Below are 185,666 nucleotides of genomic sequence, written 5' to 3'. Positions count from 1 at the left end.
CGGCATCAGCCGCGAGCACGTCTGCATCCTCGTGGCGCGCGATCGGACAGGCGGAACAATTGACTGCGTGACCGGACGTGGCAAGGTGACCGCAGCCCAGCTGCGCCGGCACCTGCTGCCGGTGCTCGACCGGGACGTGCTGCTGGTCACGGACGCCCACCCTGCCTACAGAACATTTGCCCTGGAAGCCGGAATATCGCACGAGGCTGTGAACGTCAGTAGCGGCGAAAGAGTGCGCGGCGCCGTACATGTCCAGAACGTGAACGCCTATCATCGCCGTTTCCGCCAGTGGCTGGCACGGTTCAATGGCGTCGCATCAAAATACCTGCCGAACTATCTTGGCTGGCAATGGGCGCTCGACGGTCGGCGCATCAAGACGGCCGAACGGCTGCTTTCTGCGGCGCTGGGCGTGTTCAGCAGGGCGAGCCCACACTGAACGGTGACAGCGCCGTTTTTTTGGCGCAAGCACCCGTAAACAACAACAGCCGCCCACAGGCGGCTGTTCCCCATCGCTCGAGAAGCGATATCAGTGCCGGCGGCGCGCAGCGTCGTCCAGCTTTTCTTCCACGTTTTCCTGCGCATCGCCCATCGTCTTCTGGGCCTTGCCTTCGACTTTGGTCGCCTTGCCTTTGGCTTCTTGCGTCGGGCTGTCGATTGCATCACCGAATTCTTCTTGGATCTTGCCGCCGATTTCTTTCAGTTTGCCTTCAACTTGATTTTTGTTAATCATGGTCTTCTCCTTGAGTTGACATGTCCGGATGTCCATGCATGGGTACAGATTACGCCGGCGGCCCCGCCTCTTCTGTTCGTGTTCGCACATTGCACAAATGTCAGCATTTGAGCGACGTCAAGACGATTCGAGTGCTAGTCTTTTGTCAACGCAACGATGCTCCCCGCGAGGTTAGCAATGAACGAACAAGAACATCGAGACCACCCGAGCGACCCACCACCCACGCAACGTCGCGTCGCCAAGCGCGTCACGATGATCAGTGGGATCGCTATCCTTTTTGTTGCCATTGCAGCGGCGATCGTGCTGGCAGCGGACGCATTGCTGCTGGTCTTCGCCTGCATCCTGATGGCCATCCTGCTCTACAAGCTGAGCGAAATCATGGCGCGCCGCATGCACATGAACCGCAAGGTTGCGCTGACCATCGTCGTCATCGCGCTGACGGCCATCATCGGCATCGGCGGCTGGGCGATGGCGCCGCAGATTTCCGAGCAATCGACCAAGCTGGCGGAAGAAATCCCGGCCGCCGTCAAGCGCCTGCAGGCGGAAGTCCAGCAGCACCCCCTGCTCAAGCGCGTGGTGGACGAACTTCCGCCGCCGGAACAAATCGTCAAGCAAATGGGCAATATGGTGCCGAACGCCGGGCTGTTCTTCGGCGGCGTGATCGGCGCGCTCGGCAATGTCGTCATCATTCTGTTCGTCGGCATCTATTTCGCCACGTCGCCCCAGCTCTACACGCAGGGCGCGATCCGCCTGGTGCCGCCGGCAAAACGCCCGCGCGCGCAGGAGGTGCAGCAGGAACTGGGCAACACATTGGCCAGCTGGCTGCTCGGCAAGGCGGCATCGATGCTGATCGTCGGCGTGGCCACCACGGCCGGCCTGATGATGCTGGACGTGCCGCTGGCCCTCATCCTGGGCATCATCGCCGGCCTGCTCGATTTCATCCCCTATCTGGGACCGATCATGGCCGGCATCCCGGCGGTGCTGCTGGCGCTGTCGATCAGCCCGGATCTGGCGCTGTATACCGCCCTGCTCTTCCTCGGTGTCCAGCTGGTGGAAGGCTATGTGCTGCAGCCGATGATCGAAGCCAGGGCGGTGGACCTGCCGCCAGCCCTGGTAATCGTCATGCAGCTGGTCTTCGGCACCCTGTTCGGCTTCGCCGGCGTAGCATTGGCGACGCCCCTGGCGGCGGCGCTGGCGGTGCTGGTGAAGATGCTCTATATCGAAGACGTGCTTGGCGACAGGCCGGCGCAAACGAAGGACTAGGGCTCCCGTAGGGTAGGCCTGGGCGGCCCCGTGGTCCTGCCCACCCTACAACGGCAAAAGCCGCGCAATGCGCGGCTTTTTGTTGGGTGAGTGAAACTTAATTGTTGCCTTTGAAGATGTCCTTCACGTCGCCGGCCTTCTCCTGCACCTTGCCTTCGACCTGCTTGGACACGCCTTCGCGCTGGGTCTGGCGGTTGCCGACGGCTTCGCCGACTTTCTCCTGGATCTTGCCGCCGATGTCCTTGGCCTTGCCTTTGACTTGGTCCTCGTTCATGGTGTACCTCATCGCTGTGTGGATCGAAGCCTCACCTTAGGCCGCATCGATGGTCAACTCTGTGCGCCAATTAACACTCGGGCTTGCGCCAGACGCTGGCCAGCCAGGGCTGCTGCTCGCGCGGCAGGCCGGCCGGGCGGTAGTAATGGTGCAGCGGCAGGAAGCCGGCGGCCCGCAGATAGCGCTCCCACGTTTCGTAATCGTAATAGCTGCCGTAGCGCGGTCCGTTCCAGCCTTCCTGGTTGTCGCCGCGCGGGTTCGAGCTGAACAGGACGCCGCCGGGTTTCAGGGTTGCATGCAGTTTCTCCAGCACGCCGGGCAGCTCGGCGCTGGGCACGTGGAACAGGGAAGCGTTCGCATAGACGCCGTCGAAACGGGCCGGCGGCAGGTCGAGATGCAGGAAGTCCTGCCGCCACACCTCGCAGCCGCTGTAGGCGCGCGCCATTCCGGCGAAGCGCTCGCTGCCGTCCAGGCCGATGGCGGTGTGGCCGAGCTGGCTGAAGGTCTTGAGGTCGCGCCCGGGGCCGCAGCCGAGGTCGAGGATGGTCCAGGGGGCCGGGGCCTCGATGGCATTCAACAGCGCCTCGATGTTCTGGCGCACGTCGTGGTCGATGGTGCCGGCGAAGAAGGCGTCGGCGGTGAGGTTGTAGTGCGCCAGGGTGCGGCGCGAGATGTCGTCAGCGTCCATGCCGCATTATCGACGAAATCCGGCAAGCCGGGTCCGCACTGCGGCCCCGGCTTCTGCACCCTGCCCTGTCCTTACCAGACGCGCACGCGCTGTTCCGGTGCCAGGTAGAGCTGCTGGCCCGGCTTCACGTCGAAGGCCTTGTACCAGGCGTCCAGGTTGCGCACGGTATAGGTGCGCCACTGGCCCGGGGCGTGACCGTCGGTCAGCACGGCGCGGCGCAGCGAGGCTTCGCGCGCCTTGGTGCGCCAGGCGTGAGCGTAGCCGGTGAAGAAGGCGCGGTCGGCTTCGATGGTCTTGCCGCTCGGCGTGGCCTTGAGCGCGTCGTAGGCCGCGGCCAGGCCGGCCAGGTCGGACAGGTTCTCGCTCAGGGTCAGCTGGCCGTTGATCGCCAGGTCGTCGAAGGGTTTGTACGCGTTGTACTGCTCGACCAGCTTCTGCGAGGCCTTCTTGAAGTGGGCCAGGTCTTCCTTCGTCCACCAGTCGCGCAGGCGCCCCTGGGCGTCGAACTGGGCGCCCATGTCGTCGAAGCTGTGGCTGATCTCGTGGCCGATCACCGAGCCGATCGCGCCGTAGTTCTGGGCATCCGAGGCCTTCGGGTCATAGAACGGGGCCTGCAGGATCGCGGCCGGGAAGTTCAGCGCGTTCTGCAGCGGCAGGTTGACGGCATTGACCAGCTGCGGCGGCATGGCCCAGTCGGTCTTCCTGGGCTTCTGCTTGAGCTTGGCGAGCTGCTGGGTGGTGTGGAATTCCTGGGCGCGCATCACATTGCCCAGCGCATCGTTCGGCGAGACCTGCAGGGCGCCATAAGACTTCCATTCGTCCGGATAGCCGACGCCCACGTACATAGTGCGCACTTTTTCCTTGGCCTGGGCGCGGGTCGAGGGCGCCATCCAGTCCAGCTTGTCGATGCGGCGCTCGAAGGCGGTCTTGATGTCGGCGACCATCTTCAGGATGCGCTGCTTGTCCTGGGCCGGGAAGTATTTGGCGACGTACATCTTGCCGACCGCCTCTTCCATCGCGCCATTGGTGGCGGCCAAGGCACGCTTCCAGCGCACCGACTGCTGCGGGCTGCCGGTCAGGGTCTTGCCGAAGAAGTCGAAGCGCAGGTCGTTGTAGGCCTTGGGCAGGGTGCTGGCGAACTGGTTCAGGCTGTGGAAGGCCAGGTAGTCCTTCCAGGTTGCGAGGTCGGTCGCGGCGACCTGCCGGGCGGCGCCGGCGATGGCGCCGGGGTGGTAGGCGATGAAGCGGTCCTGCTTGGCGAGGCGTGCGCCCTGCATGAAGGCGTTCCAGTCCATGCCCGGGGCCTTGGCAGGGAAGTCCTTCATGGTCCAGGGATTATTGGCCTTCTGGATGTCGGCCGACTCTTCACGGCTCGCGTGGCTCTGGGCCAGTTCGGATTCGAGCGCGAAGATCTTCGCGGCACGGGCTTCCGGGTCGCTATAGCCGGCCTGCTTCAGCACGGCGGCGATATAGGCCTGGTACTTGGTGCGCAGTTCGGCCATCTTCGGGCTGTTGTCCAGGTAGTAGGCGCGGTCCGGCATGCCGATGCCGCCCTGCAGGATGTAGGGCACGTTACGCGACGGGTCGGTCAGACCCTGGTTGATCCACACACCAAACAGGTTCGGCGTATTGAAATTGGTGGCGTTCAGCGGGTCGACATCGGCGCGCAGGAATTCGCCCAGCACGCGCGAGAGGCCGGCGCGGTCCTTGATTGCCTCGATCTTCGCCAAACGGGGTTTCAGCGGGGCGAGGCCGGCCGATTCGATCGCCGCCTCGTTCATGTAGGCCTTGTAGAAGTCGGCCACCTTGCGCGCTTCGGCACTGGCGGACTTGTCGCTGCCGGCTTCCTCGATCAGCTTGACGATGCGGGCATTGGTTTCCTCGGCCAGCGCACCCATTGCGCCCCAGGAGCCGCGGTCGGCCGGGATCTCGGTCCTGGCCATCCACTCGCCATTGGCGTAGGCATAGAAATCGTCGCCCGGCAGCACGATGGCCCCGAGCAGCATGGCGGGTTCCTTGCTGGTGCTTGCAGCCTGGCCGGCTGCGTGGGCGGGAGCAAAGGCGAAGGCGGCGCCGCACAGCGCCAGGGCGACGGCGGTCTTGATCGGAGTCCAGCTGGTGTTCATAGCTTCCTTTTCTCTTGGTAAAAGTGACTTCGTTTATTGTTTTTGCAGCGCTGCCCGCACCTGCGGCAGCAGGCGGGCCTTCTGGGCGGCACGGATGCGCACGCCATTGCCGGCGCGCTCGGCTTCGACAACACCGTCCGCACCGAAGTTCTTGCGCATGTAGTTTTCGACCAGCTCGGCGTGGACCGGGTTGGCCGAGCTCGAGACGATGCTGGCGAACAGGGCGTGGCGGCCGAGCGCTTCCATACTGTTCAGCAGCGCGTCGCGGTTGGCGACGGCGAAGTTCCAGGTCTGGTCGAGGTGCTCGGCGGAGACGCCGCCGATGATGTAGGGGATCAGGTCCGGCGGCGTCTGCGGCGACAGCAGCATCTGCAGGGTACGTGCGGCCAGCTGGGGATCCAGGGCGCTGGTCAGCGCCTTCCCGAAGCGGTTGCGTTCTTCGCTATTGGGCGCATTCGCGGCGCGGGCGGCCAGCGCCTCGTAGGTGGCGGCGTCGGCGTAGCGGCCGGCCGTCAGGGTGACGAAGTCGATCATCGAGGGCGGCACCGAGGACGGGTCCGCCAAGAAACGCGCGAAGCGTGCCTTGCCTTGCGCAATGGCCTCCGGGTCGCCGGCGCGCGCCAGCGAGGTGGCCAGCATGCCGCGCAGCTGGGCATCATCAAGACTCTCGCCCGGCTTCTCGTCCCAGCCGAGCGCGGCGAGCCTGGGACGCGCCAGGTCGATGAAGAAGCGGCGCACCAGGGCCTGCTCCGGTTCACCGCTGAGCAAGGAGCTCACGGTGCGCAGGTGGGACAGCAGCGCCTCCCACACGGCCGGGCGCGGTTCATTGGCGTACTTGCGCACCAGGTCGAGGTAGGCGTCGAGCGGCATGCGGCCGGCCAGCGCCAGGCTCCAGCTGTCGGCCAGCAGGCGCAGGCGGGTGCTGTCCAGCAGGCGCGGCGCCTGCTCGGCCAGGGCGTGGAAGCTGGCCGGGTCGTAATGCACGCGGAAATAGCCGACGCTATAGGGATCGACCACCAGGGCGCCTTCGCAGCTGGCCTGGGTAATCGTGGTAGAGGGGCCGGACAGCAGGGTGGTCCAGGCCTTGCCGTTGACGGTGCCGACCTGCAGCGGCACGTTCCACAGGCGTTTTTCGCTTGCCGGCTCATCCAGGCGGTACTGCTCCTGCGAGAGCGTGATTTTGCGCTTGCCTTCCTCGCAGGCCTGCTCGACCTTGATCAGGGGGAAGCCCGGCTGCGTGGTCCAGTCGGAAGCCAGTTTCCCGACCGGCTTGCCGGAGGCCTTTTCCAGCGCCGCCCACAGGTCGGCTGAGGTGGTATTCGAATATTGGTGCCTGGCCATGTAGGCGCGGATACCCTTGCGGAAGTTGTCCTCGCCCAGATAAGCCTCGAGCATGCGCAGGAAGGCCTGGCCCTTCGAATAGGTGATCGCGTCGAAAGCGGCGGCCGCCTGCTCTTCGGTGTCGATGCGGGTCTGGATCGGGTGCGTGGTCTTGCGCGCGTCCAGGTTCATCACGTATTCGCGCGCGGCGATCTCGTCCAGGTAGGGGCGCCATTCCGGATGGAAGTGCTGGGTCGCCTTGGCCGCCATCCAGGAGGCGAAGCCTTCGTTGAGCCAGAGATTGTCCCACCAGGCCATGGTGACCAGGTTGCCGAACCACTGGTGGGCCAACTCGTGGGCATTGATGTTGAAGGTGAACTTCTTGACCCGGTCCGGGCTCTTCTTCGGGTCGTAGAGCAGGGTCGGCTCGTTGTAGACGACGGCGCCCCAGTTTTCCATGGCGCCGTTGAAGCCGCCGGGGATGGCGATCTGGTCCAGCTTGGGCAGCGGATACGGGATGCCGAAGTAATGGTTGAAGTAGCGCAGCAGGTCGCGCGAGGCTTGCAGCGGGAAGGCGGTCGAGGCGCCCTTCCCTTCGGTGGTGACGACGCCGATCTCGACCCCGTCCTGCTTCGCCGCGACCCTTTCCATCTCGCCCGCGACCAGCACCACGAGATAGCTCGGCATCTTCGGCGTATTGCCGAAGGTGACGCGCTGCATGCCCTTGGACAGCGGCTCCTGTTTCTCGATCGGGGTGGTCGAATAAGTCTTGAAGTTGCTCGGGACGTCGACCGTCAGCTTGAAGCGGGCGCGGAAGGATGGTTCGTCCCAGGTCGGCAGCATGCGCCGCGCATCGGTCGGCGCCATGGTGGTGGCGATCAGCTTTTTCTCCGCCCCGTCCGCCTTGTAGTTCACATAGAAGAGGCCGCGGCCTTCGCGGTTGATCTGTCCCTTGAACGTCAGGTCCAGCGCATATTTGCCCGGCGCCAGCGGCCTGGCCAGCTCGAAGCGCAGGGTTTGCTGCCCCCTGTCGAGGATGGGCTTGAGGGCGAGCTTGCCGATCTCCTTGCCGCTCAGGCTGGCGGCGTCGATCTCCAGGTTGTCGGCGTTCAGCATGATGAGCGAGGTGGTCTTCAGGACCTCGATCTCGACGGTCTGGGTGCCGCGGAAGCTGTTGCCGGCCACGTCAGGCATGATGTGGGCGGAGTACTGCAGAGGAATCACGTCTTTCGGCAATTTGCCCGGGGTCGTCGCAAATGCATACGGCGCCTCGGCCTGGGCGCCGGCAGTGGTCAGCGCAAACGCGACCGCGGCCGCGGCGCGTGCGACTGGCATGTCTCTCATAAGTCTCTCTCTCGCAAAGCTTTTCTTGGTTTTTTGATCATGGCGTGGCGCTCCATGGCGCAACTACCCAGCACGCACTCTACGTAGGCCCCCGGGCGCCTGCGCCCGGATTGCGACAGACTGCAAAAAACGCGGCCGAACTGCCGAATCCGGGGAATGGCGGGTGCATTCTGGACCAAAGCGGGTCAGTTGACCATGCAAGACCAACAACATCAGTGTCCGCGCGAAAAAAATTTCAAATTTTTTTCAATGAAACCCTAAAGTTCCGAAAAGCGCGTCCGTAAAAGGGTAGACAACCGGCAATCCGGCCGGTGAACTTGCCAAGGCAGCAACATGACCTCGAACGACGTCCTCTCGATGTACGAAAACCTCGCCGGCCTCAGCGGCCAGATGAAGGTTGCTGCCCAGGCGGGCGACTGGAACGGTTTCGACAAGCTGAACGTGCAGGCCAGTGTGGCGGCAGGTGCGGCGATCGGCGGCGTGCCGGCCCTGGAAGGCGCCAAGCGCCAGCGCAAGATCGACCTGATCAAGCAGCTGATGGCCAATGACCGTGCGATCCGCGACGTGACCGAGCCGTGGATGGGCCAGGTGGAACGCGCGATGTGCGCGCATTGATCCGGTAAGGGATCAATAGATAAAGGGCGCCATCGGCGCCCTTTTGCTTTGGTAGGGTGGTCGGCTCTGCCGACCGCGCGTTCAACTCCGGCATGCACGGCCACTGAGCGAGCCGGAGCTGAACGCGTGGGCAGAACCTGCCCACCCTACGATTCGAGATTGCTCAGCTTCCCCAGGCAGCGGCGCTGGAAACCATTCAAGGCCTCGTTCACCAGCGCATCGTCCTCGCCCACCAGCCCGGCATCGATCAGGATCCGCAGCTTCGCGATCCGGTCACCCTGCCCCAGCGCCTGCGCCAGCGGCGAACCGTCCGGCTCGCCCGCCTGGCTGATCGCCTCCGCCACATTGTTCGGGAAATCCCAATGGGTCGCGATGACGCCGGAGAGGAGCCGGCTGCGCGCCAGCAGCTCGACGCCGAAGGCCGTCGAGGCCGGCACCTTGCCGTTCGGGCAGACCCGGTCCGCCAGGCGGAAGGCGACGATCAGGCCGACGTCCTGCATCAGGCCGGCGAGGCAGGATTCGAAGATGTCGGCGGTCAGGCCCGGCGCCATCAGGCTGGCCGCGACCGCGCATTTCTCGGAATGGTTCCAGACCAGGGGCGCCGCGCGGCGCGCGAAACCGCTCTCGTGCATGCGGATCACGGGCCGGAAGGCGACCCGCGCCAGCAGCATGCGCAGGCCGTTCTGGCCCAGCAGCATGATGGCGGCATCCAGCGTCTTGATCGGAGTCATCGGGCGGTAATAGGCGCTGTTCGCCTCGCGCAGCACCTCGGCCACCAGCACCACGTCTTCCGCCACCTGGGAGGCCAGTTCGCCGGTCGTGACGTTCTCGTCGCGCAGGCTGCGCAGCAGCTTGGGGATCAAGTCCGGAATCCGCGGCACCAGCTCGGCCGCGAAGGCCGGGTTCTGGGTGAGCTGGCTGATCTGGTCGAGGATCTGGCGCTCGGTCTCCGGCGGCGCCTCGAAGATGGCCGGTCCGGCGAGCCACTCGTAATACAGCGCGTCGATACCGGCGCCGTCGCCTGCCGCATCGGCAGACGGCTCATCCGGCGCTGCGGCAGCGCCTTGTGGCGCGTCAGCCTGGCTGTCCGCGCCGCTCAACAAACGATTGATCCAATTTTTCATAGTACGCCCGGGTAATGCCGCTGGGCGATTGTAGCCTGTCCGCGCGCCGGCCGCGAGACCCGGGATGCATATGGCATCGCTTGGGGTTCGCAGAGAAAAAACAAAAGCGCCCGCAGGCGCTTTGGGAGATGCGTCCGAGCGGCGGGCTCGGCCACGGAATGGGGGGAGAGAGCGACCTCCAGGTATCTCCTGGCGTCGCCTCCTGCCGGTTGCTGCCGGCGTTCGCTGCCTCAGCTGGCTGGCGAACTGCTTCCGGACACGAGCGTTTCTTCAACGTTACCTGGTTCCGCGCCACGCTATCGGTGGTGGCTGCGCCAGGCCTTCGCGCCGTCTGTGATCTCGCGACCACGAACCCAGTATAGCGCCAAAAATCAAACTTGTGTAGACGAGTCGTGCGCGTCCTCTTCCAGGGTCGGCTCGGCCGTTTTCGCGGGCGCCGGCTTGCGCTTGACCCGGGCCTGCATCCGCGCCAGCAGGCCGACCTTCGGCTCGGCCCGGCGCGCCGGGCGGGCAGCGCCCTTCCGGCGCCGCAGCACCAGCAGCGCGGCCAGCAGGGCCAGCACGGCCGCGACACCGCCACCGATCAGGGCCCAGGGCGTCTCGGGCTCGGGCGGCGGCTCGGCCTTCTTTTTCTTCGGCTTGTAGGGTTTAACGGGTGGCAAGACCGCCGAGGCCGGCGCGCCCATCGCCACCTGCAGCACCTTCACCTTGTCTTCGAGCTGGCCGAGCTGCTCGCGCAGCATGGCATTCTTCGCGCCCAGCACGACGCAGGCATTGGTGTCCGGGACCGGCTGCGGTGCGCAGGCGGCCGGCGCCGCTGCGGCCACCTGCTTCTCTTCCACCGGCGCCGGCTTGGGCGCTGCCTGCCTCGGCACGGGCTTCGGCGCCGGGGGCCTGGACCGCGCGGCCACGGGCGCCGGCGCCTTCGCGGGCTGGACGAGCGGGGCCGCGATGACCGGGGCCGGCACGGGCGCCGGGGCCGGTGCTGGAGGCGGCGGCGCCGGATTCGGGTCCGGCGACAGCCACAGGGTCGCCAGGCGCACGGTGCGCTGGCTACCATCGACGAGTTCGAGATAGAGGTGCAGGTGCGGCGTGTCGACCGGCTTGAGCGAGGTCACATGCAGGAACTGGCGACCATCGCGCCGCATCACCGACATGGTCAAGGTGGACAGCACCGGCGGCATGGCGATGTTGGCGCCCCGGTAGACCTCCGGATGGGCCAGGCGCACGGCCACCGCCTTGGCCGGATCGTCCAGCATCACGAGCTCGACGTCGGCCACCAGCGGCTGGCCGATGAAGGAGCTCACCCGCGGTTCGCCGAGCTCGGCCGCCTGGGTGGCGCCGGCGAGCAGCGCGCTGATCAATAACAGAGGGAGGCGGCAAGCCATGGATAAACGCGGAAAAGGTGGCCCAAGCGTCATTAACGGACAATGCGCTAAACTCTTTAGCATCCCAGCCCCTCTATTGCACAGGACACCATGGAAAACAGGATTGAAAAGGACAGTTTCGGCCCGATCGAGGTTCCCGCGGAGCACCTCTGGGGAGCACAGACCCAGCGTTCACTCCACCATTTCCACATCTCCACCGAGCGCATGGCGCCCGAGCTGGTGGCGGCCCTGGCCCAGGTCAAGCGCGCCGCCGCGGCCGTCAACCGTTCGCTGGGCAAGCTGCCCGCCGACAAGGCCGAGGCCATCATCCGCGCCGCCGACGAAGTCCTGGAGGGCAAGCACCCGGCCGAATTCCCGCTGGCCGTGTGGCAGACCGGCTCGGGCACCCAGAGCAATATGAACATGAACGAGGTGCTGGCCAACCGCGGCTCGGAACTGATGGGAGGCGAGCGCGGCGAGAAGCGCCTGCTGCACCCGAACGACCACGTCAATATGGGGCAGTCGTCCAACGACATCTTCCCCACGGCCATGCACGTGGCTGCCGCCGCCGCAGTCAGCCAGAACGTGCTGCCCGCCCTCGCCCAGCTGCGCGGCACGCTGCTGCGCAAGTCGCGCGAGTTCGACGACATCGTCAAGATCGGCCGCACCCACCTGCAGGACGCCACCCCGCTCACCCTGGGCCAGGAATTCTCGGGCTACGTGGCCCAGCTGGAATTCGCGGAAAGCGCGATCCGGTCCACCCTCCCCGGGCTGCTGGCCCTGGCCGCCGGCGGCACGGCGGTCGGCACCGGCCTGAACGCCCACCCGGAATTCGCCCCGCGCATCGCCGCCGAGCTGGGCTCGCGCACGGGCCTGGCCTTCAAGAGCGCCCCGAACAAGTTCATGGCCCTGGCCGGGCACGACGCCATGGTGGCCGCCCACGGCGCCTTCAAGACCCTGGCGACGGCGCTCATGAAGATCGCCAACGACGTGCGCTGGATGGCCTCGGGCCCGCGCTCCGGCCTGGGCGAGATCACGATTCCCGAGAACGAACCGGGCAGCTCGATCATGCCGGGCAAGGTCAATCCGACCCAGTGCGAGGCGCTCACCATGCTGTGCTGCCAGGTCTTCGGCAACGACGTCGCGATCACGGTCGGCGGCTCCCAGGGCAATTTCGAGCTGAACGTGTTCAAGCCCATGATCGCCCACAACTTCCTGCAGAGCGCACGCCTGCTGGCAGACGGCATGCGCTCTTTCGATACCCACTGCGCCCAGGGCATCGAGCCGAACCACGCGCGCATTGCCGAGCTGATGGAAAAATCGCTGATGCTGGTGACCGCGCTGGCCCCGCATATCGGGTATGATCGCGCCGCCCAGATCGCCAAGACGGCGTCCAAGGAAGGCCTGACCCTGCGCCAGGCCGCACTGCAGTCGGGCTTCCTGAACGAGGAACAGTTCGACCAGTGGATCGTCCCGATCGACATGACCCGGCCGGACCAGGTCGACTGACCCTGGCGCCCATTACCCACCCCGAGGATAGAATGCAAAAAATAGATTTCGACTTGACATCAGAATTCGTCGAGGTCAACCAGCTGCTGAAGCTGGTCGGCCTGGTCGACAGCGGCGGCGCCGGCAAGAACATGGTCGCCAGCGGCGTGGTGTCGGTCGACGGGAAACAGGAGCTGCGCAAGACCGCCAAGATCCGTACCGGCCAGGTCGTCACCGTCGGAGACGTGCAGATCCGCGTGCAGTAAGCAGCCGAAAAAGGCCGCGAAAACGGCGGGCTTATGTTTGCGCCCTAACAAACAGAGCGGGGCTTCCTTGTTTATATTTTAAGTCGTGATGATTCAGCAAACATTCGGCTAAAGGTGAAGCAATGGAAACCCCCGCACCCCGCGCTCAGACGCAGGAACAACTCATCGGCGACCTGCGTCTCGTCATCGAGAACGCGGAAGAACTCCTCAAGAATACCGACCACTACACCAGCGTGCTCTACCAGAACGCCCGCGCCAAGCTGGCGCTCGCCCTGGAAGCGGCCAACGAAGAACTCGCGCGCTTCGAAGACGCCCAGCTGGAACGCATGATGGCCGCCACCCGCGCCGCCAACGAGCGTTTCTGCGACCGTACCGGCGAGCAGCGCATCCTGCGCGCCTTCCACTGACTCACACCACGTCCACGGTCCGTTTCGAGAACTGGTCGACCGCGGCCAGGAAGAGCTGGGGATCCTTCGGCGGAAAGTAGACGAAGCGCTTGCCGAACTGGATGCGGAAGTGTCCCAGCGAAGTACACGAAGGCGACATTTCCCGTGGCAAGACCAGCGGCCATAGCCAGCCGTGCAGGATCAGCTCGCTGCGCGACGCCTCCACCACATCGGTGATGTCCGACCACGGCAAGAAGCGGGGATGCCCGAACACGCGCACGAAACGTATTCCTTCCAGGCTCAGCTCTACCTTGGTCACGCTGTAGAGCGCGAACGCCAGGTAGAGAAGCAGCACCGTCGCCACGGTCAGGGTCGTGCTGGCGCTCAAGGCATGGACCAGCGCACCCGGCAGGCCGAACAGGATCAGGATCTGACAAGTACCGATCGCCAGTGAAATGGCGGCGTCACCGGCGTCGCGCGGGGCGACACGGGGATCGAAACTGCACTGCGCGTCTTGGGACATTGGCGGCCTTTCGAAAAATATTGCTCAGCAACCATCATACGAGCTTTACTTCTCGACAACAAGCCAAGCTCACACCTCGATCCCGGCGACGAGACCGGCGTCGAACCAGCGCCTCAGCATCGTGGCGATATCGGGCGCCGCCTCCCCCTCCTTCACAGCCGCCAGCATGGCGTCGACCGCGTCGCCGAAGCTGGCCTGCGCCGCCAGACGTTCGAGGCCGGCCGCCTCGGCCTCCTCCAGTACGCAGACCTGCACTTCCCAGCCGCGCCGCAGGACCAGGGCGATGCAGGATGCATCCACCCGCGCCGGCAGCGGCGGGCCACCCGGCTGATGCGCCTGCCACAGGGGCACAGTCGCCCAGGCGCTGCGCAGGACGGCCGCCGAGGGCTGCAGGGTGAAGCGCGCCCCGTCGAGCGCGGCAGGCGCGAGGCCGGCCAGGGCGGCGATGCCGGCCGGCGCCAGGTCCGGCGCCAGACAGGCCCGATGCACCGCCCATTCCAGGCGCGCGACATCGGGCAGGTAGGCGATGCCGGCAGCGGGCGGGAAATCCTCCAGGAAGGCGGGCAGCTGGGCGCCGAAGCCGGCCAGGTCCGGATCCTGCGAGGGAAACTTCTTGCCGTAGGCCCGGGCCAGGCCCTCGAAGAATTCCTCCCCCACCAGTTGCCGGACGACCGGGTAGGCGTCAAACAGCGCGCGCGTCCAGCCGGCGTGCAGGTTGCCCCGGTAGAGCGCCATGCGGGCCGTGCCCTCCCCGGCGAGCAGGGGCGCGAGGGCGGCATCCTGCGCCCGGTCAAACAGTGCCTCCCCGAATCGCTGCTGGACGGCAGCCAGGGGCGCAGCCGGCGCGCCGGCCGCTGCCGGCACAGGCTGCGTCCGGACGTCGGGAAGAAGCGGATAGGCCCCGGCAATGGCGTCGGCCCGCGCCGCCTCGGCCAGCAGGATCTCGAGCGGCGGCACGTCGGCATCCCACTCGACCAGCGTCGGCACCCGCCCGAAGCGCGCCAGGGCTGCGCGGTACAGCTCCCACACGGGCTCCGCCACCGCCGCGCCGTGGTGGTCGACCAGGGCCAGCGGCGTCGCCAGGTGGCCGGCCAGGTGGATCTCCCCCACGCTGCCCACGGGCAGCACGGCGATTGCGGCCAGCGCATCTTCGCCGTGGTTGTGCTGGTTGACGTAGAGATTGTTCACGTCCAGCAGGACGCCGCAGCCCGTGCGGCGCGCCAGTTCGGCCAGGAATTCGGCCTCGCTCATGGTGTCGTCCCGGAAGCGCACATAGGTCGACACGTTTTCGACCAGCAGGCGCCGCCCCAGCGCATCCTGCACCCGCCCTACCCGCTCGCACAGCAGGTCCAGCATGGAACCAAGCAGGGTGAGGGGCAGCAGGTCGTTGAGCTGGCGGTCCGCCAGCGCGCCCCAACTCAGGTGTTCGGAAACGAGGAAGGGATCGACCGCGTCGACGAGCAGCCGCAGGCGCGCCAGGTGGCGCTCGGAAAAGCCGTGTACCGAACCCAGTCCGAGCCCGACGCCGTGCAGGCTGAGGGGATAGTCGTGGCGCAGGCTGGTGAGGACATGCCAGTCCCAGCCGGCGCGGGCAAGATAGTTTTCGCTATGGACTTCGAGGAAGCCGACCTTCGGACGCGCCTCCAGGAAGGTGCGGTAGTGCGGCGTGCGCAGCCCCACGCCGGCGGCCTGGGGCGCGGCGTGCATGGCGGGCAAGGCGCGCGTTGCGCGCATGGCTTATTTTTTCGGTTCGGCCGGAGGCGGCTCGGCGGGCTTGGCCGTCTTGCCCGGTTCGAGCGAGCCGCCGATCTTGGTGCAGGTGCCCTTGGCAACGAATTTCCACTCGTTCGGGTCCTTGTCGACGGCGGCGACGCCGGCGCAGCCGTGGGTCGCGGTGCCGCAGTCGTTCTGGCCGGCCTTGGCGACACCGTAGCAGGCTTCCTGGTCGGCCTTCGGCACGCCCATCTGGTCCTGTGCGGTGGCCTGGGCGGCGCAGACGCCGGCAAGGGCGGCGGCGATCAGGGCGTGGCGGTGGGTCATGCGGTACTCCATGGCGTCATCGAGGGCGCCAGTATTTATCAGGCGGGGAAAAGATGCAAGACGCGGCGACGCCGGACGTCCGCCCGCGCGGAAGCCCGGTCGTGCCAATACGACAATAACTGCGGATCAGGCCGTCGTATTGATCTTGTTGCCCAGGTGCGGCGGCAGGTTCGCCTGCTGCACCGCCGGCAACGCGTCGAGCAACTGGGTCGCGGTCGACGCCTGGATCTGCTGGGCCTTCTTCAGAACGGCCAGGTTGACTTCCTGGCGCTGGCCGGTTTCGGCGATGCTGGTGGACAGCTTGGCGATGCTGGACACGTCCATGTGACTCTCCCATTAAGGCGTATCCTCCTTTTACGGCGCGGTTTCAGGAAACTTTAGGGTGTTCCCGCAACCAGCTTTGCAGCCAATCCAGTACCCGCTCGGGGTCGTTCAGGTCCAGCCAGGCGACCCCGCGCGCATCCGGCGGACACGGGGCATCCGAGGCCACCGCGACCACGTCCGGATCGTCCGGATACAGCGCCGGCCGTCCCAGGCCCGGACGGAACACCTCCAGCTTCGGCATGCGCTCCCATTTATAGCCCTCGACCAGGGTCAGGTCCGCCGGCGCCAGGCGCGCCAGGTGTTCGGCAAGAGAGGGCTCGGGCGCGCCGCGCAGCTCGCGCAGGATGGCGACCCGGTAGGGCGAGGCCAGCATCACCTCGGCGGCGCCGGCCATGCGCAGGCGGGCGCTGTCCTTGCGCGGCGGCTCGAGCTCGACGTCGTGGTGGCTGTGCTTGACGACGTTCACGCGCAGCCCCTGCCCCGCCAGGCGCGCGATCAGCCCTTCCAGCAGCGAGGTCTTGCCGCTGCCGGACCAGCCGACCACGCCGAGCAGGCCCCCCGGGCTAGTAGGCGACACGGTAGCGATAGCCGCGGTAATTCATGATGGCCGCCTTCGGCAGCAGGCGCTCCAGCACCAGGCCGGGCGCGACCTCTTCTCCTTCGCGGCGCAGCATCTTGTCGACCAGCAGCAGGCGTTCGGCCGGGTTCGGCGAGTAGATATAGCCGCCGAAGGTGACTTTCGGGATGTCACGCTGCACCGCTTCCGGCAAGGCGGCGAGCGGGCCGATGTTCTCTTCCACGGCTGGCGCCGCCGCGACGAGGACGGGACGCGTGGGTTCCGGCGCGGGCGGCGGCGCCTCGGCCACCACCGGTTCGGCGCGGCGCGGCGCTTCGGCCTTCGGCACGGGCCTTGGCGTCGGCTTCGGCTGGACGGGCGCCTCCCTGGGCTTGACCGGCTCGGGCGGAAGCGCCACGGGGACCGGCGGCGCAGGCACAGTCACGGGCGCGGGCGCCGGAGCCGGTGCGGCCGCCACCTCTACCACCGGGACGGGCGCAGGCTGGCGCAGCAGGAAGACGCCGGCCAGCGCCAGGCCGATCGCCCCCGCGCCCAGCCCGATGTACAAGGGCTTGCGGCTGGCGCCGCCAGGAGCCGCCGCATACATGGGCGGCGGCGCGTGGATGGTCGGGGCGTTGCCGAGCTGGCGCTCCGCCTGGGCCTTCTTGAGGGCGTCGAGGATATAGGACATGCTTTATTTTCCGTTCGCGGCCGCCAGCAGGCGCGGCTCCGGCACGCCGGTGAGCTGGTTCAGGCGCATGAAGGTGCGCGGGCCGGCCACGCCGTCCGCCTTCAGGTCCTGGGCGGCCTGGAAGCGGCGCAGCCATTCGCGCGTGTTGGCGTCGAAAGGACGGTCGCTTTTCGGCGCGGGCGCCTTGTTGATCCCGGCCAGGCTGGCGTTCAGCCAGTCGACATCCTGGCCGCGGTCGCCCTCGGACAACTGCTCGCGAAAGCCGCGCGGCATGCGCCAGAAGGTGGTGAACTCGCCGCCGAAGCGGGCAACGAAGCTCGCCAGGTCGATACGCTCGCGCCGTGCGCCGGCGCTGAGCAGCACGCTGTTGCCGTCCATCGCCGTCAGGACCGCGTAACCCGTGCGCGGGCCATCGTGCAGGGTGACGACGGCCGGCCGGTCGAGCAGGCGCAGCTCGTACAGGCCGCCGCGCCCCTGGTGGCAGCGCAGGTTCAGACGCAGCGCCGCTTCGCAAGGGTCGTTTCCAGCCAGGGGCTGGCCCCACAGTGCGGCCAGTTCGCGCAGGGCATTGGCTTCATCGGCCTGGACCGGCGGCACCGCTGTCGATGCGATGTGGGCCACGGGCGTGGCCCCCGGCTTGGGCGCCGTGGCCACCGCCGGCGCCGCCTGGCGCGCCGGCAGCGCCTGCCAGGCCGCCGCGCTCAGCGCGACCGCCGCCAGCACACCGCCGACGGCCACCGGCACGCGCAGCGACCGGCGCGGCGCCGGTTCTCCCGCGAACACTTCCTCGGCCGCCTTCTTCAGGATGGCGCGGGTCACCTGCGGGCTGTTCTCGACATAGGCGCCAAGCAGGGCGCGGTCGCACAGCAAGTTGATGCGGCGCGGCACCCCATGGGTGAGCGTGTGGACCAGGGGCGTCAGCGCGGGCGGAAACGGCTGGCCGCCCGCCCCCGCCACCGCCAGGCGGTGCGCGACATAGGCGCCGGTTTCAGGCTCGGTCAGCGGCCCCAGGTGGTAGCGCGCGATCACGCGCTGGGCCAGCTGCTCGAGCTCGGGCCGGGCCAGCATGGTGCGCAGCTCGGGCTGGCCGATCAGGATGATCTGGAGCAGCTTGCGCTCATTGGTCTCGAGGTTGGTGAGCAGGCGCAATTGCTCCAGCACCTCGGCCGACAGGTTCTGGGCTTCGTCGATGACGAGCACATTGTTCAGGCCCTGGGCGTGCGATTCCAGCAGGTGGCGGTTGATCGCATCCACGTAGGCCTTCAGGCCCGCACCTTCTCCCGCCGGCAGCGGGATGCCGAACTCGTCGCAGACGCTCTGCAGCAGTTCCTCCACGCTCAGGCGCGGGTTGAAGATATAGGCCAGGCGGCAATGCTCGGGGATCTGCTCGATGAAGCAGCGGCACACGGTGGTCTTGCCGGCCCCGATTTCCCCCGTCAGCAGCACGAAGCCGCCGCCGCTGCCGATCCCGTACAGCAGGTGCGCCAGCGCCTCGCGGTGGCGCTCGCTCATGAACAGGTAGCGCGGATCGGGCGCGATCGAGAACGGCGCACCCTTCAGGTGGAAATAGTGGTTATACATGCATCTTTGGCGCAGCTCGCTCAGCGCACCGGGATCGATTTGAACTTTGCGCAGTATATTTTGCTTTTGTCATTCATGTAAGCGATGGTGCTGCCCGGGTTCGAAACGCGCAAAGGGAAAGGCGTCGCGTCCACGGCCCGGAAGGTGGTGCCGACCGAGGCGCGGATCGCGCTTTCGAGTTCCTGGGGGGTGCTGTCGGTGATTGCCGCAATGAAGACCAGCTCGCTGGTGTCGTCGCTGACCATGACTTCCTTCACCTCGGCGCCCCACAGCGTGGCCTCGGTCTTGAACCAGTACGCCCCGCCCTCGCGCTTGTAGGCCGGGCCGAAGGATGCCGTCAGGTAATCGTGGAAATAGCGGTTCTCGAGATGGCTGCGGCACAGCAGCGCATTGCCGATCACGGTGCCGAAGGTGGACGGCATGGCGCCGGCCGGGGCCGCCAGGATGCTTGCCGTTGCCAGGCAGGCGAGCGCGGCCAGCCGTGTGAATGCGGGCATCACTTACAGTTTGGACAACCAGGCGCGGTTGGCCGCGATCCTGGCCTTGACCGTGGCCGGCAAGGCTTCATAGCAGCCGGGATGCTGCTTGAGCGCGTGCTCACGCACTTCCTTCTGCATGCCGTTGACGAGGAACACGTACAGCTCCGCGCCCTGCTCGTTCTTGCGGGTGCCCATATAGCGAATCACGGGAGATCTCCTTCCATCCCCGCATTATGACATCCCACGGCCCTGCCCGCCCACCCGGCACGGCCCGTGGCGGCCGGGAACGCCGCGCAGCGCAAGGCCTGGCAGGCGCTGGTGTTGCTGTCGAGCCACATCTTGCCCGGTTCTCAAGCAGGCACGCCGACCCGCGCCAGGATGCCCAGCAGCGCATCGACGTCCACCGGCTTGGTCAGGTGATGGTCGAAGCCGGCCGCCTGGGTGCGCCGCCGGTCGTCTTCCTGGCCCCAGCCGGTCAGGGCCACGATCACCAGGCCCGCCTGGCGGGCGTCCGCGCGCAGGCGGCGCGCCACCTCGAAGCCGTCCATGCCCGGCATGCCGAGGTCGAGCAGCACCGCCTGCGGCAGGAACTCGCCGGCCTGGGCCAGCCCGGCCGGACCGTCGTGGGCCGTGCGCACCTCGGCGCCGACCGCGTGCAGCAGCAGGGCCAGCGATTCGGCGGCGCCGCCGTTGTCGTCCACCACCAGCACGCGCCGTCCCGCCAGCAGCGCCGCCCCGCTGCCGCCGCCGTGCTGCGCTTCCTGCCGCGGCGCCCCGGCCAGCGGCAGCCTCACGATGAATTCGCTGCCCCGTCCCGGGCCCTCGCTCCTCGCCTCGACGCTGCCGCCGTGCAGCTCGATCAGGCTCTTCACCATGGTCAGGCCGATGCCCAGCCCGGCCTGGCCGCGCGCGCTGTCGCGGTGGGCCTGGGCGAACATCTCGAAGACGTGGGGGAGCTTTTCAGGCGGGATGCCGATGCCGGTGTCGCGCACCGAGACCACCACCTGCGCGCCCTCGCGCCAGGCGCCGACCCAGATGCGCCCGCCGCGGTCGGTGTACTTGGCCGCGTTGTTGAGCATATTGCCGAAGACCTGGGTCAGCCTCACCTTGTCGGCCTCCAGCATCAGGGTTTCCTCCGGCAGCGACACCGCCAGTTCGTGGCGGCCGGCCTCGATCGCCGGCATGCTGGTCTCGACCGCCATCGACAGGATCTCGGCCAGCGACAGGGGTTCGGGGCGCAGTTCCAGCTTGCCCTGCGTGATGCGCGAGACGTCCATGAGGTCGTCCACCAGGCGCACGATCTGGCGCACCTGCCGCCCCACCATCTCGACCATGCGGTCGGCGCTGCGGCGTCCGTCAGGCCGGCGCAGCAGGTGCACCGCATTGCTGATCGGCGCCAGCGGATTGCGCAGCTCGTGCGCGAGCGTTGCCAGGAACTCGTCCTTGCGGCGGTCGGCGTCGCGCAACGCGTCCTCCGCCTCCGCCGCCCCGGTGACGTCGATCGAGATGCCGACGTGGCCGCGGTAGGCGCCGCCCTGGCCGAACAGGGGGGCGCCGTGGCTCTCGAACCGGTGCCAGCGGCCGTCGGCGGCGCGCGCCCGCAGCCGCTGCTGGAAGGGCGACTGGGTCGCGATGGCGATACGCACGCCCTCGATATAGCGCGGGCCGTCGTCGGGATGCAGCAGCACGCCCCAGCCCTCCTCGGGCGCGGTTCCGGCCCGCATGCCGAGCATGTCCTGGCAGGTGCGGTTCGCATACACGACATGTCCACGGTCATCGAACTGGTAGATCAGCGCCGGCGAAGCCTCGGCCAGCACCCGGAACCGGCCATCGCTTTCGCGCAGCGCGCCTTCCGCCTGGCGGCGCGCGTCGACGTCGATGTTCATGCCGATCCAGCGGCCGATGCTGCCGTCGGGATTGCGCAGCGGCGCGGCGCGCACATTGGTCCAGCGCCAGCCGCCGTTCGCCAGGCGCACGCGGTATTCGGCGTTCAGCGGCGCGCCCCCGGCCAGCGCCTCGTGCCACTGGCGCAGGACGAAGTGGCGGTCGTCCGGGTGCACCGCCTTGAGCCAGCCCAGGCCCAGCTGCTCGCCGGCACCCTGTCCGGTGAGTTCGCGCCAGCCGGGCGAGTCGGTGCGCACCGCGCCGTCCGCATCGGCCTCCCAGACCGCCTGGGCGAAGCCCTTCACCAGGGCCTGGAAACGCTCCTCGCTGGCGGCCAGCGCCGCTTCGGCGCGGCGCGCCTCGCTGATGTCGAGCACGAAGGCGATGCACTTGCGCGTGTCGCCCTCGCCCGGCAGGCAGGTGGGCGCGACCATGGCCCACCACAGGCTGCCGTCCTTGCGCACCAGCTGCTTCATGTAGGGCGCCGCACGGCCGCCCGCGCGCAGCTCGGCCAGGGCGCGCCGGGTGATGTCGACGAATTCCGGCGCGGCCAGGTCGGCCCAGTGGCGCACGGCGCGCAGTTCCTCGCGGCTGTAGCCGGTCATGCGCTGCAGCGCGCCGTTGCAGTCGAGGATGCGGCCGTCGAGGGAATAGAAGGCCAGGCCGACGGTCTCGGTATCCATGGCGGCCTGCAGGATCGCATGGCTTTCCTCCAACTCACGCTCGGCGGCGACGCGCTGGGCCGACTCGTCCGCCAGGCGCCGCTGGATGTCCCGCAGCTCTTCGGCGCGGGTGGCGCGGAATGCGCAGGCGGCGAAGCCCGAGAGGCTGCGCAGCAGGCGCGCGTCCTCGCCGTCGAAACGGCATGCCGGGCCGTGGCTGGCCACCCAGACCGTGCCGGCCCGCTCGCCGCCGGCGTCCCAGGGTGCGAGCAGCATTTCCGCGATCGGCGGCTCTGCGGGCAATACGGGAAAACTGCGGCCGGGTTCGCGCAGCAGCACCACCTCGCCGCGCGCCACCGCCTCGCCGCTCGGGCTGGCTGCGCGCGGCAGGCGCAGGCCGGCGGCGCCGGCCAGCAAACCGCTTGCCGCGCTCCAGTGGAAGGCGTCGCCATCCGCCGCCGGCACGGCGATGCCGGCCGAGCCGGCGCGGCACAGCTCGCGCAGCAGTTCGGCCAGGCGCTGCGGCACGCTCTCCGGCGCGCGCGCCAGCGCCGAGGCAAGGGCGCCGAGGGCGCGGTTCTCGGCTGCGTAATCCGGCGCGCGCGCCGGGCGGAACTCCAGCTCGTGTGTGACAAGAAGCTCATCGATATCGAGCACTGCCAGCTCTTGCTCACTATCGCTCATCTGAACATCAATACCGTGTCATATGCGGGACGGACAGGCTAAGCCAAAACGCCGACTCACGCCAACAGGGTTCCGCTCGGCACGACAGGGCGCCGCCGGCTGCCCATCCGTTCAGGCTGCATTCTGCTCCCCGTTTTCGCGCGTCTGTCGGTTTGCGGCTGCGCCGCCGGCCGCTCTGTCCTATCGTGCAGGCTCCCGATACCCTTTCAAGAAAAAGAACATGCGCACCATTCTGAAGCCAGCCCTCCTCGCCGCCGCCATCGCGGCGGGCTTCCTCGCCACCCAGGCCAGCCACGCCGAGGCGCCGGGCCAGCCGGTCACGCAGCAGCGCCAGCTGGCGGCCTTCAGCGCCATCGAACTGTCCGGCCCCTACGACGTCGTGGTGCGCGCCCAGGGCCGCCAGGCGGTCGAGCTGTCGGGCGATCCGAAGCTGCTCGAGGAAATCGAAACCGTGGTGCGCGGCGACACCCTGGTGGTGCGTCCGGTGCGGCGCATGGGATTCCACTTCGGCCGGGGCAAGCGGCGCGACACCGTCACCATCGCCATCACCGCCAGCCAGCTGAAAAGCCTCAGGATGTCGGGCAGCGGCGACGTCGACCTGAGCCAGCTGTCGGGTGAGCGCGTCACGCTGTCGGTCGACGGCCCCGGCGACCTGCAGGCCGCCGGCGCGGTGCGCGAGCTGTCCGTGCGCGCCAGCGGCAGCGGCGACGCCGACCTGCACCGCCTGAAGGCCGCCAACGTCGACCTGGCGATGTCCGGCCCCGGCGACGTGCGCCTGTCGGCGGTGGGCAACGAGCTGGCGGCCACGCTCAGCGGTTCGGGCGACCTGGAAGCCGATGAGCTGCGCCTGGCGCGCCTGAGCGCGCGCCTGTCCGGCCCGGGTGGCATGAAGCTCGCCGGCCGCGCGCGCGAACTGCGCGCCGAAGTCAGCGGCTCGGGCGACTTCGACGCCTGCGCCCTCGCGGTGGACGCGGCCTCGACCACCCAGCGCGGCCCCGGCAATGCCTGCGTCGCCGGCACGATCACCAAGTTCGACGCGGAGGTGAGCGGTTCGGGCGAGCTGCAGGCCAGCGGCCTGCGCGCCCCCAGGGCCACGGTGCGCCTGTCCGGCCCGGGCAATGCCACCTTGAGCGGCGAGATCGGCGAACTCACGGCCGAGCTGTCCGGCTCGGGCGACCTGGAAGCGGGCGCCCTGATTGTCAACCGCGCCCTGCTCAAGGCGCGCGGCCCCGGCGGCATCGAACTGGCGAACGTGTCCGACACCCTGGATGCCGACCTGCGCGGCTCCGGCGGCCTGGACGCGCGCATGGATGGCAAGCGCCTGCTGCTGCGCATGAGCGGCCCGGGCAGCGCCCATGTCGAGGGCAAGGTCCAGCTGGTCAAGGCCCAGCTCAGCGGTTCTGGCGGGCTCGATGGCCGCCGCCTGCATGCCGGGCGCGCCGAGATCGCCGTCAGCGGCCCGGGCAATGCCGTGGTCAACGTGCCGGGCCGCGACGAGCGCCAGGCCGGCCGCCGCGCACGCCATGATGGTGACGAGCACACCCGCCTGCTGACGGTCGACCGCAGTGGCAGCCGTCACGGCGCCCCGTAATTCGCTCCGGCGCCGCCGCCCGGCGGCGCCACCCATCCCGCATGAGCATACCAGCCGTTTTTGGCGAATAATCAATACCAGTTACAGTACCAGTCAAAAGATTTGCATAATCAACGACTTATGCAAACTTTGCTTGCCATCCCGGCGATTGTTGCACAGGAAATTTGCATACCACTTAAATACCTGTTGACAGGCCCTGTCCGCCTGCCTATAGTGCGCTGACCTCCTCGGCAGAACACTCACACCATGATCGACTATCTCATCGGCGTCGACGGCGGCGGCACCGGCACCCGCGTGCGCCTTGCCGGCCCGGACGGCGCCGAACTGGCCCAGGCCAGCGGCGGCCCGTCCGCCCTCGCGCGCGGCATCGACAATGCCTGGACCACCGTCGACGGCGCCGTGCGCGACGCCTTCGCCAACATTGGCATCACGGCGGTACCACGCGCCTCCTGCGCCATCGGCCTCGGTCTCGCCGGCGTGCACAACAAGGATTGGGCCGCGGCCTTCATCGCCGCCAATCCCGGCTACGCCGCCCTGGCCCTCGACACCGACGGTTTCACCACGCTGATGGGCGCCCACGGCGGCAAGCCCGGCGTCATCGTCGCGATCGGCACCGGCAGCGTCGGCGAAGCCATGCTGGCCGACGGCACGAAAGTGGAAGTCGGCGGCTGGGGTTTCCCCGCCGGGGACGAGGCCAGCGGCGCCTGGATGGGCTTGCGCGCCCTGAATCACATCGAACACGTGCTGGACGGCCGCGCCGAGGGCCGCGCCTTTGCGCGCGAGGTGATCGATTTCTGCGGCGGCTCGCGCGACGCGGTCCAGGTCTGGCTCGGCAAGGCCACCCAGACCACCTACGCCAGCCTGGCGCGCTTCGTGGTCGCCCATGGGGATACCGACCCGGTCGCGCGCGCCATCCTCGAACACGCGGGCCGGGAAGCGGCCGCCATCGCCGACGCCCTCGACCGCAGCCACACCCTGCCGCTGGCCCTGTGCGGCGGCCTCGGCGACGTGCTGCGCGCCTGGCTGCCGGCCGAAACGCTGGCGCGCTGCGTGCCGGCCCAGGGCGACTCGGCCGCCGGCGCACTGCGCATGATTCGGCGCCACTTGATAAGGACACAGCAATGAAAGGCAACATCCTCACCCCCACTGGCTGGATCCACGGCGAACTGCGCCATGGGGCCTTCATCGAAGGCGTCGACGGCCACGAAGTCGACCCGGCCGCCAACGGCGACGACTACATCCTGCCCGGCTTCATCGACGTGCACGTGCACGGCGGCGCCGGGCGCGACATGATGGAAGGCGGCGACGCCCCCCACGTGATCGCCGCCCTGCATGCGAAGCACGGCACCACCGCTCTCCTTGCCACCACCATGACCGCCCCGGTCGAGGACATCCAGCAGGCGCTCGACGCCATCGGCGCGGCCTGCAAGTCCCGCGGCAAGGGCGAGGCGCGCATCCTCGGCGTGCACCTGGAAGGCCCCTATATCAATTCGGGCAAGCTGGGCGCCCAGCCGCCCTATGCGCGCGAAGCCACGCTGGATGAGGTGAACCGTTTCAACGACCAGGCGCCGATGCGCCTGATCACGGTGGCGCCCGAGATCGACGGTCACATGGCGCTGGTGCGCGCCATCGCCGACGCCGGCATCCGCGTGCAGATCGGCCACACCAGCGGGACCTACGAACACGGCGTCCAGGCCCTGGAGCACGGCGCGGCCGGCTTCACCCACCTGTTCAACGCCATGCCCGGCCTGCACCACCGCGACCCCGGCATGGTCGGCGCGGCCCTGGCCCACGCCGAATACGCCGAGATCATCCCCGACCTGCTGCACGTGCACCCGGGCGCGATCAAGACCGCGCTGCGCTGCATCCCGAAGCTGTTCTGCGTGACCGATTCGACCGCCGCCGCCGGCATGCCGGACGGCCAGTACATGCTGGGCCGCCAGGTGGTCCACAAGTGCATGGGCGGCGTGCGCCTGGCCGACGGCACCCTCGCCGGCAGCACCCTGACCATGGACCAGGCCCTGCGCAACCTGGTGAAGATCGGCCTGCCGCTCGAAGAAGCCAGCCGGCGCGTGTCGACCAATGCCGCCGACTACCTCGGCGAAACCCGGCGCGGCCGCCTGGCGCCGGGCTGCCATGCCGATTTCGTCGTGCTCGACCGCGAGCTCAACATCAAAGCCGTCTATATCGAAGGAGAAGCGCAGTGAGCATCCCCACGTCCCTGATGTACCAGGAAGCCCTGTCCGCCGGCGACTGCGTCGCGCAGCAGCTGGCGCAGGACATCGACCGCTATGCGGAGCTGGGCCGCGCCCTGCGCTCGACCAACTTCCACAGCGCGATGACGGTCGCGCGCGGCAGCTCGGACCATGCATCGAGCTACCTCGCCTACCTGATCATGGCGCGCATGGGGCGCCTGGTGACCTCGCTGCCAATGTCCCTGGTCACGCTCTACAAATCGCCCCTGGTCACGCGCGACACCCTGGCCGTGTCGATCTCGCAGTCGGGCCAGAGCCCGGACGTGGTCGAGCCCATCACCTACTTCCGCAATGGCGGCGCGACCACGGTGGCGCTGGTGAACGACGCTTCGTCTCCCCTTGCCAGGGCCGCCGAATGGACCATGCCCCTGCACGCGGGCAAAGAACAAAGCGTGGCCGCCACCAAGAGCTTCATCGCCAGCCTGGTCGCCGGCGCGCGCCTGGTGTCCGAGTGGCAGAACGATCCGGAACTGAAGGACGGCATTGCCGCCCTGCCCGAGGCCCTGCGCGCCGCGACAACGGTCGACTGGTCGCCCGCGATCGAGGTACTGGCACCGGCCCGCAACATCATGGTGGTCGGCCGCGGCATCAGCTTCCCGGTCGCGCTGGAAGCGAGCCTGAAGTTCAAGGAAACCTCGGCCCTGCAGGCGGAAGCCTTCTCCGGCGCCGAGATCAAGCACGGCCCGATGGCCCTGATCGAGGAAGGCTATCCGCTGCTGATCTTCGCCACCCGCGGCCCGGCCCAGGCCGGCCTCGTTGCCCTGGCCGAGGAGATGCGCGGCCGCGGCGCGCGCGTGCTGCTCGCCGCGCCCGGGGACGTGCCGAGCCGCGACCTGCTGCTGCCGACGGCGGCAATCCCCGACCTCGACCCGATCGTCGCGATCCAGGCCTTCTACATGATGGCGGCGCGCCTGTCGGAAGCGCGCGGCCTCGACCCGGACAAGCCGCGCCACCTGAGCAAAGTCACCAGGACGAACTGATATGAACGACTACCTGGATCTCGCCGGCCAGCTGATGATGGTGCGCCTGTTCGGCACCGAACTCGATGCCGACACGGACGCATTTCTCCGCCAGTACAAGGTGCGCGGCGCCTGCCTGTTCCGCCAGAACATGGTGGACGCGGCCCAGCTGGGCCGTTTCACCGCCGCCTTGCAGGACGCGATGGGCCCGCAAGCCCTGATCGCCCTCGACCAGGAAGGCGGCGCGGTGGTGCGTTCGACCTGGGTGCCGGCGCCGCCCAGCGCCATGGCACTGGGCGCGGCCAACGATCCCCTGCTGGCCCGCGACGTCGGCGCCGCCGTGGCGCGCGCGGTGCGTTCGCTCGGCTTCAACTGGAACTTCGCGCCGGTGCTGGACCTGAACAACAACCCGCACAATCCGGTGATCGCCGAGCGCTCCTTCGGCGCCGACCCGGAAACCGCGACCCGCATCGCCCTGGCCTGGATGGAAGGCAGCGAAAGCGAAGGCGTGGCCTGCTGCGTCAAGCACTTCCCCGGCCATGGCGACACCCACGTCGACTCGCACCGCGACCTGCCGACGGTCGACAAGCCATTGGCGGAACTGGAGCGCTTCGAGTTCGCTCCCTTCCGCATGGCGGCCGCCACGGCGCCGGCCGTGATGACGGCCCACATCGTCTACCCGGCCCTGGACCCGGACTTCCCGGCCACGATGTCGCGCCCCATCCTGACCGGCATCCTGCGCGAGCGCTTCGGCTACCGCGGCGTGATCATCACCGACGGCATGGACATGCACGCCATCGCCCACCGCTACGGCGCCGGCGAAGCGGCGGTGAATGCCCTGGTGGCCGGCGCCGACATGGTGATGGCGATCGGCGCGCGCGAGACCCAGGTCGAGACCGTGCATGCGATCGCTCAGGCGATACGCGACGGGGTGCTGCCGCTGCCCGAGGTCGAGGCGCGCCTGGCCCGCCTGTCCAGCCTGGCCGAGCGCCATCCGGCGGGCAGCGTGGCCTACGCCGTCGAACCGGATGACCACGCCCTGATGGCGCGCGCCTGGCGCGCCGGCCTCACTGCCTTGAAGCAGCCGCAGCGCCCGCCGCGCGGCAGCAAGGTGCGCCTGGTGGCGCGTGGCGACGTGGTCAGCGACGGCGTGTCCGAAGCCGGCGTGCCGGCGGCGCGCATCGCCGAAGCGCTGGGACGCCTGTACGAGGTCGACCTCGTGACCTTCGCGGATGCCGAGACCTTCGACTGGGCCGCCCTGCCCCAGGACGGCCGCTTCACGATCCTGGCGTCGACCTCGCGCCGCCGCTACGGTCCGCATGCGCGCGCGAACTGGCGCCCCGACCTGCACGTGGCGCTGTGGAACCCCTACCAGGCGCTCGACTTCGACGCCCCGGCCCTGATGACCTATGGCTTCGCGCCGCCGGCGCTGGAGGCCGTCGTAGCCTGGCTGGCGGGCGATGCGGAAGCGCCGGGCCGCTGCCCGGTGCCGGGGTTCACTGCCTGAGTGAAACTCGGTAACGCGATGTAACGGTGCGGGCATGCGCCCGCCCAGTGCGGCACAATTGCCGAGCCCGAAATGGGCCTTTTATGGGACAATGCACGTTTTGTCCGTAATGGCATTTTCGCCATGTTTACGTTTAAACATGTCGCATCTGCATTGCTCATCATTATTTAGACCGAAGGATTATTCATGGCCCAATTCCGTCTTGCCCGCCTTTGCCTGATGCTCGCCGCCCTCGGCGTGACCGCTCCGGCGCTGGTGACCAGTGCCCATGCGCAGCAGAAGAGCGATGCGCCGGCAGCTGCCGCGGCGCCAACCGACACCGTCCGTCCTGAAATCTTCAAGCTGCTCGATCCGGCCGCGGTCAAGCCGCTGGTGGAAGCCAAGAATTTCACCGAAGTGCAGAACCGCATTACCCAGGCCGAAGCCTTCCCGAACATCACGCCGTACGAAAGCTATGTGATCAACCGCATGAAGCTGACCGTGGCTTCGTCGTCCGGCAACGATGCCGCCGCGATCCCGGCGCTGGAAGCCGTGATCAATTCGGGCAAGCTGAACGCGACCGAGAAGGCCAACTTCACGCAGGCCCTCGGCAATATGTACTTCAACGCCAAGAACTATCCGAAGGCGATCGAGTGGTTCCAGCGCTACGAGAAAGAAAGCACGACCCCGGACGCCGTGCGTCCTGCCCTGGCCAGCGCCTACTACCTGAGCAATGATTTCGCCAAGGCGAAGGAAGTCCTGCTGCCGATGATCGAAGGCCAGGAAAAGGCCGGCCAGAAGCCGGCCGACAAGGACCTGCGCATGCTGGCCTCGATCGCGATCAAGCAGAAGGATGACGCCGGCTACGTGGCGGCCCTCGAGAAGCTGGTCGCCGCCTACCCGACCGAGGAATTCTGGACCGACCTGGTCAACCGCGGCGTCGGCCGCAAGGCGGGCTTCGACGAGAACACCCACCTGGCCAATATGTACCGCCTGCAGTTCGCCACCGCCGCCAAGCAGATGGCGCCGGAAGAGTACACCAACCTGGCCGAACTGGCCCTGCGCGACGGTTTCCCGACCGAGGCGAAGAAGGTGATCGATGCGGGCTACGCCAACGGCGTGCTGGGCAAGGGCAGCAATGCCAAGGCCCACGCCTCCCTGCGCGACAAGGCCAACAAGGGCGCCGCGGACGACGCCAAGAACATCGCCAGCGGCGAAGCCTCGGCCGCCAAGGCCAAGACCGGCGCCGGCCTCGTCAACCTGGGCTGGGCCTACGCGACCATGGACCAGGCCGACAAGGGCATCGGTTTCATCCAGCAGGGTATCGCCAAGGGCGGCCTGAAGAATGCCGAGGAAGCCAAGCTGCGCCTGGGCATGGCGCAGGCGCGCGCCGGCAAGAAGGCCGAAGCGATCCAGACCTTCCAGGGTATCAAGGGCGCCGGTGGCGCCGGCGACCTGGCCAAGTACTGGATCCTGCACCTGAACCAGCAGGGCTGATTCGCTTCACGCGTACAAGGAAGCCGGACACTGTCCGGCTTTTTTTTCGTCCCTGCCCTGTCCCGGATTTTTACCGTGCAATGTGCGCGTGCGAACATTCGACTCCTGCTGACCGTTCGATAATTTCGGCAATTTCGAGGAGGCGGCATGACTGAAGTACGCAAGGGGCAGGCGCCCGCCAAGCTGGGGCGCGACGAATTCCACATCCGCTTCCGCCGGGCCTTCTATGATCCGGCCTTCGACAGGCTGGACCGCGAACTCGACGCCATCGAGCAGGTCGCCTGGGAGGCCTACCACGAGGGCCGCAAGGCGCCGCGCACCGTCAAGGCCGGCCCCGGCTACGCCGATCCTTCCTACGACCTGTCGATCGAGTGGAAGGAAGCCCACGAGCGCCTCCTGGGCGCCGAACGGCACCAGAAAGACCCGGCCTCGCGCAACCGTGTCCTGCTCATCAACGGTGCGGCCCGCAACGACGGCACCTGTCCGAGCGAGATTTCGAAGAGCTGGCGCCTGACCATGCTGGCGCGCGAGGTGCTGGCGGCCGAGGGCTTCGAGGCCGATGTGCTCGACCTGAGCCTGGTCAATTCGGATTACGACCGCCACATCCATCCCTGCAAGGCCTGCGTCTCGACCGCCATGCCGCTGTGCCACTGGCCCTGCAGCTGCTACCCGAACCACGCCGAGCGCCAGGTCAACGACTGGATGAACGAGATCTACGAACGCTGGGTGCTGGCCCACGGCGTCATCATCGTCACGCCGGTCTACTGGTACCAGACGCCGGCCGTGCTCAAGCTGATGATCGACCGCCTGGTGTGCGCCGACGGCGGCAATCCCGACCCCTCCTCCACCCACGGCAAGACCGCTGAGGAAGCCAAGGAACTCGAGCTGAAGGGCTGGGACTATCCCAAGCACCTGGCCGGCCGCGCCTACGGCCTGGTGGTGCACGGCGACGTGGCCGGCATCGAAGGCACGCGGCGCGCGCTGGCCGACTGGCTGTCGTGGATGGACCTGTTCGACGCCGGCAGCTTCGCCCAGCTCGACCGCTACATCGGTTACTACGAGTCCTATGCCGAGAGCCACGAGGCCCTGGACCGCGACAGCGCCGTGCAGGAAGAGGTGCGCAACGTGGCGCGTTCGGTGGCCGAAGCCGTGCGCGAGATCCGCGCCGGGCGGGTGGCGGTTTCCCAGCACAGGCTGAAGGACCCGCGGCCGAAATAGGACAGGCGAATGAATGCCGTTTGCCCGCGGCTTCTTGGCTGAACTGAATGCCACGTAGGGTGGTCGGCTATGCCGACCGCGCGTTCAAACGGTCTATGAGCAGCACATCATCTGATCAAAAGGGGGCTGAACGCGCGGTCGGCGAAGCCGACCACCCTACGAAAAATTACACGGCGGTGAAGCCGCCGTCGACCACCAGCTCGTGGCCATTCACGTAGGATGCCTGCTCCGAGCACAGCCACAGCGCCGCATTGGCGATCTCCGCCGGTTCGGCGAAGCGGCCCATCGGCTGCGGCGCCTCGAGCTGGGCATCGGCCGTGCGCGGGGTCCTGACGGCGCCCGGGCACAGGGCGTTGATGCGGATGCCTTCGCGCGCGTATTCGGCGGCGGCGCTGCGGGTCAGCCCCACCACCGCATGCTTGCTGGCCGCGTAGATCGCGCGGTTCGGCGCGCCGACCAGGCCGGACACCGAGGATACGTTGACGATCGCTCCGCTGCCCTGCTTGAGCATCTGGCGCAGCTGCAGCTTCATGCACAGCCATACGCCCTTGACGTTGGCGCCCATGATGCGGTCGAACTGTTCTTCCTCGCCTTCGGCGAGCGGCGCGCCCTCCTCGTCCACGGCGGCGTTGTTCACCGCGATGTCCAGGCGTCCGTAGTAATTGATGGTCTTTTCGATCAGCGCCTCGACGTCGCCGGCCCTGGCGATGTCGCTGCGCACGAACAGGGCCTTGCCGCCCGATTCGACGATCATGGCGGCGGTCGCGTGCCCGCCGTCGATGGCGGTGTCCGCCACGACGACGCAGGCGCCGGCGCGCCCGAAGGCGAGCGCCGTGGCGCGCCCCAAGCCGCTGGCGGCGCCGGTGACGAGGGCGACTTTGCCGGTAAATGGCAGTTCTGCCGCCGGCTGCGCTTTGGATGTCCCTTTCATGATGCTCCTGATGCTCTGCAACTGATGCTTCCCAAAGGAAACATTCTAACGCAGCAGGCCGCGCCTGTCACAATCGGGGACCTATGCTGTTGCTAATTGGAGGGCTTATTTACCACGCTCCCCGGCCTTGCCCTGGTCCCCGGCCATGACCACCGACAGTTTGGAGGGAATGATCGCCTTGCGGAAGGCGGCATTCAGCTGCGGCAGGGTCACGGCCATCAGCTTGCGCTCGAAGGCGGCCGACCATTCGTAGGTGCGGCCGCGATACAGGAAACCGGTCCAGCCCGAGGCCAGCACGGCGTCGTTGGCGCGGTTCTGCAGGCGCTGCTGCATCAGGCCCGACTTGGCGTCGGCCAGCTCGGCGGCCGTGAATCCGTCCTTCACGGCGCGCGCCAGCTCCGCGCGCACGGCGGCGTCCAGCTTCCTCAGGTTCTGCGGCGCGGCGATGGCGCTGATCGAAAAACCGCCGGCGCGATCCAGGTCGCCCGCATCCAGGCTGGAGCCGCCGCCGTAGGACAGGCCGTCCTTCTGGCGGATGCGCTCCATCAGGCGCGACTTCAGGCCGCCCTCCCCGAAGATGTAGTTGGCCAGCATCAGGGCCGGATAGTCCGGGTCCTCGATGTTCAGGTCGAGGTTCATGCGCGCGGTGTAGAAGCCGTTTTCCTTGTCCGGCGTATCCAGGAAGGTGCTGGCGGCCGGCACCTCGGCGTGCTTCATCAGGATCGGCGCCACGTTCGCGGGAGCGGTCCACTTGCCGAACAGCGCGTCCACCAGGGGCACGATTTCCTTCGGATCGAAGTCGCCGACGATGGCCATCTCGGCCGGGCTGCTGTTGTGGAAGTCCTTGTGGAAGGCCGCCAGGTCTTCCAGGCGCGCGGCCTTGACGTCCTCGATGTCTTCCTCGAGCGTGTTGGCATGGCGGATGTCGCCGCGCGGGTACTGCTCGAAGTGGGCCGCGAGCGCCCGTCCCGCCACGCTCTGCGGCTCGGCGCGGCTGGCTTCCAGGCCGACCAGCATCTGCTTGCGCAGCTGCTCGAACTCGCTGGCCGGGAAAGCCGGCTCCTTCAGCACGTGGGCCGCCAGCTTCAGTGCCTCGGCGAGGTTCTCGCGGGTGGTCTGGAAGTGCCGGGGGCTGCCGCTCATCTTGAGCTTGTCGAAGGCGTCGGCCAGCTGGGCGCGGCTGTACTGCGTGGTGCCGCGCATCAGCATGCCGGAGGTCAGGGCGGGAATCGCGCCCTTGCCGAACAGGTTCTTCTCGTCGCCGAAGTGCTGGCGCAGGTCGACGGTGACGGTCTCGCCGCGGTTCTTCTTGGGCAGCAGGGCCAGCTTCAAGCCACCCGCGGTGGTGAGCTGGGTGCGCTTCATGATGTTGGCCTGGCTGGGGTCGAAGTCTTCCGACACCAGGCTGGATGCGGTGGGCTTGAAGTCCTTCATCACGGCTTCCACCGTGGGCGCCGGCGGGATCGTGGCGCGCTGCGGGGCGTCTTCGGGCACGAAGGTGCCCGTCACACGGTTGCTGCGCAAGAAATAACGGCCGCTGGCGGCCGCGACCTGCCCGGCCGTCGTGGTCTTGAGGCGCTCGCGGCCGAGGAAGTAGAGGCGCCAGTCGCCCAGCGCGATCATCTCGGACAGGGCCACGCCGACCGCCTGCGGGTCGTTCAGGCTGCGTTCGATGGTGTTCATGTAGGAGCGGCGCACGCGCTCCATCTCCTCGGCGGTCGGCGGCTTCTTCGCGAATTCCTCGACGGCCTGTGTGAGCGCCTCGCGCACGGGCTCGATCGGCTCGCCCTTCTTCACCACGGCGCCGAAGAACTGCAGGCCCGGCGCGAAGCCGGTCTGGGCGAAACCGAAGACCTGGCTGGCCTTGCCGGTCTCCACCAGCAGCTTGTGCAGACGGCCGTTCGGCGCGTCGCCGAGGATTTCGTTCGCGAAGCCGAGCGCCTCCGCATCGTCCTGCAGGTCGGACGGCACCTTGTAGCCGACGGCGACGATCTGCACGTCGCCCTGGCGCCGCACGGCGAAGCTGCGTTCGCCGTCCTGGGTCGGCTCGACGGTCCAGAACCGCGGCAGCGTACGCTTCGGCCTGGGGATGGCGCCGAACAGGCGCCCGATGCTGGCCAGGGTTTTATTCGCGTCGAACTTGCCCGCCACCAGCAACACCGCGTTGTCGGGCTGATAGTAGGTCCGGTAGAAGGCCCGCAGGTTGGCGATCCTGACGTTCTCGATGTCGCTGCGGTTGCCGATGGTCGAGCGGCCATAGCTGTGCCAGTCGTAGGCCACGCTCTGCATGCGCTTGAACAGTACGTTCACGGGCGAATTCTCGCCGCTTTCGTACTCGTTGCGCACCACCGTCATTTCGGTGTCCAGGTCCTTCTGGGCGACGGGCGAGTTGACCATGCGGTCGGCTTCCATCTGCAGCGCCCAGTCCAGGTTGTTCTGCGAGGCCTGGAACACCTCGTAATAATTGGTGCGGTCGAGCGAGGTGGTGCCGTTGAAGTCCATGCCGCGGCGCGCGAACTGGCCGGTAATGTCGGGGTTCTTCCTGGTGCCCTTGAACAGCAGGTGTTCGAGCAGGTGGGCCATGCCGGTCTCGCCGTAGTTCTCGTGGCGCGAGCCGACCAGGTAAGTCACGTTGACCGTGATCGAGGGGCGCGAGGCGTCCGGGAACAGCAGCACCTTCAGGCCGTTGGCCAGGCGGTACTCGGTGATGCCCTCGACCGAGGGGCCGAGGGTGACGCCTTTCGGCAAGGGCGCTGGCTTGGGTGTGGCGGCCCAGGCCGCGCCGCCCAGCACGAAGGCCAGGGCGCCGGCCGCAAACCCGCTCAGGAGACGCGCGCCCAGGCCGCGTTTCGGAAAATAGGCTTCGCTCGTCCAGTCCATATGTCCATCCCGCAATCAAGTTGATGCGGGATGGTAACAGACCGCAAGCTATTGCCGTGCGCGTCGCTCGTGGGCTTGTTGCCAGGGGCTGATCCTGGACAACTCGCCCATCTCTTCCGCCAGGAATTCGAGCAGGTCGTCGGCGCTCACGATGCCGGCCAGGCTGCCGCCGGCGTCGACCACCGGAACCCGGCGGATGCCGCGCAGGCGCATTTTCTCGATGGTCTCGTAGACGTCGTCGCTGTCGCGCGCGGTGAGCAGGTCGTCGCTCATGATGTCGCCGACCTGCAGGCTGGCCGGGTCGAGCCCGGGAGCGATGACGGAGACCACGATGTCGCGGTCGGTCAGGATGCCGACCGGGACGCTGGCGCCATCAAAACGGTCGACCACGACCACGTCCCCGACGTGCTGGCGGCGCATCAGGAGCGCGGCGCCCTGCACGGTTTCGTCACGGGTGCAGTGGGTGGCCTGGCTGGTGCAGATTTGGCCGATGTGCATGGTGTCCTCCCCTGCCTGTGCGGCGTCAAGGGCCGCTACACGCAAAAACTGGCGCTACGACTTTCATCATAGCGCCAGTTCGGCAATCCGGAAGGGGTGTCAGGCTGCCGGTTTCTTTTCTTCCGGCGGGGGAACGAAGCAGGCGTCCGCCACCTGCAGGTCGTTGTCCTTGGCAAAGTTCAGCACGAAGTGATAGGCCAGCGGCTCGACCTTCTGCAATTCGCGGCTGACGACCACGGCTTTCACCCCGTTGACGATGGTCGGGTGCACCCAGGGGGAAAACTGCAAATGGGAATTGCGGCTGGCGGCGCCGGGAGCGAAGCAGGACATGACCCCGCACAGGCGCTCGGCCCAGTCGCTGGGTCGGAACTGCCTGCCTTTGCTCGTGATGCCCAGGATGAAAAACTCGTCCTTCAGTTTTTCATCCCTGGTGTGCGGTAACTCGGCCATAGTGCTGCTTGCTGAAAATACTGCGTGGATGAGAACAACCTCAGCTCAGTATTATATCTTATAGAAGACCTGCGGACGAGACCCGTTACACACTATCCCTCAGCCGAGCCACACCACGCTCGAGAGCAGGAGCAGCAGGATCATCCACAGGATCAGCGCCCGCCACACCAGCCCCACCGTGCTCTGCAGCGCGCGCAGGTTCGGTTCCTCGCCCGGCAGGAACTCGGCGTCGCGGTCGCTCAGGTCGACCGTGGCGGCGTCGAGCGGAAGCGGCTGCGGTGCGTATTCGTTCGGCGTGCCCAGGCGCACGCCCATGGCGCCGCCCCCGGCGGACAGGATGATGCCCTTCGATTCCTCGGTCCAGCGGCTGGCGAAATTGCGCCAAGCATAGATCGCGTCCTCGAAGTTGCCGACCACGGCGAAGGCCACCGCCGTCAGGCGCACCGGAATCCAGTCGATCCAGTAGAAGGCTTTCGCGGCGAACTGGCCGAAGGCTTCGTTGCGCATGTGGTCGGGTTCGTTCCAGGCGCGCGCCAGGTATTCCGAGACGCGGTACATCACGGCGCCGGCTGGGCCCAGCGGCATCAGGAACCAGAAGAATACGCCGAATACATTGCGGTGGGTGGTGATCAGGGATTTTTCGACGGCCACGCGGCAGATCTCGGTGGCGTCCATGCCGACCGTGTCCAGGCGGGTCCACTCGGCCAGCAGTTGGCGCGCGGTAGCTTCGTCGCCCTGGTTCAGGGCCAGCTGGATCGAGGTGAAGTAATGGCTGTAGTGGCGGAAACCCAGGGTGAGGTAGACGATCAGCACGTTCCAGGCGAAGGCCAGCAGCACCAGGTTGTAGTGCATGAAGACCCAGTAGACCAGCCAGGTCGGCAGCATCAGGGCCAGCATCATCAGGATCCAGCCCATGCGGCCATTCTTCTGCTCGCCCGCATTGAACCAGCCTTCGATGCGCATCGCGAAGCCCTTGATGCCACCGTAGACCTGGTTGTCGGCGCGCAGCGGTTTCAACTGCTCGATGATCAGCGCGACGAGGATGGAGAAAAATGTCATTCAGGAATCCTTTTTTGTTCTGGCAATACCGTGCTGCCCGCTACGATAGCGGAGAAGCTGGCTGGAATCAAATACGGATATGGAGGAAAGTTTCAGGACTTCCTAGGGCGTTCGCTCACGAGTTCACATCGTGAATGAACTTCTCCAGCACGCTGCGGCTCTGCTGCAGCTTCGCCGTCTTCTGCTCGATCTGCTGGAGTTGCTCCCGCAGGGTCTCCCGCAACTCGTCTCAGGGTTCGAAGATGCGCCCTTCCCCTCTGATGCACTCGGCAAACTGCCGGATGGTCGCGAGCGTCATGCCGGCAGAGCCGAGCAGCTTGATGCGCTCGACCGCCTGCTCGTCCAGCGGGCCATAGTCACGGTAACCGCTGGCGGTGCGGCGCGGCTTGAGCAGCCCTTCCGCTTCGTAGTAGCGCAACATGCGGATGCTGACTTCGCAGCGCCTGGATAGTTCGCCGATCTTCATGGGCCCTCTTGACTCTCACAGCGGTGTCAGGTTCTAGACTGCCTTCTCCCATGACGATTTCAAGGAGCAAACAATGTCCGTTCACACCACAGCTTACCCGACACTGATCAACAATCAGGCGGCAAGCGCCTCCGAACTGGCGCCGCTGGCCTTCTCGGGTTTCGCACATTTTACTGCAATGCAAATCCGCGGCCACAAGGCCAAGGGCATGGACCTGCACCTGGCGCGCCTGCGCGAAGCCTCGCTTGCCCTGTTCGGGAAGGCCCTGCCGGACGAGGAGATCCTGGCGTCCATCCGCCTCGCGCTCAAGCAGGGGCCTGCCGACATGTCGCTGACGGTGACGCTGTTCGTTCCGGACGGCGAATTCACGGCGGCCAGCAAAGGCGCCCTGCCATCGGTGCTCGTGCGCAGCGGCCCGCCGCACGACGGACCTGCGCACCCCCTGCGACTGCAGGCCGTCGCGCACGAACGCCACCTGGCATCGATCAAGCACGTCGGCGAAGGGGCCAAGACCTATTTTCTCCACCGGGCCCTCGAGCAGGGATTCGACGACGCGGCCTTCGTCGACCGGCATGGCAGGCTCAGCGAGGCGTCGATCTGGAATCTCGTGTTCTGGGACGGTCAAGCCGTGGTCTGGCCCGAGGCGGAACTGCTGCTCGGCACCACGATGCGCATCGTCAAGCGCCAACTGGAGCGCATGGGCATCCCGCAGCGGCGGCAGGAGATCAGGCGCGGCGACCTGGCGCAGTTCTCGGGCGCGGCTGTAATGAATTCCTGGACGCCGGGCGTGCCGGTCACGGCCATCGGAGAGCACGGCTTCCCCGTCGCGGAAGCATTGAAGGGGACGCTGAATGAAGCTTGGCAGGCTGAACCGTACTTAAGCATCTAGCGGCCCGGCAGGTTCGCATCCCGGATCAGGCGCGCAGGAAGTGATAGAGGTTGCGCAGCATGGCCGCCGTCGCACCCCAGATGAAATAGCCCTGGTAGGGCATCGCGTAGAAGCGGCGCTTGCCTGCCCCGTCCGGCAGCGCCACGGAGCGGCGCTCGTGGTTGGCGCCGGACATCAGGAAAGCCAGCGGCACTTCGAAGATCTCGGCCACCTCGCCCGGATCGGCGCTCAGCTCGAAGGGCGGCTGCACCAGGGCGACGACAGGCAGGACGCGGTAGGCGCTGATGGTCACGTGCTCGGGCAGCACGCCGATGATCTCGACGTGGCGGCGGTGCAGGCCGATCTCTTCTTCCGCCTCGCGCAGCGCGGTCTCGATCGGCGAGGAATCCAGTTCTTCGGCGCGGCCGCCGGGGAAGCTGACCTGGCCGGCGTGACTGGACAGGTGATCGGTGCGCTTGGTCAGCAGCACATGCAGCCCGTCGGGTCGTTCGACCAGCGGCACCAGCACGGCAGCGCGGCGCAGGCGCAAGGCGGGTGCGCTGAGCGCCTCGTCGGAGGCCTCCGGATCCCAGGGCAAGGTCTGCGCGAAGCGGGCGCGCACGGCCTCGGCGCTCAGCTGGGCGGGCGCGAGCGGCGCTTCGCCGGCCAGGCCTTCGACCGGCATCAGGGTGGGATCAAACAGAGGCTTGCTCAAAACACATTCTTCCAGCACATAAAGAAAAAGGCATCCTTGCGGATGCCTTTCTCATGACACGGACGCTATTACTCAGCGGCAGCAGGAGCAGCAGCTGCTTTACGCTGCGGCAGCTTTTCCTTGATACGTGCCGATTTGCCCGAACGCTCACGCAGGTAGTACAGCTTGGCGCGACGGACGTCACCACGACGCTTCACTTCGATCGAAGCGATCAGCGGCGAGTACAGCTGGAAGGTACGCTCGACGCCTTCGCCCGACGAGATCTTGCGAACGATGAAGTTCGAGTTCAGGCCGCGGTTACGACGTGAGATGACGACGCCTTCGTATGCCTGGGCGCGCTTGCGGTTGCCTTCGACGACGTTGACGCTGACGACCACGGTGTCGCCCGGTGCGAAGTCAGGGATGTTGCGGCCGAGGCGCGCAATTTCTTCTTGCTCGAGTTGTTGGATCAGATCCATTTTTATCACTCCAATGACCATCTTGCCGGCGCTGTACTGGTTGCCCGGTAGAGGATGGGGTTAAACAAGCGGACAACATGTCCGCCTTCACATGTGCACAAAGCACATTCTTATTCGGCAGGCTGGTTCAGCTCCGCCAGAAACTTTTCATCAAGCTTCGTCAGCTGGCCGGCGGCGCGCGCCTTGTCCAGCAGTTCCGGCCGCTTCTTCCACGTCGCTTCCAGCATGCGCTGGCGGCGCCATTTGACGATCTCGGCGTGGTTGCCACCCATCAGGACCGGCGGCACCGCCTCGCCCTCGTAGACTTCCGGGCGCGTGTAATGCGGCGAATCGAGCAGGCCGTTGACGAAGCTGTCCTCGACCGCCGAGGCTTCGTCGCCCAGCACGCCGGGCAGCAGCCTGACTACCGCATCCATCAGCGCCATGGCCGGCAATTCCCCGCCCGACAGCACGAAGTCGCCGATCGAGATCTCCTCGTCGACACAGCGGTCCAGCAGGCGCTGGTCCACCGCTTCGTAGCGGCCGCACAGGATCACCAGTCCCGGCTCGTTCTTCAAGGCCATCGCACGTTCATGCGTCAGCGGTTTACCCTGCGGCGACATGAACACCACGCGCGGCGCCGGCAAGCCGAGCTCGACCTGGCGCGCTTTCGCGGCGGCGATGGTCGCCTCGAGCGGTTTCGCCAGCATCACCATCCCGGGGCCGCCGCCATACGGGCGGTCATCCACGGTGCGGTGGCGGTCCTGCGTGAAATCGCGCGGATTCCAGATCGTCAGGCCCCAGCGCTTCTGCTCGATCGCGCGCCGGGTCACGCCCGACTGCGTCAATGCAACGAACATTTCTGGAAACAAGCTCACGACGTCAAACTGCATCGGGACCTCGCTTCAGACGGACCGGGTCAATAATCCAGACCCCAGTCCAGGGTAATCTTTTTTGCGCCCAGGTCGACGGTCTTGACGAACTGATCCACAAACGGCACGAGGCGCTCCGACACTTTCGCATCAGGAGCACCTTCCTCGGCCGCCGGCGTGATCCGCAGGATGGACTGCGCGCCGTTGTGCATCATGTCGGTCACCTTGCCAAGGGCTTCGCCCTCCAGGTTGACCGCGTCCAGCCCGATCAGGTCGGACCAGTAGAATTCGCCTTCCTCGAGCTTCGGGAACTCGCTGCGCGCCACGAATACCCCGGCGCCCTTCAGCGCTTCGGCTTCGTTACGGTCGCGCATGCCGACCAGGGTGGCGACCACGTCGCCGCCATGCAGCTTCACGGTCCGCACGGAGACGGAGCGCTGGGCCGGCTTGTCGAGCCACCAGGTCTTGACCTTCAGCAGCGCGTCGGCATCGACCGAGAACGGGGTGACGCGAAGTCCACCCACGATCCCGAATGCGCCGGACACGTAACCGACCTGGACCAGGTCGTCGGGGACTTGCACCCCGGACGCTGCCGAATCGGTCAAGCCTTGACCTGCTTTACTTAGGCTGCTGGCTGCTGGTTGGCGACCAGGCGAGCAACGGTCGGCGACAGTTGTGCGCCAACGCCTTGCCAGTGAGCCAGACGGTCAGCAGCGATACGCAGGCCGACTTCAGCGCCCGAAGCCATCGGGTTGTAGAAACCGATGCGCTCGATGAAACGGCCATCGCGACGGTTGCGCGAATCGGTTGCAACGATGTTGTAGAACGGGCGCTTTTTTGCGCCGCCACGAGCCAAACGGATAACGACCATAATAATTCCAAAAAGTTGTATTGGACGGAGAAAGCCGACGATTATAGCGCGTAAGCCTAGATAGGGGCAAGCGTTATAGCAACACGGCGGACACGCAACGTGAGGTTCGGAGAATTGCGCATTATCGCTCATTTTTCGCCACAAGGCCACCTTCCCCTACTCCTCGCCCATCAGCACCTTGAGCATGCGCGCCGGATTGGCAAGGAAATCGCGGGTGACGCGGTAGTGTTCGGTATCCTCGTAGGCGATTTCGCGGATGCCATGTTCGCCACACTCGTAAATGGTGGCGTTCGGGTAGGCCATCAGGATGGGCGAATGGGTGGCGATGAGGAACTGGCTGTGCTCGCCGACGAGATCGTGCAAGCGGCTCAGCAGGGCGAGTTGCCGCTGCGGCGACAGGGCCGCCTCGGGTTCGTCCAGCACATAGAACCCTTCCCTGCCGAAACGGTTCATGAACAGGGCCAGGAAGGCTTCGCCATGGGACTGCTCATGCAGCGATCTGGAGCCATAGAACTGCTGCACGCCGCGTCGCTCGATCTCGCTGCTGACGTTGTAGAAGCTTTCTGCCCGCAGGAAGTAACCGTCGCGCGGACGCGCGACGCCGCGCACGAGGCGCAAGTACGCATGCAATTCGGAATGGGAGGCCCGGGTGGCGAAATTGAAATTGCGGCTGCCGCCTTCCGCATTGAATCCCATGCCGACCGCGATCGCTTCCAGCAGCGTCGACTTGCCGGAGCCGTTTTCCCCGACAAGGAAAGTCACGTTCGGGTGCAAAGGCAAGCGTTCGAGCGACCGGATGGCCGGCAGCGTGAACGGAAACAACGGCGGCTCGACCGGTGCGGTCGGCTTCATCTGGACTTCCGTGAGATAGGAACGTGACTTGAACATGGTGGCCTGGGTGCCTGACTGGGTTCACGCAATGCGTGCCTTCCTTGTCATTTTGCACCATACTCCTGTTTTCCTGAACTTTTGGCAACGCTCATGGCTGTCGCGCACAAGAACAAGACCTTCGCCACCCTCCTCGCCCTGCTGCTGGGCGGCTTCGGCGTACACCGTTTCTACCTGAAGGGCGGCACCGACCGTCTCGGCCTGCTCCACCTGTGCGCCCTCCCCCTGACCGGCATCCTGTGGGGCGCGGTGCAGCCGCACCCCTTCTATGTGCTGCTGCCGATGCTGCTGTCGTACATCGCGGGATTCGTCGAGGGGCTGGTCATCGGCTTGAGCCCGGACGAGGCCTGGGACGCGCAGTACAACAAGGGCAGCGGCAAGGCCTCGCGCTCGAACTGGATGCTGCCGCTGCTGCTGGTGCTGATCCTCGGAGTCGGGGCGATCGTGCTGATCGGGACGATCGCGCGGGTATTCGATCTGCTGTACACCGGCGGCGCTTACGGGTGATGGGACTACCGGTTTAACGTAGGGTGGGCGCTCCAGCGCCCACGCGTTCAACCGACGCGTGAACAAACGCGCAGGCTATTCACGCACTGTTTGAACGCGTGGGCGGGAAGACCCGCCCACCCTACAACAACCTCAGAACTGCTCGACGTCCAGCGCCAGCACGCCCGGCGCGCCTTCCACGATCGCGGTGCGCAGGCCAGGGGCCGAGGACAGCACGTGGTCCGCGAAGAAGCGGGCCGTCGCGATCTTGGCGCGCAGGAAGGAGGCGTCGCCCTCGCCCGCCGCCAGCTTGCGTTGCGCGACCAGGGCCGCGCGCGCCATCTGCCAGCCGCCCAGTACGATGCCGGCCAGCTTCAGGTACAACACGCTGCCCGCGAACACGGCGCGTACGTCCGACTTGGCGTTGGCCACGACGAAGTCCACCACCTCTTCCAGGGCGGCGGAACCCAGCTTGAGCTGGCGTGCGATCGCGGCGAACTCCTCACCCTGCACTTCGCCCAGCTGGGCTTCCACGGCGCGCACTTGCTTGACCAGGCCCTTGGCCACGGCGCCGCCGTCACGCACGGTCTTGCGGCCCACCAGGTCGTTCGCCTGGATGGCGGTCGTGCCTTCGTAGATGGTGAGGATCTTGGCGTCGCGGTAGTGCTGGGCCGCGCCGGTCTCCTCGATGAAGCCCATGCCGCCGTGGACCTGCACGCCGTCGCGCGCCACGTTCTCGCTCATCTCGGTCGACCAGCCCTTGATGATCGGGACCAGGTATTCGTAGACCGCGAGGTTGGCCTTGCGGGTCGCCTCGTCGGCGTGGTTGTGCGCCAGGTCAGACAAAGCGGCGCCGACATAGGCCAGCGCACGCGCGCCTTCCGTCTGCGAACGCATCGACATCAGCATGCGGCGCACGTCCGGGTGGTTGATGATGGCGACCGGGCCCGGCGAACCAGCCACTTCGCGCGACTGGATGCGGTCCTTGGCGAAGGCGACGGCCTGCTGGTAGGCGCGTTCGGCCAGGCCGACGCCCTGCATGCCGACGCCGAAGCGGGCCGCGTTCATCATGATGAACATGTATTCGAGGCCGCGGTTCTCCTCACCCACCAGGGTGCCGATGGCGCCGCCGTGGTCGCCGAACTGCAGGACCGCCGTCGGCGAAGCCTTGATGCCCAGCTTGTGTTCGATCGAGACGCAGTGGGCGTCGTTGCGCGCGCCCAGCGAGCCGTCGGCGTTGACCAGGAACTTCGGCACGATGAACAGCGAAATGCCCTTCACGCCCGGCGGCGCATCGGGGGTGCGCGCCAGCACGAGGTGGATGATGTTCTCCGCCATGTCGTGCTCGCCGTAGGTGATGAAGATCTTGGTGCCGAAGATCTTGAAGGTGCCGTCGCCCTGCGGCTCGGCGCGGGTGCGCACGGCGGCGAGATCCGAGCCGGCCTGCGGCTCGGTCAGGTTCATGGTGCCGGTCCACTTGCCGCTGATGAGCGGCTCCAGGAACAGCTTTTTCTGCTCATCCGAGCCTGCAGTCAGCAGCGCCTCGATGGCGCCGTCGGTCAGCAGCGGGGCCAGCGCGAAGGACAGGTTCGCGGCGTGCAGCATTTCCATGCACGGCGTCGCGACCAGCTTCGGCAGGCCCTGGCCGCCGAATTCGCCCGGGTGCTGGATGCCCTGCCAGCCGCCGTCGGCGAAGGCGCGGAAGGCCTCCTTGAAACCCTTCGAGGTGGTGACCGTGCCGTCGCGCCAGAAGCTCGGTTCTTTATCGCCGGCGTGGTTCAGCGGGGCGACGACTTCGCCGCAGAACTTCGCGCTCTCTTCCAGCACGGCGTCCACCGTATCCGGGGTCGCGTCTTCGCAGCCCGGGAGCTGGTTGATCTCGGCCAGGTTCGCCAGTTCGTTCAGCACGAACTGCATGTCTTTCAGCGGGGCTTGATAGCTCACCTTTGTCTCCTGATGTGACGCTTCACGTAAAAACGTCGCCCCGGCGCAGCCTTGAGGCCACACGGGAGCGACGATAGACAGCTTATGGGTCGATTAGCCCAGTTCTTTGACCAGCTGCGGGACCACTTCGAACAGGTCGCCCACCAGGCCGTAGTCAGCCACCGAGAAGATCGGCGCTTCCGGATCCTTGTTGATGGCGACGATGGTCTTCGAGTCCTTCATGCCGGCCAGGTGCTGGATCGCGCCCGAGATGCCGACCGCGATGTACAGGGTCGGGGCGACGATCTTGCCGGTCTGGCCAACCTGCCAGTCGTTCGGCACGAAGCCGGCGTCGACCGCCGCGCGCGAGGCGCCCATGGCGGCGCCCAGCTTGTCGGCCAGCGGCTCGAGCAGCTTGAAGTTCTCGGCCGAGCCGATGCCGCGGCCGCCCGACACGATGATCTTGGCGGCGGTCAGTTCCGGACGGTCCGACTTGGCCAGTTCGCGGCCCACAAAAGCCGACTTGCCCGAATCGGCCACTGCCGAGACTTGCTCGATGGCGGCCGAACCACCGGTAGCGGCCGCGTCGAAGGCGGTGCCGCGCACGGTGATGACCTTGACGCTGTCGCCCGACTGCACGGTGGCGATGGCGTTGCCGGCGTAGATCGGGCGCTCGAAGGTGTCCGGGGACTCGACCTTGGTGATTTCCGAGATCTGGGCCACGTCCAGCTTGGCGGCCACGCGCGGCAGGATGTTCTTGCCGTAGGCGGTTGCCGGAGCCAGGATGTGCGAGTAGCCGCCGGCGATCGCCAGCACCTGCTCGGCGACGTTCTCGGCCAGGCCGTCGGCGAAGTGCGGCGCGTCGGCGACCAGCACTTTCGAGACGCCCGCGATCTGCGCGGCGGCTTCGGCGGCGGCGCCGCAGCCAGATCCGGCGACCAGGATGTGGACCTCGCCGCCGCACTGGGCGGCAGCGGTCACGGTGTGGTGGGTAGCGCCCTTGAGGGAGCCGTTGTCGTGTTCAGCAATGACGAGTGCGACCATGTTCTTTTCCTAATTTGATTAGATGACTTTGGCTTCGGTGCGCAGCTTCTGCACCAGGGTCGCCACGTCGGGCACCTTGACGCCGGCCGAGCGCTTGGCCGGCTCGGTGACTTTCAGGGTCTTCAGGCGCGGGGTCACGTCGACGCCCAGGTCTTCCGGCTTGACGGTTTCCAGCGGCTTCTTCTTGGCCTTCATGATGTTCGGCAGGGTCACGTAGCGCGGCTCGTTCAGGCGCAGGTCGGTGGTGACGATGGCCGGCAGGGTGAGCTGCACGGTTTCCAGGCCGCCGTCGACTTCGCGGGTGACGGTGACCTTGCCGTCTTCCAGCACGACTTTCGATGCGAAGGTGGCTTGCGGCCAACCCAGCAGCGCAGCCAGCATCTGGCCGGTCTGGTTCGAATCGTCATCGATCGCCTGCTTGCCCAGGATGATCAGCTGCGGCTGTTCCTTGTCGGCCAAGGCCTTCATGATCTTGGCCACTGCCAGCGGCTCGGTCTCGACAGCGGTCTCGACCAGGATGCCGCGGTCGGCGCCGATCGCCATGCCGGTACGCAGGGTTTCCTGGCACTGGGGCACACCCACCGACACGGCGACCACTTCGGTGACCTTGCCGGCTTCCTTCAGGCGCGTGGCTTCTTCCAGCGCGATCTCGTCGAACGGGTTCATCGACATCTTGACATTGGCGATATCCACGCCGCTGCCGTCGGATTTGACGCGGACCTTGACGTTGTAGTCGACCACGCGTTTGACGGGTACCAGGACTTTCATAGGGTGCCTTTAGAAAATGGAATGGGTGACAGACGAAAATGGCCTAGATTATAAGAGAATTTCGGCTTCAGGTCGAAATTAAAGCACGATCGTGCGATTTTTTGCTAGAGGATTCCGACTAAAGTGCGTTTCTACAAGGTGTCGGGAATCGGAATACGGGGCGGACACAGGCCTGCCCCGCAGTGTGCGCGCGTCGCGATGGTGATTATTTGCGACGCATCAGGAAGGTGAATTCGCCGTTCTCGACGGTGTGCGCCAGCAGGGCATTGCCGGTCTGCTTGGCGAAAGCCTGGAAGTCGCGCACGGAACCGGTATCGGTGGCCACGATGCGCAGCACCTGTCCGCTTTCCATCTCGGCGAGTGCCTTCTTGGCTTTCAGGATCGGCAGCGGACAGTTCAGCCCGCGCGCATCCAGGTCTCTCTGGAATTCCATGGTATCAATGTCGATAGTGGTGTCGCTCATCGCATGCCTGCAAAGTAGGTGGTGCTCGGAAGTCGAATACTACTCCTTTTCCGGCAGTATGACGCAGCGCACCAAAATAGTCACACATTGTTGCAAAACTGCAACCAATTGTGAATTGGATCATGGTTGTGCACCAGAGCGCGGCAAAGGCGGCGCACCGGACCGGCAAGCGGCACTATCGCGGTGCGTCAAGACGTAGATGCGGCCCTCCCCCACGGATTGCAAGCGAGCGCGGCGCCAGGAGGATTACTGCTCGACGAGCTCGACGCGGCCGTTCTTCTGGCGGCCGGCATCCTCGTGGTTCGAGGCCAGCGGCGCGTACGACGCCACGCCTTTCGGGCTCAGCCGGCGCACGTCGACCTTGTAGCCCTCGGCCCTGCGGCGGGCATGGACTGTCGGAAAATATTACAGCACTTGGAAACGTTACCAACCAGTGTGATGCAAGTCTTTGTTTGCAAACAAAATCGCATTCTTGGCATAGGTCTTGCTGGAATGCCAACTCCCACAACAAGGAGACGCCCATGTTTGCAAACCTGCTTCGCACCCTGCTGTGCACCGCCCTCTTCCTCGGCGGCGCGGCCCAGGCCGCCCCCATCACCATCATCCCACCCAACGACGCTACCGGCTTCGAAGGCATGGCCATCAACGACAGCTGGTCCATGGGCCGCGGCATCACCTTCGGCGTCAGCGCGCGCCAGGCCGTCAACAGCATCGGCTTCCTGCACGACCTGAGCGGCATGGACGTGTCGTTCGGCCTGTACGAGATCTCGAAGGACAGCGTCACGCTGAAGAAGCTCGCCACCCTCGCCAGCGGCGGCTCGAACGTCAGCACGAACGGCCGCGACTGGACCGACTTTGGCCTGGCGGGCGTGGTGCTGGAGACCGGGAAGGAATACCTGCTGGAGTTCGCGTTCACGGAAGACGCCAACAGCAACTTCTACTACTACAACGACAACGTGCTGTGGGACCAGGGGCCGCTTACCGGAATCGATGGGACGATGGGAGCGGAGCTGCTCAACGCGGCGGTGGCGGGCTTCCGGATCGACGTCGAGGATGCGGCGGCGGTGCCGGAACCGGGCTCGCTGGCGCTGCTGACGATCGGTGCGGCGGCGCTGGCCCGCCGCCGCACACGCCGTCAATGACAAAACAAAACGCCGCCCGAAGGCGGCGTCGTTCATCGGCGGGGGAGACGCTTACGCGCGCTCGCCCACCCAGTTGGCCACGCCGGCCAGCGCCTGCGGCAGGCCCGACGGATCGGTACCGCCGGCCTGCGCCATGTCCGGACGGCCGCCGCCCTTGCCGCCCACCTGCTGGGCGACGAAGTTCACCAGTTCGCCGGCCTTCACCTTGCCGGTGGCGTCCTTGGTCACGCCCGCGATCAGGCTGACCTTGCCTTCGGAAACGCTGGCCAGCACGATGGCGGCGGTTTTCAGCTTGTCCTTCAGCTTGTCCATGGTTTCGCGCAGCGCGGTGACGTCGGCGCCTTCCATGGTCGCGGCCAGCACCTTGATGCCGTTCACGTCGACGGCCTTGGTCACCAGCTCGTCGCCCTGGCCCGCAGCCAGCTTCGACTTCAGCGCGGCCACTTCCTTTTCCAGCGACTTGACCTGGTCCTGCACCTGGGCGATGCGCGACGGCAGTTCGTCCGGGCTGGTTTTGAGGGCGCCGGCGGCTTCCTGCAGCTTGCGGTTGATCGACTGCACCAGGGCCAGCGCGCCTTCGCCGGTCACGGCCTCGACGCGGCGGATGCCGGCTGCGACGCCGCCTTCCGACACGATCTTGAAGAGACCGATGTCGCCGGTGCGGGTCACGTGCACGCCGCCGCACAGCTCTTTCGAGGAGCCGATGTCCAGCACGCGCACGGTGTCGCCGTACTTCTCGCCGAACAGCGCCATCGCACCGTGCTTCACCGCGTCGTCGAACGACATGTGGTGCGCGGCGGTAGCGTGGTTCTCGAGGATCTCGCGGTTGACGATGGCTTCCACTTTCGCGATCTCTTCAGCGGTCAGGGGAGCCGAGTGGCTGAAGTCGAAACGGGTCTTCTCGGCATCGACCAGCGAGCCTTTCTGCTGCACGTGCGAGCCCAGCACTTCGCGCAGGGCCTTGTGCATCAGGTGGGTCGCCGAGTGGTTGCGAATGGTGCGCGCGCGCTTGACGGTGTCCACTTGCGCGTCGACGGTGTCGCCGACCTTGAGCGAACCTTCGCGCAGCACGCCGTGGTGGCCGAAGACTTCGGCCTGGATCTTCAGGGTGTCTTCGACTTCGAACACGTTGGAACCAAGGCGGATCACGCCCTGGTCGCCCACCTGGCCGCCCGACTCCGCGTAGAACGGGGTGGTGTCCAGCACCACGATGCCGGCCTGGCCGGCCTTCAGTTCCTGCACCGAGACGCCGTCCGCGTACAGGGCCAGCACGTGGGTGTTGTGGGCCAGCGATTCGTAGCCGACGAACTTGGTCTTCTCGCCCGCGTACTCGACGTTGGCGGCCATCTTGAACTTGCCGGCGGCGCGCGCGGTCTTCTTCTGCTGCTCCATCGCGGCCGCGAAGCCTGCCTCGTCCAGGGTCACGCCGCGCTCGCGGCAGATGTCGGCGGTGAGATCCAGCGGGAAGCCATAGGTGTCGTACAGGGTGAAGGCGGTGGCGCCGTCCAGGTTCTTCGCATCCTTGGAGAGTTGGGCTTCCAGGATCTTCATGCCGTTTTCCAGGGTCTCGCCGAAACGCTCTTCCTCGGCCTTGAGCACCTGGGCGACGCGGTCTTTCGCTTCGCGCAGTTCCGGATAGGCTTCGCCCATCTCGATGTCGAGGTCCGCCACCAGCTTGTGGAAGAACGGTTTGGTCTGGCCCAGCTTGTGGCCGTGGCGCAGGGCGCGGCGGATGATGCGGCGCAGGACGTAGCCGTGGCCTTCGCTGCTCGGGATGATGCCGTCGACGATCAGGAAGGAAGCCGCGCGGATGTGGTCGGCGATGACCTTCAGCGAGTTGTTCTCCAGGTCAGTCGCGCCGGTTTCGCGCGCGGCAGCCTTGATCAGGGCCTGGAACAGGTCGATCTCGTAGTTGCTGTGCACGTGCTGCAGCACCGCGGCCAGGCGCTCCATGCCCATGCCGGTGTCGATCGACGGCTTCGGCAGCGGGGTCAGGGTACCCGATTCATCGCGGTTGAACTGCATGAACACCAGGTTCCAGATCTCGATGAAGCGGTCGCCGTCTTCTTCCGGCGAGCCCGGAGGACCGCCCCAGATGTCGGCGCCGTGGTCGTAGAACACCTCGGTGCAGGGGCCGCAGGGGCCGGTGTCGGCCATCTGCCAGAAGTTGTCCGATGCGTAGCGCGCGCCCTTGTTGTCGCCGATGCGGATGATGCGCTCTTTCGGCACGCCGATCTCGTTGGCCCAGATGTCGTAGGCCTCGTCGTCCTCGAAGTAGACGGTCACGGTCAGCTTCTCGGCGGGCAGCATGTAGACCTTGGTCAGCAGCTCCCAGCAGTAGTTGATCGCGTCGCGCTTGAAGTAGTCGCCGAAGCTGAAGTTACCCAGCATTTCGAAGAAGGTGTGGTGACGCGCGGTGTAGCCGACGTTTTCCAGGTCATTGTGCTTGCCGCCGGCGCGCACGCAGCGCTGCACGGTGGTGGCGCGCGAGTACGGGCGCGTATCCAGGCCCAGGAACACGTCCTTGAACTGCACCATCCCGCTGTTCGTCAGCAGCATGGTCGGGTCGTTGCCCGGCACCAGCGGGCTGGAACGGACGATGGTGTGGCCTTTGGACTCGAAGAACTTGAGGAACTTTTCGCGGATTTCGGAGGATTTCATGTCTTGGGGGCGGAAATAGGGGAGCGTACGCTATAAAAAAACGATTATAGCGTAGCCAGGGCGCCGCTTATCAGTCGGGCCGATATTTACGCCCCCGGAGGCTCAGCGCAGCAGCGACAGCACCGCCCTTGGCTGCTGGTTCGCCTGCGCCAGCATCGCCGATGCCGCCTGCTGCAGGATCTGGGCCCGCGTCAGGCCCGCCGCCGATGTGGCGACATTGACGCCATCGATGCGCTCTTTGGCCGCCGCCATGTTGACGGCGTCGCTCTGCAGGCTGCTTGCCGCCATGTCGAGACGGTTGCTGGAAGCGCCCACCGCCACGCGCTGCTTGTTGACGAAGTCGAGCGCCTCGTCCACGTGCAGCAGCGAGATGGCGCCGCTGCGCATGTCGAGGTTGGCGAGACCGAGCGCGCGCGCGTTCATGGCCGAGAACTGCAGCTCGATGAATTCGCCGGCGCCCTCCCCCGCCTGGATCTGCACCCGGCGGATGCCCGTGCCGCCGCCGAGCTCGGGGTAGGCCACCTCGAAGCCGGCCAATCCATCCTTCGCATTGTTGTCGCCCGCATCCGCCACCACCGCGCGGGCGTCGAGGGCCTGGCCGCCGTCGGCATCGAGGCCGCCGATGGCGCCGGTGTCGGCATTCGTGAGGTTGACCTTCGTGTTCACGAAGTTCACCCCGTTGATGCCGCCGAAATCGGCCAGGGAGGCGGCTTCCGATGCGATTTCGCCCTTGCTGACGGCGTTCAGGGCCTGGCCCAGGTTGGCGCCCTGGTTCTGGTTCAGGTACTGCATCACGCCCTTGATGCCGCCTTCCACCCCAGGCCCTTGAGCTTGTCGTGCAGGTAGCGGGCGGCGAGGTAGCCGCCCTCGTAGACGAAGCCGCCGCCCGCCACCCCGGCGACGATGGTGGCGACCGAGTTGCCGCTCGCGATCGAGCCGCGCACGCGCTCGTCGGCGCCCTGGATCAGCTCCGCCGTGCCTTCCACGAACCAGTCGGGCAGCGCCGTGAAGTTCATGGTGCGCGACATGACCGCGTGCGCCATCTCGTGCGCGACGACGCGGTCGTTGTAGTACGGCGAGCCGCCGCCGTCGCGGGTGTCGCCCGAGCCGAAATCGGCCATGTCGAGATTCAGGTGCAGGTTGGTGTACTTGCCCCCGACGTCGGCGCCCGACACCGAGGCCAGTACCCCGGCGGCCCCGTCGGTAGTATCGAGGCTGACCGTGATCTTGACCCCGTCGCCCTCGATCCCGTAGTACTGCTTGACCATCTGCTCGGCCGAACTCAGCCAGCCGCTCTTGAGGCCGTCGAGCACGCGCCGCTTCTTCTCGTCGCCGCCGATGCTGCCGCCGTCCTGGGAAAACAGGGTCTCGCCGTTGAACCTGGTCTGCTCGCCCACCTGGTCGATGTGCGCGAGGATCTCCAGCGCTTCGGTCTGCAGGGCGGCGCGGTCGCCGTCCCCGTAACTGCCGTTGCCGGACGCGACCGCCAGCTCGCGCAGGCGCTGCAGGCTCTCGACCACGGTCGCCATCGCGCCCTCGGCCACCTGCAGCATCGAGGCGCCGTCATTGATGCTGCGCAGGGCCTGGCTGATGCCGCGCTGGCCGGATGCCATGCGCGAGGAAATCGCCTGCCCGGCAGGGTCGTCCCGCGCGCCATTGATGCGCGAGCCCGCGGACAGCTGTTCCATCAGCTTTTCCTGGGCCGTATTGTGCGATCTGAGCGCGCGCTGCGCGCCCATCGACAGGACGTTGGTCGTGATTGATATTGACATAATGACATGCACCTCGGGGTGGTCGCATGTCATTAACGACAACTGGTCACACTACTTGAGGACCAGGATGATTATTTTGCTAAAGAATTCCTTGATACGCGCTAAGCCGCCTTGCGCCCGAAATCCGGGCCGATCAGGTCGATGCGGTCGGTGCAGAAAGCTTCCACGCCCCAACCCAGCAGTTCAGCCGCACGCGCCGGCTCGTTGACGGTGTAGCAGAACAGTCCGAAGCCGGCATCGAGCACGGCGCGGGCCAGGGCCGGGGTCAGGTGGCGGTGGTTGGCATGGATCGCGCTCGCCTCGACCGAGCGCGCCAGCGGCTCCCAGCCGGGCGGCAGCTCGCTCATCAGGCAGGCGCGCGGCAGGTCGGGGGCCACGCGCCGCGCCGCCTCCAGCGCGGCGAAGCTGAACGAGGACAGCAGCGGCAGTTTCGCCAGCTGGCCGCCCGCCAGCTCGTCCGCGAACATGGCGCGCGCGATGCGGGCCACCGTCTCGCCGGTCTCGACGTCGAAGCCGCGCGCAGGCTTGATCTCGATGTTCATCCAGATGCCGTTGGCCTTGCAGAACTGGGCGAACTCGACGAACAGCGGCACCACTTCGGCCCGGTAGTCGACGCCGAACCAGCTGCCGGCATCCATGCGCGCCAGCTCCAGCCCGTCATAGTCGAACACGTGGCCGGCCCCGCTCACGGTGCGGCCCAGGTAGGGGTCATGCATCACCACCGGCACGCCGTCGCGCGCCAGCATGACGTCGAATTCCACGGCGCGGAAACCGAAGTCCATGCCGCGCCTCAGGCCCGCGAAGGTGTTCTCGGGCGCCAGGGTGCCGCCGCCGCGGTGGGCCAGGATCCGGGGATAGGGCCACATGCTCTTCCTTTCGCGGGTTCAGTCGATGGCCGGCGCAGCGAGCTGCCGGGACAGGTAGACGAACAGGCCGATGTTGACGGCGACGCTCACGTGGAACTTCCACTGGAACGACACTTTCGAAGTCTTGTGGCGCAGCCACTGCTGCGCCAGCAGTCCGCCGGGCCAGCCGCCCACCAGGCCGAGCAGCAACAGCCAGGCTTCCGGCGTGCGCCAGCTCTTGTTGCGCGCCGCCGATTTATCGATGGCATAAGCCAAGAAGCAGCCCAGGCTGACCGCCAGGTAGGCGAGGCCGACCAGGGGCGGCAGCTTCCACGACAGCGCGGCGAAGCCGTAGATGGCAGCGAACAGCAGGAGCGGCAAGTAAGGCATGCCCAAAAGCTTACCTTCGGCAAGTCTGGATGTCCATACGGCAAATGGTCCAGTTCGCGGCGCGACGGTGGGATAGCGAACAGAGACATCCGCACAAAGCGCCTACCCTCGACCTTCAACCGACTCACGAGCAGGAGAACCAGATGGCCTTCGACTTAGGCAACTTACTGTCGCAATACCTTGGCGGCGGCAACCAGGACAAGGCGGCGGACGACTTCGACCGGGTGGCGCAGAGCGCGCCGCGCGAGACGGTCGCCGAGGGCGTGGCCAGCGCGCTGCGCTCGGACCAGACCCCGCCCTTCCCGCAGGTCGTCAGCCAGCTGTTCGGGCAGAGCGACGCGAACGGCCGGGCCGGCATGCTGAACCAGATGCTCGGTTCGCTGAATCCGGCCATGCTGTCCTCGATCGGCGGCGGCATCTTCGGCAAGCTGTTCGGCGGCGGCAGGCAGGTGACGCCGGAAGAGGCCGCGCAGGTCTCCCCCGAACAGGTGCGCGAACTGGCCGAGCAGGCCGAGAAACAAAACCCGGGCATCGTCGACCGCATGAGCGCCTTCTATGCCGAACATCCGACGCTGGTCAAGGCGATCGGCGGCGCCGCCCTGGCGCTGGCGCTGGGCCACGTGGCGCAACGCATGCGCCCCCAATCCACCAACCAAGGAGATGACATGGGCATCCTGAGCAATATTTTCAGCAAGATCTTCCCGAAATCCCACGCCGCCAACAAGGGACCGGCGCCCCAGGCCCAGGCCCCGGCGCCCCAGCCGCAGGCTGCTCCCCAGGCCGCGCCCCAGGCCGCCCCGCAGGCCGCGCCGCAAGCCCAGCCCCAGGCCCAGGCCGCGCCGGCCGCGATGAACCAGGTCGACGTCGAGGAGATCCTGACCAATATGCAGAAATCGTCCGGCCAGCAGCTGAACTGGCGCACCTCGATCGTCGACCTGATGAAGCTGCTCGGCCTGGACAGCAGCCTGCAGGCGCGCAAGGAACTGGCCGCCGAGCTGCACTACACCGGCGACACGGGCGACTCGGCCGCCATGAACATCTGGCTGCACCGCCAGGTCATGAACAAGCTGGCGGCCAACGGCGGCAAGGTGCCCGCCGACCTGCGCGACTGATCAATCCGCCAGCGAGGTATTGGCCGGCGTCCCGCAGGAAAAGCAGAAGCGTGCGAAGGCATTCTTGCGGGTAGTACAGCAGCCGCATTTGTCGAACAGGCCGATGCCGCAGTGCGGGCAGTAATCCAGGCTGCCGTCCTTCAGGTCGACCGGACGCTCGCAGCCCGGGCACACGCTCTTGCCCAGCCGGGCCAGGGCGGTGTCGTAGCGCAGCGTCTGGCGGCGCTGCGCGTCCGGCAGCGCCTCGGCCTCCTTCTGGCGCGCCAGGTAGCGCTGCAGCGAAACAATCGCGTAGCGGCCGACCAGGAAGGTGAGGACGATGCCGACCAGGTAGCGCACATAGCCGCCATAGCTCGGCAGGTAGGGCACCAGCTCGAAGAAGAAGGTGAACAGGGCGAAGATGATGAAGCCCCAGACGAAGGGCCAGTAGGCGCCCTTGCGCTTCTTCGCGAACAGCCAGCCGGCAAGCACCAGCAGCGGCAGGGTCAGCGCCAGGCGGTAGAGGAAGACGCGCAATTCCTTGGCCTGCGCCGCATCGACGAAGGCCGCGCGGGCCGGACCTTCCATCTTTTCCCAGCGGTCCCCGGCCTTTTGCAGGGCCTGGTTGGCGTCGAGCAGGACCTGCTCCTGCGCCTGCACCGCCGCGAGCGCCGTGCGCTCCTGGGCGGCCAAAGCGTCGACCGCCCTGGTACGGTTGATCAGCTCCGGATCCTGGTCCGGCCGCGCGGTGGCGTGACGTGTGGCGAGCCAGTTATCCAGGGTCTCGCGCGCAGTCCGGGTATTCGAGCGCGCCACCTCGTGCTTCTGGGTCGCCTGCTCGAATTCCAGCTGGGCGGCATCGCGCCGGTCCCTGGCTTGCTCCTGCCCGGCGCGCAGCGCGGCCACCTGGGCCGGGTCCATGAACTGCTCGACCGTGAGTTCGGGCTCGACATCCCACAGGTTGCCGACGATGGCGCTGCCGAGGCCGATCAGGAATGCCGCGAAGGCGAAGGCGACCAGCCACAGGGCGCGTTGCAGCCATTTCTCGGTGAAGCGCAAGCCTTTGCTCATGGAATTTCTCCAGTGACAGTGAAGCGTGCAGCTTGCCACGGGAAGAAAGTGCGTTCCAGTATCTAACGCAAGAGCCGTACGTGATGGTACGGGCGGTATCGGAGGACGATACCGCCGGGAGGGCGGCAAGACCGCCCTCCCGGCGAACATCAGAAGTACGAGAGGCCCAGCGCCTTGCGCACTTCGTCGGTGGTCTGCGCCGCCACTTCACGCGCCTTCAGGGTGCCTTCCTTGAGGATCTGCAGCACTTGCCCACGGTCCTTGGCGAACTCTTCGCGGCGGGCGCGGATCGGCGCCAGCAGGTCTTGCAGGATGCCCTCGAGGCGCTTCTTGACGACGCTGTCGCCCAGGCCACCGCGGGTGTAGTGGGCCTTCATCTCTTCCAGGCCGGCCTTGTCCGTATCGAAGGCGTCGAGGTAGATGAAGGCCACATTGCCCTCCAGGTGGCCCGGGTCGGAAACCTTCAGGTGCAGCGGGTCGGTGTAGACCTGCTTGACGGCGGCGCGGATCTCGTCGGCGCTGGCGCCCAGGTTGATGGTGTTGCCCAGCGACTTGCTCATCTTGGCGCGGCCGTCGATGCCCGGCAGGCGGCCGACTTCCGGCACGATGGCCTTGCACTCGACCAGGATATCCCTCTCGCCGCCATAGGTGCGGTTGAACTTGCGCACGATCTCGTTGCACTGCTCGATCATCGGGATCTGGTCCTCGCCCACCGGCACCACGCTGGCCTTGAAGGCGGTGATGTCGGCCGCCTGGCTGGCCGGGTAGGTCAGGAAGCCGGCCGGGATGTCGCGCTCGAAGCCGCGCATGATGATTTCCTGCTTGACGGTCGGGTTGCGCTCCAGGCGCGCCACGGTCACCAGGTTCAGGTAGTAGAAGGTCAGTTCCGTCAGTTCCGGGATCTGGGACTGGATCAGGATGGTCGTACGGGCCGGGTCGATGCCCACGGCAAGGTAATCGAGCGCCACTTCAACCACGTTCCGGTGTACCTTACCGATGTCATCCATGTTGTCGGTCAGCGCTTGCGCGTCCGCCAGCATGACGAACTGGCGGTAAGTGTCCTGGTAGGTCACGCGGTTGCGCAGGCTGCCCACGAAGTGGCCGAGGTGCAGCGGGCCCGTCGGACGGTCGCCGGTCAGGATGATTGGTGCGGAAGAATTAGGGGTCGAGCTCATCGGGTTTCCTGGTTAGTGCCCCGATTCCTTGCCGCGCTAGATGTGAAAACGCCACCCGGATCGAGGCGGCGTTAGTCGAAATGCAGATCATTTCCTGTGGCCGCGCGCTAGGAGCGGCGCCACCAGGTCAAGAAAAGATGATGTGCTTTCGGAAAATTCATGGACCGCATGGTTGCAGGTTGGCGCGCCGATGTCAACCGCTTCGGGTCCCATGGCCTGCAGGCCGGCTCCCCTTCCGACATTTTTTCTCCTGGGACGCCGAGCTGCAGGGAATTTGTTGTTAGAAAACTAATATTGGTGAAATTGATGATTCCAAAAAAGAGCACGAACAGCCACGCCCGTCCCCTCGAACTCTGGGGCGGCCTCGAATGCACGGTCAACCGCGTGCGCGACGACTACTTCAGCCAGCTGGACCGTAACGGCCACCATGGCCGCGCCTGCGACATCGGGCGCTTCGCGTCCACCGGCATCAAGGCCATCCGCTACCCCGTGCTGTGGGAACGCACCGCCCCCGAAGGCATCGACAAGGCCGACTGGAGCTGGGCCGACGAACGCCTGGCTGCCCTGCGCGAAGCGAACGTCACCCCGATCGCCGGCCTGGTCCACCACGGCAGCGGACCGCGCGACACCAGCCTGGTCGACCCTGCCTTCCCGGAACGCCTGGCCGAATATGCCGGCGCCGTCGCCGCGCGCTATCCGTGGCTCGAGTACTACACCCCGGTCAACGAACCCTGCACCACCGCCCGCTTCGCCGGCCTGTATGGCGTCTGGTATCCGCACGGCCGCGACGACCGCACCTTCATCGAAGCCCTGCTCGTCCAGTGCCGCGCCGTGGTCCTGTCGATGCGCGCCATCCGCGCCGTCAACCCGGACGCCAAGCTGGTCCAGACCGACGACCTCGGCAAGACCTACGGCACGCTCGAGATGGCCAAGGTCGCCGAGTTCTACAACGAGCGCCGCTGGCTGGCCTGGGATCTCCTGTGCGGCATGGTCGATGAACACCACAAGCTGTGGAAGTACCTGATCAAGACCGGCATCCCGGCCGAAGCATTCCTGTGGTTCCGCGAGACCCCCTGCCCGCCCGACATCATCGGCGTCAACTACTACGTGACCTCCGAGCGCTGGCTCGACCACCGTCCCGAGCGCTTCCCGGAACACCACCGCGGCGTCGCCGACGGCATCCCTTGCGCCGACATCGAGGCTTCGCGCGTGCTGGCCACGCCGACCCCGGGCATCGCCCCGCTGCTGTCGGAGGTCTGGGACCGCTACGGCATCCCGCTGGCGATCACCGAAGCCCACATCGACGCCAACCGCGAAGACCAGCTGCGCTGGCTGCTCGAGATCTGGGAAGCGGCCCAGCAGTCGCAGCAGAACGGCGTCGACGTGCGCGCCGTCACGGTCTGGTCCCTGCTCGGCTCTTTTGACTGGAACAGCCTGGTCACCCAGAACAAGGGTTATTACGAGCCGGGTCCCTTCGACGTGCGCTCGCCCACGCCGCGCCCGACCGCGCTGGCGAAAATGATGAAGGAACTCTCGTCCGGCACGCCGTTGTCGCATCCGGTGCTGCGCGGCCAGGGCTGGTGGCGCCGTCCGGGACGCTTCCTCTGCCATCCTCCGGTCGCGACCCCTGCCGCACTCACCTCGATCTCGGCCGACGGCCACCGCCTGGTGGGCACGAGCGCGGCGCCGATCCTGGTCCTGGGCGCCACCGGCACCCTGGGCCGCGCCTTTGCCCGCGTCTGCCGCAAGCGCAACCTGAATTTCAAGCTGCTCTCGCGCCAGGACATGGACATCGCCGACGCCGCTTCGGTCGAACGCGCCCTCGCCCGGTACCAGCCCTGGGCCGTGATCAACACCTGCGGCTATGTGCGCGTGGACGATGCCGAGAACGACGCCGAGCGCTGCTTCCGCGAGAACACCGCCGGTCCCGCCATCCTGGCCGCGGCCTGCGCCCGCCACGGCGTGCACCTGACCACCTTCTCGAGCGACCTGGTCTTCGATGGCAAGCGGGATCGTCCCTACGTGGAGTCGGACGCGGTCTCGCCGCTGAACGTCTACGGCCGCAGCAAGGCCGACGCCGAGGTCGCGGTGCTGGACGAGAACCCGGAGGCCCTGGTGGTGCGCACCAGCGCCTTCTTCGGCCCCTGGGACCAGTACAACTTCGTGACCCTGGCGCTGAATGCCCTCGAACGCGGCGAATCCTTCACCGCCTCGAACGACCTGACCATCACCCCGACCTACGTGCCGGACCTGGTGCACGCCTGCCTGGACCTGGCGATCGACCGTGAAGCCGGCATCTGGCACCTGTCCAATGGCGGCGAGCTGACCTGGGCCGAGCTGGCGCTCAAGGCCGCGGAAAAGGCCGGCGTCGATGCCAGCCGCCTGGAGGCGCGCCCGATCGCCTTCCCCGCCGCCCGTCCGGCCTACTGCGCCCTCACCAGTGAACGCGGCATCCTGCTGCCAAGGCTGGAACAGGCGCTCGACCGCTACCTCGAACTGCGCAATACCGAAGATCCGGAGATCGAGGAACTGCAGGCCACCGCCGAAAGCCGCCAGCCGGTGGCGAGCGGACACCGGCAGCAGGAAGAGACGCCGCCGGAAGCCGTGCAGGCGGGGAAGTGCTGAGTCCCGGCTCCTCGATGTAGCGTAAAGGCCGCTTCACCCGTGCTGCATTGACGGGCGATCGGCCCTGCGCCGAGAATGGCCGCTCCGCCCTCCTCGAACCGCCCACCGTGAAACCCACCGCCTTCCTGCTTTCCCTTGCCCTCTGCCTTCCCGCCCTGGCCCAGGACACGCTCAAACCCGGCGAAGTACAACTGAAGCTGCCCGGCGGCGGCAGTTATATCGGCACCGTCAAGGACGGCGTCCCCGACGGCAAGGGCTACTTCAGGGACCTCGATGGCATGCAGTACGAAGGCGAGGTCCGCATGGGCGTACGCGAAGGCATTGCCGAAGGCCTGTTCCCGAACGGCGACCGCTACAAGGGTCAGTGGAAGAACGGCAAGCCGGACGGCCGGGGCGCCATGACCTTCATGCTTGGCGGCGCCTATGACGGGAACTGGCGTGCGGGTGTCCCGGACGGCCGCGGCATCATGACCTTCGCGGGCAACGGCCGCCGGGCCGACGTCACTTTCGTGAACGGCATGCGGGTCGGCGCTGCGCCCCGGGTACAGCCGCAGCCGGGAGAGAAAACCAGTTTCGCGATTTTATCGAGCGCGAACCGCACCGGTTCGCTCATGAAGGACAAGGAAGTCACCTCCTCGGTGCCGCTGAACGTCGGCTACGAAGGCTTGACCCCGGCGCAGAAGCAGGTCATTCGGGACGCCTACCCGGCGCTCGACGACGGCGACGAGCCGCCCTACCCCCTGAACGGTCCGCAGGAACTCTTCCTCGGCCTCCTGAAGCTGACCAGCCGCTACCAGCTCAATGGCGACGTCACGATCTATGTGCTGGTCGGCGCGGACGGCAAGGCGCTGTCCGCGGCGACGGGCGGCATCGACGATCCCGAGGCCAAGCGCATGGCGGGCATCGGCGCGGCCCTGCTGAAATACAAGCCGGCGCGCTGCGGCGGGCAGCCTTGCCAGATGATGGTCCCCTTCAAGGTCAATCTCGCGACCATCGTCAGGTAGGGAGGCGCGGGAGCGGCGGTATACAATCGCACGGAGTTTGTTAACGAAAGGCCGTTTTCCGTGCAAGAGCAACACGCCTTCCCCTTCCTGCGGGAGATCCTGCTGTTCCTGATCCTCTCGGGCATCCTGATTCCCACGCTCCAGCGCCTGCGCATCAACCAAGTGGTCGGCTTCCTCGCCGTCGGCACCCTGGTCGGTCCCTTCGGCCTGGGGCTGCTGGCGGGCGACATTCCCTGGCTGGCCTTCCTCACCTTCCCGCGCGGCGAAGGCATCTCGATGCTGGCGGAAGTCGGGGTGCTCTTCCTGATGTTCATGATCGGCCTCGAGCTCTCGGCCGCGCGCCTGTGGGCCATGCGCAGCTGGGTGTTCGGCGCCGGCACCGCGCAGGTGCTTGCCAGCGCCGCGCTGCTGGGCGGCGCCCTGCTGCTCTATGGCCTCGACACCCAGTCCGCCGTGGTCCTCGGCCTGGTGCTGTCCCTGTCTTCCACCGCCGTCGTCATGCAGCTGCTGGCCCAGCAGCAGGCCACCGGCAGCCGCCTGGGCCAGGCCGCTTTCGCGATCCTGATGCTGCAGGACCTGGCCGTGGTGCCGATCCTGCTGCTGGTCGGGGCCCTGGGCCGCGGCGCCGGCGACGGCGTGGCGATGCTGGCCCTCGCCACGCTGGCCAAGGCGGCCATCGCGATCGCCCTGATCTACCTGGTCGGCGGGCGCGTCGTGCACCGCCTGTTCCGCTCCTTCGCCGAGCACCGCCAGCCGGACGTCTTCATGGCCCTGATCCTGCTGTCGACCTTCGGCATCGCCGGCCTGTCGGCGGCGGCCGGCCTGTCGATGGCGCTGGGCGCCCTGATCGCCGGCCTGCTGCTGGCCGAAACAGAGTTCAAGCACGAGGTCGAGCTCATGGTCGAGCCCTTCAAGGGCCTGCTCATGGGCCTGTTCTTCATGACGGTGGGGATGAACATCGACACGCGCCAGATCCTCGAGGCGCCGCTGCTGCTGGCCTCCCTGGTCGCGGGCCTGGTGCTGATCAAGGCGCTGGTGGTGGCCGCCCTGCTGCGCCTCGGCGGCCAGAGCTGGAGCCGCGCGGTGGAAGGCGGCCTGCTGCTGGGCCAGGGCGGCGAATTCGCCTTCGTCGCCATCGGCTATGCCGTGACGTCGCGGGTGCTGGAGCCAGGCCTCGGCGCCCAGGTCATGCTGGTGGTCGGCCTGACGCTCTTCATCACGCCGATGCTGGCCAAGCTGGGACACGCGATCGGCGAGCGTTCCGGGCGTGCGGCGCCGGACGCCGCCCCGGACCAGCAGCAACTGGCCTCGGCGCGCGGGCGCATCATCATCGCCGGCTTCGGCCGCGTGGGCCAGCAGCTGGCCAAGCTGCTGGGCGAGCAGCACATTCCCTTCATCGCCTTCGAGTGCGACGCCAAGCTGGTCTCGAAGCTGCACGCCGAAGGCAAGCCGGTCTACTTCGGCAACGCCTCGCGCCCGGAGCTGCTGCGCCACCTGCACGCGAATGAGGCGCCCGCCATCGTGCTGACCATGGACCACCCGGCCTCCGCCCTGCAGGCGGTGCGCGGGATTCGCCGCGAATATCCGCACGTGCCGCTGTTCGTGCGCTCGCGCGACGAGAAGCATGCGCGCGCCCTGCGCCTGGCCGGCGCCAGCGTGGTGGTGCCGGAAACCCTGGAAGCGAGCCTGCAGCTGTCCGCCTTCGTGCTCGAAGCGATGGGACTGGACGAGCGCCAGGTCGACGGCATCGTCGACCACGAGCGCGCGGTGGTCACCGCCCGGCTGCTGGAGCCGGAAGCGAAAGCCTGAAATCTCATTGGAAGGAAGTGTCGCGCATGCGTTCGTTGTTGATTGCCCTGGTCCTGTTCCTGAATTTGGCCGCCCCGGCGGCGGCCTCCCCCATCCCGAAACTCACGCCGCCGCCCGCGCCGGCCGTCCTGCCCGACCCGCTGGGCCGCGAAACCCCGCGCTCGACGATCTCGGGCCTGATCGGGGCGCTGGCCGAGCACGACTACGACCGCGCCGCCCAGTATTTCGACACGCCCGCCAACAGCAATCGCCAGCGCGTCACCGCCGCCGCGCGGGCGCGCAGCTTCCAGTCGCTGCTGGACAACGGCGGCTCGCTGCAGCCCTATGCCGTGCTGTCGAACGAGGCGATCGGCCGCATCGACGACGAGCTGCCGGTCGACCAGGAATACGTCGGCCAGATCACGGTGCAGGGCAAGAAGGTGCCGGTGCTGCTGGCGCGCGCCGAGGAGGACGGGCGCCAGATCTGGCGCGTGGCGCCGGCGACGGTCGAGCAGGTGGCGATCGCCACCCGGCGCAGCAGCGCGGCGGACAGCGAGGAAGACGGCCTGGTGATCGCCGGCGCGCCGCTGAAGGACTGGGCCCTGCTGGTGGGGCTGGGCGTGGTGATCTTCGGCGGCCTGTGGATGGTCGCCCTGCTGGTCGTGGCCGGCACGCGCCGCCTGGTCGCGGATCCCGCATCGAACGGCCTGTACCGCTTCCTGGAGGCCGCCCTGCCGCCGGCCAGCCTGCTCCTTGCGGTGGGCCTGTTCTTCGCGCTGGCCGAAAGGCTGCCGGTCGCCATCGTGGCGCGCCAGACCCTGCTGCGCTATACCGGCATCGTCTCCGTCGTCGCCCTGGTCTGGTTCGGCCTGCGCCTGGTCGACGCCATCGCCGAACTGGCGATCGCGCGCATGCAGAAGCGCCAGCGCCGCCAGGTGGTCTCCGTCATCACCCTGCTGCGGCGCACGGCCAAGGTGCTGCTCCTGCTGTTTTCCGGCATCGGCATCCTCGACACCTTCGGCATCGACGTGACCACGGGGATCGCGGCCCTGGGCATCGGCGGCATCGCGCTGGCCCTGGGCGCGCAGAAGACGGTGGAGAACCTGGTGGGCAGCGTCACCGTGATCGCCGACCGCCCGGCCCAGGTGGGCGACTTCGTCAAGGTCGGCGAGCTGCTCGGCACGGTGGAGGACGTCGGCATCCGCTCGACCCGCATCCGTACCCTCGAACGCACCGTGGTCACGATTCCGAACGGCGACCTGTCGGCGCGCCAGATCGAGAACTTCGCCGCGCGCGAGCGCTTCCTGTTCAACCCCGTCATCGCGCTCGACTACCGCGTCTCCTCGGCGAAGCTGAAGGAAGGCATCGCCATCATCCGCGAGGTACTGCGCGGCCACGAGAAGATCGCCGAGGGCGCCCGCGCCAACCTGGCGAAGATCACCGAGCGCGCCTTCAACGTCGAGGTGTTCTCGTACATCGAAGTGCGCGACTTCGACGCCAACGTCATCGTGCGCGAAGAGCTGCTGCTGGCGATCGTCGAACGGCTCGAAGCGGCCGGCATCGGCCTCGCCTTCCCGGCCCAGACCATTGTGTTCTCACCCGACGAAGGCCCCGCGCCACTCAGCCTGAGGAAGGGCGACGACTGACCGACAATCCCACCCCTGGGTGTCAGGTCTGACATTCGGACACAAGCTCAACTGGATGCATGGCCGCAACAGCAGAGCTCGTGTCTAATTGTCAGACCTGACACCGAAGGTGTGCGTGCCGAGTGCCTTTCGCCGCAGGCCGAGCACCAGCATGCCTCCGATCAGCAGGGCGTAGGACGCGGGCTCGGGAACCGGGCTCACTTGCAGGGAGAACGTGGACGGGCCGCCGTCGCCGAATGTATAGTTGATGCCGCCGCCCCCGCCGCCTGTCGACTTGTCGAAACTACTCGTGAACCCGGCGCTGCCTTCGATATTGCGCGTGGCAAGCAGGCCGCCCGCGCCGAAGCTCCCCGCAGCCCCCCGTCCGGTCACCGAGTAACGCGCGTACGCTCCGCCCGGATAATCGATGCGCAGTTCATGCTCGTAGCTCTCCAGCATGCCGGCCGTGTCCGGGACAACGTGAAAGAGGGAACCACTACCCATGCCTTCGTAACGGAATTTTTCTCCGCCTATCGTGAGTTCGACGACATACGGGATCTGCTCGGTACTCATCAGGCGATAGTCGATCGCGCCCGCGCCAGGCACCTCGAACTCGCGTACCTTCGTCGAATCGAAAGTGGACGTGATGGTGATGTCGTACGGCACCTCCTTCAAGTCCGCGTTCACCATCGACGTCATGCCGGTGGAGTGCGTCGTGACGACGATCGGGTTCGCCAGCGCAAGAGCGGGCATCGAAAGCAGCAGCAGGCAGGCGCGTTTGGTGTGTGCAAGCATCGGGCTTTCCTCCATGGTTGGTCCAGCGTGAAGCGACCGATGCTACCGGCTCCCTGGCGCCGGGCTCGCACGATTGCTTCAGTCCGCTACTGCCGCGTTGCGCACGGCAGACAGGGGCTGCGCCCGTCCCGGCCGCCTCGCTATACTGGCCGCATCCCTTCCCGCGCGAGGTGCGCCATGCAACGCCGCATCCTGACCCTGCTGTTTGCCCTGCTCCTCCTTCCCCTGCACGCCGGCGCGGCGAATACCGTGACCGTGACCACGCGCAGCAGCGGCACCATGACCCCGACCGGACAGGTCGAACGCGCGCTGCAGTTGCCGCCCGGATCGGACGAGTATGAGCTGAGCTTCACGTCCACCCTGCCCGCCACCGACATCGCCTCCAGCGCGGGAGGGGCCGACCTCAACAGCTGGGGCGCGACGGAAGTCACCCTGCTGTTTCGCGGCATCCGCCATACCTTCTCCATTGCCGACGCCATGGGCTGGGTCTCCATCGCGTCCAGCCTGGGGGATGAAGACGTCTACCGCCATTCGATGAGCTGGCCCATGAATGTCAGCGTGTTCGGGATCGAGGGGATGCTGTCTTTCGCTGTGCCTGCCGGCAGCTATCCCGGCGCCTTCGACTTCAGCGCGCAGGACTTCGTGGTCTTCGATCCGCAAAGGGCGCTGGTCGAGCTGCGCGTCTACGAATACGGGGACGTCGTCGGGCAGCTGAGCGGCACTGCCGATCGGTTCGAGGTCGCGATCGTCAGCGCCGTGCCGGAGCCGTCCATGCTGGTCGGGCTGTGCGCCGGCCTGGCCATGCTGTGCGCCGCAGCCCGGCTACGGCGCCCAAGGCGGCCGGCCTAGATACGCGGCAGCAGCGCCTTGCGCTTGTTGCGCGCGCGGATGTTGAGCGCTTCGACTACCAGCGAGAAGGCCATCGCGGCATAGATGTAGCCCTTCGGTACGTGGGCCTCGAAGGCCTCCGCCGTGAGCGCCATGCCGACCATGACGAGGAAGGCCAGCGCCAGCACCTTTACGGACGGGTGGCGGTCGACGAAGTCGCCGATCGGCTTGGCGGCAATGAGCATCACCAGCACCGAGAAGATCACCGCGGCCACCATCACGCTGATGTGGTCGACCATGCCGACCGCCGTGATGACGGAATCGAGCGAGAACACGATGTCGATCACCGCGATCTGGCCGATGATGCTCCAGAATAGCTTCTTGCTGGCGGCATTGGCGGCGTCCTTGCCCGTGATGTCCTGTGGCCCTGCCTGGTCCTTGGCTTCGACCTCCACGAAGATCTCGTGCGAGGCCTTGTAGAGCAGGAACAGGCCGCCGAACAGCAGCACCAGGTCGCGCCCGCTGATGCCCTGCCCCACCACGTGGAACAGGTCGGCCGTCAGGCCCATCACCCAGCTGAGCGAAAACAGCAGCAGAAGGCGCGACACCATCGCGAAGCCCAGTCCCATGCGGCGCGCCTTGTCGCGCATCTCCGGCGGCAGGCGGCCGACCAGGATGGAAATGAAGATGATGTTGTCGACGCCGAGCACGATTTCCAGTGCGCTCAGCATCGCGAAAGCGATCCAGACGTTCGGGTCCATCAGCAGTTCCATGCCGGCCTCCTCGTGTCGAAAGCCGCAGTATTACATGAACGCTAATCTAGCCGAGCACGTCCGTTTGAAGCCCGGTCAGCGCGCCGGCACCAGCCACACGAAAGCCAGCGCCACGTGGATCGCGGAGCCGAGCGGCGGATAGAACAGCGAGACGCCAATCGCCAGCGCGTACAGCACGATCGACAGGCGGTTCTTGCGGCTGCCCCAGGCCATCGCGCGGCCGGCGCCCTCGCCTTCCAGGCGCCAGGACAGCAGCATGAAGGAGATCGAGCAAAGCAGCAGCACGACGCCATACATCGCAACCGGCGCCGGTGCCATCGGATGCTCGCCGGCCCATGCCGTCACCCAGGGAATCAGGGACATCCAGAACAGCAGGTGCAGGTTGGCCCACAGGGCGGCGCCGTCCACCTTGGCCACCCGGTCCAGCAGCGCGTGGTGGTTCCCCCAAATTTGAAGTTACCTACACAACGATAGTACTTTCCTGTAGAGCCTGTCTATATGCGTCGGATAGAACGCATCCACAAGCGCAGCAAGAACAATCCATCGTAATAGAGTGCTGTGAAGAACGCTTATTGATGTTGACGATTTGACCTAGATCAAGGTAGATTGAGAAACACATAGTCACAATCAAACTATGACTACCCTTCCAACCTCGGACGAGTTTCGTAACGCTAGACTGCTTGGTGCAGCTATACAGCTCAGGCGTACGCATGGGATTTTGTACGCGATGCGATTCCTTGAAGAGTATGGATTCGACGCGCACGTGATCTGGGAAGTGTTGGGTCTCATCCCTCCTCAACGGTGCGAATCTCCTAGCTCTGCGACTACTTCTCTATAGCTAGCTACAGCAGCCTACAGACGTTTCCTGCACGAAAAATTATCCCCGTTCTACCTACTTTTGCTTACCACGAACACACGCTCCTTCTTCTTTCGCAAGCAGAAAAAGCGTGCGAAACCTCATGAGTTCCGGCATTCCTCCACTGGTAGATACCTGCCGCTTTTGCAGTCATCGCAAAGTTACATTCTGTTACAAAATAGTTCCGCGTTACCCCTTGATTTAAATGTCAATCCATGATTTGTCAAGTTGTAATTTTAGGATTGTATGGTAAAGTAGAGGTCTGTGGAGAGCTGTAACCGAAGCATTCTGTCTCCACGCAATATCAATTCCCACACAATGTAAATTTATCCAGTTCCTATGGAGGGATTACCTATGCGTGTCGAAAACGCTCGTCCACAATTCGGCGGACGACTTAAATCGCCGGAATACTATGAGCAGGTGAATTCCATCTGTCGCGTTCTACGTGAGTACAGTACGCTGCGAACTATTGCAGACGCGTTGAACTCTCAACATTTCACTACTCCCGCTGGTATGGAATGGAACAGGCATCGGCTAAGCGCCTATCTGAAAACAAATGACATCAACAAAGGAAACTAAAATATGACAAGAGCTACAAAAGAAACACAACGGACAGACGGACCAGTAGCGACTACTCCGGATGCACCAGTAATGCGCAAGCCTTTCTCTGTGCGAATCGGTGCAATTTGCCACGAGGCTTTTAATCAAGCTGCTTATCTGGCCCGTCAAGGTTACATTTTTAGCGACTCGCCAATCCAAGTGTTCCCAAACGGTATGGCATTCTTTGACATGCACCTTGGTACGCCTGTTGAATACCTTGTCGAGCGTGCAAAAGAAACGGTGCGAATCGGTGCAGAACAGGAAGAAGCCGACCGCCAAAAGGCTATCAAGGAAGAAGCTCGTCGTATTGTCGAGGAAGAAAAACAAGCCGCAGCAGCGAAACAGATTGCAGCATTGAAGGCAGAGAACGCCCGTAAGATCGCTCAGATCGAAGCAGAAGCAGCCGCAGCCATCGCCGCACTGTCGCAGTAAGTCCCTCCCGCCTTCCCGGCTGGGAAGCGCATCAAGGCCACCTCTGGCCCCTGTAGTACAACAACCTGAACCGCAGACGTAGCCCCAGTGAGGGCCATAGCTATTTGTACGTCTGCCGCTCCTAAACCAATATCGAAAGAACAATATGATTGTCAAGAAAGAACCCGTTCCCGGCACTCGCCGCCTCCGTTGCACCTTTGATTCTGGAACCGTAATGGAATCCCAGCTTGTATACCTCACGGCTAGCCAGTGGAAAAACTTGCGTGCTCTCGCAGCGCTGAATAACGCCAGAGTTTCAACGATCATCGGTCGATTGATCGACAACGCGACGATTTCAGCCAAGGCGCTCTGAACGTTTTAGCCTCAAAACTCTATTACGATTTATAGAGAAATCGCTTTAACCTACTGATTTTAAAGAGGAAAGCGATCACCGTTACAATAGTCTATATCTTTAAGGAGTATATAAGCTATTGACAGAACTATCCATAGACATAAGTCTATCTAACAAAAGGAATCATCCATGCCTAAGGCATCAATCGAATATCCCTCCATCATCGTCAATCGTAACGGTAACAATGGATGGCATAAGAAAGGGAAAAGAGCATACCGTAACGCTGTCCTTACGATCCTCCAATTCCTCCAAACTGCTAAAGAACCTCGTCTGTACCACCTATGCTTCGAAGGTAAATCTCATCGCCAGCAGATGAAGATGCTTAAAGCTCTGGTGCAGATGGCAGACAGAGCCGGTATTAACTGTGAATGGTTCGCTGCTCGTGAAACTGCCGATAGGACGAAGGTCGATCACCTCCACGTATTCATGGTCATTGATGCCTACGGTATCAAGGTAGCGAAGCTGTTTAACCAGTTCGATGACGGACAGGTAGCCCAACTCTGCGCAAAGCATGGAGTCAACTTCTCCATCTTTAGCCCGAAGGATGATCTAGGAATCCACGGCAACAACACGTACATGGCGCTACCGTACCAAGGGCCGGGGAACAGGGAGACGGAGCTAGGCCGTAAGCGTTTGGCTGATGCCCTGACTTGGCTCACGTACAACTACAAGGCCCGTAGCAAACCTACGGAAGAGGAAGCAGACGGACAAATCTTCCCCTCCTCCCGTCCAACTCGTAAGCGTAAGAACCCCCTCCTTCCTGCTGCCCTTCCAGCAGCAGAGGAAATAGTAGCCCCGATAACAGAGACCAAAGGAGATGAATTGACCCCAGCAGAACGATATGTAGGAACTCGCTATGAGGAAGCTGTAGATGCTGGCCTCGATGTCGAAGCCCTCCGGCTCTACCTCCTTTCTAAAGGAATTCCACGCACCCCGGCTCAGGTAAGGTACGAACTAGACGAAGTGTACGGATTCCACCAGTACGCCTCCCAGCATCCAGCGCCAGCCCAACGTACATACGCGGAGATTGACGCTCACCTTGGCAGGGAGAAGCCTAGTAAGGTCGATAGGGTAGTTACCTCCCTCCCGGTCGGCTCCCGACAGGGGACAGTAGCGAAATTCAGTCGAGATCGGGCCTTGTTGCGACCACTAAACGGTCGTATAATCATCGCAACGACACGCACTCAACAGGATGACTACCATGAAGCCAGCCGTTTTCTACATCAGAGCATCGACTAAGGAGCAAGGTAAGAGCGGCTTGGGCATGGAAGCGCAACGTGCAGCACTGGACAAGTTTGCGGAGGCCGAAGGCTTCACCGTTGCCGGTGTATTCGCGGAAGTGGCTAGTGCAAAGCTTGGGATTGAAGACCGTGCGCAACTGAAAGCCGCCTTAGCTCAAGCTCGGAAACTCAAAGCACCAGTGATCGTGTCGAAGCTTTGCCGACTGTCCCGAGAGGTAGCATTCATTTCCGGCCTCATGGCTCAACGCGTACCGTTCATCGTTGCCCAGTACGGCCCTAACGTTGACCCCTTCACGCTTCACATTTATGCAGCATTAGGCGAGCAGGAGCGCCGCATGATCGGCCAACGCACCAAGGACGCATTAGCAGCGAAGAAGGCACGCGGCGAACTGCTCGGTGCAGTTTTGCACAAAGACCCGCAAGCCATCGTAGCGGCAAGGGCTAAGGCGAACGCCACCAACGCCATGAAGGCCGCAGACTTTGCAGCAAAGATGATTCCTGAGATTCAGAAGTTGAAGGCGCAGAACATGACCTTGGATCAGATTGCCACAGACCTGAACGAACGCAACGTTGCTACGTTCAATGGCGGTAGCTGGCACAAGTCCACCATTTCACGCTTGCTTGCGAAGGCCGCATAGGAAGGGATTAGAGGCCCGTAGCGACCTCATCGCCTCGGATGGCATGAATCCCTCAACTCATCCGTTAAAGCGCCTGTAGAGCTTTCCAATGCCCTTCCTGAGCCTTTGATGATGCTAGGGGCATTCAGCCTTGAATGAATCTCAGGCAGATATGCCCCTGTGACGCGATTAGAGGCGTTCTGAGCCGTTCTCTACGGTATAGCCACCTCGCCCCTCCCGGCTTCGCTCTCCCGCTTGGCCGCTCCCTATCACTGAGAGTGAGCAAACCTTCAACCTATGGTCGCGGCATCACTCGCTAGCATGCTTGCGTATGGCCCTACAGCGGCAGCGATTAATGCGTTGAACTCGTTCAGGTCAAACGCCTTTGTGACAAACCCGTTTGCGCCTAATAGTTCGGCCCGCGTTCGATCAGCAACAATTGAAGAGGTTGTTACGACGATAACTGGCAACGCCACGAATCGGGGATCGTGCCGGATGATCTTCAGGAATTCAAAACCGTCTACCTTCGGTAGCTTCAGGTCAAGCAGAACAAGGGCAATGGCCGGATCGTCAAGAAGAACTTGCAAACCTTCTGCGCCATCAACCGCGTGCACTACCGCGTTTTCCAAGCCGCAAGCCTGCAACGCGTGCTTGGTGAAGCCAGCATCATGTATTGAATCCTCAACCAGAAGTAGCTTCTTTTTCATTCAATTATGATACCACTTAGCGGAGTTGAACGCGATGCAACACGCCTCACTGTATTGTTCAGTTCTCAGCCAATCTTACCGCTCCTGTGATTCCCAGCCTGAACAAGGATTCGCCTGACTACGAGTTCGGATGCAAGTAATTATCAAAGAACTATGCAGCCAGTCTGATCGTAGCGTGGCAATCGCTGGTGGAACATGGCATTAGACTACGGTAGCCAACCTGCTGGCCCGTCTGGAAGACTAGCAGCGATTAGAGGCGATATGAGCGGCTCTGGATTGAGTTGGCATGATTCCCTCAACTCATCCGTTAAAGCGCCTGTAGAGCCTCCTGATGCCCTTCCTGAGCCTTTGAGGGTTCAGAATGCCCCGTTGATATTTTAGGATGGCGTAGCTCTCTTGACAAAAGCCGCCCTAGCCGGTCAAGCAAAGCCCTCGCCCCGGCTTGATATCATTCCTAGGGATCGTTGGCCCATCCCCAGACAGGCCATACCCTCAGAAAAATTTTCAGAAGATTTCAGGCTTCGGAATCGGTCCCGGTAGGCGTGTACTCGTCTTCGTAGTCGTTGTCAGGGAATGGCCCGTCATACTGGTTCCAGTTGGGAACAGGTCCGGTAGAAGGCTTCCGTACTTCCTGCTTCCTCTGGCCGAATGGCCGATCAATTGAAAGCTCAGGCCAAAGCGTATCGTCAAGTTCATGGATGCGTACGGCCACATCCTTATCGTATGTAGCATTCCAGATGTTCTCACCGTTATCGTGGAAGGTTAGGAGCTTCGCTCTTTGCTCGCCTTGATACACGGTGTAGCTGACGCCACCAGTACCACGCCCAATCTCTACGATAACGCCCAAGCCCTTCAACAACGAATTGGCCTCGATACGTCCATCCCGGCTTTCCAAGTCGATCTTAGCTCGTATGGACGCTCTACTACGCTGTACTGTCTCCCGTTCAAGCAGCTTCGATTCCTTCTCCTGCTTCTCTGCGGTCAGTCGGGCAATGTCAGCTTTGACCTTCCTGATGGCGGTCACGACTTCCTCAAGGTCATCACTGATCGTCAACACCTTTTCCAAGCGCTGCTTCTGTACCTGTGCAGTGTCAATCTGACCAGCTAACGCCCGAAGTTCGGAAAGCTCCTGTGATTGATCGCCCACAAAGTAGTCAGACTTGACAACATTCATCAGCACATCAAAAAACACTTCCTCGGATCGAGTGGCCGGGACGTTCTTTGCATTACATTTCCCGCCAACCTTCCCCGAACAGACAAGGTAACGTTCCAAGTGACGCCCCTTCGGGACACAGTGAAGTGGACGCTTGCAGAAAGCACACATCCCTACCTTACTCCACACGTTTATCCTGTCTTCGCTCTGGCTCGTTACGCCTGTCACCTTACGTAGCGCCCTTGCTCCCTGTGCATCATTGAACAGACCTTCCGTGATGGCAGCGGGGAAGTAGTTTGGTATCGGCGGCAATCCGTCCTTCGGTGCGTACTCGCCTATAACGGCTCTCGATTTGATGAGCGCTGAAACAGTACCGGGAATCCACAGCTTTCCTTTCCCTCGGTCGCGGAAAGGAGGAGTGAGCCGCTGATTCAAATTCTTCGCAATCATGGCGTAGCTCCAACCCTTCGCCGCCATAGTGAAGATTTCCTTCACGGTGTTAGCTTCCGGCTCCTTGAGCTTGTACTTGGTCTTGCTGACCCACTCTACCCAACCGGGGAGTAACACCTTGACCTTCTCCCCGGCTCTGGCTGCTGCATACCGCTTCACGAAGCTGTCCGCTACCCTCCCGCCCTTCTTCTTGCTCTCATCGTGCGCAAGCTCCTGCTTTAGAAGACTGTTAATCGCATCGAGAAAAGTCAATGTACCTTTGTACTCCTTTCGATCACGAAGCGTCACTACCGTTATGCCTGCCCCGGTAAGCTCCCGCAAGAAGTCAGACGCCTTCCACATATCCGCTCGTGACAAGCGGTCAAGGTCTTCTACCAGTAGCGTGCTGCCGGGACGGACCTTCCCGCTCTTTACATCGTCGTGAAAGCGCTTGAGTTCCCCTGCATTCTCCAAATGCTCGCCCTTGTAAGCGCTCTTGCCCTTATCAAAATAAACATGGTCGGCATCGTTGATGAGTGTTGGGCAGTAGCTGAGGGCCAGCGCCATCTGGCGATCTTCACTAGAGCCTTTCTCCTGCTTCTCGTGACTGTAGCGAATGTAAAGGTAGACGTTTTCCATACCTCAACTATATCACGGAACATAGGTAACTCCATCATTGATGGTTGACCCAGTAGATGCCGACATAGACGAAGCTCAGTGCATAGCGCAGCCAGCCGGGCAGCACGCCTGCCAGGTCCTCGACCGCGGTGCCGTGGGGCGGCTGCAGTTCCAGCACCATGATCGTGATGATGATGGCGATCACGCCGTCGCTGAAAGCCTCCAGGCGGTTCTTGCTCATGATCCGGATCATGCCGCCTCCGGTTCCGCCAGCGCCAGGTGCAGGCAGAGGACCGCGACCGGCACGACGAGGGCGACGAAGCCGAAGGCCAGGTAGGCAAAAGCGGCCGCCCCGCAGCCGAGGGCGAAGGCCAGCACCGGCCAGAAGAACTTGCCGCAGCGCGCCTTGGTCGCCCCGTCCGCCGCGCCGCGCAGCCAGTCGGTCGCGTCGATCACGAGCTGGGTCACGTTCCCCGTCATCATCGAGGTCGGCGCGAGATGGGTCAGCAGCAGCTTGCTGGCCGCGCTGTGTGCGCCCATCGCCGTGGCGCCCAGCAGGCCGGCCGCCATCGCCAGGCCACCCGCGCTGCGGCCGACCGGCTCGGCCAGCATGCCGCAGGCCATGAAGCCCAGCAGCAGCACCAGCTGGAGGAGGTAGACCGGCTTCACCGCGGAGCTGGCGCGCCGCTCGCAACGCGCCACCAGCAGACGGGCCGCCGCCACGCCCAGGATGAAGGCCGGGAAGGCCAGCAGCTTCAGGAGCGAGGGCGTCTGCGCCGGGTCGGCTGCCGACACCGCGATCAGCACGAAGTTGCCGGTCACGTGGGCCGTGAAGAGGCCGAACAGGGCGATGAAGCCGAGGGTGTCGACATAGCCGGCCAGGAAGCCCATGCCGATGCCCTGGGCACGCTGAAATTGTGCAGTCTTCATGTCGATGGCCTCAGAACGCGAAGCAGCTGCAGCCGAGGGCGCCCCAGAATCCGCCGAAATTCGAGACCGGCACGCTGGACTTGCGCGCCCGGTCGTGCGCGTGGGCGTGCACGCCGCAGGGACCGCTGCACTGGTGGGCGAGGGTAGCCAGAGGCTGCTGCTGCGGTGCTGCACGCCGCCAGTGTCCCGGCACCTTCTGCACCGGCGACCATTCCGGCAGCACCGGGATCGGCGGCGGGCCCAGGCTGCTGAACTCGGCTGCGCCATACACCAGCTGGCCGCCGACCACCGTCAGCACCGATTCGATCGCCTTGATGTCCTCTTCCTCCACGGTGAAGAAGTCCTCGGACAGCACCACCAGGTCGGCCAGCATGCCTTCCTGGATGCGGCCCTTGCGTCCCTGCTCGTTCGAAAACCAGGCGCTGCCCGAGGTCCACAGTTCGAGTGCCGTCTCGCGCGGGAGGTAGCCATGGTCGCCGTACAGCGGCAGGCCGCCGACCGTGCGTCCCGTCACCAGCCAGTAGAGGGCGGTCCAGGGGTTGTAGCTGGCCACGCGGGTGGCGTCGGTGCCGGCGCCGACCGGCACGCCGGTCTCCAGCATGCGCTTGATCGGCGGCGTGGCGCGTGCGGCGTCCGCGCCGTAGCGGTCGACGAAGTACTCGCCCTGGAACGCCATGCGGTGCTGGATCGCGATGCCGCCGCCCAGCGCTTTTACACGCTCTATACTGCGCTCGCTGATCGTCTCGCAATGGTCGAACATCCAGTGCAGGCCATTGAAGGGAATGTCGCGGTTGACCTTCTCGAACACGTCGAGCATGCGGGTGATCGATTCCTCGTAGGTGGCGTGCAGGCGGAAGGGCCAGCGGGCCTCCACCAGGTGGCGCACCACTTTTTCCAGTTCATCCTCCATGCCTGCCGCCAGTTCCGGGCGCGGCTCCAGGAAGTCCTCGAAGTCGGCCGCCGAGAACACCAGCATCTCGCCGGCGCCGTTGTGGCGGTAGTAGTCCCTGCCCTGCCCCGGCGTGACCATGCCGGTCCAGCGCTGGAAGTCTTCCAGCTCGGCGCCCTTGTTCTGGGTGAACAGGTTGTAGGCGATGCGGATGGTGAGCTGGTTGTTGCGGTCGAGTTCCTCGATGACCGAGTAGTCCTCGGGGTAGTTCTGGAAACCGCCGCCCGCATCGATGGCGCTGGTGATGCCGAGGCGGTTCAGTTCGCGCATGAACTGGCGCGTGGAATTCACCTGCAGGTCGTACGGGAGCTTGGGCCCCTTGGCCAGGGTCGCGTACAGGATCATCGCATTCGGACGGGCGATCAGCATGCCGGTCGGGTTGCCGGCCGCGTCGCGCTGGATCTCGCCGCCCGGCGGGTTCGGGGTGTCCTTCGTGTAGCCGACGGCCCGCAGCGCGGCGCGGTTGAGCAGCGCGCGGTCGTACAGGTGCAGGATGAAGACCGGGGTGTCGGGCGCGGCGGCGTTGATCTCTTCCAGCGTCGGCATGCGCTTCTCGGCGAACTGGAATTCGTTCCAGCCGCCCACCACGCGCACCCACTGGGGGTTCGGCGTACGCAGCGCCTGCTCCTTCAACATGCGCAGCGCGTCGCTAAGGGAGGGCACGCCTTCCCAGCGCAGCTCCAGGTTGTAGTTCAGTCCACCGCGGATCAGGTGCAGGTGGGAGTCGTTCAGGCCGGGGATCGCGGTGCGGCCGTTCAGGTCGATGACCTGGCTGTCCTCTCGTCGGTGCCGCATCACGTGTTCCAGGTCGCCGACGGCCAGGAACTTGCCGTCCTGGATGGCGACGGCGCTGGCATTCGGATGCTCGCGGTCGAGGGTGGTGAAACGGCCGTTGATGAGGATGAGCGGCGCGGCGCCGGCGGACTGTGCTTGCATGGTACGACTCCTGAACCTGGGTGGGGATGTGCGGCCCGCCGCAGCGGACCGCCTTCGATTGCAGTGGGCTTAGCGCACCGGTGCGGCGACGGGGGCCAGCACTTCGTTCTTGCCCTGGTTGCGCGCCGGGGCCTTGTGCACCATGGTGTAGGCGTAGTCGACACCCATGCCGTAGGCGCCCGAGTGCTCGGTGACGATCTTGATCACGGCGTCATAGGTCTCGCGGTGCGCCCAGTCGCGCTGCCATTCGAGCAGCACCTGCTGCCAGGTCACCGGGACCACGCCGGCCTGCACCATGCGCTGCATCGCGAAGTCGTGGGCGTCCTTCGAAGTGCCGCCCGAAGCGTCGGCCACCATGTAGATCTCGTAGTCGCCTTCGAGCATGGCGCACAGGGCGAAGGTGGTGTTGCAGACTTCGGTCCACAGGCCCGCCACGATGACCTTCTTCTTGCCGTTCCTGGCCAGCGCGTCACGCACCTTCTGGTCGTCCCAGGAGTTCATCGAGGTGCGCTCGAGGATCGGGTGGTCGGGGAACACGTCCAGGATTTCCGGGTAGGTGCGGCCCGAGAAGGATTCGGTCTCGACGGTGGTGATGATGGTCGGGATGCCGAAGACCTTGGCCGCCTTGGCCAGGCCCACCACATTGTTCTTCAGGGACTGGCGGTCGATCGACTGCACGCCGAAAGCCATCTGCGGCTGGTGGTCGATGATGATCAGCTGCGAGTTTTCCGGGGTCAGGACTTCGAGTTTGGCGTTGTTCATGGTGTTCTCCTTCGTTTTTCAAGTGAGCCGTTTTCGTACGGCGGGTGTGGTTTGATGCGGTTCAGCCCTTGCGGGCCTCTAGGTTCGATTGCTTGGCTTGCAGGCCGGTGATCTTCGGCTGGCATTCGCCGGCGAACCAGGCCCGGGTGACCGGCTCGCCGCCGATCAGGCGCTTGGCCACGGGGACGATCTGCTCGCCGACCAGCATGCCCAGCAGGCCGACCAGGGCGATCGCGGGCGGGGCCGGCGATCGCACGTCGATCAGTCCGTAGAGCAGGCCGGCCAGGATGCCGGCGCCGAGGGAAATCAGGTACATGGTCCGCTCCTCCTTCTGCTGCGCCATCGCTGGCGCGATTAATCAGAATCATCGAACGGTTCGACGGTAGCGGGCTCTGTAGCTTCCTTGCCGCTCCCGCTTCGTGTTCGATGCGATGGAGTCATTATGCGTGGCTCTGGGAGAGATGAAAAACGGATAATTTTCAGATCTACAATCGAATTATTCGAACACAGATTGAAGGGCCGAGTAGGGCTATTCGGGGTCGTGGCAGACGACGCAGAGCTTGTTGCCGTCGGGGTCGCGGAAATAGGCGCCGTAGTAATGCGGGTGGTAAGCCGGTCGCAGGCCGGGTTCGCCCTCGTCCGTGCCGCCGTGCGCGAGGGCCAGGCGCCAGGCTTCAATCACCACGGCACGGCTGCCGGCCTGGAGGGCGACCATCTGCCCATTGCCGGCTGCGTGCGGGGCGCCGTCATGGGGCGCGCCGATCAGGAACAGCGGACGCGGTTCCGGATGCGATTGCCAGCCGGCCCACGGCCGCTCGCGGTCGCAGAAACGCGGGGAATTGCCGAGCAGCGCCATCAGCTCCGCATAGAAGCGATAAGCCCGGTCGAAGTCTTTGACGCCGATAAAAATATGCGAAATCACGGGACGCTCCTCGAATGGGCCAGAGAATAGCCATGTTGCATGGACAGTGCGCGAGCAGCCAGCTTACTGTCGCGATTGCACATCTGGCAAGACAAGGCTCACCACCATCGCCCAGGAAGGAAATCATCGATGACCATGCACACCCTGCGGCCGGCAATCGGCCTGCTGCTCGCCTGCGCTGCCGGCGCCTCTTTCGCCGCCGACTACATCACCTTGAGCAAGCGGGACGGCAACCACTTCGTGCTGGGCAAGGAGCCGGCCATCCGGATCGGCAATGCCGCGATGGTGCGCGTGCTCACCCATTTCACGGGCAGCCGGGAGATATCCGCGGGCCATCACCTGCTGGCCTGCGACGGAAGCTGGATGACCGACAACTTCGCCTATACCAGCATGGCATCGGAGACCGCCGATTTCGCGGCCATCGAGCGTCACAGCATCGCGAACCTGCCGGGGGTGATCGAAGCCGAACACCACTTCACGACGCAGGAGAAGGACCACAGCTACGACGGCCCGGTGCTCAAGACGCACATCAAGCGCCTGTGCGCCGAAGCGCGGCCGGCGCCGCCGGACATGCTGGTGCCGGTCGGCTCGTCCAGGGAATTCACGGACATGCTGCTGGTGTTCAGCATGGTCGCCAAGCCAGTGCAGGCAAAGGGAAACCGGGTCCGGGCCTGGTTCCGCACGACCTTCCATACCCAGAAGGACACGGTCGGCAGGCAGCCTGACCCCGGTGTGCCGACCGGCGAATACTGGATGACCTTGAAAGAGGTCGATTGCGCGAAGCCGCAGTCCGCACAGCTCGAACAGATTGTTCACCGCCCGACCGGCGTCGAACGCGGTACGTGTCGGGCCAAGGGGGCGGCGAGCTGCCCCATGATTCCGCTGAAGGAGTATTCGGTGGGCGATGCGGAGCGCAAGATGGCATGCCGCCTGTTCGGCAAGTCCGCCAACGCGCTACCCCTGTAGACCGGCGTCCGCGAAAGTAGCATGATCCGCCCCCCGGAGTAGCGCCAGCTCGGCCATTGGCGCGAGGCCTTGTGGCGCAGGAAGGCGAATGGGAATATGCGCCGGCGCCGGCAGCAACGGCGCAGTTTCGCAACCATCGATCGCCTTCACATGAACACACGGCTTCTCTGCATCGCCTTGTTGTGCCTGTCCGCCCGCTCCGCCCAAGCGCAGGAATCGTCCCTGTTTCGCATGCAGGCCGATGCGGCGGGCCAGCCGGCGATGGTATTCCAGGAAGTCGCCCGCGACGACCGTACATCGACGGTGGAACTGCGCTACCCGAGCGGCAGCGTACTGGGCAAATCGATGTTCATGCTGCGCGCCGGCTGCAGCCTGATGAAGGAGCGCGGCATGCCGGGCTTCACGATCGAAGCGCTGTCGCGGCAGCCGCTTCGGCTCTTGATACGCTTCGCGTCCGCGGAAGAAGCCCGGGAACATGGCGGCCAGCCCCTGCGCGAAGGCGGCCTGGTCTCCGCAGCCCATTGCGAGGCCATTACCGCGGCCGTGGCGCGCGCGCATGGCCCCTGAAAGACGGCTGTGAAAGTCCGCGTATTTATTCCCTGATGTTTTCTATACACTGCGCAGCCATGACACCTCGACGCAAACTCCAAACCGCCAACGCACTCATGTTGGCCGGCATCGCCGCCCCGCTGATCGGCCTCTTCTGGATGGTGGCCAGCTACTCGCCCGGCGCCAATGCCACCACCCACGTCGGCGACGCCCTGCTCAAGCTCGGCATGGTTTACATGGTCGCGCTGGCCGTGGCCTGCGCCAGCGCCGTCTGGTCCTTCGTCGTCCAGAGACGCAACGCCGGCGTGCACGTCACGGGCGGCACGCTGCTGCGGATCCTGGTGCTGATTGGCCTCATCGGCCCCTTCGTCATCGGCAACGTCTAGACCGCCGCCCGCTGCGCCGCCCGGCATCCCCACCAGGCGGCTTCCTCGAATACCGACAGGCCGGACAGGTCGGCGTGCGCGAACAGGATCGGCCCGGTCGACTCGCGCAGTGCCGCGAGGCCCGCATTGCCGCGAAATCCCGGCCGCGGCACCGCCATCGCATGCGCGCGCAGCGTGATGTCGACCCGTTCGACGCAGGGTGCGAGCGCCCAGCCGTAGGCCTCCTTCAGATCGCTGCTTGCGAGCTCGAGCAGCTCGGCGCCGCTGGCGCCCTGCATCCAGCGCCGCGCCTGGGCCGGCGTGTGCTGCGACAGCGCCGTGTAGGCTGTGAAGACGGTCTTTTCGGGCGGACGCGAACGGATGTCCTGGTGGGTCGAGACGACGTAGCCCAGCCCCCTGCCCTGATACACCACGTTGTCCCAGGCTAGAACCGCTTCGGGCAGCTCGCGCGGGAAGTCGCGCATCAGGAAGTTCGACACCATCCAGGGCGCGTATTCCGGCAGATGGCGGCGCGGATCGAAGCCGTAGCGCTCGATGCCCTCGACCACACGGCTGGCGACGAACAGCGGCATGGCCACGATCGCGCGGCGCGCCCGCACCAGGAAGGTCTGCGGCCTGCCCTCTTGCAGCGTGAAGCACAGCGCCTCGATGCTGCCGTCCACCTCGCGGACCGAGGCCGCCGTTCCCTTGCGCCTGCGCGCCCCTGCCCTGCCTGCCAACGCCTCGGCCAGCGGCGACAGGCCGCCCGGCCAGGTCAGGAGCGCGTTCTCGCCGGCGTTGGCGGCCTGGCCCCAGCGCCCGGCAAAGTAGTGAATGCCGGCCCAGGCCGAGACGCGGTCCAGGCCCGCGCCATAATCGTCGCGGCAGCAGTAGTCGAGGTACCAGCGCAATGTCGACGAACGGTAGCCCTGGTCGCCCAGCCACTGGGCGAAGCTGATCCGGTCCAGCAGCGCGTAGGCCGGGTCGTTCGAGGACAGCGCCAGCGGGAAGACGAAGGCGCGTCGGCCGTCCTTGCCGCGCGCGTGGCGCAGGCGGGCCATCTCATCGAAGAACAGCTTGTGCTGGGCCGCATCGTCGGCGTCAACCGGCACCAGGCCCTCATGCCACTCCCCGTTACGCAGCAGGCGCTCCTCCGGGCCGTGCAGGATGAAGCGTTCGTCGTAATAGGGCTTCTCGCCTTCCGGGTCGCGCAGCAGGATGCCGAGGTCCGCCAGCATCGCGCGCACATGGGTCGATTCCGGCCCCGGTAACGGCAGGTAGTGGGCGCCGGTCGGGCAAGCCAGCTCGCCGTAGCGACTGCCGGCCGCGTTGCCGAAGGCTTCCGGGCCGTCCAGCAGCAGGTAGTCCTCGTGCCCCAGCCGGCCGAGCTGCCAGGCGGCGCTGAGGCCGCCGATGCCGGAGCCGAGGATCACGACGTCGGTGTCGACCACCTTCGCCGGCGGTGGCAGCGCGCCGCGGCCGCGCAGGAAGTGGCCCTCCAGGCGACCCGGGTAATGAACTTCGGGCGTGAGCTCCTGCCAGCGATGGAAGCCGACGCTTGTCGCCAGCCCCGCCGCGCCCGCGCCAAGCGCCGACAGGACGAAGGAACGCCGGTCCATCAGCGGATCACCTGGCGCCAGTCATCCTCGAATTCGCGCACCAGGGACTGGCTGTCGAGCCGGTTCGGCGCCATCTGGCGGCGCACCATGTCGGGCGGGAAGGCGAACATGGCGCGCGTGGTTTCCGCATCCAGGAAGCGCATCGGCAGGCGGTAGCTGGTCGGCGGCACGTAGCGTCCCTGGGGCGAGGCCATGATGAAGCCCCACTCGCCGAAGGAGGGAACGTAGAGGTGATAGGGCCAGGTCTGCAGGCCGACCTCGCGCAGGGTCGCCTCGATGGTCCAGTAGGCGTTCGGCGCAAAGTATGGCGAGGTCGATTGGACGGCGATCAGGCCATTGGCCGCCACGTGCTTGCGCAGCTGGCCGTAGAAGGGCACCGAATACAGCTTGCCGAGGGCGAAGCTGGAGGGGTCGGGGAAGTCGACGATGACGAGGTCGTACATTCCGGCTTCTTTCTGCAGCCAGATGGCGGCGTCCGCATTCACGACCTTCACGCGCTTGTCGTGGAGGGCGTTGGCGTTGAGTTTCACCAGCTCGGGACGGGTGGCGAAGGCTTGCGTCATCGCCGGGTCGAGGTCGACCAGGGTCACCTCTTCCACATGCGGGTAGCGCAGCACTTCGCGCAGGGCCAGGCCGTCGCCGCCACCCAGCACCAGCACGCGCTTCGCCCAGGGCAGGGTCTGGAGCGCCGGATGCACCAGGGCCTCGTGGTAGCGGTATTCGTCGCGCGAGGAGAACTGCAGGTTGCCGTTGATGTAGAGGCGCAGGTCGTCCTTCCAGCGCGTGATCACGAGGCGCTGGTAGGGCGTGGTGGTCGAGTACACGACTTCGTCGCCGAACAGGCCATGCTCGCCCCACTCCACCATCTTGTCGGAGAATCCGAAGCCCAGCACCAGCGCGAACAGCACCACGCCCGCGCGGATCGACTTGGCCTGCAGATCCGCCAGCTCGGCGCGGAACACGTAGAGGGTCCACAGCGCCACGCCGACATTGAGCATCCCGAACAGGAAACCCGTGCGCACCAGGCCCAGGTGCGGCGCCAGCACCAGGGGGAACAGCAGCGAGACGGCCAGCGCGCCGAGGTAGTCGAAGGTGAGCACGCGGCTGACGATCTCGGCGAACTCGGTGCGGCGCTCGTTCAGCGCGCGCATCACCAGCGGCACTTCCATGCCGACCATGGCGCCGATCAGGAAGACGGTCACGTAGAGCACCGTGCGGAAAGGCGCCCCCATCCAGGTGAAGGTCATGAAGAGCATCGCGGCGGACAGGCCGCCGATCAGGCCAACCGCCAGCTCGATGTCGATGAAGCGCGACAGCACGTCCTCGTCGCGCACATACTTCGAGAAGTGCGCCCCGACGCCCATGGCGAACAGGTAGCAGCCGATGATGGTGGAGAACTGGAGGACGGAATCGCCCAGCAGGTAGCTGGACAGGGCGCCGGCGATGAGTTCGTAGGCCAGGCCGCAGGAAGCGACGACGAATACCGAGAGTATAAGAATTCTTTTGGTCATGGAACAACTTTTGTCTTAAGATCGCTGCTGCAATCCCGTCACCTTTTCTTTGGAGAATGTTGTGCCCGCCATCCTAAACTATGTGCTGCATCTTGCGACGGCAATCGCGCTGGTTCTGGCATTTTTTGTGGTGTACACGCGGGTCACGCCCTACGACGAAGTGCTGCTCATCCGCCAGGGGAACTGCGCCGCCGCGGTCTCGCTGGGCGGCACGCTGCTGGGCTTCTCGGTGACGATCGCTTCGGCGCTGATGCACACCAGCGACTACTACGAATTCTGCGGATGGGCCGCGCTGGCCATGCTGATCCAGGTGCTCGTCTTCGTGGTCGCCACGCGTCTGCTGCGCATGTCCAAGGACCAGATCGAGCACAACAACATCGGCTTCGGCATCCTGCTCGGTTCGATCTCCCTGTCGATCGGCCTGGTCAACGCCGGCAGCATCTCCTGACACCACAAGTTACCCGTCACGCATAAAGAGGAACCATCATGTCTCTCGGCTCATTCATCAAGAAGCAGTTTCTCGACGTCCTGCAATGGAACGAGGAAGGCGAAGGCGTGCTGGCCTGGCGCCACCCGATGGAAGACTACGAAATCCAGAACGGCGCCACCCTCGTGGTGCGCGAATCGCAGGTCGCCGTGTTCGTGGACGAAGGCCGCATCGCCGACGTGTTCGGCCCGGGCACCCACCGCCTGACCACCTCCACCCTGCCGGTGCTGACCAACCTGAAGAACTGGGACAAGCTGTTCGCCTCGCCCTTCAAGTCCGACGTGTACTTCTTCTCTACGCGCGTGCAGACCGGCCGCAAGTGGGGCACGCCGCAGCCGGTGACGATCCGCGACAAGGACTTCGACATGATCCGCGTGCGCGCCTTCGGCATGTATTCCTACCGCATCGCCGACCCACGCCTGTTCTTCACCGAGATCAGCGGCACCCGCGCCGCCTATACCCGCGAGGAAGTCGAAGACCAGCTGCGCGGCCTGATGCTGGCCACCATGGCCAACTCGCTCGGTTCGTCGAAGATCGCCTTCCTCGACATGGCCGCCAACCAGACCCTGATGGCGCAGCAGATCCGCGGCGACCTGGCCGCCGCGTTTGCGCGCTACGGCGTCGGCCTCGACGAATTCAACGTCGCCAGCGTCAGCCTGCCGGAAGAATTGCAGGCGGCCCTGGACGAGCGCATCTCGGCCGGCATGAAGGCCAGCCTCGGCGCCGACAAGATCGGCGGCTTCACCCAGTTCCAGGTGGCGAGCAGCATTCCGCTGGCCGCCCAGAACGAAGGCGGCATCGCCGGCATCGGCGCCGGCGCCGGCGCGGGCATCGCGATCGGCCAGGCCATGGCGCAGGGCATGCAGGGCGCATTCGCACCACCGCAGCCGCCTGCCGTGCCGGCTGCCAGCGAGTCGATCGAGGACCGCCTCGCCAAACTGAAAGGCCTGCTGGACAAAGGCTTGATCTCCCAGGGCGATTACGACAGCACCAAGGCCGAGCTCCTGAAAAAACTGATCGGCTGATGCAGAACGTTTCCTGTCCTTCCTGCGGCGCGCCGATCGCTTTCCGCTCGCACGCCTCCGTGATGGCGGTGTGCGAGTACTGCCGCGCGACCGTGGTCAAGGAGCTCGATACCGTGCGCGACCTCGGCAAGAGGTCCGAGGTGCTGGAGGATTACTCGCGCATCCAGGTCGGCACCGCGGGCGTGCACGGCGGGCGCAGCTTCACCGTGGTCGGCCGCATCCAGCTGCGTTACGAAGCCGGCATGTGGAACGAGTGGTACGTGCTGTTCGACGACGGCGCGGACGGCTGGCTGGGCGATGCTTCCGGCCAGTACACCATGACCACAAGGCGCGAGGCGGCGGCCAATCCGCCGGCTTTCGGCGATATCAAGGTCACGCGCCAGTACGACATCGGCTTCGGTCCCTATGTGGCTTCCGACAAGCGCGTCGCGAAGTGCACGGGCGGCCAGGGCGAGCTGCCCTTCAAGGTGGGACCGGGCTGGGAAGCGCGCGTGGCCGACTTCCGGCGCGGGCCGGGCTTCGCCACCCTCGACTATTCCGACGGCACGCCGCCCCTGCTCTATGCCGGCACCGCCGTGACGCTCGAAGGAATGAAATGCCAGCTGCTGCGCGACGACGAGCAGATCAAGCTCAGTGCGGGCAAGTACCGCGGCCGGGTCGACGTGCTGCAGTGTCCGTCCTGCGGGTCCTCGATCCGCTATGTGCCCGGCCTGGCAAGCAACTGCGTCTGCCCCAACTGCGCGACGCCGGTCGACGCTTCCTCGCCCAAGGTCGAGGTGCTGCTCAAGGGCGAGCAGAACGAGCGCGTGAGCTACACCCTGTCGCTCGGCGCCACGGCGAAGATCGGCGGCCTGGATTACCGGGTGCTGGGCGCCATGCGGCGCGAGGACAACGAGGGCGAATCCTGGGACGAGTACCTGCTGTACTCGACCCAGGGGCCCTTTATCTGGCTGGTGGAAACCGGCGAAGGCTGGTCGCGCTCCCAGGTGCTGCACGACTGGCCGACGCCGCCGCTGCCGGCCATGCACACCGTCCTGGTGGACAATGTGCCTTATGAGCGCAGCTGGGTCTACCAGGCGCGCGTGGTGCACGTGGCCGGCGCCTTCAACTGGCGCGTCAAGGCCGGCGACATGGTCCACGTGGCCGAATACGAGCATGGCCAGAACGGCCTGGCGGCCGAGCACACCAACGAGGAACTGAGTTGGTCGCGCTCCTCGCCAGTGGCGGAGGACCAGGTGCGCGCCTGGTTCCAGCTGGCCCGTCCCGCCGCCGGCAAGGCTGCGGCGAAGCGGGAACTGGGCCAGAGCGACATCGCCTGGCGCGCCCTGCTGTGGATCCTGGGCCTGAACTTCATCCCGCTGCTCTTCAACTTCTTCGGAACCGTGTTCTGGATGGTGCTCGGCGTGCTTGCCCTGTTCCTGCCGACGATGCTGTTCCGGCCCAAGAAATGACGTCCGCATGAACCGCAATTTTCTCTTCTACGCCGTGGTGGTGACCCTGGTGACCACCATCGTCTGCTGGGTCAGCATGGCCTCCAGCGCCCGCAGCGGCGGCGGCAACAGCTGGCGCAGCCACAGCTATGGCGGCGGCGGCGGGGGCTATTCGGGCGGCGGCCACAAGTGAGTACCGAACACCGCCCCGCCGGCATCCATTTGCTGGCCGACCTGGCCGGCGTCAAAGCCGCCCTGCTCGTGGATCCGGATGCGATCGACGCGCTGCTGCGTACGGCCGCCGTGGCGGCGGGCGCACGCATCCTGCACAGCCACTTCCACACCTTCGGCAGAGGCATGGGCGTGACCGGCGTGCTGCTGCTGGCCGAGTCGCACATCTCGATCCACACCTGGCCGGAACACGGCTTCGCGGCGGCCGACATCTTCATGTGCGGCGACGCGCAGCCGCAGCTGGCCCTGGACGTGATCGATGCGGCCCTCAGGCCGGCCACGCGTTCGGTACAGACCATCGCGCGCGGGCAGCTATAATCCGGGCTCGTTCGACTATCCCCAGCAGGCTCAGTATGACGCAATCCGCTTCTCCCCTGCCGAAGGCGCTCGGCCACATCCGCGTGCTCGACCTCTCGCGTGTGCTCGCCGGCCCCTGGTGCTCGCAGAACCTGGCCGACCTCGGCGCCGACGTGATCAAGATCGAACGGCCCGGCAACGGCGACGACACCCGCGCCTGGGGGCCGCCCTACGCGAAAGACGCGGACGGGAACGACACCAGCGAAGCGGCCTATTACCTGTCCGCCAACCGCGGCAAGCGTTCGGTCACCGTGGACATCGCCAGCAGCGAAGGCCAGGCCCTGCTGCGCGAGCTGGTGAAGCATTGCGACGTGGTGCTGGAAAACTTCAAGGTCGGCCACCTGAAGCGCTACGGCCTCGATTACGAGACCCTGAAAGCGATCAAGCCGGACCTGGTCTACTGCTCGATCACCGGCTTCGGCCAGGATGGCCCCTATGCCCACCGCGCCGGCTACGACTTCCTGGTCCAGGGCATGGGCGGCCTGATGTCGGTCACCGGCGAACGCGACGACCTGCCCGGCGGCGGCCCCCAGAAGGCCGGCGTGGCCCTCACCGACCTGATGACCGGCATGTACGCGACCGTGGCCGTGCTGGCCGCGCTGACCCACCGCGACCGCACCGGCGAAGGCCAGCACATCGACATGGCCCTGCTCGACACCCAGGTGGCGATGCTGGCGAACATGGGCAGCAACTACCTCAACAGCGGCAAGCCGCCCAAGCGCTGGGGCAATGCGCACGCCAATATCGTGCCCTACCAGACCTTCGCCTGCGCGGACGGCCACATCATCGTCGCCACCGGCAACGACGGGCAGTACCAGAAATTCGTCGAGGCGGGCGGGCGGCCGGAGCTCGGCCTGGACGAGCGCTTCGCCACCAATCCGCTGCGCGTGAAGAACCGCGACATCCTCGTGCCGATCCTCGCGGAGATGGTGAAGCAAAAACGGCGCGACGAATGGATCGCCCTGCTGGAATCGGTCGGCGTGCCCTGCGGGCCGATCAACGATATTGGCGAGGTGTTCGCCAACGAGCAGGTGCGGGCGCGCGAGGTGGCGATCGAGCTGCCGCACCCGAAGGCGGGCAAGGTCAAGCTGGTGCGCAATCCGATCCGGATGTCGGCCCTGCCTGCGACCAGCGACAAGGCGCCGCCCCTGCTGGGGCAGCATACCGACGAGGTGCTGCGCGATGTGCTGGGCCGCAGCGACGCTGAAATCGCCGCCCTTCGAGACAAAGGGGTACTGTAGGGTGGGCGATCCCTCGCCCACGCGTTCAAACAGTGCGTGAATAGCACACGCCATATCCGTTCACACGGGAGTTGAACGCGCGGACGGCAGAGCCGTCCACCCTACTGGTTAGTGAAGCTGGTGCTTCAAATCCGACAGCACATCATGCACCCGCGTCACCACCGAAGCGACCTGCGGCGATGGCTGCTGGCTGCGGCACATCCGCTTGGCCTCGTCACCCATCTCTTCCAGGCGGTCGATGCAGTCGATGATCTGCGACTGGTCGTTCGACTGCATCACGCGCTGGGCTTGCGGCATTTCGTGGGCGATCTTCTGGATGCAATCGCGGATTTCGCTGGGCGCACCCTGGTCATTGCGGGTAACTTCCTCAGCCTGGTTGATGGTCTGCTGGATCTGGCTGAAGCGTTGCTGGATTTCGGCAGGCTGCAACATGATGACCTCCTGAAAGTAATGCGGCGGATCCGCCGGAGTCATTCACTTTAGTCTTCCTGCCAACGATATCAAGTCCCGCTTTCCACCCGTGCGAGGGTCAAGGCCTGTTCACCCTTCCGGCTGGACGCGTTCCCCGGAAGACTGTATAAAGTTGCAACGAATAAACAGCAAGGGAACCCCATGAAACGCGCGCACCGCCTGCCATCCACGATCGTCCTTTCCATGGCCGCGCTGGCCTGCAGCTCCGCCGGCGCCCAGGCCGCCGACGTCATCATCACCGCCGAGCGCCTGCTCGACGTGCGCACCGGCCGCATGGTCCAGCGCCCGGAGATCCTGGTCCGCGACGGCAAGGTGGTGAGCATCAGGCCCGATGCCGGCGCGCCGCAGGCCGCGGGCGGCGCCACCCGCATCGACCTGCCCGGCATGACCCTGCTCCCGGGCCTGATCGACATGCACGTGCACCTCGACTCCGACCCGACCTACGGCGGCTACAGCTACCTCGAATACAACGAGCGCTTCTGGTCTGCGCTCGCCGTCGCGCACGCGGGCCGCACCCTGGACGCGGGCTTCACGACGGTGCGCAACGTCGGCGCCTCGGACTGGAACGACGTGGGCCTGAGCCAGGCCATCGCGGCCGGCAAGGTACGGGGGCCGCGCATCATCCCCGCGGCCTGGTCCTTCGGCGCCACCGGCGGCCACTGCGACAGCACCTACTTCCCGCCGTCGATGGAAGAGAAGAACCCCTATAACGCCGACGGCCCCGACGAGGTGCGCAAGTCGGTGCGCGCGCTGCGCAAGTATGGCGCCCAGGTGATCAAGGTCTGCGCCACCGGCGGCGTCTTCTCGCGCAATACCGAACCGGGCCAGCAGCAGATGAACTACGGCGAACTGCGCGCGGCCGTCGAGGAAGCGGGCCAGTGGGGCCTGAAGGTCGCGGCGCACGCCCACGGCGCGGCCGGCATCAAGGATGCGATCCGCGCCGGCGTCACCACCATCGAACATGCGAGCCTGATCGACGACGAAGGCATCCAGCTGGCGAAGAAGCACGGCGCCTGGCTGTCGATGGACATCTACAACGGCGACTACACGGCGGCCGAGGGCAAGAAGAACGGCGTATTGGAAGATAACCTGCGCAAGGACCGCGAAGTCACCGAGATCCAGCGCCAGAACTTCAAAAAGGCCCACGCGGCCGGCGTGAAGATGGTGTTCGGCACCGACGCCGGCATCTACCCGCACGGTGACAACGGCAAACAGTTCGCGCTGATGGTGAAGTACGGGATGACGCCGCTGCAGGCGATCCAGGCTGCCACCGTCAACGCCGCGGAAGCGCTCGGCCGTCTCGATGTCGGCGTGGTCGAAGCGGGACGCGTGGCCGACCTGGTGGCGGTCGGCGGCGACCCGCTGCGGGATGTGCGCGTGCTCGAAACCCCTGCGGTGGTGATCCAGGGCGGCGCAGTCGTCAAGCGCGCCGCCCCGTGATCGCTCAGTCGCGCGTCAAGCGCCACAGCTCGTAGCGCTCCTCGCCGGGTTTGACCTGGCCGGCGAAGTGCCGGTTGAGGTGGCTGGCCGTGAAGACGACGTCGCCATCCGGTCCGATCGTGGCGGTATCGGACGACGTGCCGGGCGTGGTCTCGCTGGCCGGGGTCGGGATCGCCCAGAGCGACGACTTCATCGTGCGCGAGCAGCTGGCGAGCGGGCGGCTGGTCGAGCTGCTGCCGCAGCTGCGCGGCCGCACCCGCCCCTTCTCGATCCTGTATGCGCCGCACCGGCGCCAGTCAGGCGCGACGCGGGCGATGATCGCACTGCTCACGGCGACGTGAGAAGCGCGATATCAGCGCATCCGCTTCCAGGTCTGCCCGTCGTCCTCCGAGCCCCACACCGAGCCGTAGGGCGTGGCCGCGTAGACAGCCTTGCGGTCGCGTGAATAGAACATGCTGGTGATCGGGAAGTTCAGGTCCATCGACGGCGTCCAGGTCTTGCCACCATCCACAGTGCGGACCAGCTTGGCGCTCGAGAACACCGCCCCTTCGAAGGCGACGCCATGCTGGCGGTCGCGGAACACGGGCTGCTGGATCCAGCGGCTGAGCGTGGCCGGGTTCCAGGTCTTCCCCATGTCGCTGCTTTCCCATGGATTGACCGCGATGCCGCGCACGCACCTGCAGCGCAGGACCTTGTCTTCCGATGCCGAGATGATCTGCACGCCGCCCGGCAGTTCGCGCTCTTCGGCGGTTCCGGCAGCGAGGTCGTTGACGACCATCTTGCGCGCCGGGATGGTCGTGACCAGGTAGTCGTCCATCAGGAGCGAGCGCGGACGCACGCCCGGGATGTCCCAGAACACGCTCACGTCGGTCTGGTAGCGCCCCAGCTGGCGCCAGTCGGCCGATCCGACGGGCGCGGAAAACACCAGCACCTGTTCCTTGCTGAGCATCGTGAGCAGGACCTTGCCCTTCCATTCGTGCAGGTCGAGGACCAGGCCGAGCGGCAGCTTGCCGCGGATCGAACGCCAGCTCCTGCCCTGATCATCGGACTGCATGAGCAGCGACAGCTCGCCGCCGGCCAGCCAGGCGCCGCCCGCCGTCACCAGCACCGCTTCAACCGAACGGTTGGTGCCGAGGTCGAACTGGCCTTCGCGCTCCTGTCCCGGCTTCCAGCTGCCGAGCGCGCCGTTGGCGGTGCCGAAGATGACCTGTCCACCTGCGACTTCGTTCGGCTGGACGAAACCGTGGCTGGCCAGCTTGGCGTACGTGGCGAGCTCCGGCATCAGCTTCGGCACGCTGTCCTCGCGCCAGCCGAGTTTCGGCTTGCCCAGCATGGGCGTGAGCGCCGGCGCCGTCTCGCGCACCAGCTCATCCACCAGGGCCTGGTCGTCGGAAGCGACGTGGGCCAGCAGCACGCTGCGTTCGCGCGGACTCGGCGTCTGGACGATCACGCCCAGGTCGGTCAGGCGCTGCGGCTGGACCTCGAAGCGGCTGAATTTCTCGCCGACGGTGATGTTGGCGCTGATGCAGATCGCGCCACAGGACTGGCTCGAGAACCTGACGAAGCGGTAGCGCCCCGGAGGCAGCGCGCCGACATAGGTCGCGCTGCGCGACGAGGCGAGCAGGTCGGGCCTGATCGCGAACTGGGGCCCGCGCTCGGCGCCGCCCTCCTGTTCGACGATCAGTTCGTGCCAGTTCTTCATGAACTGGCTGGCCGACTCGGTATTCGGGAGGAAGCGCACGATAACTGCGCCTTCGTCCGGTCCCTTGGGGACCGGCAGGCGCGTTTCGGGCATGGAGGCGCAGCCACTGATGAACAGGGCGGCCAGGAGGGCGAGGATGAAGCGGTAGGGTGAAGTCACGATGATCGACAGCCTGGAGAGTAAATACGGACCCGCGATGCTATCCATCGGGCAACTGCTTGTCCAAGCTTTTCGATGATTTTTTGAAATCAACGACATTCCAACAACACATCACTTTCACCTTCCTGCTCCACCAATGCAAGCCGCATGAAATGCACGACCTTCATTGACAGCGGCAGGCAGCTTGCTACTATATCGCCAATCGATATGTCGTAACTCGATATACCGAGTCACGCTATAAACCAGGGAGCCGGTTTGGACATCAACTACACGAAATACCTGCCGCTGTCGGAAGCCACCTATTACGTGCTGGCGGCGCTCCAGGAACCGCTGCATGGCTACGCGCTGATGCAGAAGGTCGAGGCCATGAGCGAGGGCCATGTGGTCATCGGGCCGGGCACGCTCTACGGCGCCTTCTCGGCGCTGGAGAAACAGGGCCTGATCGAGAAGGTCAGCGAAGTCGAGCGCCGCAAGATCTACGGCCTGACCGGGATGGGAAGGCAGGTACTGGCCGAGCAGGTACGCCGGCTGGCCATCATGGTGCGCAACGGGCAGTTCGCACTTTCACATGTCAAAGAGGGAGAAGCGGCGTGAGCGGAACGGTAAGCACATTCAAGCTATTCTTTGCCCACCAGGACGAGGAGCAGGAAGCCTGGCTGCGCTCGATGGCGCAGCAGGGCCTGCACCTGATCAAGGTGAACCCGTTCTGCTTCTGGACCTTCCGCCGCGGCGAGCCGGCCGATGTCGTCTATCGCGTCGACTTTCCCCGCAACAGCCAGGACCCGGACTTCGCCCAGCTCATGCAGGATGCCGGCTGGACCCTGGCCGCGAAAACGGTCGGCTGGCACTACTGGCGCACCGAGGCCGTGCGCGGCGCGGCGCCGGAACTGTTCAGCGACACCGAATCGAAGCTCAGGAATTTCAGGCACCGCCTCGGCATCTTCGTCGCCTGCGCCATGCCGCTCTTCGTCATGTTCGTGGTGACGGACAAGCAGCGGGCGCTCGAGCAGCTGTCCCTGCCCTTCCTGCTGCCGCTCGTCGCGGCGCTGCTGCTCTGGGTGCTCGTCATGCCCTACACCATCGTGCAGCTGATGCTGAAGATCCGCAAGCTGGGCAACCCGCTGCCGGGCTGAGAGCGGGTCATGGGACCGTCGCTGCGGCCGGCTTCAACTGCCGCAGCCGCAGCGCGATCGCCAGCCCAAGGCCGAGCAGTGCGCCCAAGGCGGCGACCACACCCGGCCAGCCCCAGTGCTCCCACACATAGCCGGTGAACCAGCCCACCACGCTCGAACCCAGGTAATAGCAGAACAGGTAGATCCCGGACGCCAGCGCCTGCGGCGCTTTCGCCCGCCTTCCAACCCAGCTGCTGGTCACCGAATGCGAGGCGAAGAAGCCGAAGGTCGCGAGCCCGACGCCGAGCACCACCGCCGCCACCGAATCGTGCAGCGTCACGAGCAGCCCGGCGATCATCACGCCCATGAACAGCCATAGCACATTACGCCGTCCCAGCCGGTCGGCCAGCTTCCCGGCCCACACGGAGCTGAACATCCCCAGCAGGTAGAGCAGCGACACCGCCCCCACCGCGCTCTGGGACAGGCCAAAGGGCGGCGCGAGCAGGCGGTAGCTGATGTAGTTGTAGAGACTGACGAAGCAGCCCATCAAGAGAAAAGGCAGCACGAACAGCCAGGGCAGCCCTTCATCCTCCAGGTGCCGGCGCAGGCCCTCGACGAAGCCCGGCCCCCTCGCCTGCTTGAGGCCCGCATGGCGCGAGGCCGGCAGGCTGCGCGAAAACTCCCAGGCCGCATACAGCCCGGCCGCGCCGAGCAGCCCGACCGCGATGCGCCAGGAGACGAAGTCGCTGATCACCGAGGACAGCACGCGCCCGCTCATGCCGCCAAACGCCGAGCCGCTGATGTACATGCCCATGGCCTGGCCGAGCGAGCTGCCTTCGATCTCGTCGCTCAGGTAAGCCATGGCCACCGCCGGCAGGCCGCCCAGTACCAGGCCGAGCAGCGCGCGCACGGCCACCAGCTGGGTGTAGTCGGTCGTGCATGCCGATAGCAGGGTGAGCAGTGCGCCGCCCGTCATCGAGGCGACCATCAGCTGCTTGCGCCCCAAACGTTCGGCCACGCTGCTTGATACCAGCAGCGCCACGGCCAGCGTCGCGGTGGACACCGACAGGGCCAGGCTCGATTGGGCGGGAGTGAGGTGGAAGTCCTGCGCCAGCAGCGGCATCAGCGGCTGGACGCAGTAGAGCAGCGCGAACACGGAAAAGCCGCCGAAGGCCATCGCGCGGTTGATGCGGCGGTATTCGCTGCTGCCCGCCACGATCGGTCCGCGCGCCGTACTCATACTCTCGGAATCAGGGCAGGTCCGGATCGAGCTCGGAACCGGCGTAGTTCTCCAGCTCGGTGAAGAGCTGCTTCATGGTCGCCTTCGTCTTCAGGTGCTGCAGCACCGTGCAGTGCTCCCGGTAGGTCGCGATGCGGTCCGCGATCACCGGCTGGTGCGCGCTAGGCACCTGCGCCATCAGCGACGCCCAGCCGGCCTCGAAGTCCGGATCGTTCTTGCGCACCGACTTCACGAAGCGTTCGAACTCCTTCTGCCCCGTGCGGGCCGTAACGCGGCCACCGCCTTCGACCGCGAAGATGATCGCCAGCGCGATCACGCCCTCGGCGTTCAGGTCCGGATCGTTGATCGGGCCCTCGTAGTGATGGCGGCGCAGCCACTGGGCCGCACGCACGATGGCCTGCACGCCCTGGCGCTGCTTGAGCTGGCCGAGATAGCGCTCGTAGCCGGACCAGGTCTCGCCCGGGTCGGCCGTGCACAGGTCGATGAACAGCTCCTTGAGGCGCCGCTGCGAATACACCGGATCGACGTCGTACTCGCCCACGAGCGTATCTTCGGGCAGCGCGGACAATTCCTTGACCAGGCGGAAGCCCTGCTGGAACACCAGTTCGGCGCCCTCCTCGATCAGGATGTCGAGCGCATCCAGGTCGTCGTCGGAATCGACCAGGTGCTCGAGGCCCAGCGAGACGCCACCGATGGTCAGGAGCTGGGCGCGCTGGATACCCTCCGCCGTACGGTCGTTGGTGAACTTCTCGGCCACCATGGCGGTGATGCCGGACAGCTCGTCGGCCAGCACCGCGGCCTCGTCGGGCGTGGCATCAAGGGACATCAGCTTGATGGCGCGCACCAGGCGCGGCAGCTTCTCGATGACGATTGCGGGCAGCATGGATCCTGGCGCCCCGCTCACGAGAAGATGTCCGTGCCCATGCTGCGGCGGGTGCCGCGGCGCGGCATGCTGCGCACCGAAGGCACCTGCTTGCGCAGGCGGTACAGCAGCTCGCGCGTGGAGCGCTGCATGAAGTCCGATTCCTCGTCCGGGTCGTCCGGCAGTTCGACGTCGGCCATCTCGGCGCTGTGGCGGAAGTCCGGGAACAGTTCGAGCAGCGAACGCTCCCAGCCGTCCTCGCTGGCCTTGGCCAGGTCGACGGCCAGCGGCGCGATGTCGCTGTCGCCGCTGGTCTGGGCGGTCACGTAGCGGCCCTTGGAGAGGATCTCGCCGGCCAGTTCCAGGATCTCGCGCGGGGCCAGCGACCACAGGATGGCGAACACGGTGGCGCCGTGGTCGGTGGCGGAGGCTTCCTGCAGCAGTTCGTGGCGGCGCTCTTCGTCGTCGGTGGCGTAGACGATGCCGTGCACGTGGTTGAACAGGTTCTCGGCGATGCGTTCGGGATCATCCTCGATCATGTTGTCGGGCCAGGTGGCGGCGATGTAGGCCAGGCTGTCGGCCCAGGCCTTGGGCGGCACCAGCAGGGTCGCGACCGAGGTCTTGGCGCCGTCGAAGCCCGACAGGTGCAGGGCCGTCACCTGCGGCGGCAGGGTCGACAGGACTTCGGCGACCGCATAGTCGCCATGCTCGTCGGCGGCGTGCGAGAACGCCTCTTCGGCGTGCTCGAGCGAGCCGGCCAGCACCAGTTCGCTGACCTGTTTCGTCAGCGCCGGCAGGTTGGCTTTATTCTCGTCACTCATTCGCGCTCTCCATCGGCATCGAACAGCTGCGTGAAGTCGTCGGTCGCGGCCGTGTCTTCCATATCGTCGTCGTCGCCTTCGTCGCCCTCGGCCAGGCGGTCGAGCGAGCGGTCTTCGTCGTCCCAGCGGCCCTGGTTCTTGAACAGGAAGGCCGTGATGATGGCCTGGCGCGCCAGTTCCGGATAGTTGGCCGTCATGGACTCGTACATGGCGGCGCCCTGCTCGCCCGTGCATTCGGCCATCGCGAACACGCGCGCGGGGTCGCTGCCTTCGTAGTCGGCCGCTTCGCGCAGCAGGCCCTTCGGGTCCTTGAACCTGATGCAGTCGACCAGGGCGAAGGCCATCAGGTTCACGTCGTCGAGGCCGGAACCGCTGGCGTACTCGGACACCAGGGCATTGACCATCATGTCGTAGTTCTTCTTGTTGGGCGGATCGCCCAGCGTGCCCTCGATCTGACCTTCCAGTTCACGCGACTGGAAGGAAAACTCGGGATGTACGTTTTTCATTGTGTGTCCTGTTGATTCGGGATGTGCTTCAAGGCTGCAGATTGACGCCATTCAGGGCGAACAGCGAGCGCCACAGCTCGAAGGCCTCGGCCTCGGCATCGAGCACGATGCGGTGGTTCACGCTCTGGTTGTACTCGGCCCGCTTGGCCGGGTCCGACAGCACCTCGTAGGCCTTTGTGACGGCCTTGAAGCGCGCTTCGGCGCCCGGCGCCTGGTTGCGGTCCGGGTGGTAGCGCATCGCGAGCGAGCGATAGACCTTCTTGATCTCGTCGTCGCTCGCATTCGGTGCGACGCCGAGGATCGCGTATAAATTTTCCACTTGGAATTCTCCCGGCATGGGCCGCAAAAGGGCAAAAGCGAGATTATCCTATATAAAGCGGCAAGCTGGCGAATGCGGGTCCGGCAAGGGGTCAGCGGCGGTAGGGCTGGACCGGCGGCGGGCTGGCGGGACGGGACTCCGGCTGCGGCAGCTTCGGCATGGGCATGCCGGCCAGGGCCAGCAGCCAGGCGCGGACCAGTTCCGGGTGGGTGGCGAGGGTTTTCATGATGAGCCTTGCGAATGGGCGGAATTGCCCCAAGTATGGATCGGGGCGAAAGGCCGTACCGTGCGCTTCACCACATAGGGGCGGAGTCGTGCTGCGTTACGGTAAAATGTCCGCCATAACCATCTCAATTTTTTTCCCATGAGCATTGAAAAGAACAACCCGGCAACGGGGAATGCCCCGTCGTCCAATTTCCTGCGCGCGATTATCGAACACGATCTCGCGGCAGGCACCCATGCGCGCGAAGGCATGCCGCCCGTCATCACCCGCTTCCCGCCGGAGCCGAACGGCTACCTGCACGTGGGCCACGCGAAATCGATCTGCCTGAACTTCGGCCTGGCGCGCGACTACAACGGCCGCTGCCACCTGCGCTTCGACGACACCAATCCGGAGAAGGAAGACCAGGAATACGTCGACACCATCATGGATTCCGTGAAGTGGCTCGGCTTCACCTGGGAGCAAGGCGACGGCGAATACCTGCACTACGCCAGCGACTATTTCGACAAGCTCTACGAGATGGCCGAGTACCTGATCCGCGAAGGCAAGGCCTACGTGGACAGCCAGACGCCGGAAGAGATGGCGAAAAACCGCGGCAACTTCTCCACGCCGGGCACCAACTCGCCCTTCCGTAACCGCCCGGTGGAAGAATCGCTGCAGCTCTTCCGCGACATGAAGGCCGGCAAGTACAAGGACGGCGAGCACATCCTGCGCGCCAAGATGAGCGAAGACGCGATGTCCTCGCCCAACATGACCAACCGCGATCCGGCCCTGTACCGCATCCGCCATGCGCACCACCACCGCACGGGCGACGCCTGGTGCATCTACCCGATGTACGACTACACGCACCCGATCTCGGATGCGCTGGAAAACATCACGCATTCGATCTGCACGCTGGAATTCCAGGACCACCGCCCGATGTACGACTGGCTGGTCGACACCCTGGCCGACGGCGGCTTCTTCCCGCGCCCGGTGCCGCGCCAGTACGAGATGGCGCGCCTGAACCTCACCTATGTCGTGACCTCCAAGCGTAAATTGCGCGAGCTGGTGGACACGGGCGTGGTGACGGGCTGGGACGACCCGCGCATGCCGACCATCGTCGGCCTGCGCCGTCGCGGCTATACGCCGGAATCGATCCAGCTGTTCTGCGAGCGCATCGGCGTCTCGAAGGCCGACGGCTGGATCGACATGAGCACCCTGGAAGGCGCGCTGCGCGACGACCTGGACCCGAAGGCTCCGCGCGCAATCGCCGTGCTGCGTCCTTTGAAACTCATCGTCGACAACTTCCCGGAAGGCGAGGCGGTCGAGTGCTCCTCGCCGGTCCACCCGCATCATCCGGAGATGGGCGTGCGCACCTTCCCCTTCACGCGCGAGCTGTGGATCGAGCAGGAAGACTTCATGGAAACCCCGACCAAGGGCTACCACCGCTTCACTCCGCCCGTGGGCGACCAGCCGGGCGCGCGCGTGCGCCTGAAGTACGGCTTCGTGGTCGAGTGCACCGGCTTCGACAAGGACGAAAACGGCAAGGTCACGGCCGTGCACGTGAAGTACTTCGAGGATTCGAAGTCGGGCACGCCGGGCGCGGACAACTACAAGGTCAAGGGCAACATCACCTGGGTCAGCGCCGCCACCGCGCTGGAGGCCGAAGTGCGCCTGTACGACCGCCTGTTCACGGAGCCGCAGCCGGACGCCGGCGGCAAGGACTTCAAGGCCGCCCTCAATCCGAACGCGCTGGAAACCGTCATCGCCTACCTGGAGCCGGGCATGAAGGACGCCGTGGCCGACCAACGCTTCCAGTTCGAGCGCCACGGCTATTTTGTGGCCGACCGCGTGGACTCCCAGCCGGGCAAGCCGGTGTTCAACCGCGTGACCACGCTGAAGGACAGCTGGGGTAAATAAGCTTCAGAACCAGTTGTTTTGCAATGGCACCGAAGGAAGAGGCGGTGCCCTTCGCAGACTGTCGGGCCCGTATCCAGGCACTCCCTGGGCGCGGGCCCGTTTTTATTGGGGCCTGAAACGTTTTCATTTTCTCAATTCCGTTGTGGAAATGGTAAACCTAGTAAACTTGATAGGTACTTTGCCGTGTAAACGAGCTAACGTTATGAATGTTTGTGGTATTTACGACACGTATTCACTCAGCAAGCGAGGTACACGACCATGTCAGCGCCTGCACACCTGGTCAAATTTCCTACCACCCTGCTGATCGGCTCTCTTCTCTCGGTGTCGGTCGGGGCCGCGCTATACATGGCGACCGCGCAGGCCATCGAAAGCGATGCCCAGGCGCGCTTTCGCGGCATGGCGCGCGCCGCCCAGTATGCGATCGACGCCCGCACCAAGAGCTATACCAACGTCCTGCGCGGCATGGCCGGACTGTTCCACGCCAACCCGGCAGCCAGCGCCGACGACTTCCGCCACTATGTCGAGCAGCTCGACACGCCCCGCAACTTCCCCGGCATCGAGGCCATGAATTACGCGCGCGCCGTCGGCCCGTCCGAACTGGCGGCGATCGACGCCGACGTACGCCGCCGCCTGCGCCAGTATGGCATGCCCGGACCTGAGAAGAAGCTGGAGCCCGTGCCCGGCCGCGACAGCTACACGGTCATCATCTACATGGAGCCCGCCATTCCGGAGTCGCTCGACAAGCTCGGCCTCGACCTGGAAGCGAACAGCTACATCCGCCGCACGGCGGCAAAGTCGCGCGACGAGAATTCCATCGCCGCCTCGGGCCTGCGCGTCAACATCCTGCCCGGCTCGGGCCCCAGCCAGAACATCCTCGCAATGCGCCTGCCGGTGTACCGCAGTGGCGTGCCGATCAACACCGTCGACCAGCGCCGCGCGGCCTACGTCGGCTCGGTCGGCATCGGCTTCGGCGTCAACAAGATGGTCAGCGGCGCACTCGAGGGATTCCCGGACGAGGTGCGCCTGGTGCTCACGGACCTCGACGCGGTGCCGCCGGGGCCTGGCGGGGACCGGCCCAGCGCGGTGCTCTACGACAGCCAGGTCGCGTCGGGCATCCGCGCGCCGGGCGGACGCGCCGAGGACGACGTGCTGCGCGCCGACCTCTTGATCGCCTACAACCAGCGCCAATGGCGCGCCGATTTCAGCATCGCCAAGGCGGCGCTGTACACGCGCTTCGACTTCTTCTATCCCTGGCTGGCCGCCCTCGCCGGCGCACTCAGCACCGCCCTGCTCTACGCGCTGTTCCAGACCCTGGCGTCCTCGCGCCGCTCCGCCTTGCGCATGGCCGAGGACATGACGCGCGAGCTACGCGCGAGCCAGGCCAAGCTGCAGGCAACCAATGAAAAACTGCGCCAGCTGGCCGCGCATGCGGAACAGATCAAGGAAGGCGAGCGCAAGCGTATCGCCCGCGAGATCCACGACGAACTCGCGCAGAACCTGCTGGCCCTGAAGATCGAGGCCGAGATCCTGGCCAACCGCACGCGCGACCGCCATGGGCGCCTGCACGAGCGCGCCAGCGCGACGGTGCGCCAGATCGACGTCACCATCCGCAGCGTGCGCCAGATCATCAACGATTTGCGGCCGAACGTGCTCGACCTGGGCCTGAACGCGGCGGTCGACTGGCAGGTCGCCGACTTCGCGCGCCGCACCGGCATCGAATGCGAGCTGGTCGAGGACGAGACCGAGCACCACGTCGACGACCAGTGCGCCACCGCCCTGTTCCGCATCCTGCAGGAATCGCTCAACAACGTGGCGCGGCATGCGCGTGCGAGCCGGGTGCGGATCGACCTCCACCAGCACGGCGATGCGCTGACCATGACGATTCGCGACAACGGGGTCGGCATGCAGCCGGGCAGCCGCAACCGCAACGGCTCCTTCGGCCTCGTAGGCATCGAAGAGCGCATCAACATCCTCGGCGGCAGCTTCTCGATCAGCAGCGGTCCGGATACCGGCACCACCATCGTCGTCACCATTCCGGTGGGCGCGCACCTGGGCGGCATGTCCGACCTCCCATCGCGTGACGATGACCTCGTGCTGCCTGCCATTGCCTAGCCAGAGGGATTGTTCAGTCATGTTGTCGCGTTTCTGCCTAACAGTTTTTCGGTTGACAGAACTCAACATTGGGACTGACCGGACGCAGGACAATTTCTATCACTGCCACCGGTCAAGACAATATTCTTGGCTTTCGATTAACGCGTCACGTTCACGCAGGAGGACTTTCCGACGTACCGCTTTAACTAGGGATAAAAAAGAATGCCTTAACCAACAGGTCTAAACAAAAGGTGATAATCATGTCGACGAACGCATTCGCAGCATTTGAAGCTCTTGATCTTGCCCCGATCAAAATGAAACTGATGCATGTGGAATCCGGTGAAGGTTGGTCCGCGCTGCGGGCCGATGCAGTGGAAGCCGAGTACCGCCGCTTCCTCTTCCTGATGAAGAAGTACCCCGATGCGGAGGCCTCGCCGACCGTCGACGTCGACACCTTCTGGCACTACCACATCCTCGACACGATGAAGTACGCCCGCGACTGCGAAGCCGTGTTCGGCTACTTCCTGCACCATCACCCCTACGTCGGCATCGGCGCCGATGCGAACGAGGGCGACCATGCCGCCGCCGGCGAGCGCATGCGCGCAATCTACGAAGCGGAGTTCGGCGCCGCACCGGCCGCCAACGACGCCTACGCATACTGCTCGTCGCCGGGCAAGCAGCACGACGCCGCCGTCGCATACTGCTCGTCGCCGGGCAAGCCGCGCCAGGCCGCCGACGCCGCGCATGCCTACTGCTCCATTCCGACGAAGCCGCTGGACGCCGCCAATGCCGCATACGCCTACTGCTCCTCGCCGGGCAAACCGCGGGAAGGCGCCGACGCCGCCTACGCCTATTGCTCCTCGCCGGGCAAGCCGGGCAGCAGTGCCGGCGCCGCGTACGGATACTGCTCCTCGCCGGCGAAGCCGGGCCTGGCGGCCGACACCGCGTACGCATACTGCTCGTCGCCGGCGAAACCCGGCCAGGCGGCCAACGCGTACGCCTACTGCTCCTCGCCCGCGAAACCGGGTGAAGCGGCCAGGGCCGCGTACGCATACTGCTCCTCGCCGGCGAAACCCGGCGAAGCGGCCAACGCTTACGCCTACTGCTCCTCGCCCGCGAAACCTGGAGAAGCGGCCAAGGCCGCGTACGCCTACTGCTCCTCGCCGGCGAAACCCGGCGAAGCGGCCAACGCTTACGCCTACTGCTCCTCGCCGGCGACACCGGGCCAGGCACTGGCCTACGCGGCCTGAAGGCTATCCCAGACGGACGGCCGGGTGACCATCGCGTCCCCCGGCCGTTCGCTCAGGCAGCCAACAGCTCCGGGACGGCTTCCTGCTTGATCATCAGTTCGCGCAGCTCGCTGATGCTGAAGTCGCTCACCTCGTGCATGCGCAGCAGGATGGTGGCGCCGATCGGCAGCGTGTTGTGGCGGATCTTGCTGATCACGGGGGGCGCCACTTCCAGCAGGCGCGAGAGCGCGGCGTCGTTCTTGAGGCGGAGTTTGGCAATGATGGCGTCGAGGACCCGGTTGGGGTCGTACTCTGCGCCTTCGGGCAGTCTGCGGATGGGCATGTCGTTTCTTTCAGGTTCAGGAAGTATTAATAATTTGTCACTTTCCGTGATCTATCGCGAAAAATTAGCAGTCCGCGCTCCAACGGCATGGTTTATATGGCACTTTTCGTCAGGGACGAAATGATACACATAGTGATTGACTATTGCACAAGACTGTCACGTTTTTGAAGCCGTGCTCTAGTCCGGACGTGCGCAGGCCTCCGCTGCGATGCGGATGGCGCAAGAAGGAAACGCTGCGGGGATTTACTTTTTCTTGGGTGGCGCTTTGGCCAGGCCGCTCGCCTGGTACAGCGTGCGCGCATCCGCATGGGCGCGGTCGAGGGTGCGCATCTCGGGCTTGTCGTCGTGGGCGACGAAATATTCCTTGTCCTGCGCGTCGACGACGATCTTGATGGCGGCGGCATCCTTGACGCCGTATTTTTCGACGATCAGGGTGGTCACTTCGTCGAGGTATTCTTCATAAGTCATGCTTGCTCCTTCGTAGCCGGGGATTGTACGGGAGCGGGCCGCAGCTGCGCCAGCGCCGCCGCCACGCTTGGGTAGCGCAACCGCACGCGCAGTTCGCGCTTCAGGCGGGTATTGTCGAGCACCCGCGATTCCGACATGAAGGACAGCAGGGCCGGCGACACCACCGCCTCGAGCTCCGCGCGCGGCAGGCGCGGCGGGCGCGGCAGGCCGAGGGCATCGGCCACCGCGTCGAAATAGTCGCCCATTTTCATTCGCGTATCGTCCACCGCGTGCACCACCCGTCCCGGACGGCCGCGCAGCAGGGCCAGCGCGACGATGCGCGCCAGGTCGTCGGCATGGATGTGGTTGGTGAACACGTCGTCTTCAAGCCGCAGCGCCGGCGTGCCCTGCTGCAGGCGCTTGACGGGCAGGCGGTCGTTTGCATAGATGCCGGGCACGCGCAGGATCGCCAGCCGCGTCCCGGTGGCCAGGGCCCAGGCGCGCAACACCCCTTCCGCATCGACCCGCCGCACCGCGCGCGCATTGCGCGGCGCCACCTTGCGCGATTCAAGCACCCGTTCGCCGCCGCAGTCACCGTACACGCCGGTGGTGCTCACATACACGAGGCGCTTCACGCCACCGAGCGCCGCGACCAGGCGCCGGGTGCGGCGATCGGTGTCGCCCTCGGGCTGGGGCGGCGCCAGGTGCAGCACCCAGTCGGCCAGGCCGCGCAGGCGGCCCAGGGTCGCGCCCTGGTCGAGATCGGCGACGACCGGCACCGCGCCCGCTGCGCGCAATTCTCCGCGCCGCTCGGGCTGGCTGGTGAGGGCGAACACCCGAAAGCGGGGCGCGATAAGGGGCAGCAGGCGCATGCCGACATCGCCGCAGCCGACGACGAGCAGGCGCGGACGATGGAAGGCGGAAGTCTGGATCATGGCAAGGCGGACAAGTGGAGGCGCGCTACTGTAGCACGGCAGGCGTCCCACGGCCCCGGCGGGGGCGGTGTAGAATACCGCCTTGTTTTACCAATAACTTTTGAAGTCCAGATACCGCATGACCTTCCAGATCACCGTCCAGCCGAGCGGCCACCAGTTCACCTGCGAGGCCGATGAAACCGTCCTTTCCGCCGCCATCCGCGCCGGCATCGGCCTGCCTTACGGCTGCAAGAACGGCGCCTGCGGCTCCTGCAAGGGCAAGGTCCTGGAGGGCGAACTCACCCACAAGCCGCACCAGGCGCGCGCCCTGAGCGACATCGAGAAGACCATGGGCATGTCGCTGTTCTGCTGCGCCGTGCCGCATCAGGACCTGGTGATCGAGGCGCGCGAAGTGGGCGGCAGCTCGGACTACCCGGTGCGCAAGATGCCGACCCGGATCGCCGGGGTCAAGCGCGCCGCGCCGGACGTCGCCATCGTCACCCTGCAGCTGCCGGCCAACGAGGCCCTGGCCTACCGCGCCGGCCAGTACATCGAATTCCTGCTCAAGGACGGCAAGCGCCGCGCCTACAGCATCGCCTGCGCGCCGTCCTTCAGCGGCCCGCTGGAACTGCACATCCGCCATTTGCCGGGCGGCCTGTTCACCGACCACGTCTTCGGCGCCATGAAGGAGCGCGACATCCTGCGCTTCGAAGGCCCCCTGGGCACCTTCTTCCTGCGCGAGGAGTCAAGCAAGCCGATCGTGCTGCTGGCCTCGGGCACCGGCTTCGCACCGGTCAAGGCCCTGGTCGAGCACCTGATGCACCTGAAGTCGACCCGCCCAGTGCGCCTCTACTGGGGCGGCCGCCGTCCGCAAGACCTGTACATGGACGAACTGTGCCGCGCCTGGGAAACCACCCTGCCCGACTTCCAGTACGTGCCGGTGATCTCGGACGCGCTGCCGGAAGACGGGTGGCAGGGCCGCACCGGCTATGTGCATGCGGCGGTGATGCAGGATATCCCGGACCTGTCGAGACACCAGGTCTATGCCTGCGGCGCGCCGGTCATGGTGGAATCGGCGCGGCGCGATTATTCGGCGCAGTGCGGGCTGCCGGAAGACGAGTTCTTCGCCGACGCCTTCACCACCGAGGCCGATTTGGCGTAGGGGCGGTCCAGTCCAGTGGACTGGAGCGCGCTTCGCCGACCGCGCGTTCAACCGGCTCGTAATTGGACGATACGTCTGTTCATACGTGACTTGAACGCGCGGTCGGCAGAGCCGACCACCCTACGAAAATCGGGCACAATGCTGAGGTTCTCCAGCATCGTCCCCGAAAGCCCACATGTCCCTGCTGTCCCCTTCCAGCGGCCAGGCCGTCCTGCGCAACCGTAACCTCGCCTTCTACCTCTCCGCCCGCTTCCTGGGCACCCTCGCGGTGCAGATGCAGAGCGTCGCCATCGGCTGGCAGGTCTACCAGATCACGGGCAGCCTGTTCGACCTGGGCCTGATCGGCCTGGCGCAGTTCGCGCCCTTCCTGGTGCTGATCCTGTGGGCCGGCCACGTGGCCGACCGCTACAACCGCCGCAACATCGTCCTCCTGTGCATGGCCACCCAGCTGCTGTGCAGCCTCCTGCTGGTCGGCTTCACGGCCAGCGGCAGCAGGATCGTGTGGCCCGTCTTCGCCATCCTCGTACTGTTCGGCTCAGCGCGCGCCTTCATGATGCCGGCCTCGCAGGCGGTCCTGAAAAACCTGGTGCCGGACCGCGACTTCAGCCAGGCCGTGGCGCTGGGCTCCTCGACCTTCCACGTGGCCGTGATCGCCGGCCCCATCATCGGCGGCCTGCTCTATGCCTTCGGTCCCATGACCGTGCACATGGTCGCGGCCAGCCTGCTCTCGATCGCGGTGCTGTGCATGTCGGGCACGCGCGCCGCCCGGCAGGTCCGTTCGCAAGGGCCGGTAAGCCTGGCCTCGCTGCTGGAGGGCCTGCGCTTCGTCCGGTCGCGCCCCATCGTGCTGGGCGCGATCTCGCTCGACCTGTTCGCGGTGCTGTTCGGCGGCGCCACCGCCCTGCTGCCCGCCTACGCCCACGACGTGCTGCACGCCGGCCCGCAGGCCCTCGGCCTGCTGCGCACCGCGCCCGGCCTGGGTGCGGCCCTGTGCTCGATCCTGCTGGCCTTCTTCCCGATCACGCGCCGCGTCGGCCTGTGGATGTTCGGCGGCGTGGGCCTCTATGGCCTGTGCACGCTGGCGATGGGCTTCACGAACAGCTTCCCGGTGGCGCTTGGCGCCCTGTTCCTGCTGGGGGCGGGCGACATGGTCAGCGTCTACATCCGCCACCTCCTGGTGCAGTACGAGACCCCGGACGACATCCGCGGCCGCGTCAGCGCGGTGAACTCGGTCTTCATCGGCGCCTCCAACGAGCTGGGCGAATTCGAATCGGGCGTCACCGCCGGCTGGCTCGGCCTGACCCGCGCCATCCTGCTGGGCGGCGCGGCCACGCTCGCGGTGACCGGCCTGTGGGCGGTGCTGTTCCCGGTGCTCTCGCGCATGGACCGCTTCCCGCACCACCGGGAAGAGAACGGCGAAAAGGCCCGGGCATGAAGCGCCCCGTGCCGAGCGTGCTGGTGGTCGAGGACCACCCGACCATCGCACGCCAGCTCGTGGCTTTCCTCGAGGGCCTGGGCTGGCAGCTGGACCACGCCGCGACAGGCAGGCTCGCCATCGAACTGGCCACGCAACATCCCTATGACGTCGTCCTGCTCGACCTGAACCTGCCCGATGTCGACGGCCTGCAGGTCTGCCGCGAGATCAAGGCGCGCGCGCCCAGCAACGTGCCGGTCCTGATGCTGACCGCGCGCGACGCCTTCGAGGACAAGGCCGAGGGCTTCCGTACAGGGGCCGACGACTACCTCGCCAAACCCTTCGACCTGCGCGAAGTGGCCCTGCGCTGCGAAGCGCTGGCGCGCAGGGACAGCCTGCACCAGCAGCAGGAGATGCGCGTCGGCCCGTTCACCCTCCTGATGCGCGAGAAACGCGCGCTTTTCGAAGAACAGCCCCTGCACCTCACCCAGGCCGGCTTCAACATCCTGTTCCTGCTGTGCCGCGAGCATCCGCGGCCGGTGTCGCGCGCCCTGCTCACCCAGCACCTGTGGGGCGCGAATCCGCCCGACAGCGACGCGCTGAAGTCGCACATCTACACCCTGCGCAAGGCGCTGGAAGCGGCATCCGGACGCAAGATGCTCGCCACCATCCTTCAGCTGGGCTACCGGCTCGACCTGGGCGGCGTTGACAATGACTAGGTCGATCAGCAAAAGCCTGTTCGCCGCGCTGGCCGGATTCACCATCCTGATCTGCCTGTGCTACACGGGCCTGGCGGTGGTGATCGCCTACGTCACCGAGGACATGCTGGTCGGACGCCTCCTGACGCGCGAAGCGGCGGCCATCGAATCGCACGCCGCCCGCGAGGGCGTTCTACCGCGCCCGGCCAGCGACCTGCTCACCCTGCACACGAGCCGCGCCACCCTGCCCGCCGCGGTGCGCGCGGCGACCTCGCCGTCCGATGTGCGCGCCGAAGTCTTCGCGGGCGACGCCCACTACCACCTGATGGTGCGCGAGCTGCCGCATCACGGCCGCGTCACCATCCTGGCCGACGTGACGCCCATGCTGGTGGTGTCGAACGTGGTGCAGGACGTCGGCGGCGTATTGATCTTCGTGGCCCTGGCCCTGATCGGACTGGCCCTGCTGCTGGCCTGGCTGCTGGCGCGGCGCCTGGTGCGGCCGCTGCAGACGCTGGCCCTCGAGGCGCGACGCCTGCACCCCGGAAGCACGGCCAGCTTCAGCGCACGCGCGCGGCCGGACGAAATCGGCGAGCTGGCCGGACGCCTGGAAACCAGCTTCAATGCCCTGCAGGCCGCCCTGCGCCGCGAGCGCGATTTCACGCGCGATGTCGGCCATGAGCTGCGCACGCCGCTCACCGTCATGAACAACACGCTGGCGCTGGCCGCCACGCGGCCGGTGGAGCGCGGCGACATCGCGCAGCTGCAGGCCGGGCTGGACGAGCTGCGCGCCACCATCGAGGTCCTGTTCGCGCTGGCGCGCGCCGAGCACGTGGGACAGGCGCCGTTCGACCTGCGCGCCTGCATTGAACAGTCGCTGCTCCGTCTTCCAGACGACGCCTTGGACGAGGAAGGTCTGGCCGTCGACCTGCCGGAAAGGCTCCCGGTCGACGGCAACCAGCATCTGGCGAACCTGCTGCTCACGAACCGCCTGGGCAATGCGCTGTTCCACGCCGGGCCCGGATGCAGGCTCGCGATCACCTGGGCCGGCGACAGGCTCACCATCGCCAATACGGTGGACACGGTGAACAAGGGCCAGGTGCAGGGCTTCGCGCACGGCCAGAACCTGCTGGCGCGCGTGGCCGGCGCCATGGGGTGGGAAATCGCTTTCCACCCCGGGGAGGCCAGCTACCGGGTCGAGATCGCGCCGCGCCTGGCCTCGTAGAAAGCCGGCGGATTTCACCGCGATTTCACCGCCGCCCTTTTAGCCTGTGTGTTCCCACAACCCTGGAAACACGCACATGAAAATCCTGATCGCCCTGCTGGTCCTGGCCAGCGCCTGCAATACCGCCCTCGCCCAGGTCGGCAGCCTGGTCCACAAGGAAGTCAAACGCCGCTACATCGTCTACACCCCGCCTTCGTACCAGAACGACACCCAGCACTCGTATCCCGTCGTGTTCAACTTCCACGGCAGCGGCATGAGCATGGCCGAGCAGATGCTCTACACCGGCATGAACCGCGCCGCCGACCGCCACCGCTTCATCGTGGTCTACCCGCTGGGGATCGAGCGCGACTGGAATGTCGGCTTCGGCATGTCCTACCTCGGCGGCAGCGACGATGTCGGCTTCACCGCAGCATTGCTTGAAAAGCTCGGGAAGGACTACCGCATCGACAGCGCGCGCGTGTACGCCACCGGCCTGTCGCGCGGCGGTTTCTTCGCCCTGCGCCTGGCCGCCGAGCTCCCGCAGGTGTTCGCGGCGGTGGCCTCGGTGGGCGGTCCGATGCCCGAGCCGGTCATCCAGCACCACACGAAAACCGGCAAGGTTGGGGTCATGCTGATCCATGGCACCGCCGACCAGGTGGTCGCCTACGACGGCAAGGCCACCGGCTACCTGTCCGCCATGGACAGCCACCGCTACTGGATCAAGCGCAACGGCCTGGAGGGCGCGCCGGAGCAGACGCGGGCCTTCAACGGCGACAGCGGCGACGGCACCGAGGTGAACTACCGCGAACAGGCGCATGGAGGCACCCGGGTGGCGCTGGTGACGGTCAAGGACGGCGGCCATACCTGGCCCGGCGCCGATCCCTTCAATGTCGGCCTGCCGATCGGCAAGACGACGCGCGACGTCGATGCCAACGAACTGATGTGGCAGTTCTTCAGCACGCACCGGCGCTGATGCCGTCGCTTGCTGTGGTCGCCCTTGCAAGTTGCGCAAGCATCCCCACCTGTCACAACAGGACGCGGCAAAAACCTCGCCGCAGGTAAGATGTAATCGTTATGACAACAGGAGCTAGCATATGCAGATCAATGTCAACACCGACCGCACCATCAGCAAGAGCCCGGGCCTGGAAGAACACGTGCAAACCGTCGTCAATGGCTCGATCGGCCGTTTCAGCGACCATCTGACCAGTGTCGAAGTCCACCTGAGCAATGAAAACCGTGAAAAGCACGCCGATGGCGGCAACTCGTGCATGATGGAAGCGCGCGTGCGCGGCTACCAGCCGATCGTCGTCCACGAGCATGCAGAGGAACTTCACCAGTCGATCAAGAACGCCGGCGGCAAGCTGGCGCGCGCCCTCGACAGCGCCCTCGGCCGCCTGCAGGACAAGAACAAGCACACGTCCCCGGCTATCGACGATCCGCTCTCGGACAAGCACCTGACCGACTCGTGATCCGCGCTTGGGAAGCACGCCCCGCTCCTGGGCGTGCTTTCTAGGCCGCCGCGCCCTCGACCATCGCCCTCACCTCGCGCAGGTAGCGCAGGCCCGCGAGCGCGCGGCTGCCGTACCACGACATCATTTCCCCATCGACCAGGAAGACCGGGATGCCGAGCTGCTTCTCGAGCGCATCCGTATGCGCTTCCGTGAAACGGTAGGGTTCGGTCGAGAGCAGGACCGCGTCCAGCTGCTCCACCAGCGCCTCCGACCAGGCGAAGGAGGGATAGCGCGCCTCGCCCAGCTGCGGGACCTCCCAGCCGAGCTCGGCCAGCATCGCCGCGATATAGGTGTCGCGAGAAACACTCATCCACGGGTCTTGCCAGATGCAGTAGAGCACGGTGCGCTTTGCCATGTTTGGCAGCGCGCGCAGCGCCGCATACTCCGCCTCGAAGTCGGCGCACCAGCGCTCCGCTTCCGCTTCCCTGCCGAAGATGCCGCCCATGAGGCGGGCGAGCGCCAGGTTGTCGCGCGGCGCCACCGGATGCGTCACGACGATGTTCGGCACGAACTCCGCCAGCTTGTCGACCGTCGGCTTCTCGTTTTCGTCGATGTTCACGACCAGGTGGGTCGGCGCCAGGCGGCGGATCTTGTCGATGTTCACGTCCTTGGTGCCGCCGATCTTCGGGATGGCCTCTACCTGGGCACGCGGATGGATGCAAAAACCGGTACGGCCGACCAGCCGAGCGGCCAGGCCGAGGTCGCAGAGCAATTCGGTGATCGAGGGCACCAGGGAGACGATGCGGGCGCCTGGCGCGGGGAGGTGCTGGTGGCCGAGGGCATCGACCAGGTGGGATGGATTCGTCATGGCCGCTATTGGATCACTGTTGTTTCTGGAGCGCCAGTCCACGCTCAGCAGTTTCAATCGGTTATCATTCCATAACGTAACGACGCTTTCCGCAAGAGACTTTCCTTGGACCAGATCAGCACCTTCGCTGCCTCCCCCTACGCCGTACGCGACCTCCAGCTCTTCCGCGACGCCGACGACCCGGCCGTCGCAAGGGCGCTCGCCCCTTGCGCGGTCGTGCGGGTGGCGGCCGGCCAGCGGGTCGAGGACGGCTTGCGGGCCCGCCTCTACATCGTGCTTTCGGGTTCGCTCGAAGTGGCGCCGGATGCGCATAGCGGCGACGACAGCGGCGTGACGCGCGTGATGCCCGGCGAGAGCGTCGGCGAGCAGGCCGTGCTGGACGACGCCGTCAACCTGGCGGCCATGACGGCGCTCGAGGACTGCGAACTCCTGGTCATCGAGCCCGAGCTGGTGTGGCAACTGATCGACCGCTCGAACGTGCTGGCGCGCAACTTGCTGCGCCTGCTGTCCTTCCGGGTGCGCGCGGCGAATGCCCAGCTCAGGCGCCGCCAGAAGCTCGGCGAGTTCTACCGCCAGCTCTCCCTCAACGACGGCCTGACGGGCTTGTACAACCGCGCCTGGCTGGGCGAGATGCTGCCCAAGCTGGCCATGCGCGCACGCCAGGACGGCAGCCCGCTGTCGATCGTCATGATCGACCTGGACCACTTCAAGCGCTTCAACGATACCCATGGACACATCGCGGGCGACGCTGCGCTGTCCGCCGCGGCAGGCGTGATCCGGGATTCTCTCCGGCCATCCGACTTTGCGGTGCGCTATGGCGGCGAGGAATTGATGGCGGTGTTGCCGGATACCCCGCTCAGCCTGGCCGAGATGGTGGCCGGTCGCCTGGCGGAGCGTCTCCGTACCGCACTGGTGTTCCCGGACATGCGGCTGCCGCTGCCCCACATTACGGGCTCGTTCGGCGTCGCCTCCTTGGCGGCGGGCGGGGACGAGCATGCCTTGATGGCGGCGGCGGATGCCGCCCTCTATCGCGCGAAACAGGCGGGACGCGACCGCGTCAGCGTGTGACCGGCTGCCGGCTGCCGAAGTCGTGTGCGGGGCTCACGCCGCGTTGGCGCTTACAATGTGGGACCGATTTTCATTCGAAACGCATGCAGCCTTTCACCGTTTTCCGATTGCGCACCGCGCTTGCCGGCTTTGCCCTCTTCCTCGTCCTTTCCCTGGCCTGCGCGATTGCGGGCGCCGAGCCAAGGCCGGTGCGCGTCGGCCTCGACGCCGAGTTCGGCCTGGATAACAGCACCTCGGCCCAGGCCGTCGAACTGGGCATGCGCACGGCCATCTACGAAATCAACCGTGCCGGCGGCGTGCTGGGCGGCAGGCCCATCGAGCTGGTCAAGCGCGACCACCGTTCGATCCCGGCGCGCGGCATCCGCAATATCGAGGAGTTCGCGCGCATGCCCGATCTCGTCGCCGTGTTCGGCGGCCGCTTCAGCCCGGTGATCATCGAGGAACTGCCGACCCTGACGGCAACCAGGACCCTGTTCATGGCGCCATGGTCGTCGGCCGACATGATCATCGATAACGACATGAAGCCGAATTATGTCTATCGCCTGTCACTGCGCGACAGCCTGGCCATGCCCAAGCTGCTGCAAACGGCGCAGAAGCGCGGCCTGAACCGGATCGGGCTGCTGCTGACCAATACTTCCTGGGGACGCAGCAATCTGTTTGCCGCCGAACGCTATGCCGCCGCCAACAAGGACATCCGGATCGTGCGCACCGCCTGGTACAACTGGCGCGACCAGACTCTGGTCGCCAGGTACCAGGCCTTGCGCAGTGCCGGCGCCCAGGCGGTCGTGCTGGTCGCCAACGACGACGAAGCCGCCGTGCTGGTGCGCGAAGTGGCCGCCCTGCCGAAAAACGAACACCTGCCGATCCTCAGCCACTGGGGCGTGACCGGCGGCGAATTCGTCAGGCAGGCCGGACCGGCGCTGAACAAGGTCGACTTCTCGGTCATCCAGACCTTTTCCTTCTTCAGGGCGGACAAGACCCAGCTCGCGGGCTTCATGCGCAGCCTGGCCGCCGTCTCGCCGATCCGCCGGATCGAGGACATCGACGGGCCGGTGGGCGTGGCCCACGCCTACGACCTGATGCACATCCTGGCCAAGGCAATCAATCTCGCGGGCAGCACCGACCGGAAGGCGGTACGCGACGCCCTGGAAAAGGTGCGCGCCCACCGCGGCCTGGTCCGCGCGTATGCACCGCCGTTCACGCCGGCCCGCCACGAGGCCCTGGACGCCCGGGACCTCCTGATCGCCCGCTATCGTCCCGATGGCGTGCTCGTGCCGACCGACGACTGAGCATGAAGGCGTGGCCGACGCTCCGTACGGGGAGCCTGACCCAGCGTTTCGCATTCGCCTCGGCGGTCCTCGCCGCCGCCGCCGTGCTGCTGGTGGCGGCCGCCTCGTTCTGGCTGGTCAACCGCCAGCATACCTCCGCGCTTGCCCTGCTGCAGCAGCGCGAGGCCGCCTTCCAGGCGGGAACGGTCGCCGACATGCTCACCACCCTCGCCTCGCGCATGAACGAAGTGGCGGACAGCCCGATCCTGGCGACGGCCCTGGTCGACAGCGCGGGAAGGGAAACCTATCTCGCGCCCTTCATCGGCGGCCTGCGCCAGATCGACGGCATTCCGGTCCAGGTCCTGTTCACCGATTTCGAAGGCAAGCCGATCGCCGGCAACGGCCTGGAGCGCTTCGACCAGGCGCAACTGGACTGGCTGCGCGCGCGCATCGACCAGGGCGTGGAAAGCGCAGCCATCTTCGGCCTGGGCCAGGACGCGGACCTCGTCGGCGTCGCCCTGCTGCGCTACTCGCGCACCAACACGCCGGAAGGCGCCCTGGTCTACAAGGTGCGGATCCGCGACATGCGTCCCGGCACATCGACCCTTGCCTGGAAGGGACAGGCGGCAGCGCCGCAACAGGGTCCCGGCCTGGAAGTGCCGGTCAAGGCGCCGCCCCTGTTCGCGGACCTGGGCTTGCGGCTGCGCGTGGACACGTCCGAACTCGGCCACTTGCTGGCAACGCCATGGACCCAGTACAGCCTGATCGGCGGCATCGCGGCCCTGATTGCGGTGCTGGTGTTCCTGCTGGGGACGCGTTTTTCGCTGGGCCTGACCCAGGACCTGCGCAAGCTCGAGCAGTTCGCGGGCAGGATCGGCCAGGAGGGCATCGACGGACAACGGGCCGAGCTGGCCGGCAGCAGCGAAACGATCACCCTCGCCCGCGCGATCAACGGCATGCTCGACCGCCTGCACCGGCAGCAGGAGCACCTCCAGCAGGAGCACCAGCGCAAGGACGAGTTCCTGGCGATGCTCGCCCACGAACTGCGCAATCCGCTGGCGCCGATCAGCAGCGCCGCGCAGCTGCTGCGCATGCTGTTTGCCAGCGAGCCCCGGATCAAACAGGCCAGCGAGGTGATTTCCCGCCAGGTGACGCACATGACGCATCTGGTCGACGACCTGCTGGACGTCTCGCGCGTTTCGCGCGGCCTGGCGACGATCAACAAGGTCGAGGTCGAACTGGGCGCCGTCCTGCGCGAAGCCGTCGAGCAGATCGCTCCGGTGATCGACGCCAGGGGACACCACTTGACCGTGGACATCGCCGCCCAGGCCACGCCCGTGTGCGGCGACCGGACCAGGCTGATCCAGGTCGCGGCCAACCTCCTCAACAATGCGGCGAAATACACCCCGGAGGGCGGCGAACTGCGCCTCTCCCTGCAACAGCAGGAGGGAATGGCGGTCCTGCGGGTGCAGGACAACGGCATCGGCATCGGCCCGGACCTGCTGCCGGTCGTGTTCGACCTCTTCACCCAGGCCCAGCGCACGCCCGACCGCGCACAGGGCGGACTCGGCCTTGGATTGGCCCTGGTGAAGAAACTGGTCGAGCTGCACGGCGGCACCGTCGAAGCCCACAGCGCCGGCGCCGGACAGGGCAGCACGTTTACCGTCCGGCTACCCTTGCTGCGGGATGATCAGCCCCACACCCATGGTGTCAGGTCTGACATCTGGACACGAGCTCAGCCTTAAAAGTTTGCTAGCGTCGAGGCCGTGTCCGAATGTCAGACCTGACAGCGTCTGCGACGTGACACCGTCTGCGACGTGCCGCTCTGCAAAATGCGGACTCCTTCCGCGAAGGGCGATTCGGCGTGGTTCGACGCTACAACGTCAATGGCCTTATCGAGCCGGCTGCCGGGATCGTCCACGGACCTCCGCATTGACCAGCTCACCAAAATACTGGCCCAGGTGTCCGGCCGGGCCTCGCTTGAATCTTCCCATGACATATATCAAGGGCATTTCTTTGGGGGTATTCGGCAGATCCAACTGCACCCACAGCGCCGCATAGCTGTCGAGTCCGGACGCCATCACTGAACGATCTTCCTGTTCCGGAAAGAGCGCGCTCACTTCGAATCCGCCGGCATAGAGGCCCTCCACCACGACCCACCTGTCATGGTATTGCTGCGGCGTCAGGGCGAGCCGGCGCAGCGTTGTCATGCACGGTTTATCCGGCGAATCGCCGGTTTCCAGTTCCACGCATTCTTTCGCCTGAAGCGGATCCGCAGCCTCTCTTTTTTTGACAACGTTCTCGATACGCTCGAGACGTGCTTCCGTCTGGATCAGCTCATCGCGCATACGCAGATATTGGCCGATTACGAGCAGGTTCAGCCCGACCGAACTGACAAGCACCACTATGACAACAGACCAGAGGTGTAAGCGCGTCATTGTCGACCCTCGGTCAATAAGTTAACGCTCACGCCTGTACATTCGATGTCCTCGCGCTTTTATTTTTGGGCGATGGATTAGCTCGCCCAAGTTTCAAATTGTTTGCGTATTCGATTGCCGCCTCCAGGGAAGCGATTGACCATCCAAGTGCGCGGATCGTGACTCCTGTCATGCCAAAGCTCACGAACCAAAGCCACAAAGGGACTGCATTGGGATCAAATAATACAAGCAATATGACAAAGAGACCGTACACGGCAGCGATAAGCGCCAAGGTATAAGCGCCAAGACTGCTCTTATAAATATCCTCCAACCTGGCTTTCCTGTGCTCGTTTGTTTGTGAATTGGCTTCACGGATAGCGATTACCGCCTTCCGCAGATTCCAGAATGCAGCCAAGGCGCCAAGAAAAGAAACGAATGGCAGCGCGTCCCCTGAAACGAACGACGAGTCGGACCGTATCATGGCTACCAGGGAGTAGACAACGACGCCGACAAACAGCAGGCAGGTCTGAAAGAGAATTTCCTTGCTAATCCGATCGTACGTCTTCTTTTGTTTAATGGCGAGTTTCTTCCCCACTTTACGTCGGAGCAGTGGAAAGATGAAGAACAGGAAAAATACGGCCAGCGAAATGGTGACCGCCTGAACCTTCGGTTTTGCAAAAAAAATTTCGAACTGTTCCAACGTGGGCGCTCCCGATGTATCAGTGCATGGCTCGGCAAATGCTCGCCACTTCCGACACTATTGTGCCATGCCCGCAATAACCCAAGGTAAATTAATCAGGCAGCAAGCAATTTATCGAGTAAATTTTCGACTATTCAAATAAGACCTTGACAGGATTTCTCGCCCGATGACTAGCGAAGAAGCCCGGTTTTCGCACGAGGGATCCCAGCATGTTGCCAATCGATTTGAGACTCGCCAAACATAAGGGCTGACGCTCATCCCATTCTGTGCCACCATGACGCCTGCCCGCCCTATAAAGGGCGAATCCATAAGAAATACATGAGCACGCATACCTTCCTCTGGCACGACTATGAAACCTTCGGCGCGACCCCGCGCCGCGACCGGCCCGCGCAGTTCGCGGCCATCCGCACCGACGCCGAACTGAACGAAATCGGCGACCCGATCATGCTGTACTGCCAGCCCGCGCCGGATTTCCTGCCCGATCCGCAGTCCTGCCTGATCACCGGCATCACGCCCCAGCACTGCCTGGAGCACGGCGTGCCCGAGCACGAATTCGCGCGGGGAATCGAAGCCGCGTTCAGCGAGCCCGGCACCATCGGGGTCGGCTACAACACCATCCGCTTCGACGACGAGGTGACGCGCTTCCTGTTCTGGCGCAACCTGATCGACCCGTATGCGCGCGAATGGCAGAACGGCTGCGGCCGCTGGGACCTGCTCGACGTGGTGCGCATGACCTATGCCTTGCGTCCGGACGGCATCGAATGGCCGCGCCGCGAGGACGGCAAGCCGAGCTTCCGCCTGGAGCACCTGACCGCCGCCAACGGCCTGTCGCACGATGCGGCGCATGATGCGCTGTCGGACGTGCGCGCGACCATCGCGCTGGCGCGCCTGATCCGCCAGAAGCAGCCGAAGCTGTTCGACTTCTGCCTCGAGCTGCGCCGCAAGGACCGGGTCGCGGCCGAGATGGGCCTGCACCTGGATCCCGCGCAGCGCCAGCCCTTCCTGCACGTGTCCGGCATGTTCCCTGTTGAATACGGCTGCCTGGGCCTGGTCTGGCCGCTGGCCCAGCATCCGACCAACAAGAACGAGATCCTGGTGTGGGACTGCCGCCACGATCCCTCGGAACTGTTCGAGCTCGACGTCGAGACCATCCGCATGCGCATGTTCACGCGCAGCAGCGAGCTGCCTGAAGGCGTGACGCGCCTGCCGATCAAGAGCGTGCACCTGAACAAGTCGCCAATGCTGGTCGGGAACCTGAAAACCCTGCAACCGGCCATGGCGACGCGCTGGGACATCGACCTGGAACGCGGACGCACGCACGCGGCGCTGGCCGCCGCTGGACGCAATATGACGGCGATCTGGGCCGAGGTGTTCAAGAAACCGGCCGCGACGGAAGAAGTGGACGTGGACGAAGACCTGTACGGCGGCTTCGTCGGCAATGGCGACCGGCGCAAGCTGGAGTCGCTGCGCCACGAATCGCCGTCCGCGCTGGCCGGCATGCGTCCTTCCTTCGAGGATGAGCGCCTGGAAGAACTGTTCTTCCGCTACCGCGCCCGCAACTTCCCGCAGACCTTGTCGGAAGCAGATAGGCAGCGCTGGGAAGAACACCGCGCGGCGCGCCTGTTCGACGGCCTGGCCGGTGCGCGCACGGTGGACCAGCTGTTCATGGAGATCGATGCGCTGTCGGAGAGCGCGGACGAGCGGGCCGAGGAGATCCTCGGGGCGCTGTACGACTACGCGGAAGGGATTGCGCCGAGCAGGTATTGAGGGTCCGGCAGCCTGGATGCATGCGCAGATACTGCTGCATCACCAGGGTGTGTCCGCAAGGCTTGCACAGCGAGCCTGGGGCACAGGCCGGGCCCCGATTGTGCCGGCAAGAGGAAAGCGTCAGCTTACCCCCGTCGCGCCGCGTTGATCGCGTCCCGCGTCTCCTGCGCCACGCGGCGTGCCGCCGCCGCGAAATCTTCGCCTGCCTGCGGCGCCGCATACAGGATCGCCCGCGAGGAATTGATCATCATGCCGGCGCCGCCCGGGGTACGCCCGGCCTTCACGGTCGCCTCGACATCCCCGCCCTGGGCGCCGACGCCCGGGATCAGGAGCGGCATCTCGCCCACCAGCTTGCGCACCTGCGCGATCTCTTCCGGGAAGGTGGCGCCCACCACCAGCGCCAGCTGGCCGTTGCGGTTCCACTTTTCCGCCACCAGCTGCGCCACGTGCTGGTACAGCGGGCGACCGCCCACGTCGAGGAACTGCAGGTCGGAGCCGCCCGCGTTCGAGGTGCGGCACAGCACGATCACGCCGCGGTCCGCCCACTCCAGGTAGGGCTCGACCGAGTCGAAGCCCATGTAGGGGCTGACCGTGACGGCGTCCGCGCCGTAGCGCTCGAAGGCTTCGCGCGCGTACTGGTGGGCGGTGGCGCCGATGTCGCCGCGCTTGGCGTCGAGCACGATCGGGATGTGCGGGTAGTTGGTGCGCAGGTAGGCGCAGATCTGTTCCAGCTGGTCTTCGGCGCCCAGCGCCGCGAAGTAGGCAATCTGCGGCTTGAAGGCGCAGGCCAGGTCGGCGGTGGCATCGATGATGGCCTTGCAGAACTTGACGATGGCGTCCGGCTGGCCTTGCAGCTGCGCCGGGAAGCGCGCCAGGTCCGGGTCGAGGCCCACGCAGAGGAGCGAATCGTTGCGGGTCCATGCCGCGGAAAGCTTGTCGATGAAAGTCACGTGGGGCCTCTTGTCAGTCGTATATTGCAAACCCAATATTGTACTCGCCGGGCATGGTCTCCGGCTTGCACCGCGATGATGCGACGGAATATCTTTACATACTGTATATTTTGATCATTCGACAACTTGCCATGGACAAAACGATCATGACATCATCCCTCTTCGCGCGCTGGACCCGACTCCTGGCCAGCGCCCTTGTTGCCGGCTCCCTGCTGTCCGGCTGCGGCTACAACGAATTCCAGACCAAGGACGAGGCGACCAAGGCCGCCTGGAGCGAAGTGGTGAACCAGTACCAGCGCCGCGCCGACCTGATTCCGAACCTGGTAAACACCGTCAAGGGCTATGCCTCGCATGAGCGGGAAACGCTCGAGGCCGTCACCCGTGCCCGCGCCGCGGCGACCAGTTTCCAGATCACGCCGGAAGTGCTGAATAATCCGGAAGCCTTCAACAAATTCCAGCAGGTGCAAGGGGAATTGTCTGGTGCACTGTCGCGCCTGATGGCCGTGTCCGAGAAGTATCCTGACCTGAAGGCCAACGAGAACTTCCGCGACCTGCAGTCGCAGCTGGAAGGCACGGAAAACCGGATCACGGTGGCGCGCCAGCGCTATATCGCTTCGGTGCAGGACTACAACGTCACCGTGCGCAAATTCCCGAACAACCTGACCGCGATGGTGTTCGGCTACGAGACCAAGCCCTCGTTCACGGTCGAGAACGAAAAGGCGATCTCGACTGCACCGTCGGTCGACTTCGGCAAATAAGCCATGGCGACCATGGGCCGCATGCGCGCGCTGTGGACTGCCTTGCTGGCATGCGTGCTCGCCCTGCTGCTGGCGAGCCCTGCGTTCGCCCAGCTCAAGCCGGTGCCGGCGCTGAGCGGGCGCGTCGTCGACGAAGCCGGCATGCTCGACGCCGGCCAGCGCGAGCGCCTCACGGCGGTGCTGGCCGACTACGAGGCGCGGACCGGCAGCCAGATCGCCGTCCTGCTGGTCAAGTCGACCGAGCCGGAAGCGATCGAGCAGTACAGCATCCGCGTGACCGATGCCTGGAAGCTGGGTCGCAAGGGCGTCGACGACGGCGTGCTCCTGATGGTCGCGCGCGACAACCCGAGTGCGCTGCGCCGCCTGCGCATCGAGGCCGGGCGCGGCGTGCAGGGCGTGCTGACCGATGCGCAATCGAAGCGCATCCTGCAGGACGTGATCGCACCGCACTTCCGCCAGAACCATTATTACGAAGGCTTGGTCGCCGGTGTCGGCGCCATCGCGACCTTGCTGAACAAGGAAAGCTTCCCCGCCCCGGCCCAGCAACAGGCCCCGCAACGCCAGGTGGAATCCGGCGGCGGCGGCTTCTCGCTGTTCGGCATCCTCGCGATCGTCATCGGCTTTACCCTGTTGCGTTCGATGTTCCGGCCGCGCCGCAGCCGGCTGTCGCCGAACCATTGGGGGCACGGCCGCAATAGCGGCCTGGGCAATGTTGCGACCGGCATCATCATCGGCAATGTCCTCGGCAATATCGGCCGTGGCGGCGGCGGCTTCAGCGGAGGCGGCGGATGGGGCGGCGGCGGCTTTTCGGGTGGCGGCGGCAGCTTCGACGGCGGCGGCGCTTCGGGAGACTGGTAATGGGTATTGGACAACGTCTTGGGCGCGCCTGGCGCCACCTCACGAGCAGCAGCATGGAAGCCAAACGGGCCTTTCCGGAAGCGACCTTGACGGCGATCGGCGAAGCGATCACGGCCGGAGAGCAGACCCACCGCGGGGAGGTGCGCCTGATCGTCGAAAAAGGCCTGTCCTTCGACGATGCCTGGGATGGCGTGACGAACCGCCAGCGCGCCCTGGCCCTGTTCGCCGACTATGGCGTCTGGGATACCGAGGACAATTGCGGTGTGCTCATCTACATCAACCTGGCGGAGCACAAGGTCGACATCGTCGCGGACCGCGGCATCGACCGCAAGATCGACAGCGCCACCTGGCAGGCCGTGTGCCGCACGATGACGGAAGGCTTCCGCAATGGCCAGTTCCACGAGGCGACCCTGGCGGCCATCGAGCAGGTCAACGCCCTGCTGCGCGAGCATTTTCCGGCGAATGGCGCGCGGCCCAACGAGTTGCCGGACAAGCCGCTGATGCTCTGAAACGCGTCCGCGCACAGTCCTTACGATCGTCACAGGACGGTCATATCCAGTTGTTACATTCGCAGCACTTTAACAACTGGAGTCCACTGTGTTGCGACGCGTTCTTCCGATTTCCTCCCGTCTCGTCTCGCTGTTCACCCTCGCCGCTGCCAGCCTGGTCCTGGGCGCCTGCGGTGGCGACAACGATGGCCCCGACCTGCAGAACCCCGGCGCCGCCTGGCCGCCGGCGCCGACCGTGACGGCCCACCGCGGCGCCTCCGCCGTGCGCCCCGAGCACACCCTGGCCGCCTACCAGAAGGCCATCGAGGACGGCGCCGACATCGTCGAGCCCGACCTGGTGGCGACGAAGGACGGCGTGCTGGTGGCGCGCCACGAGAACGAGATCTCGGGCACCACGAACGTGGCGACGCTGACGCAGTTCGCCTCGCGCAAGGCGACCAAGACCATCGACGGCGTGGCAATCACCGGCTGGTTCACCGAAGACTTCACGCTGGCGGAGCTGAAGACCCTGCGCGCCCGCGAGCGCATCCCGGCCAACCGCCCGGCCAACGTCGCCTACAACGACCAGTTCGAGATCCCGACGCTGCAGGAGATCATCGACCTGGTCAAACGCGAAAGCCAGTCGCGCAACAAGGTCATCGGCATCTATCCCGAGACCAAGCACCCCACTTACTTCAAGTCGATCAATCTGCCGCTGGAACGGCGCCTGGTCGACACCCTGCTGGCCAACGGCTACCGCGGCAAGGACGCCGCCGTGTTCATTCAATCCTTCGAGACCGCCAACCTGAAGGAGCTGCGCGGCATGAGCGACTTCCGCCTGGTGCAGCTGCTCGACAGCCCGGCCAATGCTCCTTACGACTTCGTCGCGGCCAGGACCGGCCGCACCTACGCCGACCTGGTCACGGCGGCCGGCCTGAAGGAAATCGCGGCCTATGCGGACGTGGTCTCGCCCTACAAGGAGATCATCATCCCGCGCACCAGCGCCAATGAACTGGGCGCGCCGACGGCCTTCATCGCCAACGCCCGCGCGGCCGGCCTGAAGGTGCATACCTGGACTCTGCGTCCCGAGAACCCCTTCCTGCCCGTGAGCCTGCGCGCGGCGCCCGCGACCTCGCCCAGCCAGCGCGGCAATGCGCAGGCCGAGATCACCGCCTACCTCGACGCCGGCATCGATGGCTTCTTCACGGACGATCCGGCGGTGGGCCGCGCGGCCGTGAATGCCTTCACCAGGAAGTAGACCTGGCGGCACATCCGGAGATCGCCAGCGCCGCGGTGCGCGATCTCCTCCCCCACGCGATCGTGGGGCCACCCGATGTGCCCGCAACAGGATGCCGCGCTGCTATGATGGGATGAATCTCAACGAGAGCAGTGGAGAATGCATGCAAGGGCAATCCTGGTGGCTGACCGACGCCGCGCAATCGCAGCGCAGCTACCCCTACACCTTCTTCAAGCCGTCGCGCGCGACGACCGACAAGCTCGCAGTCGGCGACCTGGTCAAACTCATCTTCGAATTCGACAACCCGGATCCGGATGGATATTCCGCCGAACGGATGTGGGTCATCATCACGCACAGGAACGGCGAGCGTTTCGAGGGCGTGCTGGACAATGATCCTACTCAACTGACCGGACTGGCGCCCGGCGATCCGCTCTCGTTCGAGGAACGGCACATCATCCAGACCAGCCTCGAGGAAAGCGGTCCGGACATTGTCGGGAAGTATTGGCCACGCTGCTTTGTCACCCGGCGAGTCCTGTACGACGGTGAAAAAGCGGGCCACATCTACCGCGAGGAAGCCGCGCGCGAGGACCACAGCGGCTGGTTCATCATGGCCGGCGACGAGGACGACGCCTATCTCGACGACGCGGACAATCTCTTCTACGTATCGCTGGGCGCGGTCCTGAATCGTGACGATTCCTTCGTGCATCTGTTGGATGCGCCGGTGGGCAGCGTCTTCGAGCGCAATCCCGAGACGGGCGCGTTCGAAGCGCTGCAATGAGGCCCATGCGGCCGGCCCGTCACGCCTGCCTGCATCATGCAAGGTGCCGGCTACTGTCGGCAAGACGCGCGGATCGTTACAATGCCAGTCCCCCATTCTGAAAGCCCGCCATGAGACTAGCCAACAAGACCGCGATCGTGACCGGCGCCAGCCAGGGCATCGGCCTGGCCTGCGCCCAGCGCCTGGTGCGGGAAGGCGCGCGCGTCATGCTCGTCGACATCCGCCCGGAAGGCGCGGATGCCGCCGCCGCACTGGGCGATGCCGCCCGCTTCCACCATGCCGACGTCAGCATCAAGGCCGAAGTCGACGCGATGGTCGCCGCCACGCTCGCCGCCTTCGGCCAGGTCGACATCCTCGTCAACAATGCCGGCGTCACCCATGCGGCGGATTTCCTCGAACTGGAAGAAGAGGACTTCGACCGCGTCCTGCGCATCAACCTGAAGTCGATGTTCCTGTGCAGCCAGGCCGTCGCCCGCGACATGGTGAAGCGGCAGCAGGGCTGCATCATCAATATGTCGAGCGTCAACGCCGAGCTGACGATCCCCAACCAGGTGCCGTATGTCGTCTCCAAGGGCGGCGTGAACCAGCTCACCCGCGTGAGCGCAATCAGCCTGGCCCAGCATGGCATCCGCGTGAATGCCATCGGCCCGGGCACGATCCTGACCGAGCTGGCGAAGCAGGCCGTGCTGGGCAGCCCGGAAGCGCGCCACACGATCTTGTCGCGCACGCCGATCGGCCGCTGCGGCGAGCCGGAAGAGGTCGCGTCGATCGCCGCCTTCCTGGCGAGCGACGATGCTTCCTACGTCACCGGACAGACCCTGTATGCCGACGGCGGCCGCATGGCCCTGAACTACACGGTGCCGGTGCGTGAATGATGTCGGATTTGCGAGAAAGTGACAGTCGCGCCCAAGTTATGCGAAAAATCAATGTCTGGTATCTGTATTTGCAATTGGACATATATTTCGCGGCGCAACATAATGGCACCTGTCTCCACTATTCTCCTCCAAGAAAATAGTTTTAAGCCCGCCGTGAGCGGGCTTTTTTTTGCCCGTTCGACACGGCCTGGTCCGCGCGTCCTGCACGATATGGTTGAGATTCCGAACCTCCGGCTCAGTTCGAGAATTCACCCGCACGCTTGATGCGCGTCACAGCGTGGTCACAATCACCCCATATACTTTGACTCACCTGCGATACACGCAACCGATATGCGTGGTTGCAGCAGGTGTGCTGCACCCAGGGTGCAACACACCAACCGAATATGTCTCTTGGCCCGATCTTGGGTTGTGCCCGTCAGTTCGCTGATGGGCATTTTTTTCTCAGCGTTTTTCTTCGCATTGGCACCACGCCCACAAAAAGCCGGTGGCAGAGCTTGAAGCTGCGGCGGATTTGGCTATCATGAAGCTCGCACCGCATTTTTTGCTCTGCCGGGGCGCCAACAACACGACAACGGGTTTTTTAACAGTTAACGTGAAACTTCTTCATTCTTGACTTGTCATACTAGGGCTGATTCATTTCGTTTTCGTGCTTGGCACGATGGCTGCCGCCATAAAACTTTCGAAATGAAAAGCATCGCGGTGAGTTCCACCGTGACTGCCTGTGGAGGGGAAAGCGCTGGCTTTGCGTGCAAGCGCGAAGTGGAACTGGCCCCGGCGAAACAGGAATCCAACAGTATGGCGAGCCTCAAGAAATATTGGCTAGTCTTACGTAAGTTTGGAAGAACGGAGCCTGTCCTATGAGTTTGCATGCATCCGAGACCTATGCGCATCCGCCCGAATCCAGCACCGCCTGCCGCCGCCACCACGTGGACGGCAACCTGGTGCTGAGCGAACTGAATCCCGACGCCGTCATCGACCAGCCCGACGACGCCAGCGTGCCGCTGACGCTGCTGACCTTCGGCAGCGTGCGCGAGATCTGTCCCAAGTGCCAGCAGACCCACCTGAAACTCGTGCTGCGGCAAGACAGCGTGCGCATGGCGCACCTTTTCTGCGCCGACTGCGAGAGCTGCTTCGACGCCCACTACCGGGATGGCGCGCCGGCCCTGACGATCTGAGCCGGGAAACCGTGTGGCTGCCTGGCCGGCCGGCATGATATCGTTGGCACTTTCCCGACGTCTTGCGTTCATGCCCGCCTTCCTGTCGCTGCTGCTGCTCGATTCCCGCCTGCGCCCCGCCCGCATCAGGTTGGCGCTGCTGCTGTACGCCGGCGTGATCGTCGCCGGTTCGATTCCCGGCGCGCGCGCGGAGGTCGGCGAATTTGCGCCCGGCGTGGTGCTGCACGGCCTCACCTACGCCTTCCTCACCCTGCTGTGGTTCCTCGGCAGTGCGGGAAGCGGGCCCGTGCGCGCCGCCAAGGCGGTGCTGGCGATCGCGCTGATGGGCGCCGGCGACGAACTCGTACAGAGCTTCCTGCCCTATCGCACGGGCGACCTCGCCGACTGGACGATCGACGTCACCGCGGCGCTCCTGGCGAGCACGGCGCTGGCCCTGATCGTCCCCCCTGCCGAAGCGGCGCGCCGGCGCTGACCATTTCGCACCGAGAAAAATCGCGTCCGCCACGGCCCGCTTGATTCATCTCATCTCCAACCCGAGTCAGCTGGAACGCTGACGCGCTTCCTGCCTCTCAATCCAAGTGGCAGCTTGCATCGTCACGCATCCGAATGAACATCCACCATAAGGAGTTGATCATGAAGCAAAAACACCAGAGCATGATCCTGGCGGGCTTGCTGGCTGTGGCGCTGGGCCTGACCGGGTGCGCCGGCATGCGCGGCGACAGCGGCGAGTCCTCGAGCGGCAGCTCGACGGGCGGGTCGTCCGGCACGAGCGGCGCAACCGGCACCGGCGGTTCCAGCAGCTACGGTTCGGGCAGCGCTACCGACCCGTCCGGCAACCCCACCGGCAGCAGCGGCAGCTCGAGCAGCAGCGGCGGCAGCATGGGCACCGGCACCTCCGGCAGCTCGGGCACGTCAGGCAGCTCTGGCACGTCGGGCAGCTCGGGCAGCAGCGGCTCGTCCGGGTGGGACCAGTCCGGCAGCACCAGCAGCGCGCAGACCGGCGCCTCGACCGCCGGCGCCGCCTCGCCCAACAGCACCGTGCTGGCCATCGAGGTGATTCCGCGCGCCAGCTCGGGCAGCTCCGGCAGTTCCGGCAGCACGGGGGCCACCGGCTCGAGCGGTGCAGCGGGCGCAACCGGCTCGAACAGCTACCGCATCACCGTGCGCATGGACGACGGCAGCAGCCAGGTCATCACTCAGGACACGACGCCCGACTTCCGCAGTGGCGACCGGGTGAACGTGAGCAGCGGCGTCATCCAGCGCTGAGGCGGGGCACGGTATCTCCCTGCCCGGCCAGCCTCTCCCACCGACGACATCGCAAGGCACGACAAAAAAACGCGCACCTGCTGGTGCGCGCCTCTGGCGGCATGTTGCCGCCGTGGTCCGTCCTGCCCTGCTGTCTCAAGGCATGCCGGTCCCGCCCGGCAGACCGTCGCCTTCCGTCTCGATGTCCTTGCGCTGCTGGGCCACATTGCGCGTGGCGGCGCTGATGACGTCCAGCGGCAGCTTCGGCGTGCGGTCGGCATTGAGCAGGCCGTTCGCTTCCTGGAAGGTATCGGTGAACTGCGTGTAGCAGAAGCCGCTGAACATGAAGGTCTCGTTGACCACCGTCAGCAGCCTGCGGTACAGCGACAGGTAGCTCTCGGCCGAGTGCGCCCGCGAGTAGCCCCAGGTCGTCTTGTCGGCATCCGGGTCCTGCTTCGGATCGTAGGCGATGCCGCCGAACTCGGTCAGCACGATCGGCTGGCCGCGGTGCGGGAAGCCATCCAGGGTCAGGATGCGCCCGCCGGGACGCCGTTGATCGAACAGGGTGCGCACCGGGTCCGTCACCGCGTAGCGCGCCTGCAGCTTTTCCGGATCGCAGTCGTAGTCGTGGATGCCGAGGATGTCGGTGGCCGAGGCTTCCCAGCCGTCGTTACCGATCACCGGCCGCGTCGAGTCCAGCGTACGGGTCAGGTGGTAGAGGGCCTCGACCGCATTGCGGTGGGCCTGCGTCAGCGTCAGGTTCGGCACGCCCCAGGATTCGTTGAAGGCCACCCAGACGATGATGCAGGGGTGGCTGTAGTCACGCTGGATGGCTTCCGTCCATTCGCGCACCATCCGGGTGATGGCCCGCGAGCTGAAGCGGTAGGCCGAGGGCATCTCTTCCCAGACCAGCAGGCCCAGCCTGTCGGCCCAGTACAGGAAGCGCGGATCCTCGATCTTCTGGTGCTTGCGCACGCCGTTGAAACCCATCAGCTTGACCAGCTCGACGTCGCGCCTCAGGTGCTCGTCCGACGGCGCGGTCATGAAGGATTCCGGCCAGTAGCCCTGGTCCAGCACCAGGCGCAGCTGGTAGGGACGTCCATTGAGCATGAAGCGGTCGCGGTTGATCGAGACCGAGCGCAGCGCCGTGTACGAACGGATACGGTCGAGCACGCGGTCGCCGCAGCGCAGGGTCACCTCGGCGTCCAGCAGGGTCGGACGTTCCGGGCTCCACAGGATCTCGTTGCGCGAATCGTCGATGCCGGGGTCGGACAGCGCGATCTTGCGGTTCGCCTCGCCCTGCAGCAGCTTGTAGTAGTCGTCCGCCAGCAGCTGCTCGCCGTGCCAGATCTTGACCTCGACGAACAGCTCCTGCTGGGTGTGGCCGGCCGCGAACACCTCGCAGCCGATCTCGTAGGTTTCAAAAATCGGGGTCCAGCGCAGCGAGGCGATGTAGGTGTCCTCGACCTGCTCGACCCACACGGTCTGCCAGATGCCGGTGGTGCGCGGATACCAGATCGAGTGCGGTTCCAGCAGCCAGTCCTGCTTGCCGCGCGGCTTGGCGAGATCGGCCGGGTCGTCTTCGACGAACACCGTGATGACCTGCCTGCCGTCCTCGTTCATGGCGCCGGTGATGTCGGCCTGGAAGGGCGTGTGGCCGCCCTCGTGCTCGGCAACCAGCTGGCCGTTGACCCATACCCGCGCCGCGTAGTCGACTGCGCCGAAGTGCAGGATGGTGCGCTTGCCGCCGGGGGCGAGTTCGAACTCGCGCTCGTACCAGACGGCGCGGTGGAAACCCGTGTCCTGGATGCCGCTCATTTCGGTCTCGGGGGCGAAGGGCACGGTGATCTCGTGGGTCCATTCGCCGACGCCCTCCGGCATCGTGTACTTCAGCTCGTCGTCGAAGCAGAAGCGCCAGGTGCCGTTGAGGTTGATCCAGTTGTCGCGCACCAGTTGGGGACGGGGATATTCAAACTGATTCATTGTTGTCCTTTCTCGTCAGTCGGAACCGGAACCGGGATAAGGATCCGGCCCTGTCGTCCATTCTTGTTATAGGCCGTCAGCGCGCCAGCGGCCGCTTGTCCTGCCTGCCCTGCCCGGCACAGCGCCACGCATGCGCCGCCGAAGCCGGCGCCGGTCAGGCGTGCCCCGAGGACGCCGGGCTGCTCGCGCAGGTGGGCGCACAGCGCGTCGAGTTCGGGAATCGATACTTCATAATCGTCGCGCAGGCTGAAATGCGAAGCGTTCATCAGCTCGCCGAAGCGCTCCGCGCTCACGCCGCCGGCCGCTTCCAGCACGCGCAGGTTTTCCTGTACCACGTGGCGGGCGCGCTCGCGCATCGGCGAAGGCAGGGTTTCCACCGAAGCGGGATCCTCGACGTCGCGCAGCGCCCGCACACCCAGCTTGCGCGAGGCTTCCTCGCATTCGGCGCGGCGCTCGTTGTACTTGCTGGCCGCCAGCGTGCGCGCCACGCCCGAGTCGATCACGATCAGCTCGGTCCCGGCCGGCATCTGCACCAGGCGGTGCTCGAGCGTGCGCGCATCGATGAACAGCATATTGTTCTCGTCGCACAGGCTGGAGGCCATCTGGTCCATGATCCCGCAGTTCACGTGGGCGTACTCGATCTCGGCGCGCTGGGCGATTCTCGCCAGCTTGACGTCGTCGAGTTCGAAGCCGAGCAGCGCGCGCATGGCGCGCAGGGTCGCCACCTCGAGCGCGGCCGAGGACGACAGCCCCGAGCCGACCGGCAGATCGGTGGTGATGTAGACGCGCAGCGGCGGCACCTGGGCGCCGTCCGCCTGCATCAGGCGGATGCAGCCCTCGATATAGCTGCCGAAGCCCTGCGGCGGGCTGCCGTCGGCGGCGAAGGTGACGGTGTTGTCGAAGGTCGGCGAGTAGAAGTGGAAGTGGTCGTCGCCACTGCGGCTCATCGCCACCAGGGTTCGCTGCGGCGTGGCCACCGGCAGCATGTAGCCGTCGTTGTAGTCGGTATGCTCGCCGAGCAGGTTGACGCGCCCCGGCGCCGACGCGTTCACTTCCGGCGCGCCGCCAAAGAAGGTGTCGGTGTTCAGCATGATTGCGCCTCCAGCCAAAGGGGCCGCTTGCGGCCATGTACGTCCACCGCCGGCCAGGCGGGGTCGAACGTGAGATTCTCGAGCCCATCCGGCCCGAGCAGGAATGTGTCTTCGATCTTGACGCCCGCGAAGCTCGGATTGAAGGCGAAGGCCATGCCCTCTTCCAGCTGGGTCGCGGTGCTCGGGCTGGCCACGATCTCGCGCGCCCGGTAGCCGGTGATGCCGCCCTGGTGGTGCTCGCGGATCGCGTCCTCGCGGTCCGCATGTTTATAGGCCGCGGCCAGCGTGTGATAGACGGCCGACAGCGACTTGCCGGGCTTGACGTCGGCCAGGCCCGTGGCCTCGACTTCCATCAGGGCGCGCTGCTCGTCCATGGGCGCGGCGCCAAAGGTGACGAAGCGCGTCAGGTTGGCATACAGCCCGTGGCGGCGCGCGCAGAAGACCAGCATCGCGTGGCTGCCCACCGGCGCGCTTGACGGCGTCGGGTGCCGGTAAGAAGCCAGGCGGCGTTCGCCCGCGGCCAGGACCAGGGCCGGATGGATGCCGCGCCGCCACAATGCCTCAGCGCCGGCGCCGGCCAGCTGGTGCTCGGTCCACTCGGGCCGCACGCGGCGCAGCACCTCGCTCATCGCCTCGGCGGCCTCGCGTCCCAGCACGCGGTAGCGCTCCTGCTCGCCCGCGCCCAGCACCAGGCGGCGCAACTTCAGGGCGTTGGGCAGCGGCTGCTCGCCATTGGCCGGACGATCGGACAGGATGCTGCGGCCGCTGGCCGCGCCCTGCACATAACGTTCGCGCAGCTCGGGCTCGGCCCAGGGCTCCACGTGGAAGGTAAAGCCTTCCGGGATCTCCTCGGTGCGCAGGCGCTCGGCCTCGATCTCGTCGGTCAGGATGCAGGCTTCCTCCGGCGTCACCAGCACCTCGGCCACGCCGGCGTCGGTGGCGTGCAGCACGGCGCTCGAGCCGCCCGCCGTGAGCCAGGCGAACCAGTCGATGCCGCGCAGGCGGATGGCGCCGGCGCTGGCCGCCTGCAGGTGGGCACGCAGCAGCGCCAGCTTGTCCGCGACCTCGGCCGCGCGCGATTGCCGCGTGTCCGACAACGCTGCCGTCATGCGCGGTCCTCCAGACTGACTTCGACCTGCTGCAGCTCGTAGGCGGTGGTCTCGGGCAGCACGTCCATCGCGAACATGCCGGCCGCCAGCTCGGTGCCGGCCAGGTACTTCAGGCGGTCCTTGGTACGGTATGGCGGGTAGAACTGCGCATGCAGCTGGGTCTCCGGATGCTCGGCGCCGTCGGTGGGCGCCTGGTACCAGGCCATGAGGTAGGGGAACGGCCGGTTCCACAGCGTTTCGAACTTGAGCAGCACGGTCTTCAATGCGCGCGCCAGGCCTTCGCGCTGCGGCGGCGTGAGCGCGGCGAAGTCCTTGCAGGGCGCGGTCGGCATCACCCAGACCTCGTAGGGATAGCGCGCGCAGGCCGGCACGAAGGCGATCGCGTAGTTGTCCTGGTAGAGCACGCGCTTGCCGTCGGCGGCCTCGTCGCGCGCCATGTCGCATAGCAGGCTGGTGCCGTGCTGCAGGAAGTATTCGCGTTCCTGGGCGAGCTGGCGCGCCGGCACGGCCGGCACGAAGGGATAGGAATAGATCTGCCCGTGCGGGTGGTGCAGGGTCACGCCGACTTCGGCGCCGCGGTTCTCGAAAGGCAGCACGTAATGGATGTGCGGATGCGCGCCGATGCGCGTGGTGCGGTCGCCCCAGACCGAGAGCAGCAGTTCGATGCGCGACAACGGCAGCGACGCCAGCGAGGAATTCGGGTCCTGGGTGAACACCACCACTTCGCAGTGGCCGTTGGCAGGCGCGGTCGGCACCGTCACCGTGGGCGGGTCATGCGACTCCAGCGCCAGCGAAGGAAAGCGGTTGTCGAACACGGCGATCTCGTAGTCGCCGGCCGGCATCTCGGTCGGGTGCTGGGGGTCGCTGATCGGCGCAAGCGGGTTGTACTGCGGCGGCGGCTGGTAGGTGCGGTTCTGGCGGAAGGCCGCGTAGGTCACCCATTCGCCGCGCAGCGGATGCCAGCGCAGGTGTGGATTGGCGTGCTGGGGATCGGGAAACGGGCTGGGCGCGGTGAGGCCTTCCGGAATCGGCTGGTTGCTGTACAGGGTGATGTTGCGTCCGTCCGGCTTCTTGAGATCTTTGCTGTGCATGGCATCCAAAAAATGTCGGGCATGGTTGAGCGAATGCGCGCGAGCAGACACCGGCAAAACCGGCGTCCTCGCGTTCTGAAAAATGATCCTAACATGCTGTTTTCACCACATTTTCTCCCTAGCATTGACGCATTTTCCGGCCGTCAATACCGCGCCTGATGCAGGGCGTTGCAGTTGCAGCATAGGTCCTTGTCCCGCCAAGGGAAACCCTGATTAAGTCATAGCTGCGAAGCCTCTTTTGTAGGCCTGATCCGACACCATGATCAGATTTTTTAGTACAAGCCAGCGAGCGATGTGCTTACAAGCCCAGCATGAGCGAGTGCGGACACATCGAGCCAAAAAAACAAAGCCCCGGTCCAGGCCGGGGCTTCGTCGATGCGGACAAAGTGGGGTTATTTGGCCAGTTCGACCAGCACCGCCGTGTACATCTGCAGGTTCAGCAGCAGCTGCTTCTCGGTGATGAACTCGTGCTCCGAGTGGCCCGTATAGACCTTGCCCGGCATCGCCGGACCGAAGCTGACCGCGCTCGGGAACAGGCGCGAGTTGGTGCCGCCGCCCACCGCGACCGGCTGCGGGTCCTTCATGCCGGTGAAATAGGAGAACACACCCATCAGGGTCGGCAGCTGCGGCGCGTTCTTCTGCACCCAGGGGTCGCTGATCTGCACCTTCACGTTCGCCAGCGGCAGCTGGCGGCTCTGCCACTGGGCCAGCGCGGCATTCACCTCGTCGGTCAGCTGGGCGATGGTCTTGCCCTGCGGGCGGCGCATATTGATCGACACCTCGATGCCGTCGTCACGTTGCCTGATCACGGTGGGCGCGAAGGTCATCGGCCCCATGAAGCTGTCGCGGTAGGCGATGTTGCCGAACTTCTCGCCGTAGATGCCGGTACCGACCATCTCGTTCAGGAAGTTCACCACACCGCCGGCCGTCGTGTTGGCCCAGGGACGCACGGCCAGCGCATCGGCCAGCATGCTGACGGCATTGAAGCCGTCTTCCGGTTTCGAGGAGTGGGCCGAGACACCCTTGGCCTTGATGTTCAGGCTGCTGCCTTCCCAGGCGAAGGTGTACTGCATGCCTTCCTGCTTCGCCCCGCGCGCGCGGATCTGCTTTTCCAGTTCCGGGGTGGCGTTGGCGATGGTGGCCGTCGCATCTTCCGGGATCTGGCTGCCGAAGAAACCGCCGCCAAAGGCAGCCACATGCGGCTCGCCCGCCGGCGCTGCCACTGCACCCGCTTTCGGCACGGTCACGGCCACGGTGCCGTAGCCCTTCTCGGCCGTCACCGCCGGGTATTCGGCGTCGAGCGTGATGTTCATTTGCGGCGGCTGGTGGGTCTTCAGGAACTCGACCAGCGGCTGCCAGTCCGATTCCTCGCCCATGTAGACGTACAACTCGATGCGCTTGGACAGCGGCACCTGGCGATCGCGGATCGACTTCATCGCGTACAGCGCGGTGGCGATCGGGCCCTTGTCGTCCTCGGCGCCGCGCGCCAGCAGCTTGCCCGGCTCGCTGGTGCGGTCCAGCACGAAGGGCGACTTCTTCCACTTGCTGGCATCGACCGGCTGCACGTCGCCGTGGGTGATGACGCCCACGCGTTCGCTGCCCTGCCCCAGGCCGATGATCACGGTCCAGCCGTGGTCGGCGTAGTCCAGGCCCAGGCGCGCAGCCTCCGCCTTCAGGGCTTCCTTGAAGGCGATGTGGACCGGGTTCTTGTCGGACGGGACGTCCTTGTCCGCCACCGTGTTGAAGCTCACCAGCTTGGCCAGGGTGTCGACGATGTCCTTGCGGTAGGTCGTGACCGCATGCTTGGCGGTCTTGACGGCGACGTCGCTGGGCGCGTTGCGCACCGCGCCCGGCGCGGCAGCTTGGCTGGATGCCGGCGCGGCGCCGGCGAAGGTGGCCAGCAGCAGGCTGGCAAGCAGGGTTTTCCGAATCATGGGGTGGCCGTCTCCAGTTTGCAAAAGCGCAACAAGTCTAGCACAGGGTCGTGCGCCCGGCAGGCGGCCATCGCGGTATCGTTGGTCGTATTCCCTTCAACGAAAACTGGAACACGCCATGACCGACAGAAGCGTCCACCGGCTGCATCCCGCGATGCGCGAGGACATCGGCGACCTGATCACGCAGCGGCCGCTGCCCGGTCCCCATATCGAGCAGCTCGATCCCTTCCTCTTCCTCAACCACCATGGCCCGCAGACCTATCCGCCGCACAACCGCGGCCTGCCCTTCGGTCCGCATCCGCACCGCGGCTTCGAGACCGTCACCTTCATCCTGGAGGGCGAGCTGGCCCACCGCGACAATGCCGGCCACGAAAGCATCATCGGCGCCGGCGGCGTCCAGTGGATGACGGCCGGGCGCGGCATCGTGCATGCGGAGGTGTCGCCGCGCGCCTTCCTCGAACGCGGCGGACCGGTCGAGATCCTGCAGCTGTGGCTCAACCTGCCCTCGCGCCTGAAGATGAGCGAGCCGGCCTACACGGGCCTGCAGCGCGCCGACATTCCGGAGCTGAGCCTGGACGGCGGCAAGGTGGCGCTCGACCTGATCGCGGGAGAGTATGAAGGCAAGAGCGGGCCGGTGCGCTCGCTCACCGGGGTCTTCATGAGCACGCTGCGCATGCGGGCCGGCGGGACCTTCCGCATCGACGGCCTCGAGGATCGCAGCGTCTTCCTGTATGTGGCGCGCGGCGTGGTCCAGGTGGGCAACCACGCCGACCTGGTCAGCCCCATGCATCTGGTGGAGCTCGACGAAACGGGCGATGCGGTGGCGATCCGTGCGGAACGCGATGCCCTCGTCGTGCTGGGCCATGCCGCGCCGATCCGGGAACCGGTGGTCGCGCATGGCCCCTTCGTGATGACCACGCGCGAAGAGATCACGCAGGCCATCCTTGACTACCAGGCCGGGCGCTTTGGCGCGCCCCTGGGATAGATCGGATCAGCCGCGCGTCGGGGCGGCGCTCACGCGCACCGAGTCCGGGCTCCTGTTGCCGGCCGCATCGAAGCTGATGCGCACGTCCTTGCTTGTGCCGACGAAGCGGTTCTTGCCGACGTGGACCATCTCGACCGGGCCGTCGCCCAGGTCGGCGTACAGCTTGCGTTCCTTGCCCTTGCCCTTGCCGGTCACGCTCAGCACGCGGCCGTCCGCGAGCTCGTAGTCGCCCTGGACGCGGTCGAAGGCCATGGATTGCAGCGGCACGTGTTTCGGCTGGGCGCCGACGACGTTCACGCGGCCGTCGCCGACGTCGTGGGCGCTGGCGTTCAGGGTCAACAGGGCGGCGCTGGCGGCCAGCAGGAGTTTGGTGCGCATGGTGTGCTTCCTTTCGGGTCGAAATCGAAGAATTGGATGAACCGGCGCGGCGTTGCAGACGCCGTGCGGTCCCGATGGTTTCGTTTCGCCAGCGTCGTGGGTCTGTTCCTGGCGATGGAGGCAGTCTAGCGGCGCGTCATGACAGCGCAATCGCCCGGCGCTGAACTGCAGAAAACGCACGCTGGACTGCACGAATCCCGGAGTATTCGGGGGGTACATATACACGTCTGCATGCCCGCGGAACGTGCGTCGTCCATGCGTGCAGTTGGCTTACAGTAGGGCTTTTCCCCTGCCCTTCACGCCATGCAAGCCATCCCTCTCGTCGCCACCACGCGCGGCTATCCCGACACCGGCAAGGTCGTCGAAAACGTGCACGCCGGCTCGGTGGCCGTCGTCGACATCCACGGGCGCCTGCTGTACTCGGCCGGCGATCCGCACTACCCGACGTTCACGCGCTCCGCGCTCAAGCCCTTCCAGGCCCTGCCCTTCCTGCTGTCGGACGGCCCGGCGCGCTTCGGCCTGTCGCAGGAGGAACTGGCGCTGCTGTGCGCCAGCCACTCGGGCGAGGACAAGCACCTGCTTGGCGTCTCCTCGATCCTGGACAAGATCGGCCTCGACCCCACCCACCTCGAGTGCGGCTGCGCCACCCCATTGTTCTATGAGTTCACGGGCCGGCAGGCGCCGAACGATGCGACATGGACGCCGCTGCACCACAACTGCTCGGGCAAGCACAGCGGCTTCCTGGCCTGGTGCCGCCTGCACGGCACGGCGACCCGCGGCTATGTGGAGCGCCAGCATCCGCTGCAGCAGGCGATCCGCTCCACCCTTGCCGATACCGTCGGCATGCCGGCGGATGCCATGCCCACCGGGATCGACGGCTGTTCGGCGCCCAACTACGCGATGCCGCTGTCGAAGCTGGCCCACCTGTATGCACGCCTGGGACAGGGCGGCTCCGACCCCGCGCTGGGCGGCGCCATGGGCATGTTGTTCGACGCGATGACGGCCCGCCCGGACATGGTGTCGGGCACCGCGCGCACCGACCTGCACTGGATGACGGCGGGCGGCGGCGACTGGGTCGCCAAGATCGGCGCCGACGCCGTGCAGGCCATCGGCGTGCGCTCGGCCGGGATCGGCATCGCGATCAAGATCGCCGACGGCAACAGCCGCGCCCTGCACCCGGCCGTGTACGCGACCCTCGGGCAGCTCGGCCTGCTCGCCGGGCTGGACGCCGAACGGCGAGCCGCCATCGAACCCTATCGCCAGCCGCTGATCCGCAACGCGCGCGGCACGGAGGCTGGCGATATCCGGACGCTGTTCACACTGCGTCCCGCCTGAGGGGCAGCCCGTTCCCAACTGAATCGTGCGCGCGGGGGATGGGTCCGCATCGTAGGATGGCGCCACACCATTCGACGGAGTCGCCCATGCTTTCCCCTTTCGCGCGCGCATGCCTGAGCTGTCTCGTCCTCCTGCTGGCCGCCCTGCTGGGCGGATGCGCCACCGCGCTCTCACCTGGCGAAGCGCAAGCCGTGGCCGGCAAGACCTATGTCGTCACCGGCGCGTCCAGCGGCCTGGGGCGCGGGGTGGCCGAGCGCTTGGGGGAAATGCGCGCCAACGTGGTGCTGGCCGCGCGGCGCGGCCAGGTGCTGGAAGAAGTCGCGGCGCGCATCCAGGCCGCCGGCGGCACCGCCCTGGTGGTGCCTGGCGACGTATCGCGCCAGGAAGACATGCAGCGCCTGCTGGACGCTACCCTCGCGCGCTTCGGGCGGGTCGACGTCTGGATCAACAATGCCGCCGTGGGCGCCATCGGCCGCTTCGACACGATTCCCGTCGAGGACCATGCGCGCGTCGTCGACGTCAACCTGAAGGGTGTGATCTACGGCAGCCACCTGGCCCTGCAGCAGTTCAAGCGCCAGGGCGGCGGCACCCTCGTGAACATCGGCTCGGTCGAGAGCGTGGTGCCGCTGGCCTACCACGCGTCGTACGCGGCCACCAAGGCGGCCGTGCTGGGCCTGGGGCGGGCGCTGAACGAGGAGCTGCGCCTGGCGGGCGTGGGCGACAGGATCCGGGTCGCCACCGTCATGCCCTGGGCCACCGACACGCCGTTCTTCGACCACGCAGCCAACTATTCGGGCCGGCGCGGCCGCATGATCATGATGGACGACCCGGCCATGGTGGTCGACGTGATCGTGCGCGCCTCGGTCTATCCGCGCGAGGAAGTGCCGGCCGGCTGGAAGGCGCGCGGCGCGCTCTGGGCGCACCAGCTCGCGCCCGACACCACCGAGCACCTCTCGGCGAATATCGCCCATGCCGAGCAGTTCGAAAAAGCGTCGCCCCTGGCGCCGACGAGCGGCTCGGTACACCAGCCGATGCAGGAAGGCACCGGTGTCGACGGCGGCGTGCGCGCCCGCATGAAGCAGGAAGACGCCGCCCGCAAGGCCGGGCGCTAGTACTCAGGCCGCCAGGCGCCGCAGCATGGCGGCGATGGCCTCGACCACGGCGGTATCTTCCCAGTAGCTGTTGTGGGCGAAGGGGTTCCAGCTGCGCAGCAGCAGGCTGGCGACGCCGCCGCTGGCATTGATGGCCCGGTCTTCCACCAGCACCCGGTAGCCGCTCGAGAGCGGCTGCAGCGGCCAGCCCAGCACGTCGTCCGGATCGTAGAAGTTGATCCACTTGAACAGCTGGGTCGGCGGCGCGATCGGGATGATGTGCATCTCCTTGTGCGCGGCCACGAAGATCGGGATGTTGCAGCCCGTCGTCACGAGGCCGGCGCAGGTGCCGGCGGAGAGGAAGGTTTTTTCGCTCGCCGTCAGCGGGCGCGTGAAATGCGTCTCGGCCCAGGCGTCGATGTTGCGCCAGATGCCGGCGCCGACCGGACGCCCCGCCATCGCCTTCTGGGCGTCGTAGATGTAGCTCGACAGGACCTGGCAGCCGAGCGACTGGGCGACGAAGACCACGGGCATGCCGGGCCGCACGGCGTGCGCCGACAGCAGCGCCTTGGCGATCTCGCCCTGCGCCTCTTCGTAGACCGAGCCGGGAATCTCCTTGCGGTTCTCCAGCCCGGCCGCGTCGCCGAAACCGTAGAGCACGAACTTGCGCAGGTCGGCATAGCGCAGCGGCGCCCGTCCCTGCATCCTGCGCCAGACCTCGGTCTCGTTGTCCTGCAGGATCTTCTGGTAGTAGGCCGAGCGCATCACTACCTTGCCGGAGGTCGCCCCCAGCAGTCCGCGCAGGCGCCCCATCAGCGCGTCGGCATAGTCGTCAAGGGTTTCCCCCATCCCGTGCACCGTGATCAAAGCCACTTCAGCCATGGCGTCCTCCCCTTCCACGGCCGACGCAAGAGTAAACCCGCAGCCGTTTTTTATGGGGACAGCGTACCAGTTTTCGCGTCCGCGCAGGTGTTCAGTCTGCGCGCTACCATGGCGGTTTTCATCCTGACAGGAACCACGATGCCCGAGGTGCTTTTCAGCCGCTACCGCGAGGCGATCCGCAGCCTCGACCTGGCGACGGTCGCCACGCCCGCACAAATCCCTCCCGCCTTCCTGCTCGGCCGCGAGGGCCGCTACAGCGCCCACTACATCCCCTTCGAATCGATCCACGAGCACGCCCGCGTGGTGGTGGTCGGCATCACGCCCGGCTTCGTGCAATGGAAGAATGCGATGCGCGAGGCCCAGGGCCAGCTGGCGCAGGGCAGCGACGACGCGGCCCTGTTGCGCGCGGCCCGGCTCGCGGGCGCCTTCAGCGGCGCGATCCGCCCCAACTTCGTGGCCCTGCTGGACGCGATCGGCGTGCAGCGCTGGCTCGGCATCGCCAGCTGCGCCACCCTGTTCGACCAGCACGCCGGCCTGGTGCAGGTGAGCGGGATCCTGCGCCACCCGATTTTTGTCGACGACAAGAACTACAGCGGCTCGCCGCCCATGTGCAGGAACGCCTTCCTGCGCGAGCAGGTGCTGCGCTACTTCGCGCACGAAGCGCGGCAGTTGCCGGATGCGCTCTACATTCCGATGGGCGGGAGCGTCAGCGCCGGCCTGGATTGGCTGGCGGAGGAAGGGGTGATCCGGCGCGAGCGGATCCTGCATGGGCTGCCGCATCCGTCGGGGGCGAATGCGGAGCGGGTGGCGTATTTTCTGGGGCGGAAGGACAGGAGCACCCTGTCGGCGAAAACCAATGGGGCGCAGATCGATGCGGCGCGTGAAGCATTGTTGGCGCAGATGGCGCAGTTGTAGGGTGTACGGCTCTGCCGTACGCGCGTTCAAGCAGTTCGTGAATTCAGGCGTCGCATTTATTCCGATACTGTTTGAACGCGCGGTCGGCGAAGCCGACCACCCTACGCGATAGACAACGCGAACTCTGCCACGCCATCCACACCGCCGCGCAGCCGGTCGCCCGGCTTCAAGGCTGCAACACCGGCCGGCGTGCCCGTGTAGATCAGATCCCCCGGCGCCAGGGTCACCAGCCGCGACAGGGACGCAATCACATCCGGAATCGGCCAGATCATCTCGTTCAGATTGCCCTCCTGCTTCACCTCGCCATTCACCTCCAGCCAGATGCGCGCATCCTGCGGATGGCCAAGCCGGGCCGCCGGCACCAGGTCGCTGCACGGCGCCGAGGCGTCGAAGCCCTTGGCCATGTCCCAGGGCCGGCCGCTGTCCTTGGCGACCGCCTGCAGGTCGCGCCGGGTCAGGTCCAGGCCCACGCCATAGCCCCACACCAGTTCCAGGGCCCTGGCCGGGTCGATGTTGGTCCCGCCCGCGCCCAGCGCCATCACCAGTTCGACCTCGTGGTGCAGGTCCTGTGTGGCGGGCGGATAGGGCACGGCGCCGCTGGCCGGCACCACGGCGTCGGCCGGCTTGCTGAAGAAGAAGGGAGGCTCGCGGTTCGGGTCGCTCCCCATCTCGCGGGCGTGGGCGCCGTAGTTGCGGCCGACGCAGAACACGCGGCGGATCGGGAAGCGTTGGTCGGAATTCGCCACACCCAGCGAAGGCTGGACGGGCGCCTGGATCACATAGGAAGACATGCGGAACCTTTCATGGAACGACAAGCGTCCATGATAACCGCGCTGGAGCGTTCTAGCCGGCCTGCTGCCGCGCGGCGCCTGCCGCGACCGCATCCAGCACCCGTCCGAGTGCCGTCATGTCCACCGGCTTGACCAGGTGGTGGGCGAAGCCTGCCTCGATGGCGCGCTCGCGGTCGCGCGCCTGGCCGTATCCGGTGATGGCCACCAGCACCGTGCCGCTGGTCTCGGGCATGGCGCGCAACTGCTGCGCCAGCTGGTAGCCGTCGATGTCGGGCAGGCCGATGTCGACCAGCATGGCGTCGGGCCGCTCGGCGCGCGCGCGGCGCAGTCCCGAGCGCGCATCGTATTCGACCGCCGTGTGGTAGCCCTGCACGTTCAGCAGCGTGGACAGGCTGTCGGCCGCGTCGGCGTTGTCGTCCACCAGCACCAGTCGCAGCGGACGCGCCAGCGCGGCGCCGTCCTCTTCCACCTGTCCCCCGGGGCCGGGCACGCCGTCGCAAGGCGCTTCCACGCAGGGCAGCGTCACGGTGAAGCGGCTGCCCTGTCCCACGCCGTCGCTTGCCGCTCCCACCTCGCCCTCGTGCAGTTCGACCAGGCGCTTGACCAGGGTGAGGCCCAGTCCGAGGCCGCCCTGCGAGCGCGCCAGCGTGCGGGCGCCTTGCGTGAACAGGTCGAACACGTTCGGCACCAGCTCGGCCGGCATGCCGGATCCGTTGTCCGATACCGTCAGCACCATGCGCCCGTCCCTCTCCTGCAGGTGCAGCGTGATGCGGCCCGCCTTTTGCGTGTACTTGGCGGCATTGTTCAGGATGTTGGCCACGCTCTGCACCAGGCGGGTCTGGTCGCCGCGCACATGGACCGGGCTATCCGGCAACTGCAGCTCGACAGCATGCTCTTTCTCTTGCAGCAAGGGGCGCGCCTGGTCCAGCGCGCCCGAGACGATGTCGCGGAAGTCCACCACGCCGAGCTTGAGCTTGACGAGCCCCCGGGTGACGCGCGAGACGTCCAGCAGGTCGTCGATCAGGCGGCTCATGTGGCGGACCTGGCGGCTGATGATGGTGCTGGTCTGGCGGATGCGCGGCTCGTCCTTGAACTGCATCGACAGCAGGCTCGCCGAGCTGCTGATCGGCGCCAGCGGGTTGCGCAGCTCGTGCGCCAGCATGGCCAGGAACTCGTCCTTGGTGTGGCTCAGGCGCTCGGCCTGCACGCGCGCCGCGCGCTCGCTCTGCAGCAGCGCATCGCGCTCGCGCGCCGACTTCTGCGCCACCTCGTAGAGGCGCGCATTGTCCATCGCGATCGCCGCCTGCGCCGCCACGCCGGCGACGATACGTTCGGTGCGCTCGGTGAACATGCCGGGTTCCGGATGGCCGAACAGCAGGCCGCCCAGCACCGTGCCGGAGCGCGACACCACCGGCACCGCCAGGTAGCTGCGCACTGCGAAGTGGCCAGGCGGCATGCCGCCGTCCTGGCCAAGGGCCGCGTAGCGCGGGTCGAGCGTGATGTCGTCGCTCCTCACCGGCCCCTCGTTCTCGAAAGTGGGACGGAATACGGCCGTGGCGCGCGGCATGCCGAGGCGCGCGACTTCTTCGCGCGCGGCGCCGGACAGGGTATAGAGCTGCAGCGTCTGTCCCTGCTCGTCTTCGCCGTGATAGAAGAAGGCGCCGAAGCGCGCCCCGGCCAGCTCGGTGCCGGCATCGGTGATGGCCTGCAGCAGGGTCTCCAGGTCGAGCGTCGAGGCCAGCGCCTGGCCGGTGCGGTTGACCATCTCGAGCACGCGCTTCTCGTCGCGCAGTGACTCCTCCACGCGCGCGCGGCGCACCACTTCGCGGGTGTGGCGGGCCACGTCCTCGGCCAGCGCCACTTCTTGGTCGGTCCAGTGGCGCGGATGCGGCTCGTGCAGGTAGAAGATGGCTGCCATCTGCCCCGCTTCGATCAGCGGCACGATCACCATCGAACGCGCCCCGATGCTGGCATAGCCGCCCGCATAGGGCGCGGCGCGCGCATCCAGGGCGATGTCGTCGAGGCGCAGGGTGCGGCCGCCGCGCAGCTGGGCGATGATGCCCGGCCCGAAGCTGTCCAGCGGACGCGATTCGCCGGCCAGGCTGGCGACGCTGCCGTCGGTCCAGTCGCGGTCGACGCTGACGCTGCGTTCGAGCATGCTCACTTCGCCGTAGCCGACCCGCGCCACCCCGAGGTATTCCCCGGTCAGGCTGCTCGCCGCTTCCATGATGGCGGACGTGTCGACCAGTCCACGCAGGGTGTCGGTGAGTTTCAGGTGGAAGGCGTGGCGGTGCTCGGCCAGAACGCGCGAGGTGGTGTCGGACAGGACGAAATAGATGCCGATGACGTCACCGTGATGGCACACCGGCGTGATCGAGGCCGAGAAATAGCGCCGCTCGATGCGGCCGTTGCGGACCAGGTTGGTCAGCGAGTTTTCCAGGTGCACCGGATTGCCGGCCATCGCCTCCAGGATGTGAGGCTGGAGCTGAGGCCATAGCTCTGGCCGCACCAGCGGAAATGGCTGCCCCATCGCTTCCGGGTGCTTGTCGCCCAGCAACTCGGCATAGGCGTCGTTGTAGAACAGGCGCAGCTCGGGCCCCCAGGCGATGAACATGGGGAAGTGCGAGGCGACGATCAGGTCGGCGATCGCCTGCATGCCCTCGGGCCAGCTGTCCGGCTTTACGGAGGGGAAGACCGGACAGGGAAGCTCGGCCTGGGCCGCCGGCACACTGGCCACGGCCGCCGCGCCTTCGGGCAGGCAGGAAAAACTGCGTTGGATGCTCATCAGGATGCCCCAGTTCGATTCCGCACGGCAGCCGGTCGCAGGTATGGGAGAACCTGTCGCCGTCGTTTATTGTATTGCCGATAACTTTTTGTAATCGAAAAATTATAGCGATCAATCACAAGAGGCCGCGCCCGATACAGCCCAGTATGCATTTTTGCAATGTGTCAGTACGCGCCGGCGCTGAGAAAGCGCGCCTCCGGCAAGCCGCGCACGCCAAGCTCCCGCCGGAACAGGGCGCCCGATAATGGCGCGGCCGCGCGATCGTTCGCCGTCATTCCCTGGTGCGCCGTCGTGACGAACAGGGTCGACAGGTCCGGTCCGCCAAAAGCCGGGCAACTCGGCTGCGGGGCGTCGAGCGTGACGATGCGGTCGATGCCGCCGTCCGGCGCGAAGCGGATCACCTGCCCCGCCCCCCAGCGCGTGCTCCACAGATAACCCGCCGCATCGATGCAGGAACCGTCCGGTTCGCCGGGCGCTACGTCAGGCGCGACAAAGGTGCGCGGCTCGCCCACTTCCCCGCTGCAGGGGTTGTAGGGCGCACAGCGGATGGTGCGCGTGGACGAATCGGCGAAGTACATGCGCCGCCCGTCCGGGCTGAAGCAGATGCTGTTGGCGATCGCCGCCGTCCCGATCGGCAGGCGCTCGAGCGAGAGATCGAGGTTCAGGCGGTAGAAGCCGCCCAGCGCGGGCTTGGGATCGTCCTGGTTGAACATGCCGAACACGAAGCGCCCCTGGCGGTCGCAGCGTCCGTCGTTCAGGCGGGTGGATGGCAGATGGGCCTCGACCTCGCAGATGCGCCGGATGGCGCCGGTCGAGAAGGTGAAGAAGGCCAGGCCTGACGCCAATCCAAGCAGCAGGCGGTCGTCGCTGCCCGTCAGGGCGAAGCAGCAGAGGCGCTCGGGCATCGGCCAGCTGCGGGTCTCGCCGGTGGCGGGTGTGTGCGCCCACAGCCGGGAAGCCGGAATGTCGGTCCACAACAGGCGCCCGGTGCGCTCGCACCACAGCACGCATTCGCCCAGTTCGTGGCGGGTGTCGAGGAAGACCTCCATCAGGGTTCGGTCGAGAAGCGGAAGCGCGATTCGGTCCGGTATTCCTCGCCCGGACGCAGGATCACGTTCGGGAAGGCCGGCTGATTGGGCGAATCCGGGAAGTGCTGGGGCTCGAGGCAGAAACCGCTGCGGTGCCGGTAAGGGCCGTTCTTGCCCTGCAGCGTGCCGTCGAGGAAGTTCCCGCTGTAGAACTGCACGCCCGGCTCCTCGGTGAACAGTTCCAGCACCCGGCCCGAGCCGGGATCCACCACGCGAGCGGCACGCGTCATCGCTTTCGCCCCCGGCTTGTTCAGCACGAAGTTGTGGTCGTAGCCCTGGCCATTGCGCAGCTGTTGGTCGGCTTCGCCGATGCGGCTGCCGATCGGGCGCGGGCTGCGGAAGTCGAAGGGCGTGCCGTCCACCGGGGCAAGTTCGCCGGTGGGGATCGACTCGGCGTCGATGGCCACGAAGGCGTCGGCATCGATCAGCAGGAGGTGGCCGAGGATGTCGCCGCTGCCGGCCAGGTTGAAGTAGCTGTGCTGGGTCAGGTTGACTGGCGTGGCGCGGTCGCACACGGCGTGAAAGCGCACCACCAGCTCGTTGTCGTCCGTGAGGGTGTAGGTGACGGTCGCGTCGAGATTGCCGGGGTAGCCCTGCTCGCCGTCGCGGCTGCGGTAGGACAGGCGCAGGCTGTCGCCCTCGACGGCGGCCTGCCACTTCACCTTGTCGAAACCGGGGTCGCCGCCGTGCAGGTGGTTGTTGCCGTTGTTGGCGGGCAGCTGGACCTCCTGGCCGTCGAGCGTGAAGCGGCCCTTCGCGATGCGGTTGCCGTAGCGTCCGATCAGGGCGCCGAAATAGGGACTGTCGCTGCGGTAGGGCTCGAGCGTGTCGAAGCCGAGCACGACGTCCGCCAGGCGGCCGTCGCGGCCTGGCGCGTGGAGTTCGGTAATGACGCCGCCGAAGTCGATGATCTTCGCCACCAGGCCATTGGCGTTGGCGAGCGTGAACCGGGTAATGGCGCTGCCGTCCGGCAGCTGGCCGAATGGCGCTTGCGTGATGTCGGGTCGCACGTGCTGTGGTCCTCGCGTGAGTCGGCCGCAGGGCCGCGGTGATCAGGATGACAAGATGCTAGCACGCCCCTTCGATGACCCGCGCAAAGCAGCAAGCGCTCGGTTTTGTTACATAAACGCAACAGCCCTACGTATTAACACCTAGGTCTTGTTCCAGATCGTGCGGCTTTTTAACCACACGCACATGCTTCTCAAAAAACGTGTAAGGAAATTGCAAATGTTTATTGGCATCATTTCCACGGTGCTGGTAACGTGACTGTCTGACAAAACTGCATTTGTGACCATTTACCACTCCCGCACCACGTCCGCGAGGACGCACATACACTACTGGAGACCATCAATGAAGAAAACTAGCCTGGCCCTTGCCCTGTTGTCCCTCCTGCCGCTGGCGGCCCATGCACAGACCAGCGTCGTGGTCTACGGCGTCGCCGACGCCTCGATCGGCGTCGAGAACACCGACGCACCGGGCGAAGGCCACCGTACCGTGATCAGCTCCGGCACGCAGTCGACCAGCCGCATCGGTTTCCGCGGCACCGAGGACCTGGGCAACGGCCTGAAGGCGCTCTTCAACATCGAAGCCGGCGTCGCCCTCGACAACGGCGCCCAAGACGCGGCCGGCACCTTCCAGCGCCGCGCCGTGGTCGGCCTGCAGGGTTCCTTCGGCACCATCACCATCGGCCGCGAATACGGCCCGATCGCCGCGGTGGCGCAGTCGGCCGACCCGCTGGGCCATGGCTTCTACGGTTCGACCCTCACCAGCTTCGGCACCAACCGCCTGACCCGCCGCCTGTCGAACTCGGTCAACTACAAGAGCGACAGCCTGAACGGCTTCACCGTGCTGGCTTCCTACAGCGCCGGCGAGCGCAACGTCGATCCGTCGAACGACCTGTGGGGCGCCGCCGTCGAGTACAAGAACGGCCCGATCTACCTGGGTGGTGGCTACCAGGAGACCGAAGCCCAGATCGGCCCGAACAACAAGGAATACGCGCTCGGCGCGGGCTTCACCGCCGGCGCCTTCGACTTCCGTGCGGCCTACCTGGAAGCCGATCCGGCCGGCGTGAACAACGAATACAAGTTCACGACCGTGGGCGGCGTCTACACCATGGGCCCGAACAAGTTCTACGCTTCGGTGCACCAGCAGAAGCTGGAAACCGGCGCCAAGGGCAACGGCTTCTCGCTGGCCTACAGCTACACCCTGTCCAAGCGCACCAACCTGTACACCAGCTACGGCAAGGTGCGCAACAACGGCCGCGGCGTCTTCGGCCTGGGGTCGGCCGGCGGCACCTTCGCTCCGCCGACCACCGCCCTCGGGGCCGATCCGTCGGTATTCAACGTGGGCGTGCGTCACTCCTTCTAAGCGACACGGCGCAAACGAAAACGGCGAGCCTTGCGGCTCGCCGTTTTTGCTTCATGGGGGCTGCGCCCCGCGCCTTACGCCAGCAGCGCCTGCCCGGCAGGCCGCGGCGCCGGCACGGGCTGCGGCGCCTGGCGCGCCTGGCCGGCGTCGACCTGGAACACCGCCATCGCCGCGGTCAGCTTGGCGGCCTGCTCCTTCATCGCCTCGGCGGCGGCCGCCGCTTCCTCGACCAGGGCCGCGTTCTGCTGCGTCACGTTGTCCATCTCGACCACCGCCTGGTTGATCTGCTCGATGCCGGCGGTCTGCTCCGCGCTGGCCGAGCTGATCTCGCCCATGATGTCGTTCACGCGGCGCACGCTGTCGACGATTTCCTGCATGGTGGCGCCGGCTTCGGCCACCAGGCGGCTGCCGCTCGCGACCTTGCTCGACGAATCGTTGATCAATTCCTTGATTTCCTTGGCTGCCGCCGCCGAACGCTGGGCGAGGTTGCGCACCTCGGTCGCCACCACCGCGAAGCCGCGGCCCTGCTCGCCGGCGCGCGCCGCTTCGACGGCCGCGTTCAGCGCCAGGATGTTGGTCTGGAAGGCGATCCCATCGATCACACTGATGATGTCGCTGATCTTGCTGGAGGAGGCATCGATGTCGGCCATGGTGCCCACGACCTGGCCGATCACGGCGCCGCCTTTCTGCGCAACCTGCGAAGCCGCTTCGGCCAGCACATTGGCCTGGCGCGCGTTGTCGGCGTTCTGCTTGACGGTCGAGGTCAGTTCTTCCATCGAGGACGCGGTTTCTTCCAGCGAGGATGCCTGCTGCTCGGTTCGGCTCGACAGGTCCTGGCTGCCGGCCGCCACTTCCGAAGCGGCCACGTTGATGGTGTCGGTGCCGCTGCGCACGGTGCCGACGGTGCGCGCCAGGTTCTCGTTCATGGTCTTGAGGGCCCGCAGCAGCTGGCCGACCTCGTCGCGGGTGGTGACGTCGATGCGGCTGGTGAGGTCGCCGGCGGCGACCGTGTTCGCCACTTCCAGCGCGCGCCGCACCGGCGCCGTGATCGAACGGGTGATCAGCCAGGCAACCACGCCGGCCAGCGCCAGCGCCAGCGCGCCGAGCGCCCACATCAGGCGCGAGGTGTTCTCGTAGGTGCGCTGGGCCTCGGCAGCCTTGTCCATCGCGATCGACTTCTGCAGAGCGGCCTGCTCGTCCAGGGCCTTCCGCATGGCTGCCAGCACCGGGCGCACCTCTTCGGCCAGGTGCTGCCGCGCTTCCTCGTCCAGGCCATCGTTGACGTGCTTGATCAGCTGCTCCTGGCCGGCGGTATAGCGCTGCGCATGCGTGTTCATCTCGGCCAGCAGCTGGCGGGCGCGCGGATTCTGCAGGGTTCGGTCCAGTCCGCGAGCAGGCGATCGACTTCCTTGCGCGAGGCGAGGATTTCCTCATGCTGCTTCCGGCGGTCCGCCTGCTCGCTGGTCAGCATCATGTTACGCAGCGCGATCGCGATGTCGTTGACCTCGTCGATCAGGCTGTTGGTCGCTTCGATGCGCGGCATGCGCCCGTTGACGATCTCGTCGGTGCCATCGTTGATACGGCCAAGCATGTGATTGCTCATGGCGACCATGCAGACGAGCATGGTGCAGATCGTGGCAAAGCCCAGTCCCAGGCGCTAGCCGATGTTCAGGTTTGCAAGATTCATCGTTCTCTTTCTGTTGCGAGCAGCCCACCCGCGGGGTTGGTCAAACTCAGGCAGCCTGTTTCATGGCCGCGATCAGGCCCAGCTGCTCGGAGCTCATCAGGCGGTCGATGTCGAGCAGGATCAGCATGCGTTCGTCGATCGTGCCCAGGCCGGTGATGTAGTCGCCGTCGGAGGTGCTGCCCATCTCGGGCGCCGGACGCACCTGTTCGGGTTCGAGGGTGACGACGTCGGAGACGCTGTCGACCACCATGCCGATCACGTGGTTCTTGATGTTCAGGACGATCACGACGGTGAACTGGTCATAGGTCGGCTCGCCCAGGTTGAACAGGATGCGCATGTCCACGATCGGCACGATCGAGCCGCGCAGGTTCTGGATGCCCTTGATGCAGGCGGGCGCGCTCGGCAGCAAGGTCGGCTCTTCGTAGCCGCGGATCTCCTGCACTTTCAGGATGCTGATCGCGTACTCTTCCTTCCCGAGGCGGAAGGACAGCACTTCGTTTTCTTCGGTCGTCTTGGCTGCGTCCATGATTGGGTTCCCTTGTTCTTGAACTGAATTGAGTAATTGCTGTAGCGCAACAATACATTACGTCCAAGTTGGTGCGGATGCGATGGAGAAGATGCAAGACCGCGAAAATATTCCCTTTCCCGGTGCGAAATATGGCGTAGGTACAACGTTTCGCCTGTCTGGATGCCACGGTGTCCATACGGAAAAGCTGGCACGCATCGTGCATGATCACCTTGGCACATCCGAAGGAGAGGCCATGATCATCCACCGACTCGACACCCGCGCGATCCGCGAGCTGCGGCCGCAGCTGGCCACCCTGCTGCTGGATGCGGTCGCCGACGGCTTTTCGCTCGGCTTCCTGGCCGGGCTCGACGACATCCAGCTCGCGGCCTACTGGGAGGGCGTCGGGCACGAGGTCGCGCGCGGCAGCCGCGTGCTGCTGGGGGCCGAACAGGACGGCATGCTGGTCGGGACCGTGCAGCTCGCCTTCCCGCAGGAGCCGAACGCCGGCAACCGCGCCGCCCTGGAGAAGCTGCTGGTGCACTGCACCGTGCGCCGGCGCGGGGTCGGCACCGCCCTGCTCCAGGCGGCCGAGATCGAGGCGCTGGGACTGCGCCGCGGCCTGCTGTTCCTGGACACGGAGTCCGGTTCGGGCGCCGAGCGCCTGGTCGACCGTGCCGGCTTCATCCGGCTCGGCGAGCTGCCCGACTTCGCCTGCAGCCCGAACGGACACTGGCGGGCGGCGGCGATCTGGTACAAGACGCTGTTCCCGCGCAGCCGCCGCCCATGAGCGCTCCTTCCCTCCTGACACTGACGGACCGCATCGGCCACGCGGCGCGGGTGCACGGCGTGCTGGCCCTGCCCTGGGAGCGGCGCGGACGGGCGCGCCTGCGCGCGCTGCTGGCCTCGGGCGAGGCGGTGACGCTGGCCATGCCGCATGGCAGCCGGCTGCGCCACGGCGACCTGCTGCGCGGCGACGATGGCCGTGTGGTGCGCGTCGTCGCCGCACCGGAGCCCACCTATGCGCTGCGCTCGCCCGACCCCGCCGTGCTGGCACGCTGCGCGCTGCTGCTGGGCCGGCGCCGGATCGCCGCCCAGGTCTGCCCCTGGGGCCTGCGCATCCGCGCGGCGCCCGCCCTGCGCGCCCTGGTCGCCGCCATGGGCGCCGATGTGCACGAGGAGCTGGCGCCCTTCGAGCCGGAAGCGGAACCGCCCCAGCATGGCGGGGTAGCCGGCCGGAACGGCGCGCCGGCGCTGGACATCGACGGCGCCTGATAGACCCTGTTTCGCTACGCTGTAAAGACAGTACTCTGATGCAATGTCACGTAGAATCGTGCAACCGACCTTGGCGCCCATGATTACGTGACTTCGACTTCCATTGCCCGCAGACCCCTGCGGGCCTACCTCCTCTGGCTGGTCCTGGCAACCCTGCTCCCCGGCGTGGTCGGCGCCACGCTGCTGTTCGTCAACCAGTACCAGAAAGGGCGCGCCCAGGTCGAGCGCAAGACCCTGCAGACGGTGCGCGCACTGGTCAACAACGTCGATAACCGGCTGGACAAGGCACGGGCCATCGGCCAGTCCCTGTCGATCCTGAACGCGATCGCAGTCGCCGATTTCCGGCTCGTGCACCGCCAGGCGAGCGACGCACTTGCGCTGTCCGGCGTCGGCATGGACCTGGTGCTGCGCGACCGCGGCGGCCAGCAGCTGGTCAATACCTCCGTCCCCTGGGGTACGCCCCTGCCGGTCGACCGCAGCAGCTTCCTCGACAAGGTATTTGCGAGCGGCGAACCGGCGACCTCGAACGTGTTCACGGGCCCGGTGTCGGGCCGCCCGACCGTCAGCGTTGACGTGCCGGTGCGGGAGCACGGCGAGCTGCGTTACGTGCTCAGCATCCGCCTGCGCCCGGAATATTTCGCCGGCATCCTGACGCCGGAGTCGCTGCCGGAAGGCGCGACGGCCAGCATCTTCGACCGCGACGGCATCATCTTCATGCGCAACGTCCAGCCGGAGAAGAACATCGGCAGGCGCGTGACCCCACCCCTGTATGCGGGCATCCTGCGCGCGCCGGAAGGCGTGATCGATTCGCGTACCGCGGAGAACATCCCGGTGCTGACGCATTTCTCGCGCGTCTCCGCGAGCGGCTGGGGCGTGGGCATCGGCCTTCCGCGCGCCCGCCTGCGCGCCGAGCTGACAGAGCAGCTCGCGCTGATGGCCGGCGTCGCCGTCGGACTGTTTGCGATCGGCCTTTGCCTCGCCTGGTTGATCGGCGGCCGGCTGGCGCGCTCGGTGCAGGCCTTGAGCGCGCCGGCCCTCGCGCTCGGCCGCGGCGCCCGCCCGCACACCGCCGACGAATTCTACGTGCGGGAAACCGCCGACGTGGCCGCCGCCATCCACGACGCCGCGCTCCTCCTCGAACAGCGTTCGCTGGAACTCGCGGCCAAGGAATCGGCGCTGCGCGAAACCCATATGCTGGCGCGCTTCGGCACCTGGCACTGGCGCCTCGGGCAAGAAGCCATCGAGGTCTCGGACTCCGTGCCGCACATCTTCGGCCAGGCGCTACCGCCCTTCGCACAGCAGCGCGGCACCCTGCTGCCGGAAGAATCGTGGGAACAGGTGCGGCGCCTCACCGGCGAGCTGGCGCGCAGCCATGGCAAAGGCGGCAGCGGCAAGCTGCAGCTGAGCGCCATGCACGCCGACGGCCACCGCATCTGGCTCGACTACCGCTGCGAGAGCGTGCACGGCCCGGACGGCGCCGTCGTGGCACTGCGCGGCACCATGCAGGACGTGAGCGAGCGGGTACGCGCCGAGGAAGCGCTGCGCCAGGCCGACCAGCGCAAGAACGAATTCCTGGCCATGCTCGCGCACGAGCTGCGCAATCCGCTGGCGCCGATCGCCTCCGGCGCCCAGCTGCTCGGCCAGGCCAGCCTGGACCCGGCACGCGTCCAGCACATCAGCGCCATCATCGCGCGCCAGGCGCGCCACATGGCGGGCCTGGTGGACGACCTGCTCGACGTCTCGCGCGTCACCCGCGGCCTGGTGGTGCTGGCCAAGGAGCGCACCGACCTGAACGCCGTGGTGCGCGACGCCGCCGAGCAGGTGCAGGCGCTGGTGCGCGACAAGCGCCACACCCTCGAGCTGCAGCTGCTGCCGCAACCGGCCTGGGTGCTGGGCGACCGCAAGCGCCTGGTCCAGGTGGTCGGCAACCTGCTCCACAATGCCGCCAAGTTCACCGAGCCGGGCGGGCGGATCGAGGTCGCGCTGAGCGTCGACGCCGCCCAGCTGACGCTGGAAGTACGCGACAACGGCATCGGCATGCTGCCCGCGGAACTGGAGCGGGCCTTCGACATGTTCGTGCAGGGCGAGCGCACGCCCGACCGCTCATTGGGGGGCCTGGGCATCGGCCTGGCGCTGGTGCGCAGCCTGGTCGAGCTGCACGGCGGCAGCGTCGGCGTGGCCAGCGCCGGCCACGGCATGGGCGCGATCTTCACGGTGCGCCTGCCGCGCCAGGCGGATGAGGAAGCGCCTCAGGAAGACGCCTCGAAGCTGGACGGTGTCGCAGCCGGCGGCCTGCGGGTGCTGGTGGTGGACGACAATGTGGATGCGGCCCAGATCCTGGCCATGTACGTGGGCGCCCAAGGCCATGCGGTCGAGGTCCGCTATGAGCCGGACAGCGCGCTGGCCATCGCGCCCGGCTTCGCCCCGGAGGTCTGCCTGCTCGACATCGGCCTGCCCGGCATGGACGGCCACGAGCTGGCGCGCCGCCTGCGGCAGCTGCCGGCCACCCGCGGCGCCCTGCTGGTGGCGGTGACCGGCTATGGCCAGGAACAGGACCGCCTGGCCAGCGCGCAGGCGGGCTTCGACCACCACCTGGTCAAGCCGGTGGACATGGCGGCGCTGGAGGCGATCCTGCAGGGCGCCCCCGCCGTGCTGGCGGCGCGCCGCGCCGCGTAGGGGTGATCCGGTCCAGTGGACCGGATCACGCTTCGCCGACCGCGCGTTCAAACAGTGCGTGAATATCACGCGGCGCATCCCTACATGCGGGAGTTGGACGCGCGGTCGGCAGAGCCGACCGCCCTACAAGGGCCGATTCAGCGCTTGACGCTGCCGAAAGGATCGCCGTTCTTCCAGGCCGGCATGCCGGGCGCGTTCGCCACCGCATAGCCCAGGTTCAGGGTGAACTGGGCCTGCTGCACCATGCCCGACAAATCCCAGTCGGCGCGGTACTCGTCGCTCACCTGGTGGTAGTCCTTCTTGAAGCCGACCAGCTTCGCGCTCGACGCCGCGTGGTCGTGGGCGAACTCGAAATGGCCGTCGCCCGAGAACACGGCCGAGCCCACGTTAAAGGCCGGCACGCCGGCCTTGGCGAAGTTGAAGTGGTCGGCGCGGAAGTAGGAGCCCGACAGGTCGGGAATGGCCGGGGCCAGCTTCAGGCCCATGCCCTTCGCCACCACCGCCGCGGTGTCGTACAGGGTGCTGCGTTCGGCGCCGGGCACGCCGATGTCGCGCGTGCGGCCGGCGAAGTTCAGGCTGTCGAGGTTCAGGTCGGCCGCCGTCTTCGCCAGCGGCACCGCCGGGTTCTTCACGTAGGCGGCGCTGCCCAGCAGGCCCGCCTCTTCCGCGGCCGGCCACAGGAAAACCTGGGTACGGCGCGCCGGCTTCTTCACCGCCTCCGCCGCCATCGCCAGCAGGGCTGCGGTGCCCGATGCATTGTCGATGGCGCCGTTGTAGATGCGGTCCTTCCGCCCGGCGGCGCCGGCACGCGCCTCGTCGTCCATGCCCAGGTGGTCCCAGTGCGAGGAGTAGACCACCGCCTGCTCCTTCAGCTTCGGGTCCGATCCCGGCACCACGCCCGCCACGTTGTACTGCTCGACCTGGCGGATGCCGGACTTCAGGTCAACGCGCGCATTGACCTTCAACTCCACCGGACGGAAGTCGCGGCGCTCGGCGCGCTCGCGCAGCGCGTCGAGGTCGAAGCCGCCGGCGGCGAACAAAGTGCGCGCCATGTCTTCGTGCAGCCAGCCCTCGACCGGGTTGCCGGGGCCGGCCAGGCGGAAGCGCTCGTGCGAGAAGCCGTTGGCCGGCACGCTCCAGGGATAGGAGGACGAAGGGGTCGTGTGGATCAGCAGCGCCCCGGCGGCGCCCTTGCGCACCGCTTCCTCGAACTTGTAGAGCCAGCGGCCGTACCAGGTATAGGCCTTGCCGGCGAAGCGGTCCGGTTCCTCGCTGGTCGGCTGCGGGTCGTTGACCATCATGACCAGGATCTTGCCCTTGACGTCCACGTCCTTGTAGTCGTCCCACTTCTCATCCGGTGCGGACACGCCGTAGCCCACGAACAGCAGCGGCGCCTCGAAGGCGAGGCTGGTGCGCCCGCTGGAGGTGCCGAACACGATGTCCTTGCCCAGCACCGGCTCGATGCGCTTGCCGCCCGCCTCGAACACCACGCTGCTGCCCGGCAGCAGGCGGGTGCCCTCGATCTCGACCTTCTGGCGGTAGCTGTTGCCGAAGGCGGGCTTGAGGCCGATGAGGGCGGCCTGGGTCTCGAGGTAGCGCACGGTAAGATCTCCGCCGCGCTGGCCGGTGCCGCGGCCTTCGAAGAGGTCGTCGGCCAGCAGGGACAGGTGGGCGCGCAGCACGGGCTCGGAGACCACCGGGGCCTGGGCAAGTGCGGCGCCGGACAGGGTCAGGCTCAGGGAGACGGCAAGGGCAAGCGGGGAAAGTCGCATCGGGGTTCCGTTCGAAAAAGCGGATTGGCAAACGATCATGATAACCGAGCATACATACCTCATGCGGCCGCGATTGCCGGCCTGGGCGGAGCGCGTCATACTTGTCCAATTACTCAAGAGGGACACCATGAGCATCTCGCGCCGCACCACCATTTCGCTGCTAGCCGCCCTGCCCCTTGCCGCCCACGCCAATCCAGAAAAGAAGGACAACCCGCCCATGTACGGTTTGATCGGAAAGATGCGCGCCCAGCCGGGCCAGCGCGAGGCCCTCATCGCCATCCTGCTCGAGGGTACGGCGGCCATGCCGGGCTGCCTGAGCTATGTGATCGCGAAGGACAAGCTTGATGCGGATGCGCTGTGGATCACGGAAGCCTGGGATAGCCAGGCCAGCCACAAGGCCTCGCTGGCCCTGCCCTCGGTGCAGGCCGCGATCGCCAAGGGACGGCCGCTCATCGCCGGCTTCGGCGAGCGCTTCGAGACGGAACCGGTGGGCGGCCAGGGCCTGGCAAGCCCGCGCTGATCAGGCGGCCGTGGGCGCGCCGTTAAAGGGACGCGCGTCCAAGGGAATGTCGATCACGAAGACGGTGCCGTCCTCCTGCGAGGAGGACATCAGCACGCTGCCGCCGTGCGCCTCGGCCACGCGCCGCACATAGGGCAGGCCCACGCCCCAGCCCCCGCCCCCGCCCGGCCCCCGGCTGCCGGCGCGCCGGTAGAGCTGGAAGATGCTCTCGCTGTCTTCCGGCGCGATCGGGTCGCCCTGGTTGTGCACCATTACCTGGACCCGCCCCGACGAGGTCGATACGGTGAGCCGGACCGCTTCCTCCGCGGCGCCGTACTTGAAGGCATTGTTGAGCAGGTTCTCGAGCGCGCGCCGGATCGCATCGCGACACCACCAGCCCTCGATGGTTTCCTGTTCGATGCGCAGTTCGATCGGGTGGGCCACTTCGGCCGACTGCGCCACTTCACGCACCAGCGCCGCCATGTCGACCCGTTCGATGGCGAGACGCACGGCGCCGGTCTTGCAAAAGGCGATACGGTCGAGCAGCTCGCGCGTCATGCCGTCGATGCGCTGCGTGCTGGCGACGATCTTCTCGGCGAATCGGCGCACGCTGGGGTCGTTCGACGTATGGTTGATCATCTCGGCCGCCATCTGGGCGGTCGACAGCGGCGTGCGCAGGTCATGCGCCATCGAGGCCACGAACTGCTCGCGCAGCGCGGCCTGCACCACGGTGAAGGCGCTGGCGCTCTCGCGGATGGTGGTGTCGATGTGCGCCGACAGGATGGCCTGCTCGCCGGCCTCCAGGACCACGTCGTGGCGCGCCAGTTCGCTGAACAGGGTGTCGCGGAAGATCTGCAGCTCGTGGATGACGGCTGTGGCGTCGTACTCCGTCAGGCGCGCGCGCTCGCCCCCGTGCTCGCTCGCCACGGCGCCCAGGTCGTTGACGACGCGCGCCGTGTAGCCGGGCGTGAGCAGGGCCGCCAGGGTATCGAAATAGGCCGGCAGCGTGTTCTCGAGGATGGGCCGCGGCAGTTCCCGCGCCTGCGGCACGGTGTTGCGCACCTGGTCCATCCAGGCTTGCAGCACCTCGCTCCGCACGGCCAGCATGGCGCGGGTGATGGGCGACAGCCCGGGGTCGTCGGGCGACAGGTGTCCGGTAAGGTTCTCGCTCATGCCTGGGTGACCGTGCTCGCGTTAGCAAAAAGGAACGTGATCCCAGTCTACCTGACGGTCTTTACCCATGGCGCGTGAATGCGCCGGCCCCTGCTGGCAGCGCTGCCGGCTCAGCCGACCGACTTGAGGTACTGCATGTATTTGGCGACGCCATTGGCCACATCGGTGAAGGGCTCGGTGTAGCCGACCGCGCGCAGGGCGCCGATGTCCGCCTGGGTGAAGCTCTGGTACTTGCCCTTCAGCTTGTCGGGGAAAGGCAGGTATTCGAGCAGGCCCTTCTCGACGATCTGCTCCAGCGTCAGCGGCGCGTTGCCCTCGTTGGCCAAGGCATTGACCGTGGCGACGGCCAGGTCGTTGAACGGCTGGGCGCGGCCGGTGCCGAGGTTGTAGATGCCGCGCTTGTCCGGGTTATCGAGGAAGAACAGGTTCACCTTCACGACATCCTCGACGTAGATGAAGTCGCGCATCTGGGTGCCGGCCTCGTACCCGTCATTCGCGCCGAAGAGCTTGACCTTGCCCTCTTTCCGGAACTGGTGGAACTGGTGGAAGGGGACCGAAGCCATCGTGCCCTTGTGGCCTTCCAGCGGGCCGTAGACATTGAAGTAGCGCAGGCCGACCACCTGGGAACCGCTGTGCATGCCGTGCTGCTGCCAGTAGCGGCGCATGTACTGGTCGAACAGGAATTTCGAGTAGCCGTAGACGTTCAGCGGGCGCTCGTGCTCGCGCTCTTCCTTGAACACCGTGCCGCCGCCGTAGACGGCCGCCGACGAGGCGTAGATGAAGGGAATGCGCTCGCGCTGGCAGTATTCGAACAGCGCGATGGTGTACTCGTAGTTATTCCGCATCATGTAGCGGCCGTCGGTCTCCATGGTGTTGGAGCAGGCGCCCTGGTGCAGGACGGCGCTGAACTTGCCGTCGAATTCGCCGGCCTTCAGGCGGACCAGGAAGTCTTCCTTGTCCGCGTAGTCCGCCACTTCGGCGTCGACGATGTTCAGGAATTTGTCCGGCCGCGACATGTTATCGACGGCGAACACGCTGAAGGGCTTGCGCTTGCTGAGCGCGTGGACCAGGTTGGCTCCGATGAAGCCTGCTGCGCCAGTAACTAGAATCATTGTGGACCTCTTCTCTCGTTCGTTCAGGCGGCAGCCAACATGGGCTGCAGCGGTTGCCAGACATCGTTTGGCAGAATCTGTTTCATGCAGTTCTGGTGGCCCAGCGGGCACTCGCGCTGCTGGCAGGGCGAGCACTCGATATGCAGCCACAGGATCTTCGCCAGTTCGGACAGCGGCGGCGTGTGGCGCGGGTCGGTCGGGCCGTAGATCGCCACCACGGGGCGCTGGAGCGCCGCGCCGATGTGCATCAGGCCGGAGTCGTTGGTCACCACGGCGGCGGCGCGCGAGATCAGGGCGATCGCCTCGCTGAGCGAGGTGGAACCGGCGAGATTGTGCGCTTCCGGTACCAGGGCCGTGATCTCGTCGCAGGCCGCGCGGTCTTTCGGGGAGCCGAGCAGCAGGATCTGCGCGTCCGGGCGATTGGCGCGGATGGTTTTCGCGAGCTCGGCGAAGTACGGGGCGGGCCAGCGCTTGGCGGGGCCGAACTCGGCGCCCGGGGCGAAAGCGACATAAGTCCCTGCGGGTAAGCCGAGGCGCGCGATGGCGGCGTCGGCCTCCTTCGGATCGGCGGTCATCTCCGGCTCCGGGAGCTTCTCGGGACGCGGCAGGTTGCGCACCGGCTTGTCGGCCAGCGCGGCGTAGAACTGGGCCATCGGACGCGGCGCGTCCTTCTCGTCGTGGTGCATCACGTTGACCAGGCCGTAGCGCATCTCGCCCTTGTAGCCGACGCGGCGCCTGATACCGGCCAGCCAGGGAATCAGGGCGAACTTGAGCGTGTTCGGCAGCACGTAGGAGTCTGCGTAGCCCCGCTCTTTCAGCATCTTCGCGAACGCCTTGCGCTCCTTCCACTGCAGCGAGCCGTGCTTGAAGGGCGACTCGATGACCGTGTCCACTTCGCGCATCGCGCGCCACACCGGCGCCACCCAGGTCGGGGCGAGCACGTCGATCGGGCGGTCGGGATGCAGCGCGCGCAGGCGGCGCAGCAGCGGCTGGGCCATCACGGCGTCGCCGATCCAGTTGGGGGAAATGACAAGGGTGCGCGACATGGGTTCTTCTAGAAACAGGCGGGTGATCCGCGATTATAGCAACCGCGGGACCGCCTCAAGAAGCCTCCAGGCGCCATCCGCCCTCCCCTGCCATCAAGCGATGGGTCAGGTTCAGGCGCTCGAGGAAGACCTCGTCGTGGGAAACGACCACCAGCGCGCCCGCGTATTGGGCCAGCATCACCTCCAGGGCCTCGACGGATGCCAGGTCCAGGTGGTTGCCCGGCTCGTCCAGCAAAAGCAGGCGCGCGGGCGGATCGGCATAGAGAGCGCAGGCCAGCGCGGCCTTGAGGCGTTCGCCGCCGCTCAGCAGGCTTGTCGGGAGCGCACCCTTGCGGGCGTCCAGGCCGATCTGGGCCAGGTAGGTGCGCAGGCGCTCGGGTGCGACCGTGCGGTTGGCGGCCAGCAGCTGCTCGATGGCGCTGCGTTCCGGGTCGAGCGTGGCCAGGCGCTGGTCGAGCCAGGCGCAAGCCGGGTCACGGCTTACTCGTCCGGCCAATGGTGCGATTTCTCCGGCGATGACTTTCAGCAGCGTCGACTTGCCGCTGCCGTTCGGGCCCGTGATGCCGATGCGCTGCTGGCCGGTGATGACGAGGTCGATCCGGCGCAGGGCTGGCGGAGCGAAAGGCAGCTCGACGTCTTCCAGCTGGGCCACGCGGCGCTGGGCGGCGGCGCTGAACTGTGGGCCTTGCAGGCGGATCGTCGCGTCCTCGCGCAGCTGCTCCGCGGCGCTGCGCACCTGTTCGCGGTGCTGCTGGCGCGTTTCCTCGAGCCGCTGCTGCAGGCGTCCGCCGCTGTTTTCGCTTCTCTCCTTCTGGCGCCCCAGCAGGATCTTCGCCTGGTTGGCGGTCTTGCCGTCGCGTGCTCCTTGCGCCTGGCGGCGCTGCTGGCGTTCACGCTGTTCGCGCACGGCGCGTTCCTCGCGCTGCAGGGCCTGGCGGGCATGGTCGAGGTCGCGCTGGGCGCTGTCCTGCTCCGCGGCGCGGGCGGCGGCGTAGAAGCTGTAGTTGCCGCCGTAGCTGCGCAGGCCGTGCGAGGAGAGTTCGACGATGCGCTCCATCTGCTCCAGCAGGGCGCGGTCGTGGCTGACGACGATCAGGCCGCGCTTCCACTGCCTGAGTTGTTCGCTTAGCGCCTGACGTGACCGGCCGTCGAGGTGGTTGGTGGGTTCGTCGAGGATGAGGAAGTCGGCGCTGGAGAGCATGGCGCCCAGCAGCGCCACGCGCATGGCTTCGCCGCCGCTGAGTTGCTGGGCGGGTGTTGCGGCGTCGAGGTGCCCGAGGCCGGCCTGTTCGAGCGCGTGTTTCAGGCGTGCGCGCAGGTCCCATTGGTCGGCGACCAGGTCGAAATCTTGTGGGTCGACACTACCGGCGTCGATGCGTGCGAGGGCCTCGAGGATGGGTTTGACGCGCGCGAGCGAGGCGACCGTTTCCCCAGGGAGGCGGTCGACCTGCTGTGGCAGGTAGAACACGGGGCCAGAACGGATGCAGCGGCCGGCAGTCGGCTGCAGCTCACCGGTCAGCAAGCGCGCGAGCACGCTCTTGCCGATGCCGTTGCGGCCGACCAGGGCGGTGTGCTGGGAATCGAACTGCTCCGTGAGGCTGGAGAGCAGCGTCGTGCCGTCGGGAAGATCGAAGGATGCGCTGTCGAGCGCCAGGAATGGGTGCGTCATAAAACCTCCAAGGATGCCGGGTGCTCCCTGCTTTCGCGGGAAGATGGGAGAACTGGCCGTCAAGTAGACGGCGGCATCAATGGCGCATTGGACGAACCCTCCGAATGTGAATACCGCATGATGATATCAAAAACCAACGGCCTGTAGGGCTGGGGTCCTCGCGTGTGTACCCTTGGTGTTGGAGGTGGCGCGCTTACGCGGCCTACGGCGCAGTGCGGGTCTGCGGCTGGAAGTGCTACCGTTCCGCGCCTGCCCCGGCGCCGACAGCCTGACCTATTTGCAGGTCGCCTTCACCTCGGTAAAGGTACGGTGGCGATCCCGCTTCGTCGTCAGCTCGCACTTGGTCCAGGCGCCCTGAATGCGTTTTGCGATTTGAGCAGCTGGGCCGTAATCGCACCAAAGCCACTTCTCGTCGTTTGGCTGAAACTCGAAAGTGGTCCGCTCGCCACCCTTGGCCTTCTTGTCTACGCGCGGCACCAGGTATTGCATCCCTTCGGGCTGGCTGCTCATCATGCCTGCGCCGCTTAGGTGAACTTGCGTTTTTGGCCCGGGGCTCCACCCTGAAGGGGGGCGCGCGACGACAACGGCGCCCTCAGGCAGGATGAGGGGGCAGGACTCCTGTTGGGCGCTCGCCAGTGCCGGAGCAACCGCCAGGGCGAGGGCAATAATGGCGCGTTTCATCGTTCGATCACCGAAAAAGCTTCTGCGTTGTTGCTCGGGTCAATGTAGGTCCCGTCCTTGTTCTTTCCTCGCTTCGGAAGGAAGCGCTTTCCAACGTAAGCCCGAGGCGGGTTGGTGCTCCGATATTGGTCCATGACCCAGAATCCGTCGCTGGTATGCCAGAGGAAGAAGGCGGCGTGATTTCCTTGGCCAGCACCGCGGCGTGGGTATTTTCCATTCTCGAACGTCGCGATCGCAGTGCCGCGTGCGAGAGTCCGGTTTCCAAGCACTCGAGCCCCTTCTTTCCATACCAGCGTCGACTGCCCGATGAGCCCTGGTGGAAAGGCCTTGATGAGCGAGACGCAGTTTCCTCCATCGATCAAGCCGTGGCGCTGCAGCTTGTCGACTTCACTGTATACATGCGGCATCGGTTCCTCTCCCATGAACTGTGAGAGGACATCATTGCAGTGTTGGGTTTACAGCAAGTTGGCTGCGGTCAACGCCCGATAGGAGCGGGATCAAGTGCGGGTCGCCAACGGCAGCGCCTCTCCGGTCACGACGTCGGAAGGTCGGTTTACGTTGAAGTGGAGGTCCGCGTCTATAGCCTTTTCAGCGTGTCAAGAGTACCGTTAAAGATGACGGCTTTCAATGGACGCTAAAGCACTTGACGAACAAAAAACCCGCGCTCTCACAGGGAGTAACGCGGGTCCGGTGGACGATCTTGGATCGCCTGATACATGTTCTTGGCGGAGAGAGGGGGATAGACCTTCCCTCTCTAAAAATCCATTTAAAATCAACTGGTTGGTAGCAGGTTCATGAAAAAAACTCTATTTTTTTGCTACCTTCGATGCTACCACACATCAACCTCAGGAAAAACTGTATAAATAGTTTATACGATTAAATTTTGCGAAGCCTAGGTCCCTTGGCGGGTTAGGCTGAAGCCGTATAGGCTTCCAAAGAATGAAAATACGAAGTTCGGAAAACTCAAAATATATAGGTCGGTATAATCTAATAGAGGGAAAAAAATGAAATTCTTTGGAAAGCCCCGTTTTTACTAGCTTTCTTACTTAGTTGAGATTGACAACTATCTTGCTCCAGGAGGATATTTATCTTCCTCCAAGAGGATATTCGACAATTTTGATTTCAAGGTATCTTGCTAGAACAAGATAAATCAGAAGATAAAATCTTACTAAATATCTGCCCGCAGGAAGATTTGACTTGTTTAAAATTCTATCCTCAAATCCAAGGCAAATATCTTGACAAGCAGGATTTTATCTTTATAAGTAAGATAAATTCTTACCAATAAAGGAAATTAAATGTCAATCAAAGAAAAACTAAATCAGCATTTTGATCAGAAAGAGATCGATGTCTATTTTAGAGACATCAACAAAGTCTTGAATGTATGTAAAAATTCATACAAGGAATCGAGAAAGCTGATAATTCTATCAGATGAATACAACGGCGATCAGAAACTGAAAATGATCGAAATGATAGATGTACTTTATTCGAACAAAAGGAGAGAATTAGTTACCTCCGATTATGATGGTAAAGTCTATACTCAATTGTTCTTTTCTGATTTCTTGAAGTTCATAAACACAAATGATTTAACAATGAATGAGTTTAAAATCATTTTAGCCGTCTATGAAATGCTGAAGAGAAACGACAAATTTGGTAATGTTCTATTATCATGCAATTTAACATCGTTAGCAAAAGCGGCAAATGTTAGCTATAAAAATATTAATAAAACAATTACCTCATTGATCGAGAAAAATATTTTAACAAGAGAAGAAAAAGATCTCTACCTCAATTACAAATATTTTTTTAGAGGAACAAAGTTAGATTATGATTTATACAAGGACCTATACAATGACTTGCAGGCGAAAGAAGATGATTTAATTTTCACAGAATAGACTGTAGATAAATATGCTAAGTGATATTTATCATTTAGCATCCGAGTCCTCGCCTGTTGTTTTTCTCTTCCGACCAGGAATAGGTAAACTTTTCTTAGATTTTGTAGAAACGATTGGTTCTTGATCAAGTTGCAAAGCCCCATCTTTAGAGGCTTTCGCCTCATTTTCTGCCTTAGCAGTTCTACCTAACTCTATTAATTCTCTCACCTCCAAACATTTGGAAAACTCGATATCAGGAGATAAACCCAAATTGTCAAACTTCAGTTTTAAATCCTCCAACTCTTGAGCGTTTTTTTCGGCTTCTGCCACTTTTGTGGCATCAGATAACCTTTGTGCCTTGTAACGCTTTAAAACGTCCCAAAACGGCTGAAAAAGCTTCATAGCAGTACTCACCTTGATGAAACCGAAGGTCGATTCATCCTTGATTGTTTTATCAAAGTTGTCTATAGCATTGTCTGTTTTTTTGTCATATCCCTTGGCTTCTAACACTTTGTTATAAAAATCACGGATATCCGCAGGTTTAGCCTTTTTATTGCCTTTATCTCTTTTCAAACCCAAATGTTTTACTGCTTTGTTATATGCAGTAGTAAATTCACCACATTTTTTTCTTCCATCAAAAAAATGTGTAGCACTAATTTTGCCTTTCGGATTAACGGGAATTACTGACACCTGAAAATGCGGTGTTGTTTCATCTTTATGAACAACTGCATAAACAATATTCTCTTTTCCAAAGGTTTTTTCGATAAATTCCCATGTAAGTTTTTCCCATTCAGCAGCTTTTGTTTTATTTTCAAAAAGTTCAGGACTCGCAGAGAACACTAAATTCACCGTTTTAACGCCATTTTTTCTTACTTTGAATTTTTTGAGCTTCTCAGATAAAACCGCATTAAAATCCATATCAGGATCACCCACATAATAGGTGTTTAACTTGGTTTTTTTTGTATTAACATTATCTGATGGGATTTGACGCAAATTATGGCCGGCCGCGTTAGCTGCCTGGAGATCTCCAAACTTTTTTATATCTACATTGGTATACATATTTTTCTTGTTTTTGTAGTTTTATCATAGTAGAAAAAAGCCAGAAAGCAAGAGATTGAAAATCCCGTTGCTCACAACGGGATTTTTCACTTCGTGAAAATCCCTGCACGCGCGTTGCGCTGGTTCGCCATTGCATGGAGCTAGAAACAAAAACCGTAGCACGCTAAGTGATAATTATTATTTAGCACTATATTTTCATTATTTTTTTCGGCTTTAAAATCTTGGCTTGTTTCTTCAGTTCCTTTTCGAGCTGGATTTTCTGCAAAATTATATCTATCTCATCTTCGGTGAAAATCTTCTCCACGGAGTTATGTTTTAATCTCTCAATTTTCAAAAAATCACTATTAACATATTTGTTCACCATTGCTTGTGAAACGCCTAATTTTTCTGCAATTTCCTGTTGGTTCAACCTAGTATTTACAAAATACTGAATTATTTTAACTACCTTTATTTTGTATTTGGCACCTTTAGCAAGCCCCCCTTTTCTACCGAGTTCTGCCATTAATTCACTGTGTTCTTGTTGATTCATATTTCTCCTTATGATAAATAATAATTATCATTTAGCAGATATATTTATGAAGTCAACTGCTGGGACATTAATTTGCAAGCAAATTAACGCCCAATAAAAAAAGCTCCCGAAGGAGCTTAATTTAACTAAAAATATATTTAGAATTTTGTTGGCATAATGCCCGCTAACATTTCCAGCTTAAATATTGACCTATGCAAAATTGCCTCAAGGTTTTCGATTGTAATTTTTTTCGTATAAATTTTGATGTTAATGTCGTCAATTTCATGCCCCATGAATTGACAACGAGCTTCATAAGCAACCTGATTCTCAAGCAGAAAATCGTTGACGAATTTTCGCAATGAATGAAACACCAATTTATTGCCTTTGACTTTTACCTCTTCCAAATGGCGTTTGAATTTCTTACCGACAGCATTTCCTGAACCTTTACCTAATCGCAGATTATATTTAAAGATTTTATCTTCTTTATCTGCAATAAAATCAGCAAAGCCACTTACGATCAAATTGCTAGAAATTGGAATACTCCGCTCACCTGCATGCGTTTTACTGTCAATAATTTTGATGTAGTTTACGCCAGTTTCACTAATTTTTATTTGTTCTTTTGTGAGTGAAGTAATTTCAGAAATACGACAGCCAGTTAACAACGCCAACACTAAAACCCAATAATAATCGGGATCATCAGTGCGAGATTTTTCCATAAATTCCGACTGATAAATTTGCTTAATTTCAGCAACTTCAAAAATCCCGTAGCCTGATTGAGTTTTATTTTTCCCTGATTGCAGGGTTCTTTCTTTTGCTGGGTTTTCTGTTTTCATATATCCCTGCTTTATTGCAAAATTGAATACTGTTCGAAGAACCGAAATTTTATTATCAATAGTTCTTGTTGTGTTCTTCTTGTTGGCTAAAAATTCCTGATATTTAGTAACATCAAACACACTGATATTTGACACACAAGGATTACGAAGAAAATTAGAAAATTCTGTTGTCGTCTTTGTATAAGATTGATGAGTCGCTTGCGACAGATGAGACTTCAGCAGGAAAAATTTGTCTAAAACTTCAAGCAGAGTTAAACCTGAATTTCTCTTAGGACGAATTGATTCTTGCTGTGATTCGAACTCAGAAACACCTTGCCTGATGGTTTTAATGCTGTTTAAAGCATCCAACAACATCTGATGGTCCTCAGGACCGTCAGCACGCAAAATACCCCTAGAAAGGTCAATTTCATAGTTTTTATGCATGCTGAGGTCGAAATCCTCAGGCTTGACAGTTTTGGACAAAATAAGCTCCATGATCCGCACAGCGCGAATAATGGCAATTATTTTATCACTTGTCTGAAGAGAACGCTTAAATTGCCTACCGGCAACACGCGTATGAAGGTAGAAAGATTTACCACGAAGGTAGACAGGAAGATTTAGCATCTTTGATTAGTTACCAAAAATGCTACCAACTCTTTTGATTAAAACCTTTAAGTCGTTGATTTTAAAGGCTTTTTTTGTCTTGGCGGAGAGAGGGGGATTCGAACCCCCGATAGGCTATTAACCTATACACGCTTTCCAGGCGTGCGACTTAAACCACTCATCCATCTCTCCTGATGGGGTCTCGTGTGTCCACGAAGCCGCCTATTATAGCAAGTATTCTCTTCTGTACAAGACCGTTCTCGCAAGCGTCATGCCGCCGCCTCAGTCCAGCGCCTCCGCCAGGGGCGCAGCACCTGCCGTACCGGGTTCGCTTGCGTGCCGACTTCATCCTCCCCGACCAACCCGCGCCGCTTCAGATGGCGCAGCGCCACCTGCACCGCTGACTTCGACAGCCCGGTCTTCACCGCGATCGTCTGCAGGCTGGCCGGCACCTGGTCTCGCCCCAAAGCCTGCGCGCTATGCAGCAGGTAAAGGTAGACGACGAAGGCAGCCGGACGGCGGTCGTGGCCGACCAGGTCGGGCATCAGGACCTCGAACACATAGGCGTCGAGCGAAGACTGGCGGGTAGTCATGGAAACTATAGTATTAAAAAGCACGCGGAAGGCGAGTCTGCCACGATAATGGCGGGCATGACAACCACGGCATGAGCCATCCATGATCACCCAACTGAAATTCGTCAGCATCCCGGTCTCGGACCAGGACCGCGCCCTCGCCTTCTACACCGAAAAACTCGGCTTCGACATCTCCACCGACCAGCCGATGGGCCCGGGCAAGCGCTGGATCGAGCTGCGCATCGCCAGCGCCGGCACGCGCGTGGTGCTGTTCACGCCGGACGGCCAGGAAGACCGCATCGGCAGCTTTTTCAATGGCTCCTTCGCCTGCGACAACGTCGAAGCGACCTACCGCCAGCTGAGCCAGCGCGGCGTCGAATTCATCGAGCCGCCGACTGTGCAGCCCTGGGGCTCGTTCGCGACGTTCCGCGACCCGGATGGGAATACCTTCGTGCTGTCTTCTTCCTGAGCTACGCGTCCTGCATAAAATTGCCGCCCCAAGCGCGGCAATGTCGCTTTTGCCCACCAAATGCGCCGTTTTCCTCAAGCAGCGCCGGCAAGGCAGTGATATCGTTGCCCGAATTTAACTCTTCGGTATCGATACGCTGTGAAACGCAAAGCCCTGTATTACGTCGTCTTCACTGTCGCGGCGGCCGGCGCCGCTGCCGGCAGCTGGATCGTCAGCCTCAAGTCCCCTTCTTCCGCCCCCGCCGCTACCGTGCCTGCCAGCCAGGCGATGGATGTCAGCGCCATCTCGGCCGACATGAAGACCATGCTGGCCTCCTACCGCAAGATCATCGTACTGACACAGGACGAAGCGAGCTTGACCAGCGACGAACGGGCCCAGGCCAACCGCGTCGGCCAGCAGCTCTTCCACGAGAACCAGGAACGCATCGACAAGGTCGACGCCGCCCTCGCCCAGCTCCTCACCTCGAACAATCCCGCGCGCTTCGATGCGCTCGGTACCCTGATCGATTACGTCGAATCCGGCGAAGGCCTCTACGATGCCGACCGCCTGGCCTTCCGCGAGCTGATGCAGTCGCTGCTGGCGCAGGTTGCCAAGGATTCCTCGCTGCCGGCGATCAAGCTGCACAAACGTATTTCGGAAGACCTCGACGCGCTGGCGGAGATCGAACGGAACTACGAGAAGGAAATCCGCGCGGTGTTCGGCCGATTCGAATCGCGCTCGATCCAGCTCAAGCGCGAGAAGTGGGACAGCTACGTCGCCTACCTGAAAACCCTGTACAAGCGCGAAGCCATCCTGAAGGACTACGGCGTCATCGCCCCCTACCCGGCCAGGCCGGAAGCGCCCGCGCCATCCGGACCGTCGCAGGCAGGCACGGAGGACGGCGAGATCTTCGGCAAGGCCCTGCCGAAGAAGACCGTGGTGCTGACTTTTGACGACGGCCCGCACCGCCGCTACAGCGAAGAAATCGCGGCCATCCTCAAGCAGTACAACGCGCCGGCGATCTTCTTCAGCGTCGGCCGCAACATCGGTTCGCTCGACGCCCAGGGCAAGGCCAAGCTGAACGGCGGCGCGGACGTGATGCGCCGACTGAAGCAGTCAGGCTATGTGCTGGCCAACCACAGCTTCTCGCACGCCCAACTGTCGAAACAGACCGGGGCCAACCTGAAGGCCGAGATCCTGAATACCGACGCCCTGCTCAAGGCGGTCGATCCGCAGCGTTCGCAACTGTTCCGCTTCCCCTACGGCGCGCGCAACAAGGAAGGCATGCAAATGCTGGAAGATGCGCACCTGCGCTCGGTGATGTGGAATATCGATTCGCTCGACTGGGCCGACCCGGTGCCCTCCTCCATCGCGGACCGCGTGCTGCGTACCGTCGATAAAGAGGGTCGCGGCATCATCCTGTTCCACGACATCCACGAGCGCACCGTCAAGGCACTCCCTAGCATCCTCGACCGCCTGGTGGCCGAGGGTTACCAGTTCGCCGGCTGGGATGGCGAATCGTTCAAGGTCTCCGGCGCCAACGCGCCGGCGCCGGTACAGCGCTCGGCGGCGACGGGCTACGCCAATTCCTGGGCCATCGTGGTCGGCATCGACAAGTACCAGAAATGGCCTCAGCTGCAATATGCCGTGCGAGACGCCGAAGGTGTTGGACAGATGCTGGTGCAGAAATTCGGCTTCGCACCCGACCGCGTGATCACGCTCAAGAACGAGGCCGCGACCCGCAACGGCATCCTGTCCGCCTTCCACGACCGCCTGGCACACGGCAATCTACAGCCGAACGACCGCATCTTCGTCTTCTTCGCCGGCCATGGCGCCACCCGCAAACTGAGCTCGGGGCGTGACCTCGGCTACATCGTGCCGGTCGATGCGGACCCGAACAACCTGGCGACGGACGCCATTCCGATGACCGAAATCCAGAACATCGCGGAAAGCCTGCCGGCCAAGCACGCGCTGTTCGTCATGGACGCCTGCTACAGCGGCCTGGGCCTCACGCGCGGCGCGGCGAATGCCTCCTTCCTGCGCGACAACGCAAAACGCCTGGGCCGCCAGATGCTGACGGCGGGCGGCAGCGACCAGCTGGTGTCGGACGGCGGGCCGAACGGTCATTCCGTCTTCACCTGGACGCTGCTGCAGGGCCTGGGCGGCAAGGCCGACCTGAACGGCGACAGCCTGATCACCGGCACGGAACTGGCGGCCTATGTGGCCCCGGCGGTGTCGAGCGTGTCGCAGCAGACGCCTGCTTTCGGCAGCCTGCCGGGATCGGAAGGTGGCGAGTTCGTGTTCGAACTGCCGGAAGAAAGCGAGTTCCTGAATACGTCCACCGCGCAGCTGTCGAACGATGCGATCGCCCTGAATACCAAGCTCGATGCCCAGGCCTCGGCGCCGGCCGCGGCGGTGGTCGTGAAAGACCTGCAGGGCGGCGAGACCAAGCTGGTGGCGCCGGCGGCGGTGCCCGTGTCCGCCCGCCAGAAGGCGCAGCGGGCAAATGACCAGGGGCTGCTGCTCTACAAGGAGAAGCAGTATGCGCAGGCGGAGGCGCAGTTCACCGAGGCGCTCAAGCTGCGGCCCGATTTTGCGCTGGCGGCCAACAACCTGGGCTTCGTGTTCTATAAGCAGGAGAAGTTCACCGAGGCGGCGCGCTGGTTCGAGAATGCGATCCGGATGGATCCCTCACGGGCGATCGCCTACATGAACCTCGGGGACGCGTATGCCCGGGCAGGCCAGGGCGACAAGGCCAAGGGGGCGTACAAGACGTATCTGGAGCTTGCGCCGAAAAGTCCAACTGCGGGATATGCGCGGCAACAGATGGAGAAGCTGTAGTCTCACATCTGTCCCGACTCATACACCGGCAGGCGGCGCTGTTCCTCTTCGCTGAACATGCGGCTGCGTAGCGCGCTCACCGCTGCGTCGCTCAAGCCCTTGCGCTGGGCGAGATAGGCCCCGACCCGCTGCCGCCAGGCGGCTTCTTCCCGGTCTACCTCGGCCAGCCGGCCGGCGGCATCCGCGCCGAAGGCCTCGGCACGCATGCGGAAGATTTCTTCTTCCGCCGCCCCTGCCGCGCGCATCCGCTCGGCCTCTTGCTGCAAGCGCGCGATCCTCAACGGGGCCTCACGCTCCTCGCGCAGCCCGGCCGGCAGGCTGGCGTCCAGCACGGCCAGGCGTTCCTCCCTTTGCTGGGCCGTCAGCGATTGGTCTTCGCGGATTCGCATGCGCGCAAGGGCATCGGCGTTCGCGGCGTCTTCCTGCCCGAAGATCGCGGCGATCTCGGCTTTGGTGAAGAACTGCGCGCGCACCCGAGCCAGCGCATCCAGCCGGCGCACAAGCGAGGCCGCGTCCGGCCCCGCGAGGCCCGGCCCCGCTTCCAATGTGGCCAGCGCCCGCTTGTAGGCCAGGTAGCGCGCCAACGCGCGCTTGGCCGCGTCGGCTGCGGCCGGCCTCAGGGTACGGTCCAGTTCGCGCTCGACCTGGGCCTGCACCTCGCTTGGCGACCTCTCCCCGACCGTGCTCAGGTAATACTCGAACAGGGCGATCAGCTGCGCATCGACGACGATGCCGTCGTCGGGCGCAACGCGGATCGCACCGTCCGGCCGGGTGCCCTCCAGCGAGGGCGCGAACGCCCTGGCGGGCGGCGCCACGGCGACCGCGCTTGGCGCCGCGCTGGGTTCGCCTTGTCCGAAGGCGGCCATCCACAGCACCGCCGCGACCGCGGCCGTGAATGCCGCGCCGCCGATGAACGTGGCGCGCAGGCTCACAGGCCCATCTCGCGCAGGCGGTTGGCGTGCTGGCGGTAGACCGTGAGCGGATTGGTTTCGAACAGGTTGACCAGGCCCGCCACCTGGTTGATTTCATCGAAGTGGTTCATGCCGTAGTCGTCGCGGATCACGCGCCCGAGACGGCTGGAGCAGCTTCCCACCAGCCCGTCGTTCTTTTCGCCGCCGAAGGCCAGCGACGCCAGCTTCAAGGGACCGTCGACCGGATCGATCAGGTTGGTCAGCGACCGTGCGCCGCTCCAGGAGAAATAGTAGACGCCGTTGACCTGGTAATCACCCTCCCCGCAAGCGGTGCGCGGCACGCCCTGGGGATGCGCGGCATTGAATTTGGCGGCACCCACAGTGGTCATCGAATCCAGCGCCGCTGCCGACATCTGGGCATTGCGGTCGCCGGACAGGAAGGCGATGGTCTTGGCGATGCCGTCGACGATCGAGACCAGCAGCGTCTCGGAATACGATCCCGGCGCGGCCACACCGCGCATGATGTCGGCCGTCGGCACGCCTTTGTTGGCGCCGCCGACGCTGGTCACGGACGCCACCAGCCCCGGCGCCACCGAGGCCACGTAGCGCGCGGTCGGCGCGCCATGGCTATGGCCGATCAGATTGACCTTCTTGGCGCCCGTTGCCGCCATGACCTGCTTGACGTAAGTAAGCAGTTGCTCGCCCCGCACTTCGGTACTGTTGGCAGCCGAGACCTGGGCCACGTAGACCTGGGCACCGTCGCGCCGCAAGGCGCCGGGAATGCCGAACCAGTATTCATAGGGACCGATGGAATTCCAGCCAAGCATGCCGTGCACGAGGATGATCGGATACTTGGTCTGGGTATATCCGGCGGCGGCTGCGGATGCCGGGACGAGGGACAAGGCGAGCAACAGCATACCTGCCCATCTGGCGAAGGTCTTCTTCATATGTCTCCTGTGTGATCGAATGTATTGTGTGTCCGTACGGCTGAGTTAGCGCGCGCGAAAATTATAAATTCAACAAGAAAACATCGCCGCACGACATGCGGTCGCTTGCCGTAACAGCCGATTGTCCCAATAATCCATGCATGGCAATTAAAAAAAATACACCATGGAAATGAAACGCATCAATGCCGGGAAACTGCGCGCCATCGGCTACGATTCGAAGGAGCGCATCCTGCGGGTGGAGTTCGACGACGGCACTGCCATCGACTACGCCGGCGTCGGCAGCGACCTATGGAAGCGCTTTTCGACTTCTGGCGCCGCCTGGAGTTTTTACCGCGACAATATCGAAGAGGAGTTCGCGGGCAAGCGCGGGCGCGCGGCGGTCGCCAGCCAGCGCGCGGAGCTGGACGCGCTGTTCGGCGCCGGCCCTGCGCCGAAGAAACCGAATCCACTCGACGATCTGTTCAAGCAGCCCGGCGAAGAATAAAAAATGCCGCGCCGTTTGCACGGCGCGGCATTTGTAGGGTGGGCCTGGGCGGCCCCGCGAGTCCTCCGCCCACGCGTTCAAGAAGAAAGTGCGTCGCCACAGGGCATCCGTGAGTTGAACGCGTGGGCGAGGGATCGCCCACCCTACGATTTCCCGGCAACTCTTATTTGACCGGCATTGGCTTACTGGAGCAATCAGGCAGACTCTTTGAGCTGCTCCAGGATCGCCGGATTCTCCAGGGTCGACACGTCCTGGGTGATGTTCTCGCCCTTGGCCAGCACGCGCAGCAGGCGGCGCATGATCTTGCCGGAGCGGGTCTTCGGCAGGTTGTCGCCGAAGCGGATTTCCTTCGGCTTGGCGATCGGGCCGATTTCCTTCGCCACCCAGTTGCGCAGCTCGGTCGCCAGCTTCTTCGCATCCTCGCCGCTCGGACGCGCCTGCTTCAGCACCACGAAGGCGCAGATCGCCTCGCCGGTGGTGTCGTCCGGCTTGCCGACCACCGCCGCTTCCGCGACCATCGGGTGCGCCACCAGGGCCGATTCGATTTCCATCGTGCCCATGCGGTGACCCGACACGTTCAGCACGTCGTCGATGCGGCCGGTGATGGTGAAGTAGCCGGTGTCCTTGTTGCGCACGGCGCCGTCGCCGGCCAGGTAGTATTTGCCACCCAGTTCGTCCGGGAAGTAGCTGGTACGGAAGCGGTCCGGATTGTTCCAGATGGTACGGATCATCGACGGCCACGGACGTTTCACCACCAGGATGCCGCCCTGCCCGTTCGGCACGTCGTTGCCGGACTCGTCCACGATCGCGGTCATGATGCCCGGCAGCGGCAAGGTGCAGGAGCCCGGCACCAGCGGGGTCGCGCCCGGCAGCGGAGTGATCATGTGGCCGCCGGTCTCGGTCTGCCAGAAGGTGTCGACGATCGGGCAGCGCTCCTGGCCGACGTTCTTGTAGTACCACATCCAGGCTTCCGGATTGATCGGCTCGCCGACCGAACCCAGCAGGCGCAGGCTCGACAGATCGAAGTTCTTCGGATGCACTTTCTCGTCCACGTCAGACGCCTTGATCAGCGAACGGATCGCAGTCGGCGCGGTGTAGAAGATCGAGACCTTGTGCTTGGCGATGGTTTCCCAGAAGCGGCCGGCGTGCGGGAAGGTCGGCACGCCTTCGAACACCACTTGCGTGGCGCCGACGGCGGTCGGGCCGTAGGCGATGTAGGTGTGGCCCGTGACCCAGCCGATGTCGGCGGTGCACCAGTAGATGTCTTCCGGCTTGATGTCGAAGGTCCATTTCATCGTCAACGCGGCCCACAGCAGGAAGCCGCCGGTCGAGTGCTGGACGCCCTTCGGGGTGCCGGTCGAGCCCGAGGTGTAGAGGATGAACAGCGGGTGCTCGGCGTCGACCCACTCCGGTTCGCATTCGGTCGGCTGGTTGTCGATCAGGTCGCTGAGCCAGATGTCGCGGCCTTCCTTGAAGGCGATGTCGCCGCCGGTGCGCTTGTAGACGATGACGTCGCGGATGGTGTCGCAGCCGCCCAGCGCCAGCGCCTCGTCGACGATGGCTTTCAGTGGCAGCGACTTGCCGCCGCGGCGCTGTTCGTCGGCCGTGATGACGGCCACGGCGCCGGCGTCGATGATGCGTTCCTGCAGCGATTTCGCCGAGAAGCCGCCGAACACCACCGAGTGGGTGGCGCCGATGCGGGCGCAGGCCTGCATGGCGGCGACGCCTTCGATCGACATCGACATGTAGATGATGACGCGGTCGCCCTTCTTGATGCCGCGCGATTTCAGTCCGTTGGCGAACTGGCAGACGCGGGCATGCAGCTCGCGGTAGGTGGCCTTGGTAACGGTGCCATCGTCCGCCTCGAAGATGATGGCGGTTTTATCCGCGTTGCCGTTCGTGAGGTTGCGGTCGAGGCTGTTGTACGACGCGTTCAGCTGGCCGTCGGCGAACCATTTGTAGAACGGTGCGTTCGATTCGTCGAGGGTGGTGGTGAAGGGCTTGTGCCAATCGATGTGTTCACGCGCCAGGCGTGCCCAGAAACCCTCGTAGTCGCTCGCTGCTTCAGCGCACAATTTTTCGTAGGCTTCCATGCCGGAGATCGCGGCCTTGCCGGCGAATTCGGCCGGCGGTGGGAACACGCGGTTTTCCTGCAGCGTGAATTCTTGATTGCTCTCGTTCTCGGCCATACTAGTCTCCATAGTAGTAAGTTTTACTTTTACCGGACACCTTAGGGGCGCTCGCTTACTGAGCCCTTACATGGCTTTTTTCATACGCCCGCTGGTCGAATAGCATTCTACCAACCTTGCTGCAAAGCGGCGAAGAACCGGCAAAGGACGGGCGGACGGGTGTAGAATGCTCGGCTGTAATTTATCCAGCATCCAGGAGCCCGCATCTCGATGGCGCAGTTAATTCCCCCGAACGAAGCAAAGAAACTCAGCCCCCTGAACAACCTGATCTTCGCCAGCCGCTGGCTGCAGCTGCCGCTTTATCTCGGCCTGATCCTGGCGCAGTGCGTTTACGTGTTCCATTTCTGGGTCGAGCTGAAGGACCTGATCGGTGCGGCCATGGGCAATGCCGCCTCGCTGCAGCACATCCTGGACGTCGTGACGGTTCCTGGCGCCGTGCGTCCGACCAAGCTGACCGAAACGACCATCATGCTGGTGGTGCTGGGCCTGATCGACGTGGTCATGATCTCGAACCTCTTGATCATGGTCATCGTGGGCGGCTACGAAACCTTCGTCTCGCGCATGCACCTCGAAGGACACCCGGACCAGCCCGAATGGCTGTCGCATGTGAATGCTTCCGTACTCAAGACGAAACTGGCGATGGCGATCATCGGCATCTCGTCGATCCACCTGCTGAAGACCTTCATCAATGCGGCGAACTACAAGCCGGAAACCATGATGTGGCAAACCATCATCCACCTGGCTTTCCTGCTGTCGGCCATGGCCATCGCCTATACCGACCGCATCGTCATGACCACGCATTCGAAACACTAATCCCTCCTGATCGAGAACTTTATGGCAACCGTTATCACCCAGAGCGACCTCATCGAATCGGTCGCGGCAGCCCTCCAGTACATCAGCTACTACCACCCGGCCGACTATATCCAGCACCTGGCGCGCGCGTATGAGACCGAGCAAAGTGCGGCGGCGAAGGACGCCATCGCGCAGATCCTGACCAACTCGCGCATGTGCGCCGAGGGCAAGCGCCCGATCTGCCAGGACACCGGCATCGTCAACGTGTTCCTCAAGATCGGCATGAACGTGCGCTTCGAAGGCTTCACCGGTTCGGTCACCGACGCCGTCAATGAAGGCGTGCGCCGCGCCTACGGCTTCGCCGACAACAAGCTGCGCGCCTCGATCGTGGCCGACCCGCACTTCGAGCGCAAGAACACCAAGGACAACACCCCGGCCGTGGTCCACATGGAACTGGTCGAAGGCGACACCGTCGACGTGAAACTGGCTGCCAAGGGCGGCGGCTCGGAGAACAAGACCAAGTTCGTCATGCTGAACCCGTCCGACTCGCTGGTGGACTGGGTCATCAAGACCGTGCCCCTGATGGGCGCGGGCTGGTGCCCGCCGGGCATGCTCGGCATCGGCATCGGCGGCACCGCCGAGAAGGCGATGCTGATGGCGAAAGAGTCGCTGATGGAAGACATCGACATGTACGAGCTGAAGCAGCGCGGCCCGCAGAACAAGCTGGAAGAACTGCGTATCGAACTGTGCGACAAGATCAACGCGCTGGGCATCGGCGCCCAGGGCCTGGGCGGTCTCACCACCGTGCTGGACGTGAAGATCAATATGTACCCGACCCACGCGGCCTCGAAGCCCGTGGCGATGATCCCGAACTGCGCCGCCACCCGCCACGCCCACTTCGTGCTGGATGGCTCCGGCCCGGCCTACATCGAACCGCCGGCGCTCTCCACCTGGCCGGAAGTGCACTGGACCCCGGACACCGAGAAGTCCAAGCGCGTCGACCTGAACACCCTCACCAAAGAGGAAGTCGCTTCGTGGAAGCCGGGCCAGACCCTGCTCCTGAACGGCAAGATGCTGACCGGCCGGGATGCCGCGCACAAGCGCATCCAGGACATGCTGGCCAAGGGTACGCCGCTGCCGGTGGACTTCACCAACCGCGTGATCTACTACGTCGGCCCGGTCGACCCGGTGGGCGATGAGGTCGTCGGCCCGGCAGGTCCGACCACCGCGACCCGCATGGACAAGTTCACCGACATGATGCTGGAGAAGACCGGCCTGATCTCGATGATCGGCAAGGCCGAGCGCGGCCCGGCGGCGATCGAATCGATCCAGAAGCACAAGTCGGCCTACCTGATGGCGGTCGGCGGCTCGGCCTACCTGGTCTCGAAGGCGATCAAGTCGGCCAAGGTGGTCGGTTTCGAAGACCTGGGCATGGAAGCGATCTACGAGTTCGACGTGACCGACATGCCGGTCACCGTCGCCGTCGACGCCACCGGCACCTCGGTGCACAACACCGGTCCGAAGGAATGGTCGGCGAAGATCGAGTCGCTGAAGGGCATTCCAGTCACCGCAGGCTAACGTAGGGTGGACGGCTTTGCCGTCCGCGCGTCCAACTCCCCTGAGCGCCGCCATCATGGCTTTTCCAACCCGTCACAACGACGCCCCCATCGGCATTTTTGACTCGGGCGTCGGCGGGCTCTCGGTCCTGCGCCACATCCAGGCGCAGCTGCCGCATGAGCATCTCCTGTACTTCGCCGACACCGCCTTCGCCCCCTACGGCGGCAAGCCAGAGAACGTCCTCATCGAGCGCGTGCTGGGCATCGGCGCCTTCCTGGTGTCACGCGGCGCCAAGGCGCTGGTCGTAGCCTGCAACACCGCCACCATCGCCGCCGTGCGCATCCTGCGCGAACACTATCCCGACATGCCGATCGTCGGCGTCGAGCCGGGACTGAAGCCAGGCGCTGCCGCGACCCGCAACGGCCTGGTGGGCGTGCTGGCCACCGAGCGCACCCTCGCCGGCGAAAAATTCCTGCTGCTGCGCGACCAGATCGTCGCTGCGACCGGCGCCCGCTTCCTGCTCCAGCCCTGCGTGGGCCTGGCCGACCAGATCGAATTCGGCGAACCGGGCGCGCCTGCGCTCGACGCCATGCTGGAACGCTACATCGCGCCACTGCTGGCGCAAGGCGCGGACACCCTGGTGCTCGGCTGCACCCATTATCCCCTGGTCCAGGCCTCGATCGAAGCTGTGGTGCGGCGCCATACGGATGTGGAGGTGGCGCTGATCGACACCGGCGACGCCGTCGCCCGCCAGCTGGCGCGGCTGCTGGACGCCTCGAAGCTGCTGCGCGGAGCGGGCGGCCAGCCGTCCGGCCTTAGCGGCTTCACCACTGCGAGCGGAGAAGCGCTGCGGGCATCCTTCAATACCCTGCTGGGTCAGGACCCGTCCGTGCACGAGGTCGAAATCAGCCTTCCGCAGCCCGGCTCGACCGCACAACACATTTAGATTTGCCAGTTCGCTTAGACCTTTGTATAATCTTGTTCTGTCTCGGAAACAGCGAGACAAAGAAGCAAGTCAGTGGTGGCTGTAGCTCAGTTGGTAGAGTCCAGGATTGTGATTCCTGTTGTCGTGGGTTCGAGTCCCATCAGCCACCCCAAGAATTCAGCATCAGCCCAGTTTCGCGACTGGGCTTTTTGCTTTATCAGCCAACCCGGGTTCTGGACCCGCGGACTAGAATGCTCACCGCTTGGTGACGACCACGAGGCTCCCGTAGTGCTCCTCAAGCCGAACAAGTCTTCGGCCATATTCCTTGCATAGTTGTCGCAGCGCCCTGCTGCGATGTGTTGGCGCCGTCGATGAATGCCTGCATTCGGGCCAGTCGGCTGGCGCTCATGAGTCGAATAGGAGGATGCATGAATACGCGTGGATACCTGCGGGTTGAACAGGAGCACATCACCGGCCACTTGGTGGTGGCCAATCTGGCGGTCGAAGATTTCGACCTGGTCGAGAGCGGCTCCGGTGTATTGTTCTACAAGCATTTCGGAGAAGAGTACGACATCGAGTTGTCGATCGCGCTGGATGGCTATCGCATCGCCCACCATGAATGTCGCGTGCTCAGGAAGGACCTGGAGCAGCCTGGCTACCGGGCGATTCGCATCACGGGAGGCCGCCTGTGGCTTGAGTGAAACCAGTCGCCGCCTTCCGCAACAACATGCCCGCCTTGCGGGCATGTATCGAACAAGCCGATACAAGCCCCCCCCCTTCCAAAGCAAGAGGCCTGACATATTCGCCAGCCCGACTTGCGCATCTGTGGCGAAATGGCAACGTTTCCAAAGCGACGCGTTGTCGCCCCTCGGACACCCTGTGTCATCTCCACGCCGGCACCCGCTCCCAGAGTGAAAAATGCTTGCAAAAACGTTTTCTCACAAAGGTCATAGACCTCAGCGGAAAGATCATAGTTTTTACAGTCAAGGAGGCACACAAAAAACTTAGTTAAGCGTTTTCCTAATTTTGTTGACTTCGCTAGTTGATGTGATTACGATTTATGCAAGCAGAAGAACAAACAGGAGACATCAATGACGCGAAACAACGCGCGCACCCTGCTTGCAGGCATCGCCCTGCTCGCCGCAGCACCTGCATTTGCCCAGCCCGCCAACGAATCGACCGCCGCCCTGGTCAAGCGCGGCATCGACGCCGCCGCCAAGCAGTACGCGACCTTGCTCCCCAAGGTGCAATCGAAGGAAGGCTTCCCCCGCACCGTCGAGAATGGTGAAGTCAAACTGGTCGGCGTGCGCGACTGGACCTCCGGCTTCTTCCCCGGCTCCCTGTGGTACCTGTTCGAAGCGACCGGCGACAAGAAGTGGCGCGCCGCCGCCCAGGACTACACGGCCCGCATGGCCCCCGCCAAGTTCGACAAGACCCAGCACGACCTCGGCTTCATGCTCGGCGCCAGCTACGGCAACGGCTACCGCCTCACCAAGAACCCGAACTACCGCGACGCCCTGCTGGCCGGCGCCACCACGCTGGTCACCCGCTACAACCCCAAGGTCGGCAGCATCCAGTCCTGGGACCTGTGGAAGAACAGCACCTGGGCCTTCCCCGTCATCATCGACAACATGATGAACCTGGAGCTCCTGACCTGGTCGGCCCGCGAAGCCAAGGAACCGTACTACCGCGACGTCGCCCTCACCCACGCCGACACCACGATCAAGAACCACTTCCGTCCCGACGGTTCGAGCGTGCACCTGGTCGACTACGATCCGCAAACCGGCGCCATCCGCGGCAAGGTCACGGTGCAGGGCAACGCGGATTCGTCGAGCTGGGCGCGCGGCCAGGCCTGGGCCCTGTACGGCTACACCATGATGTATCGCGAGACGAAAAAGCCCGAATACCTGCAGCAGGCGCATAAAATCGCGGCCTTCTTCATGAACCACCCGCGCCTCCCTCAAGACAAGGTCCCGTACTGGGACTTCGACGACGCCGCCATTCCCAACGCCCCGCGCGACAGCTCGGCCGCCGCCATCACCGCCTCCGCCTTGCTGGAACTCGCCGGTTTCTCCGACAAGGCCACTGCCCAAAAGTACCGCGACTTCGCCACTGCCCAGCTGCGCAGCCTCGCCTCCCCGGCCTACCTTGCAGCGACGGGCGAGAACGGCGGCTTCCTGCTCAAGCACGCGACCGGACACAAACCGGCCGGCAAGGAAATCGACGTGCCGCTCAACTACGCCGACTACTACTTTCTCGAAGCATTGCTGCGCCTGAAGGCCGCCAGCGCAACACATTGACGCATCCGGAGCACCGGGATCGATCGCAACAGGGATCGCCACCCGGGCCTGGCACCTTTTCTTGAATTAAGGAGACAACGTTGGACAAGAACAGAAACGATTACTTCGCGGTGAAACCGGTTGCAGCGGTCGTCGCCATCGCCGTCGCACAATGGGCCGTCCCGGTCTACGCGCAGGAGGCGCAGGAGGCGCAGCCGAACCCGAACCAGCTGCAGTCGGTGGTCGTCACCGCCAACAAGCGCGTCGAGAAGCTGGAGAGCGTGCCGATGGCGATCTCGGTCCTCTCGGAAGAGGAACTGCAGCGCAATAACGTGCGCGAAATCGAGGACGTCATCGCCCTCACCCCGTCTCTGACGCAGGCCTCGGGCACCACGGCCGCCAACAACGCGCTGTTCATGCGCGGCATCGGCACCGTCTCAGTGGGTATCGGCGTGGAGTCGGACGTCTCGGTGATCCTGGACGACATTCCGATCGCGGTGCAGTTCCAGGCCTTCCGCGACCTGGCCGACGTGGCCCGCGTCGAAGTGCTGAAAGGCCCGCAGAGCACCCTGTTCGGCAAGTCGGCGGTGGCCGGCGCGATCAATATCGTGACCAAGCCGATCAGCGGCCCGGTCACCTACCGCGGCAGTGCCTACTACACCAACGACCACGAATGGCGCCTGGCCGCCTCGATGGGCGGACGCTTCACCGATACCTTCGCCATGCGCATCGCCGCGAACAAGAGCGACATGCCGGGCAACTTCACCAACCTCACCGACGGCAAGAAGGTGAACGGATCTTCCGGCAAGACCCTGATGGCGAAGTTCAGCTGGACCCCGATCCGGAACCTCGACATCGACTTCATGCCGCAGTATAACGAGCAGGAAAACACGCGCGGCGTGACGGCGGTGAACGGCTTCTACCGCACCACCGGCTCGCGCGAAGCGGGCAACCTGACCCGCATTCCGGTCGATATCAACAACGCCTACATGAACGGCAACCGGCTGCTGCCGGCCAGCCAGGTCCTGGCAGGGATCGATCCGACCAATCCGCGCAACCGCTACGTACGGCGCGACTTCCCGACCGGGATCAGCTCGCGCACCACGGGAACCGGCCTGAAGTTCTCGTACACGTTGCCGAACGACGCGACCCTGATGTCGATCACCTCGTACCAGCGCTACAAGGCAAACGACTCGCGCGACCAGGACTTCACCGACGTGCCCACCCTCACCCGCCCGGGCGAAACCGTGCCCACGGTCGGCAACAACCAGTTCGGCACCTACGACATCCGCTCGAAGACCCAGGAGATCCGCCTGGTCTCGCCGGATGCGGGCACGCTGCGCTACGTGGCCGGCCTCTGGTGGGCGCGCAACGAGATCGAGCGCCACTTCATCCGCGGCTTCTGCGTCGCGCCGACCAGGTGCGCGGCCAACTCGCCGTCCAGCCCGACCAACTATTACACCGACATCTACAACGTCAACAAGGCCGTGTTCGGCCAGGCCAGCTGGGACTTCGCTCCCACCTGGACCCTGGTCGCCGGCCTGCGCCGCAACCTCGAGGAATCGGGCTTCAACTACGAGCGCAACTTCTACACCGACCAGCTGGACCGCGCGAGCTTCGTGCCGGGTCCGGTGGGCGTGGACGTGTTCTCCAGCAGCGGCAACGAAGACTGGGCCACCACCGGCAAGCTGAGCATCCAGAAGCAGCTCAACAAGGACTGGATGGTGTACGCCATGACCGCCACCGGCCACAAGGGCAAGGCCTATGACGTGACCAGTGGCCTGAAGGCGTCGGCCGCCTTCCCGGTCGATCCGGAAACCAGCCGCACCTACGAGCTGGGCGCCAAGGCCAACCTGTTCAACAACCGCATGTCGCTGGCCGCGGTCGTCTACAAGACCGACTTCAAGCACTACCAGCAGAACACCTCCTTCGTGCTGCCGGACGATCCGACCATCTATACCCAGCTGAATTCGATTCCGGAAATCGGCACCAAGGGGGTCGAGATCGACGCCAACATGCTGCTCGCGACCGGCTGGTCGGTGAACGCCGCGTTCGCCTACACCCGCCCCACCATCAACGACTGGAAGGGCGGCCCCTGCTACCGCGACAACACCAACCCGGCGCTGCCAGGCAGCACCCTGGGTGAAGGCGGTTCGCTGGGCGGCTGGAACCGCGCCTGCTTCCCGATCCGTCCCGGCTCGACCACCGGCATCCAGGACCTGACGGGCGGCATCTTCCCGGGCACGCCGAAGATCAAGGTCAATATCGGCAGCAACTACGACCTTCGCTTCGACAGCCTGCCGTTCCGGGCCTTCATCAACGGCAACGTGCGCTACCAGAGCGACTACCAGACCAACATCAACAACGATCCGCGCTCGGTCAACGACAGCTACACGATCGCCGACCTGGGCTTCGGCCTGCGCGAGAACAAGGACCGCTGGCGCCTGAGCTTCCAGGTGAAGAACCTGTTCGACAAGTTCTACATCCCGAACGCGAATGCGAGCGGCCCGAGCTTCCGGGAAGGACCGACCTCGACCTCGCCGAGCATCACGGTGGACAGCTGGGTGCCGCCGCGCGACGTGTTCCGCTACTTCAGCGTGAAGCTGGATGTGAAGTTCTAAGCGGTGATCCGGGACGGTGGCGACACCGTCCCGCCAAAATGAAAACGCGGCGCCCCATGAAAATGGGCGCCGCGTTTTTGCAGGGTGGGCGGGAGCCGCCCACCATACGAGATCAGTCCTTGTAAATCGGGCCTGCCAGGACAAAAGGACCGCCCTGGTAGGTCGCGGTGACATCCTCCTTGCCCGGCCATTCCCCACTCTGCGGGAAACGCTCCGCGAATTCGCGCGAGCTGCGCTGGGGCACGTAGCCCAGGTGGGCCGCCAGGCGGTTGTCCCACCACTTCGTCTTGTTGTCCGAGACGCCGAAGGTGATGGTGTGGCCGACGCGCGGCGTGAACAGGGCGCAGCGCACCAGTTCGACCAGGTCGTCGTAGGCGAGGAAGGTGGTCATCATGCGCGCATTGCGCGGCTCGTCGAAAGAAGAGCCGATGCGCAGGCAGACGGTCTCGATGCCGAAGCGGTCGTAGTAGTAGCGCGACAGGGCTTCGCCGAAGCACTTCGAGACGCCGTAGATACAGTCCGGACGCAAGGGAGCGCCGGCGTCGATCACCTGCGTGGTCGGGTAGAAGCCGACCACGTGGCTGGAGCTGGCGTAGATCACGCGCTTGATCCCCTGCTTGTGCACCGCTTCGTACAAATGGTGCAGGCCGACGATGTTGGCCTGGACGATCTTGTCGACCTGTTCCTCGACCGAGACGCCGCCGAAGTGCAGCACGGCGTCCACGCCCTCGAGCAGGGACAGCACGGCCTCGCGGTCGGCCAGGTCGCACTGCATGACTTCCTCGTTGGGGCCAGCCGGGGCGATCACCTTCACGTCGCTGAGGCGAACGATGTCGGCCCAGGGTTTGATGCGCTCGCGCAGCACGGTGCCGAGGCCGCCGCCCGCCCCGGTCAGCAACAGGCGGTGGAAGGGCTTGCGCAGTGTCTCTTCAGTCATGGGGTCTCCAGTGGTGTAATAGGTAAGTTAAACGTTTAACTCAAGTATAGCGGAACGGCACCGGGCGTCAATGGCGGCCAAGGCGCCCGGAAAGTGGCTGGACCGCTTTGCACCTAGGGAAAATGCCCGTTTAGCATGGCCGCAGCATGATAAGATGCCGGGTCAAATAACGATTACCCGCCCAATGAAAAGCTCCGCCCCGACCATCCGCGACGTCGCCGCAGCCGCCCAGGTGTCCACCGCCACGGTGTCCAAGTACATCAACGGTGCGCAGCGCTTTTCGCCCAAGGTCGAGGCGGCGCTGGATGCGGCCATCGCCAGCCTGGGCTACAAGTCCAATCCGCTCGCGAAGTCCATGATCACGGGGCGCACCAACACCATCGGCCTGTCGGTGCTCGACGTGACCAACCCGCACTTCTCCAGCATCCTGAAAGGCGCCAACCGCGTCGCCCACGACCACGAGTATTCGGTGGTGCTGGTCGATACCGAGGAGACCCCGAGCCGCGAGCGCCGCACGCTGGAAGACCTGAGCCGGCGCGTGGACGGACTGATCGTGTCCTCGCGCCTGCGCGAGCACGAGATGGGCTGGATGGCCGAGATCGACAAGCCGCTGGTGTTCTTCGGTTCGCTGAACGAACTGCCCTTGCCCACCGTGGCCAGCGACGACCACGGCGGCGCCTTCATGCTGGCCCAGCACCTGCGCATGCTCGGGCACCAGCGCATCGCCTACCTCGGCTTTTCCAAGTCGCGCCGCGACGAGGAGCGCCTGGGCGGCATCCGCGAGTGCCTCGACGCTGCCGGCCTGCCGCTCGCCGTCTTCGATGCCGAAGGCCCCTCCATGCTTGAAGGCGAGCGCATGTGCTCGAACATCGTGCTGGGCGCCAGCCGCCCCGATGCAGTGATCTGCTACAACGACCTGATGGCGCTCGGCTTCATGAAGGAAGCGGCCAGCCTGGGCCTGTCGATCCCGCGCGACCTGTCGGTGGTCGGCTTCGACAACATCCCCTACGGGAAGTACGTGACGCCGGCACTCACCACGGTCGACCTGCAGAGCGAGCGCATGGGCGCCACCGCCATGAGCAAGCTGCTCTCGGTGATCCGCGGCGAGCAGGTGGACAAGCTCACCAAGGTCGCCCCACAGCTGGTGCTGCGCTCCTCGACCATCGCCCGCCAGCGCTGAACCCGCGCGCATCGCTTTACTTTCCGGAACTGTTCGCCTATATTTAGGAAAACGTTTAACAACACCGGAGACACGATTGATGCGCCATGCCTTGCCCTTCCTGGCGACCGCCTTGCTGGCCGCCCCTGCCATCGTCCACGCCGCGCCCGCGCAAGCCACGCCGCCCTTGCAGAAGAGCGTCGAGCAAGCCTATCCCCAGCTCGACTACCTGTTCCAGAAGCTGGCGAAGGAAAAGGATGGCATCACGATGGACGGCCAGGCCGCCCTCAAGAGCAAAGACAAATTCCTGCCCGGGAAAATCGCCACGGGCCTGGCGGACCTGCTGGTCCACCTGCCGGCGAACGACCCGCGCCTGCCCGGCATGCTGTGCGACTACGCCGACCTGGCCGACCTCACCATCGGCATGGCGAACGACACCTGGGGCATCTACTATTACATCGGCGCCCTGCATCGCCTGAAGCAGGCCGGCCTGCTCGAGCGCGCGGTACGTCCCGCCACGCTGGAGACCCTGCGCAAGCGCCTCGACTGGCGCACCTTCGTGCGGCTGCCGAGTTATGAACTGATCGACCTGCCGACCAACTACTATGGCGTTGCCTTCAGCATCGCGCGCCTGCGCATGCTGATGGGCTGGGAAGACGGCACCTCGGGCGAGGTCCTGCTGGACAAGATGCTCAAGCACTACGCCACCTATTCGGGCGAATACGGCTTCAGCGACGAAACCGATGGCCAGGGACGCTTCGACCGCTACAGCATCCTGCTCGCCGCCGAGATCTGCGAGCGCTTCATCGAGACCGGCCTGGAAGTCACGCCGGAACTGAAAGCCCTGCTGCGCAAGTCGGCCGAAGTGGCCCTGAACAGCGCAACAAGCGATGGCACCGGCTTCACCATGGGCCGCAGCCTGGGCCCGTATGGCGAGACCGCGATGCTGGAGATCCTGTCGACCGCCGCGTATCTCGGCGTGCTCTCGCCCGAGGAAAAGGAATACGCCTACGCCTACTCCGCGCGCATCGCCGAGCGCTACATGCGCTTCTGGTACCAGCCGGGCATGCACTCGGTCGACATGTGGAACGGCGGACGCCGCACCGACACCTACCGCGGCAAACACCGCATCCTGGGCGAGAACTTCTCGCTGCTGCACCAGCTGATCGCCACCAACGAGATGTGGAACAGGGCCGGCATGAAGGACGTGGCGCCGCGCCAGGACCTGGCCGCCTGGCTCGAACGCACGCGCCCGAAGTTTTCCCTGACGCGCTTCGCGCGCGGCGAACATGACCGGGCGCTGGGCATCTGGCGCGACAAGGGCCATGTGTTCAGCCTGTCGATCATCAACGGCGGCCAGAGCCAGCATGCGAACAGCCCCTATTACCCGCTGCCCTTCGCGCACGATGTCGTGGCGGGCGTGGCCGACAGCGGCTACGCGCATCCGCAGCTGATGCCGAAGTTCACGCTGGCGGACGGCAGCGAGCTGATTGCGACGGCCTGGATGAAGGATATCGAAGCCAAGCCACAGGGCGCCGGCCAGCTGGTGACGTATCACCAGGACGCCCTCACCCGTCTCGGCAAGAACGTGCCGGTGCCTGACGCGCGCATCAAGGTAGAAACGCGCTACAGCCTGCAGCCGGGCGCGATCACGCGCACCGACCGCTACACGCCGGCCTCGCCGCTCGACATCAGGAAGCTGACGCTGGAATTCGGCTCCTTCTCGGGAGGCGCCACCGTGAATGGAAACACGGTGCGTTTCAAGGAGGGCGCGGTGCAGGCCTTCGAGGTTGGCGGGCTGGCGTCGTGCAAGGCGGAGCCGGCGGACGGCAGCCTTGAGTGGCGCGCGCCTTACGGCCAGATGCAGACGGTCGTCAGCTGCGCCAGCGGCGCCTTCAGCATGCGCGAGCCGCTCGTAGTGAGCTGGACCATCCGTTACGGGGACAAGCAGCAGTAAGGCTGACGGGAGCACTCTCCTGCGGGGCTGGACCCGCGTTCAGGCCCGACCGGCAGGAATGCTGCGTCGGGCTTTTTTTGTAGGGTGTTCGGCTTCGCCGAACGCGCGTTCAACCAGCCCAGAGATGGACGATGCGCCTCATTGCATCGTGTAGTTGAACGCGCGCACGGCGAAG

General features: G+C 65.1%; 176 protein-coding genes, 2 tRNA genes and 2 pseudogenes. 83 read left to right on the top strand and 97 right to left on the bottom strand.

Annotated elements, in window-relative coordinates:
• A partial coding sequence (locus NX780_RS15685) for an IS1595 family transposase (protein WP_258828804.1) occupies positions 1–436 on the top strand: 436 nt, incomplete at its 5' end.
• Between the two features lie 90 nt (positions 437–526).
• Here NX780_RS15685 and NX780_RS15680 read toward each other — a convergent pair.
• Positions 527–730: a CsbD family protein gene (locus tag NX780_RS15680; RefSeq protein WP_307732874.1), complete on the bottom strand. Its 204-nt coding sequence runs from the start codon at positions 728–730 to the stop codon at positions 527–529.
• A 177-nt stretch (positions 731–907) separates the two neighbouring features.
• Between NX780_RS15680 and NX780_RS15675 the strand changes: the two genes are divergently transcribed.
• Positions 908–1,993, top strand: a complete 1,086-nt coding sequence (locus tag NX780_RS15675) for an AI-2E family transporter (RefSeq protein ID WP_258828803.1) — start codon at positions 908–910, stop codon at positions 1,991–1,993.
• 97 nt (positions 1,994–2,090) lie between these two features.
• Here NX780_RS15675 and NX780_RS15670 read toward each other — a convergent pair whose 3' ends face one another.
• From NX780_RS15670 to NX780_RS15655, 4 genes are all read right to left on the bottom strand, one after another.
• Positions 2,091–2,267: a CsbD family protein gene (locus NX780_RS15670; RefSeq protein ID WP_258828802.1), complete on the bottom strand. Its 177-nt coding sequence runs from the start codon at positions 2,265–2,267 to the stop codon at positions 2,091–2,093.
• Between the two features lie 70 nt (positions 2,268–2,337).
• Positions 2,338–2,955 (bottom strand): class I SAM-dependent methyltransferase, encoded by a 618-nt coding sequence (locus NX780_RS15665; RefSeq protein WP_258828801.1) that lies wholly within the window; start codon positions 2,953–2,955, stop codon positions 2,338–2,340.
• A gap of 71 nt (positions 2,956–3,026) precedes the next feature.
• A complete protein-coding gene (locus NX780_RS15660) occupies positions 3,027–5,081 on the bottom strand; it encodes a M13 family metallopeptidase (RefSeq protein WP_258828800.1) in 2,055 nt (684 codons plus the stop codon).
• Between the two features lie 33 nt (positions 5,082–5,114).
• Positions 5,115–7,736, bottom strand: coding sequence for a M1 family metallopeptidase (locus NX780_RS15655; protein ID WP_258828799.1), 2,622 nt, complete (start codon positions 7,734–7,736; stop codon positions 5,115–5,117).
• 342 nt (positions 7,737–8,078) lie between these two features.
• On the opposite strand from NX780_RS15655, the gene NX780_RS15650 reads away from it, so the two are divergent.
• A complete protein-coding gene (locus NX780_RS15650; RefSeq protein WP_258828798.1) occupies positions 8,079–8,360 on the top strand; it encodes a flagellar protein FliT in 282 nt (93 codons plus the stop codon).
• 146 nt (positions 8,361–8,506) lie between these two features.
• On the opposite strand, the gene NX780_RS15645 is transcribed toward NX780_RS15650, so the two are convergent.
• Positions 8,507–9,484 (bottom strand): HDOD domain-containing protein, encoded by a 978-nt coding sequence (locus NX780_RS15645; RefSeq protein ID WP_258828797.1) that lies wholly within the window; start codon positions 9,482–9,484, stop codon positions 8,507–8,509.
• Between the two features lie 371 nt (positions 9,485–9,855).
• Positions 9,856–10,872: a FimV/HubP-related protein gene (locus NX780_RS15640; protein WP_258828796.1), complete on the bottom strand. Its 1,017-nt coding sequence runs from the start codon at positions 10,870–10,872 to the stop codon at positions 9,856–9,858.
• A 90-nt stretch (positions 10,873–10,962) separates the two neighbouring features.
• Here NX780_RS15640 and fumC point away from each other — a divergent pair, with 90 nt between their 5' ends.
• From fumC to NX780_RS15625, 3 genes are all read left to right on the top strand, one after another.
• Positions 10,963–12,360, top strand: coding sequence for a class II fumarate hydratase (fumC, locus tag NX780_RS15635; RefSeq protein ID WP_258828795.1), 1,398 nt, complete (start codon positions 10,963–10,965; stop codon positions 12,358–12,360).
• Between the two features lie 32 nt (positions 12,361–12,392).
• Complete coding sequence (locus NX780_RS15630) at positions 12,393–12,605, top strand: RNA-binding S4 domain-containing protein (protein ID WP_258828794.1); 213 nt, start codon at positions 12,393–12,395, stop codon at positions 12,603–12,605.
• Between the two features lie 122 nt (positions 12,606–12,727).
• Positions 12,728–13,012: a DUF883 family protein gene (locus tag NX780_RS15625; RefSeq protein ID WP_258828793.1), complete on the top strand. Its 285-nt coding sequence runs from the start codon at positions 12,728–12,730 to the stop codon at positions 13,010–13,012.
• 1 nt (position 13,013) lies between these two features.
• Here NX780_RS15625 and NX780_RS15620 read toward each other — a convergent pair whose 3' ends face one another.
• From NX780_RS15620 to NX780_RS15575, 10 genes are all read right to left on the bottom strand, one after another.
• On the bottom strand, positions 13,014–13,514 hold the full coding sequence (locus NX780_RS15620; protein WP_258828792.1) for a hypothetical protein: 501 nt from the start codon (positions 13,512–13,514) through the stop codon (positions 13,014–13,016).
• 69 nt (positions 13,515–13,583) lie between these two features.
• Positions 13,584–15,248 carry an MNIO family bufferin maturase gene (bufB, locus tag NX780_RS15615; protein ID WP_258828791.1) on the bottom strand — a complete coding sequence of 555 codons (1,665 nt, stop codon included), beginning with the start codon at positions 15,246–15,248 and terminating at the stop codon, positions 13,584–13,586.
• A 3-nt stretch (positions 15,249–15,251) separates the two neighbouring features.
• Positions 15,252–15,554 carry a BufA1 family periplasmic bufferin-type metallophore gene (locus tag NX780_RS15610; RefSeq protein ID WP_258828790.1) on the bottom strand — a complete coding sequence of 101 codons (303 nt, stop codon included), beginning with the start codon at positions 15,552–15,554 and terminating at the stop codon, positions 15,252–15,254.
• A 126-nt stretch (positions 15,555–15,680) separates the two neighbouring features.
• A complete protein-coding gene (locus NX780_RS15605) occupies positions 15,681–15,878 on the bottom strand; it encodes a YjfB family protein (RefSeq protein ID WP_258828789.1) in 198 nt (65 codons plus the stop codon).
• Positions 15,879–15,921: 43 nt separating this feature from the next.
• Positions 15,922–16,455, bottom strand: a complete 534-nt coding sequence (gene mobB / locus NX780_RS15600) for a molybdopterin-guanine dinucleotide biosynthesis protein B (RefSeq protein WP_258828788.1) — start codon at positions 16,453–16,455, stop codon at positions 15,922–15,924.
• Entirely contained in the window at positions 16,442–17,125 is a 684-nt protein-coding gene (locus tag NX780_RS15595; protein WP_258828787.1) for a general secretion pathway protein GspB, read from the bottom strand. Before NX780_RS15595 ends, mobB begins: the two co-directional genes overlap by 14 nt.
• 3 nt (positions 17,126–17,128) lie before the next feature.
• The gene (locus tag NX780_RS15590) at positions 17,129–18,706 is read right to left on the bottom strand and encodes an ExeA family protein (protein ID WP_258828786.1); all 1,578 of its coding nucleotides are present in this window, start codon (positions 18,704–18,706) and stop codon (positions 17,129–17,131) included.
• 20 nt (positions 18,707–18,726) lie between these two features.
• Positions 18,727–19,203 (bottom strand): hypothetical protein, encoded by a 477-nt coding sequence (locus tag NX780_RS15585; protein WP_258828785.1) that lies wholly within the window; start codon positions 19,201–19,203, stop codon positions 18,727–18,729.
• A gap of 3 nt (positions 19,204–19,206) precedes the next feature.
• Positions 19,207–19,392, bottom strand: coding sequence for a hypothetical protein (locus tag NX780_RS15580; protein WP_258828784.1), 186 nt, complete (start codon positions 19,390–19,392; stop codon positions 19,207–19,209).
• Between the two features lie 143 nt (positions 19,393–19,535).
• Positions 19,536–22,415: a PAS domain S-box protein gene (locus NX780_RS15575; protein ID WP_258828783.1), complete on the bottom strand. Its 2,880-nt coding sequence runs from the start codon at positions 22,413–22,415 to the stop codon at positions 19,536–19,538.
• 220 nt (positions 22,416–22,635) lie between these two features.
• On the opposite strand from NX780_RS15575, the gene NX780_RS15570 reads away from it, so the two are divergent.
• The 7 genes from NX780_RS15570 (at position 22,636) to NX780_RS15540 (ending at position 31,421) form a co-directional block, all read left to right on the top strand.
• Positions 22,636–24,006 (top strand): head GIN domain-containing protein, encoded by a 1,371-nt coding sequence (locus NX780_RS15570; RefSeq protein WP_258828782.1) that lies wholly within the window; start codon positions 22,636–22,638, stop codon positions 24,004–24,006.
• Between the two features lie 246 nt (positions 24,007–24,252).
• Positions 24,253–25,131: a glucosamine kinase nucleotide-binding domain-containing protein gene (locus tag NX780_RS15565; RefSeq protein ID WP_258828781.1), complete on the top strand. Its 879-nt coding sequence runs from the start codon at positions 24,253–24,255 to the stop codon at positions 25,129–25,131.
• Entirely contained in the window at positions 25,128–26,213 is a 1,086-nt protein-coding gene (gene nagA / locus NX780_RS15560; protein WP_258828780.1) for an N-acetylglucosamine-6-phosphate deacetylase, read from the top strand. The genes NX780_RS15565 and nagA overlap by 4 nt, the downstream gene beginning before the upstream one ends.
• Positions 26,214–26,230: 17 nt before the next feature.
• The gene (locus NX780_RS15555) at positions 26,231–27,241 is read left to right on the top strand and encodes an SIS domain-containing protein (RefSeq protein WP_258828810.1); all 1,011 of its coding nucleotides are present in this window, start codon (positions 26,231–26,233) and stop codon (positions 27,239–27,241) included.
• Position 27,242: 1 nt separating this feature from the next.
• Positions 27,243–28,727, top strand: coding sequence for a glycoside hydrolase family 3 protein (locus tag NX780_RS15550; protein ID WP_258828779.1), 1,485 nt, complete (start codon positions 27,243–27,245; stop codon positions 28,725–28,727).
• A gap of 186 nt (positions 28,728–28,913) precedes the next feature.
• A complete protein-coding gene (locus NX780_RS15545; RefSeq protein ID WP_258828778.1) occupies positions 28,914–30,203 on the top strand; it encodes a tetratricopeptide repeat protein in 1,290 nt (429 codons plus the stop codon).
• A 147-nt stretch (positions 30,204–30,350) separates the two neighbouring features.
• The gene (locus NX780_RS15540; RefSeq protein WP_258828777.1) at positions 30,351–31,421 is read left to right on the top strand and encodes a flavodoxin family protein; all 1,071 of its coding nucleotides are present in this window, start codon (positions 30,351–30,353) and stop codon (positions 31,419–31,421) included.
• 166 nt (positions 31,422–31,587) lie between these two features.
• Here the strand turns inward: NX780_RS15540 and NX780_RS15535 are convergent, their stop codons facing one another.
• From NX780_RS15535 to NX780_RS15510, 6 genes are all read right to left on the bottom strand, one after another.
• On the bottom strand, positions 31,588–32,352 hold the full coding sequence (locus NX780_RS15535; RefSeq protein WP_258828776.1) for a glucose 1-dehydrogenase: 765 nt from the start codon (positions 32,350–32,352) through the stop codon (positions 31,588–31,590).
• Between the two features lie 105 nt (positions 32,353–32,457).
• The gene (locus NX780_RS15530; RefSeq protein WP_258828775.1) at positions 32,458–35,232 is read right to left on the bottom strand and encodes a M16 family metallopeptidase; all 2,775 of its coding nucleotides are present in this window, start codon (positions 35,230–35,232) and stop codon (positions 32,458–32,460) included.
• A 48-nt stretch (positions 35,233–35,280) separates the two neighbouring features.
• Positions 35,281–35,730 (bottom strand): CBS domain-containing protein, encoded by a 450-nt coding sequence (locus NX780_RS15525; protein WP_258828774.1) that lies wholly within the window; start codon positions 35,728–35,730, stop codon positions 35,281–35,283.
• 99 nt (positions 35,731–35,829) lie between these two features.
• Positions 35,830–36,180, bottom strand: coding sequence for a DUF3579 domain-containing protein (locus tag NX780_RS15520; protein ID WP_258828773.1), 351 nt, complete (start codon positions 36,178–36,180; stop codon positions 35,830–35,832).
• A 99-nt stretch (positions 36,181–36,279) separates the two neighbouring features.
• Complete coding sequence (locus NX780_RS15515) at positions 36,280–37,239, bottom strand: CobD/CbiB family protein (RefSeq protein WP_258828772.1); 960 nt, start codon at positions 37,237–37,239, stop codon at positions 36,280–36,282.
• A gap of 229 nt (positions 37,240–37,468) precedes the next feature.
• The gene (locus NX780_RS15510) at positions 37,469–37,705 is read right to left on the bottom strand and encodes a MerR family transcriptional regulator (RefSeq protein WP_258828771.1); all 237 of its coding nucleotides are present in this window, start codon (positions 37,703–37,705) and stop codon (positions 37,469–37,471) included.
• Positions 37,706–37,778: 73 nt separating this feature from the next.
• Between NX780_RS15510 and NX780_RS15505 the strand changes: the two genes are divergently transcribed.
• Positions 37,779–38,594, top strand: a complete 816-nt coding sequence (locus NX780_RS15505; protein ID WP_258828770.1) for an aminotransferase class IV family protein — start codon at positions 37,779–37,781, stop codon at positions 38,592–38,594.
• A gap of 25 nt (positions 38,595–38,619) precedes the next feature.
• On the opposite strand, the gene NX780_RS15500 is transcribed toward NX780_RS15505, so the two are convergent.
• From NX780_RS15500 to NX780_RS15475, 6 genes are all read right to left on the bottom strand, one after another.
• Positions 38,620–39,288, bottom strand: coding sequence for a CoA pyrophosphatase (locus tag NX780_RS15500; RefSeq protein WP_258828769.1), 669 nt, complete (start codon positions 39,286–39,288; stop codon positions 38,620–38,622).
• Positions 39,289–39,356: 68 nt separating this feature from the next.
• Entirely contained in the window at positions 39,357–39,746 is a 390-nt protein-coding gene (rplS, locus tag NX780_RS15495; protein WP_258828768.1) for a 50S ribosomal protein L19, read from the bottom strand.
• A 110-nt stretch (positions 39,747–39,856) separates the two neighbouring features.
• Positions 39,857–40,618, bottom strand: coding sequence for a tRNA (guanosine(37)-N1)-methyltransferase TrmD (trmD, locus tag NX780_RS15490; RefSeq protein ID WP_258828767.1), 762 nt, complete (start codon positions 40,616–40,618; stop codon positions 39,857–39,859).
• A gap of 26 nt (positions 40,619–40,644) precedes the next feature.
• Positions 40,645–41,202: a ribosome maturation factor RimM gene (gene rimM / locus NX780_RS15485; RefSeq protein WP_258828766.1), complete on the bottom strand. Its 558-nt coding sequence runs from the start codon at positions 41,200–41,202 to the stop codon at positions 40,645–40,647.
• A 17-nt stretch (positions 41,203–41,219) separates the two neighbouring features.
• Positions 41,220–41,468, bottom strand: coding sequence for a 30S ribosomal protein S16 (gene rpsP / locus NX780_RS15480; RefSeq protein ID WP_036216003.1), 249 nt, complete (start codon positions 41,466–41,468; stop codon positions 41,220–41,222).
• A gap of 156 nt (positions 41,469–41,624) precedes the next feature.
• Positions 41,625–42,356, bottom strand: a complete 732-nt coding sequence (locus NX780_RS15475) for an AAA family ATPase (protein WP_370663616.1) — start codon at positions 42,354–42,356, stop codon at positions 41,625–41,627.
• 93 nt (positions 42,357–42,449) lie between these two features.
• On the opposite strand from NX780_RS15475, the gene NX780_RS15470 reads away from it, so the two are divergent.
• A complete protein-coding gene (locus NX780_RS15470; protein ID WP_258828765.1) occupies positions 42,450–42,863 on the top strand; it encodes an NINE protein in 414 nt (137 codons plus the stop codon).
• A gap of 132 nt (positions 42,864–42,995) precedes the next feature.
• Here the strand turns inward: NX780_RS15470 and NX780_RS15465 are convergent, their stop codons facing one another.
• The 4 genes from NX780_RS15465 to NX780_RS15450 all read right to left on the bottom strand — a co-directional run bounded on the left by NX780_RS15465 (position 42,996) and on the right by NX780_RS15450 (position 47,010).
• Positions 42,996–44,786 carry an acyl-CoA dehydrogenase gene (locus NX780_RS15465; RefSeq protein WP_258828764.1) on the bottom strand — a complete coding sequence of 597 codons (1,791 nt, stop codon included), beginning with the start codon at positions 44,784–44,786 and terminating at the stop codon, positions 42,996–42,998.
• Positions 44,787–44,879: 93 nt separating this feature from the next.
• Positions 44,880–45,809: an electron transfer flavoprotein subunit alpha/FixB family protein gene (locus NX780_RS15460; protein WP_258828763.1), complete on the bottom strand. Its 930-nt coding sequence runs from the start codon at positions 45,807–45,809 to the stop codon at positions 44,880–44,882.
• 18 nt (positions 45,810–45,827) lie between these two features.
• Positions 45,828–46,577 carry an electron transfer flavoprotein subunit beta/FixA family protein gene (locus NX780_RS15455; RefSeq protein ID WP_258828762.1) on the bottom strand — a complete coding sequence of 250 codons (750 nt, stop codon included), beginning with the start codon at positions 46,575–46,577 and terminating at the stop codon, positions 45,828–45,830.
• A 205-nt stretch (positions 46,578–46,782) separates the two neighbouring features.
• Positions 46,783–47,010 carry a sulfurtransferase TusA family protein gene (locus tag NX780_RS15450; RefSeq protein WP_036216507.1) on the bottom strand — a complete coding sequence of 76 codons (228 nt, stop codon included), beginning with the start codon at positions 47,008–47,010 and terminating at the stop codon, positions 46,783–46,785.
• Between the two features lie 551 nt (positions 47,011–47,561).
• Here NX780_RS15450 and NX780_RS15445 point away from each other — a divergent pair.
• The gene (locus NX780_RS15445; protein ID WP_258828761.1) at positions 47,562–48,182 is read left to right on the top strand and encodes a PEP-CTERM sorting domain-containing protein; all 621 of its coding nucleotides are present in this window, start codon (positions 47,562–47,564) and stop codon (positions 48,180–48,182) included.
• Positions 48,183–48,233: 51 nt separating this feature from the next.
• On the opposite strand, the gene alaS is transcribed toward NX780_RS15445, so the two are convergent.
• From alaS to NX780_RS15420, 5 genes are all read right to left on the bottom strand, one after another.
• Positions 48,234–50,843 carry an alanine--tRNA ligase gene (gene alaS, locus NX780_RS15440; RefSeq protein ID WP_258828760.1) on the bottom strand — a complete coding sequence of 870 codons (2,610 nt, stop codon included), beginning with the start codon at positions 50,841–50,843 and terminating at the stop codon, positions 48,234–48,236.
• Between the two features lie 102 nt (positions 50,844–50,945).
• Entirely contained in the window at positions 50,946–51,659 is a 714-nt protein-coding gene (locus NX780_RS25330; RefSeq protein WP_258828759.1) for a flagellin, read from the bottom strand.
• Positions 51,635–52,615 (bottom strand): flagellinolysin, encoded by a 981-nt coding sequence (locus NX780_RS15430; RefSeq protein ID WP_258828758.1) that lies wholly within the window; start codon positions 52,613–52,615, stop codon positions 51,635–51,637. Before NX780_RS15430 ends, NX780_RS25330 begins: the two co-directional genes overlap by 25 nt.
• A gap of 101 nt (positions 52,616–52,716) precedes the next feature.
• Positions 52,717–53,481, bottom strand: coding sequence for a glycerophosphodiester phosphodiesterase (ugpQ, locus tag NX780_RS15425; RefSeq protein WP_258828757.1), 765 nt, complete (start codon positions 53,479–53,481; stop codon positions 52,717–52,719).
• 18 nt (positions 53,482–53,499) lie between these two features.
• Positions 53,500–53,850: a DUF1294 domain-containing protein gene (locus NX780_RS15420; protein WP_258828756.1), complete on the bottom strand. Its 351-nt coding sequence runs from the start codon at positions 53,848–53,850 to the stop codon at positions 53,500–53,502.
• 665 nt (positions 53,851–54,515) lie between these two features.
• Between NX780_RS15420 and NX780_RS15415 the strand changes: the two genes are divergently transcribed.
• Positions 54,516–54,962, top strand: coding sequence for a DUF3597 domain-containing protein (locus tag NX780_RS15415; RefSeq protein WP_258828808.1), 447 nt, complete (start codon positions 54,516–54,518; stop codon positions 54,960–54,962).
• Here NX780_RS15415 and NX780_RS15410 read toward each other — a convergent pair whose 3' ends face one another.
• On the bottom strand, positions 54,963–56,012 hold the full coding sequence (locus NX780_RS15410; protein ID WP_258828755.1) for a zinc ribbon domain-containing protein: 1,050 nt from the start codon (positions 56,010–56,012) through the stop codon (positions 54,963–54,965).
• 149 nt (positions 56,013–56,161) lie between these two features.
• Positions 56,162–57,187: a tryptophan--tRNA ligase gene (gene trpS, locus NX780_RS15405; RefSeq protein ID WP_258828754.1), complete on the bottom strand. Its 1,026-nt coding sequence runs from the start codon at positions 57,185–57,187 to the stop codon at positions 56,162–56,164.
• Between the two features lie 306 nt (positions 57,188–57,493).
• Between trpS and NX780_RS15400 the strand changes: the two genes are divergently transcribed.
• The 4 genes from NX780_RS15400 to NX780_RS15385 all read left to right on the top strand — a co-directional run bounded on the left by NX780_RS15400 (position 57,494) and on the right by NX780_RS15385 (position 64,250).
• Positions 57,494–59,812 carry a family 1 glycosylhydrolase gene (locus NX780_RS15400; RefSeq protein WP_258828753.1) on the top strand — a complete coding sequence of 773 codons (2,319 nt, stop codon included), beginning with the start codon at positions 57,494–57,496 and terminating at the stop codon, positions 59,810–59,812.
• A gap of 107 nt (positions 59,813–59,919) precedes the next feature.
• Positions 59,920–60,816 carry an MORN repeat-containing protein gene (locus tag NX780_RS15395; RefSeq protein WP_258828752.1) on the top strand — a complete coding sequence of 299 codons (897 nt, stop codon included), beginning with the start codon at positions 59,920–59,922 and terminating at the stop codon, positions 60,814–60,816.
• A 60-nt stretch (positions 60,817–60,876) separates the two neighbouring features.
• Complete coding sequence (locus NX780_RS15390) at positions 60,877–62,625, top strand: cation:proton antiporter domain-containing protein (RefSeq protein WP_258828751.1); 1,749 nt, start codon at positions 60,877–60,879, stop codon at positions 62,623–62,625.
• Positions 62,626–62,651: 26 nt separating this feature from the next.
• Positions 62,652–64,250, top strand: a complete 1,599-nt coding sequence (locus NX780_RS15385) for a mechanosensitive ion channel family protein (RefSeq protein ID WP_258828750.1) — start codon at positions 62,652–62,654, stop codon at positions 64,248–64,250.
• 84 nt (positions 64,251–64,334) lie between these two features.
• Here NX780_RS15385 and NX780_RS15380 read toward each other — a convergent pair whose 3' ends face one another.
• Complete coding sequence (locus NX780_RS15380; protein ID WP_258828749.1) at positions 64,335–65,024, bottom strand: PEP-CTERM sorting domain-containing protein; 690 nt, start codon at positions 65,022–65,024, stop codon at positions 64,335–64,337.
• A 177-nt stretch (positions 65,025–65,201) separates the two neighbouring features.
• Here NX780_RS15380 and NX780_RS15375 point away from each other — a divergent pair, with 177 nt between their 5' ends.
• On the top strand, positions 65,202–65,873 hold the full coding sequence (locus tag NX780_RS15375) for a PEP-CTERM sorting domain-containing protein (RefSeq protein WP_258828748.1): 672 nt from the start codon (positions 65,202–65,204) through the stop codon (positions 65,871–65,873).
• On the opposite strand, the gene NX780_RS15370 is transcribed toward NX780_RS15375, so the two are convergent.
• Together NX780_RS15370 and NX780_RS15365 are read right to left on the bottom strand one after the other, a co-directional pair.
• Positions 65,870–66,625 (bottom strand): TerC family protein, encoded by a 756-nt coding sequence (locus tag NX780_RS15370; RefSeq protein WP_258828747.1) that lies wholly within the window; start codon positions 66,623–66,625, stop codon positions 65,870–65,872. The two genes, NX780_RS15375 and NX780_RS15370, sit on opposite strands and share 4 nt — an antisense overlap.
• Before the next feature lie 75 nt (positions 66,626–66,700).
• Positions 66,701–67,075 carry a TMEM175 family protein gene (locus NX780_RS15365; protein ID WP_258828807.1) on the bottom strand — a complete coding sequence of 125 codons (375 nt, stop codon included), beginning with the start codon at positions 67,073–67,075 and terminating at the stop codon, positions 66,701–66,703.
• 1,057 nt (positions 67,076–68,132) lie between these two features.
• Here NX780_RS15365 and NX780_RS15360 point away from each other — a divergent pair.
• From NX780_RS15360 to NX780_RS15345, 4 genes are all read left to right on the top strand, one after another.
• On the top strand, positions 68,133–68,513 hold the full coding sequence (locus NX780_RS15360) for a hypothetical protein (protein WP_258828746.1): 381 nt from the start codon (positions 68,133–68,135) through the stop codon (positions 68,511–68,513).
• A gap of 214 nt (positions 68,514–68,727) precedes the next feature.
• Positions 68,728–68,865, top strand: a complete 138-nt coding sequence (locus NX780_RS15355) for a hypothetical protein (protein ID WP_258828745.1) — start codon at positions 68,728–68,730, stop codon at positions 68,863–68,865.
• A 168-nt stretch (positions 68,866–69,033) separates the two neighbouring features.
• Positions 69,034–70,143: a hypothetical protein gene (locus NX780_RS15350; protein ID WP_258828744.1), complete on the top strand. Its 1,110-nt coding sequence runs from the start codon at positions 69,034–69,036 to the stop codon at positions 70,141–70,143.
• The gene (locus NX780_RS15345; RefSeq protein WP_258828743.1) at positions 70,106–70,783 is read left to right on the top strand and encodes a recombinase family protein; all 678 of its coding nucleotides are present in this window, start codon (positions 70,106–70,108) and stop codon (positions 70,781–70,783) included. The genes NX780_RS15350 and NX780_RS15345 overlap by 38 nt, the downstream gene beginning before the upstream one ends.
• A 269-nt stretch (positions 70,784–71,052) precedes the next feature.
• Here NX780_RS15345 and NX780_RS15340 read toward each other — a convergent pair whose 3' ends face one another.
• From NX780_RS15340 to NX780_RS15305, 8 genes and pseudogenes are all read right to left on the bottom strand, one after another.
• Entirely contained in the window at positions 71,053–71,469 is a 417-nt protein-coding gene (locus NX780_RS15340; RefSeq protein ID WP_258828742.1) for a response regulator, read from the bottom strand.
• A 514-nt stretch (positions 71,470–71,983) separates the two neighbouring features.
• Positions 71,984–73,690: a recombinase family protein gene (locus NX780_RS15335; protein WP_258828741.1), complete on the bottom strand. Its 1,707-nt coding sequence runs from the start codon at positions 73,688–73,690 to the stop codon at positions 71,984–71,986.
• A gap of 40 nt (positions 73,691–73,730) precedes the next feature.
• Positions 73,731–73,910 (bottom strand): annotated as a pseudogene (locus NX780_RS15330) (TMEM175 family protein); the annotation flags it as partial.
• Between the two features lie 8 nt (positions 73,911–73,918).
• Complete coding sequence (locus NX780_RS15325) at positions 73,919–74,599, bottom strand: YoaK family protein (protein ID WP_258828740.1); 681 nt, start codon at positions 74,597–74,599, stop codon at positions 73,919–73,921.
• A 10-nt stretch (positions 74,600–74,609) separates the two neighbouring features.
• Positions 74,610–76,484 carry an amidohydrolase gene (locus NX780_RS15320; RefSeq protein ID WP_258828739.1) on the bottom strand — a complete coding sequence of 625 codons (1,875 nt, stop codon included), beginning with the start codon at positions 76,482–76,484 and terminating at the stop codon, positions 74,610–74,612.
• 69 nt (positions 76,485–76,553) lie between these two features.
• Entirely contained in the window at positions 76,554–77,246 is a 693-nt protein-coding gene (locus NX780_RS15315; protein ID WP_258828738.1) for a hydrolase, read from the bottom strand.
• Between the two features lie 61 nt (positions 77,247–77,307).
• Positions 77,308–77,562, bottom strand: a complete 255-nt coding sequence (locus NX780_RS15310) for a XapX domain-containing protein (protein ID WP_258828737.1) — start codon at positions 77,560–77,562, stop codon at positions 77,308–77,310.
• 213 nt (positions 77,563–77,775) lie between these two features.
• Positions 77,776–78,168 (bottom strand): VOC family protein, encoded by a 393-nt coding sequence (locus NX780_RS15305; RefSeq protein ID WP_258828736.1) that lies wholly within the window; start codon positions 78,166–78,168, stop codon positions 77,776–77,778.
• A gap of 129 nt (positions 78,169–78,297) precedes the next feature.
• Here NX780_RS15305 and NX780_RS15300 point away from each other — a divergent pair, with 129 nt between their 5' ends.
• From NX780_RS15300 to NX780_RS15290, 3 genes are all read left to right on the top strand, one after another.
• Positions 78,298–79,134 carry a hypothetical protein gene (locus NX780_RS15300; protein ID WP_258828735.1) on the top strand — a complete coding sequence of 279 codons (837 nt, stop codon included), beginning with the start codon at positions 78,298–78,300 and terminating at the stop codon, positions 79,132–79,134.
• 150 nt (positions 79,135–79,284) lie between these two features.
• Positions 79,285–79,701 (top strand): hypothetical protein, encoded by a 417-nt coding sequence (locus NX780_RS15295; protein WP_258828734.1) that lies wholly within the window; start codon positions 79,285–79,287, stop codon positions 79,699–79,701.
• Between the two features lie 59 nt (positions 79,702–79,760).
• Entirely contained in the window at positions 79,761–80,069 is a 309-nt protein-coding gene (locus NX780_RS15290) for a hypothetical protein (protein ID WP_258828733.1), read from the top strand.
• Here NX780_RS15290 and NX780_RS15285 read toward each other — a convergent pair.
• On the bottom strand, positions 80,066–81,667 hold the full coding sequence (locus tag NX780_RS15285; protein WP_258828732.1) for an NAD(P)-binding protein: 1,602 nt from the start codon (positions 81,665–81,667) through the stop codon (positions 80,066–80,068). The genes NX780_RS15290 and NX780_RS15285 overlap by 4 nt on opposite strands.
• Complete coding sequence (locus tag NX780_RS15280) at positions 81,667–83,178, bottom strand: polyamine aminopropyltransferase (protein ID WP_258828731.1); 1,512 nt, start codon at positions 83,176–83,178, stop codon at positions 81,667–81,669. Before NX780_RS15280 ends, NX780_RS15285 begins: the two co-directional genes overlap by 1 nt.
• A gap of 61 nt (positions 83,179–83,239) precedes the next feature.
• Between NX780_RS15280 and NX780_RS15275 the strand changes: the two genes are divergently transcribed.
• The 6 genes from NX780_RS15275 to NX780_RS15250 are packed head-to-tail and all read left to right on the top strand — an operon-like array spanning position 83,240 to position 87,949.
• Positions 83,240–83,626, top strand: a complete 387-nt coding sequence (locus tag NX780_RS15275; RefSeq protein ID WP_258828730.1) for a DUF350 domain-containing protein — start codon at positions 83,240–83,242, stop codon at positions 83,624–83,626.
• 38 nt (positions 83,627–83,664) lie between these two features.
• Positions 83,665–84,690, top strand: a complete 1,026-nt coding sequence (locus NX780_RS15270; RefSeq protein ID WP_258828729.1) for an SPFH domain-containing protein — start codon at positions 83,665–83,667, stop codon at positions 84,688–84,690.
• The gene (locus NX780_RS15265) at positions 84,690–86,141 is read left to right on the top strand and encodes a DUF4178 domain-containing protein (protein WP_258828728.1); all 1,452 of its coding nucleotides are present in this window, start codon (positions 84,690–84,692) and stop codon (positions 86,139–86,141) included. Before NX780_RS15270 ends, NX780_RS15265 begins: the two co-directional genes overlap by 1 nt.
• Positions 86,142–86,148: 7 nt before the next feature.
• Positions 86,149–86,313 carry a hypothetical protein gene (locus tag NX780_RS15260; RefSeq protein ID WP_258828727.1) on the top strand — a complete coding sequence of 55 codons (165 nt, stop codon included), beginning with the start codon at positions 86,149–86,151 and terminating at the stop codon, positions 86,311–86,313.
• Positions 86,310–86,669: an adenosylmethionine decarboxylase gene (gene speD, locus NX780_RS15255; RefSeq protein ID WP_258828726.1), complete on the top strand. Its 360-nt coding sequence runs from the start codon at positions 86,310–86,312 to the stop codon at positions 86,667–86,669. The genes NX780_RS15260 and speD overlap by 4 nt, the downstream gene beginning before the upstream one ends.
• A gap of 35 nt (positions 86,670–86,704) precedes the next feature.
• The gene (locus NX780_RS15250) at positions 86,705–87,949 is read left to right on the top strand and encodes a CaiB/BaiF CoA transferase family protein (RefSeq protein ID WP_258828725.1); all 1,245 of its coding nucleotides are present in this window, start codon (positions 86,705–86,707) and stop codon (positions 87,947–87,949) included.
• A gap of 108 nt (positions 87,950–88,057) precedes the next feature.
• On the opposite strand, the gene NX780_RS15245 is transcribed toward NX780_RS15250, so the two are convergent.
• Entirely contained in the window at positions 88,058–88,381 is a 324-nt protein-coding gene (locus NX780_RS15245) for a hypothetical protein (protein WP_258828724.1), read from the bottom strand.
• 180 nt (positions 88,382–88,561) lie between these two features.
• On the opposite strand from NX780_RS15245, the gene NX780_RS15240 reads away from it, so the two are divergent.
• Positions 88,562–89,860, top strand: coding sequence for a Xaa-Pro dipeptidase (locus tag NX780_RS15240; protein ID WP_307732871.1), 1,299 nt, complete (start codon positions 88,562–88,564; stop codon positions 89,858–89,860).
• A gap of 89 nt (positions 89,861–89,949) precedes the next feature.
• The gene (locus NX780_RS15235) at positions 89,950–90,201 is read left to right on the top strand and encodes a LysR substrate-binding domain-containing protein (RefSeq protein ID WP_370663615.1); all 252 of its coding nucleotides are present in this window, start codon (positions 89,950–89,952) and stop codon (positions 90,199–90,201) included.
• A gap of 11 nt (positions 90,202–90,212) precedes the next feature.
• Here the strand turns inward: NX780_RS15235 and NX780_RS15230 are convergent, their stop codons facing one another.
• Positions 90,213–91,769: a WD40/YVTN/BNR-like repeat-containing protein gene (locus NX780_RS15230; RefSeq protein WP_258828723.1), complete on the bottom strand. Its 1,557-nt coding sequence runs from the start codon at positions 91,767–91,769 to the stop codon at positions 90,213–90,215.
• Between the two features lie 207 nt (positions 91,770–91,976).
• Between NX780_RS15230 and NX780_RS15225 the strand changes: the two genes are divergently transcribed.
• A complete protein-coding gene (locus NX780_RS15225; RefSeq protein WP_258828722.1) occupies positions 91,977–92,315 on the top strand; it encodes a PadR family transcriptional regulator in 339 nt (112 codons plus the stop codon).
• Positions 92,312–92,854: a DUF2812 domain-containing protein gene (locus tag NX780_RS15220; RefSeq protein WP_258828721.1), complete on the top strand. Its 543-nt coding sequence runs from the start codon at positions 92,312–92,314 to the stop codon at positions 92,852–92,854. Before NX780_RS15225 ends, NX780_RS15220 begins: the two co-directional genes overlap by 4 nt.
• A gap of 7 nt (positions 92,855–92,861) precedes the next feature.
• On the opposite strand, the gene NX780_RS15215 is transcribed toward NX780_RS15220, so the two are convergent.
• The 6 genes from NX780_RS15215 to NX780_RS15190 all read right to left on the bottom strand — a co-directional run bounded on the left by NX780_RS15215 (position 92,862) and on the right by NX780_RS15190 (position 96,807).
• Positions 92,862–94,073 (bottom strand): MFS transporter, encoded by a 1,212-nt coding sequence (locus NX780_RS15215; protein WP_258828720.1) that lies wholly within the window; start codon positions 94,071–94,073, stop codon positions 92,862–92,864.
• A 10-nt stretch (positions 94,074–94,083) separates the two neighbouring features.
• Entirely contained in the window at positions 94,084–94,956 is an 873-nt protein-coding gene (locus tag NX780_RS15210; RefSeq protein ID WP_258828719.1) for a hypothetical protein, read from the bottom strand.
• A 17-nt stretch (positions 94,957–94,973) separates the two neighbouring features.
• Positions 94,974–95,756, bottom strand: a complete 783-nt coding sequence (locus NX780_RS15205; protein ID WP_258828718.1) for a hypothetical protein — start codon at positions 95,754–95,756, stop codon at positions 94,974–94,976.
• Entirely contained in the window at positions 95,753–96,262 is a 510-nt protein-coding gene (locus NX780_RS15200) for a hypothetical protein (RefSeq protein WP_258828717.1), read from the bottom strand. The genes NX780_RS15205 and NX780_RS15200 overlap by 4 nt, the downstream gene beginning before the upstream one ends.
• Before the next feature lie 28 nt (positions 96,263–96,290).
• Positions 96,291–96,581 carry a DnaJ domain-containing protein gene (locus NX780_RS15195; RefSeq protein WP_258828716.1) on the bottom strand — a complete coding sequence of 97 codons (291 nt, stop codon included), beginning with the start codon at positions 96,579–96,581 and terminating at the stop codon, positions 96,291–96,293.
• A gap of 91 nt (positions 96,582–96,672) precedes the next feature.
• Positions 96,673–96,807 carry a hypothetical protein gene (locus tag NX780_RS15190; RefSeq protein ID WP_258828715.1) on the bottom strand — a complete coding sequence of 45 codons (135 nt, stop codon included), beginning with the start codon at positions 96,805–96,807 and terminating at the stop codon, positions 96,673–96,675.
• Positions 96,808–96,945: 138 nt separating this feature from the next.
• Here NX780_RS15190 and NX780_RS15185 point away from each other — a divergent pair, with 138 nt between their 5' ends.
• From NX780_RS15185 to NX780_RS15175, 3 genes are all read left to right on the top strand, one after another.
• On the top strand, positions 96,946–98,700 hold the full coding sequence (locus NX780_RS15185) for a glutamine--tRNA ligase/YqeY domain fusion protein (RefSeq protein ID WP_258828714.1): 1,755 nt from the start codon (positions 96,946–96,948) through the stop codon (positions 98,698–98,700).
• Between the two features lie 258 nt (positions 98,701–98,958).
• Positions 98,959–100,812: a sensor histidine kinase gene (locus NX780_RS15180; protein WP_258828713.1), complete on the top strand. Its 1,854-nt coding sequence runs from the start codon at positions 98,959–98,961 to the stop codon at positions 100,810–100,812.
• A gap of 293 nt (positions 100,813–101,105) precedes the next feature.
• Complete coding sequence (locus NX780_RS15175; RefSeq protein WP_258828712.1) at positions 101,106–102,041, top strand: glycine-rich domain-containing protein; 936 nt, start codon at positions 101,106–101,108, stop codon at positions 102,039–102,041.
• A gap of 52 nt (positions 102,042–102,093) precedes the next feature.
• Here the strand turns inward: NX780_RS15175 and NX780_RS15170 are convergent, their stop codons facing one another.
• The 3 genes from NX780_RS15170 to NX780_RS15160 all read right to left on the bottom strand — a co-directional run bounded on the left by NX780_RS15170 (position 102,094) and on the right by NX780_RS15160 (position 103,745).
• Positions 102,094–102,363, bottom strand: a complete 270-nt coding sequence (locus NX780_RS15170) for a hypothetical protein (protein ID WP_258828711.1) — start codon at positions 102,361–102,363, stop codon at positions 102,094–102,096.
• Positions 102,364–102,606: 243 nt separating this feature from the next.
• The gene (locus NX780_RS15165) at positions 102,607–102,831 is read right to left on the bottom strand and encodes a hypothetical protein (RefSeq protein ID WP_258828710.1); all 225 of its coding nucleotides are present in this window, start codon (positions 102,829–102,831) and stop codon (positions 102,607–102,609) included.
• Positions 102,828–103,745, bottom strand: a complete 918-nt coding sequence (locus NX780_RS15160; RefSeq protein WP_258828709.1) for an SDR family oxidoreductase — start codon at positions 103,743–103,745, stop codon at positions 102,828–102,830. The genes NX780_RS15165 and NX780_RS15160 overlap by 4 nt, the downstream gene beginning before the upstream one ends.
• 118 nt (positions 103,746–103,863) lie before the next feature.
• On the opposite strand from NX780_RS15160, the gene NX780_RS15155 reads away from it, so the two are divergent.
• The 6 genes from NX780_RS15155 (at position 103,864) to NX780_RS15130 (ending at position 109,668) form a co-directional block, all read left to right on the top strand.
• Positions 103,864–104,886, top strand: coding sequence for a CDP-6-deoxy-delta-3,4-glucoseen reductase (locus NX780_RS15155; protein ID WP_258828708.1), 1,023 nt, complete (start codon positions 103,864–103,866; stop codon positions 104,884–104,886).
• A 175-nt stretch (positions 104,887–105,061) separates the two neighbouring features.
• Positions 105,062–106,321 carry an MFS transporter gene (locus NX780_RS15150; protein WP_258828707.1) on the top strand — a complete coding sequence of 420 codons (1,260 nt, stop codon included), beginning with the start codon at positions 105,062–105,064 and terminating at the stop codon, positions 106,319–106,321.
• Positions 106,318–107,019 carry a response regulator transcription factor gene (locus tag NX780_RS15145; RefSeq protein WP_258828706.1) on the top strand — a complete coding sequence of 234 codons (702 nt, stop codon included), beginning with the start codon at positions 106,318–106,320 and terminating at the stop codon, positions 107,017–107,019. The genes NX780_RS15150 and NX780_RS15145 overlap by 4 nt, the downstream gene beginning before the upstream one ends.
• A complete protein-coding gene (locus NX780_RS15140; RefSeq protein WP_258828705.1) occupies positions 107,012–108,220 on the top strand; it encodes a sensor histidine kinase in 1,209 nt (402 codons plus the stop codon). Before NX780_RS15145 ends, NX780_RS15140 begins: the two co-directional genes overlap by 8 nt.
• A gap of 76 nt (positions 108,221–108,296) precedes the next feature.
• Positions 108,297–109,172: an extracellular catalytic domain type 1 short-chain-length polyhydroxyalkanoate depolymerase gene (locus NX780_RS15135; protein WP_258828704.1), complete on the top strand. Its 876-nt coding sequence runs from the start codon at positions 108,297–108,299 to the stop codon at positions 109,170–109,172.
• Between the two features lie 121 nt (positions 109,173–109,293).
• The gene (locus NX780_RS15130) at positions 109,294–109,668 is read left to right on the top strand and encodes an HPF/RaiA family ribosome-associated protein (protein WP_258828703.1); all 375 of its coding nucleotides are present in this window, start codon (positions 109,294–109,296) and stop codon (positions 109,666–109,668) included.
• A 40-nt stretch (positions 109,669–109,708) separates the two neighbouring features.
• Here the strand turns inward: NX780_RS15130 and NX780_RS15125 are convergent, their stop codons facing one another.
• Entirely contained in the window at positions 109,709–110,518 is an 810-nt protein-coding gene (locus NX780_RS15125) for a helical backbone metal receptor (protein ID WP_258828702.1), read from the bottom strand.
• 105 nt (positions 110,519–110,623) lie between these two features.
• Here NX780_RS15125 and NX780_RS15120 point away from each other — a divergent pair, with 105 nt between their 5' ends.
• The 3 genes from NX780_RS15120 (at position 110,624) to NX780_RS15110 (ending at position 114,599) form a co-directional block, all read left to right on the top strand.
• Positions 110,624–111,586, top strand: a complete 963-nt coding sequence (locus NX780_RS15120; protein ID WP_258828701.1) for a GGDEF domain-containing protein — start codon at positions 110,624–110,626, stop codon at positions 111,584–111,586.
• 83 nt (positions 111,587–111,669) lie between these two features.
• Positions 111,670–112,875 (top strand): ABC transporter substrate-binding protein, encoded by a 1,206-nt coding sequence (locus tag NX780_RS15115; protein WP_258828700.1) that lies wholly within the window; start codon positions 111,670–111,672, stop codon positions 112,873–112,875.
• A 2-nt stretch (positions 112,876–112,877) separates the two neighbouring features.
• A complete protein-coding gene (locus NX780_RS15110) occupies positions 112,878–114,599 on the top strand; it encodes a sensor histidine kinase (RefSeq protein WP_258828699.1) in 1,722 nt (573 codons plus the stop codon).
• 147 nt (positions 114,600–114,746) lie between these two features.
• Here NX780_RS15110 and NX780_RS15105 read toward each other — a convergent pair whose 3' ends face one another.
• Together NX780_RS15105 and NX780_RS15100 are read right to left on the bottom strand one after the other, a co-directional pair.
• Positions 114,747–115,292, bottom strand: a complete 546-nt coding sequence (locus NX780_RS15105; protein WP_258828698.1) for a hypothetical protein — start codon at positions 115,290–115,292, stop codon at positions 114,747–114,749.
• 28 nt (positions 115,293–115,320) lie between these two features.
• A complete protein-coding gene (locus NX780_RS15100; protein WP_258828697.1) occupies positions 115,321–115,971 on the bottom strand; it encodes a hypothetical protein in 651 nt (216 codons plus the stop codon).
• 318 nt (positions 115,972–116,289) lie between these two features.
• Between NX780_RS15100 and sbcB the strand changes: the two genes are divergently transcribed.
• Complete coding sequence (sbcB, locus tag NX780_RS15095) at positions 116,290–117,738, top strand: exodeoxyribonuclease I (RefSeq protein ID WP_258828696.1); 1,449 nt, start codon at positions 116,290–116,292, stop codon at positions 117,736–117,738.
• Positions 117,739–117,863: 125 nt separating this feature from the next.
• Here sbcB and pyrF read toward each other — a convergent pair whose 3' ends face one another.
• Positions 117,864–118,688 (bottom strand): orotidine-5'-phosphate decarboxylase, encoded by an 825-nt coding sequence (gene pyrF / locus NX780_RS15090; RefSeq protein ID WP_258828695.1) that lies wholly within the window; start codon positions 118,686–118,688, stop codon positions 117,864–117,866.
• 146 nt (positions 118,689–118,834) lie between these two features.
• Between pyrF and NX780_RS15085 the strand changes: the two genes are divergently transcribed.
• From NX780_RS15085 to NX780_RS15045, 9 genes are all read left to right on the top strand, one after another.
• The gene (locus NX780_RS15085; protein WP_258828694.1) at positions 118,835–119,446 is read left to right on the top strand and encodes a LemA family protein; all 612 of its coding nucleotides are present in this window, start codon (positions 118,835–118,837) and stop codon (positions 119,444–119,446) included.
• Positions 119,447–119,458: 12 nt separating this feature from the next.
• The gene (locus NX780_RS15080; protein ID WP_258828806.1) at positions 119,459–120,304 is read left to right on the top strand and encodes a TPM domain-containing protein; all 846 of its coding nucleotides are present in this window, start codon (positions 119,459–119,461) and stop codon (positions 120,302–120,304) included.
• Positions 120,305–120,357: 53 nt separating this feature from the next.
• Complete coding sequence (locus tag NX780_RS15075) at positions 120,358–120,813, top strand: TPM domain-containing protein (RefSeq protein WP_258828693.1); 456 nt, start codon at positions 120,358–120,360, stop codon at positions 120,811–120,813.
• Positions 120,814–120,922: 109 nt separating this feature from the next.
• A complete protein-coding gene (locus tag NX780_RS15070; protein WP_370663617.1) occupies positions 120,923–122,050 on the top strand; it encodes a glycerophosphodiester phosphodiesterase in 1,128 nt (375 codons plus the stop codon).
• Positions 122,051–122,192: 142 nt separating this feature from the next.
• The gene (locus NX780_RS15065) at positions 122,193–122,807 is read left to right on the top strand and encodes an immunity protein Imm33 domain-containing protein (protein WP_258828691.1); all 615 of its coding nucleotides are present in this window, start codon (positions 122,193–122,195) and stop codon (positions 122,805–122,807) included.
• A 110-nt stretch (positions 122,808–122,917) separates the two neighbouring features.
• Positions 122,918–123,682: an SDR family NAD(P)-dependent oxidoreductase gene (locus NX780_RS15060; RefSeq protein ID WP_258828690.1), complete on the top strand. Its 765-nt coding sequence runs from the start codon at positions 122,918–122,920 to the stop codon at positions 123,680–123,682.
• An 857-nt stretch (positions 123,683–124,539) separates the two neighbouring features.
• Positions 124,540–124,857 carry a hypothetical protein gene (locus tag NX780_RS15055; RefSeq protein ID WP_258828689.1) on the top strand — a complete coding sequence of 106 codons (318 nt, stop codon included), beginning with the start codon at positions 124,540–124,542 and terminating at the stop codon, positions 124,855–124,857.
• A gap of 70 nt (positions 124,858–124,927) precedes the next feature.
• Entirely contained in the window at positions 124,928–125,329 is a 402-nt protein-coding gene (locus NX780_RS15050; protein WP_258828688.1) for a VanZ family protein, read from the top strand.
• 161 nt (positions 125,330–125,490) lie between these two features.
• Entirely contained in the window at positions 125,491–126,123 is a 633-nt protein-coding gene (locus NX780_RS15045) for a hypothetical protein (RefSeq protein WP_258828687.1), read from the top strand.
• 135 nt (positions 126,124–126,258) lie between these two features.
• Here NX780_RS15045 and NX780_RS15040 read toward each other — a convergent pair whose 3' ends face one another.
• From NX780_RS15040 to NX780_RS15020, 5 genes are all read right to left on the bottom strand, one after another.
• Positions 126,259–128,085, bottom strand: coding sequence for a glycoside hydrolase family 2 protein (locus NX780_RS15040; protein ID WP_258828686.1), 1,827 nt, complete (start codon positions 128,083–128,085; stop codon positions 126,259–126,261).
• Positions 128,082–129,176, bottom strand: coding sequence for a galactokinase (gene galK / locus NX780_RS15035; RefSeq protein ID WP_258828685.1), 1,095 nt, complete (start codon positions 129,174–129,176; stop codon positions 128,082–128,084). Before galK ends, NX780_RS15040 begins: the two co-directional genes overlap by 4 nt.
• Entirely contained in the window at positions 129,170–130,285 is a 1,116-nt protein-coding gene (locus NX780_RS15030) for a M24 family metallopeptidase (protein ID WP_258828684.1), read from the bottom strand. Before NX780_RS15030 ends, galK begins: the two co-directional genes overlap by 7 nt.
• The gene (galT, locus tag NX780_RS15025) at positions 130,282–131,376 is read right to left on the bottom strand and encodes a galactose-1-phosphate uridylyltransferase (RefSeq protein WP_258828683.1); all 1,095 of its coding nucleotides are present in this window, start codon (positions 131,374–131,376) and stop codon (positions 130,282–130,284) included. The genes NX780_RS15030 and galT overlap by 4 nt, the downstream gene beginning before the upstream one ends.
• 392 nt (positions 131,377–131,768) lie before the next feature.
• Positions 131,769–133,310: a dipeptidase gene (locus tag NX780_RS15020; protein WP_258828682.1), complete on the bottom strand. Its 1,542-nt coding sequence runs from the start codon at positions 133,308–133,310 to the stop codon at positions 131,769–131,771.
• A 118-nt stretch (positions 133,311–133,428) separates the two neighbouring features.
• On the opposite strand from NX780_RS15020, the gene NX780_RS15015 reads away from it, so the two are divergent.
• A complete protein-coding gene (locus NX780_RS15015; RefSeq protein WP_258828681.1) occupies positions 133,429–134,295 on the top strand; it encodes a pirin family protein in 867 nt (288 codons plus the stop codon).
• Between the two features lie 6 nt (positions 134,296–134,301).
• On the opposite strand, the gene NX780_RS15010 is transcribed toward NX780_RS15015, so the two are convergent.
• A complete protein-coding gene (locus NX780_RS15010) occupies positions 134,302–134,673 on the bottom strand; it encodes a hypothetical protein (protein WP_258828680.1) in 372 nt (123 codons plus the stop codon).
• 303 nt (positions 134,674–134,976) lie between these two features.
• On the opposite strand from NX780_RS15010, the gene NX780_RS15005 reads away from it, so the two are divergent.
• Positions 134,977–136,008 (top strand): asparaginase, encoded by a 1,032-nt coding sequence (locus NX780_RS15005; RefSeq protein WP_258828679.1) that lies wholly within the window; start codon positions 134,977–134,979, stop codon positions 136,006–136,008.
• Between the two features lie 86 nt (positions 136,009–136,094).
• Complete coding sequence (locus NX780_RS15000; RefSeq protein ID WP_258828678.1) at positions 136,095–137,120, top strand: SDR family NAD(P)-dependent oxidoreductase; 1,026 nt, start codon at positions 136,095–136,097, stop codon at positions 137,118–137,120.
• Positions 137,121–137,123: 3 nt separating this feature from the next.
• On the opposite strand, the gene NX780_RS14995 is transcribed toward NX780_RS15000, so the two are convergent.
• Positions 137,124–137,981, bottom strand: coding sequence for a hypothetical protein (locus NX780_RS14995; RefSeq protein WP_258828677.1), 858 nt, complete (start codon positions 137,979–137,981; stop codon positions 137,124–137,126).
• 138 nt (positions 137,982–138,119) lie between these two features.
• Here NX780_RS14995 and NX780_RS14990 point away from each other — a divergent pair, with 138 nt between their 5' ends.
• A complete protein-coding gene (locus NX780_RS14990; RefSeq protein WP_258828676.1) occupies positions 138,120–138,896 on the top strand; it encodes a hypothetical protein in 777 nt (258 codons plus the stop codon).
• Positions 138,897–138,997: 101 nt separating this feature from the next.
• Here the strand turns inward: NX780_RS14990 and NX780_RS14985 are convergent, their stop codons facing one another.
• The 4 genes from NX780_RS14985 to NX780_RS14970 form a co-directional block, all read right to left on the bottom strand.
• The gene (locus tag NX780_RS14985; RefSeq protein ID WP_258828675.1) at positions 138,998–139,687 is read right to left on the bottom strand and encodes a fumarylacetoacetate hydrolase family protein; all 690 of its coding nucleotides are present in this window, start codon (positions 139,685–139,687) and stop codon (positions 138,998–139,000) included.
• 52 nt (positions 139,688–139,739) lie between these two features.
• On the bottom strand, positions 139,740–142,472 hold the full coding sequence (locus NX780_RS14980; RefSeq protein ID WP_258828674.1) for a hybrid sensor histidine kinase/response regulator: 2,733 nt from the start codon (positions 142,470–142,472) through the stop codon (positions 139,740–139,742).
• A 164-nt stretch (positions 142,473–142,636) separates the two neighbouring features.
• Positions 142,637–143,521, bottom strand: a complete 885-nt coding sequence (locus tag NX780_RS14975) for an SMP-30/gluconolactonase/LRE family protein (protein ID WP_258828673.1) — start codon at positions 143,519–143,521, stop codon at positions 142,637–142,639.
• Positions 143,521–144,570, bottom strand: a complete 1,050-nt coding sequence (locus tag NX780_RS14970; protein WP_258828672.1) for an aldose epimerase family protein — start codon at positions 144,568–144,570, stop codon at positions 143,521–143,523. The genes NX780_RS14975 and NX780_RS14970 overlap by 1 nt, the downstream gene beginning before the upstream one ends.
• Positions 144,571–144,910: 340 nt before the next feature.
• Between NX780_RS14970 and NX780_RS14965 the strand changes: the two genes are divergently transcribed.
• Complete coding sequence (locus tag NX780_RS14965) at positions 144,911–145,927, top strand: porin (protein WP_258828671.1); 1,017 nt, start codon at positions 144,911–144,913, stop codon at positions 145,925–145,927.
• Positions 145,928–146,001: 74 nt separating this feature from the next.
• Here NX780_RS14965 and NX780_RS14960 read toward each other — a convergent pair.
• A pseudogene (locus NX780_RS14960) lies at positions 146,002–147,581 on the bottom strand (methyl-accepting chemotaxis protein).
• Positions 147,582–147,660: 79 nt separating this feature from the next.
• Positions 147,661–148,140, bottom strand: coding sequence for a chemotaxis protein CheW (locus tag NX780_RS14950; RefSeq protein WP_258828670.1), 480 nt, complete (start codon positions 148,138–148,140; stop codon positions 147,661–147,663).
• 235 nt (positions 148,141–148,375) lie between these two features.
• Between NX780_RS14950 and NX780_RS14945 the strand changes: the two genes are divergently transcribed.
• The 3 genes from NX780_RS14945 to NX780_RS14935 all read left to right on the top strand — a co-directional run bounded on the left by NX780_RS14945 (position 148,376) and on the right by NX780_RS14935 (position 152,070).
• Positions 148,376–148,909, top strand: coding sequence for a GNAT family N-acetyltransferase (locus tag NX780_RS14945; RefSeq protein WP_258828669.1), 534 nt, complete (start codon positions 148,376–148,378; stop codon positions 148,907–148,909).
• Positions 148,906–149,394, top strand: coding sequence for an urease accessory protein UreE (locus tag NX780_RS14940; protein WP_258828668.1), 489 nt, complete (start codon positions 148,906–148,908; stop codon positions 149,392–149,394). Before NX780_RS14945 ends, NX780_RS14940 begins: the two co-directional genes overlap by 4 nt.
• Positions 149,395–149,481: 87 nt before the next feature.
• Positions 149,482–152,070 (top strand): hybrid sensor histidine kinase/response regulator, encoded by a 2,589-nt coding sequence (locus NX780_RS14935; RefSeq protein WP_258828667.1) that lies wholly within the window; start codon positions 149,482–149,484, stop codon positions 152,068–152,070.
• Between the two features lie 137 nt (positions 152,071–152,207).
• On the opposite strand, the gene NX780_RS14930 is transcribed toward NX780_RS14935, so the two are convergent.
• Complete coding sequence (locus NX780_RS14930) at positions 152,208–153,842, bottom strand: M28 family peptidase (RefSeq protein ID WP_258828666.1); 1,635 nt, start codon at positions 153,840–153,842, stop codon at positions 152,208–152,210.
• A 127-nt stretch (positions 153,843–153,969) separates the two neighbouring features.
• Between NX780_RS14930 and NX780_RS14925 the strand changes: the two genes are divergently transcribed.
• Complete coding sequence (locus NX780_RS14925) at positions 153,970–154,362, top strand: putative quinol monooxygenase (RefSeq protein ID WP_258828665.1); 393 nt, start codon at positions 153,970–153,972, stop codon at positions 154,360–154,362.
• On the opposite strand, the gene NX780_RS14920 is transcribed toward NX780_RS14925, so the two are convergent.
• From NX780_RS14920 to NX780_RS14895, 6 genes are all read right to left on the bottom strand, one after another.
• Positions 154,363–155,514, bottom strand: coding sequence for a sensor histidine kinase (locus NX780_RS14920; protein ID WP_258828664.1), 1,152 nt, complete (start codon positions 155,512–155,514; stop codon positions 154,363–154,365).
• Between the two features lie 110 nt (positions 155,515–155,624).
• Complete coding sequence (rfaD, locus tag NX780_RS14915; protein ID WP_258828663.1) at positions 155,625–156,626, bottom strand: ADP-glyceromanno-heptose 6-epimerase; 1,002 nt, start codon at positions 156,624–156,626, stop codon at positions 155,625–155,627.
• A gap of 23 nt (positions 156,627–156,649) precedes the next feature.
• Entirely contained in the window at positions 156,650–157,672 is a 1,023-nt protein-coding gene (gene waaF, locus NX780_RS14910; protein WP_258828662.1) for a lipopolysaccharide heptosyltransferase II, read from the bottom strand.
• 55 nt (positions 157,673–157,727) lie between these two features.
• Positions 157,728–159,341: an ABC-F family ATP-binding cassette domain-containing protein gene (locus NX780_RS14905; RefSeq protein WP_258828661.1), complete on the bottom strand. Its 1,614-nt coding sequence runs from the start codon at positions 159,339–159,341 to the stop codon at positions 157,728–157,730.
• Positions 159,342–159,614: 273 nt separating this feature from the next.
• Positions 159,615–160,022, bottom strand: coding sequence for an STY0301 family protein (locus NX780_RS14900; RefSeq protein ID WP_258828660.1), 408 nt, complete (start codon positions 160,020–160,022; stop codon positions 159,615–159,617).
• Positions 160,019–160,429 (bottom strand): BPSL0067 family protein, encoded by a 411-nt coding sequence (locus tag NX780_RS14895; RefSeq protein WP_258828659.1) that lies wholly within the window; start codon positions 160,427–160,429, stop codon positions 160,019–160,021. The genes NX780_RS14900 and NX780_RS14895 overlap by 4 nt, the downstream gene beginning before the upstream one ends.
• Positions 160,430–161,317: 888 nt before the next feature.
• Between NX780_RS14895 and NX780_RS14890 the strand changes: the two genes are divergently transcribed.
• The gene (locus NX780_RS14890) at positions 161,318–161,911 is read left to right on the top strand and encodes a replication protein (RefSeq protein ID WP_258828658.1); all 594 of its coding nucleotides are present in this window, start codon (positions 161,318–161,320) and stop codon (positions 161,909–161,911) included.
• Positions 161,912–161,941: 30 nt separating this feature from the next.
• Here NX780_RS14890 and mobV read toward each other — a convergent pair whose 3' ends face one another.
• The 5 genes from mobV to NX780_RS14865 all read right to left on the bottom strand — a co-directional run bounded on the left by mobV (position 161,942) and on the right by NX780_RS14865 (position 165,465).
• Positions 161,942–162,949, bottom strand: a complete 1,008-nt coding sequence (gene mobV, locus NX780_RS14885; protein WP_258828657.1) for a MobV family relaxase — start codon at positions 162,947–162,949, stop codon at positions 161,942–161,944.
• A 187-nt stretch (positions 162,950–163,136) separates the two neighbouring features.
• Positions 163,137–163,478 (bottom strand): winged helix-turn-helix transcriptional regulator, encoded by a 342-nt coding sequence (locus NX780_RS14880; RefSeq protein ID WP_258828656.1) that lies wholly within the window; start codon positions 163,476–163,478, stop codon positions 163,137–163,139.
• Between the two features lie 137 nt (positions 163,479–163,615).
• Positions 163,616–164,893, bottom strand: a complete 1,278-nt coding sequence (locus NX780_RS14875; protein ID WP_258828655.1) for a phage integrase — start codon at positions 164,891–164,893, stop codon at positions 163,616–163,618.
• A gap of 80 nt (positions 164,894–164,973) precedes the next feature.
• Positions 164,974–165,064: transfer RNA gene (locus NX780_RS14870), tRNA-Ser, on the bottom strand.
• Positions 165,065–165,141: 77 nt separating this feature from the next.
• Positions 165,142–165,465 carry a helix-turn-helix domain-containing protein gene (locus tag NX780_RS14865; protein ID WP_258828654.1) on the bottom strand — a complete coding sequence of 108 codons (324 nt, stop codon included), beginning with the start codon at positions 165,463–165,465 and terminating at the stop codon, positions 165,142–165,144.
• Between the two features lie 82 nt (positions 165,466–165,547).
• Between NX780_RS14865 and NX780_RS14860 the strand changes: the two genes are divergently transcribed.
• Together NX780_RS14860 and NX780_RS14855 are read left to right on the top strand one after the other, a co-directional pair.
• The gene (locus NX780_RS14860; protein WP_258828653.1) at positions 165,548–165,913 is read left to right on the top strand and encodes a VOC family protein; all 366 of its coding nucleotides are present in this window, start codon (positions 165,548–165,550) and stop codon (positions 165,911–165,913) included.
• Between the two features lie 138 nt (positions 165,914–166,051).
• Positions 166,052–168,733 (top strand): polysaccharide deacetylase family protein, encoded by a 2,682-nt coding sequence (locus NX780_RS14855; protein WP_258828652.1) that lies wholly within the window; start codon positions 166,052–166,054, stop codon positions 168,731–168,733.
• A gap of 2 nt (positions 168,734–168,735) precedes the next feature.
• Here the strand turns inward: NX780_RS14855 and NX780_RS14850 are convergent, their stop codons facing one another.
• Positions 168,736–169,665: a lipase secretion chaperone gene (locus NX780_RS14850; RefSeq protein WP_258828651.1), complete on the bottom strand. Its 930-nt coding sequence runs from the start codon at positions 169,663–169,665 to the stop codon at positions 168,736–168,738.
• Entirely contained in the window at positions 169,662–170,591 is a 930-nt protein-coding gene (locus NX780_RS14845; protein WP_258828650.1) for an esterase/lipase family protein, read from the bottom strand. The genes NX780_RS14850 and NX780_RS14845 overlap by 4 nt, the downstream gene beginning before the upstream one ends.
• Before the next feature lie 163 nt (positions 170,592–170,754).
• Here NX780_RS14845 and NX780_RS14840 point away from each other — a divergent pair, with 163 nt between their 5' ends.
• The gene (locus NX780_RS14840; protein ID WP_258828649.1) at positions 170,755–171,075 is read left to right on the top strand and encodes a KTSC domain-containing protein; all 321 of its coding nucleotides are present in this window, start codon (positions 170,755–170,757) and stop codon (positions 171,073–171,075) included.
• Positions 171,076–171,269: 194 nt separating this feature from the next.
• Here the strand turns inward: NX780_RS14840 and acs are convergent, their stop codons facing one another.
• Entirely contained in the window at positions 171,270–173,264 is a 1,995-nt protein-coding gene (gene acs / locus NX780_RS14835; RefSeq protein ID WP_258828648.1) for an acetate--CoA ligase, read from the bottom strand.
• Positions 173,265–173,474: 210 nt separating this feature from the next.
• On the opposite strand from acs, the gene NX780_RS14830 reads away from it, so the two are divergent.
• The 7 genes from NX780_RS14830 to NX780_RS14800 all read left to right on the top strand — a co-directional run bounded on the left by NX780_RS14830 (position 173,475) and on the right by NX780_RS14800 (position 181,438).
• The gene (locus NX780_RS14830) at positions 173,475–174,077 is read left to right on the top strand and encodes a TIGR00645 family protein (protein WP_258828647.1); all 603 of its coding nucleotides are present in this window, start codon (positions 173,475–173,477) and stop codon (positions 174,075–174,077) included.
• Between the two features lie 21 nt (positions 174,078–174,098).
• Positions 174,099–175,634 (top strand): fumarate hydratase, encoded by a 1,536-nt coding sequence (locus NX780_RS14825; RefSeq protein ID WP_258828646.1) that lies wholly within the window; start codon positions 174,099–174,101, stop codon positions 175,632–175,634.
• Between the two features lie 55 nt (positions 175,635–175,689).
• Complete coding sequence (murI, locus tag NX780_RS14820; protein ID WP_258828645.1) at positions 175,690–176,559, top strand: glutamate racemase; 870 nt, start codon at positions 175,690–175,692, stop codon at positions 176,557–176,559.
• 75 nt (positions 176,560–176,634) lie between these two features.
• Positions 176,635–176,710, top strand: a tRNA-His gene (locus tag NX780_RS14815).
• 256 nt (positions 176,711–176,966) lie between these two features.
• Entirely contained in the window at positions 176,967–177,239 is a 273-nt protein-coding gene (locus NX780_RS14810; RefSeq protein WP_258828644.1) for a hypothetical protein, read from the top strand.
• A 390-nt stretch (positions 177,240–177,629) separates the two neighbouring features.
• Positions 177,630–178,838: a glycoside hydrolase family 88 protein gene (locus tag NX780_RS14805; protein WP_258828643.1), complete on the top strand. Its 1,209-nt coding sequence runs from the start codon at positions 177,630–177,632 to the stop codon at positions 178,836–178,838.
• An 80-nt stretch (positions 178,839–178,918) separates the two neighbouring features.
• Positions 178,919–181,438 carry a TonB-dependent receptor gene (locus tag NX780_RS14800; RefSeq protein ID WP_258828642.1) on the top strand — a complete coding sequence of 840 codons (2,520 nt, stop codon included), beginning with the start codon at positions 178,919–178,921 and terminating at the stop codon, positions 181,436–181,438.
• 112 nt (positions 181,439–181,550) lie between these two features.
• Here NX780_RS14800 and NX780_RS14795 read toward each other — a convergent pair whose 3' ends face one another.
• Positions 181,551–182,375, bottom strand: coding sequence for an NAD-dependent epimerase/dehydratase family protein (locus NX780_RS14795; protein ID WP_258828641.1), 825 nt, complete (start codon positions 182,373–182,375; stop codon positions 181,551–181,553).
• A 184-nt stretch (positions 182,376–182,559) separates the two neighbouring features.
• Between NX780_RS14795 and NX780_RS14790 the strand changes: the two genes are divergently transcribed.
• On the top strand, positions 182,560–183,555 hold the full coding sequence (locus NX780_RS14790) for a LacI family DNA-binding transcriptional regulator (RefSeq protein ID WP_258828640.1): 996 nt from the start codon (positions 182,560–182,562) through the stop codon (positions 183,553–183,555).
• 79 nt (positions 183,556–183,634) lie between these two features.
• A complete protein-coding gene (locus NX780_RS14785; protein WP_258828639.1) occupies positions 183,635–185,491 on the top strand; it encodes a hypothetical protein in 1,857 nt (618 codons plus the stop codon).
• Positions 185,492–185,666 lie beyond the last annotated feature (175 nt).

The organism is Massilia agri (assembly GCF_024753255.1).
Classification (GTDB): Bacteria; Pseudomonadota; Gammaproteobacteria; order Burkholderiales; family Burkholderiaceae_D; genus Telluria; species Telluria agri.
Note: the sequence above shows the minus strand (reverse complement) of the source record. Positions and strands in the feature narration are given on the sequence as shown.

Bases quoted from the DNA above. Each gene is read 5' to 3' on its own strand.
- murI (WP_258828645.1), top strand. From the start codon at position 175,690: ATGGCTTTTCCAACCCGTCACAACGACGCCCCCATCGGCATTTTTGAC.
- NX780_RS15005 (WP_258828679.1), top strand. From the start codon at position 134,977: ATGCAAGCCATCCCTCTCGTCGCCACCACGCGCGGCTATCCCGACACC.
- NX780_RS15445 (WP_258828761.1), top strand. From the start codon at position 47,562: ATGTTTGCAAACCTGCTTCGCACCCTGCTGTGCACCGCCCTCTTCCTC.
- galK (WP_258828685.1), bottom strand. From the start codon at position 129,176: ATGCTGAACACCGACACCTTCTTTGGCGGCGCGCCGGAAGTGAACGCG.
- NX780_RS15160 (WP_258828709.1), bottom strand. From the start codon at position 103,745: ATGATCCAGACTTCCGCCTTCCATCGTCCGCGCCTGCTCGTCGTCGGC.
- NX780_RS15645 (WP_258828797.1), bottom strand. From the start codon at position 9,484: ATGAAAAATTGGATCAATCGTTTGTTGAGCGGCGCGGACAGCCAGGCT.
- NX780_RS15515 (WP_258828772.1), bottom strand. From the start codon at position 37,239: ATGACATTTTTCTCCATCCTCGTCGCGCTGATCATCGAGCAGTTGAAA.
- NX780_RS15520 (WP_258828773.1), bottom strand. From the start codon at position 36,180: ATGGCCGAGTTACCGCACACCAGGGATGAAAAACTGAAGGACGAGTTT.
- NX780_RS15585 (WP_258828785.1), bottom strand. From the start codon at position 19,203: ATGCCCGCATTCACACGGCTGGCCGCGCTCGCCTGCCTGGCAACGGCA.
- trmD (WP_258828767.1), bottom strand. From the start codon at position 40,618: ATGCAGTTTGACGTCGTGAGCTTGTTTCCAGAAATGTTCGTTGCATTG.
- NX780_RS15675 (WP_258828803.1), top strand. From the start codon at position 908: ATGAACGAACAAGAACATCGAGACCACCCGAGCGACCCACCACCCACG.
- NX780_RS15320 (WP_258828739.1), bottom strand. From the start codon at position 76,484: ATGCAAGCACAGTCCGCCGGCGCCGCGCCGCTCATCCTCATCAACGGC.
- rpsP (WP_036216003.1), bottom strand. From the start codon at position 41,468: ATGGTCGTTATCCGTTTGGCTCGTGGCGGCGCAAAAAAGCGCCCGTTC.
- NX780_RS14880 (WP_258828656.1), bottom strand. From the start codon at position 163,478: ATGAATCAACAAGAACACAGTGAATTAATGGCAGAACTCGGTAGAAAA.
- NX780_RS15270 (WP_258828729.1), top strand. From the start codon at position 83,665: ATGTCTCTCGGCTCATTCATCAAGAAGCAGTTTCTCGACGTCCTGCAA.
- NX780_RS15525 (WP_258828774.1), bottom strand. From the start codon at position 35,730: ATGCACATCGGCCAAATCTGCACCAGCCAGGCCACCCACTGCACCCGT.
- NX780_RS15290 (WP_258828733.1), top strand. From the start codon at position 79,761: ATGACACCTCGACGCAAACTCCAAACCGCCAACGCACTCATGTTGGCC.
- NX780_RS14830 (WP_258828647.1), top strand. From the start codon at position 173,475: ATGGCGCAGTTAATTCCCCCGAACGAAGCAAAGAAACTCAGCCCCCTG.
- galT (WP_258828683.1), bottom strand. From the start codon at position 131,376: ATGCACAGCAAAGATCTCAAGAAGCCGGACGGACGCAACATCACCCTG.
- fumC (WP_258828795.1), top strand. From the start codon at position 10,963: ATGGAAAACAGGATTGAAAAGGACAGTTTCGGCCCGATCGAGGTTCCC.
- NX780_RS14845 (WP_258828650.1), bottom strand. From the start codon at position 170,591: ATGAAGAAGACCTTCGCCAGATGGGCAGGTATGCTGTTGCTCGCCTTG.
- NX780_RS14860 (WP_258828653.1), top strand. From the start codon at position 165,548: ATGATCACCCAACTGAAATTCGTCAGCATCCCGGTCTCGGACCAGGAC.
- alaS (WP_258828760.1), bottom strand. From the start codon at position 50,843: ATGAAATCCTCCGAAATCCGCGAAAAGTTCCTCAAGTTCTTCGAGTCC.
- NX780_RS15205 (WP_258828718.1), bottom strand. From the start codon at position 95,756: ATGAGTGACGAGAATAAAGCCAACCTGCCGGCGCTGACGAAACAGGTC.
- NX780_RS15680 (WP_307732874.1), bottom strand. From the start codon at position 730: ATGATTAACAAAAATCAAGTTGAAGGCAAACTGAAAGAAATCGGCGGC.
- NX780_RS15350 (WP_258828744.1), top strand. From the start codon at position 69,034: ATGCCTAAGGCATCAATCGAATATCCCTCCATCATCGTCAATCGTAAC.
- NX780_RS14795 (WP_258828641.1), bottom strand. From the start codon at position 182,375: ATGACTGAAGAGACACTGCGCAAGCCCTTCCACCGCCTGTTGCTGACC.
- NX780_RS15315 (WP_258828738.1), bottom strand. From the start codon at position 77,246: ATGAACAACGCCAAACTCGAAGTCCTGACCCCGGAAAACTCGCAGCTG.
- NX780_RS15660 (WP_258828800.1), bottom strand. From the start codon at position 5,081: ATGAACACCAGCTGGACTCCGATCAAGACCGCCGTCGCCCTGGCGCTG.
- NX780_RS15030 (WP_258828684.1), bottom strand. From the start codon at position 130,285: ATGACGGCAGCGTTGTCGGACACGCGGCAATCGCGCGCGGCCGAGGTC.
- NX780_RS15165 (WP_258828710.1), bottom strand. From the start codon at position 102,831: ATGACTTATGAAGAATACCTCGACGAAGTGACCACCCTGATCGTCGAA.
- sbcB (WP_258828696.1), top strand. From the start codon at position 116,290: ATGAGCACGCATACCTTCCTCTGGCACGACTATGAAACCTTCGGCGCG.
- NX780_RS14925 (WP_258828665.1), top strand. From the start codon at position 153,970: ATGAGCATCTCGCGCCGCACCACCATTTCGCTGCTAGCCGCCCTGCCC.
- NX780_RS14985 (WP_258828675.1), bottom strand. From the start codon at position 139,687: ATGTCTTCCTATGTGATCCAGGCGCCCGTCCAGCCTTCGCTGGGTGTG.
- NX780_RS15605 (WP_258828789.1), bottom strand. From the start codon at position 15,878: ATGGACGTGTCCAGCATCGCCAAGCTGTCCACCAGCATCGCCGAAACC.
- NX780_RS15640 (WP_258828796.1), bottom strand. From the start codon at position 10,872: ATGGCTTGCCGCCTCCCTCTGTTATTGATCAGCGCGCTGCTCGCCGGC.
- NX780_RS15125 (WP_258828702.1), bottom strand. From the start codon at position 110,518: ATGACGAATCCATCCCACCTGGTCGATGCCCTCGGCCACCAGCACCTC.
- NX780_RS15665 (WP_258828801.1), bottom strand. From the start codon at position 2,955: ATGGACGCTGACGACATCTCGCGCCGCACCCTGGCGCACTACAACCTC.
- NX780_RS15175 (WP_258828712.1), top strand. From the start codon at position 101,106: ATGAAACTGATGCATGTGGAATCCGGTGAAGGTTGGTCCGCGCTGCGG.
- NX780_RS14950 (WP_258828670.1), bottom strand. From the start codon at position 148,140: ATGGACGCAGCCAAGACGACCGAAGAAAACGAAGTGCTGTCCTTCCGC.
- rplS (WP_258828768.1), bottom strand. From the start codon at position 39,746: ATGGATCTGATCCAACAACTCGAGCAAGAAGAAATTGCGCGCCTCGGC.
- NX780_RS15540 (WP_258828777.1), top strand. From the start codon at position 30,351: ATGACTGAAGTACGCAAGGGGCAGGCGCCCGCCAAGCTGGGGCGCGAC.
- NX780_RS14900 (WP_258828660.1), bottom strand. From the start codon at position 160,022: ATGAAACGCGCCATTATTGCCCTCGCCCTGGCGGTTGCTCCGGCACTG.
- NX780_RS15555 (WP_258828810.1), top strand. From the start codon at position 26,231: ATGTACCAGGAAGCCCTGTCCGCCGGCGACTGCGTCGCGCAGCAGCTG.
- NX780_RS15260 (WP_258828727.1), top strand. From the start codon at position 86,149: ATGAACCGCAATTTTCTCTTCTACGCCGTGGTGGTGACCCTGGTGACC.
- NX780_RS14875 (WP_258828655.1), bottom strand. From the start codon at position 164,893: ATGCTAAATCTTCCTGTCTACCTTCGTGGTAAATCTTTCTACCTTCAT.
- NX780_RS14930 (WP_258828666.1), bottom strand. From the start codon at position 153,842: ATGCGACTTTCCCCGCTTGCCCTTGCCGTCTCCCTGAGCCTGACCCTG.
- NX780_RS15345 (WP_258828743.1), top strand. From the start codon at position 70,106: ATGAAGCCAGCCGTTTTCTACATCAGAGCATCGACTAAGGAGCAAGGT.
- NX780_RS15470 (WP_258828765.1), top strand. From the start codon at position 42,450: ATGGCTGTCGCGCACAAGAACAAGACCTTCGCCACCCTCCTCGCCCTG.
- NX780_RS15595 (WP_258828787.1), bottom strand. From the start codon at position 17,125: ATGTCCTATATCCTCGACGCCCTCAAGAAGGCCCAGGCGGAGCGCCAG.
- NX780_RS15570 (WP_258828782.1), top strand. From the start codon at position 22,636: ATGCGCACCATTCTGAAGCCAGCCCTCCTCGCCGCCGCCATCGCGGCG.
- NX780_RS15250 (WP_258828725.1), top strand. From the start codon at position 86,705: ATGACGCAATCCGCTTCTCCCCTGCCGAAGGCGCTCGGCCACATCCGC.
- NX780_RS14865 (WP_258828654.1), bottom strand. From the start codon at position 165,465: ATGACTACCCGCCAGTCTTCGCTCGACGCCTATGTGTTCGAGGTCCTG.
- NX780_RS15240 (WP_307732871.1), top strand. From the start codon at position 88,562: ATGAAACGCGCGCACCGCCTGCCATCCACGATCGTCCTTTCCATGGCC.
- NX780_RS15575 (WP_258828783.1), bottom strand. From the start codon at position 22,415: ATGAGCGATAGTGAGCAAGAGCTGGCAGTGCTCGATATCGATGAGCTT.
- NX780_RS15295 (WP_258828734.1), top strand. From the start codon at position 79,285: ATGAACACACGGCTTCTCTGCATCGCCTTGTTGTGCCTGTCCGCCCGC.
- NX780_RS14945 (WP_258828669.1), top strand. From the start codon at position 148,376: ATGATCATCCACCGACTCGACACCCGCGCGATCCGCGAGCTGCGGCCG.
- NX780_RS15040 (WP_258828686.1), bottom strand. From the start codon at position 128,085: ATGAATCAGTTTGAATATCCCCGTCCCCAACTGGTGCGCGACAACTGG.
- NX780_RS14920 (WP_258828664.1), bottom strand. From the start codon at position 155,514: ATGAGCGAGAACCTTACCGGACACCTGTCGCCCGACGACCCCGGGCTG.
- NX780_RS15340 (WP_258828742.1), bottom strand. From the start codon at position 71,469: ATGAAAAAGAAGCTACTTCTGGTTGAGGATTCAATACATGATGCTGGC.
- NX780_RS15020 (WP_258828682.1), bottom strand. From the start codon at position 133,310: ATGATTCGGAAAACCCTGCTTGCCAGCCTGCTGCTGGCCACCTTCGCC.
- NX780_RS15530 (WP_258828775.1), bottom strand. From the start codon at position 35,232: ATGGACTGGACGAGCGAAGCCTATTTTCCGAAACGCGGCCTGGGCGCG.
- NX780_RS15430 (WP_258828758.1), bottom strand. From the start codon at position 52,615: ATGTCAATATCAATCACGACCAACGTCCTGTCGATGGGCGCGCAGCGC.
- NX780_RS15105 (WP_258828698.1), bottom strand. From the start codon at position 115,292: ATGACGCGCTTACACCTCTGGTCTGTTGTCATAGTGGTGCTTGTCAGT.
- NX780_RS14980 (WP_258828674.1), bottom strand. From the start codon at position 142,472: ATGAGCATCCAACGCAGTTTTTCCTGCCTGCCCGAAGGCGCGGCGGCC.
- NX780_RS14810 (WP_258828644.1), top strand. From the start codon at position 176,967: ATGAATACGCGTGGATACCTGCGGGTTGAACAGGAGCACATCACCGGC.
- NX780_RS14965 (WP_258828671.1), top strand. From the start codon at position 144,911: ATGAAGAAAACTAGCCTGGCCCTTGCCCTGTTGTCCCTCCTGCCGCTG.
- NX780_RS15370 (WP_258828747.1), bottom strand. From the start codon at position 66,625: ATGGAACTGCTGATGGACCCGAACGTCTGGATCGCTTTCGCGATGCTG.
- NX780_RS14975 (WP_258828673.1), bottom strand. From the start codon at position 143,521: ATGGAGGTCTTCCTCGACACCCGCCACGAACTGGGCGAATGCGTGCTG.
- NX780_RS15190 (WP_258828715.1), bottom strand. From the start codon at position 96,807: ATGAAAACCCTCGCCACCCACCCGGAACTGGTCCGCGCCTGGCTGCTG.
- NX780_RS15415 (WP_258828808.1), top strand. From the start codon at position 54,516: ATGGGCATCCTGAGCAATATTTTCAGCAAGATCTTCCCGAAATCCCAC.
- bufB (WP_258828791.1), bottom strand. From the start codon at position 15,248: ATGCGCGCAACGCGCGCCTTGCCCGCCATGCACGCCGCGCCCCAGGCC.
- NX780_RS15085 (WP_258828694.1), top strand. From the start codon at position 118,835: ATGACATCATCCCTCTTCGCGCGCTGGACCCGACTCCTGGCCAGCGCC.
- NX780_RS15550 (WP_258828779.1), top strand. From the start codon at position 27,243: ATGAACGACTACCTGGATCTCGCCGGCCAGCTGATGATGGTGCGCCTG.
- NX780_RS15155 (WP_258828708.1), top strand. From the start codon at position 103,864: ATGACCTTCCAGATCACCGTCCAGCCGAGCGGCCACCAGTTCACCTGC.
- NX780_RS15420 (WP_258828756.1), bottom strand. From the start codon at position 53,850: ATGCCTTACTTGCCGCTCCTGCTGTTCGCTGCCATCTACGGCTTCGCC.
- NX780_RS15620 (WP_258828792.1), bottom strand. From the start codon at position 13,514: ATGTCCCAAGACGCGCAGTGCAGTTTCGATCCCCGTGTCGCCCCGCGC.
- NX780_RS15265 (WP_258828728.1), top strand. From the start codon at position 84,690: ATGCAGAACGTTTCCTGTCCTTCCTGCGGCGCGCCGATCGCTTTCCGC.
- NX780_RS15075 (WP_258828693.1), top strand. From the start codon at position 120,358: ATGGAAGCCAAACGGGCCTTTCCGGAAGCGACCTTGACGGCGATCGGC.
- NX780_RS15140 (WP_258828705.1), top strand. From the start codon at position 107,012: ATGACTAGGTCGATCAGCAAAAGCCTGTTCGCCGCGCTGGCCGGATTC.
- NX780_RS15245 (WP_258828724.1), bottom strand. From the start codon at position 88,381: ATGTTGCAGCCTGCCGAAATCCAGCAACGCTTCAGCCAGATCCAGCAG.
- acs (WP_258828648.1), bottom strand. From the start codon at position 173,264: ATGGCCGAGAACGAGAGCAATCAAGAATTCACGCTGCAGGAAAACCGC.
- NX780_RS15380 (WP_258828749.1), bottom strand. From the start codon at position 65,024: ATGCTTGCACACACCAAACGCGCCTGCCTGCTGCTGCTTTCGATGCCC.
- NX780_RS15460 (WP_258828763.1), bottom strand. From the start codon at position 45,809: ATGGTCGCACTCGTCATTGCTGAACACGACAACGGCTCCCTCAAGGGC.
- NX780_RS15545 (WP_258828778.1), top strand. From the start codon at position 28,914: ATGGCCCAATTCCGTCTTGCCCGCCTTTGCCTGATGCTCGCCGCCCTC.
- NX780_RS15505 (WP_258828770.1), top strand. From the start codon at position 37,779: ATGTCCGTTCACACCACAGCTTACCCGACACTGATCAACAATCAGGCG.
- NX780_RS14905 (WP_258828661.1), bottom strand. From the start codon at position 159,341: ATGACGCACCCATTCCTGGCGCTCGACAGCGCATCCTTCGATCTTCCC.
- NX780_RS15230 (WP_258828723.1), bottom strand. From the start codon at position 91,769: ATGGATAGCATCGCGGGTCCGTATTTACTCTCCAGGCTGTCGATCATC.
- NX780_RS15655 (WP_258828799.1), bottom strand. From the start codon at position 7,736: ATGCCAGTCGCACGCGCCGCGGCCGCGGTCGCGTTTGCGCTGACCACT.
- NX780_RS15130 (WP_258828703.1), top strand. From the start codon at position 109,294: ATGCAGATCAATGTCAACACCGACCGCACCATCAGCAAGAGCCCGGGC.
- NX780_RS15355 (WP_258828745.1), top strand. From the start codon at position 68,728: ATGGAATCCCAGCTTGTATACCTCACGGCTAGCCAGTGGAAAAACTTG.
- NX780_RS15535 (WP_258828776.1), bottom strand. From the start codon at position 32,352: ATGAAAGGGACATCCAAAGCGCAGCCGGCGGCAGAACTGCCATTTACC.
- NX780_RS15325 (WP_258828740.1), bottom strand. From the start codon at position 74,599: ATGAAGACTGCACAATTTCAGCGTGCCCAGGGCATCGGCATGGGCTTC.
- NX780_RS15400 (WP_258828753.1), top strand. From the start codon at position 57,494: ATGATTCCAAAAAAGAGCACGAACAGCCACGCCCGTCCCCTCGAACTC.
- NX780_RS15630 (WP_258828794.1), top strand. From the start codon at position 12,393: ATGCAAAAAATAGATTTCGACTTGACATCAGAATTCGTCGAGGTCAAC.
- NX780_RS15185 (WP_258828714.1), top strand. From the start codon at position 96,946: ATGAGCATTGAAAAGAACAACCCGGCAACGGGGAATGCCCCGTCGTCC.
- NX780_RS15455 (WP_258828762.1), bottom strand. From the start codon at position 46,577: ATGAAAGTCCTGGTACCCGTCAAACGCGTGGTCGACTACAACGTCAAG.
- NX780_RS15300 (WP_258828735.1), top strand. From the start codon at position 78,298: ATGACCATGCACACCCTGCGGCCGGCAATCGGCCTGCTGCTCGCCTGC.
- NX780_RS15610 (WP_258828790.1), bottom strand. From the start codon at position 15,554: ATGACCCACCGCCACGCCCTGATCGCCGCCGCCCTTGCCGGCGTCTGC.
- NX780_RS15625 (WP_258828793.1), top strand. From the start codon at position 12,728: ATGGAAACCCCCGCACCCCGCGCTCAGACGCAGGAACAACTCATCGGC.
- NX780_RS15080 (WP_258828806.1), top strand. From the start codon at position 119,459: ATGGGCCGCATGCGCGCGCTGTGGACTGCCTTGCTGGCATGCGTGCTC.
- NX780_RS14890 (WP_258828658.1), top strand. From the start codon at position 161,318: ATGTCAATCAAAGAAAAACTAAATCAGCATTTTGATCAGAAAGAGATC.
- NX780_RS14790 (WP_258828640.1), top strand. From the start codon at position 182,560: ATGAAAAGCTCCGCCCCGACCATCCGCGACGTCGCCGCAGCCGCCCAG.
- NX780_RS15010 (WP_258828680.1), bottom strand. From the start codon at position 134,673: ATGCGCACCAAACTCCTGCTGGCCGCCAGCGCCGCCCTGTTGACCCTG.
- NX780_RS15050 (WP_258828688.1), top strand. From the start codon at position 124,928: ATGCCCGCCTTCCTGTCGCTGCTGCTGCTCGATTCCCGCCTGCGCCCC.
- NX780_RS15565 (WP_258828781.1), top strand. From the start codon at position 24,253: ATGATCGACTATCTCATCGGCGTCGACGGCGGCGGCACCGGCACCCGC.
- NX780_RS14785 (WP_258828639.1), top strand. From the start codon at position 183,635: ATGCGCCATGCCTTGCCCTTCCTGGCGACCGCCTTGCTGGCCGCCCCT.
- waaF (WP_258828662.1), bottom strand. From the start codon at position 157,672: ATGTCGCGCACCCTTGTCATTTCCCCCAACTGGATCGGCGACGCCGTG.
- NX780_RS14895 (WP_258828659.1), bottom strand. From the start codon at position 160,429: ATGCCGCATGTATACAGTGAAGTCGACAAGCTGCAGCGCCACGGCTTG.
- NX780_RS15510 (WP_258828771.1), bottom strand. From the start codon at position 37,705: ATGAAGATCGGCGAACTATCCAGGCGCTGCGAAGTCAGCATCCGCATG.
- NX780_RS15150 (WP_258828707.1), top strand. From the start codon at position 105,062: ATGTCCCTGCTGTCCCCTTCCAGCGGCCAGGCCGTCCTGCGCAACCGT.
- NX780_RS14995 (WP_258828677.1), bottom strand. From the start codon at position 137,981: ATGGCTGAAGTGGCTTTGATCACGGTGCACGGGATGGGGGAAACCCTT.
- NX780_RS15045 (WP_258828687.1), top strand. From the start codon at position 125,491: ATGAAGCAAAAACACCAGAGCATGATCCTGGCGGGCTTGCTGGCTGTG.
- NX780_RS15375 (WP_258828748.1), top strand. From the start codon at position 65,202: ATGCAACGCCGCATCCTGACCCTGCTGTTTGCCCTGCTCCTCCTTCCC.
- NX780_RS15650 (WP_258828798.1), top strand. From the start codon at position 8,079: ATGACCTCGAACGACGTCCTCTCGATGTACGAAAACCTCGCCGGCCTC.
- NX780_RS15200 (WP_258828717.1), bottom strand. From the start codon at position 96,262: ATGAAAAACGTACATCCCGAGTTTTCCTTCCAGTCGCGTGAACTGGAA.
- NX780_RS15360 (WP_258828746.1), top strand. From the start codon at position 68,133: ATGCGCAAGCCTTTCTCTGTGCGAATCGGTGCAATTTGCCACGAGGCT.
- NX780_RS14805 (WP_258828643.1), top strand. From the start codon at position 177,630: ATGACGCGAAACAACGCGCGCACCCTGCTTGCAGGCATCGCCCTGCTC.
- NX780_RS15410 (WP_258828755.1), bottom strand. From the start codon at position 56,012: ATGAGCAAAGGCTTGCGCTTCACCGAGAAATGGCTGCAACGCGCCCTG.
- nagA (WP_258828780.1), top strand. From the start codon at position 25,128: ATGAAAGGCAACATCCTCACCCCCACTGGCTGGATCCACGGCGAACTG.
- NX780_RS15135 (WP_258828704.1), top strand. From the start codon at position 108,297: ATGAAAATCCTGATCGCCCTGCTGGTCCTGGCCAGCGCCTGCAATACC.
- NX780_RS15055 (WP_258828689.1), top strand. From the start codon at position 124,540: ATGAGTTTGCATGCATCCGAGACCTATGCGCATCCGCCCGAATCCAGC.
- NX780_RS15385 (WP_258828750.1), top strand. From the start codon at position 62,652: ATGCGTTCGTTGTTGATTGCCCTGGTCCTGTTCCTGAATTTGGCCGCC.
- NX780_RS15015 (WP_258828681.1), top strand. From the start codon at position 133,429: ATGACCGACAGAAGCGTCCACCGGCTGCATCCCGCGATGCGCGAGGAC.
- NX780_RS15450 (WP_036216507.1), bottom strand. From the start codon at position 47,010: ATGGAATTCCAGAGAGACCTGGATGCGCGCGGGCTGAACTGTCCGCTG.
- ugpQ (WP_258828757.1), bottom strand. From the start codon at position 53,481: ATGTGGCCCTATCCCCGGATCCTGGCCCACCGCGGCGGCGGCACCCTG.
- NX780_RS15210 (WP_258828719.1), bottom strand. From the start codon at position 94,956: ATGCTGCCCGCAATCGTCATCGAGAAGCTGCCGCGCCTGGTGCGCGCC.
- NX780_RS15280 (WP_258828731.1), bottom strand. From the start codon at position 83,178: ATGACCAAAAGAATTCTTATACTCTCGGTATTCGTCGTCGCTTCCTGC.
- trpS (WP_258828754.1), bottom strand. From the start codon at position 57,187: ATGAGCTCGACCCCTAATTCTTCCGCACCAATCATCCTGACCGGCGAC.
- rfaD (WP_258828663.1), bottom strand. From the start codon at position 156,626: ATGATTCTAGTTACTGGCGCAGCAGGCTTCATCGGAGCCAACCTGGTC.
- NX780_RS15170 (WP_258828711.1), bottom strand. From the start codon at position 102,363: ATGCCCATCCGCAGACTGCCCGAAGGCGCAGAGTACGACCCCAACCGG.
- NX780_RS15670 (WP_258828802.1), bottom strand. From the start codon at position 2,267: ATGAACGAGGACCAAGTCAAAGGCAAGGCCAAGGACATCGGCGGCAAG.
- NX780_RS15115 (WP_258828700.1), top strand. From the start codon at position 111,670: ATGCAGCCTTTCACCGTTTTCCGATTGCGCACCGCGCTTGCCGGCTTT.
- NX780_RS15180 (WP_258828713.1), top strand. From the start codon at position 98,959: ATGTCAGCGCCTGCACACCTGGTCAAATTTCCTACCACCCTGCTGATC.
- NX780_RS14990 (WP_258828676.1), top strand. From the start codon at position 138,120: ATGCCCGAGGTGCTTTTCAGCCGCTACCGCGAGGCGATCCGCAGCCTC.
- NX780_RS14825 (WP_258828646.1), top strand. From the start codon at position 174,099: ATGGCAACCGTTATCACCCAGAGCGACCTCATCGAATCGGTCGCGGCA.
- NX780_RS15335 (WP_258828741.1), bottom strand. From the start codon at position 73,690: ATGGAAAACGTCTACCTTTACATTCGCTACAGTCACGAGAAGCAGGAG.
- NX780_RS15310 (WP_258828737.1), bottom strand. From the start codon at position 77,562: ATGTACCTGATTTCCCTCGGCGCCGGCATCCTGGCCGGCCTGCTCTAC.
- NX780_RS15215 (WP_258828720.1), bottom strand. From the start codon at position 94,073: ATGAGTACGGCGCGCGGACCGATCGTGGCGGGCAGCAGCGAATACCGC.
- NX780_RS15145 (WP_258828706.1), top strand. From the start codon at position 106,318: ATGAAGCGCCCCGTGCCGAGCGTGCTGGTGGTCGAGGACCACCCGACC.
- NX780_RS15285 (WP_258828732.1), bottom strand. From the start codon at position 81,667: ATGGACCGGCGTTCCTTCGTCCTGTCGGCGCTTGGCGCGGGCGCGGCG.
- NX780_RS14840 (WP_258828649.1), top strand. From the start codon at position 170,755: ATGGAAATGAAACGCATCAATGCCGGGAAACTGCGCGCCATCGGCTAC.
- NX780_RS15110 (WP_258828699.1), top strand. From the start codon at position 112,878: ATGAAGGCGTGGCCGACGCTCCGTACGGGGAGCCTGACCCAGCGTTTC.
- NX780_RS15000 (WP_258828678.1), top strand. From the start codon at position 136,095: ATGCTTTCCCCTTTCGCGCGCGCATGCCTGAGCTGTCTCGTCCTCCTG.
- NX780_RS15065 (WP_258828691.1), top strand. From the start codon at position 122,193: ATGCAAGGGCAATCCTGGTGGCTGACCGACGCCGCGCAATCGCAGCGC.
- NX780_RS15060 (WP_258828690.1), top strand. From the start codon at position 122,918: ATGAGACTAGCCAACAAGACCGCGATCGTGACCGGCGCCAGCCAGGGC.
- NX780_RS14940 (WP_258828668.1), top strand. From the start codon at position 148,906: ATGAGCGCTCCTTCCCTCCTGACACTGACGGACCGCATCGGCCACGCG.
- NX780_RS15475 (WP_370663616.1), bottom strand. From the start codon at position 42,356: ATGTTCAAGTCACGTTCCTATCTCACGGAAGTCCAGATGAAGCCGACC.
- mobV (WP_258828657.1), bottom strand. From the start codon at position 162,949: ATGTATACCAATGTAGATATAAAAAAGTTTGGAGATCTCCAGGCAGCT.
- NX780_RS15590 (WP_258828786.1), bottom strand. From the start codon at position 18,706: ATGTATAACCACTATTTCCACCTGAAGGGTGCGCCGTTCTCGATCGCG.